Annotated in this window: 199 protein-coding genes, 5 tRNA genes and 1 riboswitch (1 of these 205 running past the window's edge); of the genes, 114 read left to right on the forward strand and 90 right to left on the reverse strand. The window is 47.4% G+C overall.

Translation table 11 applies throughout. From position 1 onward, the window contains the following. Together LQ567_RS01410 and dnaK are read right to left on the reverse strand one after the other, a co-directional pair. Window positions 1-1532 carry the 5' portion of a PAS domain S-box protein gene (locus tag LQ567_RS01410; RefSeq protein ID WP_231002307.1) on the reverse strand. 283 nt of this gene lie to the left of the window's left edge, so only the first 1532 of its 1815 coding nucleotides appear in the window; the start codon lies at window positions 1530-1532; its stop codon lies beyond the left edge, outside the window. A gap of 463 nt (window positions 1533-1995) precedes the next feature. Continuing rightward, window positions 1996-3912, reverse strand: a complete 1917-nt coding sequence (dnaK, locus tag LQ567_RS01415) for a molecular chaperone DnaK (protein ID WP_231002308.1) — start codon at window positions 3910-3912, stop codon at window positions 1996-1998. A gap of 507 nt (window positions 3913-4419) precedes the next feature. Here dnaK and moaA point away from each other — a divergent pair. Genes moaA through LQ567_RS01440 form a run of 5 tightly spaced genes read left to right on the forward strand, consistent with a single transcriptional unit; the run spans window position 4420 to window position 8756 of the window. Beyond that, window positions 4420-5406 carry a GTP 3',8-cyclase MoaA gene (moaA, locus tag LQ567_RS01420; RefSeq protein WP_231002309.1) on the forward strand — a complete coding sequence of 329 codons (987 nt, stop codon included), beginning with the start codon at window positions 4420-4422 and terminating at the stop codon, window positions 5404-5406. 8 nt (window positions 5407-5414) lie between these two features. After that, window positions 5415-6611, forward strand: a complete 1197-nt coding sequence (locus tag LQ567_RS01425) for a molybdopterin molybdotransferase MoeA (protein WP_231002310.1) — start codon at window positions 5415-5417, stop codon at window positions 6609-6611. A gap of 19 nt (window positions 6612-6630) precedes the next feature. Then, complete coding sequence (gene moaC, locus LQ567_RS01430; RefSeq protein WP_231002311.1) at window positions 6631-7107, forward strand: cyclic pyranopterin monophosphate synthase MoaC; 477 nt, start codon at window positions 6631-6633, stop codon at window positions 7105-7107. Beyond that, the gene (locus tag LQ567_RS01435; protein WP_231002312.1) at window positions 7088-7690 is read left to right on the forward strand and encodes an NTP transferase domain-containing protein; all 603 of its coding nucleotides are present in this window, start codon (window positions 7088-7090) and stop codon (window positions 7688-7690) included. The genes moaC and LQ567_RS01435 overlap by 20 nt, the downstream gene beginning before the upstream one ends. A gap of 4 nt (window positions 7691-7694) precedes the next feature. Beyond that, a complete protein-coding gene (locus LQ567_RS01440; protein WP_231002313.1) occupies window positions 7695-8756 on the forward strand; it encodes a HesA/MoeB/ThiF family protein in 1062 nt (353 codons plus the stop codon). Window positions 8757-8964: 208 nt separating this feature from the next. Here the strand turns inward: LQ567_RS01440 and LQ567_RS01445 are convergent, their stop codons facing one another. The 12 genes from LQ567_RS01445 to LQ567_RS01500 all read right to left on the reverse strand — a co-directional run bounded on the left by LQ567_RS01445 (window position 8965) and on the right by LQ567_RS01500 (window position 20371). After that, the gene (locus tag LQ567_RS01445; RefSeq protein ID WP_231002314.1) at window positions 8965-9885 is read right to left on the reverse strand and encodes a bestrophin family protein; all 921 of its coding nucleotides are present in this window, start codon (window positions 9883-9885) and stop codon (window positions 8965-8967) included. A gap of 120 nt (window positions 9886-10005) precedes the next feature. Then, window positions 10006-10497: a molybdopterin-dependent oxidoreductase gene (locus LQ567_RS01450; RefSeq protein WP_231002315.1), complete on the reverse strand. Its 492-nt coding sequence runs from the start codon at window positions 10495-10497 to the stop codon at window positions 10006-10008. Between the two features lie 318 nt (window positions 10498-10815). Next, window positions 10816-13212: an FdhF/YdeP family oxidoreductase gene (locus tag LQ567_RS01455; protein ID WP_231002316.1), complete on the reverse strand. Its 2397-nt coding sequence runs from the start codon at window positions 13210-13212 to the stop codon at window positions 10816-10818. 10 nt (window positions 13213-13222) lie between these two features. Beyond that, window positions 13223-13576 (reverse strand): DUF7009 family protein, encoded by a 354-nt coding sequence (locus LQ567_RS01460; protein WP_231002317.1) that lies wholly within the window; start codon window positions 13574-13576, stop codon window positions 13223-13225. After that, window positions 13560-14441: a formate dehydrogenase accessory sulfurtransferase FdhD gene (gene fdhD / locus LQ567_RS01465; RefSeq protein ID WP_231002318.1), complete on the reverse strand. Its 882-nt coding sequence runs from the start codon at window positions 14439-14441 to the stop codon at window positions 13560-13562. The genes LQ567_RS01460 and fdhD overlap by 17 nt, the downstream gene beginning before the upstream one ends. A 69-nt stretch (window positions 14442-14510) precedes the next feature. Further along, the gene (locus LQ567_RS01470; protein ID WP_231002319.1) at window positions 14511-14927 is read right to left on the reverse strand and encodes a molybdenum cofactor biosynthesis protein MoaE; all 417 of its coding nucleotides are present in this window, start codon (window positions 14925-14927) and stop codon (window positions 14511-14513) included. 11 nt (window positions 14928-14938) lie between these two features. Next, the gene (locus LQ567_RS01475; protein ID WP_231002320.1) at window positions 14939-15181 is read right to left on the reverse strand and encodes a MoaD/ThiS family protein; all 243 of its coding nucleotides are present in this window, start codon (window positions 15179-15181) and stop codon (window positions 14939-14941) included. A gap of 9 nt (window positions 15182-15190) precedes the next feature. Next, complete coding sequence (locus LQ567_RS01480) at window positions 15191-15952, reverse strand: sulfite exporter TauE/SafE family protein (RefSeq protein ID WP_231002321.1); 762 nt, start codon at window positions 15950-15952, stop codon at window positions 15191-15193. A 554-nt stretch (window positions 15953-16506) separates the two neighbouring features. Then, window positions 16507-17019 carry a hypothetical protein gene (locus LQ567_RS01485; protein WP_231002322.1) on the reverse strand — a complete coding sequence of 171 codons (513 nt, stop codon included), beginning with the start codon at window positions 17017-17019 and terminating at the stop codon, window positions 16507-16509. A gap of 534 nt (window positions 17020-17553) precedes the next feature. After that, window positions 17554-18942 (reverse strand): hypothetical protein, encoded by a 1389-nt coding sequence (locus LQ567_RS01490; RefSeq protein ID WP_231002323.1) that lies wholly within the window; start codon window positions 18940-18942, stop codon window positions 17554-17556. Further along, on the reverse strand, window positions 18935-19756 hold the full coding sequence (locus LQ567_RS01495) for a fimbrial biogenesis chaperone (protein WP_231002324.1): 822 nt from the start codon (window positions 19754-19756) through the stop codon (window positions 18935-18937). The genes LQ567_RS01490 and LQ567_RS01495 overlap by 8 nt, the downstream gene beginning before the upstream one ends. 60 nt (window positions 19757-19816) lie before the next feature. Beyond that, a complete protein-coding gene (locus tag LQ567_RS01500) occupies window positions 19817-20371 on the reverse strand; it encodes a hypothetical protein (RefSeq protein ID WP_231002325.1) in 555 nt (184 codons plus the stop codon). A 105-nt stretch (window positions 20372-20476) separates the two neighbouring features. Here LQ567_RS01500 and LQ567_RS01505 point away from each other — a divergent pair, with 105 nt between their 5' ends. Next, complete coding sequence (locus LQ567_RS01505; protein ID WP_231002326.1) at window positions 20477-23245, forward strand: carboxypeptidase-like regulatory domain-containing protein; 2769 nt, start codon at window positions 20477-20479, stop codon at window positions 23243-23245. 40 nt (window positions 23246-23285) lie between these two features. On the opposite strand, the gene LQ567_RS01510 is transcribed toward LQ567_RS01505, so the two are convergent. Continuing rightward, complete coding sequence (locus LQ567_RS01510) at window positions 23286-24557, reverse strand: NRAMP family divalent metal transporter (protein WP_231002327.1); 1272 nt, start codon at window positions 24555-24557, stop codon at window positions 23286-23288. Window positions 24558-25187: 630 nt separating this feature from the next. Between LQ567_RS01510 and LQ567_RS01515 the strand changes: the two genes are divergently transcribed. From LQ567_RS01515 to LQ567_RS01530, 4 genes are all read left to right on the forward strand, one after another. After that, window positions 25188-25358 carry a lmo0937 family membrane protein gene (locus LQ567_RS01515; RefSeq protein WP_231002328.1) on the forward strand — a complete coding sequence of 57 codons (171 nt, stop codon included), beginning with the start codon at window positions 25188-25190 and terminating at the stop codon, window positions 25356-25358. Window positions 25359-25560: 202 nt separating this feature from the next. Further along, complete coding sequence (locus LQ567_RS01520; RefSeq protein ID WP_231002329.1) at window positions 25561-27405, forward strand: flavohemoglobin expression-modulating QEGLA motif protein; 1845 nt, start codon at window positions 25561-25563, stop codon at window positions 27403-27405. A gap of 24 nt (window positions 27406-27429) precedes the next feature. After that, window positions 27430-28419, forward strand: a complete 990-nt coding sequence (locus tag LQ567_RS01525) for a glutathione synthetase (RefSeq protein WP_231002330.1) — start codon at window positions 27430-27432, stop codon at window positions 28417-28419. Then, window positions 28407-28787 (forward strand): SemiSWEET family sugar transporter, encoded by a 381-nt coding sequence (locus LQ567_RS01530; protein WP_231002331.1) that lies wholly within the window; start codon window positions 28407-28409, stop codon window positions 28785-28787. The genes LQ567_RS01525 and LQ567_RS01530 overlap by 13 nt, the downstream gene beginning before the upstream one ends. Window positions 28788-28920: 133 nt before the next feature. On the opposite strand, the gene LQ567_RS01535 is transcribed toward LQ567_RS01530, so the two are convergent. After that, window positions 28921-30234 carry a L,D-transpeptidase gene (locus LQ567_RS01535; protein ID WP_231002332.1) on the reverse strand — a complete coding sequence of 438 codons (1314 nt, stop codon included), beginning with the start codon at window positions 30232-30234 and terminating at the stop codon, window positions 28921-28923. A gap of 290 nt (window positions 30235-30524) precedes the next feature. Here LQ567_RS01535 and LQ567_RS01540 point away from each other — a divergent pair, with 290 nt between their 5' ends. Continuing rightward, a complete protein-coding gene (locus tag LQ567_RS01540) occupies window positions 30525-31442 on the forward strand; it encodes an NADP-dependent oxidoreductase (protein ID WP_231002333.1) in 918 nt (305 codons plus the stop codon). A gap of 168 nt (window positions 31443-31610) precedes the next feature. Here the strand turns inward: LQ567_RS01540 and LQ567_RS01545 are convergent, their stop codons facing one another. Both LQ567_RS01545 and LQ567_RS01550 read right to left on the reverse strand, forming a co-directional pair. Continuing rightward, a complete protein-coding gene (locus tag LQ567_RS01545; protein WP_231002334.1) occupies window positions 31611-31910 on the reverse strand; it encodes a hypothetical protein in 300 nt (99 codons plus the stop codon). Window positions 31911-32387: 477 nt separating this feature from the next. Beyond that, window positions 32388-32816, reverse strand: a complete 429-nt coding sequence (locus LQ567_RS01550) for an SPOR domain-containing protein (protein ID WP_231002335.1) — start codon at window positions 32814-32816, stop codon at window positions 32388-32390. Between the two features lie 165 nt (window positions 32817-32981). On the opposite strand from LQ567_RS01550, the gene LQ567_RS01555 reads away from it, so the two are divergent. From LQ567_RS01555 to LQ567_RS01580, 6 genes are all read left to right on the forward strand, one after another. After that, window positions 32982-33224 (forward strand): uroporphyrinogen decarboxylase, encoded by a 243-nt coding sequence (locus tag LQ567_RS01555; RefSeq protein ID WP_231002336.1) that lies wholly within the window; start codon window positions 32982-32984, stop codon window positions 33222-33224. A gap of 39 nt (window positions 33225-33263) precedes the next feature. After that, a complete protein-coding gene (locus tag LQ567_RS01560; RefSeq protein WP_231002337.1) occupies window positions 33264-34298 on the forward strand; it encodes a glycosyltransferase family 2 protein in 1035 nt (344 codons plus the stop codon). A gap of 388 nt (window positions 34299-34686) precedes the next feature. Then, window positions 34687-34759: transfer RNA gene (locus LQ567_RS01565), tRNA-Gly, on the forward strand. A 97-nt stretch (window positions 34760-34856) separates the two neighbouring features. After that, window positions 34857-34942, forward strand: a tRNA-Leu gene (locus LQ567_RS01570). 372 nt (window positions 34943-35314) lie between these two features. Continuing rightward, window positions 35315-36508 (forward strand): M20 metallopeptidase family protein, encoded by a 1194-nt coding sequence (locus LQ567_RS01575; RefSeq protein WP_231002338.1) that lies wholly within the window; start codon window positions 35315-35317, stop codon window positions 36506-36508. A gap of 35 nt (window positions 36509-36543) precedes the next feature. Continuing rightward, window positions 36544-36807 (forward strand): hypothetical protein, encoded by a 264-nt coding sequence (locus LQ567_RS01580; protein ID WP_231002339.1) that lies wholly within the window; start codon window positions 36544-36546, stop codon window positions 36805-36807. Between the two features lie 60 nt (window positions 36808-36867). On the opposite strand, the gene LQ567_RS01585 is transcribed toward LQ567_RS01580, so the two are convergent. The 5 genes from LQ567_RS01585 to aroQ form a co-directional block, all read right to left on the reverse strand. Further along, on the reverse strand, window positions 36868-38370 hold the full coding sequence (locus tag LQ567_RS01585) for a S41 family peptidase (RefSeq protein WP_231002340.1): 1503 nt from the start codon (window positions 38368-38370) through the stop codon (window positions 36868-36870). A 32-nt stretch (window positions 38371-38402) separates the two neighbouring features. Beyond that, the gene (locus LQ567_RS01590; protein WP_231002341.1) at window positions 38403-39491 is read right to left on the reverse strand and encodes a glycosyltransferase family 9 protein; all 1089 of its coding nucleotides are present in this window, start codon (window positions 39489-39491) and stop codon (window positions 38403-38405) included. After that, entirely contained in the window at window positions 39491-40096 is a 606-nt protein-coding gene (locus LQ567_RS01595) for a DUF4254 domain-containing protein (RefSeq protein ID WP_231002342.1), read from the reverse strand. The genes LQ567_RS01590 and LQ567_RS01595 overlap by 1 nt, the downstream gene beginning before the upstream one ends. A 141-nt stretch (window positions 40097-40237) precedes the next feature. Continuing rightward, window positions 40238-41470, reverse strand: coding sequence for an MFS transporter (locus LQ567_RS01600; protein ID WP_231002343.1), 1233 nt, complete (start codon window positions 41468-41470; stop codon window positions 40238-40240). Between the two features lie 14 nt (window positions 41471-41484). Further along, a complete protein-coding gene (aroQ, locus tag LQ567_RS01605; protein ID WP_231002344.1) occupies window positions 41485-41910 on the reverse strand; it encodes a type II 3-dehydroquinate dehydratase in 426 nt (141 codons plus the stop codon). Window positions 41911-42119: 209 nt separating this feature from the next. Here aroQ and LQ567_RS01610 point away from each other — a divergent pair, with 209 nt between their 5' ends. Further along, window positions 42120-42683: an NADPH-dependent FMN reductase gene (locus tag LQ567_RS01610; RefSeq protein ID WP_231002345.1), complete on the forward strand. Its 564-nt coding sequence runs from the start codon at window positions 42120-42122 to the stop codon at window positions 42681-42683. Between the two features lie 2 nt (window positions 42684-42685). Here the strand turns inward: LQ567_RS01610 and LQ567_RS01615 are convergent, their stop codons facing one another. Next, on the reverse strand, window positions 42686-43195 hold the full coding sequence (locus LQ567_RS01615) for an acyl-CoA thioesterase (protein ID WP_231002346.1): 510 nt from the start codon (window positions 43193-43195) through the stop codon (window positions 42686-42688). Between the two features lie 133 nt (window positions 43196-43328). Between LQ567_RS01615 and LQ567_RS01620 the strand changes: the two genes are divergently transcribed. Together LQ567_RS01620 and LQ567_RS01625 are read left to right on the forward strand one after the other, a co-directional pair. Continuing rightward, on the forward strand, window positions 43329-44564 hold the full coding sequence (locus LQ567_RS01620; RefSeq protein ID WP_231002347.1) for a proline dehydrogenase family protein: 1236 nt from the start codon (window positions 43329-43331) through the stop codon (window positions 44562-44564). Between the two features lie 217 nt (window positions 44565-44781). Next, window positions 44782-46461, forward strand: a complete 1680-nt coding sequence (locus LQ567_RS01625; protein WP_231002348.1) for a GMC oxidoreductase — start codon at window positions 44782-44784, stop codon at window positions 46459-46461. Between the two features lie 201 nt (window positions 46462-46662). Here the strand turns inward: LQ567_RS01625 and LQ567_RS01630 are convergent, their stop codons facing one another. After that, window positions 46663-47100, reverse strand: a complete 438-nt coding sequence (locus LQ567_RS01630) for a DUF6526 family protein (RefSeq protein WP_231002349.1) — start codon at window positions 47098-47100, stop codon at window positions 46663-46665. A gap of 138 nt (window positions 47101-47238) precedes the next feature. Between LQ567_RS01630 and LQ567_RS01635 the strand changes: the two genes are divergently transcribed. The 7 genes from LQ567_RS01635 (at window position 47239) to LQ567_RS01665 (ending at window position 52539) form a co-directional block, all read left to right on the forward strand. Further along, the gene (locus LQ567_RS01635; RefSeq protein ID WP_231002350.1) at window positions 47239-47643 is read left to right on the forward strand and encodes an Rrf2 family transcriptional regulator; all 405 of its coding nucleotides are present in this window, start codon (window positions 47239-47241) and stop codon (window positions 47641-47643) included. A gap of 58 nt (window positions 47644-47701) precedes the next feature. Beyond that, entirely contained in the window at window positions 47702-48352 is a 651-nt protein-coding gene (locus tag LQ567_RS01640) for an NAD(P)-dependent oxidoreductase (RefSeq protein WP_231002351.1), read from the forward strand. Between the two features lie 198 nt (window positions 48353-48550). After that, complete coding sequence (locus tag LQ567_RS01645) at window positions 48551-49636, forward strand: tetratricopeptide repeat protein (protein WP_231002352.1); 1086 nt, start codon at window positions 48551-48553, stop codon at window positions 49634-49636. 198 nt (window positions 49637-49834) lie between these two features. After that, complete coding sequence (locus LQ567_RS01650) at window positions 49835-50659, forward strand: thymidylate synthase (protein ID WP_231002353.1); 825 nt, start codon at window positions 49835-49837, stop codon at window positions 50657-50659. A 48-nt stretch (window positions 50660-50707) separates the two neighbouring features. Beyond that, entirely contained in the window at window positions 50708-51082 is a 375-nt protein-coding gene (locus LQ567_RS01655; RefSeq protein ID WP_231002354.1) for a four helix bundle protein, read from the forward strand. Between the two features lie 43 nt (window positions 51083-51125). Continuing rightward, window positions 51126-51617, forward strand: a complete 492-nt coding sequence (locus tag LQ567_RS01660; protein WP_231002355.1) for a dihydrofolate reductase — start codon at window positions 51126-51128, stop codon at window positions 51615-51617. Window positions 51618-51738: 121 nt separating this feature from the next. Beyond that, complete coding sequence (locus tag LQ567_RS01665) at window positions 51739-52539, forward strand: O-methyltransferase (RefSeq protein ID WP_231002356.1); 801 nt, start codon at window positions 51739-51741, stop codon at window positions 52537-52539. On the opposite strand, the gene LQ567_RS01670 is transcribed toward LQ567_RS01665, so the two are convergent. Together LQ567_RS01670 and tpx are read right to left on the reverse strand one after the other, a co-directional pair. Then, the gene (locus LQ567_RS01670; RefSeq protein ID WP_231002357.1) at window positions 52536-53132 is read right to left on the reverse strand and encodes a TMEM175 family protein; all 597 of its coding nucleotides are present in this window, start codon (window positions 53130-53132) and stop codon (window positions 52536-52538) included. The two genes, LQ567_RS01665 and LQ567_RS01670, sit on opposite strands and share 4 nt — an antisense overlap. A 70-nt stretch (window positions 53133-53202) precedes the next feature. Then, complete coding sequence (tpx, locus tag LQ567_RS01675; protein ID WP_231002358.1) at window positions 53203-53700, reverse strand: thiol peroxidase; 498 nt, start codon at window positions 53698-53700, stop codon at window positions 53203-53205. Between the two features lie 269 nt (window positions 53701-53969). On the opposite strand from tpx, the gene LQ567_RS01680 reads away from it, so the two are divergent. From LQ567_RS01680 to LQ567_RS01735, 12 genes are all read left to right on the forward strand, one after another. Further along, the gene (locus tag LQ567_RS01680) at window positions 53970-55127 is read left to right on the forward strand and encodes an NAD(P) transhydrogenase subunit alpha (RefSeq protein WP_231002359.1); all 1158 of its coding nucleotides are present in this window, start codon (window positions 53970-53972) and stop codon (window positions 55125-55127) included. 81 nt (window positions 55128-55208) lie between these two features. After that, window positions 55209-55523, forward strand: a complete 315-nt coding sequence (locus LQ567_RS01685) for an NAD(P) transhydrogenase subunit alpha (RefSeq protein ID WP_231002360.1) — start codon at window positions 55209-55211, stop codon at window positions 55521-55523. Window positions 55524-55579: 56 nt separating this feature from the next. Next, window positions 55580-55939 carry a four helix bundle protein gene (locus LQ567_RS01690; protein WP_231002361.1) on the forward strand — a complete coding sequence of 120 codons (360 nt, stop codon included), beginning with the start codon at window positions 55580-55582 and terminating at the stop codon, window positions 55937-55939. 46 nt (window positions 55940-55985) lie between these two features. Next, window positions 55986-57422, forward strand: a complete 1437-nt coding sequence (locus LQ567_RS01695; RefSeq protein ID WP_231002362.1) for an NAD(P)(+) transhydrogenase (Re/Si-specific) subunit beta — start codon at window positions 55986-55988, stop codon at window positions 57420-57422. Between the two features lie 92 nt (window positions 57423-57514). Next, window positions 57515-58768 (forward strand): LVIVD repeat-containing protein, encoded by a 1254-nt coding sequence (locus LQ567_RS01700; RefSeq protein WP_231002363.1) that lies wholly within the window; start codon window positions 57515-57517, stop codon window positions 58766-58768. A 125-nt stretch (window positions 58769-58893) separates the two neighbouring features. Continuing rightward, complete coding sequence (locus LQ567_RS01705; protein ID WP_231002364.1) at window positions 58894-59460, forward strand: hypothetical protein; 567 nt, start codon at window positions 58894-58896, stop codon at window positions 59458-59460. A gap of 81 nt (window positions 59461-59541) precedes the next feature. Continuing rightward, window positions 59542-60903: a methyltransferase RsmF C-terminal domain-like protein gene (locus tag LQ567_RS26155; protein WP_231002365.1), complete on the forward strand. Its 1362-nt coding sequence runs from the start codon at window positions 59542-59544 to the stop codon at window positions 60901-60903. 28 nt (window positions 60904-60931) lie between these two features. After that, window positions 60932-62032, forward strand: a complete 1101-nt coding sequence (locus tag LQ567_RS01715; protein ID WP_231002366.1) for an AI-2E family transporter — start codon at window positions 60932-60934, stop codon at window positions 62030-62032. Window positions 62033-63024: 992 nt separating this feature from the next. Beyond that, entirely contained in the window at window positions 63025-65469 is a 2445-nt protein-coding gene (locus LQ567_RS01720; protein WP_231002367.1) for a glutaminase family protein, read from the forward strand. A gap of 128 nt (window positions 65470-65597) precedes the next feature. Continuing rightward, on the forward strand, window positions 65598-67628 hold the full coding sequence (locus LQ567_RS01725) for a beta-L-arabinofuranosidase domain-containing protein (RefSeq protein ID WP_231002368.1): 2031 nt from the start codon (window positions 65598-65600) through the stop codon (window positions 67626-67628). An 87-nt stretch (window positions 67629-67715) separates the two neighbouring features. Continuing rightward, complete coding sequence (locus LQ567_RS01730) at window positions 67716-69992, forward strand: GH92 family glycosyl hydrolase (RefSeq protein ID WP_231002369.1); 2277 nt, start codon at window positions 67716-67718, stop codon at window positions 69990-69992. Between the two features lie 161 nt (window positions 69993-70153). After that, entirely contained in the window at window positions 70154-70969 is an 816-nt protein-coding gene (locus tag LQ567_RS01735) for a response regulator transcription factor (protein ID WP_231002370.1), read from the forward strand. A gap of 71 nt (window positions 70970-71040) precedes the next feature. On the opposite strand, the gene LQ567_RS01740 is transcribed toward LQ567_RS01735, so the two are convergent. After that, complete coding sequence (locus LQ567_RS01740) at window positions 71041-74181, reverse strand: ligand-binding sensor domain-containing protein (protein WP_231002371.1); 3141 nt, start codon at window positions 74179-74181, stop codon at window positions 71041-71043. A gap of 631 nt (window positions 74182-74812) precedes the next feature. On the opposite strand from LQ567_RS01740, the gene LQ567_RS01745 reads away from it, so the two are divergent. The 7 genes from LQ567_RS01745 (at window position 74813) to LQ567_RS01775 (ending at window position 86755) form a co-directional block, all read left to right on the forward strand. Further along, on the forward strand, window positions 74813-76222 hold the full coding sequence (locus LQ567_RS01745; RefSeq protein ID WP_231002372.1) for an IPT/TIG domain-containing protein: 1410 nt from the start codon (window positions 74813-74815) through the stop codon (window positions 76220-76222). Between the two features lie 12 nt (window positions 76223-76234). Next, window positions 76235-79333, forward strand: a complete 3099-nt coding sequence (locus LQ567_RS01750; protein ID WP_231002373.1) for a SusC/RagA family TonB-linked outer membrane protein — start codon at window positions 76235-76237, stop codon at window positions 79331-79333. A 16-nt stretch (window positions 79334-79349) separates the two neighbouring features. Next, window positions 79350-81398, forward strand: a complete 2049-nt coding sequence (locus LQ567_RS01755; RefSeq protein ID WP_231002374.1) for a RagB/SusD family nutrient uptake outer membrane protein — start codon at window positions 79350-79352, stop codon at window positions 81396-81398. Window positions 81399-81413: 15 nt separating this feature from the next. Beyond that, complete coding sequence (locus tag LQ567_RS01760; protein WP_231002375.1) at window positions 81414-82391, forward strand: DUF4973 domain-containing protein; 978 nt, start codon at window positions 81414-81416, stop codon at window positions 82389-82391. A gap of 144 nt (window positions 82392-82535) precedes the next feature. Continuing rightward, entirely contained in the window at window positions 82536-82967 is a 432-nt protein-coding gene (locus LQ567_RS01765; RefSeq protein WP_231002376.1) for a DUF4488 domain-containing protein, read from the forward strand. A gap of 276 nt (window positions 82968-83243) precedes the next feature. Beyond that, entirely contained in the window at window positions 83244-84905 is a 1662-nt protein-coding gene (locus LQ567_RS01770; protein WP_231002377.1) for an arylsulfatase, read from the forward strand. Window positions 84906-85027: 122 nt separating this feature from the next. Continuing rightward, window positions 85028-86755, forward strand: a complete 1728-nt coding sequence (locus LQ567_RS01775; RefSeq protein WP_231002378.1) for a DUF4091 domain-containing protein — start codon at window positions 85028-85030, stop codon at window positions 86753-86755. Window positions 86756-87201: 446 nt separating this feature from the next. Here LQ567_RS01775 and LQ567_RS01780 read toward each other — a convergent pair whose 3' ends face one another. From LQ567_RS01780 to amaB, 4 genes are all read right to left on the reverse strand, one after another. Continuing rightward, on the reverse strand, window positions 87202-87732 hold the full coding sequence (locus LQ567_RS01780) for a GNAT family N-acetyltransferase (protein WP_231002379.1): 531 nt from the start codon (window positions 87730-87732) through the stop codon (window positions 87202-87204). A gap of 169 nt (window positions 87733-87901) precedes the next feature. Continuing rightward, window positions 87902-89443 (reverse strand): signal peptidase I, encoded by a 1542-nt coding sequence (gene lepB / locus LQ567_RS01785; protein WP_231002380.1) that lies wholly within the window; start codon window positions 89441-89443, stop codon window positions 87902-87904. 148 nt (window positions 89444-89591) lie between these two features. Then, window positions 89592-91247, reverse strand: a complete 1656-nt coding sequence (locus LQ567_RS01790; protein ID WP_231002381.1) for a S8 family peptidase — start codon at window positions 91245-91247, stop codon at window positions 89592-89594. A gap of 168 nt (window positions 91248-91415) precedes the next feature. Beyond that, on the reverse strand, window positions 91416-92939 hold the full coding sequence (gene amaB, locus LQ567_RS01795) for an L-piperidine-6-carboxylate dehydrogenase (protein ID WP_231002382.1): 1524 nt from the start codon (window positions 92937-92939) through the stop codon (window positions 91416-91418). 250 nt (window positions 92940-93189) lie between these two features. On the opposite strand from amaB, the gene LQ567_RS01800 reads away from it, so the two are divergent. Continuing rightward, window positions 93190-94266 carry a Gfo/Idh/MocA family protein gene (locus LQ567_RS01800; RefSeq protein WP_231002383.1) on the forward strand — a complete coding sequence of 359 codons (1077 nt, stop codon included), beginning with the start codon at window positions 93190-93192 and terminating at the stop codon, window positions 94264-94266. Window positions 94267-94360: 94 nt separating this feature from the next. Here LQ567_RS01800 and LQ567_RS01805 read toward each other — a convergent pair whose 3' ends face one another. Further along, window positions 94361-97783: a DUF1080 domain-containing protein gene (locus LQ567_RS01805; RefSeq protein WP_231002384.1), complete on the reverse strand. Its 3423-nt coding sequence runs from the start codon at window positions 97781-97783 to the stop codon at window positions 94361-94363. A 17-nt stretch (window positions 97784-97800) separates the two neighbouring features. Then, on the reverse strand, window positions 97801-99054 hold the full coding sequence (locus LQ567_RS01810) for a Gfo/Idh/MocA family oxidoreductase (protein ID WP_231002385.1): 1254 nt from the start codon (window positions 99052-99054) through the stop codon (window positions 97801-97803). A gap of 372 nt (window positions 99055-99426) precedes the next feature. Between LQ567_RS01810 and LQ567_RS01815 the strand changes: the two genes are divergently transcribed. Genes LQ567_RS01815 through LQ567_RS01825 form a run of 3 tightly spaced genes read left to right on the forward strand, consistent with a single transcriptional unit; the run spans window position 99427 to window position 101723 of the window. Continuing rightward, the gene (locus tag LQ567_RS01815) at window positions 99427-99951 is read left to right on the forward strand and encodes an RNA polymerase sigma factor (RefSeq protein WP_231002386.1); all 525 of its coding nucleotides are present in this window, start codon (window positions 99427-99429) and stop codon (window positions 99949-99951) included. Continuing rightward, entirely contained in the window at window positions 99941-100603 is a 663-nt protein-coding gene (locus LQ567_RS01820; RefSeq protein WP_231002387.1) for a hypothetical protein, read from the forward strand. Before LQ567_RS01815 ends, LQ567_RS01820 begins: the two co-directional genes overlap by 11 nt. A 4-nt stretch (window positions 100604-100607) precedes the next feature. Beyond that, window positions 100608-101723, forward strand: a complete 1116-nt coding sequence (locus LQ567_RS01825) for a hypothetical protein (protein ID WP_231002388.1) — start codon at window positions 100608-100610, stop codon at window positions 101721-101723. Window positions 101724-101907: 184 nt separating this feature from the next. Here the strand turns inward: LQ567_RS01825 and nagB are convergent, their stop codons facing one another. Together nagB and LQ567_RS01835 are read right to left on the reverse strand one after the other, a co-directional pair. Next, window positions 101908-103839 (reverse strand): glucosamine-6-phosphate deaminase, encoded by a 1932-nt coding sequence (nagB, locus tag LQ567_RS01830; protein WP_231002389.1) that lies wholly within the window; start codon window positions 103837-103839, stop codon window positions 101908-101910. 48 nt (window positions 103840-103887) lie between these two features. Further along, window positions 103888-105522, reverse strand: coding sequence for a beta-N-acetylhexosaminidase (locus LQ567_RS01835; protein WP_231002390.1), 1635 nt, complete (start codon window positions 105520-105522; stop codon window positions 103888-103890). A 162-nt stretch (window positions 105523-105684) separates the two neighbouring features. On the opposite strand from LQ567_RS01835, the gene LQ567_RS01840 reads away from it, so the two are divergent. From LQ567_RS01840 to LQ567_RS01855, 4 genes are all read left to right on the forward strand, one after another. Further along, on the forward strand, window positions 105685-106182 hold the full coding sequence (locus LQ567_RS01840; protein WP_231002391.1) for a nuclear transport factor 2 family protein: 498 nt from the start codon (window positions 105685-105687) through the stop codon (window positions 106180-106182). A gap of 147 nt (window positions 106183-106329) precedes the next feature. Further along, window positions 106330-107349 carry an isoaspartyl peptidase/L-asparaginase family protein gene (locus LQ567_RS01845; RefSeq protein WP_231002392.1) on the forward strand — a complete coding sequence of 340 codons (1020 nt, stop codon included), beginning with the start codon at window positions 106330-106332 and terminating at the stop codon, window positions 107347-107349. Between the two features lie 184 nt (window positions 107350-107533). Next, a complete protein-coding gene (locus LQ567_RS01850) occupies window positions 107534-108277 on the forward strand; it encodes a copper homeostasis protein CutC (protein WP_231002393.1) in 744 nt (247 codons plus the stop codon). Between the two features lie 21 nt (window positions 108278-108298). After that, window positions 108299-108640 (forward strand): DMT family protein, encoded by a 342-nt coding sequence (locus tag LQ567_RS01855; RefSeq protein WP_231002394.1) that lies wholly within the window; start codon window positions 108299-108301, stop codon window positions 108638-108640. A 93-nt stretch (window positions 108641-108733) separates the two neighbouring features. On the opposite strand, the gene LQ567_RS01860 is transcribed toward LQ567_RS01855, so the two are convergent. The 8 genes from LQ567_RS01860 to LQ567_RS01895 all read right to left on the reverse strand — a co-directional run bounded on the left by LQ567_RS01860 (window position 108734) and on the right by LQ567_RS01895 (window position 119117). Further along, complete coding sequence (locus LQ567_RS01860) at window positions 108734-109165, reverse strand: hypothetical protein (protein WP_231002395.1); 432 nt, start codon at window positions 109163-109165, stop codon at window positions 108734-108736. A gap of 250 nt (window positions 109166-109415) precedes the next feature. After that, complete coding sequence (locus LQ567_RS01865; protein WP_231002396.1) at window positions 109416-111647, reverse strand: sodium-translocating pyrophosphatase; 2232 nt, start codon at window positions 111645-111647, stop codon at window positions 109416-109418. 266 nt (window positions 111648-111913) lie between these two features. Then, window positions 111914-113416, reverse strand: coding sequence for an NAD(P)H-hydrate dehydratase (locus LQ567_RS01870; protein ID WP_231002397.1), 1503 nt, complete (start codon window positions 113414-113416; stop codon window positions 111914-111916). A gap of 87 nt (window positions 113417-113503) precedes the next feature. Beyond that, entirely contained in the window at window positions 113504-114844 is a 1341-nt protein-coding gene (locus LQ567_RS01875; RefSeq protein WP_231002398.1) for a hypothetical protein, read from the reverse strand. Window positions 114845-114853: 9 nt separating this feature from the next. Next, complete coding sequence (locus LQ567_RS01880; protein ID WP_231002399.1) at window positions 114854-115414, reverse strand: RNA polymerase sigma factor; 561 nt, start codon at window positions 115412-115414, stop codon at window positions 114854-114856. Window positions 115415-115518: 104 nt separating this feature from the next. After that, complete coding sequence (locus LQ567_RS01885; protein ID WP_231002400.1) at window positions 115519-116229, reverse strand: DUF4397 domain-containing protein; 711 nt, start codon at window positions 116227-116229, stop codon at window positions 115519-115521. Window positions 116230-116404: 175 nt separating this feature from the next. Continuing rightward, complete coding sequence (locus LQ567_RS01890) at window positions 116405-118036, reverse strand: sodium:solute symporter family transporter (protein ID WP_231002401.1); 1632 nt, start codon at window positions 118034-118036, stop codon at window positions 116405-116407. Between the two features lie 205 nt (window positions 118037-118241). Next, window positions 118242-119117, reverse strand: a complete 876-nt coding sequence (locus tag LQ567_RS01895; RefSeq protein ID WP_231002402.1) for an inositol oxygenase — start codon at window positions 119115-119117, stop codon at window positions 118242-118244. Window positions 119118-119286: 169 nt separating this feature from the next. Between LQ567_RS01895 and LQ567_RS25990 the strand changes: the two genes are divergently transcribed. The 3 genes from LQ567_RS25990 (at window position 119287) to LQ567_RS01910 (ending at window position 122135) form a co-directional block, all read left to right on the forward strand. After that, window positions 119287-119469, forward strand: a complete 183-nt coding sequence (locus LQ567_RS25990; protein WP_317206829.1) for a PD-(D/E)XK nuclease family transposase — start codon at window positions 119287-119289, stop codon at window positions 119467-119469. Window positions 119470-119558: 89 nt separating this feature from the next. Beyond that, window positions 119559-121352: a translation elongation factor 4 gene (lepA, locus tag LQ567_RS01905; protein ID WP_231002403.1), complete on the forward strand. Its 1794-nt coding sequence runs from the start codon at window positions 119559-119561 to the stop codon at window positions 121350-121352. Window positions 121353-121466: 114 nt separating this feature from the next. After that, a complete protein-coding gene (locus LQ567_RS01910) occupies window positions 121467-122135 on the forward strand; it encodes a 2-C-methyl-D-erythritol 4-phosphate cytidylyltransferase (RefSeq protein ID WP_231002404.1) in 669 nt (222 codons plus the stop codon). Here LQ567_RS01910 and LQ567_RS01915 read toward each other — a convergent pair. The 10 genes from LQ567_RS01915 to LQ567_RS01960 form a co-directional block, all read right to left on the reverse strand. Next, entirely contained in the window at window positions 122132-122347 is a 216-nt protein-coding gene (locus tag LQ567_RS01915) for a hypothetical protein (RefSeq protein WP_231002405.1), read from the reverse strand. The two genes, LQ567_RS01910 and LQ567_RS01915, sit on opposite strands and share 4 nt — an antisense overlap. A gap of 42 nt (window positions 122348-122389) precedes the next feature. After that, window positions 122390-123673 carry a gliding motility protein GldB-related protein gene (locus LQ567_RS01920; protein WP_231002406.1) on the reverse strand — a complete coding sequence of 428 codons (1284 nt, stop codon included), beginning with the start codon at window positions 123671-123673 and terminating at the stop codon, window positions 122390-122392. A 131-nt stretch (window positions 123674-123804) separates the two neighbouring features. Continuing rightward, on the reverse strand, window positions 123805-124725 hold the full coding sequence (locus LQ567_RS01925) for an NADP-dependent oxidoreductase (RefSeq protein WP_231002407.1): 921 nt from the start codon (window positions 124723-124725) through the stop codon (window positions 123805-123807). 181 nt (window positions 124726-124906) lie between these two features. Next, window positions 124907-126142: an RNA polymerase sigma factor gene (locus LQ567_RS01930; RefSeq protein ID WP_262909524.1), complete on the reverse strand. Its 1236-nt coding sequence runs from the start codon at window positions 126140-126142 to the stop codon at window positions 124907-124909. A 4-nt stretch (window positions 126143-126146) separates the two neighbouring features. Then, window positions 126147-126488, reverse strand: a complete 342-nt coding sequence (locus LQ567_RS01935; RefSeq protein ID WP_231002409.1) for a YciI family protein — start codon at window positions 126486-126488, stop codon at window positions 126147-126149. A gap of 29 nt (window positions 126489-126517) precedes the next feature. Continuing rightward, window positions 126518-126979, reverse strand: a complete 462-nt coding sequence (locus LQ567_RS01940; RefSeq protein ID WP_231002410.1) for a carboxymuconolactone decarboxylase family protein — start codon at window positions 126977-126979, stop codon at window positions 126518-126520. Window positions 126980-127071: 92 nt separating this feature from the next. After that, window positions 127072-127989 (reverse strand): hypothetical protein, encoded by a 918-nt coding sequence (locus LQ567_RS01945; RefSeq protein WP_231002411.1) that lies wholly within the window; start codon window positions 127987-127989, stop codon window positions 127072-127074. Next, window positions 127989-129380, reverse strand: a complete 1392-nt coding sequence (locus tag LQ567_RS01950) for a sugar transferase (RefSeq protein ID WP_231002412.1) — start codon at window positions 129378-129380, stop codon at window positions 127989-127991. Before LQ567_RS01950 ends, LQ567_RS01945 begins: the two co-directional genes overlap by 1 nt. Beyond that, window positions 129380-130354, reverse strand: a complete 975-nt coding sequence (locus tag LQ567_RS01955) for a Gfo/Idh/MocA family protein (RefSeq protein WP_231002413.1) — start codon at window positions 130352-130354, stop codon at window positions 129380-129382. Before LQ567_RS01955 ends, LQ567_RS01950 begins: the two co-directional genes overlap by 1 nt. Window positions 130355-130499: 145 nt before the next feature. Further along, window positions 130500-130570, reverse strand: a tRNA-Gln gene (locus tag LQ567_RS01960). A 189-nt stretch (window positions 130571-130759) separates the two neighbouring features. On the opposite strand from LQ567_RS01960, the gene mdh reads away from it, so the two are divergent. Both mdh and LQ567_RS01970 read left to right on the forward strand, forming a co-directional pair. Then, window positions 130760-131689 carry a malate dehydrogenase gene (mdh, locus tag LQ567_RS01965; protein WP_231002414.1) on the forward strand — a complete coding sequence of 310 codons (930 nt, stop codon included), beginning with the start codon at window positions 130760-130762 and terminating at the stop codon, window positions 131687-131689. A 182-nt stretch (window positions 131690-131871) separates the two neighbouring features. After that, on the forward strand, window positions 131872-132972 hold the full coding sequence (locus LQ567_RS01970; RefSeq protein ID WP_231002415.1) for a lipase family protein: 1101 nt from the start codon (window positions 131872-131874) through the stop codon (window positions 132970-132972). A 14-nt stretch (window positions 132973-132986) separates the two neighbouring features. Here LQ567_RS01970 and LQ567_RS01975 read toward each other — a convergent pair whose 3' ends face one another. After that, window positions 132987-133934: a class I SAM-dependent methyltransferase gene (locus LQ567_RS01975; protein ID WP_231002416.1), complete on the reverse strand. Its 948-nt coding sequence runs from the start codon at window positions 133932-133934 to the stop codon at window positions 132987-132989. A 35-nt stretch (window positions 133935-133969) separates the two neighbouring features. On the opposite strand from LQ567_RS01975, the gene LQ567_RS01980 reads away from it, so the two are divergent. Further along, window positions 133970-135349: an exonuclease domain-containing protein gene (locus LQ567_RS01980; RefSeq protein ID WP_231002417.1), complete on the forward strand. Its 1380-nt coding sequence runs from the start codon at window positions 133970-133972 to the stop codon at window positions 135347-135349. Window positions 135350-135468: 119 nt separating this feature from the next. Continuing rightward, complete coding sequence (locus LQ567_RS01985; protein ID WP_231002418.1) at window positions 135469-136143, forward strand: SGNH/GDSL hydrolase family protein; 675 nt, start codon at window positions 135469-135471, stop codon at window positions 136141-136143. Window positions 136144-136320: 177 nt separating this feature from the next. Here the strand turns inward: LQ567_RS01985 and tyrS are convergent, their stop codons facing one another. Next, window positions 136321-137601: a tyrosine--tRNA ligase gene (tyrS, locus tag LQ567_RS01990; RefSeq protein ID WP_231002419.1), complete on the reverse strand. Its 1281-nt coding sequence runs from the start codon at window positions 137599-137601 to the stop codon at window positions 136321-136323. A 202-nt stretch (window positions 137602-137803) separates the two neighbouring features. On the opposite strand from tyrS, the gene LQ567_RS01995 reads away from it, so the two are divergent. Genes LQ567_RS01995 through LQ567_RS02005 form a run of 3 tightly spaced genes read left to right on the forward strand, consistent with a single transcriptional unit; the run spans window position 137804 to window position 145079 of the window. Continuing rightward, complete coding sequence (locus tag LQ567_RS01995) at window positions 137804-138916, forward strand: putative type IX sorting system protein PorV2 (protein ID WP_231002420.1); 1113 nt, start codon at window positions 137804-137806, stop codon at window positions 138914-138916. 10 nt (window positions 138917-138926) lie between these two features. After that, entirely contained in the window at window positions 138927-144002 is a 5076-nt protein-coding gene (gene porU2 / locus LQ567_RS02000; protein WP_231002421.1) for a putative type IX secretion system sortase PorU2, read from the forward strand. A gap of 45 nt (window positions 144003-144047) precedes the next feature. Then, the gene (locus LQ567_RS02005) at window positions 144048-145079 is read left to right on the forward strand and encodes an acyltransferase family protein (protein ID WP_231002422.1); all 1032 of its coding nucleotides are present in this window, start codon (window positions 144048-144050) and stop codon (window positions 145077-145079) included. Here the strand turns inward: LQ567_RS02005 and LQ567_RS02010 are convergent. Next, window positions 145053-145667: a riboflavin synthase gene (locus LQ567_RS02010; RefSeq protein WP_231002423.1), complete on the reverse strand. Its 615-nt coding sequence runs from the start codon at window positions 145665-145667 to the stop codon at window positions 145053-145055. The two genes, LQ567_RS02005 and LQ567_RS02010, sit on opposite strands and share 27 nt — an antisense overlap. Window positions 145668-145804: 137 nt before the next feature. Between LQ567_RS02010 and rpsU the strand changes: the two genes are divergently transcribed. From rpsU to LQ567_RS02035, 5 genes are all read left to right on the forward strand, one after another. Beyond that, entirely contained in the window at window positions 145805-146002 is a 198-nt protein-coding gene (rpsU, locus tag LQ567_RS02015) for a 30S ribosomal protein S21 (RefSeq protein ID WP_231002424.1), read from the forward strand. A 56-nt stretch (window positions 146003-146058) separates the two neighbouring features. Beyond that, window positions 146059-146964: a tyrosine-type recombinase/integrase gene (locus LQ567_RS02020; RefSeq protein ID WP_231002425.1), complete on the forward strand. Its 906-nt coding sequence runs from the start codon at window positions 146059-146061 to the stop codon at window positions 146962-146964. A 146-nt stretch (window positions 146965-147110) separates the two neighbouring features. Then, on the forward strand, window positions 147111-147410 hold the full coding sequence (locus LQ567_RS02025; RefSeq protein ID WP_231002426.1) for an HPF/RaiA family ribosome-associated protein: 300 nt from the start codon (window positions 147111-147113) through the stop codon (window positions 147408-147410). 268 nt (window positions 147411-147678) lie between these two features. Then, the gene (locus LQ567_RS02030) at window positions 147679-148227 is read left to right on the forward strand and encodes a YMGG-like glycine zipper-containing protein (RefSeq protein ID WP_231002427.1); all 549 of its coding nucleotides are present in this window, start codon (window positions 147679-147681) and stop codon (window positions 148225-148227) included. Window positions 148228-148344: 117 nt separating this feature from the next. After that, complete coding sequence (locus LQ567_RS02035; RefSeq protein ID WP_231002428.1) at window positions 148345-148929, forward strand: DUF6799 domain-containing protein; 585 nt, start codon at window positions 148345-148347, stop codon at window positions 148927-148929. A gap of 377 nt (window positions 148930-149306) precedes the next feature. Here the strand turns inward: LQ567_RS02035 and LQ567_RS02040 are convergent, their stop codons facing one another. Both LQ567_RS02040 and LQ567_RS02045 read right to left on the reverse strand, forming a co-directional pair. After that, window positions 149307-150284: a WD40/YVTN/BNR-like repeat-containing protein gene (locus LQ567_RS02040; RefSeq protein ID WP_231002429.1), complete on the reverse strand. Its 978-nt coding sequence runs from the start codon at window positions 150282-150284 to the stop codon at window positions 149307-149309. A 404-nt stretch (window positions 150285-150688) separates the two neighbouring features. Further along, window positions 150689-151387 (reverse strand): outer membrane beta-barrel protein, encoded by a 699-nt coding sequence (locus tag LQ567_RS02045; RefSeq protein ID WP_231002430.1) that lies wholly within the window; start codon window positions 151385-151387, stop codon window positions 150689-150691. A 430-nt stretch (window positions 151388-151817) separates the two neighbouring features. Here LQ567_RS02045 and thrS point away from each other — a divergent pair, with 430 nt between their 5' ends. From thrS to LQ567_RS02060, 3 genes are all read left to right on the forward strand, one after another. Beyond that, window positions 151818-153758 (forward strand): threonine--tRNA ligase, encoded by a 1941-nt coding sequence (gene thrS / locus LQ567_RS02050; protein WP_231002431.1) that lies wholly within the window; start codon window positions 151818-151820, stop codon window positions 153756-153758. A gap of 144 nt (window positions 153759-153902) precedes the next feature. Then, on the forward strand, window positions 153903-155216 hold the full coding sequence (der, locus tag LQ567_RS02055) for a ribosome biogenesis GTPase Der (RefSeq protein ID WP_231002432.1): 1314 nt from the start codon (window positions 153903-153905) through the stop codon (window positions 155214-155216). A 58-nt stretch (window positions 155217-155274) separates the two neighbouring features. After that, on the forward strand, window positions 155275-155664 hold the full coding sequence (locus LQ567_RS02060) for a hypothetical protein (RefSeq protein ID WP_231002433.1): 390 nt from the start codon (window positions 155275-155277) through the stop codon (window positions 155662-155664). Window positions 155665-155716: 52 nt separating this feature from the next. Here LQ567_RS02060 and LQ567_RS02065 read toward each other — a convergent pair whose 3' ends face one another. From LQ567_RS02065 to mgtE, 3 genes are all read right to left on the reverse strand, one after another. After that, window positions 155717-157924 carry a DUF4954 family protein gene (locus LQ567_RS02065; protein ID WP_231002434.1) on the reverse strand — a complete coding sequence of 736 codons (2208 nt, stop codon included), beginning with the start codon at window positions 157922-157924 and terminating at the stop codon, window positions 155717-155719. A 233-nt stretch (window positions 157925-158157) separates the two neighbouring features. Then, on the reverse strand, window positions 158158-159996 hold the full coding sequence (gene glmS, locus LQ567_RS02070; RefSeq protein WP_231002435.1) for a glutamine--fructose-6-phosphate transaminase (isomerizing): 1839 nt from the start codon (window positions 159994-159996) through the stop codon (window positions 158158-158160). A gap of 81 nt (window positions 159997-160077) precedes the next feature. After that, complete coding sequence (mgtE, locus tag LQ567_RS02075) at window positions 160078-161472, reverse strand: magnesium transporter (RefSeq protein ID WP_231002436.1); 1395 nt, start codon at window positions 161470-161472, stop codon at window positions 160078-160080. A 246-nt stretch (window positions 161473-161718) separates the two neighbouring features. On the opposite strand from mgtE, the gene LQ567_RS02080 reads away from it, so the two are divergent. Beyond that, window positions 161719-162063: an SET domain-containing protein gene (locus LQ567_RS02080; protein ID WP_231002437.1), complete on the forward strand. Its 345-nt coding sequence runs from the start codon at window positions 161719-161721 to the stop codon at window positions 162061-162063. A 137-nt stretch (window positions 162064-162200) separates the two neighbouring features. On the opposite strand, the gene LQ567_RS02085 is transcribed toward LQ567_RS02080, so the two are convergent. Both LQ567_RS02085 and LQ567_RS02090 read right to left on the reverse strand, forming a co-directional pair. Further along, window positions 162201-163028 (reverse strand): SAM hydrolase/SAM-dependent halogenase family protein, encoded by an 828-nt coding sequence (locus tag LQ567_RS02085; RefSeq protein ID WP_231002438.1) that lies wholly within the window; start codon window positions 163026-163028, stop codon window positions 162201-162203. 64 nt (window positions 163029-163092) lie between these two features. Next, entirely contained in the window at window positions 163093-163902 is an 810-nt protein-coding gene (locus tag LQ567_RS02090) for an SDR family oxidoreductase (protein ID WP_231002439.1), read from the reverse strand. A gap of 69 nt (window positions 163903-163971) precedes the next feature. On the opposite strand from LQ567_RS02090, the gene LQ567_RS02095 reads away from it, so the two are divergent. Further along, window positions 163972-166431: a glycoside hydrolase family 9 protein gene (locus LQ567_RS02095; RefSeq protein ID WP_231002440.1), complete on the forward strand. Its 2460-nt coding sequence runs from the start codon at window positions 163972-163974 to the stop codon at window positions 166429-166431. 164 nt (window positions 166432-166595) lie between these two features. Here LQ567_RS02095 and LQ567_RS02100 read toward each other — a convergent pair. Further along, a tRNA-Lys gene (locus LQ567_RS02100) sits at window positions 166596-166668 on the reverse strand. A 353-nt stretch (window positions 166669-167021) separates the two neighbouring features. Next, window positions 167022-167846, reverse strand: a complete 825-nt coding sequence (locus LQ567_RS02105; RefSeq protein ID WP_231002441.1) for an MBL fold metallo-hydrolase — start codon at window positions 167844-167846, stop codon at window positions 167022-167024. Window positions 167847-168107: 261 nt separating this feature from the next. Here LQ567_RS02105 and LQ567_RS02110 point away from each other — a divergent pair, with 261 nt between their 5' ends. Then, a complete protein-coding gene (locus tag LQ567_RS02110) occupies window positions 168108-168683 on the forward strand; it encodes a Crp/Fnr family transcriptional regulator (protein ID WP_231002442.1) in 576 nt (191 codons plus the stop codon). 109 nt (window positions 168684-168792) lie between these two features. Next, window positions 168793-169149: a DUF1801 domain-containing protein gene (locus LQ567_RS02115; RefSeq protein WP_231002443.1), complete on the forward strand. Its 357-nt coding sequence runs from the start codon at window positions 168793-168795 to the stop codon at window positions 169147-169149. Window positions 169150-169191: 42 nt separating this feature from the next. Here LQ567_RS02115 and LQ567_RS02120 read toward each other — a convergent pair whose 3' ends face one another. The 3 genes from LQ567_RS02120 to LQ567_RS02130 are packed head-to-tail and all read right to left on the reverse strand — an operon-like array spanning window position 169192 to window position 171834. Next, window positions 169192-169770: a Crp/Fnr family transcriptional regulator gene (locus LQ567_RS02120; RefSeq protein WP_231002444.1), complete on the reverse strand. Its 579-nt coding sequence runs from the start codon at window positions 169768-169770 to the stop codon at window positions 169192-169194. Window positions 169771-169830: 60 nt separating this feature from the next. Then, the gene (locus tag LQ567_RS02125) at window positions 169831-170625 is read right to left on the reverse strand and encodes a siderophore-interacting protein (protein WP_231002445.1); all 795 of its coding nucleotides are present in this window, start codon (window positions 170623-170625) and stop codon (window positions 169831-169833) included. A gap of 27 nt (window positions 170626-170652) precedes the next feature. Next, a complete protein-coding gene (locus LQ567_RS02130; RefSeq protein WP_231002446.1) occupies window positions 170653-171834 on the reverse strand; it encodes an MFS transporter in 1182 nt (393 codons plus the stop codon). Between the two features lie 293 nt (window positions 171835-172127). Here LQ567_RS02130 and LQ567_RS02135 point away from each other — a divergent pair, with 293 nt between their 5' ends. The 4 genes from LQ567_RS02135 to LQ567_RS02150 all read left to right on the forward strand — a co-directional run bounded on the left by LQ567_RS02135 (window position 172128) and on the right by LQ567_RS02150 (window position 174741). Continuing rightward, window positions 172128-173072: an SRPBCC family protein gene (locus LQ567_RS02135; RefSeq protein ID WP_231002447.1), complete on the forward strand. Its 945-nt coding sequence runs from the start codon at window positions 172128-172130 to the stop codon at window positions 173070-173072. Between the two features lie 6 nt (window positions 173073-173078). Continuing rightward, window positions 173079-173453: an ester cyclase gene (locus tag LQ567_RS02140; protein ID WP_231002448.1), complete on the forward strand. Its 375-nt coding sequence runs from the start codon at window positions 173079-173081 to the stop codon at window positions 173451-173453. 121 nt (window positions 173454-173574) lie between these two features. Then, window positions 173575-174075 carry an SRPBCC family protein gene (locus LQ567_RS02145; RefSeq protein ID WP_231002449.1) on the forward strand — a complete coding sequence of 167 codons (501 nt, stop codon included), beginning with the start codon at window positions 173575-173577 and terminating at the stop codon, window positions 174073-174075. A gap of 231 nt (window positions 174076-174306) precedes the next feature. Next, window positions 174307-174741 (forward strand): SRPBCC family protein, encoded by a 435-nt coding sequence (locus tag LQ567_RS02150; protein ID WP_231002450.1) that lies wholly within the window; start codon window positions 174307-174309, stop codon window positions 174739-174741. A 222-nt stretch (window positions 174742-174963) separates the two neighbouring features. On the opposite strand, the gene chrA is transcribed toward LQ567_RS02150, so the two are convergent. Beyond that, window positions 174964-176118 (reverse strand): chromate efflux transporter, encoded by a 1155-nt coding sequence (gene chrA / locus LQ567_RS02155; RefSeq protein WP_231002451.1) that lies wholly within the window; start codon window positions 176116-176118, stop codon window positions 174964-174966. Between the two features lie 51 nt (window positions 176119-176169). Continuing rightward, window positions 176170-177219 (reverse strand): flavin monoamine oxidase family protein, encoded by a 1050-nt coding sequence (locus LQ567_RS02160; RefSeq protein WP_231002452.1) that lies wholly within the window; start codon window positions 177217-177219, stop codon window positions 176170-176172. Between the two features lie 342 nt (window positions 177220-177561). On the opposite strand from LQ567_RS02160, the gene LQ567_RS02165 reads away from it, so the two are divergent. Next, window positions 177562-178461: a helix-turn-helix domain-containing protein gene (locus tag LQ567_RS02165; RefSeq protein ID WP_231002453.1), complete on the forward strand. Its 900-nt coding sequence runs from the start codon at window positions 177562-177564 to the stop codon at window positions 178459-178461. A gap of 85 nt (window positions 178462-178546) precedes the next feature. Next, window positions 178547-178834 carry a hypothetical protein gene (locus LQ567_RS02170; RefSeq protein ID WP_231002454.1) on the forward strand — a complete coding sequence of 96 codons (288 nt, stop codon included), beginning with the start codon at window positions 178547-178549 and terminating at the stop codon, window positions 178832-178834. Window positions 178835-179081: 247 nt separating this feature from the next. Here LQ567_RS02170 and LQ567_RS02175 read toward each other — a convergent pair whose 3' ends face one another. Further along, complete coding sequence (locus LQ567_RS02175; protein ID WP_231002455.1) at window positions 179082-179234, reverse strand: hypothetical protein; 153 nt, start codon at window positions 179232-179234, stop codon at window positions 179082-179084. Between the two features lie 194 nt (window positions 179235-179428). Here LQ567_RS02175 and LQ567_RS02180 point away from each other — a divergent pair, with 194 nt between their 5' ends. The 7 genes from LQ567_RS02180 (at window position 179429) to LQ567_RS02210 (ending at window position 183048) form a co-directional block, all read left to right on the forward strand. Beyond that, window positions 179429-179884 carry a hypothetical protein gene (locus tag LQ567_RS02180; protein ID WP_231002456.1) on the forward strand — a complete coding sequence of 152 codons (456 nt, stop codon included), beginning with the start codon at window positions 179429-179431 and terminating at the stop codon, window positions 179882-179884. 55 nt (window positions 179885-179939) lie between these two features. After that, complete coding sequence (locus LQ567_RS02185) at window positions 179940-180224, forward strand: hypothetical protein (RefSeq protein WP_231002457.1); 285 nt, start codon at window positions 179940-179942, stop codon at window positions 180222-180224. A 157-nt stretch (window positions 180225-180381) separates the two neighbouring features. Continuing rightward, window positions 180382-180726 carry a hypothetical protein gene (locus tag LQ567_RS02190; RefSeq protein ID WP_231002458.1) on the forward strand — a complete coding sequence of 115 codons (345 nt, stop codon included), beginning with the start codon at window positions 180382-180384 and terminating at the stop codon, window positions 180724-180726. A gap of 554 nt (window positions 180727-181280) precedes the next feature. Beyond that, window positions 181281-181457, forward strand: coding sequence for a hypothetical protein (locus LQ567_RS02195; RefSeq protein WP_231002459.1), 177 nt, complete (start codon window positions 181281-181283; stop codon window positions 181455-181457). Window positions 181458-181491: 34 nt separating this feature from the next. Further along, on the forward strand, window positions 181492-182352 hold the full coding sequence (locus LQ567_RS02200) for an SDR family oxidoreductase (RefSeq protein WP_231002460.1): 861 nt from the start codon (window positions 181492-181494) through the stop codon (window positions 182350-182352). Between the two features lie 152 nt (window positions 182353-182504). Continuing rightward, complete coding sequence (locus LQ567_RS02205) at window positions 182505-182726, forward strand: hypothetical protein (RefSeq protein ID WP_231002461.1); 222 nt, start codon at window positions 182505-182507, stop codon at window positions 182724-182726. Then, entirely contained in the window at window positions 182695-183048 is a 354-nt protein-coding gene (locus LQ567_RS02210; protein WP_231002462.1) for a DUF4142 domain-containing protein, read from the forward strand. Before LQ567_RS02205 ends, LQ567_RS02210 begins: the two co-directional genes overlap by 32 nt. A gap of 294 nt (window positions 183049-183342) precedes the next feature. Here LQ567_RS02210 and LQ567_RS02215 read toward each other — a convergent pair whose 3' ends face one another. From LQ567_RS02215 to ku, 3 genes are all read right to left on the reverse strand, one after another. Continuing rightward, window positions 183343-183810, reverse strand: a complete 468-nt coding sequence (locus LQ567_RS02215; protein ID WP_231002463.1) for a DUF2383 domain-containing protein — start codon at window positions 183808-183810, stop codon at window positions 183343-183345. Between the two features lie 83 nt (window positions 183811-183893). After that, on the reverse strand, window positions 183894-186452 hold the full coding sequence (ligD, locus tag LQ567_RS02220; RefSeq protein ID WP_231002464.1) for a DNA ligase D: 2559 nt from the start codon (window positions 186450-186452) through the stop codon (window positions 183894-183896). 15 nt (window positions 186453-186467) lie between these two features. Further along, complete coding sequence (gene ku / locus LQ567_RS02225; protein ID WP_231002465.1) at window positions 186468-187244, reverse strand: non-homologous end joining protein Ku; 777 nt, start codon at window positions 187242-187244, stop codon at window positions 186468-186470. Window positions 187245-187672: 428 nt separating this feature from the next. Between ku and LQ567_RS02230 the strand changes: the two genes are divergently transcribed. The 3 genes from LQ567_RS02230 (at window position 187673) to LQ567_RS02240 (ending at window position 190705) form a co-directional block, all read left to right on the forward strand. Then, window positions 187673-188194: a CinA family protein gene (locus tag LQ567_RS02230; protein WP_231002466.1), complete on the forward strand. Its 522-nt coding sequence runs from the start codon at window positions 187673-187675 to the stop codon at window positions 188192-188194. A gap of 119 nt (window positions 188195-188313) precedes the next feature. Continuing rightward, window positions 188314-188775 (forward strand): low affinity iron permease family protein, encoded by a 462-nt coding sequence (locus tag LQ567_RS02235; protein ID WP_231002467.1) that lies wholly within the window; start codon window positions 188314-188316, stop codon window positions 188773-188775. Between the two features lie 535 nt (window positions 188776-189310). Then, window positions 189311-190705 carry an ATP-binding protein gene (locus tag LQ567_RS02240; protein WP_231002468.1) on the forward strand — a complete coding sequence of 465 codons (1395 nt, stop codon included), beginning with the start codon at window positions 189311-189313 and terminating at the stop codon, window positions 190703-190705. Here the strand turns inward: LQ567_RS02240 and LQ567_RS02245 are convergent. Next, complete coding sequence (locus LQ567_RS02245; protein ID WP_231002469.1) at window positions 190680-191138, reverse strand: response regulator; 459 nt, start codon at window positions 191136-191138, stop codon at window positions 190680-190682. The genes LQ567_RS02240 and LQ567_RS02245 overlap by 26 nt on opposite strands. A 118-nt stretch (window positions 191139-191256) precedes the next feature. Between LQ567_RS02245 and LQ567_RS02250 the strand changes: the two genes are divergently transcribed. Then, window positions 191257-192639, forward strand: coding sequence for a sigma-54-dependent transcriptional regulator (locus tag LQ567_RS02250; protein ID WP_231002470.1), 1383 nt, complete (start codon window positions 191257-191259; stop codon window positions 192637-192639). A gap of 306 nt (window positions 192640-192945) precedes the next feature. Here the strand turns inward: LQ567_RS02250 and LQ567_RS02255 are convergent, their stop codons facing one another. Further along, window positions 192946-193092, reverse strand: a complete 147-nt coding sequence (locus tag LQ567_RS02255; RefSeq protein WP_231002471.1) for a hypothetical protein — start codon at window positions 193090-193092, stop codon at window positions 192946-192948. 418 nt (window positions 193093-193510) lie between these two features. On the opposite strand from LQ567_RS02255, the gene LQ567_RS02260 reads away from it, so the two are divergent. Both LQ567_RS02260 and LQ567_RS02265 read left to right on the forward strand, forming a co-directional pair. Next, entirely contained in the window at window positions 193511-194407 is an 897-nt protein-coding gene (locus LQ567_RS02260) for an alpha/beta fold hydrolase (RefSeq protein WP_231002472.1), read from the forward strand. Between the two features lie 10 nt (window positions 194408-194417). Next, window positions 194418-194597 carry a hypothetical protein gene (locus tag LQ567_RS02265; protein ID WP_231002473.1) on the forward strand — a complete coding sequence of 60 codons (180 nt, stop codon included), beginning with the start codon at window positions 194418-194420 and terminating at the stop codon, window positions 194595-194597. 143 nt (window positions 194598-194740) lie between these two features. Here LQ567_RS02265 and LQ567_RS02270 read toward each other — a convergent pair whose 3' ends face one another. Together LQ567_RS02270 and LQ567_RS02275 are read right to left on the reverse strand one after the other, a co-directional pair. Then, complete coding sequence (locus tag LQ567_RS02270) at window positions 194741-195310, reverse strand: DUF4142 domain-containing protein (protein ID WP_231002474.1); 570 nt, start codon at window positions 195308-195310, stop codon at window positions 194741-194743. Window positions 195311-195466: 156 nt separating this feature from the next. Then, window positions 195467-195928 (reverse strand): PA2169 family four-helix-bundle protein, encoded by a 462-nt coding sequence (locus tag LQ567_RS02275; RefSeq protein ID WP_231002475.1) that lies wholly within the window; start codon window positions 195926-195928, stop codon window positions 195467-195469. Window positions 195929-196167: 239 nt separating this feature from the next. On the opposite strand from LQ567_RS02275, the gene LQ567_RS02280 reads away from it, so the two are divergent. Further along, a complete protein-coding gene (locus LQ567_RS02280) occupies window positions 196168-196644 on the forward strand; it encodes an SRPBCC domain-containing protein (RefSeq protein WP_231002476.1) in 477 nt (158 codons plus the stop codon). Window positions 196645-197107: 463 nt separating this feature from the next. Continuing rightward, window positions 197108-197380, forward strand: a complete 273-nt coding sequence (locus LQ567_RS02285) for a hypothetical protein (protein WP_231002477.1) — start codon at window positions 197108-197110, stop codon at window positions 197378-197380. On the opposite strand, the gene LQ567_RS02290 is transcribed toward LQ567_RS02285, so the two are convergent. Beyond that, window positions 197377-198423 (reverse strand): DNA topoisomerase IB, encoded by a 1047-nt coding sequence (locus LQ567_RS02290; protein WP_231002478.1) that lies wholly within the window; start codon window positions 198421-198423, stop codon window positions 197377-197379. The two genes, LQ567_RS02285 and LQ567_RS02290, sit on opposite strands and share 4 nt — an antisense overlap. A gap of 393 nt (window positions 198424-198816) precedes the next feature. Between LQ567_RS02290 and LQ567_RS02295 the strand changes: the two genes are divergently transcribed. From LQ567_RS02295 to LQ567_RS02315, 5 genes are all read left to right on the forward strand, one after another. Further along, the gene (locus tag LQ567_RS02295) at window positions 198817-199413 is read left to right on the forward strand and encodes a DUF4142 domain-containing protein (protein WP_231002479.1); all 597 of its coding nucleotides are present in this window, start codon (window positions 198817-198819) and stop codon (window positions 199411-199413) included. 65 nt (window positions 199414-199478) lie between these two features. Continuing rightward, a complete protein-coding gene (locus LQ567_RS02300) occupies window positions 199479-200222 on the forward strand; it encodes a DUF72 domain-containing protein (RefSeq protein WP_231002480.1) in 744 nt (247 codons plus the stop codon). Between the two features lie 272 nt (window positions 200223-200494). Further along, window positions 200495-200791: a hypothetical protein gene (locus LQ567_RS02305; RefSeq protein ID WP_231002481.1), complete on the forward strand. Its 297-nt coding sequence runs from the start codon at window positions 200495-200497 to the stop codon at window positions 200789-200791. A gap of 229 nt (window positions 200792-201020) precedes the next feature. Beyond that, window positions 201021-201124, forward strand: a riboswitch (TPP riboswitch). A gap of 72 nt (window positions 201125-201196) precedes the next feature. Beyond that, on the forward strand, window positions 201197-201853 hold the full coding sequence (locus LQ567_RS02310) for a DUF6766 family protein (protein ID WP_231002482.1): 657 nt from the start codon (window positions 201197-201199) through the stop codon (window positions 201851-201853). Between the two features lie 910 nt (window positions 201854-202763). Next, entirely contained in the window at window positions 202764-204848 is a 2085-nt protein-coding gene (locus LQ567_RS02315; protein WP_231002483.1) for an RCC1 domain-containing protein, read from the forward strand. An 88-nt stretch (window positions 204849-204936) separates the two neighbouring features. Here LQ567_RS02315 and LQ567_RS02320 read toward each other — a convergent pair whose 3' ends face one another. From LQ567_RS02320 to LQ567_RS02335, 4 genes are all read right to left on the reverse strand, one after another. Next, complete coding sequence (locus tag LQ567_RS02320) at window positions 204937-207090, reverse strand: FN3 associated domain-containing protein (RefSeq protein ID WP_231002484.1); 2154 nt, start codon at window positions 207088-207090, stop codon at window positions 204937-204939. Window positions 207091-207133: 43 nt separating this feature from the next. Further along, window positions 207134-208159 (reverse strand): 6-bladed beta-propeller, encoded by a 1026-nt coding sequence (locus tag LQ567_RS02325; RefSeq protein WP_231002485.1) that lies wholly within the window; start codon window positions 208157-208159, stop codon window positions 207134-207136. A gap of 141 nt (window positions 208160-208300) precedes the next feature. Further along, window positions 208301-209749: a DUF1501 domain-containing protein gene (locus LQ567_RS02330; protein WP_231002486.1), complete on the reverse strand. Its 1449-nt coding sequence runs from the start codon at window positions 209747-209749 to the stop codon at window positions 208301-208303. A gap of 47 nt (window positions 209750-209796) precedes the next feature. Further along, window positions 209797-212175, reverse strand: coding sequence for a PSD1 and planctomycete cytochrome C domain-containing protein (locus tag LQ567_RS02335; RefSeq protein WP_231002487.1), 2379 nt, complete (start codon window positions 212173-212175; stop codon window positions 209797-209799). Window positions 212176-212419: 244 nt separating this feature from the next. Here LQ567_RS02335 and LQ567_RS02340 point away from each other — a divergent pair, with 244 nt between their 5' ends. Together LQ567_RS02340 and LQ567_RS02345 are read left to right on the forward strand one after the other, a co-directional pair. Next, complete coding sequence (locus LQ567_RS02340; protein ID WP_231002488.1) at window positions 212420-213637, forward strand: PAS domain-containing sensor histidine kinase; 1218 nt, start codon at window positions 212420-212422, stop codon at window positions 213635-213637. Between the two features lie 89 nt (window positions 213638-213726). Beyond that, window positions 213727-214785, forward strand: a complete 1059-nt coding sequence (locus LQ567_RS02345; protein WP_231002489.1) for a response regulator — start codon at window positions 213727-213729, stop codon at window positions 214783-214785. Window positions 214786-214837: 52 nt separating this feature from the next. Here the strand turns inward: LQ567_RS02345 and LQ567_RS02350 are convergent, their stop codons facing one another. From LQ567_RS02350 to LQ567_RS02365, 4 genes are all read right to left on the reverse strand, one after another. Further along, entirely contained in the window at window positions 214838-215587 is a 750-nt protein-coding gene (locus LQ567_RS02350; RefSeq protein ID WP_231002490.1) for a YoaK family protein, read from the reverse strand. Window positions 215588-215659: 72 nt separating this feature from the next. Continuing rightward, complete coding sequence (locus tag LQ567_RS02355) at window positions 215660-216055, reverse strand: hypothetical protein (RefSeq protein ID WP_231002491.1); 396 nt, start codon at window positions 216053-216055, stop codon at window positions 215660-215662. A gap of 221 nt (window positions 216056-216276) precedes the next feature. Further along, the gene (locus LQ567_RS02360; RefSeq protein ID WP_231002492.1) at window positions 216277-216720 is read right to left on the reverse strand and encodes an Hsp20/alpha crystallin family protein; all 444 of its coding nucleotides are present in this window, start codon (window positions 216718-216720) and stop codon (window positions 216277-216279) included. 154 nt (window positions 216721-216874) lie between these two features. Continuing rightward, window positions 216875-217672 (reverse strand): universal stress protein, encoded by a 798-nt coding sequence (locus tag LQ567_RS02365; RefSeq protein WP_231002493.1) that lies wholly within the window; start codon window positions 217670-217672, stop codon window positions 216875-216877. Between the two features lie 356 nt (window positions 217673-218028). Between LQ567_RS02365 and LQ567_RS02370 the strand changes: the two genes are divergently transcribed. The 4 genes from LQ567_RS02370 (at window position 218029) to LQ567_RS02385 (ending at window position 219898) form a co-directional block, all read left to right on the forward strand. Next, window positions 218029-218112: transfer RNA gene (locus tag LQ567_RS02370), tRNA-Leu, on the forward strand. A gap of 265 nt (window positions 218113-218377) precedes the next feature. Beyond that, the gene (locus LQ567_RS02375; RefSeq protein WP_231002494.1) at window positions 218378-218734 is read left to right on the forward strand and encodes a hypothetical protein; all 357 of its coding nucleotides are present in this window, start codon (window positions 218378-218380) and stop codon (window positions 218732-218734) included. After that, complete coding sequence (locus LQ567_RS02380) at window positions 218728-219195, forward strand: hypothetical protein (protein WP_231002495.1); 468 nt, start codon at window positions 218728-218730, stop codon at window positions 219193-219195. Before LQ567_RS02375 ends, LQ567_RS02380 begins: the two co-directional genes overlap by 7 nt. Before the next feature lie 331 nt (window positions 219196-219526). After that, window positions 219527-219898, forward strand: coding sequence for a hypothetical protein (locus LQ567_RS02385; protein ID WP_231002496.1), 372 nt, complete (start codon window positions 219527-219529; stop codon window positions 219896-219898). Window positions 219899-220375: 477 nt separating this feature from the next. On the opposite strand, the gene LQ567_RS02390 is transcribed toward LQ567_RS02385, so the two are convergent. Next, a complete protein-coding gene (locus LQ567_RS02390) occupies window positions 220376-220687 on the reverse strand; it encodes a winged helix-turn-helix transcriptional regulator (protein ID WP_231002497.1) in 312 nt (103 codons plus the stop codon). Between the two features lie 70 nt (window positions 220688-220757). Between LQ567_RS02390 and LQ567_RS02395 the strand changes: the two genes are divergently transcribed. Then, window positions 220758-221672: a ClpXP adapter SpxH family protein gene (locus tag LQ567_RS02395; protein ID WP_231002498.1), complete on the forward strand. Its 915-nt coding sequence runs from the start codon at window positions 220758-220760 to the stop codon at window positions 221670-221672. Between the two features lie 88 nt (window positions 221673-221760). On the opposite strand, the gene LQ567_RS02400 is transcribed toward LQ567_RS02395, so the two are convergent. After that, complete coding sequence (locus LQ567_RS02400) at window positions 221761-222729, reverse strand: MSCRAMM family adhesin SdrC (protein WP_231002499.1); 969 nt, start codon at window positions 222727-222729, stop codon at window positions 221761-221763. A 914-nt stretch (window positions 222730-223643) separates the two neighbouring features. Between LQ567_RS02400 and LQ567_RS02405 the strand changes: the two genes are divergently transcribed. The 5 genes from LQ567_RS02405 (at window position 223644) to LQ567_RS02425 (ending at window position 230677) form a co-directional block, all read left to right on the forward strand. Then, window positions 223644-224906 carry a glycoside hydrolase family 88/105 protein gene (locus tag LQ567_RS02405; RefSeq protein ID WP_231002500.1) on the forward strand — a complete coding sequence of 421 codons (1263 nt, stop codon included), beginning with the start codon at window positions 223644-223646 and terminating at the stop codon, window positions 224904-224906. Between the two features lie 367 nt (window positions 224907-225273). Next, window positions 225274-225765: a cupin domain-containing protein gene (locus tag LQ567_RS02410; RefSeq protein WP_231002501.1), complete on the forward strand. Its 492-nt coding sequence runs from the start codon at window positions 225274-225276 to the stop codon at window positions 225763-225765. 285 nt (window positions 225766-226050) lie between these two features. Further along, on the forward strand, window positions 226051-226857 hold the full coding sequence (locus tag LQ567_RS02415; RefSeq protein WP_231002502.1) for a serine O-acetyltransferase: 807 nt from the start codon (window positions 226051-226053) through the stop codon (window positions 226855-226857). Window positions 226858-227009: 152 nt separating this feature from the next. Then, complete coding sequence (gene cysM, locus LQ567_RS02420) at window positions 227010-227882, forward strand: cysteine synthase CysM (RefSeq protein WP_231002503.1); 873 nt, start codon at window positions 227010-227012, stop codon at window positions 227880-227882. Between the two features lie 239 nt (window positions 227883-228121). Then, a complete protein-coding gene (locus LQ567_RS02425) occupies window positions 228122-230677 on the forward strand; it encodes a TonB-dependent receptor (protein ID WP_231002504.1) in 2556 nt (851 codons plus the stop codon). The last annotated feature ends 9 nt before the right edge of the window (window positions 230678-230686 follow it).

Below are 230686 nucleotides of genomic sequence, written 5' to 3' on the forward strand. Positions count from 1 at the left end.
TTAATTGCATTGCTGATCAGGTTGTGGATGACCTGTGCAATTTTCTCTTTATCGGCATCGATCCAGATCTCCCGGGATTTAAAGGAAAGGATATGACTGGTAACGGTTGCTTTCAGCTCTTCTTCTAACTCATGCAATAAGATACTGATATCAAATCGCTCGATGCGCATATGCATATTGGACGACTCAAAGCGGGCGGCATTTAAGAAGTTGTGGAGCATCCGCGTCATCTTGTCCAGCTGCTTTTCAACAATCGTTAACATGGATGCGGCATGTTGGTCGCCGTCGCTGACAGCCCTGGCCTGCAGGATTTCCACAAAACCGGTTGCGGAGGTCAGGGGGGTTCTCAACTCGTGGCTGATCGTGCTGATAAAATCATTTTTGCGCTGCTCATTTTCCTTTATGTCTGTAATATCCACCAGGGAATTAATATAGCCGGCAAAAGAACCATCGGAATGGAAGCGGGGAGTGGCCTGCAGTAACAACCAAAGGTAGGATCCGTCCGCCCGCACGATCCGGAATTCAGACTTCCAGCGAAGCTTCTTTTCAGTACGCTCCGCCAATAAACGTTCGATCCGGATCTTATCGTCCGGATGCACCAGGTCTAACCAGCCCGATGCAAGCAGGTCCGGTATCGTCCGACCCGTGACCACTGCCCATAACCGGTTGAAATAAACATTCGTTCCTTGTCCGTCCGTTACATTGATCATTACGTCGGCGCCTTCCGCCATATTCCTGAAGCGGTTTTCGCTTTCAACAATTTTCATTTCAGCATTCCGGATGTCCGTAATATCTCTTGTAGTACCGGCAATTGCTTCCACGTCGCCTATTTCATTAAATACCGGTGTGAAAATATAGTCGTATATGCGCCGGCCTAAAACGGCATGCGGAAAGGAAACCTCTCCCCGTATCGGCAGTTTGGTTCGTCTTACCGTATCAATCTCCCTTTCGTGCATGTTGGCATGCCAATCTTCATAGCCGTTTTCCCGCAGGCCCTTTCCAATGGCGGCTTCCCATTCTTTTCCCCACATGGCGAGCAGCGCCTTATTGGCATAGGTGAACCGGTAATTGAGATCAAAGACATAGATCAGGTCGGGGGTGCTTGCGGTAATGGTTTCATATAAACGGATTTGCCGTTCTGCTACCTGCCTGGCGGTCCGTGTAACATCGGATGCGCGGTGGCTTTCTGTAATATCTATGCTGCCAACCAGCCATTCAACAATCTGCTCCTGGTTATCCATAACAGGAACAGCGCTGGATAACGCCCAGCCGGTGCCTCCGTTAGCCGTGCGCACCCGATGTATTAACCGGAATCTTTGTTTGCGGGCCACCGCTTCCCGGACCATATGGGCAACCCGGGCCTGATCCTCCTGTGGAATGTATTGGTGCAGCCAGTCTGTAACCGGTGTGTCTGTTTGTTGCAGAAAGCCGGTACTCTTAAGATGCAGCATCCTGCTCCAGTCGCTGCTCATTGTAAAAACAGCGTCGAAGGCAGCGGAGATGGATGTGGTTAAGATATTTTCTGGTTCCATAAAGGGCTTGCGATACATTAGCTGTACTCGGGTATAAACACAAGATAAGCATTCATTTGATACCGGTCAACTTTTGGTCTTCAAATTTCGATGGCCCTCATGAAGGATTGGTGAACGTTCTGTTGCAATGCGCTGTCCGATAGGCCAGGCCTGGTTTTCAGCGTACCTCCAGGCGCTGGAAACCAGGGTGGGGAATAAATTCTACAGTCGTTGGAATGGATATTTTTTAAAAAAGGCCGGTCCAGGAATAGACCAGCCCATAGAGAAAATGTTCGTGAATTCGAACGGGTATAAAACTGCATCTTTAATAAAATCCTGCTATGTAATCCGCTCTTTTTACTTGCTTTTAAACCATTGCTGAGGCGAATGATAACAACACCTGTTCCTGAAATGTACTACATCCGGAGCTATTGTATGCATGCATATAAAACACTTCGTTTGGCGTTTTCTTCAATGCAGGCTGCTATTTAACTTCCTCAAAGGGCACATCGGTAACATCATCTGCACCGGCGCTTTGTGCGTGTTCATTCCCGTCCGGGCCTCCGGTGTGGTCGGATGCACTGCCGGCATTGTCTTGCGGAGCTGTTTTATACAGGTCTTCACCTGCTGCGGTCCAGGCTGTATTCAGGTCCGCCGTGGCACGCTCAATGCCCGCCATATCCTGCTGCTCGTGGGCATACTTCAGGGCAGACAGGGCCGCCTCGATCAATGATTTTTTATCCACGGGGATTTTATCTCCATATTCTTTTAATTGTTTTTCTGTTTGGAATGAAAGACTGTCGGCTTGGTTGAGCTTTTCAATTTTTTCTCTTGCCGCTTTGTCTGCTGCTTCATTGGCTTTGGCATCTGCCCGCATTTTCTCCACCTCGTCTTTACTTAAGCCGCTGCCCGCCTCTATGCGAATGGTTTGTTCCTTTCCGGTACCCTTGTCCCGGGCGCTCACATTTAAAATACCATTGGCATCAATATCAAAGATTACTTCTATTTGAGGAAGGCCCCGTGGTGCGGGCGGAATACCATCCAGGTTAAAGATGCCCAGGCTTTTATTATCTTTTGCCATAGAACGGTCGCCCTGTAGCACATGCACCTGTACGCCGGGCTGGTTATCGGCCGCAGTGGAAAATGTTTCCGATTTTTTTGCCGGGATCGTGGTATTGGCAGGGATCAGCGATGTCATTACGCCGCCCATGGTTTCAATACCCAATGAAAGGGGCGTAACGTCCAGCAATACCACATCTTTCACATCGCCGGTCAGTATTGCGCCCTGGATAGCCGCTCCGATGGCTACCACCTCATCCGGGTTTACGCTTTTATTGGGTTTCCTGCCGAAGAATTTTTCTACGATCTCCTGCACTTTCGGAATGCGGGTGCTGCCGCCTACCAGTATCACTTCGTCAATATCCTTTGTGGTAAGCCCGGCATCTTTCAGCGCCGCTTCACAAGGCTTTAAGCAGCGACCAAACAGGGCGTCGGTGACCTGCTCGAACTTTGCCCGCGTTAGTTTTTTTACTAGGTGTTTGGGTACCCCGTCCACGGCAGTAATATAGGGCAGGTTGATTTCTGTTTCGGTAGAAGAGGACAATTCAACCTTTGCTTTTTCTGCGGCCTCTCTTAATCGTTGCAGTGCCATCGGATCTTTCCGCAAATCGATATTTTCATCTCTTTTGAACTCCTCTGCCAGCCAGTCTACGATCAGTTTATCGAAGTCATCGCCTCCCAGGTGGGTATCGCCATTGGTAGACTTTACTTCAAAAACACCGTCGCCCAGTTCCAGTATGGAAATATCAAAGGTTCCGCCGCCAAGGTCAAAGACGGCTATTTTATGACTTTTATCACTTTTCTCCAATCCGTAAGCCAGGGCCGCAGCGGTAGGCTCATTCACAATCCGGCTCACTTTCAGCCCGGCAATTTCACCTGCTTCCTTGGTGGCCTGCCGCTGGGCGTCGTTGAAATATGCCGGCACGGTAATCACGGCTTCATTTACCTCCTGGCCGAGGTGGTCTTCCGCAATCTTCTTCATTTTTTGCAGGATGATGGCGGATATTTCCTGGGGGGTATACAGGCGTCCGTCGATATCAATGCGCACCGTATCATTATCGCCGCGCACTACTTTATAGCTCACATGGGAAAGCTCGCTTTGTACTTCATCAAATTTACGTCCCATAAAGCGCTTTACAGAGGAAATGGTATTCTGCGGATTGGTAATAGCCTGTCTTTTGGCCGGATCCCCAACCTTGCGTTCCCCGTTTTTTAAAAAGCCTACAACCGATGGCGTTGTACGGCGGCCTTCATCGTTGGCAATTACTACGGGCTCGTTTCCTTCCATTACGGAAACACAGCTGTTGGTGGTACCGAGGTCTATACCGATTATTTTTCCCATGTTATAAAAATTTAAGGATGTGTAAACGATCTGTGTCGGATTTTTTTGTTTTAAAGGCTGTTGCAATGATCTTAAAACCGGGCAATTGCTGTGCTGTAATATCCGGATGTATTTTGTATCGGCACTGCCTGCTCCTGCTTTATAAACCACAACAAAGCTGCATGCTAAAAGGGATACAATAATAATTTAAATAACGCGAAGGGCAGGCGGTTATTTGTATCAGAAATCATGAAAACAGTGTTGAATATCGTATATATATGTTACCGCGGAAAGCACTGATGCATCGGATCGGTTAATTTGGGGTGCCGGGTGCGTAAACCGGTGTTGTGCGGATTGCGGGAAGCGTTTTTGCGGTGCGCACTTCAGCCATTCGTTTGCAGCCGGGAACGGTGGTTCATTCCGGCTGTTTTTTCAATGAACAACCGCAGATAATTTGTATATTGGTATGGATTTTAAAACAGATCACCGGTATTGCGGGGCCGCGGCAATCCGGGTTGCGTTACAAAGATGATAACAGATAATTTCGGACGGAACATTCACTATTTGCGACTGGCTGTTACAGACAGGTGTAATTTACGTTGTACCTATTGTATGCCGGCGGGGGGGCTGCAATGGCTGCCCGGTAAGGAGCTGATGCGGTATGAAGAAATGCTGCGGCTCTGCCGGCTGCTGGTAACAATGGGCATCGAGAAGATCCGTATTACCGGTGGGGAACCTTTTGTACGAAAAGACCTGATGCCGTTTTTATACCAGCTTGCGGAAATCGGCGGACTTAAGGAGCTTACCCTTACAACCAATGGCCTGCTAACAGAAAAATATGTTCCAGGGTTAAAACAGCTGGGGGTAAAGGCGGTTAATTTAAGTTTGGATACCCTTGATCCCGGTCGCTTCCGGCAAATTGCCCGCAGGGATGGCGTCGATAAAGTACTGGCAACCATGCACCGGCTTTTGGAGCAGGATATCGATGTTAAAATAAATGCCGTGGTAATGGAGGGAAAAAATATTGAAGATATTGTGCCATTGGTGCTGCTCACGAAAACGCTGCCCGTTAGTGTGCGGTTTATAGAGGAAATGCCCTTTAACGGCGGGGGTGGCCCGGTTCCGTTAAAATGGGATGCTGTGCAGATGCTCCGCCATATAAAAATGTATTTCCCGGATATGGAACGGACAGCGGATCCCGCCCATGCAACCTCCAGTAATTATAAGATCCCGGGATTTACAGGAAGCCTGGGCATTATAGCCGGATACACGCGGTCTTTTTGCGGAAGCTGCAACCGCATTCGTATTACGCCTGCCGGAATACTGCGTACCTGCTTATACAGCAGTGGCGGCCTGGATCTGAAGCAGGCGATGCGTGCCGGAGCTGCCGATGCTGAAATAGAACAACTCATAATAAACGCCCTGTTGAAAAAGCCGGAAGACGGCTGGGCGGCACAGGACATACCGGAGGTTGCAAGGATTCCATATGAATCAATGGCAGCCATCGGCGGATAAACACAGCTATGATTACGGTAGAACAAGCGGGACAGATCATTCAATCGCAAACCAGGGATTTTGGTGTTGAGGAGGTGTTTTACGAAAACAGCCTGCAAAGAGTGCTGGCCGAAACGCTTTTTGCAGACCGGGATCTGCCGCCCTTTAACCGCGCTACGGTGGACGGAATTGCTCTTCATTTTGAAGACTACAAAAATGGTTTGCGCAGTTTTAAAATAAAGGCCACCCAGGCAGCAGGTGAAATACCTGTTGCAATTGATGCTAGAGGAGCATGCGTTGAGCTGATGACCGGGGCGGCGCTGGATGAAAGCGTTGATACCGTGATCCGTTATGAAGATCTTGATCTTTCAGACGGGAGTGCAACGATCAAAGATGTGGAAGTTAAAAGAAGTCAAAATATTCATTTCAGGGGAAAAGATAAAAAGCAATACGATAAAATGGCCGGTGCCGGAGAGGTCATTAGCCCGGCGTTGATCGGGCTGGCCGCCTCCATTGGTAAAACAAGATTGCAGGTAAAAAAACTCCCGCGGGTCGCCATCCTTTCCACAGGAGATGAAATGGTGCCTCCACATACCGTACCAACGGCATTCCAGCTGCGGCGCTCCAACGGCGTAACCCTGAAGGCCGTGTTGGAAAGCTACCGGATCGATGCGGAGGTTTTTCATCTTAATGACGATAGCGCCCTTATTGAAAGCGTATTGAGCCGCTGCCTGGATGCATACGATGTACTGCTGATGAGTGGGGGCGTTTCGATGGGCAAATTCGACTATGTGCCGCAGGTTTTGGAAGGACTGGGTGTGGTGCAATTATTTCATAAAATAAAGCAGCGGCCGGGCAAACCTTTCTGGTTCGGGGCACGCGATGGCCGTCAGTTGGTTTTTGCATTTCCCGGAAACCCCGTTTCGGTATGGATGTGCCTGCACCGGTATTTTATTCCCTGGCTGGAGGCGTCGCTGGAAATACGATCCCGGGCGCCGGAGTATGCTGTGCTGCAGAATGATATTTATTTTCCTCATTCCCTGCAATTCTTTGTACAGGTGAAACTTGAGATGAATGACCGGGGAATGCTAACGGCGCTTGCTGCGGAAACAAATGGCTCGGGCGACTTTTCGAATCTGGTGTATACCGATGCCTTTATGGAATTGCCATTGGAAAAAAATGAATTTAAAAAAGGGGAAGTATACCCCGTGTGGAGGTATCGTTAACCCGCCTTATGCTTTAATTATGACTGCATTTACGCATTTAGATAAAAACGACAGCCCGGCAATGGTAGATGTGGGCGAAAAGAAAATCACCCGCAGGGAAGCCGTGGCCCAGGCTGTTATCGTGTTGCCGGAAGCGGTTTTGAAAGCCCTTCAGGACCATGATTTCGCAACCTCCAAAGGCCCGGTTTTTCAAACGGCCGTTATTGCCGGCATTATGGCGGCAAAAAAGACCGGAGCGCTGATACCGCTTTGCCATCCTTTGGGATTGACAAATTGCAGCGTCGATATCACATTAAATGCCCAACAGGAAATTGTTATTCGCTGCACTGCCAGTATAGAATCCCAAACCGGTGTAGAAATGGAAGCGCTTACCGGCGCATCGGTTGCCGCGCTCACCATTTATGATATGTGCAAGGCATTGAGCCATGATATGGTAATTAAAGAAATTAAACTCATGGAGAAAAGAGGAGGCAAACATGATTTTAAAAGACAATAACCGGCCACCGTTAAACGGGTTGGTGCTTGCCGGTGGCCGGAGCACCCGGATGGGTAACGACAAGGCCCGGATCAAATGGTATGGAAAGGAACAGCGCTATTATGCGGCGGACCTGTTGCGCGGCTTTTGTGAGGAAGTATTTATTTCCTGCCGGCCGGAACAGGTAAACGATGTTGATGCGGCCTACAAGGCGCTGCCGGATAGTTTTCTGAACATGGGTCCCTTGAGCGGTATTCTTTCTGCGCTGCGGTTGCAAAGCGCCAACGCCTGGCTGGTGGTGGCCTGCGATCTGCCGTTGCTGGATAAGCGTTCCTTACAATTTTTAATTGAGCACCGGGCTGCTGGAAAAATAGCTACTACGTATCAAAGCCCGGTGGATGGGTTGCCCGAACCCCTGATTACCATATGGGAGCCCGGAAGCTATCCGGTTTTGCTGCGGTTTTTAGGGGAGGGGATTACCTGTCCCCGGAAGGTGCTGCTCAACAGCAATACCTTTGTCCTGGAAACAGGCAACGGCGCAGCCCTGATGAATGTGAATACACCGGAAGATGCGGAGCAGGCGAAAAGAATGATGAATAAATAATCGTATGAACGAGGAGTGGAACCGATACCATTGTCAGATAGCCTTACCCGGTTTTGGACCGGAAGGACAGAAGCGCCTGCAAAGCGCTGCGGTGTTGATTGTTGGGGCAGGCGGTTTAGGCTGCCCTTCCGCACAATACCTGGCTGCGGCGGGTATCGGCACCATTGGTATCGCCGATGACGATGTGGTTGCAGAAAGCAACCTGCACCGGCAGATCTTATATGCGCCGCAGGATGTGGGGTTGCCAAAAGCGGCAACAGCGGTAAAAAGATTGCAGCAGCAAAACCCGTCAGTAACCTTTAATACGCATCCTGTACGGGTTACCTCATCCAATGTAATGGAACTGATTGCAGGGTACGATCTTGTACTGGAGGGTACCGATAACTTCGAAACGAAATGCTTATTGAATGACGCCTGTGTGCTGTCTGGCAAGCCATTGGTATATGGCGCCATATACCAGTATGAGGGGCAGGTAAGCGTATGGAATGTGCTGCAGGCCGACGGAAGCCGTTCCCCAAACTACCGGGATGTTTTTCCGGGTGCGGAATCGGCGCAGGTGCCCAATTGCGCGGAAGGGGGCGTTATTCCCACGCTGGCAGGTATCGTGGGTAGTATGCAGGCCAATGAAGCCATTAAGTACTTCACCGGATCCGGGGAACTATTATGCGGTAAGCTATGGATCATGAATGTGCTGGACGGAAGATCCCGCATCATTCAGCTGAAAAGAACCGGTGCCCGGGTAGACCGGCTTCCGGAAACCATTGAAGCCATTACATTCGAACAGCTTCAAAGGCGTTTTAAACAGTATACACTGGTTGATGTACGGAGCCTGCAAGAACATGTTGCTTTTAACATCGGTGGTATAAATATTCCTCTGGATGTATTGGAAAGCCGGGTACACCAACTGGATCCGGCGCATCCCATCGTGTGTTATTGTGCCACAGCAAAAAGAAGTACGGCTGCCGCATTTATAATCAGGGACCGTTTGCCCGGGACAACGATCTATGTACTGAAAAGCGGTGTCGGAAACATGCAGGCCCACCCATCCGGCATTTCAAAAATGTAGCTTTTACTTTAACAAAGGAAGATAAAAGAACGGCCGTTTATAACGCTATCCGGATACGGATGCATTGCGGAAAGCGCGCCTTATGGTGTTGCATGGCCCGGCACACCCGGATGATCCGGATGGTTTTAACCCTTAGATCCGGCTCCCCGTCATTATAAGCAAGAAAATAATTCCGGGAAACGCGGCCGGGCCCGCGGAGCGATGGATTTTAGTCGATCTGCTTTTTTGAATGATTTTTCCGGGATTGGCCGGCCGGCATACCCGCCAGCTCCAGGTTGGTTTGCTCAATCATTTCACACATGCTGCTAAGTGCCAGGTCGTTTGTTTCTACGCCAAACGGCTCTTCTATCTCGTCTGCAATGGCTTCAAATGCAACAAAGGTATAGGCTATAAAAACGACGATAAACGGGGTGAACCAGCCGAGCGTGTCTACCAAGCCGAATGGCAGCAGGAAGCAATAAATGTAAATCGTACGGTGCAGCAGCACACTGTAACTATAGGGGATGGGGGTAGACATAATGCGCTCGCACCCTCCGGCAACATCTTCCAGCTTATCGATATTTTCATCAAACCGGGCCTGCTGTATGGAATCGATCTGGTTGGCCGCTTTTGCCCGTTCTACCCATGCGGCCAGGAATTTGGTGATGATGATATATTTGTATTGAGCCTGGGCCAGTTGTTCAAGATCTTGTTTTCCAAGCCGGCTCTTTAAATCATCCTGCGGGTCGGTGCCCCGTAGCTGATGTTTCAGCGCATAGGTATAGGCAGTCAGCAGGTGTACAAATTCCAAAACAGTCCCTTCATCAGCCTTTGGATTCAGTAAGGTAAGCGCCTGCCGGGTAAGAGAACGTGTAATGTTCAGCAACGCGCCCCAAAGCTTACGTCCTTCCCAGAAACGCTCATAGCTTGCATTATTACGAAATCCGAGGAACAACGCCAGTACAAAACCAAACAGGGTCAAAGGGGTTGTATTAAGAGGCACCTTAAATGAAAAAATGGTTCCATGCAGGTACACAACGGCAAGAGAGAGGAGGAATAAAAGCGACAGGCGCGGCAGCAACCGGGGCAATACGGACCCGTGCCATATAAAAAGCATTTTGAACCAATGTTCTTTTTTTCTGATGATCATATATTAAACATAAAATAAAACGGGCGAACCTCACATACAAAAGTAGCAAATACCGGTATCAAGCTTCAATCTGCCAATAAAAAGCTTCAGAACAGGAAGCGCCGAAGCGCGGGAAACCGGTTACCGTTCCCTGCCGGACCTCACTGCCAATGCTACCACCTGGTAGGAACTGCGTGCCGGTCTTTTTTCACCTTCGGCCACCAGGCGTAAAGGACCTTTGGAAGGAGGTAAGGCAACTCCGTCTGCTTTATAGGCAAGGATCACTTTTTTATCTGTAAAGCTGCTATCCAGTTCTGCCAGGGAAAAAAGCACTTCATAACCATCGGCGCAGGTTACAAGCAGGTACTTGGATAGGTTTTCACCGTGCAGCGCTTTGCCTGTGGTTACTCCGGCCTTTGTTAAAATGGCCGAAACGGGCACTCCGCTATATGTATGCGACTTACCGTCACGGTCCTGCAGGAGGGCCGTTGTGCCGGGCATCGCGTTCAGATCTTCCATTGTAAGTTGCAGGGGCTTACTTACCACACCGGATACTTTTAACGTAAACGGCTTTTGTGCCAACAGGTTGATGCAGAGCAACAGTGCCGGAATAAAGCATGCTATTGTTTTCATTACAAAGTTTTTGTTAAGGAAAGGAACCGGAATTTTTTGCCGGTTGTGAAAGCAGCTGGCAGAAGCTACCGGAGCTTTTGCGGAAGGACAATGCAGTAAAAGGATTAAACGCATTTACCAACGACCACATCTGTTATTTTGCACTCCGGGGCATTCAGTAATCGATTACTAATGTCATTTACCCGGGCAATTTTTTTATCATTGCTGCAGATACGCGGATTGCGTCTGCGGTACTTTTGTCGTGATGTTTTTGAGTGCTATTAAAACCGGTACCACATGTGCGCATCCGCGGCCTTAACGAAATGAAGCTGCATCCTATTATTCCACGTCCTGTTCCGGTTCCAGCAGGCTCCGGTACAAAATTTTGTCTATCTTTTGATACACTTCCGGGTCGTGTTTCCTGATTTTTATTTTTACATATTTTGAAGCCGGCATATTGCTTTCTTTTACAACATTATTGACCGAAACCAGTACGTTGGTTTCCGGGAAATAGGTAACGGTATTCTGCCGGGGTATCGGGTAGCACACAATCACAAATAAAGGAGCGATCCGTTCCACGTTATCATCATAGTTAAACAGGTCCACTTTATCACCTGCGCTGAAACCTGCCCGGTCAATATCTTCCTGGTTCATAAAGATCACCCGCCGTTCGTTCTTGATGCCCCGGTAGCGATCGTCGAGTCCGTAAATAGTAGTGTTGAACTGGTCGTGGGTGCGTGTTGTGGCCATCATGTATTCATCCGCTTCAAGATGATTGTCGGGGATCGCAGTGATCGTAAAGGGGGCGCGGCCGTCCAGCTCATTAGCAAAACGTTGGTAATCCCGCGCCGCGTTGGGCAGGTAAAAGCCCCCTTTTTGCCGCACCCGTACATTGTAGTTTTCGAAGCCGGGGATGCATTTTTCAATATCATCCCGCACCGCGTCATAACTGTCGTGATAGCGCTGCCAGTTCACCACGGCCCGGCTCCCCAGGGTAGCCATTGCCAGGCGGCAAACAATCTGTGTTTCATTGATCAGGTCTTTGGAAACAGGATCGAGCATGCCTTTTGACTGTTGTACCACACCCATCGAATTCTCTGTGGATATAATTTGCACTTCGCCATTTACGATGTCTTTATCACTACGCCCATAGGTGGGCAGGATGATGGCTTCTTTCCCGTGGATCAGATGTCCCCGGTTTAATTTGGTAGAAACACAAACCAGTAAATTCAGCTTCCGCAGGGCATTGGCGGTATACGTGGTATCAGGGGTAGCTGAAAGAAAGTTGCCTCCCATACAAAACAGCAGTTTCACCTTTTCCTCATGGATGGCCTTAATGGCGCGAACCACATCGTATCCATGTTTACGGGGCATCTTGAATCCGAAGAAGCTTTCGAGCCGGTCCAGCTGTTTATCCGTAGGCTTTTCGTCGATCATCATTGTGCGGTTGCCCTGCACATTGCTGTGCCCGCGTACCGGACAAACGCCGGCGCCGGGTATGCCGATGCTTCCTTTGAGCAATAAAATATTGAGCATTTCCCGGATCATATCCACACCATTGGGTTGCTGGGTAATGCCCATTCCCCAACAGAAAATGATCCGTTTTTTAAATGCCATCATTTGCGCCATTTCATAAATGGCTGCTGCAGGAACACCTGCTTCTTTTGCCAGTTCCTCCAGGTTATAGTCTTTAAATTGTTCCAGGAACGCGTCGTATCCCGTTGTTTTTTCTTTTATGAATGCATGGTCCAGTACTTCTCCCGGAGATTTTTTTTCAAAATCAAGCAGTAATAATTCGAGGGCTTTCAGCAACGCCATGTCGCCGTTTATTTTTACAGGCAGAAACAGGTCTGCCAGCTTGCCCGCTTTGCCGATAGCGCTTGTAACCGCCTGTGGATTACGAAAACCCATCAGCCCTGCTTCCGGCAGCGGATTGATGGCAACGATCTTTGCGCCGTTCTGCTTTCCTTTGGCCAAAGCGCTCATCATACGGGGCGCATTGGTGCCCGGGTTTTGTCCAACAATGATGATAACATCTGTGTCATAAAAATCTTCCAGCGTTACGGTGCCCTTGCCGATACCGATGGTGGGCCGCAATGCCGAGCCGGAGGTTTCATGGCACATATTGGAGCAGTCGGGCATATTGTTCGTTCCAAATTCTTTGGCAAAAAGCTGGTAAACAAAAGAAGCTTCATTGCTGGTGCGTCCTGATGTATAAAAGGCGGCGGCATCAGGCGAGTCCAGCGCGTTCAGGTGTGCGGCAATTTTTTTAAACGCGTCTTCCCAGCTGATGGACTGGTAATGGGTACCGCCTTCCGGCAGATACATCGGTGCTGTAAGCCGGCCCAGTTTCCCGATCCGGTAGTCATCTAATTTGGCCAGGTCAAAAACGGAATGCTGTCTGAAAAAAGCTGCGGTAATTTTTTTGGTGGTGGCTTCTTCTGCCAGCGCCTTTGCACCGTTTTCGCAGTATTCGCCGATGGGCGAGCGTTCATCATCGGGGTCGGGCCAGGCACAGCTTGGGCAATCAAAGCCTTTAAACTGGTTCATTTTTAACAAGGCCAGGTTTCCCCGGAAAAATGTTTTTTCTTCCACGAGGTCGCGCATGGCGGCCACTACAGCGGGCAGGCCCGCAGCCCAGGTTTTTATGGGACTCAGCTTAAGGTCTAAAAGCCGGTACGGATTTTCGGCATCCGGTTCTTTCTTTATTTTTTCTTCAATGGCTTCTTTTTTCATGCCGTTTATTTTAATCACAGGTAAGTGACGGGTTCGGATAATTGTCGCTTTGATCTTCGGCGGTATTGTCAATACAAACAAAATCTTTTTCAACCAGCAAGTGCAGGTTGCCGGATACATCTTCAAAACCCACCTGATCGGTATTGTAAAGCGCTTCGATCATGGTTTGGGGCATGCTGAGTACGATTTTGCTGCCGGAAAAATCTGCCGACAGCGCTGCCTCTTTTGTGTTTTCTATCGCATAAATAAGTGTGTTGCCGGCAAATACAGTTTGCTCTTCCAGATTCCCTTTCTTCCAAAGCTTTGCAACTTCAGACCGGGTTAACCGGTATCGGAGGCTGTTGCCTTTAATTCTGATCTTCATACAACGCAGGTATTGAAATGTGATTGCTCAAATGATAGATGTTAAAGCGGCTTTGTTTGAGAAAGCCAAACAAGGTGATGTCAAATTCTATAGCCAGGTCTACTGCAAGACTTGACGGAGCCCCGATAGCAGCGATTACAGAAATGCCTGCCATGGCTGCCTTCTGGATCAGTTCAAAACTGGCCCTGCCGCTAAGCAGTAAAATATGCTGGTCCAATGGCAATCGCTGCCCGTTCAGTGCGCTGCCGATCAGCTTATCCAAGGCATTATGCCGGCCCACATCTTCTTTTAAAATCAGCAACGTTCCGTCTGCCGTAAAAAGCCCTGAAGCATGGATACCGCCTGTAGCGGCGAAACCGCTTTGAGCCGCGCTCAATTTTTCAGGCAGCGTGTAAAGTACCGCGGCATCCAGCACCAGCGGAGGTTTCCGGAGGTGCTGAAAAGGACTAACGGTTCGGATGGACTGAATGGATCCCTTACCACAAACGCCGCAACTTGAGGTGGTGTAAAAATTCCGGTCGGACTGCATCAGGTTGGGCATGAATGTTTCGGCAAGTGCTACCTCAATGATGTTTTCTTTTTGTGCAGCACATTCCATACCCGCATGGGATATATTTTTAACCTGCCCGGCCGATGTAATGATCCCTTCCGTAAATAAAAAACCCAGAGCCAGGTCGGCGTCAGCGCCGGGGGTGCGCATGGTAACAGAGATGCTTTTTTGTACGCGCGCTGTTCCGGCTCCATAACGGATCCTGATCTCAAGCGGTTCTTCCACGGAAAGCACATCCGGAAATGTGGAACTTGTAAAACCGTTCACTTTTCTGACAATGGCCTGCCTGGTTGAAAAGGAATCCAATTGGTTCATATCAGCTGGATTTTAAATTGGAAGTGGTTAATAAATTTAATAAAAAAAGCGCAGAAATCGGTCTGTTGTTCAAGTATGCGCCGATACCCATTCTTCGCCGTCTTCAAAAATTTCCTTTTTCCATATCGGTACCGTTTTTTTCAGGGTCTCAATGGCATAACGGCAGCCTTCAAAAGCCGCTTCCCGGTGCGGAGCGCTCACCACAATAACCACGGCTGTATCTCCAATGCCCAAAACGCCAACGCGGTGATGGATAACGATCCTCCGGATATCCCATAAACGGATCGCATTTTCCGCGATCTTCTTTATTTCTTTCAGCGCCATGGATTGGTAACATTCATATTCTAAACGTAGAACCCGTCTTCCCTTTGTCTTGTTGCGTACGGTACCTGCAAATATAACCTGGCCCCCGCATGCGTCGTCGGCGGCATTGCCGATGCAGGCGGCCATATCCAAAGGAGTATCTGATAGTTTTATATCAATCATGTGATGTTTTTTTAGCCGCCGCTTACGGGTGGAATAATGGCAACTTCAGCATTTGCATCCACGGTTTCATCATCCCCTGCATAGGTGTCATTTACAGCAACGAGGTAGGTTTTCAGCTTTTTTATTTCGGGATACAGCGCTTCAAACTCGGCTTTCAACGCCGCAACGGTAATGGCTTCCTGTACATCCATTTCGAGGGAGGAACTATTCATAAATTCCTTTACAACGCCAAATGCCAATATGCGGATCTTCATTTTTTATAATTATAAAATGGAAGGTAAATGCTTAAACAATACTTCTATGCCGGCACAAAACACCAGAACGGCTGTCAGCCGGCGTATGACAACCGGGTTGAACTGTATAGACATCCGGGAGCCGGCCTGACCACCGATAAAAACGGCCCCGCATAGCAAGAGGATCCGAGTATGATCGATAGTGCCCTGGATTGCCGACAGCTGCCCGGCAATACCCGAAACAGAATTTACCAATATGAACAGGCTGGCAGTTGCCGCTATTATCCGGGGCAGATCCCACTTCATTAAATTCAGAACCGGAGAAAGAAAAATGCCTCCGCCGATGCCTACCATGCCCGAAAGAAAACCGATCGCTCCTCCCAGGGCACTGTTTTTCAGAAAGGCCTTTTTTACCGGCTCTTTTATTTCAGTAATGCTTGCCGGTTTTGTTTTGATCCATAATAATACAGCTGCGGCAATGAGACTGCAACCCAGGATGATGAAAAAAGTATCCTGGCTGATGCGCACTACAGCCCCCAGGTAGGCCATCGGTATACTCAGTAATATAAGAGGAAGGGTCTTTTTCCAGCGAACCTGCCCGTTCCTTATATAAATATAAACTCCGCCGCTAACCACGATGATATTACATATCAAAGCTATCAGCCGTAATTCTTTAAACGGGAGGCCATACATGGCTAAAATGGCCAGGTAGCTGGAGCCGCCGCCAAACCCTACGGCAGCATACACAAAAGCTATGATCAGAAAAAAGAATAATAGTTCCCAATGTTCCAAGCTTAGAAAATTTGATTGTGTTCCGGATCTCGTTTCTGGAAATGGATGCTCCAAACCCGCATCAACGCTGATGCAATAATAACAAATTCGGCGCAGAGCTGCATTGACCGGGCATGTGGAATTTGGTGAAAAAAGTATCGGATATTATCTGTGTTCGGCCGTAAAAAACCCCGGGATCATGGGAACTTCCATACATTTTGCCCGTAAAGGGTCATCGGCTTCTGTAGTAACTGCTTGTATCTCAGGTGTATAGGGGTAGTGAAGCAGCCTGCTTTGGTAAGTTACCGGTTTTGTGGCAGGAAGCTCGCTGATTGTTACTTCAAAAATGGCACCGAAGCCGCTCAAACACTATATGGCTTTTGCGGGGAAGTTAAAAGGAAACAAAGCAGATGGCTGTTCTTACTGATCCGCACTTTTACAGGCCTGCCAAAAGCTGAATTATATCAGCCTCGTGCATTGGGAAAGAAAAAGGAAGCATCTATGATGCATAGCGGCAACGGGTAAATGCCAGAATTGAATCCCGGATTTATACGCTAAACGGTCAGGGGAGCCCCTTACTGGTTTAAAAGCGTTGTCAGCTCATTTTGACGGGGGAGGGCTTTACCACAGATGGAATAACGGAGTCGATCCATCGCCGCTTCAGCTGCATGTTTTGTATCGAATATTCCGAGTGCCATATTTGCGTACTGAATATTAAAAAGCTGCGCTCCGAAGCATCCTACATAATATTCATTGAGGCGTAAGGCAAAGAGTCTGTTTTCAGCTATGTTTGCCATCACCAGATGCCAGCTGGTGGTTGCAATGAGTCCGGGGCCATGCAATGTACCCTTTTTGATAGACTCAATGGCACGATGTGCCGAATCTTTGTTGTAGTAGGCTCCAACCAGCACAACATTGGTTGACCTCCCTTCCAAAAAATGATTGAGATTGTTTGTGAAAAGATCTTCAAGATTAACGACAAACAGCTCCTGGATCTTCGTATCGCCGGCCAGTGCATAAAACGTTGAAGCGTCCAGGACCATGCCGTTCGCTTTCAGGGAAATGTTTGCCAGGTTGAGTAATGCCATTTTATTAGGATTTATGTGTGCGATGGTATGAAAATATCTTAAGGTAAGGATCTTTAACACGCCGGGTGCCGGTTTAAAGCAGTAATGGCTGGTTTGAAAACGGCGTATTTATAGTCAACGGTTTTTTTGACAGAATAATTGGCGGCGATTTTTGGCATATGATCATTTTTTGATTTGTAATTTTTGCCTTAGCAAAGGCTGCATTGTTTGCTATGTAAATGAGTCCATTGAATTATACCAATTCCTGTGCCATGTAGCGCTACGGCCTTCTAACCGGAAACGGCAGGAGGCCTGCGAAGATAATTGCCGCTAATGGGTATTTTGTTACGCACCCCTCCGGATAGTAGCAATATCGGTGCTCGTAACCGGTTAACGGATGGATATAAAAGCTGATTAAACCTGCGGGGTATCGGTTGTTTCCGACACGGAAATAATTGTAAAAGGAAAAGATGTTTGCCCGATCGGGCTAAGCGGCAGGGCGCCGATTATATTTGCTGAAATTACATGGATCGTTTAGGTGAGGCTGTTTGGATTTCAGGGTGCAACAAAACTATAGGTTATGGTGGTGTTGTAAGTGCCGGGCGGTTTACCAAGGACCTGCGTTACTTTATCGGCAGTAATGCTGTATTTAAGCCCCACTTGCCGGTCAATGACCGGGGCAGCGGCGGATATGATCTTCTGGGCCGTTGGTGAAAGCGTAACAGCCGATACAGAGGGATCGCCGGTGCTGGATGAAATGGAAACGCAACCCACGGGGATCGTATTACTGCCATTTACAAGGTTGGGGGAAGATGCCTTTACATATACATCGTAGGCAGTGGTCTTACTAATGGTGAGGGCATTATTTAAACTGGTAGACACCCCGTTTTTATAATCGTTCAGATTGTTGAACGATACGGTAACATCGCTGTTGTTTACACGAAGCTCTCCAAGGTCGGCCACGTTCACAGTAAGCGCCGGTACCTGCTGAACAGCGGCTGCCTGGGGTGTTGTACCGGCATCGAACGCCTCATAATTCAGCGTTGTTGTATAAGTTCCTTTCTGAATAAAACCCGCTTTCAGATTCGCCGGGGAAATGCTGTAATTTACCGTATTGGTTTGCTTGTTACCAACGGGGATGGTATAGCCCCCGGCCGGAGAAAGATTTTGATAGGAGGAACTCAATGCAATGGGTGTACCCGTAACCGGAGCGGATACATTGGCCATCACATTACCGGTACTGGTATTGGGATTGGCTGCTCCGGGATAGCCATTACTATATGCAAAATTGGCGGTTGCTGTATTCACACGAAGCCCTAATGGAACGGTATACGTAAAAGGAAGCGTATGGCTGACGTTTAAGGTGGTATTCCGGAAATAATTGAGATTGTCTACCGTTGCAGTGATATTTGAAGCGGTCGATACCGAAATAAAAGGATTTACGATCACCTTCAGGCTCGCCGGGTAGGTGTTGGTGCTCAGGCAAAGCGTTCCTCCGGGCGTTGTGAAGGTAAGGTTGGTGGCGTAGGTTCCGGCCTTCCAGGCATAGTTGGTCATTTCTGTTTGAGGAATACGATAGCGTATGGACACCGCTCCGCCGTTCACCAGTGATATGAGGGCGGAATACAGGGTTTGATCTGATACGGATAGCGAGCGTTCCGTTACGGCGGCCCCCAGGCTTATATTTGGTCCGATTGCGGTAACAAGTAATTTGATCTTGGACAGGATCGATGGGGTAAGGGTTGGCGAAAAGTCGGCATTTGCCCGAACACGTATAAAAGCACCCAGTGCCAGAAGACAACTGTTTGCCGTAAAGGAGTTATTGTTCACAGCAACTTCGCTGGAAATATTACTGCTGGTAATCGTAAGTGTAGGATTTTGCCCGGCGGCCGCTACTGAAAATAAGGAAAGCAACAACAAAGCAGAGCGGCAGCACTTAATCATAGCTGATTTCTTTTTGTGCCACCTTTAAATCGGTTCCTTCGCCGCCATCTAAAATAACAGTGGCCTGATAAGCGCCCTGTTGCAGATGCGCCGGTATCGTTATAAATACTACCTGCGATGATCCGGGCAGCATTGAAATGATCCTCGGCGGTAATTTAATGCTGGCTCCTGAGTTTTTCTTTGTTAATTCAAATCGCAGTGTGGCATCTGTGGCAACGGCTCCCGTATTTTGTATCGTGGCCGCCATGCATCTTGTAGAGTCCGTAACAGGGCCCCTGTCCTGAAGCGCAATAAATTCGAGATTTTTTTTACTCACCTCCGGGAGGGTATTGTAGAGTTGTATACCAATTTCTACTTTAATAAGAATATCCACTTTTCTCCCGGACCTGTCAATCCCTTTTATTGGTTTGCGTTCATTTACCTGCGTTAAAAACAGCATGCTGTTCGTGACCGGTTTGGCATCTTTTGGTACCTGAACGGAGACCGCCACTTCTTTTGATTCTCCGGGCTGCAGGATCAATTGCTTTGGATCGATCCGCATCCAGCTGGCATTGGATGCCGGCAGGCTGCCGGGGTCGGAATAAATTTTATTTCCGAGGCTGTCCCGGTACCAGTCTTTAAGTATAGCGTTTAGAACGATCATGCCGCTATCTGTGTTTGAAACCTTAATTCGTTCCGTTGCTACCTGTCCTGCCGTACTGTTGAAAAAGATACGGGAAGGTATTACTGCTACGCTTTGGGCGCCAGCCCTGTTAAAACAGAGCAGCACCAGTAATGACTTTGCAATATAGCCCGCGTAGTAGTGAATACCCAAAACAGGGTTATCCCGTTTTTTTCTTTTTAAAAATAACACGGCTTGTTATGTCTTAATGACCTATGGGTTTGTAATCGAATAAGTGAGCGCTACGGTATATGTATCCGGCGCTTTACCGAGGATCTGCGTGGCCACGTTTGCCTGGGGAACAGAATAGGTGACATCTGCAGGTGCCGCAAGGGCATAGGAACCGCCGATTAACGGTGCCGGGGTTGTAGAAAGCGCTGCAATTGTTTGCAGGTTACTGCCCGGCAAATTTGTGTTATTGGCCGTTGCCGGCGCTGTAACGGAAACGGCCGCTGCATTTACCGTTTGCGTGTTTCCTCCTGTTCCCGCAAGTGTGGCTGCATTTGCTGCCAGGCTTACCGTGTACGGCAATATACTCGTAATCAGGAGATGGCCCGTCATGGGGGTGGTAACACCGTTCTGATAGTCTGCCAGTGTGGTAAACGCAAGCGTTACGTCTGGCTGCTGTACGGTAATACTCAGCAGCGGATTAATTACTACATGAAGATTTGTTGTACCTGTCGTGGGCTGTGCATTTGCTGTGCTGGATGCGATCCCTAAAAATAAAAGAAATGCAACGGCTAAAGGGTGAAGTTTATTAGTAGTCATAGTTCAGAGGTTTTGCTATTGTAAACCTACAACAAAAAAAACGTAAAAAAAAATCTAAGTATTTTTTTTTACTTTGTGTTGTAAATCTCTTTAACCTCTTAACCCTTGCTGAACCTGTTATCTTATGCTTCTTTCGGGAGAATAAGGAACTATTTACTGATCTTCTTTTTCTCCTCGCTATGCCTTTTGTCAAGAGGGCAGCCGGTGTCTTTGTCCTTTCTGGAAGATAGCGTTGCCGTTGTTCATGGCGAAACGTTTTCTAACACGTTGCTGGTTACAAATCATTTGAATGAACCGGTGCTGTTAAAAAAGAGCAGGCCTGATTCATTTGCACTGATCCGTCTTCCGGATACATTATATCTGAATCCTGGTGAAAAGAAGGAAGTATTTGTAAAGTACCTGGCCAGTGCAGCGCTGATAAGAGCCATGGGCAATAAAATAAATATCCGGTACGATGCCGCGCAAAAAAACATATCGGCTGCGGCATCCTTTTTTATATTTAACCAAACCGGTCAGCAGTTGTTGGTATCCACCGTAAACCCGGTAAACTATCTGAACATGCAAACGCATGAAGGAAATGTGCAAGTAAAATGTATAAACAATGGTTATACAGATATAACGGTCCGGTTGCGGCTCAGGTCTTATCCTGAAGGCCTGGAGATAAATGACAACGATAAAATGATCACGCTTCCCCCGGGCGGACAGCAACTGTTGCATGTTGTTTTTCGTAGCCGGCTTTCACAAAACCTTACATCGGATTTTAATCTGTCTGTTCTGGCACTGGATCCTGCCACGGGTAAAGAGCTTGCTGCAACCTATACCAAAGTGCTTGTTTTAAGCAATGAAAAACGAGCGCTCATTGCAAGCACCACGGATGCAGCGCTGATCAACAACAGTGCGCAGCTTAGCTACTGGAACGCCGATAATGGATTAAGCTATTATCAGCTGGCCGCGAGGGGAGCGGTTGAGCCCGCTGCGGGGAATGCGCTTCGTTATCATTTAAATCTTAACTACTATACCCGGCCGTTTTCCGGAGCAGAAATGTACGATTCCTGGATTTCCTATAAGAACCGACACCTGGGTATACAAATAGGCAGTATCTCCGAAAATCTTGATTATTCGTTATTCGGCAGCGGTGTTAAACTGTCTTTTTTTCCTGACTCGGCCAATACGGTGAGTGGTTACTACATGAAAAATAATTACCTGATATTTTCAGCGGTAAACAATCAAAGAGATGCGGCTACCATTTGGGCGGCAAATTATACGCATGCTACTGAACGAAATACCAGCAGCCTGAGCTATTTAAACGGCAGCGATCCCTTCACAGGGGTGCAAACAAATCTTGTGAATGGTAAATCCGGATGGGAGCTTAAAGGAGATCAATCCCTGGAACTGGAGGCCGGTTACAGCCGCGAGTTGTTGCTGAGCGATCAACAGAAAGCGCATAACGGCTACGCAGGAGGACTCCGTTACCGGTATCATTCAGATAAATGGAGCATCTTATCGGACAACTATTACAGCACGCCCTATTACAGCGGTTTACGACGCGGTGCCTTATTATTACAGGAGCATGTTGATTACCGCGTTACGCCGCACAAGCATATTTTCGCACATTATGAGGTGGTGAACAATACCCCTCGTTATGAGGGCAGGTACTATCCGGCTTTTTTTAATACGAAGACTGCTCAATACCAGCTTGGGTTTGCAACGGCCATGAACCGCTGGTTGGTTAACCTGCGCTCTTATTTCTATACCCAGGCATTGCGCCAGAAGATCCTGAGTACGGATCTGGCGCTGCGTTCAGCATCGTGGCATGCCGCCGCCGATATTTCCTATAGCATCAACCGGCATGGATTTATGTTCTCTGGCGATTACGGGCGCGTAAAAAGTAATAACCCTTATTTACCGGGTAAAAATTATTCCGTATTGCAGGGCAAATTCAATTATAGCTTTAACCAGATGGGCTTTAATGCGCTGGTACAATACAATCCGTTCTATTTAATACAGGAACCATTGCCATGGCAGCAGGGAAAATTCAGACAGTACTCCCTGGGTCCTTATTTTCGATTTTCCTTTTTTGATAAGCGGCTGGAGTTAGAAGCCTCCGATAATTTAAGTTACTATGGATATTATCTTGGCGGATGGTCGAATACGGCCCAGGGACGGGCGATATTTTCTTTTCAAAATACCTGGCAGGCGGCTGCGCAGGTAATCTATAATTCCTATGAGCAGTACCGGGGCTATAATTTTCTGCAGACCCAGGTAAGCATTACGAAATCGTTTATGCAAAAAAATGCGCCCGGGTACAAGAGCCTGTCGGTTTTATTTTTTGGAGATAAAAATGCCGACGGTATTTGGAATAAAGACGAATATCCTGTTGAAAATGTCATCGCCATGCTGGATCAATCGCTGGCTCAGAGTGACCGCAAGGGAAAGATATCGTTCACAAACCTGGAACCTTCGGCACATAAATTGCGGATCGAGAATGGGAATGGATGGTGGCTGATGACTCCGGTCGATATATTCTTAAAGCATAATCAAACACTTAAAATTGCGCTTGTAAAAACAGCCGCTGTATCCGGTAAAGTTGTCAATGAAGGCAGCCGGTTTATACAGGATGCTCTTGATTTGGAAGGAATAACGGTTATTGCGGCGGGCAGCCAGGGCGAGCGGTTTACGACCATTACTGATGCGGAAGGGAACTTTTCATTTAACCTGCCTGCAAAACTTTTCAGCTTTACAACTGAAACGCAGAACAGCGGACAGTTTATTGCAAATCAACCCCAATCTGTAAACGTGAAGGAAACGGGTAATCCTCCTGTTATTTTCCATCTTTCGGATCAATCCAGGAAAATAGATATAAAGCAATTTTAGCGGTGGATTCAGGTATACAGCAGGAAGATGGCTAGCGCATTTATGATCTCAATTGAAAGTATAGCAATGCAATTATCGCCAGGCTCATCACTATAAACGTAAGCACACCCATTACATTGGAAAAGATACTGTTGGTATGCTTGTTCATTATTTTTTTATTATTGCATATATGTATGATCACCGCAATCATGACCGGTGCCGTCATACCATACAAGACCGCTGTATATATCAGCATTTTTAGCGGGCTGATTCCGATCAGATCAATACCCAGGCCCACAAGAAGGGAGGTGGCAAGCACGATGTAAAAGCCTGGCGCCTGATAAAATTTTTTATCCAGTCCTTTCTTCCATCCGAATGTTTCAGCTACAATATACGAAAGGGAACCGGACAATATAGGAATGGCCAGGAAGCCGGTACCGATAATGCCAATGGCAAATATAACGTAGGACATTTGCCCGGCCAGCGGCTCCAGTGCTTTTGCCGCCTGTTCAACCGTGTCAATTTGTTTTATATGACCATGCAGCACCATACCGGTGGTAAGTATGATAAAGAACATCACCAGGTTGGAGGCAAACATTCCTGTGGTTACATCCTGTTTCATTTCTGAAAGTACCTTTTTATTAACGAAGATTTTGGAGGCGGTTTTCTTTTTGTCCTCGGCTTCCATCGTGGCTTGCCAGAAAAATAAATACGGAGAAATGGTTGTACCTAAAATGGCAACCAGTATTTCCAGGAAATCCTTGTCAAAACGGATGATAGGGATAAAAGTGTGTTTTAAAACAGCTGCCCAATCCGGTCGTAGCAGAAAGGGAACAATGATATAGAGCAGCATGCTCAGGCATAGCCATTTTAAGATATTCGCGATTTTTTGATAGGAGAACTTTATAATTGAAATGAGTAAGAGCGCCGTAAATAAAATACAAAAAATATAGGAAGGAATGAATGGAATGAGCAAATGGCTTACCGCTCCCATTCCCGCAATGTCGGAGCCAATATTAAGTATCGTAGCAGGCACGCTAAATACCAGCATTAGGTATAGGATAAACTTCGGGTAGTGATTTTTTAAAGTGGTGGTAAGACCGGTTGAAGTGATGAGGCCGATCTTTGCGCACATGCCTTGTATGGAAGCCATGAGCGGGAAGGTTATAAAAGCCGTCCAAAGCGTTTGAAGTCCGAAAAGGGTACCGGCCTGCGAATAAGTGGCAATTCCTGAGGGGTCGTCATCACCGGCACCGGTTATAAGTCCGGGCCCCAGTATTTTGAAAAAATGTTTCAGGCGCGACTCTTTTTTATTGCTGGTTTTTTTGTGCATATGTTGATGTTGTATTTAGGACATGGGGCATCGTTAAGCGCCGTAACGACGGATAGCAGTTTTAAAATGCTATGGCGGGGATGGCTTCAAAATAACGGGTGGCAGTTCGCTAAGTAGCTGCATTGATTTCGCTTTTTTGGTGACCTGATGGCGGGTTTAACTTTTTAAACCGAAGACAACAACCATACCAGCATCGGTAATCCGTAATCCTGCATAGAAATATCGGGTAAGCACGCTCAAAAACATGCCTGGTCTGAATTGTGGGGCATGAATTCCTCACTTTTGGTTTGCTGCCGGTGGGAGGGCGCTGGTTGGCAGGCCTGTGCTGTGGCAGATGCGATGATACCTGGCGGTCATAAGCGCGGGACAACACTTTTTCAATGTGGCAAGAAATTTGAATATGTCCTTTTAGCTGCAGAGTAAAACGGAGCGCAGCAAGGTCTCTAAACAGGTTAACCTGTATTTTAGTAAGGGGATGTTCCGGTACCATTGATGGAGGGCCTTCAGCCAGGTTTATAACCCATACATAAAACAGTAACGAAGTGCCTGTGGCAGCTGAACTAAATGATAATAAAAGGATACTCCGAATTAACTGGAGAGAAAAATATTGTTAATAAAAAAAGATAAATTATGAGAGGTATATTATGGCTGGTTGCCGTTGTCTGTATTATTATATGGGTTTTGGGATTATTAGGCGTTGGCGGTGGAATGGGAATGGGTAATTTGATCCATATCCTGTTGGTGATCGCTGTTATCGTGATTTTGTACAATATCATTTCGGGTCGTAAGCCACTTGAATAGGCTCATTCGCCAGGGATTTACAGTAAATAATGGTGAAGCAGGAGGATGCTCCTGAGATGCCCGCAGTTCAGATATGGATCTGCCCGTTGTATTGATGGGCTGGAGCTGGTATGGACAGGGACCTTATATCCGGAGCTGTCAAAGGCTTGGAGCACATATGTTATTTTGATAATCGATAGGACGGAAAACGCGACCAGGAACAATGGAAGACCAACACAAAAAGATAGTAAGCCGTTTAACAGCTGCATTGAAAGAAGACCGCCCTGTTGAGATGAATCTGCCGGGAAATGGCCTCTTGAAGATTGAAAAGCCGGTTCCGTTTTTGATGATTCATAGAGTTTTTGAAGGTGCGGAAGATGCTTTTCCGGGCGGCTTAATAAAAGCGGAATCTTCTTTTTTAATTGCCGCTGAAAATAACGATGACCTGACGCGGCTGATTATTGAGACCGTGGCGCGTTTTTGCGGAGATCGGTTTAAAGGGTTCTTATTGCTGGAAGTATGGACCTCAAATGGCAATAGCGGTGCGCCTTATAATATTTATGTTGATCAGAAAAACGCTATCAAAACAGCTCAGTTACTTTCCAATGAGCTGCATGCGATGCCGTTTTTTCAGGGTAAGGACAAACCGGTAGTTAAAAAAGATGAGGCTGCGGGGTTACCCCGTAATACATTTCAATTGCTATACAGGGAGTTTCTGGAAAAGAACAATGGTATCGTCATCGGCCTGGAAATTGCTCCGCTTTATATCAACGAAGTAACTGGTAAGCCGTACCCGTTGCTTTTACGGGAATTAAGACAGGCATATAGCAAGGCACTCCGGAAATGCTTTTTTGAATTTATTCGCCTGCAAACATCGTTTAGCATACCGCATATCCAGATGTTGGGCACCACTATTATCGATAAAAATACCCTGGAGATTGACCGGCAGCTTGCTGCTTACAGTAAGTTATTCGATTTTCTGTTACTGGTTACGCCCATAAATGTTGCGGAGGCCTGGCAGGAGTTTCAGCATTCCAACTATTCCAGGAATCCTTTGTTTCGTTATCGTCCAATGCCCGTTGACCCGGAAATCGTTAAACGAAAAATTTATGACCTGCCTGTTGAAGAAATTGCAGATCCAACCATCGCATTTCTTTTCAGGGATAAGCGAAAGGAAATCGACCGGATGCTAAATATGATGCAGGAGCGGGAAAAGCATGATTTTATGTTGAGCAGCCTCCAATTATTCGGTCCTGTAAGCACCGGGCTTCTGGATATGGCCAAAGCCTTACTGGTGGCAATTGAAGTTGAGTCGCAGAAGCCGGCAGCTGATAAAATTTCCGCTACTGAATTTGCGGTATTGGCCCGGCAGGAACTGGAGTGGCTTGCGTTACAGGATAAGCATATCTCAACTTTTGTGCGGGTTGCGGATGATATAGAAGGTGTAATGGTGTCGAGAGGTGTCCTCAATGTAAATACGGCCTTTAACGTTTCGAAGCAGCGTGCATCGTCGCTGATACAACATGAAGTGGGTACGCATGTGGTTACGTATTATAATGGCAGGGCACAACCCTTGGAATTGTTTTCGATCGGTGTTCCGGGATATGAGGAATTACAGGAGGGGATCGCTGTACTTGCGGAATACCTTACCGGAGGTCTTACGAACAGCAGGTTGCGAACACTTGCGGCCAGGGTGGTTGCTGTGCAGGATATGATCAGCGGTAAAACATTTGCCGAAACATTTTCAATGCTCACAGAACAGTATAAATTTTCTCCCCAGGTTTCCTTTGGCATCTGTATGCGCGTTTATCGCGGAGGTGGTTTAACCAAAGATGCCGTTTACCTGAAGGGCTTCCTGAATATTATCAGCTATATTAAAAGCGGAAAAGAAGTTAAACAGCTATTGATCGGAAAGATCCGGGAAGATTACCTGCCGGTAGTTCAGGAGCTGATTCACCGCAATATTTTGAAACCGCCTCCTGTAACGCCGCGCTATCTTGGGTCGGATTTCGAGGATAAATTTAAATTGTTGAAACAGGATGGTAATATTTTTAAAATGATTCAATAAAAAAGCTTACTCAAATAATTTAATATGCGAATTGGATTTGTAATAAACGATTATAAAACAGAAGCACCTGCTTTTACGACGACTGCGCTCGCTTTGCAGGCCTGCAACATGGGACATGAAGTGGCCTATATTGCAGTTGAGGATTTTAGCTATACTAAAAACGGTCAGATGGGGGCACATGCCAGAAATGCTGCGGGTAAAAAATTCAGAAGTCCCAATGTATTTATGAAAGATACGTTTAAAGGCGAAAAACAGTTGATAGAAGCGGAACATTTGGATGTACTTATGTTGCGCAATGATCCCTCCGCAGATCTGGACGAGCGGCCATGGGCGCAATATGCCGGTATCGTATTTGGCCAATTGGCCAAGAACAACGGTGTTGTAGTTTTAAACAACCCCGATATGCTTGCCACGGCAACCAATAAAATGTATTTTCAATATTTTCCCGAAAGTATCCGGCCAGAAACGATTATTACAAGAAGTGTTGAGGAAATAAAGAGTTTTTATACCGCTCATAAAAAACATATTATACTTAAGCCGTTACAGGGATCCGGCGGAAGGAATGTTTTCATGGTAAACGAGCAGAGTGGAAATCTGAATCAAATTGTTGATGCTATTGGTCGTGACGGGTATATTGTGGCCCAGGAATACCTGCCGAAGGCCAAAAGGGGCGATGTCCGGTTGTTTTTGTTAAACGGCAAGCCGATAGAGGTTAGAGGCAAAATTGCCGCTATTCATCGGTTGCAGGCAGGTGGAGATATCAGAAGCAATATACATCAGGGAGGAAGTGTAACCGTGCCCCGGATCACAAAAGGGATCCGTGATATTATCGATATTGTAAGCCCCAAGCTGGTTAAAGATGGCATGTTTCTGGTAGGCCTGGACATCGTCGGTGATAAAGTGATGGAAGTAAACGTTTTTAGCCCTGGCGGTTTAGGCCATGCCAGCAGGTTAAATGGTGTTAATTATTTTGAACAGGTAATAAAGGCCATTGAAAGAGAATGTCCAGACTAAATGCCTGGAAGGTCAATGTTGTTTTTGGCATGCCGCAGTTAGGCCCATTGGCTAAGGTTTACAAACGAATTGAAAGAACCGGTTATTTTTTGATAATGCAAACAGTAACGATTATCGGCATCATCGCCAGCACCTGCACAGCGGTGTCGCTGCTCCCGCAACTTATTAAGATTATTAAAGAGAAACAGCCTTCGGATATTTCTTATTGGGTGTTGATAATCCTTATACTTGGTCTGATATGTTGGGTGATTTATGGAGTAATGGCAAAAGATCCCATTATCATTATAGCCAATGCCGTTTCGTTGATCATTAATAGCACATTGGCGACGTTGAATGTGCTGTATAAGCGGAAACGCTCTAACAGCTGATTGCTGCAGGTGTACCTGGTAATAATTTTTAAAGATCCATTAGACGATCTGATATTTTTACCACCTGGTATCTTGCAGCGTTAAACCATCCTGTTTTTATCGACGCTTCGATCAGACAGCGGGTAACCATTCTTTACCCGTTGTTCGGGTTCACCGGAGCCGGATATCCCTTTTCTTTTAATGCTGCAATGGGAACATATGCCTCTTTTTTACCCTTTACCGTACGCGTAACCGTGCCCTTGTTTGCCTTTTGCTCCCTGTTGCGGTCCTTGATAGCACTGTTCGAATCGGCGTCTGCATTGATGTCGAAGGTAGCGATAGGTTTTCCCCGACTGTCCATATTCATTTCCCGGATCGATGTATTAAGCGCCATCTTTTCCTGGCTGGATAACTTTGAAAAGTCAACTCCGTGGGTTTCTAAAATCCGCTTTGCTTCGGCAGGCGTATTGGTACCACGTTCATAAATATCCCTGTAAATAATCAGATTGCCGTCTTGTGCAACAATTGTTTCATAGCGTAATTCTACAGGGATGGATTGGTTTAACTGGACGGTTTTCGTCTTCGTTTTTGCATTTTCAAATAATTTTATGCTGTCGGCCGGCAGCGGAGTACCGGATATCCGGGCTAATAACATCGTGAAATTCTGGATTTGGCCGTTTGTGAGGCCCACGCAGCCGTGAGAGGCAAAATCGCCCAGCTTCTCAATTGCCTTGCCACCGTGTATCAATGATGGCAATCCGATCGGGATTTTGATCAGCCCCAGGGGATTGAGTTTGCTGCCGGCAGCAACCTTCCGGCCTGGCTGAAACTTTCCTTTCACCCATGCTTCGTCGGGGGGCGTCCAGGTGGGGTTAAAGATGATTTTTTCTGCAGCCCGCATACCGGTGGGCAGTGGAAATTCTGGATAGCCAACACCAATACGGTAGGTTTGTACGAGTTTGCCTTGCTGGTACACATCCATCCGGAAAGCAGGGGCATTTACTACAATACGGGTATCTGCCGGTATTGCGTTTGGTCTGGTTGGTAACAACCCTGCAATATTGCCCTGCGCATACCGCCTGGCGATCAACTGAAGTAGCCCCTTCGTTTTTTCATCACCGATTATTTTTTTTATTTCTTCCAGTGCGGATTGGCTTGCCTGGCGGGCTGAGCCGAAGCTATTGCCTTCTTCTGTGAGTGCGGCTACATAGCTGCCGGATACGGATTTTAATTGCTGTAATTGCTGTTTTGTAAGCTTTAGTTCTGATTGAAGCGCTGTTTCGAAGCCCTCTTCAAAGAATAATGCATCCAGTACCGGTAAGGTAATTCCGATGTTCTCTGTATTCGGGGCCTGGGCGGCCTTCGTTACCTGCGCTACAGGAATTTTCGACTCCTTATCTCTTTTTTCACGGCAGCTCGTGAAGAAAAATAAAATACCGGCACACAGGCATAAATATATTTTGTTCATGCTCCATTCCATAGATCGTAGTTTGTTTAATGTACAATGAAAATCATACCAGATTTTAAAAAAGAGGGGAGCCGGTTATTTGCGGGCCGTGGTACGGGTGTTTTTGTTAATGAAACCAGAAGAGATTTATTGATCAGAAATCGGACTGCTGTATATTTTAATGGATCAACAAGATAGCCCCATTAAAATTTAATTTTATAATCCAGATTAGCAAAATCATTGCATAACTTTAATATTGAAATTATAGTAACATAAAACCGTATTGTCTTATTAGGAAAAAGGAGTGTAATATGAAAGCGATCATTGTTACAGACCAGGAGGCCGGAACAGCGGGAATGCAGCTGGAGGAGCGGCCCGAGCCAGAGGCCTCATTGAACGACGTCATTGTTCAGGTTCAGGCATCGGGATTCACCAAAGATGAACTCACATGGCCATCTACATGGATGGATCGTGCCGGCCGCAACCGGTCGCCGTCGATTCCCGGCCACGAGCTGGCGGGAGTGGTTACAGCCCTGGGCTATGGCACAACCGGGTTATCGGTAGGGCAGCGGGTCTTTGGCCTTACCGATTGGCATCGCAACGGCACGCTTGCGGAGTATGTTGCTGTTGAGGCACGCAACCTTGCGCCGCTGCCTGCCGATGTAGACTTTACAGAAGGTGCGGCGCTTGTAATGCCGGGGCTTACCGCATGGCAGGGGCTGTTTGATCACGGGCGCCTCCGGTCCGGGCAAACCGTTCTTGTACATGGCGCAGCCGGCGTAGTTGGGTCAATGGCCACACAACTCGCCCGGGCAGCCTGTGCCTATGTCATCGGCACAGGACATGCGGACGGTTGCCAGGCGGCGCTTGGTTTTGGTGCCCATGCGTATGTTGATCTTGATAACGAGCAACTGCAGGATCTAGGCGGGGTGGACCTGGTGTTTGACATTTTCGGCGGGGCGATTGCCAAACAGTCGGCAAACCTGATCCGTTCCGGAGGAACATTGGTAACCATTGCTGGTCCAACAGATGCCCGACCGGATAACGGATCCACAATCGACTTTGTTGTAGAAGCGGATCGCAGCCAATTGAGAGAAATTGTACAGCGATTCCGCGAAGGACGTTTGCAGACAAACATTGGCATCCGATCTACACTTGACGATGCCATAGCCACCTTCAATGCAACCCACCGGGTCAGTGGAAAGACGATTATTCGTGTAAGGCATTAGAAGCTCATGTGCCGGGGGACGTCGTTCCGTGATCATCGTTGTATGATCTTTGGGAACCAAGGAAATTGGGTGCAGGCATATTGAAAATTGGAGTAGCCACTCATGTCTGGCTCTTTTTGCGCTTGCGCTCTGTTGTTTGTCTAAACGTTCAAATGCCCGGATAACTTTTTAATCGGCATAGGCTATTAGTCCGCTCTGGCTCTGCTCGGCCATATCCAGCAGCAGAAGTAATTTTCTTACATCTGCGTCTGCCTGCAATCTCTTTTTAAAAATATACTGCCTGATTTGCTTAATGAATTCCGCATCCAGCCTGAGGTCGGTGTAAAAATCATGCTGTAGGCCTATGACTCCACTGTTTTTCAAATGATCAAATGTTTGACGGTCCAGTCCTCCAACAAATTCCAGCCCTGCCTGCTCCGGATAATCCGGCTGGGGTTGACCATCCTGGATGATGTAAAAATCTAGCATTTCTGTTGCTTTAAAACAAAGAACGTTTACATGAAATAGCAAAGATAGTCTGGACGCTTTAAACCAGATGCGGAGTGTTATTTTCTGTTCTGCAATGCGCTAAAATCACAAAAAAGATTGTTGAAATCCCCCGCCCATCTTGCAGGGCTGGCGCTGCTCTTGGTTACTGTTAAACGCAAAGTACACGGAGAATACGCTAAGATCGCGAAGAAGATTGTCGAAAGCCTTACCTACCTTACAGGATTGGCGCTGCTTCCCATCATGTTAAACCGCAATGATCGCAAGGAATGTGCTGGTATTCTTACAGAGAAGACTATTGAGTTCTGAACGCAGCGTCCGTGCGCTCCGCGTGTTTTTCGGTTAAAACATATCCGCAAGTCCAAAAAGAATTAGCCTCGATCAAGAAGGAGACCATTGAATTTTCCGCGTACCTTACAGTGAAAACCCGGAATGATTGCATCCCCCGTGAAACCACCATTAATCCTCGCTTTCAGAATTATCGGGGCTTACTTCCACGATATCATTCATAATAAAAACGCCCGTCGGGAAAAAGGCGCCCAGTCTCTTCTGGTAGGCCTGGGCATCCTGCCTGGATGTAAAATTGCCCACTTTCACTTTAAAATAAGGAGATTGGTGCCACATATAAGGTTTCAGCTCCGGAAAATTCGAATAGATCTTTGTACGGGCGGCCATCGCCTCCGCCTTGTTATTGGTACTGATCACCAGCAGCCGGTATCCGGGTGCGGTTCTTCTTTTGGATGAATTTCGGGTGGACAGGTTGTTCACTTCCGACTGCTTTTTGAGCAACAGGTCGATCCTCGGATCTTTGTACACAGCCACACCGCCCGTTTGTGCCCATAACCGGGTGCACAGGAATAGCATCAAAAGAGGTAATACGTACTTCATATATTATTGCGTTATGCGGTTACCGGTCTATCATCTGTTGGATCACTCCTCACTTCTAATAGATTGACGGATACCGGGATAAGTTGCACAAAAATAATGCTACAAATGAATAACTTTACGCAAATAAGAACGGGAGCCCGTTTTTCCCGAAAGATAATTTGCGCTATGAATGCTTCTGTTGAATATATCGGCTATTTAGCCATGGCCTTACTGGTGATCTCATTCATCCCAAAACAATTAAAGGCGATACGGATCATTAATTTTGCCGGTTGCATTTTTTTTGTACTTTATGGCATCCTGCTGGGCTGGAAATGGCCCATCATTATTTCCAACGGATTGATCGCAGTGATCCAGCTTTACCACCTTTTTGTTAAAAAGCAGCCTCCAATCGAAGATAAAAGGGCTTGATTGTGATTTGCTTGCATTATTTTTGAATCTTTGCACCCCATGATGCAACCATCAGTCGCTATTGTTATTCTCAACTGGAATGGTAAAAAATACCTGGAGCAATTCCTCCCGGGTGTTGTTCAAACCCATTATGCCCCGTTGCAGGTAGTAGTAGCCGACAATGGGTCTACGGATGATTCGGTTGCGTGGTTGCAACAGCATTTTCCGGAAGTTCGCATCGTCCGTTTTAGTGAAAACCACGGATTTGCAAAAGGATACAACCTGGCACTGGAGCAGGTTTCAGCCGATTATTACCTGCTGCTCAACTCCGATGTACAGGTTACAGAAGGCTTTATCGGGCCCCTGCTGGAGCTGTTGGAGTCCGATGCCTCGCTGGCCGCCTGTCAGCCCAAGATCCGTTCCTACAACCATCCTCAATACTTCGAATACGCCGGAGCGGCCGGCGGGTGGATGGATCATTATTGTTATCCTTTTGCCAAAGGCCGGGTCTTTGATTTTACGGAAACAGATGAAGGACAGTACGATGTTTCTGCGCCCATATTTTGGGCCAGCGGTGCTGCATTATTTATCCGCTCAAAGGTCTATCACGAAGCCGGGGGGTTCGATCCGTATTTTTTTGCGCACCAGGAGGAGATCGACCTCTGCTGGCGTATCCAGCTGCTGGGATACGGGATCCGCTCCTGTCCGCAATCGGTTGTTTACCATGTCGGCGGTGGCACCCTTCCAAAAGGCAATTCTTTAAAAACCTATCTTAATTTCCGCAACAACCATATCATGATGTACAAGAATATGTATGGCTGGAGGCGGCTATATGTAATTTTTCTAAGAGCAGTACTGGATGGGGTTTCAGCTTTTAAAAGCCTGCTGGGCGGAGATGGCGGTTATTTTGTTGCGGTTGCCAGTGCCCATCTTTCCTTTGTAAAGTGGATGCTGGTAGATCAGAAAAAAAGCATCTTTCCCAAAAACAAAAAAGGCAATTTAGAAGGATTGCTCAAAAAGAACATTGCATGGGCCCATTTTGTCAAAGGGAAAAAAAAGTTCTCGGAAATTGTTGACAAAGAAGTGACAAATTAATGAATAGATCCTTATTTTTGCGACACAATATTACTGATATAGAATGGAACATAATTTCGACGTTGAGCAAATAAAAGAGCAGGAATACCAGGAAGAATTGAAGCAAAGCCAGAAAAAGGATTTCAAATTCAGCTGGGTTTCTACTTCTGCCTTTTTATTTTACCTGACTTTTGCATGCCTCATCCTGTTTACCTGGGGAGGTTGCTACCGTCTTTATACGAAGCGTTTTGAAAAGCCGAGTGTTCAGGTTCAGGAGAGCACTCTGTATACTCCAAAATATAAATAAAAAAAATTGCTGATTTTTTTTGCAGTTAAAAAAAATCCCTTATCTTCGCAACCCCTTAAGTAACAAGCCAATACTTAAGAAAAGCAAAAAGTTCTTATTCATGCGGAAGTAGCTCATTTGGTAGAGCACGACCTTGCCAAGGTCGGGGTGGCCGGTTCGAGCCCGGTCTTCCGCTCATAGAAAAAGGTCCTCTCAATAGAGAGGATTTTTTTTGGGCTCCGGTCCTCCTGTATATTCGGGAGCCGGTTACCGGAAACAGTTCTTACATTATTGCCCTGGTGGTGGAATTGGTAGACACGCAGGACTTAAAATCCTGTTGGCAGCAATGTCAGTGCGGGTTCAAGTCCCGCCTGGGGCACATAAAGGCCTTGCGATCAGATGATTTGCAAGGCTTTTTTTATTTACCCCTGTATCAGATTTTTGCCGCTTTTTTAATCTGCTGTATCAGCATTTCCCTCTTTATAAATGTGGCGATCAATGATGGCTGTTTGCACAGTACCAGGCACACAATTATTTATTTAAACGTAAAAGATTTACTCAGCATCGTCTTCTCCGCCTATTTTGCATTTTACATTAACCGAGAGCGGCGCCATCCTGCAAGGTGCCCCAGGGTTTCATCCCATTGTTTATATCCAAGCTTAAGCCCTGTTTTTAAAGGCCGGCTGCAATTGAATCACCTGTTTGGTGCCTGTTATTTTCCAATGACCGGATTATCAGTTATTTTTGTTGGATGACGGATAAAATACAATTGCTGGCAAAGCAGTTTGCACCGGAGTTGATCGAAGTGCGCCGGTACCTGCATGCACATCCAGAACTGAGTTACCAGGAGTACGAAACTTCAAAATACATACAGGCTCGTTTAACAGATCTTGGTATTCCCTTCGAAGTAAAAGCGACCACCGGGGTGATCGGATTGCTAAAGGGGCGCAACCCGGAGAAGAGAGTGATCGCCCTGCGGGCGGATATGGATGCACTGCCCATCCAGGAATTGAACGAAGTCAGCTACCGCTCGGTTCACGAAAATGTGATGCATGCCTGCGGACACGATGTGCATACCGCCTGTTTACTGGGTGCGGCAAAGATCCTGAACGAAATAAAAGATACATGGGAAGGAACGGTTAAACTGATCTTTCAGCCCGGTGAAGAAAAAAACCCGGGAGGTGCCAGCCTGCTGATAAAAGAAGGTGTATTGGAACATCCGGCTCCCGCAGCGATATTCGGGTTGCATGTACACCCGGGGCTCGAAGTGGGCAAACTCAGCTTCCGTGGCGGAAAGGTGATGGCCAGCGCTGATGAACTTTATATTACTGTAAAAGGAAAAGGAGGCCATGCAGCCGCTCCCAATGTATGCATCGATCCGATCCTGATCGCATCCCACCTGGTGGTGGCGCTGCAACAGGTGATCAGCCGGCGCAATAACCCGCAAAACCCGACGGTATTGTCCATTACCGCAATTAACGGGGGCACCACTACGAATGTGATCCCGGATGAGGTAAAATTAAAAGGAACCTTCCGTGCCATGAATGAACAATGGCGGTTTGAGGCCCACGATATCATACGAGGTATTGCTGAAGGTGTGGTGAACGGGATGGGAGCGAGCCTGGACCTGCATATCGATGTAGGGTATCCCAGCGTATATAACAATGAAGCACTTTCTGCACAGGCCGCGGAATTGGCGGTAGCATATGCCGGCGCTGCGCAGGTGGGCGAAACGGAGATCCGTATGGGGGCCGAGGATTTTGGATATTATACCCAACAGATACCGGGCTGTTTTTACCGGCTGGGCGTGATGAACGTAGCACAGGGGATTACTGCCGGTGTGCATACTCCCCGGTTTAATGTGGACGAAAATGCAATTGAACTGGGAATGGGGATGATGGCCTGGCTGGCTGTTGCCACCGATTTAACAAAACTGAAGGGATAATCCGTGACCGCATTGCATCATTCAAAAAAAGCATCATGATTAGAGCAACAATCGCCGGGGTATTCTTTACTATATGCTCCTTAACCGCCGCCGGACAATCGAAAAGTGACTCTTCAAAAACGGCGCGTGATTTTTTGATCGAGCAGGAGGAAAGTCATGGCAAGCATCCGGATAGCCGGAACCGGAACCGGATCGAAAATATTAAATCGGAAAAAGACGGCTCGTCTGCAACGGAGCAGGTAACCTCAAAGAAAAAGAAAAAATGTTGTTTTCTTTTTTGCCGTAAAAACAGGAAATAAAAGCAGTGGCCTTTCGTCCGGGATAACCGGCTGCAGCGTCTGCTGGATGAATGATACTGGTTACCGGAGCATATTGTCGTAATACTGTTTCTTCAGCTGAACTTTAGGTAAGGATGTGGCTGCCCGGCCGCTGGTACCTGTGGTTATTGCCACCTGTACCGGAGTGCCGTCCACAAGATCCAGTGCCGCCTTAGTACAATCTTCTGTTACATCTCCCCAGGCTTTGTCTACCCCGTCATATATTTTAAGCTCCGGCGCAAAGCCGTCATAAGAAACCTGCTGATCGGAGCTGTTCTTGGTCATAAAGGAAACCGTCCAGAAGGTTACTTTCTTGAACAGGTCTATCGGGAAAAATCCCACGGGCTTGCCAAAGGTGTTATCATCACCGATGAGTTTGATATTCCCGTTGAAATAAGGTTTCAGGTCATTGATCAGGAGTTCGGCGGATGATGCGGTTTGGTCGCCGATGATCACGTATAAATTCGTCGGGTTGATGGGAAATCCTTTTGAATTATCTGTTTTATTAAAATTGACCGTATTACCACTGGATTCCGGTTTATAATAGGTGGGGCTGTAGGAGTGCCGTGTACGCATCAGGGTATAGTTGCCGGCCTGCAGGTCTGCATTGTAGTAATAAGTATACATTTTATTACTGCTGCTTACTGTTGCGGGGGACAGGCTATTGGCCAGGTAATCCTGTGTACGGGTAAACCCTCCGTTGTTATAGCGCAGGTCCAGGATGATATTCTTCACGCCTGCATTTTTAAAGGATCCGAGCGCCGTTTCAATCGCTGCCCGTGAATCTTCCAGCAGGTCGAAGAATTTGTAGACCATATACCCGGCTTTTGCACCCTTGGGTGATTGCAGGATATTGGAGTATAATACCGAAGAAGGAATAAAGGAGGCAATGGACAGATCGAGTGAAACCTGTTCGCCGCCTGGTTTCTCAAAAGTCACATTGGCGGATTTGGTGGTTTCATCGTAGAACATATTATTCAGGATGTCTACGGAAGACTGGTTATATCCCAGAGCCGTATTGTTCACTTTTACGATCTTCCAGGTGCGCTGTACACCCTTTTTTCCCGCATCGGAATTCGGATGCACATAGGTAACAAACCAGCCGGCAAAGTCGGAGGGTATTGCGGTCCTCCCTGCTATAGGTAGCCGGCTTTTCCACCCGCTTTTTACAAAGAAGCCATAGCTGCTTTCCGGCTGGGTGGCCATGCTGCCTGTTTCGGCATTGTAATAATCGGTGGCATAACTGTACCCTTTCTCTTTATCATGGGCATTGGTGTTCCGGACAGCGGCAAGGGTTGCTTCAGCTGTTTCCAGGTCGGTGCCTTTCGCATATTGCCGCGGGTTAAATGATTCATAGGTTGTATTGGTGCGGATCTCGTCCCAGAAATAGATCTCCCTGGAAAACAGGTAAACGGAATCCGCCACCCGCTGAATTTCGGTACTCCCGTCATCGGGTTTTACATCCACATCTTTTTTTTTGTCTCTGCAGGATGCAGCCAGTAACAGCAGCAGGCCCCCAACAGCGCCCATATTAAATACACGCATAGAATCCGGGAAAATTTATGAAAAGATAGGTATTAATTGTTTTTTTTATGTAAAAATTTTGATAACTTTTGGTATACCTGTTCCGGGGTTATCTCCTGCATACAACCTGCTTCCCCGTGAACCGGGCAGAGCTTATTGCCAAAAACAGAAGAAGGACGGCAGGGAAGATCGGTTTGGACCGCATTTTCCGGATCCTGTCCCCAACCATAAAAGCCGAGCCAGGGGTGGGTGCCTCCCCAGATGGAAACCACGGGCACTCCGTAAAGTGACGCCAGGTGCATATTGGCGGAATCCATGGTAAGCATCACATCCATCTGGGCGATCAGTTGTAATTCTTCCGCGAACGTATACCGGCCGGCAGCCACGCGGATATTAGGCTGTCCCGCTGCCCATTGCTCCAATACCGGGGCCTCCGCCTTGCTGCCAAATAAAAAGATCCTATGGTTGGCATCCTGCTGTAACAGCCGTACTACCTGCTCCATTTTTTCAAGCGGATACATTTTGGCCGCGTGCTTTGCAAAAGGGGCAATCCCAATTTGGCATTGCTGGTGTCCGCTATCCGATGTCTGACTGCTGATAGCTGATACCTGATGTCTGACTGCTGATAGCTGACTGCTGATGTCTGACTGCTGATAGCTGATACCCGATGTCTGACTGCTAATCTCCACAGGAACCCCAAGCTGTCCGAATACATCGGCATAACGCTGAAACGTGGTTTTTAAAGGGTGTAACTTTTTGTTGTGAGGTCTGGTGAGCTCTTTTTTTTCACTACGGCCTTTGTCGATCACGGCAATCGGAACAGGACCCAAAAAACGGCGGATGATCTTGGTGCGCAGCACATTGTGCAGATCGGCTACTGCATCAAAGGGCACATCCTTTTTTAGCCGGCGGGCCAGTGTGATTAGTCCGCGCAGGCCTTTGTACTGCTTCCGGATATCGGCACCGAAAAAATGAAGCCGTTCGATATTTTCAAAAAGCGGGGCATGAAAAGGCACCGATACCATGGTTACCCGCAGCCCGGGATGTTGTGCCAGCAATAGCCGGAGCACCGGAACGGTCATGGCTGCATCTCCCAGTGCAGAGAACCGGAACACCAGTATATGTTTGGGAGTGGCCTTCATTATTGTTTTTGCTGGTAAAGTACCGGGTTCAGACTTTCATCGTTGTACATCTTCATTTGTTTGTACACTTTCATGTACTTTTTCCCGGCAGCAATATCGTCGAGCAGCTGGTCAATGGCCGTGGAAAGATCCGTCCGTTGCATTTGCAGCACCTGGAGTTTGGCTGTGCAGGCTTCACGGTGCGCTTCCGAAGCATTTGGGCGGGTAGCTTCCTGCTGCATATGATAGATCTTCAGTTCCAGGATCGACAGACGGTCAATAGCCCAGGCCGGACTTTCGGTGTTGAACGCGGCATCTGCAGCCGGTGATATCGGACTGTATTGTTGCAGGAACCAGCTGTCGATATACTCCACCATATCGGTGCGGTGCTGGTTCGAGCTATCGATCCGCCGTTTGATCTCCAGGGCCTTCACCGGGTCAATCAGCGGATCGCGGATGATATCTTCCAGGTGCCATTGCACGGTATCGATCCAGTTTTTTTCATACATCAGGAACTCAAGAGTGCCTTTTGCATAAGGGTTTTGAACCGGGGTATCCACATCATCCGTTTTATGATAATCGGTGATACTTTGCTGAAAAATAAGGATCCAGTCTGCCGTGTGCATGATCAGTTATTATTAAGTAACGGTAAAAATAAATTTAAATATCCTGCAAATGTAAGTGTTTGGTACTTGAGATCTGAGATTCGAGATTTGAGACTCGAGTGCTGAAATTTAACATTTGGGATTTAGAATTTAGTATTTAACCTAAGCTTCCTCGTAATTCAGATCTTTATGAAAGGTTTCCGGCAGGGTGATAACGGCAATGGTGGAAACCAGCATAACGATAACGGCGGTAATAATAGCGCCGTTTACATACCCAACGGTTCCGATGCCCCGTATTTCCTTAAAGAGGAAGAGGATCAGCGGAAGCAGTCCCCGTACAAAATTAGGAACAGTGGTAGCCGCCGTAGCCCTTAGGTTGGTGCCGAACTGCTCTGCCCCAACAGTTACAAAAATGGCCCAGAAGCCGATGCTGAAACCGAGGAAAAAGCAAAGCGTGTACATCCACCCGGCACTGCCATTCCATTGAGTGGTAAAATAAAGCAGGATGGAAAGCATGGTAAGCGCATAATATATATATAATGCTTTTTTCCGGCTTTTCAGCCACTGGCTTACCATGCCGATGGTAATATCTCCAAGGGCAAGTCCGATATAGGCATACATGATTGACCGGCCGGGGTCGATATCTTCCCGGATGCCGAATTGCCTGCCGAATTCACTGCTGAAGGTAATGAGCACCCCAATCACAAACCAGGTAGGGAGGCCGATAAAAATGCTTTTCAGGTATTTGCTGAAGCGCTCCCGGTTGTTGAACAGCATAAAAAATTGTCCTTTTTTCACATTGCTCTCGCTCATGCGGTGATACATGCCCGATTCCAGTACCGAAATGCGTAACAGTAACAAAAGAATACCCAGTCCGCCCCCGATGAAATAACAGGTGCGCCAGTGGAATTCTTCTTTTATCAAAAAGGCAACTGCAGCCCCGAGTACACCAAAACCCGCAACAATAGACGTGCCGATGCCGCGCTTTTCCTTTGGCAGCAGTTCTGCTACCAACGTAATACCGGCGCCCAGCTCACCGGCAAGACCAATACCCGCCAGGAATCGGATGGCCGTATATTGTTCTACGGTTTGAACAAAGCCGTTGCAGATATTGGCAATAGAGTAGATCAGGATCGATCCGAAAAGCACTTTTACCCGGCCTTTTTTGTCGCCCCAGATGCCCCAGAGAATGCCGCCGATCAGCAACCCGGCCATTTGAGCCGAAAGGATCCATTCGCCTTTGGTGGTGATTTCATCAGCGGTTAATCCCAGTTCTTTCAGGCTGGGAATGCGGATGATGCCAAAGATGAGGAGGTCGTAAATATCAACGAAGTAACCCAGTGCAGCCACCACTACGGTGAGACTGAGAATGGAAGCTTTTTTTTCTTGGTTCATATGGCGTTGGGAGGTTATTTTTTTTGATCCAGGAAATAATTGACCGCCAGCTCATAGCCCTTTAATCCAAGCCCGATAATGCTGCCGGCAGCTTTGGCGCTTACATGTGATATCTTTCTGAACTCCTCCCGGGCGTGTACATTGCTGATATGTACTTCGACAACCGGTGTGTTGATGGCTGCAATGGCATCGCCAATGGCCACCGAAGTATGGGTATAGGCGGCAGGGTTGAGGATGATGCCAGCTGCTTCAAATCCGTATTGTTGCAGGGCATCCACAAGTTCCCCTTCGATATTACTCTGGAAATAATCAAAGCGGATCTGCGGGTATTTCGTCTTTAGCTGATCAAGGAACGATTCAAAACTGGAGCTGCCGTAGATACCAGGTTCCCGTTTGCCCAACAAGTTGAGATTGGGGCCATTGATAATAACAAGATGCATGTATGATATTTTAATGGGCTAATATAAACATTTGACAGAGGAAACTACTTATTTAGAATTGAAATTTTAGCATTCCATGCGGTTTAAATACCTTGATGCTCCCTTGCGAAACCCTTACATTTAAACGAACTGCACGCTGCAACGGGAATAATTTTGCGCAGGTTTTGTGTTTTGGCCGGGTTCGGTTATTTTTAAATAAACCTTTTAATATGACCATTCGCAAAATAGGCCTGCTGATCGGAAGTTTGCGGGCCGCCTCCTACAGCCGTAAAGTAGCACAGGAACTGATACAGATGGCGCTTCCGGGCCTGCACCTGGAAATCGTGGAGATCGGCGATCTGCCGCTGTACAATGAAGACCTGGAACAGAGCGTTCCGGAGCCCTGGCATCGTTTCCGCGAGGCCATCCGGGCCAAGGACGGGATTATTTTTGTAACACCGGAGTATAACCGTTCGGTTCCCGGCTTGCTTAAGAACGCTATAGATGTGGGATCCCGGCCTTATGGAAAAAGCGTATGGAACCGAAAACCAGGTGCGGTGGTAAGTGTTACACCAGGCGGACTCGGTGCTTTTGGAGCCAATCATCACCTGCGGCAGTCCATGGTGTTTTTAAATGTACCCATGATGCAGCAACCGGAAGCCTACCTCAGTAATATTGCCGCCTGCTTCAATCATCCCCAGTCGGAGGACAGGGCACGGTTGGATAAATTTTTGAAAGGCTTTCTGGAAGCCTATGCCGCATGGGTAACTGAAACGGCCCCGAAAGAAGCCTAGTATTACATCTGGAATAAAGCCCGGAGCTCTGCCGCATCGGTTGGCTTCATCTTGCCTCCCAGGATCAACCGCAGCTGCCGGCGGCGGAGCGCTCCTTCAAAAAGCAGCAGCTCTTTTTCGGTCACCGGGTCCAAGGCCGGCACGGAAGTAGGTTTTCCATGTGGATCCAGACCTACAAAAGTATAATAAGCCTCATTGCTTTTATACCGGTAGCGGTTTACCAGGTCTTCCCCATGTACCACCATATGTACTTCCATAGAGGAGTTGAAGGCACGGGTCACTTTTGCTTCAATGTGCACGGAGTTGCCCAGTTTAATGGGGTTTTCAAAGGAAATATTATCAACAGATGCCGTTACTACCGGAAGGTTCGCATGTTTTTGTGCAGATAACGCAGCGGCAATATCCATCCAGTACATCAGGCGTCCGCCCATCAGGTTTCCAAACGTGTTGGTATCATTGGGCAATACCAGTTCGGTCATCACAATCAGGCTGTCTGAAGGGTTCTTCGCCATCTTTAAATTTTTTGCAAAAGTAACAGGATACGGCTAATTTAGAAAACCGCTGTTCAAACGGTTGCACCTGGTCATTTTTTTTGCACATAGAACAGGTGCCAACCGTACCTTTGCCGGATATTGTAAAGGTTATATGCAAGAAGAAAAATTACCGGTTTCATTCGATAATACGGAGTTCGCATTTAAATACAAATCGGATAGCGAGTTAAAAGGAGCAAGACTGCTGTTTTCGATGATGGGGCAACCGGCATTGGTAAAACTGGGTACCCGCATCACGCCCTGGGCGATCAAAAACAAGCTACCTATAAAGGGATTGGTAAGAAGCACGATCTTTAGGCAGTTCGTGGGTGGTGAAACACTGGAAGAAACCGCAAAGGTTGCGGCCCGTTTAGGACAGTATCAGGTACAGGTGATCCTGGATTATGGGGTGGAAGGGGGTGAAGATTCTGAAAAGGAATATGATCACGCAGCGGACGAGTTTATACGGGTGATTGATTATGCGGCAACGCAATCCAACATTCCGTTTATGAGCGTAAAGGTGACCGGCTTTTCGCGATTTTCGCTGCTGGAGAAGATCGACGGGTTGATGACCACGGCCAGCGGAACCCTGATCAAACGCTACCTGCAGGTGATCGAGCAGCTGGATACCGCTGAAAAAGAAGAGTGGCACCGGGTGCGCACCAGGCTGCTACGGATCTGTGAACGGGCAGCGGAGAAAAAAATAGGCGTGTTGATTGATGCCGAAGAAACCTGGATACAGGATCCGGTAGATGCATTAACCATCTTAATGATGGATTCTTTTAATAAGATCACACCGGTTATTTATAATACCGTGCAATTATACCGGCATGACCGGCTGCAATTTCTGAAAGATTGTTATGAAGCTGCGGTGGAGCGTAATTTCCTGCTGGCCGTAAAACTGGTACGCGGTGCCTATATGGAAAAGGAACGGGCACGGGCAGCAGAAAAGGGCTATCCCTCGCCCATACAGCCGGACAAGGCCAGTTCAGACCGGGATTACAATGCAGGCGTACAGTTCAGTCTTGAACACCTGGACCGGATTGCGCTGGTTATTGCTACCCACAATGAAAAAAGCAATCTGGATGCAGTGGCCTGGCTACAGCAATACCAGGTTCCGTTCAATCATCCGCATGTACATTTTAGCCAGTTGTATGGGATGAGTGATAATATCACCTTTAACCTGGCGGCCGCCGGGTGCAGTGTTAGTAAATACCTGCCGTTCGGTCCCATCGAAGATGTGGTTCCGTACCTGATGCGGCGTGCACAGGAGAACACATCTGTGAAAGGGCAAACAGGGCGTGAGCTGGGACTGATCCAGGCAGAGCTGCAGCGGAGAAGAAAGGGCTAGCAGGCCGCTGGAAGCGATTTTTCTATAAAACCGTATTTTCTGGGGTGTAAATCAAATATTCCGTTCATGCGTATACGTGGACGGTTTTTTTGAATAAAAATATGTAATCGATTACATTATTGTAAAAAATAGTATATTTATTCCCTGGGTACCGTCAGTTGGTTTGTGCAAAAACGTTGCCCGGCGTTTTACAGATTCTTAAAGCAAATTTATTTTTATGGCAGAAACACATTATGATGCAATTGTGATCGGTTCCGGCATCAGCGGCGGCTGGGCCGCCAAAGAGCTGTGTGAAAAAGGGTTAAAAGTGTTGTTACTGGAACGTGGCAAAGAGGTGAAGCATATAACCGATTATGTAAATGCAGGGAAGGCTCCCTGGGAATTTGAACATCGTGGTGATATGACATGGGCACAAAAAAAACAGTATCCCAACCGCATTCGGGGATTCGGTCCCAGCGAGATCAACCTCGACTGGTGGGCCAACGATGCTGAAACACCCTATACCGAAATCAAGCAGTTCAACTGGTTTCGCGGGTACCAGGTAGGCGGGCGCTCGTTACTTTGGGGTAAGCAAACTTATCGCTGGAGCGATATCGATTATGAAGCCAATGCCAAAGACGGGATCGCCATCGACTGGCCGGTACGCTATCATGAAATTGCACCCTGGTATGATCATGTGGAACGTTTTATAGGAGTGAGCGGCAGTATGGAAAATCTTCCGCAACTGCCGGACGGGCAGTTTTTACCGCCAATGGAAATGAATATTGTTGAGAAGGATATTGCCGCCCGTATTAAGCAGGCCTATAACGACCAGCGCCGTATGATCATCGGCCGGTGTGCGCATCTTACAGAGGCGTTGCCCGGACGGAACAAGTGCCAGTATCGCAATAAATGTCACCTGGGATGCCCTTACGGCGGCTATTTCAGCACGCAGTCGTCTACATTGCCCGCCGCCATGAAAACCGGAAATCTTACCCTGCGCCCCTGGAGTATCGTGTCCCGGATCCTGTACGACAAGGATAAAAAGCGTGCAACAGGAGTGGAGGTGCTGGACGCCGAAACCAATAAAACCTATGAATACAAGGCGAAGATCGTTTTCCTTAATGCTTCCACACTTAACAGCAGCTGGATATTGCTAAACTCCGCCACGGACGTGTGGCCGGGCGGATTGGGCAGCAGCAGCGGCGAATTGGGACATAACCTGATGGACCATCACCTGGGCTCCGGCGCGGGTGGCCGGGTAGAGGGGTTTGAAGATATGTATACGTATGGCCGCCGGCCCAATGGCGTGTATATTCCCCGGTACCGCAACCTGAACGGGGAGAAGCGGGACTATATCCGGGGATTTGGTTACCAGGGTGGTGCCGGCAGGGGCCGGGGGACCAGGGCTGCTGAAGAAATAGCAGTGGGCGCTGCATTAAAAGAAGCGCTTACGGAGCCCGGAAGCTGGAACGTATGGATCGGGGGTTTTGGGGAGGTGTTGCCCTATCACGAAAATGTGGTTACACTGGATAAGAACCGGAAAGATAAATGGGGGTTGAATGTGCTGGCAGTGGATTCGGAATTAAAAGAGAACGAAAAAAAGATGCGGAAAGAAATTGTTAGCGATGGCAAGGAAATGCTGGAAAAAGCCGGTGTAAAGGATGTATATGGTTTCGATAATGACGGTATCATGGGGCAGGGAATTCATGAAATGGGTACCGCCCGCATGGGCCATGATCCCAAGACATCCGTGCTGAATAAATGGAACCAGGTATGGGATGCACCCAATGTATTTGTAACCGACGGATCGTTTATGACGTCGGCGGGTTGTGTGAATCCTTCACTCACCTATATGGCCTTTACCGCGCGGGCAGTGGATCATGCCATTGAGGAATTAAAGAAACAGCATCTTTAAGAACCCGTGGCATTCCTGTTGCGCTGCGTCATTGCACAAAATTGGAACCGCAAAGAGCAAAGCACACAAAGAAACGTGAAGTAATACCAACCCTTCATGCGCCTTCCTGGTTCTTTGTAGCCAGTGCTTCAATCGTGGCATCCCTGCATATTCTTTGCGTGCAATCAAACAACAAAGAACCAAACCCTGTGGCAGCCATCACTACACCCGCCTGTTATCTGCTTTCCAGTTCCGGATCTGTTGCTTGATGGCTTGAGGGGATAAGCGTTCTTTCAATGTTTTTTCAATTAATGCCGGCAGCTCTTCATCCGCCGCAAACCGGAGCGCGGCTATTTGGGAAAATGACAATTGCTGTTCCAGCGGCTCAAAGGTTTTGCCGGTCAGCACCAGGTACCGGTGCCGCATTTCCAGAATTACGATCCGGTTCTGCAGGGTTAAAGCATAATGCTGGCGCAACATAAATGACAACCATCCGGTTAGTAAGATCAGTAAGGCAATAAAGATCCATACCATCCTGAGAGCGGGATCGGCGAAAGCCTGGTAAACCGCACCTGCTTCCAGTATCAGTATGATCGGGTAAAATACAAAGTGATGCGGGGTATAGTAACGTACATGATTGCTGAACTGTTGCTTGGACATAATTGATAATTTGCCGTTAAGGTAACGGAAATAATGCGGAACCCTTAAAATACGGGCTGGTAAAAATTTTAACATACCGGATTTGATTTTCTAACCGACTTCTTCCTATCTTTGTTCTGTAATAAAAATAATTACAGAATGATCAACGGACGTTTTGCAACGGCAATTCACATACTCACTCTCCTGGCCAGGGAAGAAGGCGATGTAGCATCTTCCTATATCGCGGGCAGCATCAATATCAACCCGGTGCTGGTACGCAAGGAGATCAGCGTGTTGCGAGACGCAGGCTTTGTGGCAACGCAGGAGGGTAAGAACGGTGGGAGCCGGCTGGCCGTTCGGCCCTCAAAGATCCGTCTTTCCGATCTGTATAAGATCATTTACCGGGAGGGCTTATTTACGCATTCCAAAAACATGCCCAATCAGCATTGCGCCGTAGGCCGGCGTATCGGCACTATTATGGATAATTTGAATGTGGAAGCGGAGCAGGCCTTACTCAAACGGCTGCATGCCATTAGCATCCAGGACCTGCTGGATAAAGTGTAATTTTTTTTAGCTATAACTGTAATAAAAAATAATACATATAACAATAAAAAAACAACGCATGAAAATGGTAATTATCGGGGCTACCGGTTTTGTAGGTAGCGCTATTTTAAAGGAAGCTGTTCGGAGAGGGTACACGGTTACCGCATTGGCGCGGAATACATCGGCGATTGCCGAAGCCGGTAACGGGGTAAAGGCAATTGACGTGGATGTAACAAATGAAGCGGCGTTAGCAGACGCGATAAAGGGAAATGATGTAGTAATTAGTGCCTTTAATGCCGGGTGGACCAACCCCAACCTGTATAACGACTATCTTGCCGGGGCACGTCATATTGAAGCGGCCGTTGAAAAATCGGGTGTGAAACGGCTGATCATAATAGGCGGAGCCGGCAGTCTGGAAATCGATGGCCGGCAGCTGGTGGATGGTCCGGATTTTCCCACTGCCTATAAAGCAGGAGCCATGGGGGCAAGAGATTATCTGACGCACCTCAAGACCACTGAACAGCTGGATTGGTCCTTTTTTAGTCCGGCCATTGAAATGAACCCGGGCATAAACACCGGCCGTACCGGCCGCTACCGGTTGGGCACCGACAGCCCGGTTTTTGATGCAGAGGGGAGAAGTTCCTTGTCTGTGGAGGATCTGGCTGTTGCCATTCTTGATGAAGCAGCGCAACCCGCCCATATCCGCAAACGGTTTACCGCGGGCTATTAACCCGGAACTACTTAAAACGACAGTGTAACACATCCGGATCACCATGTCTGTGCAGGCAGGTGGCCGGATTTTTAGTTTGTCCTTTTACAAAGGAAACCAGTCAGATTTCTGTTGCAGAAAAATTCACCGCAGCCGCCAAAAAATGATAGGCTCTTTATTCTTCCTCCGGGATTTGTAACTTTGAAAGAAATGCCGGCGATGAAACAATGCTTATTATTGGTGGGAATGCTGGGCAGCGGAATATGGCTGCACGCGCAGGATTCTGTACGGGTAAAAACGCTTATTACGGAAGGTATCAGCTTACATGATCAGCGACAATATGCGGCGGCTATCAGAAAATACGATACGGTACTGCGTATAGATCCCGTTAATCTTGTAGCCCAATACGAGAAGTCCTATTCGCTGATGGCATCCAAAAACTATAAGGAGGCGATGGTGTTAAGCCGGGCCATTGCGGAAAATAAAAACGCGGAGCCGGGTATGACCGGTAATGCCTACAGTACCTGGGGCTCTGCCCTGGATGAGAGTGGCGATCATCAGCAGGCGTTGAAAATATATGACGAAGGAATAAAAAAGGTGCCCGGATATTATATGCTCAACTATAATAAGGCGGTTACCTATTTCCGGATGAATGAAATGGAGAAGGGAATTGCCGAACTAAAGCTGTCGTTATTAAAGAACCCGCGTCACCCCGCTTCACACTTTATGCTGGGGCGGATCATGCACTACCGGAAAAATAAGGTTGCGGCGATGATGCCCTTGCTCACATACCTGTTGTATGACAATAAAAGCAAGCGCGCAGAAGAAGCGCTGACCCTGCTGCGTTCCATTGTGGAAGGCAACATAAGAACCCTGGATTCCGGGAAATATGCGGTGGATATAGCCCCTGAGGTTTTAGCGGGAGCCGGGAAAAAGAAAGCCACTGCAGATGATGATTTCGGATCCATGGAATTGTTGCTGGAATTGGGTGCTGCAGCTGCATCCGCTAATGCAGCGGTAAAAGAAATGCTTCCGGCCGACCGGTTTGCTTACCTGTTAAAGCAGGCTTTCAACAGCTTAACAGAACAGGAGGGACATGATGGTTTTTATGGAAGTTTTTACCTGCCCTTTTTTACGGGCATGCATAAAAAAGGACTTACCGAAAGTTTTGCGCATTTGGTTTTCTTACCCTCGGGAAATGTGATGAATGAGGTGTGGATTCAGGATCACCGCGGGCAAATGGAAGCGCTCAGGACATGGGCACAGGCTTACCAGTGGCCGGTAGCGGAGACCGTGAAGCGTTGAGTATGCTGCTTTGAGGAGTTGAAAGATGGGCGGTTCAGATTTAAGGTCCAGGTTTAGGATCAGATCTCATGGCCAGCCCATAGTCAATACGGCGCACTGACTGCTGACCGCCGATAGCTAAAAACCATCTATACACAGGTTTCACACAGGCACCACCGCAGATTTCCGGGATGGCGTTATAATGATTATCTTGCAGCCATGCAGCAATACTTAGATTTATTACAACATATTCTGGATGAAGGCGTTGAGAAGACTGATCGTACTGGTACCGGCACCATCTCCACCTTTGGTTATCAGATGCGTTTTGATCTTCAGCAGGGCTTTCCGATAGTAACCACCAAAAAACTGCACCTGAAAAGCATTATCCACGAATTGCTTTGGTTTCTGAAAGGGGAAACGAATATTGCCTATCTGAAGGAACATGGGGTTCGTATCTGGGATGAATGGGCCGATGCGAATGGTGACCTGGGGCCTGTGTACGGAAAGCAATGGCGGAGCTGGGAGGGGAAAGACGGTAAAGTAGTGGACCAGATCACGGATCTGATCCGTCAGATCAAGACAAACCCCGATAGCCGGCGGCTGATCGTTAGCGCCTGGAATGTAGGTGAGCTTTCGGAAATGGCGTTGATGCCCTGCCATACCCTGTTCCAGTTTTATGTAGCGGCGCCGAAAACGGCCGACGGGAAACCGGGGAAACCACGCCTCAGTTGCCAGTTGTATCAGCGCTCTGCGGATGTTTTTTTGGGAGTTCCCTTCAATATTGCATCGTACGCCCTGCTTACCCTGATGATTGCGCAGGTATGCGACCTGGAACCAGGCGAGTTCATACACAGTTTTGGGGATGTACATATTTACACCAATCATCTGGAACAGGTAAAGCTGCAGCTATCCCGCACGCCGTACCCGTTACCACAAATGAAAATAAACCCCGGGGTAAAAGATATTTTTAGTTTTTCATTTGACGATTTTGAGCTGGTCAATTACCAGGCTCATCCCGGTATTAAAGGCGTGGTGGCGGTTTAAGAATTTAAAATGAGGAATATGAAACAATCAATTTGAAAATAATAAACCATGAAAAATACCACACAAAAATTCGATCTTGAAGATCGGTTGGTTGATTTTGCCTGTAGATGCCTGGATGTATGCGAATTGGTACCATCTGCAAAGGCCGGACAAAATTTGGAATGCCAACTATCAAAGAGCGGCACCGCCAGTGCCTTGATTTACAGAAAAGCGCAGTCGGCTGAATCGAGGGCCGGTTTTATTCACAAAATAAAGCTGGTACTCAAAGAAATAAGAGCATCCAGGGTTAATCTTAAAATGATCCGGCGAAAGCCGGTTATTGTACATAAAAAGATAGGGCGTGCATTTGATGAAGCAACCCGGTTAATGGCGATCGTTTTAAAAAGCACAGAAACCATAAAGATGAATAACCTGCGCCCGTAATTACTTTTTTATTTCTAATTTAGCATTTCTTATTTCTAATTTTATGCTGATTTCTTTAGTAGCCGCTGCATCCAATAATAACGTCATTGGTAAAGACAACAAACTTCTTTGGTCCCTGCCCAATGATATGAAGCATTTTAAGAATGTAACCTGGGGTATGCCGGTAGTGATGGGGCGTAAGACCTTTGAATCTTTTAAACAGCCCCTGTCCGGCCGGAAGAATATCGTGCTCAGCACGAATAAGAACCTGAAAATCGATAATGCCATTGTAGCCCGCAGCATGCAGGACGTGGAACTGCTGGTAAAGGAAATGGACGTAAAAGAACTGATGGTGATCGGAGGGGGAGAGATCTACAAGCTGTATCTGCCCAAAGCGAACCGTATTTACCTTACCCGGGTAGACACGGCGCTTGAAGGGGATGCTTTTTTCCCGGTATTTGATCAAAATGTCTGGGCGTTGAAAAGTAAGCAGGAATACAAGGCGGACGAGAAGCATTTGTTTGATTATACATTTGAGCTTTGGGAACGCAATTAAATGTAGCCTGTCGAATGATCGATATTCAATGTAAAATTTAGCAGCACCGGTTCGGGAGTGCTCCGGCTTATTTGGAAGCAGTTTTACATTTTGCAGTTAAAATTCTATATTTTACATTTTAATGGTTTATTCTCCTTTAATTGCCGCATCCAAATACTTTAAATATTACATCCACGCTTCCAATAGTAAGGGGCATGGAATGCATTCTCCTTTTGTGTTTGAGTTTATCACGAAAGTGATGAATGATTTTACCCGGTATCCGGATTATGAGCGGGTGGAAGCCCTTCGCAAACAACTGCAAAACGACCCTTCGGTGCTTACCGTGCAGGATCTGGGTGCGGGATCTGCTAAAAGCAGCGCCAGTACCCGTAAGGTGGCATCCATTGCAAAAAATGCCGCCAAACCGGCCAAGTACGGGCAATTGATGTATCGCATGATCCGTCATTACGGAGCCCTGCGCATCCTGGAGCTGGGCACCTCCTTAGGGATCACAACATCATACCTGGCAGCAGCCAACCCGGAAGCCCGGGTGGTAACCCTGGAAGGGGCGCCATCGGTGGCACAAAAAGCAAGAGAAAACTTTACTTCGCTGGGGTTGAACAATATCGAGCTGGTAGAGGGAAACTTCGATGATACGCTGCCGGCCGTTTTGAATGCGCTGGAAAAAGTTGATTTTGTATTCATTGACGGCAATCACCGGAAGGAACCAACAGAACGTTATTTCCAGCAGCTATTGCCTTATATCCATAATGAAACCCTGCTGGTATTTGACGATATCCATTGGAGCGCGGAAATGGAAGCGGCCTGGGATAATATCGTGGTACAGGATGCTGTAACCTGCGATATTGACCTGTTCTATATTGGTATTTTAAGTTTCAGGAAAGAATTTAAAGAAAAACAGGCGTTTGCTGTGCGGTTTTAAATTTCCTGATCGGTGCTATAAAATCGCTCGATACGTTTGTCGGGAATGAACCAGATGATGGCAACAAGCGCATAAATTCCAATGCCGATCCAGGGCGAAATAAAACTGCCGCTGATACCTGCCAGGTACAGGATCCAGGATGCGTTTCCCTTCGCATCCGTACCAACTGCCTTTGCCAGTTTACAATCCGGCCCTCCGATTTTAATCAGCTCTTTTTGCAGGATCACATATGCAATACCCGCCATTAATAATACAAATCCATACAGGGCAACGGGAATCGGTTTGTCGTAATGTTTATCCATCCAGGCCGTGGTAAACGGAACGAGGGATAACCAGAACAAAAGGTTCAGGTTCTTCCATAACACGGCTCCGTTTATTTTATCTACCAGGTGAAACATGTGGTGATGATTGTTCCAGTAAATGCCCACGTAGATAAAGCTGAGTATATAACTGAGAAACGTAGGAATCAATGGAATGAGCGCCTTAAGGTCTTGTTCGCTTTCTCCTTCGGGCATTTTTAATTCCAGCACCATAATGGTAATGATGATGGCCAGTACGCCATCGCTGAATGCTTCAAGTCTTGATTTGGTCATATACACACAATAAAAAAGGTGTATAAATATAAAGAGAATTTATACACCTGGGAATTTTTTGCAAAACCGGTTATTGTAAGGCGGTCAGCGCTGAATCATAGTCGGGTTCTGTGGTGATTTCCGGAACTTGCTCGGTATATACGATCTCGCCATCTGCATTGGCCACTACTACAGCGCGGCTCAGCAGGCCTTTCATTGGCGAATCGGCAAATGTAACGCCATAAGCATCGCCAAAATTGCCTCTGAAGTCGGAAAGGGTTTCCACATTGCTGATGCCTTCCGCAGCACAGAAGCGATTGAGGGCAAAGGGCAGATCCCTGGAAACGTTTAATACAACGGTATTATCCAGCGCCGCCGCTTTTTCGTTGAATTTTCTTACTGAAGCGGCACAAACACCGGTATCCACACTTGGGAAGATATTCAGCACCACTTTTTTGCCGGCATAGTCCGACAGTTTCTTTTCCGCCAGCCCGGAATTTACGAGCGTAAAATCTTTCAGTTTACTTCCTTTCTCGGGCAAACTGCCTACGGTGGTTACGGGGTTTCCTTTCAATGTAATTTCAGCCATAATATAAAATTTATTATTTAGATCGAATAAACGCAAGGGTACAAAGAAAATAAATTTATTTGTGAAAGCATCAGCCGGAAAAATAAAAACGGCCATCCCATCCTGTTACCTTGCTTCAATAACTGTACCGCCTTTTAACAGCCAAACGGGCGAAATTGTTGTTTCATGCGCATGCAGATTTTTCACCGCATATAAAATAATTAAAAAACAATCAACGGCCTTCGGTTATTACAATTAAAATAGTTAACTTACCTGTTATAACCCTTGTTATGATCATTGGAGTTTTGCGTGAACCTTCTTTTGAAACAAGAGTGTCTTTGCTGGCGGAAGCCGTGGTGCAGCTGGCAAAAAAGAATCTTACTGTTTATGTGGAAACGGGTGCCGGTGCCGGCGCTTTTTGTACCGATGCAGACTATGAAAATGCCGGAGCACAGATAAAACCCCGCTCGGAGGTGCTGGCTGTTTCAGATATTCTGCTGGCCATACATCCTGTTGAACAGCTCCCGGCCTCATCCCGCCCTTTAGCAGAAAAGCGCTCCCCGGTTTTTATCGGTGTTTATCAACCCTTATCCAATCCGGCATTGATCCGTGCCTGGGCACAAAGGGGCGATACGCTGTTTTCCCTCGATCTGCTGCCCCGAACTACCCGTGCGCAGGCGATGGATGTGCTCAGCTCACAGGCGAATATCGCGGGTTATAAGTCGGTATTGCTGGCTGCGGGCATGTATCCCCGTTACTTTCCGATGTTTATGACGGCCGCCGGAAGCATAGCGCCTGCCAGGGTGCTCGTTCTTGGTGCCGGTGTGGCTGGCTTACAGGCGGTAGCTACGGCACGCAGGCTGGGCGCAGTGGTTGAAGTGTTTGATACCCGGCCGTCGGTAAAGGAAGAGGTGATGAGTCTGGGGGCGAAGTTTGTTGAGGTGGAAGGTGCTGCTGATGCCAGCAAGGCAGGAGGGTATGCGGTAGAGCAGTCTGCTGTATATCTTCAACAACAACAACAGCGGATCGCAGACAGCGTTGCCAAGTCGGATGTGATTATTACCACGGCACAGATCCCCGGGAAAAAGGCGCCGGTGTTGATCAATGTAGACATGTTAAACGCTATGCGAAAAGGATCGGTGATCATCGATCTGGCGGCGGCCTCCGGAGGAAATACTCCACTTACAAAAAATAACGAAACCGTGCTATATAATGGTGTTTCCATTGTGGGGCATTCAAACCTGGCGGCAACCATGCCCGCCGATGCCAGTAAACTATATGGCCGGAATATCCTGAACTTCCTGCAGTTGTTAATTGATAAAGATGGTGCCTGGATCATGAATCCTGAAGATGAATTGGTGAAGGGCAGCTGCGTGGTTTATGAAGGAAAAATCGTTAACGAAAAAATTAAGCAGCAGGACCCCGTTCCCGGAACAGAACCAGCTTAGTATTGGGGTGCTCGTATTGGGGTTTTAGAATTTAGTATTTAAGATTTAGAATTTTATATTTAGAATTTCAAACAAAATCTTATGGGCTTCTTTAACTGGATCACCGAAAATCAGCAGATCATCTATATTGTGGTACTCATGATCTTTGTGGGGATAGAGGTCATAGGGCGTGTGCCCAGTGTATTACATACGCCGCTGATGAGCGGGGCCAATGCCATACATGGGGTGGTCATTATCGGTGCCATTATCGTTATGGGGCGTGCCGAACCAGACAATTACCTGGCCCTGATACTCGGGTTCCTGGCGGTGATCGTAGGCACCCTGAATGTGGTTGGAGGCTTTGTGGTAACGGACCGGATGCTGGAAATGTTCAAACGGCGAAAGCCTAAGCATTAAATTCTAAATCTTAAATACTAAATACTAGGTTCTGCATCCTAAAATAGTAATCGTTTATGCCGGAGGAAAGGATATATGATTTAGAAGCAAGGACTGAACGGTTTTCATTGCGGGTTCGGGATTTTTGTTTGGAACTCCGGGTCGATGTATTTAACCGGGTGTATATTTCCCAGGTGCTTCGATCAGCCGGCTCTGTGGCTGCAAACTATATTGAGGCCAACGATAATCTGGGAGATAAAGACCTAAAACATAAAATAAAGATCTGTAAAAAGGAGTCTAAGGAAACAAAACTTTGGATGAAACACCTTTTGGTTTATGATCGGATCGAGTTGGAAGATGAACGGCAGGCCTTGGTTCAGGAAAGCGAGGAGCTAATGAAAATTTTCGCAGCTATTTTACGAAAACTTGGAGGCTAATCAGATCTTATGAATTAGAATTTAGTGCTTAGAATTTAACAAACTCATGAACATACTAACACTCTGTTACCTGCTCGCATCCATAACATTCATCATCGGATTGAAAATGTTATCGGGGCCGGCAAGCGCCCGGAAGGGAAACCTGGTGGCTGCTGCGGGTATGAGTGTGGCTGTACTGGGAACGATTTTTTTATACAGGGATGATGCCGGGCAGCGATTGGGAAATTATGGCTGGATCTTTGGCGGTATATGTATTGGCGGACTCATCGGCACCCTGGCGGCAAAGCGGGTAAAGATGACGGCCATGCCCGAAATGGTGAGTATGTTTAACGGCATGGGCGGACTTTGTGCGGCATTGATCGCTATTGTGGAGTTTGATCATTTCCGGCGCCATGCGATTATTGTCATGGAAGGGACCACCGCATCCGGGATGTTGATTCCAGTGGGTTTGCTGATCATCATCCTGCTGGGGCTGATCATCGGATCGGTTTCTTTTTCCGGAAGCATGATTGCCTGGGGAAAATTAAACGGTAAGATCAAAGACCGCTCTTTCAAGGGGCAGCATCTTCTGAACCTGCTGGTGTTGCTGGCTATTGTGGCGGGCGCTGTTTACCTCCTGTTCTGTTTTGATCTTTCGCTGATGGGAACGTTGTTTTACCTTATTCTTGGACTGGCGTTGCTGTACGGGGTCCTGTTTGTGCTGCCTATTGGAGGGGCTGATATGCCGGTAGTAATTTCGCTGCTCAACTCGTTTACGGGGGTGGCGGCAGCCTGTGGCGGCTTTTTATATGATAATAAAGTAATGCTTACCGGCGGAATACTCGTAGGCGCCGCCGGAACCCTGCTTACGGTTTTAATGTGCCGGGCTATGAACCGCTCGCTGGCCAATGTGCTGATCGGTTCTTTCGGTGGCGGAAATACAGTCGCTAAAAGCGGGGAACAGGAGCAGGGGGCTATTAAGGAAATCAGTATCTCCGATACAGCGGTTGTAATGGGATATGCCAACCGGGTGCTGATCGTTCCCGGCTATGGGTTGGCCGTAGCCCAGGCCCAGCATGTCTGTCATGAACTGGAAAGGTTGCTGGAACAGCGGGGAGTGGAAGTACTGTATGCCATCCATCCCGTTGCCGGACGTATGCCGGGTCATATGAATGTATTGCTGGCCGAAGCGGATGTACCTTATGAAAAACTGCTGGAAATGGAGCAGGCCAATGAATTGTTTCCTCAAACGGACGTGGTGCTGGTGCTGGGCGCCAATGATGTGGTAAACCCAGCGGCCAAAACAGATCCTGCTTCCCCCATTTATGGAATGCCCGTGCTGGAAGTGGAGCAGGCCAAAACGGTAATTGTCAACAAACGGAGCATGAAACCCGGTTACGCGGGAATTGATAACGCTTTGTTTTCCGGTGCTAAAACCTCCATGTTGTTTGGTGATGCTAAAAAAGTATTGCAGGACCTGGTAACCGAGCTGAAAAACAGCTGAGCCCGTCTGCGGATAAAAATTGAAATACACTGTTGCGTTTCCTCCCGGAACAGCGTTTATGGGTTTAGTACATTAAAACCAAAAACGTGTTTATGAAAAGACCATTGCATGCACACCGACTACTGTTTTGTGCTTTGGGCCTGGCCCTCTTTTTTGCCGGTTGTTTGAAAGACGAGGTAAAAACCACATTGCGGTACGCTATCTATACCCCGGAATACAAAACCGTTAAAGAAATACGGGAAAATCTTACAACGCTTGCACCGAAAGATATAGAGAGCCCCGGTAAGATCTATGTAAAAGGAAGCTATATTTTTGTAGGAGAGCGAAACAAGGGCATCCACATTATTGAAAACAGCAACCCGGCTTCTCCTAAAAATATAGGCTATCTCGAAATTCCCTATAACGCCGATATGGCGGTTAAGAATCAGGCATTGTATGCGGATATGGGACCTGACCTGCTCGGTTTCGACATTACCGATCCGCAAAAGGCGAAGTTAAAAACAATAACCGAGAGCGCTTTTCCCTTTCCGATATGGAAAGACGAGAATTATAAGCTGGTGATACGCTGGAGCAAAAGAGATACGGTTATCCATTCAAGAACGGAAGCGAAATCCAGGAATGGAGAAATCTGGTCACCTTATTTTGACGGTATGGCCGGGCCTGCCGGATCCGCCGGCACTTCAGGAACATACGGCACGGGAGGTTCAATGGCCCGTTTTGCTGCCACAAAGGAGCGGTTGTTTACGGTAGGACACAATAATATGGGTGTGTTCAATATTACCGATGACTTCAAGCCAGCCTTTGTTATGCGCAAAGAGCTGGATAGAGGCATCGAAACCATTTTTCCTTTTGGAGATCATTTGTTTGTAGGAACGGTTTCAGGCGTCAAAGTATTTGCGCTTACAAATCCTGATAACCCCGCAGAAATCGGATCGTTCGGGCATATACGCCGGTGCGACCCCGTTGTTACAGACGGCAAGCATGTTTTTGTTACACTGCGAGGCGGAAGCAATTGCGGCGGAAATACAAGCGAATTGCAAATTTTAACGGCAACAACTCCAACGGCACTTCAGCTGGTAAAATCCTATCCATTGGATAACCCCTTCGGTCTGGCGGTTGATGGCAATACACTCCTGGTATGCGATGGAAGCTCCGGGCTGAAAGTATATGATATAACCGATGTAAATGCGATGAAATTACTGCAACAGATTAAGGACATAAAACCTTATGATGTTATAGCATCTGGAGGTTTGGCGATCGTTTCGGCAGTTGACGGTATTTACCAGTATGATTATAAGAAACCCGCGGCTTTGAAGCTGCTCAGTAGTCTGAAACTGAAGAAATAGGATCCCATCATTGCGGCGCATGTTCTGTGGTGTTTTCACAGATGGCGCCGAATGATCTAAAGCTGAAATACAGGTGATGCATGTAAAAGCACACTGTTTTACCCACCATTCAATAAAACCATCCAATGTTTAAGCGATATCTTTTTTTGCTTGCTGTTGTTATTATTGGCGTAAATTTTTGCAGGGCGCAGTCGCGGCCCATCCGTTATTCCGGCATCATCAATACCGGTGCTGTTTTTGGAAGCAACAATACGAAGTTACAGGTTCAAACCATTCATGGTATTCAAAGCGATACCTGGTCCGCAGGGATCGGCGTTTCCCTTGACGATTATTTTTTACGGTCATTTCCGGTTTTTATAGACGTCCGGAAGGATATTTTCAATACTGCCAACAGTCCTTTTATATATGGAGAGGGCGGTATCAATCCGGTTTGGCGTAATATCGAAGAAAGTTATAGAAAAATCGATCATAAAACGGGCGCATTTTATGAAGGGGGCGTTGGATATAAAATAGGGCTCAACCAGCAAATGGCCCTCATCATTGCAGCCGGTTACAGTTTTAAAAGTTTCCGGGCAGATAGTTATGTAAAAGCATATGATACGTCGCAACCGCTCAACTGGGCCTGGAGCAACAGGACGAGTGATAAATATATGCTAAGGCGTATTGCATTAAAAATAGGGCTCCGGTTCTGATGGCCGTATGCCGTGCCGGCGGGAACCGGAAAAATCAGGGCGCGTTCCAAATAAGTTCCCCGGTTTTTATACTTTTGCTGGGTGCAATTACCAATCGCTTTAGTAGAGTCATTACGGGGGCTTCCGGGTTTTGATGAACCGGCATTTATCGATATACACCAGTCCGGCGCCCAGGTGACCTCCGTGCGGATCAACCCGCATAAAATTTCCGAAGTTCCGTTTGCTGTAGCGCATACGCCTATTCCCTGGTCCCGTTATGGTTATTATCTTTCCCAGCGTCCCTCGTTTACTTTCGATCCTTTATTTCATGCAGGTTGCTACTATGTACAGGAGGCCAGCAGTATGTTTTTGGAGCAGGCGCTGCAACAAACTGTTGATCTTACACAGCCGTTAACAATACTGGATCTTTGCGCTGCCCCCGGAGGAAAAACAACCCATTTGCAGTCACTGATATCGGCAAACAGCCTGCTGGTAAGCAACGAGGTGATCCGTGGCCGCGCGGCTGTATTAAAAGATAATGTGATCAAATGGGGTGCGCATAATATAGCCGTAACCAATAATGACCCCGCCGGATTTTCGACGCTGCCGGGCTTTTTTGATGTAATGGTGGTGGATGCCCCATGTAGCGGCAGCGGCTTGTTCCGGAGAGATGAAACCGCCATTGAGGAGTGGAGCCCGGGTAATGTTGCGCTCTGCAGCCAGCGTCAGCAGCGCATTCTGGCTGATGTGCTGCCGGCATTAAAAGAGGATGGGGTGCTGATCTATTCCACCTGTTCCTATTCCCGGCAGGAAGATGAGGACATCCTGCAATGGCTGCTTACACTCGATATGGAAGGTATTGAATTAGTCACCGACCCGCAATGGAACATCACCAGCGTAAAGACCGGCAATAGTTTTGGCTACCGGTTCTGGCCGTATCGGTTGAAAGGGGAAGGCTTTTTTATGGGGGCGTTCCGGAAAAAAGTGCTTTCAGAAAGACCGGAAAAATACCGGCAGAAAACAAAGCCGCTTTCGGCGAAGGAAACCGGGGTATTGCGCTCCTGGATCCGTGTGGATGGACAGGCTTTTGTGGCATTCGGTGGACGTATCTATGCCTGGCCGGAAAATCTCTTTGAAGCATTGGATCGTTTGGCAGGGAAAATGAAGGTGGTGTATTCCGGTGTGCTTACCGGTGAACTGATCCGTGATAAACTGATCCCCGATCATGCCCTCGCGCTGAGCAAACGGCTGCCGGCTGCTATTGCTGCCACAGCGTTGTCTGAAGAGGATGCCATCCGTTACCTGCAGCGGAAAGATTTTGTGCTGGAAAACGCGCAAAAAGGATGGCAACTGGCCACATTCGGTGGTCATCCGCTGGGATGGATGAACGTGCTGCCCAACCGGATCAATAATTACTATCCGAAAGAACTGCGCATACTGAAGGAACAGGCGCCCGAAATATAACATACCCGTACATTTAATAACGGCATATATGAATCAATCACTTCCCTTTTTAACAAAACTGGCGCTGGTCCTTTTTTGCATGATCAGCCTGGGGTATCTGCTGATGCTGGGGCAAACCCTGTTGGCGCCGATGTTTTTTTCGTTCCTGATGGCCCTGCTGTTTTTGCCGGTAGCGGTATTCCTGGAGCGGAAATGCCGCCTTCCGCGAACCATTGCCACAACAGTGGTGATCGTGCTGATGTTGTTGACATTTGCCGGGGTGATCGCTTTTTTCAGTACTGAAGCCCGGTCGTTTACTGAAGACTGGCCGCAACTGAAACAACATGGCATGCAGGCTTTTGAAACCACCCAGGACTGGATCCGCTCAAAATTTCATATCAATGCAAAAAAACAGTGGGATTATATTAACCAGGGAGCGGAGAAGTTATTTTCCCAGAGCGCAGCCATTGTAAGCACTACCTTGTCCACCGTTTCTGCTACGTTTATTTTCCTGGGGTTTACGCTGCTGTTCACCTTTTTTATCCTTAATTACCGCAGGGTCTTGTATGCCTTCCTGGTTTCTGTATTCAGTGACGCGCACAAGCCGCGGGTGGAGGGAATTGTACGGAGGGTGAAAACGATTATTAAAAAATATATCATCGGACTGCTGATCCAGATGCTCATCGTTTCGGTAGCACTGATCCTCGTGCTTTCGCTTATCGGTGTTAAGTATGCGGTACTGTTGGGCTTTATGGGAGGGATCCTGAACGTGATCCCGTATCTGGGCATCATCACGGCGCTCCTGTTTAGCTGCCTGGTAACCTTTGCCACGGTGGGTAGCGGAAAAGTACTGCTGGTTATAATTGCATTTATTATTGTACATGCCATCGATAGCAATATCGTAATGCCTCTGGTGGTGGGTTCCAAAGTGAAGCTGAATCCGATGATCGCCTTTATCGGCATTATCGTAGGGGAGATGCTTTGGGGTATTTCCGGGATGTTTCTCTGCATTCCGTTCCTGGCCATATTAAAAATCATCTTTGACCGGGTAGATGGCTTACATGCCTGGGGCATGCTGATGGGAGAGGAAGGTGAGCTGGACATCGGGATGCGTCGTATCGGCATGGCCCGTGCAAGAAGTAAAAAATAAGGCGTATTCTTTATGCTGATGTTTTACCGCCAACTATGCAAAGGATTCGCGAGGTTCGCTAGAGGGATGATAAGCCTATTATAAGAATACTTTGCGCCCGCTGTCGGCCCCTTGCGTATCCTCTGCGGTTTAATAATAACTCAAAGCTACGTCAGGACCCTCAGGAATTATTACAGCAAAAGCGGACTACAGCAAATATTGCATTGCGTCCATTGCGGATCCCCTACGTCCTCTGCGGTTTAATAATAACCCCAAGCTACGTCAGGCGCCTCAGAATTATTACAGCAAAAGCGGACTACAGCAAATATTGCATTGCGTCCATTGCGTGCCCTGGCGTCCTCTGCGGTTTAATAATAGCTCAAAGCTACGTCAGGCGCCTCAGAATTATTACAGCAAAAGCGGACCACAGCAAATATAGCATTGCGTCCATTGCGTGCCCCTGGCGTCCTCTGCGGTTTAATAATAACTCAAAGCTACGTCAGGCCCCTCAGGAATTATTACAGCAAAAGCGGACTACAGCAAATATAGCATTGCGTCCATTGCGTGCCCTGGCGTCCTCTGCGGTTTAATAATAACTCAAAGCTACGTCAGGCCCCTCAAGAATTATTACAGCAAAAGCGGACTACAGCAAATATTGCATTGCGTCCGTTACGGATCCCCCGCGTCCTTTGCAGTTTAAGGTCACCCCCGAGCTATGTCAGCAACGCAAGGCATTCGATAGTTCGGTTCAATTTTCAATATTTTGAACAATTTTGACTAACTATTGAGACATTTTGCTGCATATATGTGCACTTTTTTTTAGAATTTCGCCGGAGGTCTGGATAAAACTGCCTTGTCATATGATGGATTGCTCATTGCGCTCCCGCAATCCGGTACCAGTATTGGTAAAGGCAGACCTGTTCAGCGGTGATGACTTTGAAACTTTTTAAAACGAAATCAATAGTTCTATGGTTCAGCTATCTTATCGGGGAATCCGATCGTGTTTGTTATGGATGCTCTTCATACTTTCGGCAGGTGCCGGTTATAGCCAGCAAAAAGCGCCCGCATACCCGTTGATTACACATACCCCTTATTTCAGTATCTGGAGTAATACAGATCAACTGAATGAATCGGTAACCACACACTGGTCGGGAACAGAACACTCACTGGTGGGGATTATAAAAGTAGACGACCGGTTTTACCGTTTCATGGGCCGGGAGCCACAGCAATTTGCTGCGCTGGTTCCAACAAGTGATGAAAAGGCATACTCCGTTCAATATACAGAACAGCAGCCGGGCGAAGGCTGGAACACACCGGGGTTTGATGACCGCAACTGGAAAACCGGTGCGGCTCCCTTTTCAGATGACCGGTCTGTTGCCAAAACCTATTGGGGCTCGGATGACCTATGGGTGCGGCGTACCTTCCAGGTAGAACGCCCTGTGGATGATGAGCTGTACCTCAAGATCAATCATGATGACAATATTGATGTGTACCTGAATGGCAAATTGATCTATCATAAAACCGGTTGGGTAAACCGCATGACCTACCTGAACCTCAACGATGCGCTGAAAGCAAATTTGAAGACTGGTAAAAACCTGCTTGCTGTTCACCTGCGCAATACTGCAGGAGGCCGTCACCTGGACCTGGGTATTTCCCGTAATATGCCACCGCCGCCCTCCGAACAACTGTTGAAGGCAACCCAGGTGAACGCCACTGTAAAAGCGTTACAAACGGTCTATGAATTTAAAGCCGGTGGCGTTGATCTGAACGTTAATTTTACTTCTCCGCTATTGTTAAAAGAAATAGAGCTGATGGCCCGCCCCGTTTCTTATATCACTTATGCTGTAAAATCAAACGACGGCCGCGCACACGATGTAAAAGTTTACCTGGGCGCTTCCTCCAATATTGCCGTAAATGAGGCTTCTCAGGAGGTGATGGCCAATGTAGTAAACAGCAGCCGGTTAAAATTGCTGCAAACCGGTACCACCAGTCAGCCGGTGCTGGCAAAAAAAGGAGATGATCTTCGTATCGATTGGGGCTATTTTTATGTGGGCGGCGATAAGGGGAGCACCACTCAATTCATTACAGGCAGCCCCAGGGAAGGCATTGCCGGGTTTATCGGCAATAGCGCAGGCAGGGCGGCAAAGTCGGGGATCCGCGGACGGAACCTGGTATTGAATACCGTGCTCAACCTGGGAAAGGTGAATACCTCCGGCGTTGAGCAGTTTATGCTGCTGGGATATGATGAGCTGTATTCCATTCAGTATTTTCATAATAATCTCAGGCCCTGGTGGAACAAAAATGGCGGTAAAACCTTTACATCCGTGATGGATGAAGCTGCTGCTTCGTATAAATCCGTTATGAAAAAAGTAAATGATTTTGATGAAACAGTACACAATGATGCATTTAAAGCAGGAGGGGCAGACTATGCAAAACTTTGCGAACTTGTTTACCGCCAGGCCATTGCTGCACATGCGCTGGTTGAGAGCCCGCAGAAAGACCTGCTGTTTTTATCAAAAGAAAATTTCAGCAACGGATCCATTAACACAGTGGATCTTACCTATCCTTCAGCGCCGCTGTTCCTGATGTATAACACCGCCCTGCAAAAGGGAATGATGAACGGAATCTTTTACTACAGTGAAAGCGGAAAATGGACCAAACCTTTTGCCGCACATGACCTGGGTACCTATCCGCTGGCAAACGGTCAAACCTACGGAGAAGATATGCCGGTAGAAGAGGCCGGCAATATGCTGATCCTGATGGCGGCCATTGCCAAAGTGGATGGGAATGCAGATTACGCAAAAAAGCACTGGAAAACATTAACCACCTGGGCCGATTACCTGGGCAAAGAAGGATTTGATCCAGCGAACCAGTTGTGTACCGATGATTTTGCCGGTCATATGGCACGGAATGCAAACCTGTCTGCAAAGGCTATTATGGCATTGCGCAGTTATGCAATGCTCGCGGAAATGCTGGGTGATGGGGCAACAGCAAAAAAATACAAAGCGCTGGTAACGCCCATGGTGCCCAAATGGATGGAGTTGGCCAACGACGGCGATCATTATACCCTGGCCTTTGAAAAAAAGGGCACCTGGAGCCAGAAATACAACCTGGTTTGGGATAAGGTATTAAATTTTAACCTATTTCCGCAATCGGTATATGACAAAGAGATCCGTTATTACTTAACACAACAGTTGCGGTACGGGTTGCCGTTAGACTCCCGGAAAACCTATACGAAGTCAGACTGGATTATATGGACCGCAACCATCGCGAATAGCCGGAGCGATTTTGAAAAATTCATAGAACCGTTATATCGTTATGCCACAGAAACAAAAAGCCGGGTGCCGATGAGCGACTGGCACGAAACAAAAGATGGAAAACAGGTCGGGTTTCAGGCACGCAGTGTTGTAGGAGGCTATTATATGAAAGCCTTTGATGCCCAACTGAACAAACGGTAAGGCACGCACACTCTATTTTTGATATGGTAGCCACAGCCGGAGGTACGCGTTGTAATGTACCGGGTCTATTTTAAAATTTAAAGCAACCGGAAGGAAGAAACCGGTTGCTTTTTCTTTATCGATTCAATATGAGCTGTAAAAAATACGGAGTATGGAAAAGGCTGGGCAGCCTGCTAACAGCCCTTTGTTTCTTTTACGCTTCCGGTGCCCAGGCAACCAAAGAGCTGCCTTACCTGAATAACAGGGCACCGCTGCAACCGCTTCAGTTCTTAGAATTGCCGATTGGAGCAATAGCGCCGGAAGGATGGCTGAAGGAGATGCTGGTGCGGCAAAAGAACGGTGCCACCGGAAAGCTGGACCAATTATATCCCCAGGTAATGGGAGGGCGCAATGGCTGGCTGGGTGGTGACGGTGATCAATGGGAGCGGGGGCCGTACTGGATCGACGGCCTGCTGCCGCTGGCCTACCTGTTAAAGGATAAGGAACTGATCGCAAAGGTAAAACCCTGGGTAGAATGGTCGTTAAACAGCCTGCAGCCAGATGGCTATTTTGGCCCGGCAAAGGACTATCCTGCGGAGCAGGGTATCCAGCGCGATAACAGCCGCGACTGGTGGCCCAAGATGGTAATGCTGAAAGTATTGAAGCAATATTATATGGCAACCGGCGATCAGCGGGTTATCCGGCTGATGACGGCTTATTTCCGTTACCAGCTGAAAACCCTGCCGAAAAACCCGTTGGATCACTGGACCTTCTGGGCCCGCTACCGGGCAGGCGATAACCTGATGGTGGTGCTTTGGCTGTATAATATAACCGGTGATGCATTCCTGCTGGATCTTGCAGACCTGATCCATAAACAAACCTTTGATTATAGCCATGCATTTTTAAATACCGATCTGTTAAGCAGGCCCGGCAGCATTCATTGTGTAAATCTTGCACAGGGGATCAAAGAACCGGTGATCTATTACCAACGCAAACCGGAAGCTTCCTACCTGGATGCCGTGGATAAAGGATTCAGAGATCTGCGTACATACAATGGCCTGGCAAACGGACTCTTCGGAGGTGATGAAGCCCTGCACGGTAATGACCCCGTGTTTGGTTCGGAGCTGTGTACGGCGGTAGAAATGATGTTTTCGCTCGAAAGCATTTTAAGGATCACAGGAGCGGTAACCTATGCCGATCAGCTGGAACAGGTAGCCTTTAATGCCCTGCCGGCACAGATTGACGAACAGTTTATGAACCGCCAGTATTACCAGCAGACCAACCAGGTAATGGTTACCCGGCATATGCGTAATTTTAGTGTGGATCATGATGGAGCGGATATCTGCTACGGGCTACTGACCGGTTATGCCTGCTGCACTTCAAATATGCATCAGGGATGGCCGAAATTTACCCAGAACCTCTGGTATGCTACTGCTGATAAAGGCCTGGCAGCGCTGGTTTATGCACCTTCCGCAGTTACGGCAAAGGTGGCGGATGGCACTGTAATTACGTTTAAAGAGCAAACAACCTATCCCTTTGATGCATCGATCCGGTTTGTGCTGGAAACAAAGAGCCGCAATGCAACCCGTTTTCCGTTTTATATCCGGATACCGGCCTGGTGCACGGAGGCACATATTAAAATAAACGGCGTCACCTATCAGAACGAAAAGGGCAATACGGTGGCAAAGATCGAAAGAGCATGGAATAACGGCGATGTGGTAACGTTGGAATTGCCTATGCAGATCCGGAAACATACCTGGCAGCAGAATTCGGTTTCCATTCAGCGGGGGCCGCTTACCTATGCACTGAAGATCGGTACAAGCAAAAAGATGATCACCAATACGCAGGACCCGGTTGAAAACGGTGCAACGTATTATGAAATACGTCCGCTTACACCCTGGAACTACGGATTGCCCAATTTTTCGGAAGCGCAGCTGAACGAACATTTTAAAGTGGAGCAAACGGCACTTGCCGGCAATTATCCCTGGACACTTTCAACAGTGCCCATATCGATTAAAGCAACCGGAAAACGCTTTAAACGCTGGCAGTTGTACAATGAATCGGCGGGGCCCCTGCCTTACAGTGTTACGTATGGGCTGCACCTGGATAAGGAAGATTCTATTATCCTGGTTCCTTATGGCGCTACGCAGCTGCGGGTGGCACAGTTTCCGGTATATTGATGTCCGTTGTATTTTTGGCGATGAAATATCGTTAATGCAGATGGAACTGTATAACATATGGTTTTAAAATTGGATATTCGTATAAAGATGTTGAAGAAACTTTTTTTTACAGGATGCATGGCTGTGGTGGCTGCAGGCAGTCTGTTGGCGCAGACCCGCCAGCTTGTTCAATATGTCAATACTTTACAAGGTACCAATTCGGTGCATGAGCTTACGAGGGGAAATACATACCCCACAACGGCCCTGCCTTTTGGTATGCACACCTGGACGGCGCAAACGGGGCGCAATGGAGATGGCTGGAAGTATCAGTATTCAAAAAATACGATACGGGGATTTCAACAGGCACATCAATGCAGCTCCTGGACCAATGACTATGCCGTTTTTTCCCTGATGCCGGTGGTGGATAATCTTGTTGTAAATGAGCACGACCGCGCAGCAGTATTCCGTCATGAAAAAGAGATTGCCCAACCGCATTATTACAAGGTGGAGCTGGAAAATGACATCACTACAGAAATGTCGCCCACAGAAAGAGGCGTGCACCTGCGGTTCCGTTTTCCGGAAGGGCATAAAAGTTTCCTGGTACTGGATGGTTATACCGGCCTGAGCGGCGTGGAGATTCATCCGGCGCAAAACAGCATCACGGGCTATGTAAACAATGGCCGTGGATTTCAAAAAGGTTGGAAAAGCTTTTTTGTGATCCGGTTCGACCGTCCCTTTACCGCATTTGGTACCTGGGAAAACCGTACGGACAGCATCAGTGCCGGCAACGAAAAAGCAGAGGGGCCGGGGCGGGGCGCTTATATCCGGTTTGCGGATGGTGTAACCGTGCAGGCAAAGGTGGCGTCTTCCTATATCAGTCCCGGGCAGGCCGTACGGAATCTTGAAAGCGAACTGGGAGCGGATCAAACACTGGAAGCCACCAGGGAAAAAGCGGAAAAGATCTGGAATGAACACCTGTCGAAGATCCTGGTTGAAGGCGATTCCGAGGAGGATAAGGCTACGTTCTATTCCTGTTTTTTCAGGGCCAGCCTGTTTGCCCGTAAATTTTATGAATTGGATCAGGCGGGCAATCCGTATTATTTCAGTCCGTATGACGGTACTGTTCACAAAGGGTACCTGTTTACAGACACCGGTTTCTGGGATACATTCCGGGCGCAGTTCCCGTTAAATGCACTGCTGCATCCTGCCATGCACAGCCGTTATGTAAGTGCGTTGCTGGATGCACAGGAGCAATGTGGCTGGCTGCCTTCCTGGTCCTTTCCGAATGAGCAGGGAAGTATGATCGGCAACCATGCCATCTCCCTGCTCGCAGATGCCTGGGCAAAAGGCATCCGGACCTTTGATCCGTTAAAAGCATTGGATGCCTATGCACACGAAGCCAATCATAAAGGCCCCTGGGGACCGGCGAATGGCCGGGACGGATATAAGGAGTATAATGAAATGGGGTATGTGCCTTATCCGAAGTACCGGGAGGCTACAGCAAAAACGCTGGAATATGCCTATGATGATTTTTGCGGGTATTACCTGGCGAAAGCCATCGGCAGCAAAAAATATATGGACCTGTTTGGCCCGCGGATGTTCAATTATAAAAATGTATATGAGCCCGGCAGCGGGTTTATGCTGGGAAAAGACACCGACGGGAACTGGGTAAAAAATTTTGATCCCACCGAATGGGGCGGTCCGTATACCGAAGGCAATGCCTGGCATTGGGTATGGTCTGTATTCCAGGACATTGCGGGGTTGAAAGAATTGCTGGGCGGAGACCAGCGCTTTACGGCAAAACTGGACTCGGTTTTTTCCGTGCCCAATACCGTTAACGTGGGTACCTACGGCGGGTTGATCCATGAAATGACGGAGATGGTGATGGCGGATATGGGGCAGTACGCACACGGCAACCAGCCCATACAGCATATGGTATACCTGTATAATTATGCTAATGAGCCCTGGAAAGCCCAGTACCATGTGCGCGAAGTAATGAAACGGCTCTACAATGCTTCAGAGAACGGGTATCCCGGTGATGAGGACCAGGGACAAACCTCTTCCTGGTTTGTATTAAGCGCCCTGGGGTTTTACAGCGTTACGCCGGGCACCAACGAATATGTAATCGGTAGCCCGTTGTTTAGGAAGACCACCATTACGCTGGAAAACGGCAAACAATTTGTTATTGAGGCGCAGCATAATTCAGCACAAAATGTGTATATCAGCCAGGCATTGCTCAACGGCAAGCCGTATTCCAAAAATTTTATAACCTACCAGGACCTTGTCAAAGGCGGTCACCTGTCTTTTATGATGAGCGGAACGCCCAATAAAAAAAGAGGCCTGAATAAAACGGATCAACCGTTTTCCGTTTCCCGGGGATTATAGGAAATACACCGATGTACAACGTAAAATAGGGACACCGGTGTCATTCTGTGAAACCGGTACGGAATGGCAGCATCTTGGAAGAATCCGTTGGTTTTTGTAATTTACAGGGTTATTGGGATGAAAATCGCAGGACCAAAATAAATTACGGGAAATAACTTGAAATGGAAGCGTGGATCACTGATCAAAAAGAGCTGCAGCCGGTTATACTGCTGGTTGACGACAATGAAGAAATACTGGATTATCTTGCCGCAGATCTGAAAATCCATTATACGGTATTAACAGCACGCGATGGCCGGGAAGCATGCACGATACTGGATGCGGAGCTGGTACAGCTCATCATCAGTGATGTAATGATGCCGAATATGGATGGTTTTGAATTTTGCGAGAAGATCAAATCCAGCGTGGAGTACAGCCACATTCCTTTAATCCTCCTTACTGCAAAAGACACCCTGCAATCGAAGATTCAGGGGTTGAAGACCGGTGCAGATGCATATATCGAAAAGCCGTTCTCGCTGGAACATCTGTATGCACAGATGGAAAACCTGTTGGAAGGGCGCGCCCGGTTGAAAACATTTTATGCCAGATCCCCCATGGCACATATCAGCAGTATGGCTTATTCAAAAATGGATATGGAGTTCCTGGAAGCCCTGCATGCATTGATTGTGCGCAACCTGGATGATCCCAACCTGGATGTGGAATTACTAGCACAGGGTATGAATATGAGCCGGCCTACCTTGTACCGTAAGATCAAGTCTATTTCCGGCCTGGCGCCTTATGATATTATTAACCTGACCCGTTTAAAGAAAGCGGCCGCACTTATTGGAGAAGGAAACCACCGCATCAACGAGGTGGCAGAGCTGGTGGGCTATAGTTCTTCCAGCCAGTTTAAACGGAATTTCCTGAAGCAATTTAAAATGGCGCCTTCGGAATATATTGAAAAAGTATCGGGCACTTTTAATAAACACAAAGACACCTGATAGGTAAATAGCCCGGCGTGGCAGGTTTTTGCATCGGCTATGTTGAAATATAAAACAGGTCTGCACGATCTTTATGCATCCGTCCGTGCAGCAGCCGGTAATACCAGTATAAAGGTATTCAATCCCTGTTCCTCCCGGTATTCCAGCGTTCCTTTGTGAAGTTCGGCTAAAGAGCGGGCCAAGGACAACCCGATTCCCGCACCCGGTTGTGAGCTACCTTCTTTCGACCGGAAAAAGGGGGTAAAGATCTTGTCACGGACCGCAGCCGGAATGGTGCTGCCATCATTGGAAATGGTGATTGTTACCGCCCCAGCGTCTGTAGTTGCTATTGCTGCTACTTCGCAACGTACCAGGCGGTGGCCGTATTTAATAGCATTGTCCAGCAGGTTACTGATAATTTTTGTACAGGCATCCTCATCGGCGTATAAAGAAATTACAGCATCTGTTTTATGAAACTGGTAATCCATGCCTTTTTTATCAGCCGCCGGGCTAAAACGTTCCCAGATCATTTCTGTGAGTGCCGTAATATGGATGGTGGTAAAATGAAGCTCGTAGTTCCCGGACTCAATCCGCCGGAAGTTCAGGAGCTGGTTGGTAAGTGCCAGCAGCCGTTCGGTGTTCCGGTTCATCACCGATAATTCCCGTTCCGCTTCCGGCATTTTTCCGGCCATTTTCAACAGCTTATCCATGGGGGCTTTTATCAGGGTAAGTGGTGTGCGGATTTCATGGGCAACCGTCGTAAAAAAATCAACCTTAGCCTGGTTAAGCTCTTTTTCCTTATTCAGGGCAAACAATTGCATCTGCCGCCGCTGTTTTTCTTCCTGCCGGCGGTGCAGCAGTTTTAGGATGCTAAAGAGTAAGAATACGGTAAAAACCACGTAGAGCGTATACGCCGTCCGTGATTTCCAGAAAGGCGGGTGGATCTGCAGGCGAATCGCTTTTTCGTTAGATACCCACAGTCCGCTGCTGTTGGTAGAACGTACTTTTAATATATATTTTCCCGGCGCCAGGTTGTTAAAGTGAACCCTGCGTTCAGCGCCGATAAAATTCCAGTTCTTATCGAGGCCTTCCAGTTTGTAGGCGTATTGCAGGTTGTCCGGCGATGTATAACTCAGCGCCGCAAAGTCGAAACTGAGGGTGGCCTGGTCATAATCCAGGTCGATACTGCCGGTGTTTAAAATGGAAGAACGGAGCGGCGAGCCGGATGTTTGCGGCTCCACGTTCTTATTGAATAGCTGCAGCTTTGTAAAATAAATGGAGGGAATGTGATGATTGACCTTGTATTGGTTGGGGTCAAACTTGATCAGCCCCTTTACACTTCCAAAATAAAACATGCCGCTGCTGTCCTTATATGCAGAACGGTGGTTGAACTGCTCGCTTACCAGTCCGTCGGTTTTTTTAAAAACCTTGATGGCTCCCGTTTCCCCATCAATACGTACCAGGCCCATTGATGTACTGGCCCAGATATGATGGCCTTCGTCTTCCAGGATGGCGTATACCATATTGCCGGGTAAACCCGTGCTGGTATTGAATAACCGGAATGTTTTCCGGAACAGGTCGATACAATATAACCCGTTCTCGGTACAGATCCATAACTGCTGCTGCTGATCCTCGAAAAGATTGAGGATGCGGCTTTCTTTCAGGAGGTCTTTTCCTCCGGCCATAACTGAAAGCCGCACCCGTTGTTGCCGGTTGTTGATATAGAACACGCCTTCATGATGTGTACCCAGCCATAGATGTTGCTGGCGGTCTTCCATGATGGCAGAATAAAAAGCCTGCTGGGGAATGCCCTTAAAGGGGAGGAACCGCTGTGTACCGGCTTCATACCGGAACAGCCCGTTAGCCGTGCAGATAATGATATGTCCGGCCCTTGTTTTATAAATAATATTGATGTAGTTACTGCTGATGCCTTTGCCCGTACCATCTGTTTCAAAATGTGCCAGTAATTGTTCCCGTTCCCGGTCCATGATATAAAGACCGTGTTCAAATGTGCCGATATACAAGTAGCGCCCGTTCGCCAGCAACCCGTGAATATTTGTGGAGGCGATGGCCGGTTTCATTTGTTTTTCAATAAAATTTTCAAATTGCCCGGTGCGGCCGTTCAGTTTTATCAGCCCTTTATCCTCCGTGCCGATCCAGAGATTGCCGCTGTTGTCTTCGGTAATTTCACGGATCACATTGCCGGCAATCCGGTGTTTGCCCGGTGAAGGGAAGTCTTTTTCAAAATGAAGCGTTGCATCCGGATGATAGTTAATGCCGCCAAAATAGGTGCCGGCCCAAATGCCGCCCTCCGCATCCCTGCACAGGGAGTAAACCGCATTATCGGAAAGAGCATAGGGATGCTGGGCGATCTTCTGAATATGCCGGGCTGTATCATACCGGCTATTGTATATAAACAGGCCCGACTCCGTAGCAATCCAGTATTCGCTGTCACCGGTTTGAAGAATACCCCTTACAAATAATTTCTTTCCGTTAAAAGCCGTTAGCCGGCTGGCACTCCAGGACTCGGTAACCGGATCAAACCGCTTTAGTCCCTCCCTGGATGTGCCGATCAGTAACGTGCCGTCGTTGCCCTCATATATTTTTTCAATAGAATTGTTATGTCCGGCACCCGGAATGGGGGGGAGTATTTCAAACCGGTTTGTGGTTGCCTGATAGCGCGCCAGCCGTCCTTCACCATAGCCAACCCAAATGGTACCGGTGCGATCGCAAAGAATGGATGAGCTGTTTTTAATGATGCCTTTTCCGGTTTCGGTGATCTGCTTCGTTGCAAAATGATACCGGTAAAGACCAGAGTCTTCAGCAAACCAGAGATAGCCCTTACCGTCATCCTGGATGGCGCGTATGGTTTTGCCGGAGGAGCCGGGCAGCTTTATAAAGTTTTCTCCGCTGGCGTCAAAGAAGTAGATCCCTTTTTCGGTACCTACCCAAAGTGTGCCGGCTTTATCCTCGTGCAGGTAAAAGATCGCATTGCTACCCAGTGAACGCGGCCCTCCGCTCCGGTAGATCTTAAACGCGTATCCGTCAAACCGGTTCAACCCGTCAGGCGTTCCAAACCACATAAAGCCCTTTTTATCCTGTAGCGCAGCGATTACAGAGTTATGGGAGAGGCCGTTCTCTACTTCGTAGTGCCTGAAATAAATAGATTGACTGCGGCCGCAGACAGCCGTCATCATAAAAAAAAGCAAGCCAATAATACGTACCCTGTGCATCGGGAAAAGATTCAAAAAGTGAATGCGACCGGCTCATGCAATAATCAAAGCTAAAAGCTGCGACCGATCTGCAGCAACAGCGCTGTTCATTACAAGATGCAGCGTAAATTAATAAGATCTGTTTAAATATTAAAAATTGAGACAATTTGAAAGGTTTTTGATCAGAAATGAATGAAGACATTTTTAGCAGCCGTTTAATTTTGACATCCAGGTACGAATGCTTAAATCGCCTGAATTTCTTGCATATGAAACGAATGATTCCTTTAGGGATGGTGGCTATACTGCTTATACTGTATAATTTTTCCATAGAGTTATTCCTGTTTAAAAGAATCGCAGCCCGGTCATGAGTACATTTCCGGATGAGATTTCTTCCAGTGTAGACCAGTACAATAAATATGTTTAATGATATGATAAAGTCAGGACCTGCGGTTGCTGTTTGGAAGCGTGCTCTTATTGCCTGTACAGGAAACGATAAGCGAATGCTTAAAGCCGGCCAATCCGAAATTTCCGATGTAATGCCGCGGAACCGGTTGCCGGGTAGTTCGTCGCAAATGATGGCGGTCCTTCCAACGCCCCGCAGCTCAGCCCGCGGTTTTGCTTGTAAATAATGCTAAAAATAAAATACATACAAATGAAAAGATCTGGTTCATTATTATTCAAATGGCTGTTTGGCCTGCTGGCGGTAATGGCGATGGCCCTTGCCTGCAAGAAAAAAGGTATTGTTGATCCTACAGGCGGAGCTCCTTATAACCCGGCAGAAGAAGTGGTTGTAAAGGATTTCTTCCCGAAAACTGGAGGCAGCGGACAGCAGCTCGTGATTTACGGGGAGAATTTTGGAAACGACAAGTCCATCGTTTCCGTCAAAATAGGTGGCAAGGATGCTACCATAATTAATGTGCACGGCGATGCCATTTATTGTATTGTTCCTGACAAGGCTTATACAGGTGAGATACAGGTAACACTGGGAGCCGGGCAGGAGGTTGCGGTAGCAAAAGAAACGTTCAATTACCAGAAGAGAATGGTGGTAACTACCCTGGCCGGTAAGAAAGATCAGAGGGGCAATTACGATATAAAAGACGGCACGTTTAGCGATTGCGGAGGCTTTTTGAATCCTTCATGGCTCGTCTTCGATCCTAAGGACCCCAACCTGTTATATATGGGCCAGGACGGAGGAGATATAAGACTGCTGAACTTTAACAATAAAACAGTTACTACCCCCATTACGCGCGGCATGGGTGGTTGGGAGCGCATCCGGACAATCGCTTTTACGCCGGATCAGAACTATATGATTATTGCCAATGACCAGGGCGATGTGAATGGCAAGAGTACTTCCATCTTATCCCGGGCAACTGGCTTCAAAGACCCGCAGGTGCTCACTTCCTATAAGCAATGTAACGGGGCCTCGATACATCCTGTAAACGGTGAACTGTATTTTAACAGCTATGAAAAAGGGCAGTTTTACAGGTTTGATCTGAACCGGTATATTGCCAATCATGACCTGGGTATTAAAGATTACCAGGAGCTGTTTAAGATCCAGGACAATAACTGGGAGTTTAATATTAACATTGCGCCAACCGGAGACTATGCTTATATCATTGTCATCAATCAGCAGTATATATTAAGAACCGATTATGACTGGAGCAACAAAACTTTTACGCAGCCCTACGTGGTATGCGGGCAGCCGCGTTCGGCGGGATGGGTTGATGGTGTAGGCACAACGGCCAGATTATCGAATCCCTATCAGGGGGTATTTGTCAGGAATCCGGACTACGCAGGGAAAAAAGATGAGTATGATTTTTATTTCACCGAGCAAAACAATCATGATATCCGTATCCTCACGCCCCAGGGAAAAGTGACCACTTTTGCGGGAAGAGGCAGCTCCAGTATTAATCCTGATCCGTTTGGCTATATTGATGGCGGACTGCGCACAGAAGCCCGCTTTGACCGGCCGGAAGGATTGGCCTATGATTCGGTAAACCATGTGTTTTATGTGGGCGACTGGATGAATCGTTGTGTTAGAAAAATCTCATTGGAAAACTAAAATATGATTGCTATGAAGAAATTGCTGATGAAAAAATTTACTGTTTTTTTCTTCCTGTTTTTTACCGTGACGACGGCCTTTTCCCAAAATGAGCGGATGACTATTCATGGAAAAATAAGCGATAAGGAAAGCGGAGCGCCTTTGTCGGGTGTAAGCATCTCGGTAATTAACTCGGCCGGGCTGGGTACGTTTTCAACAAAAGAAGGAGTATACACCATTAAAGTGGAAGCCTATCACAAACTATTGTTCTCGTATGTTGGCTATGACACGGTAGAAGTGCAGATAACCGATCAGGACAACGTGAATGTTTTGATGCAAAGATCGAATAAAAGCGTTATGGACGAGATTGTTGTTACAGGTACCCGCCTTGAGAAAAAGATTAATGTTACCGGAGCCATTACTACGGTTGATATGGAAGCCATCAGGAAATCGGCCCCAAGTGCCAGCATCGTCAATTCATTGGCGGGCAATGTGCCGGGAATTATGGCTATGCAGACTTCCGGACAGCCCGGAAAAGATATCTCGAACTTCTGGATCCGGGGCATCTCTACATTTGGAGCCAACAATAGCGCCCTGGTGCTGATCGATGGATTTGAAAGAGACATTAATGAGGTGAACATTGACGATATTAAATCCATTTCTATACTTAAGGATGCCTCTGCTACGGCAATGTATGGATCTAAAGGAGCAAATGGTGTGGTTTTGATTACGACAAAGCACGGAATCGTTGGTAAAACCAATATCAACGCCAAGGTGGAATCATCTTATAACGCCCGTACCATTACTCCTGAGTTTGTTGACGGGAACACCTACGCCCATTTAATTAATGAAGCGCAGATAACACGGAATCGTGCTCCCATATATAGTCCTGTTGAGCTGGAATTATTACGTTTAGGCCTAGATCCGGATTTGTATCCGAATGTGGATTGGTCTCGCCAGCTGTTAAAAGACGGAGCTATGACCTATAACGCGAATCTGAACCTGAGCGGGGGCGGTACCACGGCCCGGTATTTCGTATCAGGTGCTTACCTGGATGAGAAAGGTATGTATAAAACAGACGATGCGATAAGAAACGATTATAATACGAATGCCGATTATAAAAAATGGACCTACAGGCTCAATACGGATGTGAATGTAACCAGAACGACGATACTGAAACTGGGCGTATCGGGCTCCCTGAGAAAAAGGAACAGTCCCGGTTTGGGAGATGCGGATGTGTGGGGAGAGCTGTTTGGCTATACGGCCGTTCGCACGCCTATCTATTATTCTAACGGGTATGTGCCTGCTGTGGGTACCGGCAATAAAACCAATCCCTGGGTGGCGGCCACTCAAACCGGTTATAATGAAACATGGGAAAATAATATTCAAACAAATCTTACGGTAAACCAGGATCTGAACTTTATAACAAAGGGGCTAAGATTTGAGGGTAGTTTTGGCTATGATACCTATAATTCCAGCACGATCGAACGTCGTAAGTGGCCGGAGCAATGGCGGGCAGAACGGCATAGAGATGCTGCCGGTAACCTGGTTTTTACCAACATATCCGGCCCAAGCGAACTGCAGCAGTCAAGCAGCTCCAATGGCAGCCGCAGGGAATTTCTTATCGCGTTGCTCACGTATGGCCGCACTATAAAAAATGATCATAATATAGGAGTGGATATGCGGTATACGCAGGAGGCCAATACCTTCACGCAGAATCTGGGAACTGATATTAAAAACGGTATCGCAAAGAAAAACCTGGGGGTTGCCGGCCAGGTATCCTATAACTGGAGAAATAGGTACTATGCCAATTTTAATTTCGGCTATACAGGATCGGAAAATTTTAGCCCCGGGCATCAGTTCGGTTTCTTTCCCGCAGGTTCAGTAGCATGGAATATTGCTGAAGAGGGCTTTATTAAAGATCACTTAAAATGGATCAATTTCTTCAAGATCCGCTATTCTTATGGTAAGGCGGGTAATGATAACCTGGGAAATAACCGGTTCCCGTATTTATATACGATCGCAGAGGGGCTGGGCGGATATGAATGGGCCGAATATGGAAACAATAAGGGCTACGGAGGCTTAGGGTTTACCCAGGTAGCATCGCCGTATGTAACCTGGGAAGTTGCAACCAAACAAGACGTTGGTCTGGATCTGTCGCTTTGGAAAGATCAATTTTCTATGACGGTTGATGCCTTTAAGGATGAGCGCACAGGCATTTATATGCAAAGAAACTTCTTACCTGGTTATGTGGGCCTTACCAGTGTGCCAAGTGCAAATGTAGGGGCTGTACGTTCTATGGGCATCGACGGAAATGTTACATTGAAGCATGATTTTAATGCAGTAAATGTAACCCTGCGTGGTAATATAACTTACAGCAAAAATGAAATACTGGAGCGGGATGAACAGCAAAGTGTATATCCCTATCAGATGCAAAAAGGATACCGTGTTAATCAAACAAGAGGGTTGATTGCCTTAGGACTGTTTAAAGATTATGAAGATATCAGGAACAGCCCTACGCAGACGTATGGCGTCTATCAGCCCGGCGATATTAAATATAAAGATGTGAACGGGGATGGTATAATCAATGATGATGATATCGTTGCCATAGGCTCAACCAGCACCCCGAATTTGATATATGGCATGGCTGCTTCCGTTAGTTGGAAGGGGTTGGATGTGGGGATACGGTTTCAGGGCGCAGGCGAATCCAGTTTCTTTATATATGGAAAAACAGTTTATGCGTTCAGTGAAGGCGAATGGGGTAACATTTTGAAAGGGATGGTTGAAAACCGATGGATATCGGCAGATATTTCCGGAGATCCGGCAACCGAAAATACCAATGCACCCTACCCGAGGTTAAGTTATAACGGAAATGGCAATAACTATCGCAATTCATCCTATTGGCTGCGGAACGGGGCTTATTTAAGGATCAAAAATGTGGATATTGGCTATACGCTTCCGAAACAAATACTCAATAAAATACATATGAGCAGTTTGCGCGTGTATTGTTTGGGTACTAATTTATTAACCTGGGCGCCTTTCAAATTATGGGATCCGGAAACAACAGACCCAAGAGGCGAAACCTATCCTTTATCCAAGTCGGTTACTGTTGGACTAACAATCGGTTTATAATATAAAACGTATTTTGATGAAAAAAATAACAACCATATCCATTTTTATTGCGGTGGTGACGCTGTTGATTTCTTGCAAAAAATATTTGAATACCGATCAGTATTTTAAAGATCGGATGACGTTAGATAAATCATTTAATAATGAAAAGTACATTGAAGAATGGTTGGCAAACTCCTTCTCCTACATTACCGAGATAAATGCCGATGTGGCAAGTAAAGGCTACGAGCCATTTAACTTTGGCGATGATATGTATTACGGCGACAGGGATGGAGCGTATGACCCACAGAATGCCAACTCTTTGAATTATAACAAATTTAGTCTTGGCAATTATCACGAGGGGGATGTTCAGTCCTGGGCCAAGTGCTTCCAGGGAATCCGGAGCGCTTCTATATTTATACAAAATATTGATCAATCTACCGTAATAGACGCGGTTAAGAAAGCGGATTATAAGGCGCAGGCCCGGTTCTTACGCGCTTATTGTTACTGGCTTTTGCTCAGGAAGTACGGACCCGTTCCTATTCTTCCCGATGATGGAGTGGATTATACAGACAGTTATGCCGATTTGGCTTTGCCCAGGAATTCTTATGAACAATGCGCTGAATATATTGGCAAAGAAATGGCGCTGGCGGCCAGGGATCTGCCACAGAACCGTGGTCAATTGGCGATAGCCCGGCCAACCAAAGGTGCCGCATTGGCAACCCGTGCCAAAGTGTTTTTGTATGCGGCGAGCCCGTTGATGAATGGAGGCAAGCTGAGTATGGATTATAAAACACAATTAGTAGATGATAAAGGCACGCCGCTGCTTTCACTTACATATGACGAACAAAAATGGGCCAGGGCAGCCGCTGCGGCAAAAGATGTGATGCAGTTGGGGGTTTATTCCCTGTTTGTTTCGCCCTATAAATCGTCGGGCACTATAACCCATCCTGCTACAATTGCCCCCCCGTATAACGCAGCGTATTCGGATAAACCATGGCCTGAAGGATGGGCTGATATAGACCCATTCGATTCTTATCGTGCCCTTTTTGACGGCGAGGTGCCTGCTTCTTCCAACCCCGAGCTGATTTTTACACGGGGGCAGAATCAATCCTCCGAAGGTATAAATGTGATGGTGGCGCACCAATTACCCCGCATCGCCTCCGGTTGGAACACACATGGTTTAACATTAAAACAGTGCGATGCTTATTATATGAGCGACGGTGCCGATGTGCCGGGGAAAGGGATGGAGTATGGAGGAGGAGATGGCAGCCAGCGGGTAGGAGGTTTTGTAACCGATCAGGATGTTACAAGTGGGAAATATAAGCCCCTGGCGTCCGGTGTTTCCTTGCAATTTGCGAACAGGGAACCGAGATTTTATGCTTCGGTAGCCTATAATGGGAGTGTATGGCACCTCACCAATGAGTCGCAGGTCAATAACAGGGAAAAACAGGTTTTTTATTATCGGGGGTCGGGTAATGGTTATACCAACACGATGTTTTGGCTAAGAACCGGTATCGGGGTAATGAAATATGTAAATCCGCAGGATACTTATGAAAATGGAAATTTGAGTAAGGTTGTACCAAAGTATGAGCCGGCCATTCGCTATGCAGATATATTATTGGCCTACGCCGAATCTTTAAACGAGTTAAACGGTTCATATTCGATACCCAGCTGGGACAGCTCGGCGGTTTATACCATTGCCAGGGACGTTGATGAAATGCGCAAAGGAATCAGGCCTGTGCGGATCAGGGCTGGGGTGCCCGACTATGCCGGTACCATCTATACAAGCAGCGCTCAATTGCGCACCGCTATAAAACGTGAGCGGCAAATTGAATTGATGGGTGAACAGCAACGGTATTATGATTTGCGCAGATGGGAAGATGCGGCTACAGAGCTAACCCTTCCTATATATGGCTACAATACGCTTATGACCGCAACGCAAAGAGATTTATTTCATCAGCCCGTGGCAGCCTTTGCGCTTCAAAGCACCTTCGCATCCAAAATGTATTTTTGGCCTATTGCAATCGATGAATTGAGGCGGGATGCCCGTTTAACACAAAATCCGGGCTGGCAAACTTATAAATAATTAAAACATTTACGAATGAAAAAGATAGCTGCATTCCTATCCATCCTGTTTGTTTTCGGGTGTATAGCTTGTAATAAGGATTGGGGTTCTGAACAATTTGAGCATTATGTTTCCTTCAAAGCACCGTTAAACAGCGATGATGTTACGCCTGTTTATATCCGCTACAAGCCGGACGGTGTTGTTAATTATCAATTACCGGTAATCGTTAGTGGTTCCACCAACAACGACAATAATTTACTGGTGCATATCGGGGTTGACCCCGATACCCTGAGTGCCTTCAACAACGCGAATTTTCAAAACAGAACAGACCTTTATTACAAAGAGTTAACAAGTCAGTATTTTACGATTCCTGATACCGTGTCCATACCAAAAGAGGCAAATACCAGCACGGTAAACATCGGGTTCTCACTTAAAAATATTGATCTGGTAAACAAATGGATACTTCCGCTGACCATTCAGCCTTCAACCGGTTACACGCCCAACCCAAGAAGGAATTATTCGAAAGCATTATTGAGGATCGTACCGTTTAATGATTATTCAGGCATTTACAGCGGCACGGCGCTCAAAATTTATTTAAAAGGAGAGGAAAACGGATCCGCAATCGTGAAGAGCGAAATAGAGGCGTATGTTGTTGACGAAAATTCAGTTTTTTTCTACGCCGGTACTGTAGATGAAAATAAAACCGATAGAAGGTATTATAAAATATACGCCCATTTTGATGATCAGACCAAGGCCGTTACGCTTAGTTCTGATAACCCTGCCATGAAGTTAAATGTAAATCAAAAAATTTATTATACTGTTGAAGATGTTAAAGATGAGCTTCAGCCCTATCTGGTTCACCGGTATGTTACCATCAATAATATTGATTACAATTTTACCGATTATACATCGGCAACCAATGCGTCCATCGATTATACCGTTCGTGGATCGTTGATCATGGAAAGAAAGATCAATACACAGATACCGGATGAAGATCAGGCAATCCAGTGGTAAGCGTTGCTACCGGAAGGAGACCTGCTATTTCCCCGGGGAGGCGGGCGTTGAAAGGCAAGGCATCCGGTAACATTGGCTTTGTGAGGAGATGCAGAATTTTGCTATCTTCAGATTCGAAGTGTACAGTAGTTGATAAAATAGTATATGAAAAAATATCCGTTCCTTGTGTTGCTATTTGCCGGGCTTTTATATTTTAAGCGTGCTACTTCCCAGGGAAAAACAACAGCGCAGTTCTGGGGCGTTTGGGAGTTGAAGGAGCGAAAAATGCGGGGACAGCCGGCGTTCACCCCCGTAAGGCCGGGGCAATACAAGCTGTTTACCAATGATGGCAGCATGCAATTATTCCAGGTGACCGATAAAGGCACTTTTATTACCTCTTACGGAACCTACCGGTTGTTATCAGATTCAACGTTTGAAGAATCATTTACAAAATCGGTTTATTTTTCTAACCCCAAACCAGGTATTACCGGTTTCAGATTTTTAACCCCTGAAAAAATGAATTCAAGATTTGGAGAACCCGGTGCGTATAATGAGGAAATATGGGTTCGGATCCCTTATGCAGGTGATGCAAAATAACGGCAGACTGTCTTGGCGGCAGCGGCTGTATCAAAAGCCGCCTAAGCGTATAAGATCCTGCTGAACCTGATTCAGCAGGATCAAAACGCCTTTTGATACAAACGCCTGATTTTTGAATGGCGCGTGTATCGATTTTTTTAATGTTGTTTCCTGAGCGGAGGGAGCAAAGGATGGATACAATTTCGTTTGTACATTTGTGTTGTTTTATGTGCCTCGCCATGTAAGGAAGTCCTCGATACGATGTGCTTGTGTTTTTTAATTATTGAATAGAAAGCAGTGATCTACCTACGCATCATTTTTATAGTGATCTTCTGTCTGGGATTCCGGTCTTCCGGATCGGCACAATTACAACGCCCCAACATCGTTCTTATCCTGGCAGACGACCTGGGCTATTCGGACCTGGGCTGCTATGGCGGTGAAATTGCAACGCCCAACCTGGACCGGCTGGCGGCAAACGGCATCCGGTATGCCAGTTTTTACAATACTTCGCGTTGCTGTCCTACAAGAGCTGCCTTGCTTACCGGCATGTACAATCATAACGCCGGTATCGGCGAAATGACCACCAACCGGGGTTTGCCAGGGTATGCAGGGGCGTTGTCCGCAAACACCGTTACGCTCGCAGAAGTATTGAAGGCTGCCGGTTATCATACCGCGATGGCGGGTAAATGGCATGTAAGCAATACACTGGAGCAGCCCACGCCGGAATCCCAGCTCCGCTGGCTCAATCATCAGGATGTCCACCCTTATTTTTCACCTCCGGAACAATATCCTGTCAATCGTGGATTTGAGCGGTATTTTGGAAACATCTGGGGTGTGGTGGATTATTTTGATCCCTTCAGCCTGGTAAGCGGTACCAGGCCGGTAACCGAGGTGCCTGAGCACTATTATCATACGGATGCGATCAACGATACAGCTGTGCAATATGTGCACGCACTAAGCAGGGAAAAAGCGCCCTTTTTTCTTTATGTGGCACATACCGCGCCGCACTGGCCGCTTCAGGCCCTGCCGGAAGATATCCGGAAATATGAAAATACCTATAAAGCAGGCTGGGATGTCATCCGGGAAAAGCGTTATCGTAAAATGACAACCCTGGGTTTGATCGATACGGCGGTTACGAGGCTTTCAACAAGAGCAGCCGGGGCTGCAACCTGGGAAGAAAATCCTGATAAAGACTGGGATGCCCGTGCGATGTCGGTACATGCGGCAATGGTAGACCGGATGGACCAAGGGATCGGGCGCATTATTGCAGCACTGAAACAGGAAGGACAGCTGGAAAATACGCTGGTCATTTTTCTGAGTGATAACGGCGCCAGTCCGGAGAATGCAATGGCTTACGGGCCGGGCTTTGACCGCCCCGGTGCTACCCGAAAAGGTGAACGCATCCGTTACCCGGTAGACAAGGAGGTACTGCCCGGGCCGCAAACCAGTTTTACTTCTATCGGAGCAGCCTGGGCCAACGTAGCCAATACGCCCTACCGTTTTGCAAAAGCTTCTTCATTTGAAGGCGGGGTGCGCACCCCGGTGATTGCCTGCTGGCCGAAAGGAATTACCGGTAAAGGCCGTATTGAGCGCACCACGGGACATGTGATCGATTTTATGGCCACCTTCCTGGAGCTGGCACATGCCCGGTATCCGTCGCAGTATAACGGCCACGCCATAAAGCCGATGCAGGGTATGAGTATTGTACCCTCATTCAAACAGAAGGCAGTCCGTGCGCCGCGTATCCTTTTTAATGAGCATTTTGGCGCCCGTTATGTACGGGATGGCAACTGGAAGCTGGTTGCAGCTCCGGGCAAACCCTGGCAGCTTTTTGACCTGCAACAGGACGCATCCGAACTGCAAGACCTGTCTGCCCGATATCCCCAACAGGTGCAGCATCTGAGCGCATTGTGGGAGCAATGGGCGCATCAAAACAATGTATTCCCCAAAAAGAAGTAGGCAGTGGTTTTAAATAGATGCCGGAAGGTGCCTGAACCACTGTTTTGCCTGTGCAATCGTTTCCACTATCATTGGATTTAAGAAGAGAATGATGTATTTTGCCACCTACTCAAATCATCATCATGCGTTATCTTCTAACAACAGTCTTGCTATGCACCTTTGGTATTTTAACGGCACAGGATATCAGTCTTGCCCTGCAGAAAGAACCCCCGTTGACCCTGGCAGAAAAAAATGCCCGCTGGCAAACCCTGAAAGGTGGAACCCGCGTAGGTTTCCTGAACAGTAATAAACGATATCCGCAGGACCGGGTGCCTGAAGCAACGGCTCAAAATGCCGAAACACTGGTGGCCTGGAAGGGAGAACGGGTACATACCCAGCTGGGTGTATGGTCCGGGAAAGAAGTTCAGGTGGCTGTAACCGTGGGCGCCCTTAAGTCTAAGAGTGGTGCGGCTATTCCTGCGGACCAGGTACAGATCGGGTTGATGGGTTATGTAATGACGGATGAATTCCGCAACGGTTGCGGGCACCGGAAACCAGAAGATTTTGATTCTTCCCTGGTAGCCGATGCCATTCATTTTGAAAAGCGCAGCGGTACGGTAAAACAAAATCAGGTGCAGCCCGTGTGGGTAAGCGTGGATGTGCCGGCGGGTGCACAGCCTGGCAACTATGAAGGCTTCATTACCGTAAAAGCGGATAAGGAATACCGGTTAAAGCTGATGGTGTGGGTACTGGATAAAACCCTCCCTGCTACGTCCGACTGGGCGTTCCGGCTGGATCTGTGGCAGCACCCTGCAGCAGTAGCCCGGGTACATAATGTACCGTTGTGGAGCGATGCGCATTTTGACCTGATGCGGAAATACTATACGATGCTGGCGAAGGCCGGACAAAAATACATTACCGCCAGTATTGTAAATGAGCCCTGGGGACATCAGACCTATGATGATTATCCCAGTTTGATCAAATGGACCAAAAAGAAAGATGGTAGCTGGAGCTTTGACTACAGCCTCTTTGATAAATATGTAACATTTGTGATGAGCACCGGAATTGATCAGCGCATTAATTGTTACAGTATGGTGCCCTGGAAGGTGGCCTTTCAGTACTATGATGAAAACCTGGGGCGCGATACGGTATTTACCGGTAAGATCGGGTCGGAGGAATACAATGCCTTCTGGACGCCGATGCTCAGGGATTTTACCAGTCATCTGAAAGCAAGAGGATGGTTTGGGAAAACCACGATCGCTATGGATGAGCGCCCGATGGATGCCATGAAGGCCGTGATCAAATTGTTAAAAGGAATCGATAAGGACTGGAAGGTGGCATTGGCAGGGGATTACCATGCCGAGATTGAAAAGGATATTGATGACTATTGTCTTGCTTCCGCGCACCAGTTTCCGGCTGCGGTATTGGCGGCAAGGGCGCAACGCGGACAATTAAGTACCTGGTATACCTGCTGTACAGAAAAATATCCCAACGGTTTTACGTTTTCGCCGCCTGCAGAACATGTATGGGTGGGCTGGTACACAGCTGCCAAGAACATGCAGGGGTATCTGCGCTGGGCGTATAACAGCTGGGTGGCAGATCCGGTAAATGACAGCCGTTTCCGTACCTGGCCTGCCGGTGATACCTACCAGGTATACCCCGGGCCGGCAACTTCTATCCGTTTCGAAAAAATGATCGAAGGCGTTCAGGATTTTGAAAAGATCCGCGTGCTGAAGCAACAATACAAAAAAAGCGGTAACACAACGAAGCTGCAACAGCTGGAAGCAGCGCTCACGGCATTTGAGATCAAAAACCTCGAACGTCAGTCTGCAGCGGATATGGTGTTAAAGGTAAAGCCGCTGATCAATTAGGTTTCAGGTTGGGGGCGTTCCTGCCTGGAGGGGCATGCATTTTACGGGCAGGTTCCCTGCTGAATTGCGCTGATTTTTCGTAGGTTGCCGTTGATTGGATGCTGCAAACGGGCGCAGATGCCCGGCTTATAGATCCTTATATTGCTGCGCTGTTTATTGGAAACAACGCACATGAAGGCAACATGATTTATTACCGGGCTGCATTCATCAACGGTTAAAACCGGCGCATAGCCGCTGGTTTGTGCGATGTTAAATGTGTTGCCATCACTTATTAAGGGTAACGCCATCGGGCTGTATGTATACGATAACTCCGGAATTGATTATGGGTAGGGTACCTCCCAATAGCGTGTTGAGCACCATCGGCACGGTGCATTTTCTCCGCAGGATCGATCTGTGTCTAATTGCCGTCTTTTTCGGTTTTTGCTTATGTTAAACGCTTGGGGTACTCATACACCTCCGGCTATTATTTTCTTCATCATGATATCTGTTTGGGCCTCGTCGCCCAGTTTGAAGATGTGTTTGTCAAACGCTGTAAATCCATTCTTTTTATAAAAAGAAATCGCCCGCTGGTTTTCTTCCCAAACCCCCAGCCAAAGGTATTCGAAGCCCTGATCCGTGGCTACCTGGAGGGCTTTTTCGTAAAGCAGCTGGCCTACTTTTTTGCCCTGAAAAGACTGCAATACATAGATCCGTTCTATTTCAAGCGACCGGTTGTCCTTTATTTCGGTTTGAGCGCTACCTGTATTTAATTTCAAATAACCGATAATTTCCTGATCCGCTAGTGCAAAATAAAATTGGGCCTGTTCATCCTTCAGTTCACGGGTAAGCTTCGCTGTTGAAAAACCTTCTTCCAGGTATTTCAACATATTTGCTGCTGTATTTGCAGCCGCAAAGGTTTCAGAAAATGTTTGCCGGCCGATCTGCTGTAACGGCAATACATCATCCGGATTGGCTTTTCTTATCGTAATTACTTCCATCGCATAAAGGTCTTTAATAGCATGCCCTGGGTTAATCCTATAACGGTATTGCCCTTAAAAGGTTCGTACCACCGGGTTACCCCGAACGTTGCGTTGCGGGCAAAAAAGAACCGTCTTCAAAAGTACATACCCGGTATGCACCCGTTGAAGACGGTTTTATACAGCTTGTTTATTTAATGATCTTAAAGAACCGCTTCCAGCGGGGACCGTTCTCATAACTGAACCAGATCATCGCCGCTTTTCCTACCACATGATCTTCGGGTACAAAACCCCAGTAACGGCTATCCTGCGATTTATGACGGTTGTCGCCCATCATCCAGTAATAGTCCATTTTAAAGGTGTATTTGTTGGTGGCCACACCGTTGATCACAAAACTGCCGTTTGGATTCTCAACCAGACTGTTCTTCTCATACACCTGTATGGCCCGGCGGTACAGCGCTATATTTTCTGGAGTAAGGGTAACGGTTGCGCCCTTTTTAGGAATCCAGATGGTACCGAAATTGTCCCGGTTCCATTTGAAATGCACGGTATCAAAGGGGAAAGTACCTTGTTCCGTATAATGCGCCGGGTAGGTATCTTTAACAATGCTATTCGGATCTACCACGGAAAGCTTTTTCAGGATGTCGAGCTCCGGAAGCGTGAGGTTGATCGTATAATTGCCGCCGCTCATCATGCCAAAATCCGGACCGGTGCCTTCCATGTTAAGCCGGATGCCGGACTCCCGCAGGAAATCGGCATCAACGGGGGTATTATTCTTGGTGCGGAAGAAATAAAAAGTAGCCGATGTGGGTGGCACATAACCCGGTTCATTGTTGATGTACACAATACCGTCTACGATCTTTAACGAATCACCGGCCACCCCGATACAGCGTTTAATATAGTTGTCCGTTTTATCAACCGGGTGCACGGCCAGCGGCTGGAATTCGGGGTTGTTCAATACCTGTTCCCGTCCGTAAGCCCTTACCAGGGAATAATAGGGCTGGAAGGACTGATATCCTTCTTTATTGATGACGGTATCGCCCTCCGGGAAATTAAATACCACACAATCGTTTCTTTTTACCGGTGATGCAAACCAGCGGATATAGGGAAGCTGTACCAGCGTGGTGTAGGATTTGGCACTGCTTCCGGGGAGGTAATTATGTACAAAAGGAACCGAAAGCGGGGTATTGGGTATCCGCGGTCCGTAACTGAATTTGCTTACAAAAAGATAATCGTTGATCAGCAGTGTTTTTTCCATTGAGCTGGAGGGGATCACATACGCTTCAAAGATAAAGATGCGGATCAGGGTAGCGGCTACCACAGCAAAGATCGCTGCATCCACCCATTCCCTCCATCCGGGCTTCTGGTGGTGTTTAACACCTTCGGCTTTGATAAAACGGGCGTCTTTATTGCGTGCGAGCCAGGGAAAATAAAAAGGAGCAAATAAGGCGGCAAAGAAATGATCGGCGAAGGAAAAGCGACAAAATACTTTTGCAAATTCGATAAAGATACCGGGGGTAATAAACCAGCCCACAACCGGAATAAACTGCCAGAATACCCAGTGCTTGGGCCGCCCGGTAATTTCCTGCATCACCCAGGTATTATAGAAAGGAATATACGCTTTCCAGGATGCCTGTCCTGCTTTCTTAAACAGCGGAGCCAAACCAAAGGAAGGAAGAAAAACCAAAAGGGTACTGATCAGATAGACAACAAATAAATGGTACAGTGGCATCGGTTCAAACTATTTTAATCAACAAATTTATTGTAAAGGGGGCAGATTGTGCCTTTTTGCTTTACAGAATTAACAATTTAACGGCTTCCAAATAAAAGAGGCTGCCCCCAAATATATGGAAACAGCCTCTTAGCTATATCAAAAATCTTTATTTGCGCTTTTTAACCGCTGGTTTTGGAGTGGTGCCGCCCTTTTTCTGGTAGGTATCAGCGAGCTTAACGGCTTCGTAGGCATTGATAATACCGCCGGTTGTTGATAATTCGGAAAGGGAAACCATGGCCCCGTTTTCCGGATTGGTTACTTTTTCGGCAGGTTTTACCACAGACCGTTCAATGATCTCTTTTACCTGTACGGCGCTGAGTTCGGGGTAATAGCTCATGATCAACGCCGCCAACCCGGTAACTACGGGGGCTGCCATACTGGTGCCCTGTTGATTGCCGTAAACGTTACCGCCCGGCAGCGTGGAATAGATCTGCACGCCGGGTGCAAAAACATCTACTTCTTTTTTCCCATAATTGGAGAAATTAGCAACCAGTCCGCTTTTGGCATCCGGCCCGCTGGCTCCAACGGTGATCCAGGTGGCGGGTCTGCTTTTATCCAGGTAGTATGCCGAAGGAAAATTGAAGGTAGTGTCGTTGTTCTGCTTATCGTTTCCTGCAGCATGAACTAGCAGTACTCCTTTATCAACGGCATATTTAACGGCATCATCCACCCATTTTTTTTCGGGGGAGAAGCCTTTACCAAAGCTCATATTGATCACACGGGCGCCGTTGTCTACCGCATAGCGGATGGCCAATGCGATATCTTTGTCGTGCTCATCGCCATTGGGTACAGCACGCACGGCCATGATCTGCACATTATCGGCCACCCCATCCATACCAAGATTATTCATTCTTGCTGCGCCCACAATACCGGCCACGTGTGTACCGTGCATTGCCGACTCATCATCTACAGTAAGATTGTTATTACCATAGTACCGGTCATTGATGTCGTTATAGTTGTCTTTTACCACTTCATCGCGGTAGGCTGCCGGTGCCTGCTTCCTGTTGTTCATTTTTTCCACATCCCTTTCTACCACTTCGATGAGGTCCTTATTGGTAAGATCCTCGCTGTTGTTGTCTTTGCTGAAAGCGGTCAGGAAGGCTTTGAACTGGTTGGCATTAACGGTGGTTGCCCGGTAGCCGGAGAGATCTTTTACCGTATATTTTTCTTTTTTCAGATCAATGCGGATGATCTCATCGCCGGTTTTCATCATTTTGAGGGCCCGCTCCAGGAACACGTCATCAGACCCGCTTTCATCGGGTTTAAATACATCCTCCTTTGCACGCACCCAGGTTTTATAGGCCTCCTGTTCGGCGGCGGGAACCTGGTCGGCCGTTTTACCGTCGTATTTGCTCTTCAAACTCCAGTAAACCCGGGCTGCTTCGTAAGAATCCTTGGTCACATTTGCTTTTCCATCGCGGCTGCCGATAAAATTCCAGCCATGCATATCATCGATGTACCCGTTTTTATCGTCATCGATCCCGTTACCGGGAATTTCACCCTTATTGGTCCATAAAACAGGACGCAGGTCTTCATGCGTGGTATCGATACCCGAATCTACAATGCCGGCAATCACCGGTGTGCTTTTTTTGTTCTTCGATTTCAGGAAATCATAGGCTTTGTCAAGACTGATGCCGTAATAACCATCAGTTTTCAGATCTTTCAGGTGCCATCCTTTCGGAACGTCGGATTGCGCGTAACCTGTCATCAGCAACGTGCTTGCCAACAGGGCCAAACCGGTTTTTTTCAACGATTTCATCATGTATTATCTAGATTGAGTTTTCGTATGCAAAAGCTGCAAATTTAACGGATCATGTTTAAAGATTATCTTAAAAGAGGCCTCTTTAAAGCCAGGTACCGTCTATCATTTACGATGTGGTATCGGATGGATCCGTTGCACTTTTGCATTTCTTTAAGTAATATTTATCAGTTATAGGTCGAACCGTATACCCTGCGCCAGCGGCAGGGCCGTGCTGTAGTTGATGGTATTGGTTTGCCGCCGCATGTAATTTTTCCAGGCATCGCTGCCGCTTTCCCTTCCGCCACCCGTTTCCTTTTCCCCACCAAAAGCCCCGCCGATCTCCGCGCCGGAAGTGCCGATATTTACATTGGCAATACCGCAATCGCTTCCCGCAGCGGAAAGGAATTGCTCCGCTTCCCGCAGGTTAAGGGTCATGATGGCGGACGAAAGCCCTTGCGGAACAGCATTCTGCAGCGCGATGGCTTCTTCCAGTGTCTGATATTTAAGCAGGTATAAAATGGGTGCGAAGGTCTCCTGTTTAATTATAGAAAAATGAGGTTTCGCTTCTGCTACACAGGGCTTTACGTAACATCCGCTTTCGTAGGCTGCACCTTTCAATACCCCGCCTTCCACCAGGAATGTTCCACCTTCTGCCCGGCATTGATCAATGGCATTGAGGTATTGTGTTACGGCCCCCGTGTCGATAAGCGGCCCCACATGGTTTGCCGGATCCAGGGGATCCCCGATCTTTAATTGCGCGTAAGCCTGCTTTAATTTCTCTTTTACGGTTTCATAAACGGCTTCATGGATAATGAGCCTGCGGGTAGTAGTGCAGCGCTGCCCGGCGGTGCCCACAGCACCGAATAATGCCCCGGTGATTGCAATATTCAGATCGGCGTCCTTTGAAATGATGATGGCATTGTTGCCGCCGAGTTCCAGGAGAGAGCGGCCTAACCGCCCGGCCACCGTGGCGGCTACAGCCTTGCCCATCCGGGTAGAGCCCGTTGCAGAAACAAGCGCCACCCGGGTATCCTGGGCCAGCCATTCGCCGGCAGCACTTCCTCCGGAAATTAAATTACAAACCCCTTCAGGTACATTATTGGCTTTAAATATTTTAGCTACAATTTGCTGACAGGCGATGGCGCAAAGGGGTGTTTTTTCAGAGGGCTTCCAGATACAGGTATTGCCGCAAACCAAGGCCAGCATAGCATTCCAGCTCCAAACGGCTACCGGAAAATTAAATGCAGAAATAATACCTACTACTCCCAGCGGATGGTACTGCTCATACATCCGGTGCCCCGGCCGTTCGCTATGCATGGTAAGGCCATAAAGCTGCCGGCTGAGCCCTACCGCAAAATCGCAGATATCGATCATCTCCTGTACTTCGCCCCAGCCTTCCTGGAGGCTTTTGCCCATTTCATAGGATACCAGTCTGCCCAGGGCATCCTTATGCTCCCGCAGGGCATCGCCGATCTGGCGTACTACCTCGCCCCGCCTTGGTGCAGGCCAGCTGCGCCATGCTGGAAAAGCCAGCTGTGCCTTTGCTGCCACCTCGTTGTAATCAGCTGCAGTGGTAGCTGCTACAACGCCGATCTGCCGGCCGTCTACCGGTGAGCAGGAGCTGATATCCTCAGATAGCGACCCCAGCCACGTACTGCCGGTACTGGTACCCTGGTTCGCTTTTTCAATGCCCAGTGTTTTTAAAAAATCCATAGTTGTGATTTTGATCGGGGAATTTACGAAAAATAAACCGAGTGGCGGTAAATAGCCGCAGATACACGGAGCCACTGAAATTTTGACTACCCGCAGGTTCCGGGGATTTTTGCGGAAGGTTTAGAGCATCGATTAACGATTGTTTTTATGCGTTTCCCTGGCATAAAAGAAGCACTATCGGGGGCATGATTTTTCCATTGATTTCCTGTAAGTTTGACGTATCTACTGAATATAAAATGAATGAAGTCATATGAGTGAAAAACGTATACGGATATTGGTGGCTGGCTGCGGAAATATGGGCAGCTCACATGCTGCGGCCTATCATCAAATGGAAGCCTTTGAAATCTGCGGGCTGGTATCCAGGGGCAATAGCAACCAGGAACTCAATGAAAAACTGGGGACCCGCTATCCGCTTTATTCGGACTATTACGAAGCCCTTGCTGAAACAAAGCCGGATGCGGTTTGCATTGCTACTTACCAGGATACCCATGAGGACTACGCTGTAAAAGCACTGGAAGCCGGCGCCGATGTGTTTATTGAAAAACCGCTGGCAGATTCCGTTGCCGGCGCTGAGCGGGTGGTAGCGGCGGCTAAAGAGTACGGGCGGAAACTGGTGATCGGTTATATCCTGCGGCATCATCCTTCCTGGAAAAAATTTATTGAACTGGCTTCGGGGCTGGGCCGGCCGCTGGTGATGCGGATGAACCTGAACCAGCAAAGCAGCGGTCATGCATGGCAGGTACATAAAAAATTCCTTTCCAATATGAGCCCTATTGTGGATTGTGGTGTGCACTATATTGATGTGATGTGCCAGATGGTACGGTCCAAACCGGTGCAGGTAACCGCCATCGGCGCACGCCTTTCGGAAGCTGTGCCGGAAGACAATTACAACTATGGCCAGTTGCAGCTTCGCTTTGAAGATGGTTCCGTGGGTTGGTATGAAGCGGGCTGGGGGCCCATGATCAGTGAAACGGCCTTTTTTGTAAAGGATGTGATCGGTCCGAAGGGCTCGGTTTCCATCGTTGCCAAAAATGCAGGCGGGGTGGGAGCATCTTCCAATATTGATGCGCATACGAAAACAGAATCCATTTTATGGCACCACGCGGATATCGATGCCGATGACCGGTTTACAAAAAAAGATGAATGGATCGATATGCAGGACGAGCCGGATCACCAGGAATTGTGCAACCGGCAGCAACGTTATTTTTACGATGCTATTGTAAATGATGCAGACCTCAGCGATCATATGAGTGATGCGGTAAACAGCCTGCGGATCGCATTTGCCTGCGATGAGTCGGTAAAAACCGGACAGGTAGTGCGGCTTTAGTTTACAAGAATACATTCCGGTAAAACGGTCATATAGGTCTAAAAAAAATGGCTGCCCTTTTGAGACAGCCATTTTGCTTTTTGCTATAAAACAGTTATTTCTTTCCCAGGTCCTTGATCCGCAGGTTCCGGAATTTTACATAGGAACCATGTCCCAGGAACCCGATATGTCCTGCTTTATTCAACAGCCCCGGATGTTTTTTATGATCCGGTGTATCCGTATTGTTTTTACTGGCCTTGGCAATATCGCCATCTACGATGGTTTTGCCATTCAGGATCACCGTAATGTGGTTGCCTACCGCCCGTACCTCCTGGTAATTCCATTCGCCCAGCGGTTTTAAATAACCTCTTAACGCAGGGATGATGCCATAAACGGAACCATGGTACTGGTAAGGCTGCAGCTCTTTATAGATGGGCGCTTCATTGTCCAGGATCTGCAATTCCATACCTTCGTAAGCGGCGTCGCCGGTTAACGGTGCACGGATACCCAGCCCGTTATTGGCGCCTGGTGTTAGCTGGAATTCAAAACGCATTACAAAGTCACTGTATTCGTTTTCAGTATACACATTCCGGTTGGCACCTTCCGGAACCGCAATCGTAGGATCGCAAATAATATTTCCATCCTGTGCAAAATAACCTTCGGTATTGCCGGTCCAGCCCTTCATGTCTACGCCGTTGAACATCGGTACAAAACCTTCTTTCTTTTCCTGTTCGCTCAGCACATAAGGCTGGGGACGGGGAATTTCGCGTACATATACATCCCGGAATTCCAGCCGCGTGCCATGGGCCTGCAGTTCAATGGCCTCTTTGCTAAAGATCGGAATCTTACGATCCCAGTAATTTTCCAGCACGGTGTTATTGGTAACCAGCTGGCCATTCAGGTAAACGGTTACTTTATTACCAACCATTTTAATGCGGAAGGTATTCCATTCGTTGATCGGGTTATCGGCAAACACCAGCGGCGTGCTCCGGTTCTTCTGGTTATTGTACAGCCCCCCGGATCCTACCTGTGCGCCTACATCGGTACGTGAAGGATCCCAGGTTTGTACCTGCGGTGATCCTCTTAAATAAACACCGCCATCACCTTTGGCTTCCATCCGCCAATCTACAAACAGTTCAAAATCTTCATACATTTTAGTAGATACCAGGTTGTCGAATCCTTTGCCGTCAAATACCAGCACGCCGTTCTCTACCCGCCAGTCTCTGCGCATCTGCTCATCGGATTTTTGTTGTGCTTCGGCTAGTTGCTGGGCGGTCATTTTTGCCCGGGTCAGCGGGTTGCCCACCAGGCCTTTCCAGCCGGAGAGGTCTTTGCCATTGAACATAGAAACATAGCCCGGCTCCTTTGGAAGACCAGCCAGCTGTTTTACCCAAGCAGCTTTCTGATAAGCGGCTTCGCCATCTTTGTTCAGGGAGATCGCTTTGTTTACGATACTTTCTACCAGCGGCCCGTAAAGATCTGTATGATCAGTAACAATGGCCATTACTGCTTGTACGGCGGCCTGTTGCAATGCCGCATCATCCATGTATTTAGCAACAAATACCAGGGATAACAACGAACTGTTGCTGGAGATGCCCCGCAGGATATTTGTTTTCTGTGCATTATTGGAAGCCAGGTCCATCGCCTTGCGGAACATCAGTATTTTCTGATCCACCGGGTTTTTAGACCGGTTGATACCAGCGATAAAACTGTTGAGTGCCTCATTTTTAAAAGTGGCATTGGCAGGATCTTTTGCAATACCATAGAGTGCATCCAATGCTGTAAAATCACTCCAGGATGCAAGGGCCTTTAACGCCGCTGCTTTCTGATCCTGGCTGCCGGTATTGAAGTCGTTTCGTACCACATCCAGGGCTTCTTTACCTCCAATGTCACCCAGCACGGAATAGTAATGGGTTTTGTTGGCTCCCGTACCATTCATGAGTTCTTTTACGGCTGCAACCTGGTCGGCCTTTGTTTTCTTTTCTTTAATGGCTGCAAACAGCGACTGTTGCAGGGCATCGGTTTCCTCCGCATTGGATGATTGATTCAACAGGCCGGCGATCTTTGCTTCATCACCAGCAGCAGCTACATAAGGCAGTGCCTTTATTGCGGCAAGCCGTACAGCGGCATCGTTGTTGGTAACATCTCCAAAAACGGCTGAAGCATATTTTTCACCGCCACGGCGGGCTACAATATCCATCAGCGTAGTGCGTGCGGTACCCGAAGCCTGGGGCAACAGGGCTGCTGCCTGACTGGCTACGTCGGCACCTTTGATGGTCAGCAGCGCATTTTTAGCAGCGCCGGCAACGGCTGCGTCACCGGATTTAATCAGGTTCAGCAAGGGGGCAATGGCCTTGTCTTCACCGGCACGCGCAATAGCTGCAATGGCTGCCAGCTGTACCTGTTTGTTATTAGAACCCAGCAGACTGGTAAGCAGCGGCAATGCGGACTGATCTTTATGTGCTCCGAATACATATAGGAGGTCTGCCTGCTGATCGGGATCACTTGCTTTTTTTACGGCATCCTGTATTTGGGCAGATGTTTGTGCATCGTAGGATTGCTCCAGCAACGCCACGGCTGCCGCACGATATTGTTTGTCCGATGATGAAAGCGCTGAAAGCAGCTCCGGGCGTGCATTTTCGCCGGCTGTTTTATAAAGCAGGCCCAGGGCCGCATTTTTAAACTGGGCCGGCAGGCCGTTCATGGCCAGTAATGCACGGGCGGTTGTTTCTGCATTGGCCTTTCCGGGGCCTGCTGCTGTTTTAGAAAGATAACGCAGGTAAGAATTCATGGCATTGGATGCTTCGGCCTTATAGTTTACCTTTTGCGCTGCCGCTTTCATTGTGGCGGCAGATTGCGGGTCTCCGATGGTAGCCAGGGAATATAACAACACTTTTTGTGTATTTGCATCCTGAGTCCCGGTATACAATTGTTGTAGTTTTTTTGCGGCCGGTGCATAGCCCATGTCACCCAGTGCTTTGATCAACGTGATCTGCTGGCTGCCTTTTGCCGTGGTTAATGCATATAATAATGCGTTGGCTGCAGTGGTGGTATTTACCCGTACGAGCACGCGAGCTGCTGGGTCGCTGAGGCGTTTGTTAAGCAGGTACCCCTTTACAACAGGTACCACTTCGTCGCCGGCTACGTATTGCAGTTCCTGCAACAGGAAGTCTTTCACTTCATCGCTTTTGGCGGCTTTGATCCCGTTGGTCAGTGCCAGTGCCGCCGTGCGTTTGGCCATAGCGTCGGTTCCTTTTCCAAGATATTTTGACAACCCGCCAATGGCATAACGGGCCGCTTCATCAGTGCGTTTGCCCGGGGGCTGAATGGCCGCAATGATCTTCCGGTAACCGGGTTCCCCGATGCTTACCAGCTCTTTCATAGCCGCATCCAGCGCGGCAGAATTCTGCGCCGGTAATTTCATTAAAAGATCGGCCACTTTTGTTTCGATGGTTCGTACATCTGTTTTTTGCTGCGCAGGAGCGATGCCCGCCAGCAGTAGTAATATAAAAGTTAGTATAGTAAATTTTTTCATCATCTGGTTTTTTAGGATCATCAAATGGACCAAGGTCCGCGCATGGGTTGATTAATGAGTGCATTGGCTGCAGCGTCGTTTACGAACTCCAGCTTTACCGGGTCAAACTCCAGCGAGCGTCCCAGGCGCACGGCTATGATGGCCAGGTTTACCAGGGTGGCAGAACGGAAACCGTTGTCTTCATTCAATGCAAATTTCTGGCGGGTTTTTACCGCCTGCGCAAAGTCGATGAGCTGTGGCTCCGGATCGGGCATGGCCGCCAGCTTTTTATCAAGGTCGGGGATGGTGGTACGGAACCCGTTAAACACTTTTCCCTTGGGGCCTTCGATATACGCCGCATTCGTGTCGCGGTTTTCCCCGTCAAGGATGATCTTGCAGCCGTCTTCATACGTAAGCTCAATGCGCTTCCAGGTGCCTGCAGCATCCGGATCCTGCTCCGGTGCATCCACATCAATCCTTACCGGACTGGTATGATCCTTTCCTAAAAAGTATTGCACCGGGTCCAGGTAATGTTGTCCCATATCACCCAGTCCGCCGCCATCATAATCCCAGTAGCCGCGGAAGGTTTGATGCACGCGGTGGGGGTTGTACGGCTTGTAAGGAGCGGGCCCCAGCCAGAAGTCGTAATCCAGTTGCTGCGGCACGGGTTGTACGTCGAGCACCGTTTTGCCTACCCAGAAAAACTTCCAGTTAAACCCGGTAGCGGCATTTACGGTCACTTTCAGCGGCCATCCCAGCAAACCGCTCTCCACGAGCTTTTTGATGGGTTTTACGGTCGTATTCATCCCATAGAAATTATCCTTAAAACGGAACCAGGTATTGAGGCGGAACATGCGTTCGTTCTGCTGGATCACTTCGCGTACCCGCTTGCCCTCGCCAATGGTGCGGGTCATGGGTTTTTCGCACCATACATCTTTACCGGCATTGGCCGCATCCACACTCATAATACCATGCCAGTGCGGAGGGGTAGCAATATGCACAATGTCGATGGCCGGATCCTGCAACAGTTCCCGGTAATCATGGTAGGTTTTGGTTCCCTTAGGAGACTTGCCCAGGGCATCGTTCAGGTGCTTCTTGTCAACATCGCAAATGGCCACCAGGCGTGCGCCCGGATATGCAATATGCCCCTGTCCCATGGAACCAACACCAATAATGGCCTTCGTCAGCTGGTCGCTGGGCGCAATATGCCGGGGACCTCCCAGCACATAGGACGGCACGATGGTAAATGCCGCAAATGAAGCAGCACTGTTCTTAATAAATTTTCTGCGATTCATATGAATGTTTAATGGCTTTAAGAAGTTAGTAAACCGTTAATGCTGGTTAAAGATAAGCCCGCCAAATAAATAACTAAAATAATCAACGTTGTTTTTTTGTATCTTTTTAATGAAGAAGGCTGTTTGATAAAAATTATTATGATACTATAGCTACTTATTTTAAAAAATTATAAAAGTGTGGCCGGAAAGAGAATGAAATATTCATTAAAATTTACCGGCTGCAGGCCTCCTGTTATACCAAAACAGTTTAACCGGAAAGGATCCGGTTACCGGTAACGGTACCGGCATCCGGGTCTTACAATAATTTTTCCATCCCGGGCAACCGGCTCCGTTAGATTTGCATTTTGTGACATAAGTACTACTGATTTGAGTTTGGCACACATACTAGAGGGTTGCAGAAGGAGGGAACGCAATGCCCAACGGCAGCTGTTTCATACCTATGCATCCCAGATGCTGGCTGTGTGCATCCGCTACGTGAAGCGGAAAGAAGATGCAGAGGAACTCATGTTACAGGGGTTTGAAAAGTTCTTTACACAGATCCATTCCTTTACTTTTCAGGGCGAAGCGGCTTTTGCCGGCTACCTGAAACGGATCATGGTAAACGAATGCCTGATGCTGCTGCGAAAACGGAAAGTTGTTTTTGAGGAGATCGATGATCGAAGTCTGGCGATAACACAGGCAGAAACGCCGGTTGAACGTCTTTCATCCAAAGAAATTTTTGAATTGATTTTAAAATTACCGGAAGGGTATGCTACGGTATTTAATCTCTTTGTGATAGAAGACCTGAGTCATAAAGAAATTGCGCGGCTGCTGGGAATTACAGAGGGTACTTCAAAGTCGCAGCTAAGCAAGGCCAGGGCTTTATTACAAAAAATGATAACGGTACATGGAAAATAGGGATCGTCAAATAAGCGACAAAGTAAACGCGTACCGGATCGGGGATTTTGATCCGGATGCCGGTTGGGCACAACTGGAGCAGCGGCTGTATCCCCGTAAAAAACGGATCCTAAGCTGGCGCTATGCCGCGGCAGCCTGTTTGATCGCATGTATCGCAGGGGCCTTTCTTTACAGCAATCATTCGGGGAAAACAGCGCACAGGGCAGGTCTGGCAGCTGTACGGTTGATGAACAATACATTGCCGGCAATGGTGAATGATGGAAGCCTGCACCCGCCGGTACCTCCGGAGAAAACGGGTATACAGCAGCAGTTCCGGAGCCATGCCCCGGTTGCAAAACCGTCGTATACCCGGATGCAGCCGGTTGTTGAAAAATCCGTTCCGTTACATACGGGACCAGCAATCGCTACCGGAACAACTGACCCGCAAAAGCCGGAGCCGGTAACGGCGGCTGTAACGCCGGCGGCATCAGCAGGTAAGCCATCCGGTCAGTTACCTGTTTTGACAGAAGAAGCATTTGAGGCCGTTGTGAACCCCGGGAAACCCCGGTCTGAAAAGCAAAAGCGGTTTTTGAAATACCTGGCTGCAAGAGCCCGGCAAACGGATTATACCGGAGAAAAGCTTTCATCATCATCAACCATCGTTAAATTTTAATAGAATGAAAAGGGTAATGTTATTATGCGCTGTTTTTGCCGTATGCCTGAAAGATGCGGCTGCTCAAAAAACGTACTGGGAGGTATCGTCCAATATGTTTAACAATGCCGAACAACGCAAGGGAATTAACCTGGAACTGGCGGGTGGAAATAAGTTAATCGTCTATACGAATAATGCGCTCACAGTGGGTAACGGGATGGATTTTAGAGTGATCCTGAACGCATTTTTCCTGAACTATGATGTGATACGCGATAGTGTAAACGAATCGCTGTCGAATAAACTGCATTTCTTTTATAACGCCGGCGGTAAAAATGGGCTTACCGTCATTCCCGGAAGGGCCTGGCAGCAACAATATGTGGTTGTAGACGGCAAGCCTTCCATTATGAAACAGGGAAAGGACACGGTAAATATTTATCCAAGAAATGCAGGCCAGCAAGGGGTTTCTGTTTTTTCTTTTATTGTAAACCGTATCGAGGACCTGCGGACGTATCTGACCGTAAACACCATCAATGATTTTATTGAGGCCGTAAATAAAGATATAGGGGCGGAAGGAAAGAGCTATAAACCTGTTGTGCGGGGGCGGAATTTTTATACAACTGATTTCCAATCGAGGTTTACCGGAACCTATGCCATTAAGAATGGCGCTGTGGAGGGAACGTTGCAACCGGTTGTTTCCCGGATCAAAAATATATCGGTATCTGTAGCGGCATCGCTGCAAAATTTTAAAAGTTATATGACTCCCTCGTTCAATACCAGTTTTGACTTCTATCTGAAGGGAATTCAAAAAGATGAATATGTACGGTTTAGTGCTTATTGGGAGCCGTTGTTTCTTTTTGATAAAAATGCGGCTGGAAAACTGGAAACGTTCCGGAGTGATTTTGTAGGCATCGCTTACGAATACCGGCGGGGCAGCAGTAATAACCGGCTGGGATTTTATGCGCCCATCTCTATTGCTTACCTGGTTAGAAGGCGGGGTGATTTTTTTGAAAAGAATACCTTCAATTTTGGAATCGGGGGTATTAAATACGGGGCCATGACCCTGCGGCCTTCCATGTATTTTGACGGGCTGCTCAAAAATGTTTCGCCCTCCGTGCAGGTTTCGGTTAGCTGGGGCCGGTAAGAAACGCAATATTTCCGGAAACGGTTGGGAGCAGTGGTTGCAGGGGGGCTTCCCGGAAAAAGCTCGGGTACACATATTTATTAAGCGATACAGCGTCACCGCATAAAAAATGCGCCAATCCGGAGATTGGCGCATTTTTTATGCGGAAGGTTTTCTAAACGCTCCGGGTATATATCGGTAACCTTTAATAATGCCAGCGTACAAAGGCTTCCATTGCTGCGTAGTGCGTAAGCCCGAGGTCTGCATAAATGGTAGCGGTATTGGCATTCCGCTCTTCTGCACGTTGCCAGAACTCGCGGTTATCGGACCCCTGGAAGGGTACCATGTCTTTTTGCGACTGGTGAATAAAGATACCGAATCTCTTTTTCAGCACCTGCTCCGGGCTCATCGGGATGGCCATTTCAATGTCTTCGATATTCCATTCCTGCCATGCACCTTTGTACAGCCACAGCCAGCAGTCGTTAATCCATTCATCACCTTCTTCGCGGAGCCGCTGTAATGCTGCTACAACCGCGTTGAAGCACACCAGGTGCGTGCCATGCGGATCGGCGAAGTCGCCCGCACAATAGATCTGCTGGGGTTTTATTTTGCGCAGCAATTCCATGGTGATCTTAACGTCTTTTTCACCAAGGGGCTTCTTTTCAATGGTGCCTGTTTCGTAAAACGGCAGGTTCATGAAATGAATATTGCTGTCGGGAATACCTACGTAACGGCAGGTGGCGCTGGCCTCCCCGCGGCGGATCAATCCTTTGATCTCCCGGATGGTGGGCGTATCGATCTGGTTGGGTTTTTTCCCTGCCACATATTTGCGGGTTTGGGAAAGGATCTTGGCTGGCTTATCGGAGTCGATCTTTGCAATGCTGTTAAAGCCTACGGCAAAATCCAGGAAACGGGTTACAAACTCATCGGTTACGGCAATGTTACCGGAGGTTTGATATCCTACATGCACATCATGTCCCTGGTCGTGCAGGCGCTGAAACGTACCACCCATACTGATGATATCGTCATCCGGGTGCGGCGAAAAGATCAGTACCGTTTTGGGATAAGGTGTAGACCGTTCGGGGTGCGAAGGAATAACGGCGTTGGGTTTGCCTCCCGGCCAGCCGGTAATGCTGTCGCGCAGCATATAATATACTTCCAGGTTGATTTCGTAAGCATTGCCTTTTTCCACCAGCAGATCGCTCAGGCCATACTCGTTGTAATCTTCATTGGTAAGAGAAAGCACAGGTTTTTTTAATTGCAGGGCCATATGGATCACCGCTTTCTTGATCATTTTGGGAGTCCATTCTACCTCCCCGGTCAGCCAGGGCGATTTTAAACGGGTAAGCTCAGAAGCGGCCGGCTCATCTACAATAAAGGTAACATTGGCATGGCTTTGCAACAGGGAGGCCGGTACATGCTCGGTTTCATCCTCTTCCACAGCGGCTTTTACGGCCTTGGCCTTTCCGGCGCCCCAGGCCATCAGGATGATCTGTTTTGATTTTAATATGGTGCTGATGCCCATGGTAACGGCCATCCGCGGTACTTCGGAGATGTTGGCAAATTCATACGAATTGGCGATCCGGGTAGAGTTGTCGAGATTAATGAGACGTGTTTTGGTATAAATACCGGAGCCGGGTTCGTTAAAACCGATATGCCCGTTATTACCGATGCCCAGGATCTGTAAATCGATTCCGCCGGCCTTTTCGATCAGCTGCTCATAAGCTGAGCAGGCGGCCTTGATATCTTCTTTTTTTACCTCACCGTCGGGAATATGAATATTTTTTGGATTGATATCTACATGATCAAATAAATGCGTTTTCATAAAGCGGTTATAGCTCTGGATTGCTTCCTTGCTAATGGGATAGTATTCGTCCAGGTTGAACGTAACCACATTCTTAAAACTCAGCTTTTCTTCTTTGTGCATCCGTACCAGCTCCGCATACAGCGTTTTGGGACTGGAACCGGTGGCCAAACCAAGCACACATTTTTGTTTCAACTTCTGTTTTTCGCGGATCAGGCTGGCGATGGTCTTCGCGATGGCCAGCGAACCAGCTTTCAGATCCGGGAAGATCTGCACTTCCACCTTTTCCAGCGTGTCCAAATGATTTTGCTTAGCAGTTTGTGACTTAGGCATTTTATATTATTTTATATTGATTGATGATTTGAATGAAACAGTTGGGCCTTATTTGCCAAAATAGTTGGCGCCCCAAAGGTCGTACCGTTTCTTTTGAACCTCCAGCCGGTTTTTAAAATCGTCAAAGTTACGGTCTGCTTTCGGTTTCCACAACGCTTCGCTTAACGCGCTCATTCTGGGAAACAGCATATATTCCGCTTTTTTGGGATTGCTGATGTATTCGGTCCACAGGTTAGCCTGTCCGCCCCAGATCAGGGGACGTTCGGCTGCAGTGAGACTGTCCGGAACCACTTTCCAGTTATACACTTTTTCAATGGGCAGGGAATTCCGGTTGTTGGTAATGGTCACAGAATCTTCTTTGGGTGATTGCTGATAATCGAAATACACATAGTTATTTGGTGTCATGATCACCTGGTGTTTCTGGCGCGCAGCGGTAATGCCGCCCTTTTCACCCCTCCAGCTCATTACAGTGGCGTTTGGTGCTAAACCACCTTCCAGGATCTCGTCCCAGCCAATAATATGCTTACCCTTTGCATTGATGAATTTTTCCATCCGCTGAATGAAATAGCTTTGCAGGTAATGTTCCGGGCTATGCTCTTTATCGCCTTTAATCCCCAGCTCCTGGATCCTTTTCTGGCACAGCGGGCATTTTTCCCAGTTCTTTTTGGGGCATTCATCTCCGCCGATATGTACATATTTTGAAGGGAACAACGGCAACACTTCGTTCAGCACATCTTCCAGAAATTTAAAAGTGCTCTCTTTTCCGGCGCAGAACACGTCTTCATATACGCCCCAGGCCTGCTGTACCTGTTTGCCGGATTTATCGCCGGCCCAGGTGCTTTGTTTAGGAAAATAGTCAAAGGTGGGTTTGTCCGGAAAGCAGCTTAAATAAGGATAGGCGGCAATAGCGCCACCACCATGGCCCGGCATTTCAATTTCGGGGATCACGGTTATATAACGTTTGGCGGCATAGGCAACGATGTCTTTTACCTCGGCCTGGGTATAAAAACCGCCGTATTTTTTGTTGTCATTCCCTTTACCCGGAAAATTACCAATAATGGTACCGTTACGCCAGGCGCCAACAGCTGTTAGCTTCGGGTATTTTTTGATCTCGATTCTCCATCCCTGGTCCTCTGTAAGGTGCCAGTGGAAATAGTTCATTTTATGAAGTGCAATATAATCGATGTATTTTTTTACAAAGGCAACCGGAAAATAGTGGCGTCCTACATCAAGCATTAGCCCCCTGTATGCCAGGTCAGGCGCATCGGTAATGGATACTGTAGGAATGGACAGCGTGTTGCTTTTTTCAACTGGCAGCAGCTGGATCAACGACTGTGTTCCGTAAAAAGTGCCCGCGGCTGAATTACCGGTGATCCGGATAGCGGCGTTATCGGCATCCAGCGTATATCCGTCTCCTGATGCAGACCGGGTTGTTAACAAAATACCCTTGGTACCTTTGGAAACCACCGGCAGGGTAAATCCGTAATACGATTTTAGATAGGTATTAAAAAGTGCTGCAATATTTTTATCGTCTTTGGAAGGCGCCACAATAGGAGTAGAGCGGTTGAGGACAAAGCTGCCGTTTTTAAGAACAACGGACTTGGGTTGAGGAATGATGCTTACTTCCTGCGCTCGTACACAAAGCAGGCTGAAACAAGCAATAACACATAAAATGACACGCATATGAAGAGATTGAGTTTTGTGCGCCAAGTTAAGGATTTTTTGAGTTAGAAATTAAGAAGGGGCAATGCAAACGATTGTCTTATTTTCGCGTTTTGCCCGGTTTTTATAAATCATATAATTAAGGAGTTTTTACTTAGGATGACGAATATTGAAATAATCGATTTGTTTTTTACGGCTTTTAAAAACCTGGATCACCAGGCCATGAATGCCCTCTACAGTGATGATATTGTTTATAGCGACCCGCTTTTCGGAATGCTGGAGGGGGAAGCGGTAAGGGATAAATGGGAACTGCTTTTCCAGGATATCCGGGATTTTCGCTTAACCGTCATCAAAACGGAGGAAATTGATCACGAGTATGCTACCTGCCAGTGGAAGGCCACATGGCAGTGCGCCCGTTCAAAAAAGCAATTCATTTTTGAGGCCAAATCGTTTATGCGGTTTTCCGGTAACCAGATCATTGAGCACAGTGACGGCTTTAGTCTTACCAAATGGATTGTTCAGGCCTATGGATTGAAGGGGCAGCTTTTTGGATGGCTTAATTTTATGAAACGCCGGGTACAAAGGGAGTACCGGCAACGGCTGATCCAATTTTCAAACTCCAAACCTCCGGTTCCGCCTGAGGATAAACGCCGGTACCGTTCCGATTCGTTTGATCAATAGCTGCTTCCTCCCGGCGTACCCTTAGGGGAGACCCGGGGAAGGCTTTTTATACAGGCGTATGCTTCAGGAGGCGTTACGGAACACCGGTAACAGGGATTTATGATCAGAATGCACGGGAATGATTAATTTCGAAAAAAAATCAGGTGTATGATCAACAGGAAGCGTTTTCTTCAGCTCGGACTCCTTTCCGGAGTTACCTCACTATTAGTAAAAAACAGCCGGGGGCAGGTGGTCACTCAAAACGGACCGGTGGTAATATCTACCTGGGATGCGGGACTGGCCGCCAATAAAGGAGCCTGGGAAATTCTTTCAAAAGGAGGAAGCGCGCTGGATGCTGTAGAGAACGGCGTAAAAATAACCGAAGACTCACAAAACTGTTGTGTGGGTTTGGGTGCCAACCCAGACAGGGATGGTATTGTTACGCTGGATGCCAGCATTATGGATCACCAGTTTAATTGTGGTAGTGTAGGTTTTCTGGAGCGGATCAAGCACCCCATTTCGGTAGCGCGCCGTGTAATGGAAAAAACGCCGCATGTAATGCTGGTGGGAAGTGGAGCGCAGCAGTTTGCCGTGGCAGAGGGATTTCCGCTGGAGCCGCAGGAACTTTCACCAGATGCGCAGAAAGCGTATAAGAAATGGCTGGAAAATTCCAAATACGAGCCAGCTATTAACCGCGAAAATAAAGGGCATGGCCCGTTTGCACCCCAACGGTTTGACAATGGCGAATGGAACCACGATACCATCGGGATGCTGGCAATGGATGCAACAGGCAACCTCAGCGGCAGCTGTACCACCAGCGGGATGGGCTTTAAAATGCGCGGCCGGCTGGGCGATTCACCCATCATTGGTGCCGGGTTGTTTGTGGATAATGAAGTAGGCGCCTGTGTAGCCACCGGGCAGGGCGAAGACGTGATCCGTGTTGCTGGCTCGCACAGTGTAGTAGAAATGATGCGACAGGGATATGGACCGGAGGTGGCCTGCCGGAAAATCATCGAACGCATTGTAAAGATCAAGAAAGCAGATGCCCGGAAAATACAGGTGGCATTTATCGCGATCAATAAAAACGGAGTGGTAGGCTCCTTTGCCATACATAAAGGGTTCAGTTATGCAATCAAAACAAAAACAAAAGAAACCCTTGTAGATGCGAATTATCATTTCACATCCTGATTTATGTTCAGCGATGTGCATTCAGTTATCAGCAGCCGGCAGTCGATCTGCAGATTGAATTTTGAGATTCCGGAGACGAGGTCTGAAAAGCAGATTTTGTGTTGCCGGAAGGAACGTATACATTAAGCACCGCTGCGGATCCAGCCGTAAACTTGCAACTTTAAACTTGAAACAAAGAAACCTTATGCCCCAGACATATAATGACTTCACTATTGAGATTGCCACCACTGATTTTGAATCGACAAAGAATGCCGTTGCCGGCGGTGCGGATCGTATAGAGCTTTGTGCGAACCTGGGCGAGGGCGGTACCACCCAGTCGTACGGGGTGATCAAAACCTGCAGGGAAAAATTTGAGGTACCCATTTATCCCATTATCCGGGTTAGAGGCGGAGATTTTTTATATACCGACGAAGAATTTGAATGCATGCTGGCGGATGCGGTTAACTGCAAACACCTGGATTGCGATGGGGTGGTGATCGGTTTTCTGAAAGCCAATGGAACTATAGATAAAGATCGTACCGCCCGGATCGTTGAGGCGGTTTATCCGCTGGGTGTTACCTTTCACCGCGCATTCGACCGTTGTAAAGATCCCCTGGAAGCCCTGGAACAGATCATTCAAACGGGTTGTGAACGGATCCTTACCAGCGGACAGGAATTAACAGCCATTCAGGGGGCTCCACTGATCCGTCAGCTGAACGAGCGGGCCGCGGGGCGCATCATTATTATGCCCGGCAGCGGGGTTCGTGCAGACAATGTAAAAGCACTGGCGGCCAGCACCGGCTGTACCCAATTTCACAGTTCGCTCCGGGAAATGATCCCCTCAAAAATGAAATTCAACACAACTGCTTTTGTGAACGATGCGGAAAGTATCGGCCATTCCGGCATTGATCCTATGGCTGTTGCCGCTTTTAAAAAGGCCTTACATTAAATTTAAACCCCGTCTGCATTCATGTTTTACAGAACCATCCTTTTGCTGATCTGCTCCAACGTCTTTATGACACTGGCCTGGTACCATCATCTGAAGAATGAAAACTGGCCTTTGTGGAAAGCTATCCTGTTAAGCTGGCTGATCGCGTTCTTTGAATATTGCCTGGCAGTACCGGCTAACCGGATCGGACAGAAAGCGGGTATTAACCTGTTCCAGCTAAAGATCACCCAGGAAGTAATCACCCTGGTCGTATTTACGATTTATGCGGTGGCGTTTGCCAATAATGCGTTTCACTGGAAATACCTGGTGAGCTTTTTATTGATGATTGGGGCGGTATATTTTGTATTTGCGGATATCAAGTAGAAGATGCCACAGAAGCACTGAAGCGCCGTATTATTTTTAAGTTTCGGCAATTTTATCGGAAAATAATAAATCCGAAACTGCTACCCGGTTATATTAATAATAACAGACTACAGGTCCTTGTGCAGAAAATTGGGTCCGTTTTAGGGAATAGATCTCTCCGATACCATTGATCACCCGGCTTAAATACAGGCTATCTCCCCGCACTGTAACCTTATAATTTGTGTTTAAAAGGACCGGTGCATCCTGGATGGGCCTGTGGTTCGTAAATTTTACACTGTCTTTTTCGATCCTGTAGTTACCCGAAATAAAGGATGCAGTGCCCGAGCTGGTTGTCTTTGCGGCGGCACTCCATAACGTACCATCCAGTGAAATATCCAGGTTGATGGGATATATCAGTATATAGGCCGTGGTAACGAATTGTTGTTGTCCTTGATAGGTTCCTTTTAGCGATTCGGGATTAATGTCGCGGCTTTTGGAGCATGCCGTAAGCGATACTATAAACAGCAGGGTTAGAATTGTTCTCATTTTGCGTTGAGTTTATAAAGATCATAAACGTAATAAAACAACAAAACGCTACAATCAGCCATTTTATAGAAAAACCTTCTATCCGCGATAAACGCCGGGTGGGTATTATGTACGGGTTTATAAGGATTTTCAACAACCCACTACAGCCTTCCAAAACCATTTAGTGCTTCTGTGTTTCAGTGGCTATTTCCCTAATAAAAAAGGTTGCTTCTTTGCAGAAACAACCCGGATCTATTTTTAGCGATTGCTGTTATTTTGAAATACCGCCGAAATTTGCTGCAATCTTACCGGGAGCAACCGGTGTATTGCGGGTCATTTCCTGTTTTACCGGTGCCGGATGTTTGACTACATTTCCCTCGACCTGCGCCAGCGTAGGCGCAATGACCAGTGACACGATCGACATGAGTTTGATCAGGATATTCATAGACGGACCGGAGGTATCTTTAAACGGATCGCCCACGGTATCACCCGTTACGGATGCTTTGTGTGGATCTGATTTTTTATGGAACATTTCCCCGTTGATCTCCACGCCTTTTTCAAACGATTTTTTGGCATTATCCCAGGCACCGCCGGAATTGTTCTGGAACATACCCAGCAATACACCGGATACTGTAGCGCCGGCCAGGAATCCACCCAGGGATTCCGCGCCAAATCCGGGCAGGAAGCCGATGATAATGGGAGAGATGATAGCGATGGCACCGGGTACCACCATTTTCTTCAGAGAAGCCTCTGTAGAAATGGCCACACATTTATCGTATTCAGGGGTTGCTGTACCTTCCATAATCCCGGGAATGGTGCGGAACTGCCGCCGTACTTCTTCCACCATGGCCATAGCGGCTTCGCCTACCGCCCGGATGGCCAGTGCTGAGAAAATAAAAGGAATCATAGCACCCAGGAAAAGGCTGGCCAATACATTGGCTTTATAAATATCGATACCCTTAATGCCGGCTACGCCAACAAATGCGGCAAATAATGCCAGGGCAGTTAATGCTGCAGAAGCAATGGCAAATCCCTTACCCGTAGCAGCAGTGGTATTTCCCACGGCATCCAGTACGTCGGTTTTTTCGCGTACCTCTTTGGGAAGTTCACTCATTTCGGCAATACCCCCGGCATTATCGGCAATGGGGCCAAAAGCGTCGATGGCCAGCTGCATGGCCGTAGTGGCCATCATGGCTGCTGCTGCAATGGATACACCATATAAACCGGCACATTTGTAAGAAGCTACAATACCCGCGGCTAAAACCAGGATCGGCAAAAAAGTCGATTCCATACCTACCGCCAAGCCGCCGATCACATTGGTGGCATGCCCGGTAGATGATTTTTTAATGATCGAGTTTACCGGACGCTTGTCCATGGCTGTATAGTATTCGGTAATGATGGTCATTAACGCGCCTACGGCCAGTCCAACCACAATGGCGCCCATCACGCCGTTTTTGGTAAATTCAAAACCGCGCAATTCCATTTGCTCCGGCAGGATCCAGTAAACCAGCCCGGCAGATGCTATTGCTGTTAATATAATGGAACCCCAGTTGCCCATGTTCAATGCTTTTTGAACGGTTTTGGTATTGACGCCTGCGTTTTCGCTGATCTTTACAAAAAAGGTTCCGATAATCGAAAACAAGATGCCAATGCCTGCGATAAGCATGGGCAATACTACCGGAGAATAGCCTCCGAGGAAGTCTGCGCCATCCGCTACATCGATCTGTTGTCCTAAAACGATAGTGGCCAGTACGGTGGCTACATAAGATCCGAAAAGGTCGGCGCCCATACCGGCTACATCACCCACGTTATCGCCCACGTTGTCGGCAATCGTGGCCGGGTTGCGGGGATCATCTTCCGGAATGCCTTTTTCTACTTTACCTACCAGGTCGGCGCCTACATCGGCAGCCTTGGTATAAATACCACCGCCCACACGGGCAAACAATGCAATGGATTCCGCTCCCAGTGAGAAACCGGTCAATACTTCAATAGTGGTGAGCATCTCTGAAGAATTCAGGTCGGCATCCGGCGCAAAGAAATGTTTGAGGATGATGTACAACCCCCCCAGGCCCAGCACGGCGAGTCCGGCTACACCAACGCCCATCACCGCTCCGCCGCCAAATGAAACATTCAGCGCTTTACGAAGGCTGGTTCTGGCCGCATTGGCTGTACGTACATTGGCAAAAGTGGCCGCGCGCATCCCGATATAACCGGCTACGGCGCTCAATACGGCTCCGATAACAAAAGATACGGATATCATCCAGTGGGAGTGCGGATTAGCATTGGCCAGCACGCCCAGTAAAATTGCAACGATCACTACAAAATAGCCGAGGATCTTCCATTCAGATTTTAAAAAAGCCATAGCGCCCTCAGCAATATGATTGCTGATCTCTTTCATTCTTGGTGTTCCTGCATCTTGTTTAACAACCCATCGAAATTTTAATAAAGTGTAAATGAGGCCGATAATAGCCATTAGAGGTACTAAATAGATCAGATGTTGCATATAAATTTTCTACATTAATATATTATATAAGGCATAAGCAAGGTTGCAAATATAAGTGTTGCATTCAATAAGTGGAATCTTATTTTTAATGAGGCTATTAGGTGTTTTTCGAGCGGGTAACCGTTTTTATTTAAACTTTTAAATCATTTATAAATCTTTTTTGAAAGCTTTGAAAGAGAAGCAAAAGCAAGGCCTGTTCCGGTTTATTATCTGCTATGGAAGGCGTTAAAAATTGCCCAGACGGAAGTAGTATTTCCGGCAGCATTTTAAAACAGTTGTTCAAAGGCTTTTCCGATATGTTCGATGATGTCGGTCGCAATCATAGCGTCCATTCCGCGGGCAGTGGCTGCAAAATCCCCTGCCAGTCCATGCAAAAAGACGCCCATAATGGCGGCCTCTTTTGAGGAGTATCCCTGTGCCATTAAACTGGTCAGCATTCCCGTAAGCACATCACCGCTGCCGCCCTTGGCCATACCTGCATTTCCCGAAATATTAAAAAAGCCGGTTCCGTCGGGGAGAGCCACCAGGGTTCGATGCCCTTTTAATACTATTACAACATTAAATTCCATTGCCTTAGATATGGCTACCTCAACTTTCTTAAAGTCGTCTTCCTGTGTCCCAAACAAGCGGGTAAACTCTTTTGGGTGTGGCGTAAGGATGCTGCCGGGGCGCAGGAGGTTTAGCAGTTCGGGGTTTTCCGCAATGATATTTAGGGCATCGGCGTCCAGCACAAGGCTGCTTGTTTCCCGTTCCAGCAACTCGCGTAAAAAGAAGCGGGTTTTAATGCCGGTTCCGATGCCGGGCCCAACCCCGATTGCCGAAAACGGATCCGGTTCATAATCCATCCGGGTGATAGTGGTGGCATCTGCATCCGGCAGTACCATTGCCTCGGGTGCGCCGGTTTGCATAATTGCTACACTTTTTTCCGGTACATGTACGCTTACCAGGCCGGCGCCCGATCTAAGGCAGGAGCGGGTACTGAGGAGCGCTGCGCCGGTTTTGCCATAGCTACCGGCGATGATAAGGGCATGGCCGAAATTGCCTTTGTGCGCAAATGCGGCACGCGGCCGGTAGATCCGCTGTACCAGTGCCTGGTTGATGATATGGAAGGGCGTGCTTACCAGGTCGGGGAAAGCGGGGAGCAGATTGATATCCATCAGGTGTACCAGCCCGAAAAAAGGCTCATTTTCCGCAATGAGGAAGGCCATTTTAAGCACCTGGAAGGTGAGCGTATGCCGCGCCCTGATAACGCTCTGGCCTCGGGAAGATTGATCACAAAACAACCCGCTGGGTATATCGATAGCGATGGTGGGGGCCTGGGCATTGTTCAGGTGCTGCACCAGTTGGGCGGCCAGGCCCGTTAACCCCCGGTTCAGCCCGGTTCCGAAAAGCGCATCCACAATGATACAGGATTCGGGGATCACGGGAAGGTCTTGTTCCGACCGCAGCTGGTAAATAGGAATGGCCGACAAATGATGGAGGATATTGAAATTGGAGATATAATCTTCCGAACCTTTTGCATCCGATTCCAGGATAAAGACCTTCGCCGTTTTGCCGGAGTTATAAAGCAAACGGGCAATGGCCAGGCCGTCGCCGCCATTGTTTCCTTTGCCGCAAAAAATATAATATACATCCGCCAGTGTATGCTGCAGCAACCAGCGGGTACAGGCATTAGCGGCACGCTCCATCAGTTGCAATGAAACGATAGGCTCATGTTCTATTGTAAAGGCATCCCATTGCCGTATCTGTGCTGCGTTCAGTAATTTCATGGCTGGATCTAAAGATAGGAATCTTTAAAATAAAAATGCGGGGCAAATCATCCCCGCATCCATCATTATAACTAAAAAAACAAGATCCTAAAAATCAAATTTCAGCCGGATACCCATACCTGTGTAGTTGAGCTTCTGATCTGAAACGGTTTTCATTGGTACTTTCACGAAGGGCTCAATAGCTACGTTGTTCTTTGGCGTAATCTTTTGTTTGTAGCCCATGGACAGGTTATAAAAACCGATAAAAGGTGTGCGCTCTTTTTGAGATGCTTCCGGTGCAGCGTTGGAAGTAGCATATTCCATCATCCGCATATTTTTATCTTCCTGAAGAATACCCTCATTGTTCTCTACCGAAATCCTTGTATTGGTGCTGGTAACATATGTGTATTGTGTATTGTCCTTTACCACTACCAGGCCCGAAACACCGGCACTGGCGTAAAGATTTTTTGAAATACTGTAGCTGATGTCTACCGGGATATCAAACCCGCTGACCGCCGCTCTTACCGTTTCCAGCTGTGGCTGGGAAGGGGCCGCATCTGCGCCCACCAGGCTTCTGGCGGCAAAAAGCGCGTTGTTTCCGGAATTACTCAGTGACGCATTGGAGGGCGGAGCCGTTACATCAAAATCCCGGGAGGCCGTTAACTTGTTATGAGCGATACCGGCACTAACTTTTATGCGATCATTAACCGCATAGCCAAGGGAGATCCCATAGCCAACGTTAACATCTGTTTCTCCAAACATCGGGGAAACATAAAGGCTGGGGGTCCATTTTCGCGAACGGTCGTGTTCCCGTTCAGGTGCAGGTAGCTGCGCCATCATCGGGAATGTATTGTTAGGTCGGTTTGTTGCTTCGTAAGGTGCGGACCTGGTGGGTTGAACAGGGCGCTGAGCAGACGGGGTATTGACCGGTGGTGTTTGCTTTACCGGGTCCTGTCCGGAAGAGGTTACCGCAGCGGAAGGAGGATTGTCCGGAATTGCGGGTGTTCCCTTCACCAGGTCATTCTGTGCGATTTGTTCCGGCTGACCGGCAGGATAAAAAGGCGTAATGGTACCCGGTTCCTTTTGGCGGGCCGGCCCGTTGTTTCCGGGTGATGGATCGCTGGTTACGGGAAGACCCGGCCGGGAAGGGCTGGCGCTGTTTTCCGGACCCGTACCACTTTTTCCCGGATGCGGACCTTCTTTTGCGACATCCCCGGGTAAGTTGGGGTGGTTGCCGATAAAATAATTGGCGATCAGAAATACACCTGCGAGCACCGCCGCCGCAACGGCAGCCCTTTTCCATAAAGGAATGATCCGCGCCGGCTTGGCTGGAGTGGCCTGCAGGTGCTGCCGGGAAAATTGCTCCCAGGCGCCCGGCCGGTACTCCTCCTCATGATCCCGGAGCACGCCCTTAATATGTTTTAAAAAATCATCCTGATGGTCTTCCATGACTTTTTATTAAAAATGTTTTATATAAAGCGCCTTTAATTTATTCTTTGCCCTTGAAAGATATACCCGGCAAACATTTTCTGAAATCTGCAGTAAACGGGCTATTTCTTCGTGGCTAAATCCTTCGATCTCGTATAAATTAAAAACGGTTTTTTGAATTTCAGGTAGTTGATTCAGCAAGGACATGATGTCTTTTACCTCGCTGGCATGCGCCCCCGAAGGCTGTTGCTCCGGAAAATGGTTTTCGGACGGCTCCTCCTGCAAAAAGTTCATTTTCTTCTTTCTCAAAAAATCGATTGCAGTTCTGGATGCGATCTTGGCTACCCAGCCTTTGAACGATTGCTCGATATCCGACGAAAACCCGGGTGCTTTAAATGTATTGAGGTTGTTAAAAATCTTTACAAAAGAGTCGTTTACAAGCTCTTCCATTACATGATAATCATTTACATAACGCCTCACCACGCCTTTTATAAAGCCATAATAGCCTTTATAAAGCGCTTCTTTATGCGGTACTGAGTCCTGCTCACATTTTTTCAGCACCAGTTCCAGTTCGGCGTCCTGTATTCCCAATTCCCTGTTTATGTTTTTACACTCTTCTTTAAATATAGCAAAAATCAGTCAGCCTTTTTTTAACAATGGCGGACTGATTTTTTTATGGAAATATATGGGATATACTAGTAATAATGCGCCATTAACTCTACGATAAGCTTCCCGTTGGTAGTGTTCATTGACTTAAATCCTGTTGTCCAGATAGTATATTGATTTCCATTAAATAAATTCTTTACATCCGAGGTTGCCAGTACAGTGTTCGTGCCGGCGGCCCTTGCCTCAAATTTGATATCCCGATCGGATTTAAAGCTTACAAAGGTACTTACATTTTTATATCCGATGTTTTGGGCAATGGGCTTTGTATTTCCCTGTATATAAAGGTCGATCGATCCGGCATCCGGGCTCATATTGGCAAAACGCAGTAAAACGGAATCCCCCTTGGGCTCCATTACGCTGTCGCGTACCAGTATTGCATCCATTTTACTCAGGGTGTCTACAATAAATACGGAATAGCGTTTGCGGGGCTCAAAGGTCATGTTCTTTGAAATCAGGGCCTTGGATTCTCCCCGGTTAAACACGTAAAGCTTGCGGTCGCCGGAATACACACGGGTATAATTTGTCCGGTACGTATAATTAAATTCGTTCAGCAACCAGCGCTGGGTTCCATCAAACTGGATATCCAGCGGCATACCCAGCGGAGCGCCATTGATAATGCTTACCGCCGCGGCATTTTGAAATTCAGGGCTGTCGTAGTAGCTATCCTTGTGTTTTAAGCAGGAACCGAGGAGTACAACGGATAGTAATAAAAGACCAGCCAGCGAAACTTTTTTCATCATTTTTATATTTTGAGGAATACAAATATTGTTCTGTTAGAGGTAACGCAATAATGGATAAAAACGCAACATCAAAACACGAAAAATCTGTCGGATAGGGGAAAATAGCCTTAAAACGAGGCAATACTTGTTCCGGATCAAGTAGTGGAATCGGCTGCCGGCTTTTAAAGGAGCGGTGTTACCAGAACACCGTATATAAAGCCGCTAGAATGCCACAAATAAGCACGGAGCCCATGAGGAACCCCGGCGAAACCCGGAAAAGCTGTTGATCCAGTTCGATGGAGGGCCCGGCGGTGTTTTTTCGGGTAGTGGAGAGGCTAATGATCACCATAAGGAGTACGACGCAGAAAAACGTAATGGTCATCCGGTCAAGAAAAGGGTAATCGGGGAACGCGCCCTGCGTCCAAACCGGAAGGAATTTGAGCACGGTAGAAACCGGAATAGTGAGTACCGCCCCGGCCAGGGCAGCGCCGGCAGTGGTGCGTTTCCAGAACATGCCCAGTAAAAATATGGCTAATACCCCGGGGGAGAAAAAACCTACATATTCCTGGATGAACTGGTAGGCCTGGTCCAGCGATTTCAGGGCGGGCGTTACCAGGGCGGCCAGTACCATTGCTATAATAACGGCCCAGCGGCCTACACGCACAAGTTTTTGCTCGGAGGCTTCCTTGTTAAAGAATTTTTTATAGATATCCAGGGAAAAGATAGTAGAAATGCTGTTGGCTTTTCCGGCCAGGGAGGCCACAATAGCTGCCGTAAGGGCGGCAAATGCCACGCCTTTTAACCCTGCCGGCAGGAGATTCATGAGGGTGGGATAGGCATGGTCGGGCTTTAAAGCGCCTGTTGGGTCAGCCATTTCGGACTGAAACATCCCATTCTTGTGCAACACAAACATGGTGATGCCGGGCAATACTGCAATAACGGGTATGAGCAGTTTCAGGAAAGCGGCAAAAAGGATCCCTTTCCGTGCTGTTTTGAGATCGGCACCCAATGCCCGTTGTACAATGTACTGATTGCAGCCCCAGTAGGCCAGGTTATTAATCAGCATTCCACCAATAAGTACAGACATCCCCGGCAGTTCATAATAATGTGGATCATCCTTTTTAAAGATCATGTGGAAATGAGTGGGGGCTTCTTTACGTAAAATGCCCAGCGCCTTCCAGATGCTGCCATCAAAACCAAACCGGTCTGCCAGCAGGGAAAGCGCCAGGTAGGTAGTAATGAGTCCGCCAACGATCAATACCACTACCTGTACCACGTCTGTATAGCCGATCACTTTCATACCGCCCAGGGTTACTAGTACGGAAAATATACTCAATCCAATAATGGCTGCTTCAAAGCTCAGGTTGCTGATAGATGAAATGGCCAGGGCGCCGAGGTAAATAATGGAGGTGAGATTTACAAAAACGTATACCAGCAACCAGAAGATCGCCATAATGGTACTTACTTTATCGTTGTAGCGCACCGAAAGAAACTGAGGCATGGTGAAGATCTTATTCTTCAGGTATACCGGTATGATGAAGATGGCTACAATAATAAGGGTGGCGGCAGCCATCCATTCGTAAGAGGAGATGGCCAGTCCCAATGCGAAGCCGGATCCGCTCATACCGATAAAATGTTCGGCCGATATATTTGATGCGATCAGCGATGCGCCGATGGCCCACCAGGTTAGGGATCCTTCCGCAAGAAAAAAGTCCTTTGAGCTGGGAGTGGCTGATTTTTTACGCCGGTATACATAATAGCCATATGCGGCTACGGCTACAAAATAGATCAGGAATACAAGATAATCCAGTGGTTGTAATTGATGCATCAGCGATCGTTTGGCTTAATGGAATTGGAGAAAGCGTTTTAAAACAAACAGCAAAATACCACCAGGGATCCGGGCACAGGTAGGTTTTGCCATTGTTCGGCGACCAGGAATGCTTCATGATGGCTGTTGAAACTCGTTTACATTCCGGGAAAAGGCGGATCTGCCCGCTTGTGGCATCCGGAAACGGGCAGACCCTGATCGCCCGTCAGAATTTTAATGTGGAAGGAAGATAGCTTTTTACCAGGTTATCATAATAAGGCTGTAATTTTTTCCAATCCGGCGGCTCCGGGTTTTTGGAATACAGGTCATAAGGGTTAAACATTTTTACCCATTTGAGCATTTTCTTATCATGATCATCGGTTAAATATTCGTAGGCGCCTTCGCGGTGCCAGGCGTAAAAAGAGTGGTAGCGCAGCATGTACAGCCCTTCCTCCGGCAAATGATCCTTCATGATCTGGTAAATGTATTCATCGTGCCCCCAGGACATGGTCACATTTCGTAATCCGCATCCTGCTTCATACAAGCCCAGCTTGGTACTGTACCTGGGGTTATCATAATCCGGATTTTCTTTAAAGAACTCGGGATAAACAATCTTATCCGAATAGGCGCATCCTACCGGGAAGGTGTCGCCCACCACAGCCCACTGCGGTTCGCCAAAAAGGCAGAGTACTTTACCCATATCGTGCATCAGCCCGGTAAGTACCATCCAGTCCGGGTGCCCGTCCCTCCGGATGGCTTCCGAAGTTTGCAACAGGTGCTGAAACTGATCCAGGTCGGTATCGGGGTCGGAGTCATCCACCAGCTGGTTCAAAAAATCAAACGCGTCCCAAACCGTCATTTCTTTCCGGTTGAATTTGAGAAAGTCGGCCCTTTTTTTCATCACGAAATCGTGGGTCTGAAAGGTATGGTTTAAACGGTAAAATTCTTTTACAGTGTCCCGCTGGGGATCTTCATAATTGCGGTATTCATCGGTGCCTTTTGATGTGGCAATGGTTTCAGGATCAGGATATCGGCGCAGCAAGTCATCTTCCCATTCGTCAAGACTGGCCAGGGGGGTATTTTTCGCGTTTGTTGTACTCATGATGGCGGTTTAAAAATTATAAAATTCAAATCGTTTAGTCCTTCTAAACTAATCATTTTATTTTAAACAGTGACTGAAATTTGAGATTTTACCAGGAATACAGGCAATTTTAACAGATGGGCCGCCTGCCCCCGGCGGGCACGGCTATAATTCATATTTAGGCCGGTACATCGACCCGCTAACTGATTTTGGATTTAAACGGATCTTCGGCCCGGAACCGCATAAGGAACTGCTGATCGCATTTTTAAATGCATTGTTTAACGGCCGTAAAATCATACAGGACCTGGTATATAACCCGCAGGAAAGCGATGGCCCGGCAACGCATCACCTGCCCGGGCATGCTAACACGTGATAGCTTTTTAATAAGTGCCAAGCCGGAATTTCCCCGGAGTTTCCTCTAAAAAGTGTACCTTTGCAGCCCTTGAAAATGAGGGCATCAGCATGAAGAATATACGGAATTTTTGTATTATAGCACATATCGATCACGGTAAAAGTACCCTGGCAGACCGTTTGTTACAGGCTACCAATACCATCAGCGATCGCGACATGATGGACCAGGTACTGGATGATATGGATCTGGAACGCGAAAAAGGCATTACCATTAAAAGCCATGCCATCCAGATCAACTACCGGTCTAAGGCTGGTGAAGATTATGTATTGAATCTGATCGATACGCCCGGCCACGTAGATTTCAGCTACGAGGTGAGCCGCGCCCTGGCTGCCTGCGAAGGTGCGCTTCTGCTGGTAGATGCCACTCAGGGCATACAGGCGCAAACCATCAGCAACCTGTACCTGGCTATCGAAAATGACCTGGAAATTATTCCGGTGATCAATAAAATTGATATGGACGGCGCCATGATCGACGAGGTGAAAGACCAGATCATTGACCTGATCGGTTGCAAACCCGAAGATATCTTACTGGCCAGCGGAAGAACCGGTTTGGGAATTGACGCGGTGCTGGAAGCAATTGTTGAAAGAATACCGGCACCCAAGGGCAACCCGGAGGCACCATTACAGGCCCTGATCTTTGACAGTGTTTTCAACAGTTTCCGCGGTATCATCGTTTATTACCGGATCCTGAACGGGATGCTGAAAAAAGGCGATAAAGTAAAATTTGTAAGTACCGGGCAGGAATATGAAGCCGATGAGATCGGTATCCTGAAGCTGAAGATGACCGAGCGGAATGAAGTACGCGCCGGGGATGTAGGCTATATCATTACCGGTATCAAAAATGCCAAAGAGGTGAAAGTAGGGGATACCATTACCCTGGCAGGCAATGCCAACCCGGTAGCCATTAAAGGATTTGAAGAAGTGAAACCGATGGTATTTGCGGGTATTTACCCGGTAAATACGGATGAGTTTGAGGAATTGCGGGACTGCATGGAGAAACTTCAGTTGAATGATGCCTCATTGACCTTTGAACTCGAAACCTCGCAGGCGCTGGGATTTGGTTTCCGATGCGGCTTCCTGGGAATGCTGCACATGGAGATCATACAGGAGCGGCTGGAACGGGAATTTAACCAAACCGTTATTACTACTGTACCTAACGTAAGCTTCATTGCACATACTACAAAGGACGAAACCATTATCGTAAACAACCCGACCGAGTTCCCTGATCCTGTAAAAACAGACCGGATCGAGGAACCTTATATCAGGGCGCAGATCATTACCAAGCCGGATTATATCGGCAATATCATGACCCTTTGCCTGGGTAAACGAGGCATCCTGATCAACCAGAGCTACCTGACGACAACGCGGGTGGAACTGATCTTTGAAATGCCGCTGACAGAAATCGTATTTGATTTTTATGATAAACTGAAATCGCAAACCCGGGGCTATGCTTCATTTGATTATCATCCTTTGGGATACCGTGAAAGCGATATCGTAAAAATGGATATTTTGTTGAACAGCGATAAAGTAGATGCCTTAAGTGCATTGATCCACCGCAGCCGTGCCCATGATTTCGGTAGAAAGCTTTGTGAAAAACTGAAGGAGTTATTGCCCCGTCAACAATTCCAGATCGCCATACAGGCGGCTATTGGTGCCAAGATCGTGGCCCGGGAAAATATCTCCGCCATGCGGAAAGATGTTACCGCCAAATGTTACGGTGGTGATATCAGCCGGAAACGGAAACTGCTGGAAAAGCAAAAAGAAGGAAAGAAGCGGATGCGCCAGATCGGTAACGTAGAAGTTCCGCAGGAAGCATTCCTGGCGGTACTAAAGCTGGATGATTAGGAATCGTGAACAGGCAATGGTTTAAGATGAATGGTTAAAACCGGAAGGGCGATGTATTAAGCACCGGTTACTTTTCAAGGTTTACCAATAAATTCAAACGGAAATAAGGGACAGATGAAGAAGACAGCGGTTATTGTAGCAGGGGGGGCGGGAATGAGAATGGGGGCTGAGTTGCCCAAACAATTTTTATTGCTGAAGAACAAACCGCTCTTATATTATACGATTGATACGTTTTTAAAGGCCTATGAGGACCTCGATATTATACTGGTACTGCCCGAAGCTTATACCGATATGGGGCAGGAAATCATCGATGCTTATTTTGATAAAGACCGCGTACGCATTACCATTGGAGGTGCTACCCGTTTTGAATCGGTAAAGTATGGTTTGCAGTTGGTAGAAGGAGAAGCCATTATTTTTGTGCACGATGCAGTACGGTGCCTGGTTTCACCGGAATTGATCCGGCGTTGTTATGAACAGGCGGTTGAAACCGGCAGCGCGATCCCGGTAATTGCAGCCAGCGATAGTGTGCGGTTGCTTACCGAAGATGGCAGCGATGCCCTGGACCGCGAGAAAGTAATGTTGGTGCAAACCCCGCAGGTATTTCACAGCAAACTGCTGATTCCCGCTTTTTCAATTGAACAAAAAGGAAAATTCACCGATGAAGCATCCGTGGTGGAAGCATTTGGCATGAAGGTATCGCTGGTGGAAGGCGAAAAAAACAATATTAAGATCACACATCCGGTGGATCTGATGATTGCGACGCAACTACTGGATCCGGCTTAATTCCGGTAAACCTGATACAGCCAGGCCATTAGTAAAAATCCTCCGGAAAGAATAGCTGCAATACCTGCAAATAACAGCAACCCAAAAACGATGACCTGTGCCCAGGTTTCCGCGGCCCGTAATTTTTGGTTGATATAACGGTACAGATAAAACCCCGTAAATGACATTAAGGGAAATATACCGATGGTGATCAGGAACTGGATACCTGGCATGATTTATCTGGCTGTTTAATACAATATGAAATTATGGAAAATTTACATGCCGGCCAGTTTTTGCTCCCAGCCGCTCTGCTTCAGGAACTGCCGGTAGTCTCTAATATGCAGCATATCATAAATGGCCCTTTTTTTGTCGCGGGCTTTTTCATAATATGATTTACAGATCTGGTAACCGATCCAATAACCCTGGTCTGGTGGATTATCCGGAGAAGATGTTTTGGAATTTGCGATCCAGTTGCTGTACCGGCTTTGATACATGTCTTTCTTAAACCGGGCCCAGATCGCTTTCTCTTTTCCCTTTGCCCAACTGAATAATACCGGATTGGCTGTGGCTCCGCTGATCAGTTCGCCTATAAAATCGGCCATGCCTTCCACAATCACCGAGCGGAGTGTAGTAGTATCGTCACTATTCATGCCGTCCTGCTGAAAATGAATGGCTTCATGTGCGATGATGTTTGGAAGATAGCTGATGTTGTTCATGCGCGTTTTTAAGCGGTCGCTTAACTCTCCGGTGTAGGTGCTGTCTGTTTTGCTGACCTGATTGATACCAATCAGCAGGCCCTTTCTGGTAACGGTACCTGCAGAAGTAAACGTCCCCATAACGAAATAGACATCCGGGAATTTCGCAATAGGATAAAGGGCTTTTAATTTTTTAAATGAAGCCAGGAAATCCTGTTTGAATGCATCTGACTGGAAGGTGGCGGACCTTATCGAATGATAAAATACCGGTGCGGACCGGATATGTGCGATGAAGTCATCGATGCTGTTCACTTTATAGGCCATATAATCTTCCATCCCGGCACTGGCGCTGTCAAAATAGTGCAGCCTGAATATCCGGGCATAGTTTGCCGTATCAAGCAATGCGGCATCATAAGCCCTCCAGAAACGATGAATATCATCGGTTCTGAATGCTGTTTTCTCCGGATCGTCATTCAAGAGGCTGGCATTTGGAACACCGGCCAGCAAAGAAGCCCATCCGGATTGTTGATGAAGCATGAGAAGGTCTTTATCGTTCTCTATATGTGCTTTATCATCGTATCCCAGGTTGATCGCCTGTTTCAACGCGTTGAAGGCGTTGTCCTTATCGCCTGCAAGTGCCCATGCATTGGCCAGGCTGTAATAAAGACCGGCCTTTTTTATTTTAAAATCTGCAAGATCAATTGCCGTTGCATATGCGGCGGCAGCCTTACTATATTTTTTAAGCCGGAAAAGACTGTCCGCAGCGGCTTCCTCCGATCTGAGGGAAGCTGTTGTTTGAGCCATACCATAACAATGAATCAATAGCAGAAAGAAGAAACTGATCCGTCTTAGCGATGCTTCCATGGGTTGTTTTTTACTATTTTTTATACGTTAAGAATCGCCCGGGCTCCCAGGTGCGCAATATACATCCGTTATTACAGGTACCGTTAAGATCCGGGAAATGCAGATCCGTGTTTGTGGTATGGCGGCAAAAATTATGGGTTTAACAAAAGTTTGCCGGTGCGGTGCCCGGTCTTGATCGCGCGAAGCGCCTCTTTGGCGTCTGAAAGCACGTATACTTTTTCTACGGTTACATTTAAAATGCCGTCGGCAAGCTGTTGCATAATTTGCGTCAGCCGGGCAGCGTTCGGACCGCCGAAGATCATTTTTGCGTGTACCTGGTGCTGTGCTGCTTTTTCTTCAGAAGGCGGTTGCACGAGACTGATGAGCCGGCCTCCCTGTTTCAGTACCGTAAAAGAATCTTCCTGGGTTTTACCGCCAACAGTATCCAGTACCAGGTCTATTTCCTTTGCCAGCGTGGTGAAATCCTGTGTGGTATAATCAATAAAAACATCGGCGCCCAGGTCTTTGATGCGCTGTTCATTTTTCCCGGAGCCCGTAGCAAATACATAGGCGCCGGCTGCTTTTGCGAGTTGTACAGCCATGGCTCCAATTGCTCCGGATGCTCCATGAATAAGGATCTTTTCACCAGCCTGCAAGCCACCTTCATCCAGGATTGCCTTGGAGGCGGTAAGCGCGGCAACGGGAATAGCAGCAGCGGCTTCAAAAGAAACTGTTTCCGGTTTTTTCACTACGTCGGTTGCCTTTACCACGGCGTATTGGGCGTAGCAACCACCAAAGGTTCCCAGGTTGCCGCAAACCGCGTCTCCCGGCGCGAAACCGGCAACACCTTCTCCTGTGGCTTCCACAATACCCGAAAGCTCTGAGCCCGGTATTACCGGCACCTGAACGCCCACTTCTTTTCCATATACTTCTATCACCTTACGGTCGTAGGGGTTCACAGCTGCAAAAACTACTTTTAACAGGAGTTCACCGGCCTGTGGTTGCGGAACCGGCAATTCTTTAAATTGCAGGTCATCAATACTTCCAAACTGTTCAAGAACGATCGCTTTCATCTGTTTCTATTGTTGATCTATTTGTTTGTTTAATGCTCCGGCTGTTTGCTTACACCTGGTTGCCCGTCCTGCCAGCACACAAAAAATCTGTTGTTTTTAATAGTGGTGGAGGAATGCAACTGATCCGGCCACATTTATCGTATACCTCATATGAAATGATACGTTGAAACGCTCCTCTAAGTTAGGGCTTCTCTTCCAGTTCGGCTATTTTTTTCTGGATCAGCTGGCGGTCGCTTTCAGAGCGTGCAACCTCTTTTGCTGTTCGTAAAAGTGTTTTCGCTTTTTCAGGATCAAGCTGCGCATAAAGTTCGCCCAACAGTACAAAATAAAAATGATTGTCGGTAAGTTGTAGCTTTTCTGCTTCCGCAATTGCTTCATCAATGCTGTTGGCCTTGGCCAGGGCATAGGTACGGTTAAGCGCGGCTACGGGAGTGTATTCCAGCATCAGGAGTTTGTTGTATAGCTGCAGGATGGCCTCCCATTTTTCCCGGGTATCTTCCGGGTGGGTATGCCAGTATGCAATGCCGGCTTCCAGGTGAAATTTACTTAACTGGTTGCCATATGCGGAACTGTTGAGATAAAAAATGCCCTTTTCAACCAGGTCTTTATTCCAAAGTAACGTGTCCTGGTCTTCATATAGGATGACTTCACCTTTGCTGTTCGTACGGGCTTCAAAGCGGGATGCATGAAAGCACATAAGCGCCATCAGTGCATTGGTGGCCGGTGTATGGGTAAGCGGGTTCCCCAGTAATAGAAGGCAAAGGCGCATGGCTTCCATACAACATTCCTTTTTCAGTGGATGGTGCCCCGAAACGGAATAATAACCTTCGTTGAATAGCAGGTAAAGGGTGGTTAATACGATTTCCATCCGTTCTGCCACCATCTGTACCGTGGGTGGTGCAATGGCAATCTTCTCTTCCCGCAGTTTTTCTTTGGCACGTTTCAGCCGCTTATAAATCGTTTCTCTATTGGTTAAAAAAGCATCGGCTATTTCCTGTACGCCAAAACCGCAGAGCAGGTTTAAGGCCAGGGCGATCTGTGCTTCTTTTGAAACGGAGGGATGGCATACGGTAAAGATCATGGCCAGCTGACTGTCTGCTATGGCGGTGGTGGAAAGATCGATGTCTGTTCCCGTATCTGCAGACGGATAGCGGAGATCCGGGGCGATCTTTTTTTCAAAAAGATGATGGCGTTTTAAATGATTGCGGGTTTTGTTTTTGGCAACCGTGTATAACCAGGCCACCGGGTTTTCCGGAACACCCTTCATTCCCCAAAGCTCAGCAGCGGTCAGAAAGGTATCGCTTACAATATCTTCTGCTACTTCTATATGTTCCATACCGAAATGATTACAGAGTACAGCAATGATTTTGCTGTACTCTGTACGGAATAAGTGTGGGAGCAAACCGGTTTCTTCCATGATCTTACATTACACTGATTTCGCGGATTTCCACGGATCCTCCGATTTCATATACGGGGCATCCCTGCGCGATTTCTGTAGCCTCATCAATTGTAGTGGTTTTTACAACGATATATCCTCCAAGGCTCTCCTTTATTTCGCAAAAAGGTCCGTCTGTGACCAGGTTGCCGGGGCGGATCACCCGCCCACCGGTTTCCAGCCGGTTGCCACGGTCGGCCAGTTTGTTTTGTGCAGCAATACCGCCGATCCAGTCCATCCATTTTTTGGTCATGGACTGCAATTCTTCCGGGGAACGTTTGGCATATTCCACGTAATCGGCACGGAACAGGAATAAAAAATCTTTCATAAAATGTATTTTATAATATTATAATATGGTTATGCAAACTGACCCACTTTGTATGTACCTACCGGTGCACCAAATGCAATGTTGAAGCGGTTGTAGGTATTGATGGTAGTTACGGCCAGGGTAAGGTCAACCAGCTCTTTTTCGCTAAAATGTTCTGTAGCTTTTTTGTATACCTCATCTGGTACCAGGGTACTGTCCAATTTGGTTAATGCCTCTGCCCATGCCAGTGCCGCCCGTTCTTTATCGCTGTAAAAAGGAGCTTCTTCCCAGGCATCCAGTACATACAGGCGCTGCTCGGTTTCTCCACCGGCTCTCAGGTCTTTTGCGTGCATATCCAGGCAAAAGGCACAGCCATTGATCTGAGATACCCGGAAATAGATCAGGTGTAACAGTTGCTGATCGAGCGTTGTTTGCTTCAAGTACCTTCCGACAGGGTATAAGGCGGCTAATGCATCTTTTCCGATTTCTGTGAATTTGATTCTTTGTTCCATAGTTTCAATTTTTTTCCCGCTATGCGGGACGGTTATTAAATGTTTATACCCTATAACAACCAGCTGTTATGAAATTGGACAAATGCCGAAAATTATTTTTTAAAAATAGTATAAGGCCACCGGAGATGGTTCCATTTTACCGCGTAATATGGTTCAGGAACCGCGCCGAATTTCCTGTAAAAAGCCGCAATGCCCGGAATGCTGCTGCCTTCAAAGTCGAGGATCAATCCCGATCCGGAAAACTCCCGGATCAGCTGATCATATAAAAAATAGTTGGCATTCCGTTTCCGGCCGCTGAGTGTGGTGGCGGAACAGAGATTATAGATCCGCTGATCATCACAAAAAAAAAGGCTGATGGCAAGAAGCCCGCCGTTTTCATCTTTTACTGTCCGGGTGAAGCAATTTCCCGGGGCACTCAATGCAACAGCCAGTTTCTTTAACTGTGCATAGTCGCCGTTGGCCAACTGCATGCGGCGCTGGTAGCCTTGCTGATAGGCAGTAATCGCATTGTCGATATCCTGCTGAACGTCATATATTAACTGCTGTTTTAACGCGGGTTTCAGGCTATTGTGCACCAGGCTTTTGGAATACTGCTGATAGATTTCAGTATAGGAAGGCTTTAATGACAACACATAATTCCTCCGCTCAAAACTGGGCACGTTTTCAACCGGGGTATTCAGCCAAACGTCACCAAACGGAAACAGGCGCATGGCCTGCTGAAGAAATGCATCCTTTGTTTTCATCGCCTCCGGGTGCTGTGTATAAAACCCCAGCTGCTGGGTGAACCGCGGTTGTGCCAGGTACCGGATCCCGTATTTCCGTTTGCAGGGCAGGGGCATTACCATCGAATACCCGTCATCGATCAATGCGCCCCAGCGGGGTGTAAAATGATCCAGCCAGGTGCTGAGGGCATAGATCCGGAACTGACTGCTTTTTTTTACAAAAGCATCCCAGCGGTCCGTGTCGATCGCTTCCCTGTTATAAAACCGGATCGGATGGTTGGGCTCCATTATTTTCCTTTTCCCTGTAAAAGAATCCGAAAAGTATGCAATAAAATTTTAAGGTCCAAGAGGAGGGAGATGTTTTCAATATACATCAGGTCATAGCGGTTGCGTTCGATCATCTCTTCCAGGTTTTCGGCGTAGCCAAATTGCACCATTCCCCAGCTGGTAAGTCCGGGCCGGGCCTTGAGCACATATTTGTAAGATGGGAACTGTTTTACGATCTGATCGATAAAGTAAGCCCGTTCCGGCCGGGGCCCCACCAGGCTCATATCACCCTTTAAAATATTCCAGAGTTGGGGAAGCTCATCCAGCCGCCATTTGCGCATGATCCTGCCCCAGCGGGTAATACGCGGATCTTCTTTGGAGGAGAGCAGGGGCGTGCCGGTTTCCGCGTGGATATACATGGACCGGAATTTATATAATATGAAGGGCTTTCCTTTATATCCGATCCGCTCCTGCTTAAAGATGATGGGGCCGGGGCTGCTGAATTTTACGCGCAGCGCCACAAAAAGATAGAGCGGCGCTAAAAAAATCAATCCCCAAAAAGCGCAGGCCACATCCAGTACACGTTTCACATTCGACTGCCAGTTGCTGAGCAGGGTATTGGGTATATTTACAAGACCACCGCCCAGTAAACTGCCGATTTTTACAGAACCGGAAAGAATATCGATTGTTTTAGGCACCAGGTTAATTTCCACGTCCTTTTCGCTTAACCGGGTCACAAGGTCTTCAACCGGCAACGCTGCGGAGGAGCCGTTGCTGTTAATGATCACCATTTTTACGTTATGCTGGGCAATAACGTTTTCCAGCTCCGGTAATGCACCCAGCCGCGGAATGAAAGCAGCGGCCGCCTGCGAAGCCGGAACCGGCTCTACATAACCCACATAATGAAAGGCGGCCTCCGACAACCCTTTTCCGGTATTTGTTACAATCGTGTTCACCGAAGGAGCGTCGCTGAGCAGCAGGGTATTAAAAACAACAGATCTGTTTTTGATCTGCCGCTTTACCACTGCCAGGATTATGCCCCGGAAAACACAGGTAATGATGCAGTGTAAAAAGATCAACCGGAACAGCAGGTGCAGGATACCAATGTACAAATGGTATTTTAATTCCGGGAAAATAAAAATCAGGAAGGTGCTCCCGATAATGGAGCAAACCAGCGTAACCAGGAATTCTTCCGCCCTTGATTTTTTATACAGGTTGCCGTAACTGCCTGCCAGTGTAAATAATAACAGCCACAATACGGGAACAATAAAAAGCGTCACCAGCCAGTCGGCTGGCTCCAGGTTCCCGATACCTCTGCGCAACAGGCTGATGAAGATCAGCCAGGATAACGCAGCCCCCAGGTAGTCGGCTACCAGGTACCAGGAAGCGGAAATGCTTTTAGGATTTTCCACTAATGTTTAATTGTGTTGTTGCCTATTTTCTCCAGGATCTGGTGTGCCACATCCATCGCTTTTAAACCATCGATCTCCGAAACAACGGTTTGGGTATTGTTTAAAATGGCATCCCGGAATTCTTCCAGTTCTTTTTTTATCGCGTTTACTTCGGGCACTGCGGGGTTGGCCATCGCAATGGTTTTTTTACCGCCGGGTGTATCGATGTCAAATGCAAATACATTGGCGTCCGAAGCTTCCTTCAGTTTGATGATCTCCGTTTTCTTATTGAGAAAGTCGATGCCGATATAGGCATCTTTCTGAAACAGGCGCATCTTCCGCATTTTCTTCATGGAGATGCGGCTGGAGGTAAGGTTGGCCACGCAACCATTATCGAATTCGATCCGTACATTGGCAATATCCGGCGTTTCTGTAAGTACGGCCACACCACTGGCGGAGATCCGTTTTACATCGCTTTTGACAATGCTCAGGATAATGTCAATATCATGGATCATCAGGTCGAGGATCACGCTTACCTCTGTTCCCCTGGGGTTGAACTGGGCCAGCCGGTGCACTTCGATGAACATAGGTTTCAACGGTACATGCTTCAACGCCAGGAAGGCGGGGTTAAAACGTTCCACATGTCCTACCTGCAGCTTTATATTGGATTCTTTCGCCAGTTTTACCAGTTCGCGCGCTTCATCCATGGTATCGGCAAACGGCTTTTCCACAAATACATGACGCCCCAGCTTAATGGCTTTTTCGCACCACTGGTAATGAAAAGTGGTAGGCGTTACAATATCGATCGCATCGCAAATCTCTAAAAAAGCATCCACATCAAAAAAACGTTTGATGTGATATTTTTCAATTACCTCCCTGGCGGTGTCTTCGTTCGGATCGTAGAAACCGATTACTTCCACGCCTTCAATTTCCAGCCAGTTGTTCAGATGAAATTTTCCCAGATGGCCTACACCAACAATCCCTATTTTTAACATTATGTGAATTTGTGCGTTCAAAGATAATTGAATACTATGTATGTATAATAACGCAGGCGCCGCTGTTGCAATAATTTTAAAAGACCATGTACACGGTTGGGGCGATATCAAATAAAAAAGCGGTACTAAATTTTAGTACCGCTTGTTGATCCATAAGGATTCGAACCTTAACTGACTGAACCAAAATCAGTAGTGCTACCGTTACACCATGGATCAATCCGACCTTTATGCTGACACCTGTCAGATTTGGGATTGCAAATATAGGAAATCAAACAATTATAACAACATGTTTTGTAAGATTTTTTTTGATTTTTTTATTTATGCTACGATTTTAAATGCAGGTTGGTTTATTGAAATGTAATCAGTTAAATTTGTTTCTATTCAATTCATCTTTAAAACGATTATATGAAAGTTACTGTAGTAGGTGCCGGAGCTGTAGGTGCTACCTGTGCCGACAACATTGCCAGAAAAGAATTAGCATCGGAACTGGTGCTGCTTGACATTAAAGAAGGGGTGGCCGAGGGGAAAGCCATCGATATGATGCAAACAGCTGCATTGCTGGGATTTGATACCAAGATCAAGGGGGTTACCAATGACTATGTAGCTACCGAACAATCGGATGTAGTGGTGATCACATCCGGACTTCCCCGTAAGCCGGGCATGACACGCGAGGAACTGATTGGTGTAAACGCCGGAATTGTAAAAAGTGTTACCGAAAATATTTTAAAATACTCTCCGGATACCATTATCATCGTAGTTTCCAATCCGATGGATACGATGAATTACCTGACGCTTCAAACATCGGGTTTGCCCAAACACCGGGTGCTGGGAATGGGTGGCGCACTGGATTCCGCGCGTTTCCGGTACTACCTGAGTCAGGAACTGGGATGTTCCCCCGGTGACCTGAATGCTGTAGTGATCGGCGGACATGGCGATACCACGATGATCCCGCTGATCCGTCATGCCACCTGGGGCAGCACGCCGGTTACAAACTTTTTAACAAAAGAGCAGCAGGATAAAATAGTAGCAGCTACCATGGTAGGGGGCGCTACACTTACCAAGCTCATCGGTACTTCTGCCTGGTACGCACCCGGTGCGGGCACCGCTGCCATGGTGGAAAGTATTTTGCGGGATGAGAAAAAGCTGATCTCCTGCGGGGTAGCCCTGGAAGGCGAGTATGGTCAAAACGATATTTCGTTGGTAGTGCCGGTGATCCTTGGCCGTAATGGATGGGAGCGGATCCTTGATTTTAAATTATCGGATGAAGAACAGGCGGCCTTTAATAAAAGCGCCGATGCCGTACGCAACATGAATGATGTGTTGAAAACGCTTTAATGGCATTTTATAACATGTTGATCCCGGCCTTTTCAGCCGGGATCTTTTGTTGGTGAATATAGGGTATACTCCTGCTTTGGTAATGTCCCCGGTTAAATGCTTTCAGCGGATGGCTGCGGTTGTGGCGCAATTCCGGACTTTTTATGGTTTGAATGGTTAATTTTGCATCAACTAAAGCGAATATGATGCACTTACGTATACGGTTTTTTACCCTTTTGTTGCTGGTTGCCCAGCTGACGTTTGCCCAGCAGTTTGAACCGGTATTTAATGTAAAAGAATATGCCGACTTTTTATCCATGGCGCACTATGAAAGCAGCATTCCTGATGAAGCGCAGCGCGGAAAACAGCAGGATCCTTACCACCTGGTTTATAAATCACCGGAAGTAGGTATGAAAAACCTTTGGTGGTTGTATACCAACGCACAAAACCAGGCCGTGATTGTGATCCGCGGAACGGTGGGCGATATGGTTAGCTGGATGGAGAACTATTATTGTCCGATGGTTCCGGCAACGGGTTCTTTACAACTGAATGCAACCACAAAATTTGATTATAAACTGGCGGAAAGCAACGAAGCATATGTGCATGCCGGCTGGACCATCGGTATGGCCTACCTGGTAACCGATATGATGCCGAGGATCAAAGAACTGTATCAAAAAGGTGTACGCGACTTTTTTATTTTCGGACATAGCCAGGGAGGGGCGCTAAGCTACCTGGTGAGTTCCTATTTTTATTACCAGCGGCAGGCCGGGGCACTACCTGGCGACATCCGGTTTAAAACCTATACCAGTGCCGCACCTAAGCCCGGCAATATGCAGTATGCGTATGATTTTGATTTTATTCATAAAGGTGGCTGGGCGTATGCTGTAGTGAATGCAGCCGACTGGGTGCCGGAAACTCCTTACAGCATTCAGCGGGTTTCGGATATGAATACGGTAAATCCAATCGTTGATATTCCGGGAACATTAAAGAAACAAAAGTTCCTCCTGCGCCTGGCCGGAAATATGTATTATGGAAAACTGGACCGGAAAACCAGGAAAGCACAAAGAATATATACCAAAATCCTTGGACATAAACTATATAAGCTGGCAATCAAAAAGGCATTGCCCGACCTGAAAGAACCGGAATATGGACCTTCGATGAATTATATGCGTGCAGGCGTTCCGGTGATCCTGATGCCGGACGCTGCGTACTATCAAAAATACGGGAAGGATGCGGCCGACAAGTTTGCGCATCATCATTTTGCACCGTATCTCTACCTGTTGCAAAAACAATACGGGAAGTAGGACGGGCGCTTATCTTACTGTTTTTCTATTTTATAACACCAGCGGTATAGCTTGCCTTCAAAGTCGAAGGGGGTAGTGGCCCGGGTAATATCCTTTATTTTGTCTGTTTGCAGTTTATCCGCTTCCAGTACAAATGTTCGGGCATTCGTGCTGAAATAGAGTATGCCGCCCGGTGTCAGTATACGCAGGCAGTCATTAATCAGGGATACATGGTCGCGCTGGATATCCAGGATATCATTCATCCGCTTGCTGTTGCTGAAGGTTGGCGGATCCATTACAATCAGGTCGTATGTCCCGGACGGAATCTCTTTAATGTAGCGGAGCACATCGGCCTGTAAAAACGTATAACCAGGTTGATCCAGGCCATTCAGTTGCATGTTCCTTTCGGCCCATTGGGTGTATGTATTGGAAAGATCAACGGTAGTGATGGCCGCTGCTTTGCCTGCTGCTGCATATACGGAAAAGGAACCGGTATAGGCAAAAAGGTTCAATACCCGCCGGCCACTGCTTTCCGCCATCACCATTTTCCGGGTTAACCGGTGATCGAGGAAGAGGCCTGTATCCAGGTAGTCTTCCAGGTTTATAATGAATTTTAATCCCTGCTCCTGTACAACAAGCTCATTCTTTTTGGAGTCCGTCTTTTGATACTGCCCCAGTCGGCCTGCTTTCCGTTGCCGCAGTTTGGTATGGATTTGTGTTGTTGTAATACCGGTGATTGCTGAAATGATCTCCGTTGTTTGCTGCATCCATTTATAATGTGCATCTTCATCCAATTGATGCCGGCGTTTGTATTCCGCTACATACACATGCCCTTCGTACAGCTCAATAGAAACCGGAAATTCGGGAAGGTCATGATCGTACAGCCGGTAGCAGGTAACCCCTTGTTTCTGCGCCTGTTTTGAAAGATGCCGGTAAACCTTGGTAAGCCGGTTGCGGAACATGATAAACTTTTCTTCGTTCAAGTTTGTTTTTTTTGCGAAATTAGCCTTTTACAGGAATGCAATACGCAATTGTTGATATTGAAACCACCGGCTCTTATGCAGCCGCAAGCGGTATTACGGAGATCAGCGTTCAGGTGCTGGATGCCGGCGGAGTGGTGCTGGAACGTTTTGAAACCCTGGTGAACCCGGTGCACCAGATCCCGGGCTATATACAGGCACTTACGGGCATTAGCAACGAAATGGTGGCGGAAGCCCCTTTATTTGAAGCGATCGCAGAAAAAGTATATGCATTGCTGCATGATAAGGTTTTTGTGGCGCATAGCGTCAATTTTGATTATTCATTTGTAAAAAGCCAGCTGCAGGCCTGCGGGTACGACCTAAATGCAAATAAGCTATGCACGGTGCGCCTGAGCCGCAAATTATTACCGGGCTATGCATCTTACAGCCTGGGCCGGCTTTGTGAGGCGGTTGGGATCGGGCATTACAATAAACACCGGGCAGGAGGGGATACGGATGCAACCGTGGCCCTGTTTCAGCTGTTGTTAGAAAAGGATGCTGAAGGATATATTACAAAGAGCCTGAAAAAAACATCCAGGGAACAGGCCCTGCCTCCTAATGTACCCAAGTCCGATTTTGACCAGCTGCCCTATACACCGGGTGTGTATTATTTTCATGATGATAAAGGGAAAGTGGTTTATGTGGGTAAAGCCAAGAACATTCGCTATCGCGTAAGCAGTCATTTCAGTAATAATTCTACCGGAAGACAACGGCAGCACTTTATGCGGTACGTGTATCATATCAGTTATGAGGAATGTGGAACAGAACTGATGGCCGCCGTGAAAGAATCTACAGAGATCAAACGGCTCTGGCCCCGTTTTAATGCCTCGCAGAAAAAGCGGGAGGACCTGTATGGTATCATTTCTTACGAAGATCAGAACGGATATTTACGGTTGGGGGTAGACAAAATGGTTCGGGGTAAGCAGCTATTGAACTCGTTTCACCATCTCGAAGGTGCCAAAGCCTCCCTGCGGCAGCTGGTACAGGATCATCAGTTATGCCCCCGTTTATGTTTTATCGATGAGCAGCTGTTCGACGAAACAATGCACCGGTTGCTTTGCGGAGGTGCCTGCGAAAAAAGGGAGACACCGGAGCGCTACAACCAGCGGGTTTTGGAGGCCATGCGGTACCTGGAAAACCTTCCGTCCTTTGCTATTGTAGACCGGGGCATCCATCATGATGAGCGGTCCTGTATCCTGGTTTGGAGGGGGAGCTTTTATGGTATGGGATTTATTTCGGGCGAAGTACAGATCGAACGGCCCGAACAGCTGCGGGAATATGTAACGCCCTACAAAGAAAACAGCACCATTACCAATATGCTGTTTGCATACGCCAAAAGATATCCCTCCAAAATCATCCAGTTTGATCAGGCCAGCTAACCGGATGTTACTATTTTTGTACCCTTGCGTTGAATGGTACAGAAAATGGCGGGTATCCTGTTTCTGATCCCTGCAGTATTTTAACTGCCATTCGCATTTAAATATTAAATACATTAACGATGATGAAAAAAACGGCATTGCTATTGCCTTTTGTATTGATGATGTTCGCTTTTCAGCCGGTTAAGAAAAAGAAAGTGATCTTCTTTGGAGATTCTATTACCCAGCAGGGCGCCGGTCCCGGAGGGTATATTACGCGGATCGATAGTATGAGCAAGGTGGAGAAATTGGCCGACCAGTTTGAATTTGTGGGAAAAGGAATCGGGGGAAACAAGGTGTATGATCTGTTTCTGCGGTTTCAGCCCGATGTGCTGGATCAGCAACCGGATATTGTTTTTGTTTATGTTGGCATCAATGATGTGTGGCATAAAACATCCGCCGGTACCGGCACCGACTTCGATAAGTTCGGTAAATTCTATGACGCCATTATTTCCACGCTGAAAAAACGGGGGATCCAGCCGGTAGTATGTACTCCTTCGGTTATTGGTGAGCGGAATGATTTCACCAACCAGCAGGATGGAGATCTGAACCTTTATGCTAAATGGATCCGCGAGTATGCTGCTCAAAATGCAGTACCGCTGGTAGACTTACGCAAACTGTTCCTGGATTATCTGAAAACAAATAACCCGGAAAATAAAGAAAAGGACATCCTTACGCGGGACCGGGTGCATCTGAATGACAAAGGAAACCAGCTGGTGGCCGATGCTATGTGGAAGGTGATCAAGTCCCTGAAGTAAACTCCGGGCAATATAAAATAAGCAATCTGGAATTTTAAATGTAACCGTTTAATGATCCCATTGCTGTCTGATGGCTTTACTGCAGATAGGCCCCCGGGATTATTCTGCGTAACCTTATTTTAAATGCAACATGCCGCAATGAATGCGGCATGTTGCATTTAAAATTGTATGCTATAGTTAGATTTCTACCTCCGCCAGGTAGTAATTCTTTTTCCCTTTTTGCAGCAGGATATAGCGGTCATGCAAAAGATGGGCATTGGTCACTATCAGCTGTGCATCGGTTACTTTTTCACGGTTGAGGCTGATCCCTCCGCCCTGGATCAGTTTCCGTGCTTCGCCTTTGCTGGGTGCTACCTTTGTTTCGGCCAGCAGGGATACCACATCGATTCCTTGCTCCAGGTTGGTTTTCGAAATGGCTGCTTTTACCACCCCTTCAAGTCCTTCCAGGTCTTCAATGCTCATTTCAGAAGCCGGCCGGCTTTGATTGGCAAATAGTTTTTCTGTAGTAATAATGGCTTTTTCATACTCTTCTGTGCCATGCACAAAGCTGGTGATCTCCTTGGCCAGGGTCTTTTGAAGCAGGCGTGCGGCCGGGTTTTGCTGATGTTCCCCGATCAGATGCTCAATGGCCGGTTCGTCAATGAAGGTGAAGATTTTGATCCAGGTAGCGGCATCTTCATCACTGGTATTCAGCCAGAACTGGTAAAACTGGTACGGCGAGGTTTTTTCGGGATCCAGCCATATATTTCCTTTCTCTGTTTTTCCAAACTTGGTACCATCTGCTTTCCGGATCAGCGGGCAGGTGAAGGCAAAAGCTTCTTTTCCGGCTTTGCGGCGGATGAATTCGGTGCCGGTAGTAATATTGCCCCATTGATCGCTGCCGCCCATCTGCAGCTTTACATCTGCGGTAGTGTACAAATGAAAAAAATCATATCCCTGCATCAGCTGGTAGGCAAATTCCGTATAGCTGATGCCCACTTCGCCCTCAAAGCGCTTTTTTACGCTGTCTTTGGCCATCATGTAGTTTACCGTGATGTGTTTTCCGGCATCTCTTAAAAACTCAAGGAAGCTGATATTCTTGAACCAATCGTAGTTATTTACCATAATGGCTGCATTCGGGTGGCTGGGAGAAAAGTCGAGGTACTTTTCCAGCTGGCTCTTTATGCCGGCAATATTTGCGGCCAAAGTTTCTTCGTTCAGCAGGTTCCGTTCTTCGCTTTTGCCGCTGGGATCGCCGATCATACCCGTAGCGCCTCCCACAAGAGCTACCGGGCGATGTCCGGCCCGCTGAAGGTGTACCAGCAACAAAATGGGCACCAGGCTTCCAATATGCAAACTGGTGGCCGTGGGATCGAACCCGATATACCCCGTTGTCATCTCCTTGCCCAGTTGTTCTTCTGTACCCGGTATGATATCCTGGATCATACCCCTCCATCGCAATTCCTTTATGATATTCATAATTTTATAGCCCTTTGATCGGGCTGCAAAGGTACGCCATCCCAGCTTAAGAACGAATCTTCGAATATGGTTTTATACGGTTGAGCGAATAAATAGGGGATCTGGTCTAAAAAGCGCTATTTTTAAATGCTTTATGCCTAATTTCGTTGCAGGTAAATATACTTATCAGAAAATTGTGGACCCTAACTAAATCGAATTGTAAATGAAAGCATTGAAGCCATGCTTTTTACTGCTGCTTATACTGGTTGGCGTTGGTACCCGCGCCCAGTTCCGGAAGTATTCCAATGAGTTTCTGAATATCGGCGCCGGCGCCCGGGGACTGGGGATGGGAAGCGCCCAGGTAGCAAGCGTAACCGATGGCACGGCGGGATACTGGAATCCGGCGGGTCTGGTAAATGTTCAGGATAATGTACAGGTAAATCTTATGCATTCCGAGTATTTTGCTGGTATTGGTAAATACGATTATTTGAACGTAACCCTGCCTACTACCAGTACCAAACGTACATTGGCAATCACTGCCCTGCGGTTTGCTGTGGACGATATCATGAACACCCTGTTCCTGGTAGAGCCGGACGGGTCATTGAACTATAACAATATCAAATCATTTTCTTCAGCAGACTACGGCTTCCTGTTATCGTATGCCCAAAGCCTGAAGCGCACGGAAAATAAGCATGTAAACTTTGGGGTGAATGCAAAGGTGATTCACCGCAGCGTGGGCAGTTTTGCCAAGGCCTGGGGATTTGGTCTGGATGCCGGCTTGCAGTTTATGCAGGATAAATGGCGTTTTGGGATTGTGGGCCGGGATCTTACCACCACTTTTAATAGCTGGGCTTTTAGTTTCACCGAACAGGAAAAAGAGGCATTGTACCTGGCCAAGAACGATATCCCGGTAAAATCAACCGAATTAACATCTCCCCGCCTGATACTGGGCGGTGCCCGCATATTTCCGGTGGGAAAAAAATCGGGACTGATGGCAGAGGCCAACCTCGATCTTACTTTTGACGGGAAACGGAATACTGTTGTAAGCGGCGACCCCGTAAGCATCGATCCCAAACTGGGACTGGAGTACAATTACAAGGATGTGGTTTTTATAAGAGGAGGGGTAAACAATTTTCAGAAAGGGCTTGCAGACGGAGATACCCTGAACCTGAAAAAGGTATGGATCTTTCAACCAAGTGTGGGGGTGGGTTTCAGGATCCAGTCCTTTATGATCGACTATGCGTTCACCAACCTGGCGAACCAGTCGAACCCGCTTTTTACCCATGTGTTCTCATTGAAAATGGATTTCCGGAGAAAAAGAAACGATCATCAATAAGTGGCGACGAATGAAAAAACTGCTTACGATAGGATTACTGATTTTTTCCATTGCAGCCCATGCTCAGCAATTCGGCAATGAATGGATCGACTATAACAAAACCTATTACAAATTTAAAGTGGCAGTTACCGGCTTGTACCGGATCCCTGCGGCAGCACTTTCGGCGGCCAACCTGGGAGCAACAGACGCTGCGCATTTTCAATTATGGAACAATGGGGTAGAGGTACCACTTTATATATCGGTGAACTCCGGGCCCCTGGGCGCAGGCGACTATATCGAATTCTGGGGACAGAAGAACGATGGAAAGCCCGATAATCCGCTATACCGGACACCGGATCAGCAGCTTTTGGACGCAAAAAGTTTATTTACCGATTCTTCAGCCTATTTTTTAACGGTCAATACTGCAGGAGGAAACAGGCGGTTGGCCAATGCTCCCAATAATCTGCCGGGCGGAGCCACACCGGAACCTTATTTTATTTACCGATCCGATACCTCATTTGCGGAACAGTTTCATTACGGTGCCTCGGAGGGCACGGGTGTTGGTACATTATATATGGCATCTTTTGAGGATGGGGAAGGATGGGCTTCTTCAGAGATCAGCGAAGACCAGACCAGGAGCTACCAGAAAAATCTATATCCCTATGCCGGTTCGGGTGCGCCGGATGTGATGATACAAATGAATGTAATGGGCAGCAATGTTGCAACCCGGAGAGCCCAGCTAACAATAAACGGCAATACAGTTTTTGATCAGGTACTGCCCAATTTTGGGTTCCTGAAACTCTCAAAGACACTCCCCGCCAGTATATTGAACGGCGGAAGTGAAACATTTTCGGTTACCAATACGGCAACCGTTCCCAGCCGGATGCGGCTGGCTTCCATCGCAGTGACCTATGCCCGGCAATTTAATTTTGGCGGCGCCAGCAATTTTCGGTTCAGTCTTCCTGCCCGCAGTACCGGCTACTACCTGGAAATATCCAATTTTAATTTCTCCGGAGGGGCACCGGTATTGTATGATCTGGCAAATGGAAAACGATATGTGGTGGATGCAACCAACCCGGCTCTGCTGAAAGTGTTTTTGCCTGGTACGTCAACATCGCAGGATTTGTTGTTAACCAGCCAGGCCGCGGCAAATGTACGGCTGGTGCCGGCGCTGGAAGTGCGGACCTTCGTAAATTATGCCGCTACGGCTAACCAGGGTGATTACCTCATGATTACCGATAAATCGCTTTTAACAGGCAGTAACGGTGCGCAGCCGGTAAACGATTACCGCAATTACCGTGCTTCTGCTGTCGGTGGTGCATACAATGCCAAGATCTACCTGATCGATCAGCTCACGGATCAGTTTGCCTATGGCATTCAATATCATTCCCTCAGTGTACGTAATTTCTTAAGATTTGCAAGAGCCCGGTTTGCATCGCTGCCCCGGCAGGCATTTTTGATCGGTAAGGGCGTTTCATATATTGCATCAAGAAGCTATCCTTCTTATGACCTGGCGCCGCAATTGCCGCAACTCAACCTGATACCCACTTTTGGAAGCCCGTCCTCGGATGTGCTGTTAAGTGCAGAAGGAAGCAGCTCGCAGCCGCTGACGCCCATTGGAAGGTTATCGGTGATCAATGGCGATGAAATAACCCTTTACCTGGGGAAGATAAAAGAGTATGAACAGCAGCTGGCCTCCACTGCACCGGGCATCCGCGAAAGCGCCTGGAAAAAGAATGTGGCCCATCTTGTTGGAGCCAGCGATGATGCCACCATCAGTTTGCTGGACGAGTTGCTGCAACATCACAAAACCATTATCCAGGGGCCGTTGTATGGAGCCAATGTATCTGACTTTGTGAAAAGCACTTCGGGGACTATTCAAAATACAAATAACGACCGGCTGCGGAGTTTGATAAATAATGGGATAGGGTTGCTGACCTATTTCGGACACTCATCCTCTACCTCATTGGACTATAACCTGGAGAATCCATCCAATTATACCAACAAGGGCAAGTATCCGCTTTTCAATATGATGGGTTGTAACGTGGGGGATATTTTCGGATACAGTACCGCCCGTTTAACCGGGGTGGAAACCATCTCTGAGAAATACCTGCTGGCAAAGGACGGAGGCAGCATCGGTATGATGGCCGGCACCAGTGTGGGATATGTATCAACCCTGGATGTATACAACACGTTATTGTATACGATCCTTTCGGGAAAGGATTATGGCAAAACGATTGGGGAATTGATGCTTAACACCATTAAAGAGGTATACAAGCGGCCCACCGGTGAAAATGAATTCCTCCAGCGGGCTCAGTGCGAAGAATATACGCTGAATGGTGATCCGGCGATCCGGCTCTACCAGTTCGACAAGCCGGATTACGCAATTGAAGACGCTTCAGTGGTAGTGGCGCCCAGTTTTATTTCTGTTGCGGAACCCGAATTTACCGTAAAGGCAAAGATCAATAACCTTGGAAAAGCAGCGGATCGTAAAGTGATCGTTGAGCTGAAGCGGACGTTCCCCAACCAGTCTGTTCAGGTTTTCAGAAGAGATACGCTGGATCTTATCCGGTATGCAGACTCTATAAACTATACCCTGCCTATTGATCCGCTAAGAGATAAAGGCGCTTCAAAGATCACCGTTACCGTAGATCCGGAGAATACGATCGAGGAACTCAATGAGGGAAATAATACCGTAACAAAAGATATTTACATCTACGAGGATGAGTTGCGCCCGGTATATCCGTATGAATATGCAATCGTGAACCAGGCCGGTTTTAAATTGACAGCGTCCACGGCCAATGCGCTTACGGCATCCAGAGCGTACCTGATGGAGCTGGATACCACAGCATTATTCAACTCCCCGCTTAAGGTTGCCCAAACGCAGACCTCTGCCGGTGGTGTTGTAGAGTTCGCACCGGGAAGTTTACAGAACAATACGGTATATTACTGGCGGGTAGCTGCCAAACCGGATAACAGCGATCAACCGCATTGGAACAGTTCTTCATTCCTTTATTTAAACGGAAGCCCTTCCGGTATCAACCAATCGCATTATTACCAGATGCTGAATTCCGATTTTTCTCAGCTGATGTTAAAGGAAAACGATCGTGCCTTGCATTTTGATTCAACCGTAGCGGGGCTTACCACTACAATGGGCTTTTTCCCTTATGCCGGTGCAGCCACCGACATGGAAATGCGGATCAATGATTTTGCAGTACAACGGTGGATGTTAAGCCCCTTTAGCGGTAGTGAAAATGTAAATGATTATACCCTGCGTTTTTATGTGATCGACAACCGGAAGATGAAGGTATGGGAAAATGTAGACCAAGGTACATCCGGTATGTATGGAAGTGTAAAACCCACACCCGCCCAAAGCAATACCATTCCTACGTTCTTCCAGTTTAAAGTGCGCACGGCACAGGAACGGAAAAATGTGATGGATTTTATTGACCTGATCCCGAAAAACTTTTTTATCGTCATTACCAGTAGCCCGATGCTTCCGAATGTATTGCCTTCTGAATGGCTGGCCGATGAGTCGGTATATGGAGCGGGTAATACCTTATACAATAAACTGGTGAAAGAAGGGGTTACGGTGCTGGATCAGATAAAAACGGATGCTCCGTTTATTCTTTTCCTGCAGAAGGGATCGGGCCGCGCATTGAAACAAGCAGTTGGAGCTGCGAAGGAAGATAAGCTGGTTGAATCGGTTTCGGTAAAAACGTTGTTTCATGAGGGTACCTTAAAAACCCCGGTATTGGGTGTTGCAAAGGCCTGGGATAAGTTGGTATGGGATGGTAACAGTGCTGAAACCGGGTCCAAGGATCAGGTGTCATTCGATATATATGGTGTTACCAACTCGGGTTCTGAAGAGTTACTGAAAACAATAAACGGGGTTACTTCAAATAAAACAGCGGATATCTCAGATATAGATGCACGGAAGTACGCTAAGCTCCGGTTAAAAGCAACCCTCGCAGATACCGTCGATTACACGCCGTATCAGCTGAAGTTGCTTCGGTTATTATATACCCCGGCACCGGAGGGTGCCATTGCTCCCAATCTTTATCTCAATGTGAAAGACACGCTGGAAATTGGAGAGCCCCTGAACTTTGCTGTAGCGTTTAAAAATATCAGCAGCAGCAAATTTGATAGTGTGGCCGTAAAACTGACGATACGGGATAAAAGCAATGTGGAAACGATCATCCCTGTTCCCAATCAAAAGGCCTTATTAGCCGGCGATACTATTAAATTCTCGGTTCCGCTGCCTACAAAGAACTTCAGGGGAACCAATACCTTATTTGTAGACTTCAACCCCGGGCCACAGCAGCCGGAGCAATACCCGTTCAACAATTTCCTGTATAAGAATTTCTTTGTTAAAGGTGATTCCACCAGCCCGTATATGGATGTAACGTTTGACGGGGTACATATCCTGAATAAGGATATTGTTTCCAGCAAGCCGGATGTATTGGTAAAACTGACCGACGATGCCAAATGGCTGATCTTAGATGATCCGGCTCTCATTCAGGTACAGCTGTTTGATAAGACCCGCGGTATCACCTACAATTACAAGGCCGGTACCGATACGCTTCAGTTTACACCCGCAGGCCAGGGGAGTGGCAACACGGCTACGATGAACTTCAGGCCACGCCTGGAAGATGGCGACTATGAACTGCAGGTAGCTGCAAAAGATAAGAGCGGCAATGATGTAAGCCAGATCCGCTACAAGATTGCCTTCCAGGTGATCAACAAGCCGATGATCTCCAATATGCTTAACTATCCCAATCCATTTACTACAGCCACCGCCTTTGTATTTACCTTAACAGGCTCCGAGGTTCCGCAGAACATCCGCATACAGATCCTTACCATAACCGGTAAGATCGTTCGGGAGATCACAACAGCTGAGCTGGGGCCTCTGCGTATTGGAAGGAATATAACCGACTTTCGCTGGGATGGTACCGATCAATATGGCCAAAAGCTGGCTAATGGTGTGTATCTTTACCGCGTAATTACCAATCTTAATGGAAAATCGCTCGAAAAGTACAAGGCCAAGGACGATAACACGGATAAATACTTTAATAAAGGATACGGTAAGATGTACCTGATGCGATAAGCGGTTATACCATAGTGTGGAATTGTGTTTATAAAGTTTGCCTGGATGGAAGTCTCTGAGAACCGGTTTACCAACTCATTCGATTTTTTGAGGTTATTGGGTGCAGTGGGGGTGATCTACCTGCACTCGTATCATCTGCTGAATTTACAGGACGATATCGGCCTGGATAAATTATTTCATAAGCAGATTAATCTGACGGTGATCATGCTGGGGATTTTTTTTACGGCAAGCGGTTATCTGATCGCAAGAAGCGTTGAAAAATCGTCCTCACTGAAAAACTACTTGTGGAAGCGGATTCTGAGGGTGCAACCGTTACTAACGCTTGTTTGCTTGCTGACTGTATTTTTGATCGGTCCGCTTTTTACAACCTGGTCTACGGGTGCTTATTTTAAAAGTGGCAGCTCCTGGTCATACCTTCGAACCATTTTTCCCGTGCTGGGAATACAATTTCATTTACCTGGCGTCTTCGAGCATAACATCGGTGAGCGAGGGGTGAATGGCTCATTGTGGACGTTGATCATTGAAGAGCGGGTTTATCTTGCCATGGGATTGTTGTTCCTGGTTCATCGCCGCCGGAAGCAATGGTTTATGCTATTTGTAGCGTTATTGAACATTGTATACCTGCTCAATCATTTCAAAACGCTGGGCCTGAACTACGGTGTGTTGGATAACTATACTACACAATACTATGTGCTTTTTTTTAATGGGGCTTTGTGTTATTTTTTGAAGATCCCATTCAGGCGGATCAATAACTGGGTCATCGTTTTAGCCGTTGCCATTGTGTATGTTCTTATCCGCCATACCATCGTTGCCACATTATTTGTATTGCCTTTCCTGATCCTGTTGGTCGGAAGCCAGAAAACCATATTTTCCGGGACAGCCAAAAAGGGCGACATTACGTACGGGCTATACGTATTGTCTTTTCCCGTTCAGCAAATGCTGATTCACCTGTCGGAGAACCACATCCAGCCAGCTGTATTGTTTGTATGTACCCTGGTCATTTGTACGCCGCTGGCATATCTTTCCTGGCATTGCCTGGAGAAGCGGTTTTTAAAGCTGCGGTATCTTGTGCAGTAACGCAGCAGGGCTCAGCTGTCTTAAAACATATTTCCCGATCACATCAAATTCCAGGTTAACGATGCTGCCTGTTTCAACCTGGCGCATATTGGTATGGCTGATGGTGTAGGGGATGATGGCTACAGTAAATGTTGTTTCGGTTACATCGAAAACGGTCAGGCTGATGCCGTTTAAACTGATCGATCCTTTTTCAATGACCAACGGTGCAAATTTTGGATCAAATGCAAATGTATATTCGGTACTTCCTTCTTTTGAAACGATTTTTTGGCAAACAGCAGTTCCGTCTACATGCCCCTGTACAATATGCCCGTCCAACCGGCCGTTCATTACCATACAGCGTTCGAGGTTCACCAATGTGCCGGGCTGCCAGCTGGCGAGATTGCTTACGTCCAGCGTTTCCGCTATGGCCGTTACCTGGTGCCGGTTTTCTTCAACGGCTTCCACGGTCAGGCAAACACCGTTGTGACTGATACTCTGATCCTCTTTTAATTCCTTTGAAACGGAGCTTTCTACCCAGAACGTAATGTTGGAGCCCGCTTCCGCCCGGGAAACCACCGTTCCCATTGCTTCTATAATCCCTGTAAACATGTGTCAAATTTCCGGTAAGAAATTGAAAGTTCAGGTATTTGGTGTTTGAAATTTGGTATTTTATTTTTTTTGTTTATCTTTGCGTTCCAATAATTAAGATCGGAATTAAAAATTACCAAAGGAGGTATAAAATATTTATGTTAATCATTGATTCTAAAGACTGCGAAAACATTGACAAGGCTTTAAAAAAGTACAAGAAGAAATTTGAAAAGTCTAAAACATTGTTGCAATTGCGTGAGCGCCAGGCATTTACAAAGCCTTCGGTGAAGAGCCGTGGCCAGCGTTTGAAAGCAATCTACAAACAGCAGATCGCAAGCGGTAAAATAGAATTATAAAATATTTTATATTTTATATAATATTGTAACCTCAAGTACTTACTTGAGGTTTTTTTATGCCTGAACGCATCGTTGATCATATTGAGCCGTTTGTTAGCTACCTGAGGTTTGAAAAAAGGTATTCCCGGCATACGATAACAGCCTATACAACGGATCTGCAGGAGTTTTGTGATTTTATTGAAACCGTTTACGGAAATGCACCATTGCGTGAGGTATCCTATACGTTTATCCGCAGCTGGCTGGCCCGGCTGATGGAGCAGGGAATCAGCTCCCGGAGCATCAACCGCAAGATCTCCAGCCTGAAGTCGTTTTTTAAGTACCATATCAAAATGGAAACCATCGGGGAGAACCCGATGTTCAAGGTAATTGCGCCCAAGGCCAGTAAGCGGCTTCCTGCCTTTATAAATGAAACGGATATGAAGGAGCTGCATACGACACTTTCCCAATCTACGGAAGACTGGAAAAGTTTGAATGCAAGGATGCTGATCGGGCTTTTTTATGGTACCGGAATGCGGTTAAGCGAACTCATTCAGCTGAAAGGAGCCCAGGTGGACCGTTCCCGGAAACAGGTAAAGGTGCTGGGAAAGGGAAATAAGGAGCGGGTGCTGCCGCTGGGCCCGGCATTGATTGATCTGGTACAGGAATATGAAGCGCTGAAACGGAAGCAATTTGCGAGCCTGCCGGATGAATTGCTGGTTACTGAAAAGGGCAAAAAACTCTATCCGAAATATGCCTACCTGCTGGTAAAACAATACCTGTCGGCCATCCCAACGCTTGATAAAAAAAGCCCGCATGTGCTCCGGCACAGTTTTGCTACGCATCTTATGAACAACGGAGCCGAAATTAATGCTGTAAAGGAACTGCTGGGCCATGCCAGTCTTGCCGCTACCCAGGTGTATACCCATAATTCTATTGAAAAATTAAAGGACGAATACCGGAAAGCCCATCCCAAGGCCCGGTAAAAAAGATGGTAATCGTTCTGTAAATTCTCTCAAAAATTAGCATTTAATTTTGGGAATCGAGTTGTTTTTTATTTAACTTTAGACTGAAGGACAAAAGGTCTTTGAAATAGGAAAATATCGATTATTCACTTTTAAATTCAACTATCATGAATGTGAACATTCAAACAGTTAATTTTAACGCAGACAGGAAGTTGATTGAGGCTATCAATCACAAAATGGACAAATTAGCTACCTTTCACGATCGCATCATTGGTACAGACGTCTACCTGAAACTGGACAATATCGTGCACAATATCAAGGATAAGATAGTAGAAATCAGGGTGCAGGTACCCAGGCATAGTTTTTTTGTAAAAACCACCAGTAAATCTTTTGAAGAATCGTTTGAAAATGCGTTTGATTCCCTGGTAAACCAGGTAAAGCGGCGTAAAGAAAAAATGATTGCATAAACCCACACAACGCGTAAAAGAAAAAATAATTTCATTACTATATGATTCAGCCCCGCCCGGTTCCTCCGGAGCGGGGCTTTTTTTTGAAGTATTGGTGCCGGCCGTCGGCGGCACCGCTACCGATTTACGAACCGGGACCAAAAAGAATGCTAAACTGCGCAGTTTTAGTATGTTGGATATTGTTTTTAGGCTTCTTTATCAGAGTTTGGCACAGTTTTCTATATAATCAAAATAGATTTTTAATTCGGACTTTTAAAACGTATCTATTATGATGAAAAGAATAATGCCTTTTGCGGTAATCGCAATTATGATTTTGGTTGTTGCGTGTCGCAATACGAAGAAGGAAGACAGCGCCGGTACGATACCGGTTCAGGACACACTGGGTTTAGCAGAATACCAAAAGTGGAAAATGGAAAATGAAGTACGAAACCGTTTGCAGCAGGAGCAGCAACTGGAAAATGCCGGTGCCGTGGCGCCTGCAGCAACCTCCCGTTCTTCTGCTTCCTCCTCACGCAGCAGTTCCAGAAGCAGCAGTAGCAGAGGCACTACCTACAGAAGCGGCGGTAACGGAGGCGATTATTCTTCAGGTTCTTCCGGTACTGTAGCCCAGGCTCCGGCCCCTCAAAGAAAGAAAGGGATGAGCCATACAGCTAAAGGTGCTATCGTGGGAGCCGCTTCCGGTGCCATAATCGGTGCCGTGGCTAACCGTAAAAACCGCTTAGGCGGTGGTGTGGTTGGCGGTGTTATTGGTGCCGCTACCGGTGCCGGTGTGGGCGCTATTGTAGACAAGAAACAACGCCAGCGCGACGGCTATTAGTGGCGTAAGAAATAGAGAAACGGTCCGGTAACATCGGGCCGTTTTTAATAACCTGGGAAAATGTTTGTAGGAGATTTGTTTTATGTACAAATGGTTTAAAATTTAATACCTTTAATTATGAAAAAAACTTTAGGGATCGTATTGGGTGTTGCCCTGCTGGCCGCCTGTAACAGTTCTGAAAATCAATCTGCCGAGGTAACAACAGATTCTTCGGGCAGCGCTGTTGTAACCGTTGATACCAATATGGCAGCACCGCCTGTAGCCGTTTTGTACACGGAAGGTGATGTAATGCTTAAAGAAGGAAAAACCTATGTGTATACGAATGGAAACTGGGTGGTAGCAGAAAAGGAAATCAAGTTGGATAACGGAATTATCATTGCCCCCAATGGTGAAGTAAAGAGCAAGGACGGCAAAGTGGTAGTGTTGCAAGAAGGAGAATATGTGAATAAGTCCGGTAACTTCTTCGACCGCACAGGCAATGCCGTTGAAAATGCCTGGGATAAAACCAAGGAAGGCGTAGCCAAAGGTGCCGAAGCTACCAAGGATGCCGCACAGAAAGCTGCCGGCGCCACAAAAGAAGGAGTGGAGAAAGGTGTAGAGGCTACAAAGGATGCGGCACATAAAACCGGTGAGGCTATTAAAAAAGGCGCTCAGAAAGTGGGCGACAAGACAAAAGAAATTGTAGAAGATATTAAAAAATAGAAAGCAAGATCTTTTCGATTATGTTTTGATGAAAGGGGCCGGCCAACCGGCCCCTGTTTTTTTTGAAGAAACGGACTGCAATATGCGCGTCAAAAGAAAATTTACAGCATAATTACGATCCTTGCACAACCACCCGGCATAGCCTGCTGCTGCATTGCCGGGAACAGGGAAGGGTACAACGGAAGACCCTGTAGCTGCTTAACATCACTGTAAAAAAACTACGGGTTAGCAAATGCCGCGGTGGCGTTGAAGCTCGGTAACGTATTTGCGATGCTTGCCTTTCTAAATGTTGTCCGGCGACTTTGCCAGGGCCGGATAATGCGATTGCTGCGTGAAATTTCAAGATTGTGCGATCCCCGTAACTGTTGTACTTCGGTTCAAAACCGGATACACCCCACCGTGCCTTTAGGACCCGCCAGATAGGCTGTTTTTGTGGCGGGATTTATAAAAATGGCATTAAAAGGCTTGTCTGAAACAGGCGTCCAGTTTAATCCGCCATCTGTGCTAACATCTATGCCGGTAAGTCCGCACGCGATCCAGGTATCCTTGTTTAGCGGCGCAACGGCGCTCCGGTAGCCTGCGGGGCCCTTGTGCGGAAACCGGAAGGTTTTGCCGCCGTCGGTGCTGAGCAATAGCACGCTGTCCTTCCGGCTGGGATCCTGGAAATCACCTCCCGCGATCATCAGCCGGGATCCAAGGGCTGCAATGCTGTTAGCACCCATAGTGGCCGACCCCTGCATTAAGGGAAGCACCGTTGTTTTGGAGCCGTCAAAAAACCGGGATACGGTTCCGCCACTTACCATCCGCAGTTTGTTACCCGCAACGACCAGGTTGCTGCCGCTAGCTGCAAAAAAGGCTTCTCCGGGTAAGGCTGCCGGCCCCGGTACTTGTTTCCAACTGTTTCCGGCATCGGCTGTTTGACCAATAAAGATTTTGCCGCGGATAGGGTCCCCGATCACATATCCCGTTTTTGCACCGGAAAAAGCCATGGCATCCAGGAACATGGCGGTATCGCGGTTTTCATATACCTTTTTCCAGGAACGCCCCCCGTCGGTTGTTTTCAGTATATAAGCCGGGCTCGCAATGGCCATCACAAGCGCTGTGTTTTCGTCCAGAACGGCAATATCTCTGAAGTCGTGGGTTTCAAAACCGGGCACTTGCTGCCATTTCCAGGTTTTACCGCCATCCGCCGAGCGGCCGGTATACCCATTGCTGCCGCTGACCCAGATGGTATTTTTAATACCTCCGATTCCCCGGAGATTTGTTCCGTTTCCGGTACTGATGATTTCAAGGTTCTGGGCAGCTGAAGCAAGACCGCAGGTACATAAGAAAAACAATAAAAGGTTTCTGAACATTACAGGTGGTTTATGAGCTAAAGATACCGTGTTTCGGTTTAAAAAATACAGGCCTGCCAGCTAAGTACTAATGGCTCAATAATCTATAGTGAAATTGTTGATATATGTATTTAGTTATTGATTTTAAATGTATTGTAATACATTTTATTTAATTTATGGTCATGTACGGCATCGTAATGCCTCATTTTTGTCTGTGGTAGCGTACGATTGTATGCTTCGGTGCCGCAGTTGGTCTGCATATCTGTGGGTAAAATGTATTTAATAGGATTTATTTAATTGTAAATAAATTAAATATGGTATTTATTTAAATAAAAATAGCGACTGAAATATCATGCTAAATAATATCCCAGCCGCTGTAAGCCTAAAGATAGCCGGAGCAACAGGAACCTGCTTTCCGGATCCTTTTATCGTCTGTTATGATGCATCTTCATCATTTTCCCCTTCCATTTTTTCATGGCATCGGAATTGATCTGCATGCCCAGGCTCATGGTAAGGTTACGATTGGTAAAGGAAGGTGTTTCGCTGGGGGTATTGGGTTTTTGTTCTACGAATCCATGATAATAATTGATTTCATGGTTCAGGTAAAATCCGTCAAAGACGCGGATATTAAATCCCAGCGAGGCATTACCGCCCACATCGATTTTTGTATTCAGGGCCTTGGTGCTATATACGCCGGCAAACGCATCCTCGTCTGTTTTGAGAAATGTTTTACCGCCAACCAGGAACTGTACCGAGGGGCCAATGGTTAAACGCGGACGTACGCGCTGCTCCGCATCTCCAAAATTGAAGCTTGCAAATACGGGGACTTTTATATAGTTAGTTCTTCCCACAATACGATTGTCGGTATCTTCATCTTTAAAGCTGGCGCCCTGGCTGCTGAAAAAAGTACCAAAGCCAACACCTGCCACATCCGTAAAATTATACGTAGCGGTACGGCCAATTTCAAAGGTGGGATGGAACTGCCGCTTTGCGTCATCCGGTTTGTTACCCACTGTCCAGCTGTGGCCAAACGCGGCGCGGTCGCCGATATTCCAGCCGGTTTGTGCCGTTGCCACCAGGCTTCCTGTGGTTAACAGCATTGCAGAAATAAATAAGTGCTTCATTGTTTCATGTTTTGAATGTTTGGCAGACGCTATCTGTTTGTTAAACGGATAGTGGGCCTTGAATGTTCAAGGAATCCGGTTTTCTTTTTAAGAATCTGTTTATCAGGTAAAAGCCCGGAAAATCATGCCAGAACATTCAGCCCTGGCTGACAAAAGTCTGTTTTGCGCCGGGCGGAGATACCGGTAAAACCGCATAACCGCCGGGTGACGTTGATTGGCGCGGCATGCAGGATATCGGCCGTGCAAATAAAAGAAAGATAGATATCGGGAACCGGAACCGGGAATTGCGGACCGGTATGTGGATCTTTTTACCAAAAGCAGTTTTTTTGTTGAATATTATCCGGCCGGAAGCCTTTTGCCGATATTGCCTTTTGTGTACTGGTGATTCTTTGTTAATTTTGCCACCTTATTTTATTGAATTTTAATGAATATGATCAATATTACATTTCCCGACGGAGCCAAACGTGCGTATGAGGCCGGCGTTACTGCGCTGGATATCGCCAAATCCATTTCTGAGGGGTTGGCGAGAAAGGTAATTGCTGCAAATGTAAACGGAGAAGTTTGGGACGCCACGCGCCCGATCCATGCCGATAGTGCTGTTATTTTATTAACCTGGAGTGATGCTGATGGAAAAAAGGCCTTCTGGCATTCAACGGCGCACCTGATGGCGGAAGCGGTAGAGGCTTCCTTTCCCGGCGTTAAGTTTTGGGTAGGCCCTCCATTGGATTCCGGAGGTTTTTATTATGATATGGATCTTGGCGACCGCAAGCTTTCAGAAGAAGAGCTGAGTGCTCTCGAGAAAAAAATGAATGAACTGGCGAAGCAGAATAATGCCTATGTGCGTAAGGATGTGCCCAAGCAGGAGGCCATACAATATTTTACAGAGAAGGGCGATGAATATAAACTGGATCTGCTGAGTAACCTGGAAGATGGTAACATTACCTTTTATACCCAGGGAAATTTTACAGATCTCTGCCGTGGCCCGCACATTCCGGCTACCGGTATCATCAAAGCCATCAAGCTTACCAGCGTGGCCGGTGCGTACTGGAAGGGCGATGAAAAAAATAAAATGCTTACCCGCGTTTATGGCATCAGCTTCCCCAATCAAAAGGAACTGGACGAGTACCTGCAGATGCTGGAAGAAGCTAAAAAACGCGATCACCGCAAATTGGGTAAAGAACTGGGTATTTATACGATGGACGATGATGTGGGCCAGGGATTGCCGCTGTGGTTACCCAATGGCACCATTGTGATTGAAGAACTGGAAAAACTGGCCAAGGAAACGGAGGATGCCGGCGATTACAAGCGGGTGGTAACACCGCATATTGCGAAGGAGAGTATGTACCTCACCAGCGGTCACCTCCCTTATTACCAGGATAGCATGTATCCTCCAATGGAGGTAGACGGACAGAAATATTACCTGAAATCCATGAACTGTCCGCACCATCACAAAATATTTGCAGCGGAGCCTAAGAGTTATAAGGACCTGCCGCTGCGCCTGGCCGAATACGGAACCTGCTATCGCTATGAGCAGAGCGGTGAATTGTTCGGACTGATGCGGGTGCGTTGTCTGCATATGAACGATGCGCATATCTATTGCAATAAAGAGCAGTTCGGGGATGAGTTCCGAGCTGTTAACGATATGTACCTGAAGTATTTTAAGATCTTCGGGATCGACCGGTATGTGATGCGGTTATCGTTACATGACCCGGAAAAACTGGGACAGAAATACATCAACGAACCGGAACTATGGCTCGAAACCGAGGCATTGGTGCGGAAAGTGCTGGTAGAATCCAATATCCCGTTTGTGGAAGTGAAGGGCGAGGGGGCTTTTTACGGACCCAAGATCGATGTACAGATCTGGAGTGCCATCGGCCGGGAATTTACCCTGGCTACCAACCAGGTAGACTTTGCCCAGGGACGGCGCTTTAACCTGCAGTACACTACAGCAGATAACGGACACGATGTGCCGCTGATCATTCACCGGGCGCCCCTGGGTACCCATGAACGGTTCATCGGGTTTTTGCTGGAGCATTATGCCGGCAAGTTCCCGGTGTGGCTGGCCCCGGTACAGGTAAAGATTCTGCCGATCAGCGACAAATTTTCGGAGTACACCAAAGACGTGTACCGCGCCCTGCGCAGGGCGGGCATCCGCGCGGAGATCGATGACCGCAATGAAAAGATCGGGAAAAAGATCCGCGATACGGAATTGATGAAGATACCGTATATGCTGGTGATCGGAGAGAAAGAGGTGAATGAAGGTAAAGTGGCCATCCGCAGGCAGGGCAAGGGCGATGCCGGTACTAAATCCGTTGAGGAATTCATTGCAGGGGTTAAAAACGAAATCGTTAACAGGGCGGATGAAGTGTAGCGGGCGAACAGTTTTCGCCCCGTATTATAAGAAGCGAAAACGGTGTACCTCCTGTGAATAAAAAGCCGCCGCCTGCACTGGTGTACAAGCGAGCGTGGCAAGAAAGATGATCAATGCACCACTGACGACTAAAAAATAAAAAAAATGAGTTTTACCGTAGCAATTGTAGGAAGGCCCAATGTGGGAAAGAGCACGCTCTTTAACCGCTTGCTGGAGCAGAAAAAGGCGATCGTTGACGATGTGAGCGGTGTAACCCGCGACCGGCAATACGGGATCAGTGAGTGGAACGGTAAAACGTTTAACGTAATTGATACCGGTGGTTTTGTACACGGCAGTGAGGATGTGTTTGAAAAGGAGATCGCCAAGCAGGTGCTGGTAGCCGTGGAAGAAGCCAACGTGATCCTTTTTATGACGGATGCGGCTACCGGTATCACGGACCTGGATGATTCGATGGCCCGGGTGCTGCGGAAAAGTACGAAGCCGGTTTTTTTGGTTGTTAACAAGGTAGATAATAACGAACGCCTGCTGGAGGCCAGCGAGTTTTACAGCATGGGGTTTGAACAGGTATTTTTTATAGCGTCTGCCAGCGGAAGCGGCACCGGCGAATTGCTGGATGCCGTTACCGACCTGATGACGGAGCATACCGGAATTGATGAACACATTGCGGAGCTGCCGAAGTTTGCGATCATTGGTCAGCCAAACGTAGGCAAATCGTCGTTGCTGAATGCATTGATCGGGGAAGAGCGCACCATTGTAAGCAATGTAGCGGGTACCACCCGGGATACTATTCATACGCATTACAATTTATTCCAGAAGGAGTTTGTGCTGATTGATACCGCGGGTATCCGGCGTAAGGCGAAGGTGCATGAAGACCTGGAGTTTTATTCGGTAATCCGCGCCATCAAGGCCATGGATGAAGCTGATGTTTGCATCCTGCTGCTGGATGCCGAAAAAGGGATCACAGCGCAGGACCTGAATATCTTTAGCCTTGCGGCAAAAAAAGGAAAGGGGATTGTATTGCTGGTAAATAAATGGGACCTGATCGAAGATAAGAAAACCAATACCGCCAAAGAATATGAAGACACCTTAAAAAAGCGGCTGGCACCGTTTAGCGATGTGCCGATCCTTTTTGTGTCGGCAACCGAGAAAACAAGAATTTATAAGGCCATCGAAACCGCACTGGAAGTGTACCAGAACCGCCAGCGCCGGATACCGACCAACAAACTGAATGAGGTAATGCTGAAGGCCGTAGAGGCGCATCATGCACCGGTGGTACGAGGGCATTCGATCAAAATAAAATTTGTTACGCAACTGCCAACCGTTGTGCCGTCCTTTGCTTTTTTCTGCAATTTTCCGGACGATGTAAAAACACCCTACCGGAATTATCTTGAAAACCAGCTGCGTAAAAATTTTGATTTCTGCGGCGTTTCCGTTCGCCTGTTCTTTAGAAAAAAATAACGTTCATTGCAGGTTACTTTGAGTGGATTCGGGAATCAAACTGAAAATAAAGATCGTTATGAAAAATAAATTAAAATTGACTGCTTGCGGATGCATATTCTTTCTGGCTGCCTGCAATCTCAGCTCGGGCAAAGGCCCGGAAGCAAATGCAGACTCGCTTTCTTCCGATTCCATTTCGAAAATCACAGACAGTACCACGAAGGCGGTTTCTGACAGTATTAAGGCAGCCGGTAAGGATGCCGACAGTTCCCTGAGAAGTTTGGGTGATTCCCTGAAAGCGGATTTCAAAAGCGCTGCCGGTAAGGTAAAGGACCGCTCGGTGGAGCTGGGCAATAAAGCGAAAGAGAAAGCGCAGGAAGGGCTCAATGCTGTAAAAGAAGGTGCCGAAAAATTGAGCAACGCTGCAAAGGCGGGTGTTGAGGCTGGAAAAGAAGCATTAAAAAAATAAGCATCAGAAGGAAATAGATTGACCGGTAGAAATTGTGATCAGGCGAAACCGGTCAAAAGGTTATCGCTGCCAGTACCTGTTCAGTTTTTTGCCGGAATTCTTCTGCTTCCTTCAGCTGTTCATTAATAAACGGATTGTCTTTCAGCGTTCCCACAACGGCCTCCATTTCTTCTGTTGACGCATACACCATTTTCCGGAATGGATTTTCATAGTCTTTGGCCTTTGAGGCATACACAGATGTTGCAATCCAGGATTTGATGTCGGCGGCCAGTGTTAACAATTCGCGGATCAGTGGCCCGTCAACAGCCGCTGCTGCAAAGCCCCGGATCTCCATCAATGCACGCAAGGCATGCCGTAGTTTCCGTGTGGGGTAAAGAGCGGCCTGTTCCTTATAAAATGCATGTACCTGCAGCCATCCGTTTTCCAGTTTTCCGTTTTCAATATCCCGGATCAGCCGGTGGATCTCCGCCTCCGGAATCAGTTGTCCGCCGGCATTTAACCAGGTAGTGCGTTCATCCGCTTCCTCGAAAAGTTTCCGGATGGCGGGCAGGGATTTGTTGCTGGTTTGGTCCAGATGGGTTGCCAGAAGCGCCGCCCCGTAATAGGTAATCATTTTTTTATAGATCGCATACCCTTCCTGTACTTTGAGCAACAGCACCGGCCGGTGCGAATTTTCAAAACCGGAAGCATATACTTCCAGCTGGTTTACTACCGGGGCCTGCTGTTCGAGCAGCTCTTTCCCTTTTTGTTCATGTTCCGCACTGCTGCCGATTATCTGGTGCTGTTGGTAGAAAGCCTGTCCGGTAAAGCGGCATAACAAACGCAGCGCATCAAAGAGTTCATTAACCGTGTCCGGCGCCAGGAAGTCGTACTCCAGCAACTGTGCTTTTTCCTGGCGTTTATCCCGGTCGGCAAATTTCCGTTCATTGCGAAGGATGGCATACATATTATACATAAACCAGTACCCTGGCATTACCAACAGCCGGTCTTTGTGCACCTCGTTACTCACCAGGCTAAAGGGCAGGGGAATGTTTAGCTCTGCCGGGTAATCGCCCTTCGCGATCATTGTAAAGGAAGCAAATTTTGAATTGTGTTTGAGACTTACGCAAAGCCCGGGCCAGAAGCCGCGTCCTGCCTGCAGTTCACCATCCGCTGCTCTTGAATTGTGATTGGAGCCAATGGTAGCACCCGCAGCAATATTGCTTTGACCCATTACCAGGGAGGCACATAAAAAAGAATTGTTATGGTGTTGTTCATGTGCGGGAAACAGCAGGGTGTTGAGCACTTCGCAACAGGAAATGGTGGCATTTTCACCCAGGTACGAATTAATAAGCCTTGCGCCGTATTTTAACTGGGAGAAGGGGGCCAGGATAAAGCGTACGGCTTTTACGCCGTAGAATGCCCGGCTGCCTGCACCCATGATACCATTTACCATTTCGCATCCTTCACCGATCTGCGATTTGGCGGCTTCATTGGAGTTAATGGTAAGGTTCTTTAATTTGTTGGCGCCCTTGATATAGGCATCGCTGCCGATCTTTACATCTTTGATGATATGCGTGTTCTTGATCACGGTACGTTTGCCAACGGTTCCGTACGTACCCCTGTAGGTGCCGAATTTCTGATCGGTAAAAGCCTTCAGGGCATGCTGCAGGCGTTCACTGGCCCGGTATCTCGACCATAGCCAGGCGTCGCCGGGCAGCATTCCATCAAAGGGGATCACTTTCCTGCCTGCGTTTTCATTGCAGATCTCCAGCCAGATGCGCACATCCTCGGACTCCCCGTCTTTCACAATGCCATTGCCGAATTTGCTGTGCGATGTGCAGGACATTTCATTAACGTTGATCAGTATGGCCTCGTCTTCGATAATATAATGACTGAGCATGCGAACATTATTAATGGCCACATTATTGCCGATATCGCAACTTACGATCAGGCTGCGATAAAGACCCACGGGGGTTCGCAGCTGGCTGAACTCAAGGAAATAGGGTTCCAGTTTCCCGATGCGTACCAATCCGAAGAAAGTACATTCTTCAATAAGCAGGATATCGATCCCATCCCGTACCCGTACCTGCGACCAGTTGTCGGACCGGTTTCCATTGGATTTCAGAATGGCAATTTCCTGTTTGGTGAGTTGCCGGTAATCGGTAGCCGGGTTTTGTTGAAAACGGATATAAAATTCATCCTTACCCTCCGGCAAAAATTCCTGCGGAATAAAGTTGTAACCCAGGTTTTCTACCGGATGTTTTTTGATCTGGTTCATGGTCGTATTTAGATATTAGAGGTCAGATTTCAGATGTCAGAATTGAGGTTTGAGATACCAGACTTGAGATTTCAGATGCCAGAAGATCCTGAAGTTTTTTGCTATGTTTCCGGTTCGAGATGCTATTTGGCAGCTATCACGTTGGGGTTGGATTGCGGTTTGATACTTCCGGTAACCCATTCAATGCTGGATGCTCAAATCTCCATTCTGGATGCTGGTTTCTCGATTCTCAATTACTCCACCGTAACGCTTTTGGCCAGGTTCCGCGGCTGATCTACATTGCAATCCTTTGCCACGCCGATATAATAGGAGAGCAGCTGCAGGGGAACCACCGCCAGCATGGGCGCCACGATCTCATCGGCTTCAGGAATGCTGATAAAGTCGTCACAAAGCGCCTTGCTGGTTTCGTCGCCTTCCGTAATAATGCCGATTACCTTTCCTTTCCGGGCTTTGATCTCCTGCATATTGCTGATGATCTTTTCATGAAAGGCATCCCTGCTCGCGATAAACACCACGGGTAACTGTTCATCAACAAGGGCAATAGGGCCATGTTTCATTTCGGCTGCAGGATAGCCTTCGGCATGAATATATGAGATCTCCTTTAGTTTGAGGGCTCCTTCCAGGGCAACGGGAAAATTATATCCGCGGCCGAGGTAAAGGAAGTCGCGTGCATCCTTATATTTTTGAGCAATGGTTTTTATTTGTTCATGATGGTTCAGGATCCAGGCTACCTTCTCCGGTATGGCATCCAGTTCCAGCAACAGTTTCTTATACCGGTTTTCATCAATGCTTCCCTTGATATAGGCGATCTTCAGGGCAATCATGGTTAACACCACCAATTGTGCGGTAAAGGCCTTGGTAGAAGCTACCCCGATCTCGGGGCCGGCGTGGGTATAAGCGCCGCCATGGCTGATCCTGGCGATAGAGGAGCCTACCACGTTAACCACACCGAGGATAATGGCGCCTTTTTCTTTTGCTTTTTCAATAGCCACCAGCGTGTCCGCCGTTTCACCGCTCTGGCTCACCGCAAGGATCACATCGCCCTTGTTAATGATCGGGTTCCGGTACCGGAATTCCGACGCATATTCTACTTCCACATTGATGCGGCAAAGTTCTTCAAAAATATATTCGGCCACCAGGCCTGCGTGCCAGCTGGTACCGCAGGCGATAATGATGATGCGGTTGGCATTGATGATCTGTTCCGCGTATTGCTGAATGCCGGCCATGGTAATGGTTCCATTGACCGCGTTGAGGCGTCCGCGCATACAGTCAAAAATAGTCTGGGGCTGTTCGAAGATCTCCTTTAACATAAAGTGATCAAAGCCTCCTTTTTCAATGGCGGCCAGCTCAAGGTCCAGCTTTTGTACATAAGGCGTGATGCTTTCGTTACCAAGATTTTTAAGAATGAGCTGATCCGGCCGTACAATAGCCAGCTCATAGTCGTTAATGTATACCACCTCTTTGGTATATTCCAGCATCGGGGACGCGTCCGACCCGAGGAAATGTTCATTTTTACCAACGCCGATCACCAGCGGACTGCCTTTACGGGCTGCGATGATGGTATCCGGATTGGCGGTTTCAATCAGCAGGATCACGTAGGCACCGGTAACCCGTTTCAGTGCAATGCGCACTGCTTCTTCCAGTGTACAGTCGTTCTGTTGACGGATCTCATCAATAAAATTGAGTAATACTTCCGTATCGGTGTCACTTGAAAACTCGTATCCCTTTTTCAGCAGTTCATTTTTCAGCTGGGCATAATTTTCAATAATCCCGTTATGGATCATGGCAATGGTGCCGCTTTTGGAAAGATGGGGATGTGCATTTTTATCGCTGGGCTCGCCATGTGTAGCCCAGCGGGTATGACCGATGCCGGTGGTGCCCTCTACATTTTTTGTTCCGATGGCTTCCTCCATATCGGCCACCTTTCCTTTTTTCTTATAAATTTTGAGTTGATCCTTATGGAGGAGGGCAACGCCTGCACTGTCGTAGCCTCTGTATTCTAATCGTTTTAATCCTTTAACTATAACGGGGTACGCATCCCGGGTACCGGTATAACCAACAATTCCGCACATGATGTTTCGTGTTTTTACTAAAGAAGACGAAGATACACAAAGTTTTGTGCAATCGTTTGCGCAGTATTATTAAATATTTGTTTAAAGCAGCGTGCCCTTTAAAACCATATAAGCTACAGAGAAATAAATAATGATGCCGGTTACGTCTACAAGGGTGGCCACAAAAGGGGCAGAGGAGGTGGCCGGGTCGAGTTTCAGCCGTTTTAATACAATGGGTAGCATAGAGCCGATCAGGCTTCCCCACAGCACAATGCCGATAAGGGTAAAGAAAATGGTAATTCCTACCAGCAGCCAGTGCGGACCATAATCATACAGGTGCAGCTGCTGCCACATCATAATGCGGAGCAACCCGATGGTGCCGAGGGTAAGCCCCAGCATGGCGCCGGAAAACAATTCGCGGCGCATCACCTTCCACCAGTCGGCAATGGTTACCTCACCCAGGGTCATGGCCTGGATGATGAGTGTGGAAGCCTGCGAACCGCTGTTGCCGCCGCTGCTCATGATGAGCGGAACAAACAGCGCCAACAGGGTGGCTTTTTCAATTTCCACTTCAAAAAACTGCATAGCGGTAGCCGTTAGCATTTCGCTGAGGAAAAGGATAATGAGCCAGCCGACTCTTTTTTTATACAATTTAAAAATGGCGATATCCAGGTAGGGCTCTTCAAACGCCTGGGTACCCCCCATTTTCTGCATATCTTCACTATATTCTTCTGTGGCCACCCATAATACGTCATCGATGGTTACAATACCCAACAGTTTGTTGCTCTGGCTTACAACGGGCAGGGCAATGCGGTTGTTCATTTTAAAGACCTCGCTGGCGGTCTCCTGGTCGTCATAGGCATTCAGCGAAATCACCCGCCGCTCATCCATCAGGTCGGATACAGGTGTATCCGGTGTGTTTAAGATAAACTCTCCGATGCGGATATCATCCAGCAGCTCCCCTTTATGATTGATTACATAAATAACGTTGATGGCATCACTGTTCTTCCCGTATTTGCGGATGGTATCAAATACCTCTGCTACCGTGTTGTATGCATATACATATACATAGTCAGGGTTCATCAAACGCCCGATACTGTTTTCCGGATACCCGAGCAGGGAAAGCGTGATCTTGCGTTCCTCCGGATCCAGCAACTTGATCAGTTCTCTTACGGCATTGGAGGGCAGTTCCTCCAGGAAATCGGTACGGTCATCCGCCGGCAGATCGTTGAGCAGTTCGGCCGCTTTGCTGGGGGGAAGTTCGTGAATAATGTCTTTTTGATTGGCGGTTTCCAGTAATTTGAACACGCTGGCTGCCCGGTGTATCGACATATTGGCAATGATCTGGCTGTCGTACTCCGGCATTTCGTAGATGAGGTCAACCACGTCGGTAATATTCTGGGCATCTAAAAATTTTTTGATCTCCAGTTTATCTTCCGTAAGGATGACCTCTTTAAAAAGTTCTACCAGTGTTTTATCTTCTTCTTCAAAAGACATGCGTCAAACGTACATAAAATTTTCCATTCCCGTTTCAACAGATCCGATGAAATGTTTTGATTACCTGGTCCGTTTTGACCTGAGGGATCCGGTGCCGATTTTATGGGTGAAATCTGTGAAGTTTGTGTACTTTGCAGACCGCAGATACTGATGCTGCGGAGATTAAGTTTCTGTTAATTATGTATCTTGGTTTAAATTATAAATAGTGTGATCGCATCCGGCTTATATATCGCGCAGACGGAAAAAATGGGAAGGGGGGTATTCACCAGCGTGGCCATTACGGCAGGATCGGTGATTGAGGTGGCCCCGGTAGTCGTAATGTCGCAACGGGAGCGGGCATTACTGGATCAGACCCTGTTGCATGATTATATTTTTGAATGGGGCTCCGAGGGCGCACAATGTGCCATGGCCCTGGGCTGGGTGGCTGTTTACAATCATTCGTATACGGCTAATTGCGACTATGAAATGGACTATACCACCGATTCGATACAGATCATAACCGTGCGGGATATCCAGGCAGGCGAGGAATTGTTTATCAATTACGGAGGCAGCTGGGATGAGCAGAAACCGGTTTGGTTTGAAACGCAGTAGGAAATCGAGATCTGAGATCCGAGATTTAAGACAGGAGGTCTGAGATCTCTGGTGCAGGGGAATCAACGGATCTTTTAGTCCGGGCCTATGGACGATCGATACCGATGCCTGAATCTCAAATCTCAAATCTGACACAGCTATTCAAAATAGATCCGTACCGTCTGGTACAAAAGCTGGTTCTGCATGATATTGGACGACTGGCTGGCCTTATCGGAAAAACCTTTCAGTCCGAACAGGCCGGCGGCATTGCCTTTATTAATTGCAATTTCCAGGTACCCGGCACTGTTAAAAAGTGCCAGTTTATCGCCTTCCCGTACATCGGCATAGGATTCACTGATGCGGTCGATGACTTCATCCCGTTTGAACACGATCTTAAAACCGCGGCCGTTGCGTTGCTCCTCAAATTGCTCACGGGTGATATTGACGATCACGTTTTCAAAATTGTCGATAAAAATGATCTGGCCTTCAATATAGTTGCTGTCAACCAGCGGTTGCAACGGATTTTTTTCGCGGAAGTTGAAGTCGGGCACTCCGATCTTTTGTATGGGTTCACCGTTTACCAGCCGTTCCACGGTTTTTGCCATCACTTCGGTTACATACAGGGTGTTTTTTATAGCACTCCGGCTCAGCGGAATACCGATAATGATATCGGGTTTTTCCTCCAGGATCATGCTCAGCAACCCGTTGTCGGCACAAATGATGTATTGGTTTTTATGAAAAGCCACCAGCAGGTTTTCCGGGCGGGTACCAAAAAGGTTCACCAGAATGAGGTGAAAGGTAAACTCCGGAAAGTTTTTAAATGCGCCGCGGCATACATAGGAAGCCTGGGGAAAATTGAACGGTGTAATGTTATGAGAAATATCTACCAGCTGAAGATCTGCATTTACTTGTAACAATTGCGCCTTAATGGCGCCCACTAAATAATCCTGGTACCCGATATCAGATGTTAATGTTACAAAATTCATTTCCTGTTCAGTAGATTCACGTATTTTTTGTTAGGGTATATCCTGCAAAGTAAATGACCATTTACTACTTTATCAACTCTTTGTTTTTAAAGTAAAATTTATGAACCAGTTTGTCGGCGAGTGAAGGAAAAAATTTGTTCAGGAAAACGGTTTCCTTTCCGGTGGTGGTCATTACGATCGTACGTTTCTTATTCCGGATGGCTTTTAATATACGTAAGGCTACAGCTTCAGCCGTCATCATTTTTCCTTCATCCATAGGATTCTCCTTTTGTTTTTCGCCTTTATCATTCAGCGCATTGTCGCGGATACTGGAGGCCGTAAACCCGGGGCTCACCCACATTACATGTACCTGGTCATCACGCAGCTCGGTCATCAGGCATTCCAGGAATCCCTGTAAGGCAAACTTACTGGATGAATAGCCGGTTCTTCCGGGAAGTCCGCGGTAGCCGGCAACGGAGGATATGCCCACAATGGTACCCTTGCTTTTGATCAGCCAGGGAAGGGCCAGCTTGGTACAATATACGGCCCCGTAAAAGTTGATATCCATCAGCTTTTTAATGACGGAAACATCCAGGTCTTTAAAAAGTCCGCGCATGCTGATGCCCGCGTTGTTGATCAGCACATCGATGCGCCCGAATACGTCCACGGTAGATTCGATAAAGCGCTGGCAGTCGGCCTCCGCACTTACATCGGCAACCAGGGTATGTAAAAAAGAGGAAGGATGTGCGGCCTGCAGGGCATATAATTTATCATGATTGCGCCCGCAGGTGGCTACCCTGGCACCAAAACCCAGCAGCACATCTACCAGGGCCCGGCCGATTCCATCTGTACCCCCCGTAACCACCACCACCTTATCTTTGTAATATTCGTTCATGCGGCTAATGAAAAAATTTCAACAAACCTACTTATAAAATATTAAAAAATAACTTTTAATACCGCGTATATGGTACTGTTGCTGAAGAAAATACTGCCTGCCATTGCTTTGAGTGCGTTGCTGGCCACCGGGTATGGCCAGTCCTGGGTACGGATCAATCAATTGGGCTATACGGAAAAGGATATAAAAGTGGCGGTGCTGGTGTCTAAAAATGCGATCACCTGCACGCGTTTCTCCCTGGTCGATGCCGTCTCAAACAAAGTGGTGTACACCAGTGATAAGGTGCAATCCTTTCCGGCCTATGCGGCCTTTGAAAGCGGGTTCCGCCTGAATTTTACGGCTTTTCAAAAACCGGGGAGCTATTATATAAAGGCGGGCGATGTGGTTTCCCCCGTATTCCCGGTCAACAACCAGGTGTACGACGGTACCGCGGATTTTGTGCTGAAATACATGCGGCAGCAACGCTCCAGGTTCAATCCTTTTTTAAACGACAGTTGCCATACTGCAGACGGCTTTATTGTATATCATAAAGACCCGCGTAAAGATTCCACACGCATCGATGTGGCGGGAGGGTGGCATGATGCATCGGATTACCTGCAATACCTGCCCACATCGGCCAATGCCACGTTTCAGCTGCTGTTTGCTTATATGAAAAACCCGGGAAGCTTTGAAGACCGGCACGACGCGAGCGGGAGAGCCGGTAGTAACGGGGTTCCTGACATACTGGATGAAGCCCGGTGGGGCCTGGAATGGATGGTGAAAATGAACCCGGGAAAGGAGGAGTACTATAACCAGATTGCTGATGACCGGGATCACCGGGGTATGCGCCTGCCCAATCAGGATACGGTAACATACGCGCCGCATATGGGACTGAGCCGCCCGGTATACTTTATTTCCGGTAAACCACAGGGGCCAAAATATCAAAACCGCACAAAGGGGGTGGCTTCCAGTGCCGGCAAGTTTGCCTCGGCATTTGCACTGGGCGCAAAGATCCTGCAAGGATATGATCCTGTTTTTGCCGCCACATTAACGGAAAAAGCCCGGGATGCCTACGCTTTTGGAAAAAAATACCCGGGAAATAACCAGACCATTCCATTTGGGGCTCCCTATTTCTATGAGGAAGACAATTATGTAGATGATATGGAACTGGCTGCCCTGTCGTTGTACGAAGTGGATAAAAAGACGCATTACCTGGATGAGGCAATCGGTTTTGCAAGACAGGAACCGGTAACGCCCTGGATGGGCGCCGATACCGCCCGCCATTACCAGTGGTACCCGTTTTTGAACCTGGGGCATTACCTGGGTACCGGGCACGGCAATAACCGGGGCGAATATCTTTCCTTTATGAAGGAGGGAATCGACCGGGTAAAGAAACGCGGGGCCGGAAATCCGTTCCTGATGGGGGTGCCGTTTATCTGGTGTTCGAATAATCTTACGGTGGCCATACTAACGCAGATCAGTTTGTATAAGGAAGCCAGCGGCGATCATCAGTACGACGAACTGGAAGCTGCTTTGCGCGATTGGCTGCTGGGCTGTAATCCCTGGGGTACCAGTATGATCTGTGATCTGCCGGAAAAGGGTGTGGCTCCAAAGGACCCGCATTCGGCCTTTACACATTTGCATGGATACAAGATCTCCGGCGGATTGGTAGACGGGCCCATTTATGGAAGTATCTGGAATAAGTTGATCGGGATCAAATTGTATAAGCCGGATTCGTTTGCGGCATTCCAGTCGCCGCTGGTTATCTACCATGATGACTATGGCGATTATTCCAGCAATGAGCCAACCATGGATGGTACGGCCAGTTTGACCTATTATTTTTCAAAGATGCAGGCCACGGCATCGGGTACGGATGTGGTACGCAGGGATACGGAAGGCGCGGTGATCGGCATGCCCGGAAAAAAGGTATACCTCATCTTTTCGGCACATGATAAAGGGGAGGGCGGTGCCTACATTCAGCAGGTATTAAAAAAACAGGGCGTAAAAGCCAGCTTCTTTTTTACAGGCGATTTTTTACGCGATCCGCAGTTCAGGCCGGCGGTATTACAATTAAAAAAGGAAGGACATTATATTGCTTCCCATTCCGATAAGCATTTGTTGTATAACGACTGGAAGCAGCGGGATTCCCTACTGGTATCTAAGGAACAGTTTGTAACCGACCTGGATCATGCCTATCAAACACTTGCTGAGATGGGGATACCCAAGGGCCGCTGGTTTCTTCCGCCCTATGAATGGTACAATAAAGATATCGTAGCATGGGCCCGTGAACAGGGATTGACCGTTATCAATTTTACACCTGGTACAGGTACGAATGCGGATTATACCTGGCCGGAACAATCGAATTATAAAAGCAGTGCACAGCTGTTAAGCCAATTAAAAAAGGTGGAATCAGAAAAAGGATTGGCGGGCAATTTCCTGCTGATTCATTATGGTACGGATGAACGGCGAACGGATAAATTTTATCATCAGCTGGAAACCATCATCCGTTTTTTGCGTGCGCGCGGCTACCAGTTGGAACGCCTTCCTTAAGCGGGCCGTTCCATCGGCATCCGTAAAAAGATCCGGATAGCGGCACCGGTTGATGCAATATATATTCCGGGGCTTACGGTTTAACGAAACGTACGCATTGAAAAATAGAATGGGATGATATATAAAAAGAAAAAAGCTGCCTGTGAAGACAACTTTTTTCTTTGTGATCCCGCTGGGACTCGAACCCAGGGCCCATACATTAAAAGTGTATTGCTCTACCAACTGAGCTACGGAATCAACTGCGTTCCCGTTTGGGAGTGCAAAAATAAGGGAATCAATTTATTGCTCCAAAAAAAAACACAGAATTCTTGAAATATTTTTCATTTTTTTTGATCAATGGGGCGTGAACACAGGGATACTTACAGGATGATCTTCAATGCTTCAGGAAGTATGCTTCCGGGCTAAAACAAATCATTGGGTGCACGTTGCATCAGGCGTTTCGTTTTGAAGTACCTTTCTTTGATATGACCTGTATACTATAATGGCTGATACCTGGCTTCCGTAAAAGCTACCCCGCTTTAGTTGAGGTAGCTGAAATTAACTGCAAAAAAATTGCACATTCATATATTACAACAAAACGCTGCTTGCCCTCAAAACAAACGGAGCTGTCCCAGGGACTGGGGCGCGTTGGAATAACGTACATTGCTGCCGGCAACGGTATACACCGGCGTCTCTTTATACCGGGATGCGATGATGATATGGGTACTGGTTGCCTGTCCTGTAAAAAGATCGCGAACCAGGTCCGGATCATTATTGTCGGCCGAAAGGTGCGAGAGAAACAGGTGGCTCATATGTGCCGGTCTGCAGGAGATAAAAAGTTCGAGTGCTTCTTTATTAGATAAATGTCCCTGGCCGCCGCGTATCCGCTTTTTCAAGTGATAAGGGTACCGGCCTTTTTCAAGCAGCACCTCATCATAATTGGCTTCCAGGAAAGCGGCATGGCATTTCCTGAAATGGCTGCTGAGATTTTCGCAAACTTTCCCGATATCGGTAAAAATGCCGATACAGGTATGGCCATCGGCTACTGTAAAGCTATGCGGATCTGCGGCGTCATGATATTTCCGGAACGCGCTGATCAATAAACTACCAATCGATACCGGGCCTTCGGTGCTTAGCGGACGAACGAGTGCCGGATCCAGCTGCAGACCTGAGTGGCGAAGGGTGCCGGAAGAAATATAAACAGGGAGCTGATGTTTCCGGGAGAGTACCTCGAGGCCGCGGATATGATCGCCGTGTTCGTGCGAGATGAATATGGCTTTTACTTTTTTAAGGGTCAGCCCCAGCCGGTGCATCCGCTTCTCGGTTTCCCGGCAAGACAGGCCGGCATCAATCAATACGGCCTCGTCGTCGTTACCGATATAATAACAGTTGCCGTTACTGCCCGAATTCAGGGAGGTTAAATAGAAGCTGCTCACGCTGCAAAATACCTCTTTTTATAAAAATAAACGGAGTTGCCGGGGATAATAAAAAAACAATCTTCCGGCAGCTGCCGGATAATGCATCATTTCGGGGAGGGGCTAGGTTTGCGCGGGCTGCGTTTTAAAGCAATCATGTGTTTCATAACAGGATCCGGCAGCGCAATGATCTGATTTTTTTATTATATGAAAAGGGCCCGCAACCGGTAACCCGCCTGTTAAAGGTAATAATGATTAATTTAGATGTTCATTCCAAACACGATGAGCTACCCACAGTTTTTCCAGCAGGTTCGCAAATACCACCCAATTACCATTGAGGCGGAGCAGGCATGGGCGGAGCTGTTAAAGGAAAAAACCTACCGCAGAGGAGAGCGGCTGGTAACGGAAGGACAGGTGCCACGCAAGTTTGCGTTCATTTGCAGCGGATTAGCCTATCAGTACTATTTGCCCGCCGACGGGGAGATGATCATCAAATACTTTTTCCCTGAAAACCGCCTGGCAGCGTCGGTTACGGCAACCATGACCGGTACTCCAAGCCAATTTACGATCGCTTTTATTGAAGACGCTGTGGTACTGGAATATGATTTCAGCGCGTTCAGGAAGCTGGTTGATCAGCATCAGGATCTTGCGCTGTTTTACATCCGTTACCTGGAAAAACATTGGGTAATAGAAAAGGAACCACTCGAAATTGCATTCCGTTCTGATACTGCTGCTATACGTTACCGGCAATTCCTGGCATCGCACCAACACCTGCTGCCCCGTCTTAAAAAGTACCATATTGCATCCTACCTTGGTATTACCCCTACGCAATTAAGCCGTATCATCAACGGCAAATAATTTTTCCATTTCTCAACATTTGTAATTTTTCTTTTCAGCGGCCTGTAAGAATTTCGCTATTGCAAAGCCGGCATACCGGTTATTGAAATATTCATTAAAACAGAAACATATGCGAAAAAAAGAAGTGGATGACTTTCTGGCAAAGCTGGACCATCCGATGAAAAAAGAAATGAGTGTGCTGCGTGACACCATTATGAACGTACACCCTGATATCACGGAGGATGTTAAATGGGGTGGGCCTAGTTTTTATTATAAGGGTGATATCGCCACCTTCAGTCCGAGGGTTAAAGATGCTGCCGTACTGGTGTTTCATCAGACGGAAGGGCTAACTCCAAAGGATGTGCTGGAACCGGCACCCAAGGGTAAGGGATACGCCAAATTTAAGAGCATGGCTGAAGTTACTGCAAAAAGTAAAAACCTTCAGGCGATCATCCGGGAGTGGATCAAACGAATGGATGAAGCTTAAGACGGCGCTGTTCATCTCTGATCCGTCTGTCAGCAACGGTTATCAACGTTTATCCCTCTTTGACTTTAACCGGCTCAGGGTTTCCTGGGAGATATTGAGATAGGAGGCTACCATTTTATTGGAGAGGCGGCGTACGATTTCCGGATTTTCATCCAGTAACTGGCGGTATTTTTCCAATGCGTCTTTGATCAGAAAAGACATCAGTCTTTTGGTATTGGTTACATAGGCGATTTCCAGGTAAATCCTGTAGAACTTTTCCCATTGGGGGATGAGATCCAGCAGGTGATAAAAATTTTTGTGGGTGATGGCGTATACCTCCGAATCTTCAACTGCCTGGATAAATTCTTCGGAGGGCTCGGAGGTAATAAAACTAACCAATGCCGTTGCAAACTGATTTTCAAATGCAAAATACCGGGTAGAATCCTGTCCCTCTTCATTTATAAAGAAGATGCGCAGACAGCCCTTAATAACGAAATAAGTCCGCTGGCTGGACTGCCCGTTAGTAAGCAGCATTTCATTCTTTTTTAATTGCATGGGTCTGAAATAGGAAAGGATCGTTGCTACTTCTTCATCGGTAACAGTGATCTTGCTTTTGATATAGGAAATTAAACGTTCTTCCATGCATTTGTAATCGGTGGCGGGCAAAGATATCAAATGCTGCTTAATAATCGTTTTCCTGCTTTACCGCTCTGGTATAGCGGCATCTTCAGATGCGCCCGCTTTCCAATAACTGCAGGTATACAACAGTTCCGGATTCCATTCAAGTTCCGTTCTGAAGTAATGGCGCAGGTCCTTTACAGTAGTATACTCGGCGGCGATATAGATGTAATTCTTTTTCCCGGGATGCGGAAAGTTGAAAGACCGCACTTCTTCCGCAAGGCTGCTTCCGTTTTCCGGATGGAGATTGTGTAACCACTGTACATTGACTGAAGCCGCCGGGCACAAAAGTTGTTCATCCGCTTTGCTGTATACCTCCAAAATAACCGTTACATCCGCAGTTGGGCGCAACTGTTCCACTATTGTACTGATCACGGGTAATGCTGTTGCATCTCCGGCCAACAGATAAGCATCTGCTTCAGGAACCAATGGTTTATTGCTAAGCTTCATACCGATCTCTAATGTATCGCCGGGTTTTACATGGATCGCCCAGCCTGAAGCCGGACCATTTTCGCCATGTGCGATAAAATCAATAACTAATTCCCGGTTTTGCAGGTCGATCTTCCGGTTGGTATACGTTCTTGTAACTGTGGTTGATTCCGCGCTGGTCCCGGTTGCCGGCTCCGGTAAAAAAACGCCTGCTGTATGCGACCGTGGGATGAACAGCTTATTGTTAGAGCCGGAACGGACACCGGATAGCAGCGAGACCTGTGCGTCGTTGAGCTCAAATACCAGGCGGATAAAATGGGGGGTGAGGTATCTTTTCCGTTTAACCTTAAATACGGAACGTATTTTTTTAGATGGTGTTTGCTGCATCATTTTTTTGTTTGTTTTAATTGAATAAATTCAGTGCCGTTTTTTGTTATACACCAACAGCAGGAGTGAAAGCATACAACTGATGCCGCCGAATGCATATACCGCCTGATAGTTGAACCATCCGGCAACGAACCCGGCTACCGGCCCGGCCAGTCCTAATGACAGATCTACAAAGGCCACATAGGCGCCCAGGGCTGTGCCTCTCATTTGCGGGCTTACTTTTTGAATGGCCAAAACACCCAGTGCGGGGAAAACCAGCGAAAAACCAATGCCCGTTAATCCGCATCCGATGATGGCAACGGCTTTGGATGCCGAAGACCAGATCAGCAGCTGCCCGGCAATTTCGATAAGCAACGAAATAAAGGCTACATTAAACCCTCCGAATTTATCGGGAAAGGAGGCAAGAAATACCCGGGTTAAAACATAACAGATGCCAAATACGGTAAATGCAAGGGAAGCGTCTCCCCAATGCTTTTCCGTAAAGAATAAGGCAATAAACGAAGCAATGCATCCGAATGCGAATGAGGAAAGGGCCAGGCTCAACCCCTGTGCGGATATGGCTCCAACTACTTTGTAAAACGGGGTACGGATATGCGTTTTGTCTACCGGTACCGACGGAAGCTTTGCGGTAGCCAGTCCGCCTGCAAAAGGCAATAAGATCACCGGTAAAAATGCCGGTAACAGACCATAATGGCAGCTCAATGCAATGCTCAACGGTGCGCCGATGGCAATGCCCGCATACATGGCAATTCCGTTCCAGGTCATTACTTTTCCGGATTTGGAATGACCCACCAAACCGATGCCCCAGGTTAGTGCGCCGGTAACTAAAAAACTTTCCCCAACGCCGTGCAGGATCCTTGCGAGCAGCAGTAATACCAGTGCCGGCAGGTGATGCTCCCGGAATAATACGGCCAACACATAGGCAACACCGGCAAATACGGCCAGCACCATACCATACCGGTTACTTCTTTTGGCCCCGCGGGTATCGGTTATCTTTCCGGAATAAGCACGGGTGAGCAGGGTGGATAAGAACTGCAATCCAATAACCAGTCCTACAACAATACTGCCGTAACCCAGGCCGCGCTGAACAAATTCAGGGAGGACGCCTAATACGATGCCGATTGTAAGATAAACACCGAAGACCGATAGGATAATGGGAATGATCGCTCTGTAAAAATGCATGGATTGTTCTTTTTCTGATGGTAGACTCATAAACTACTGTTTTAAAATATTTCAGGTGCAAATTTGCAATTGCCCAAAAAACTGAACCTTGACATAGATCAAAAAAGAAAATGTTCCTGGATATTCATCTCAGTTATCATTAGGAGCCTTTTACAGCAACCACTTCCTGCACACGGGCGAAGCCTGGCAGTTTTTTGTCTGAATACACCCGCTATAATGTCTGCTTAGCACCCCGCACAGACCGGTTCCTATGAGTACCTTTGAACCTGCAAACAGGATGTACCGGGCTGGATCGCCCATCTCAACTACAAAAATGACGGGTCATGAAAAAACAGGATTTTACAACAGGCTTTGTTACAGATGCAACTCCACGGGAGGTTTTTATGGCAATCAACCATGTACGCGGCTGGTGGTCGGAGCATATTGAAGGCAGTACCAGCCAACCGGATGATGTATTTATTTACCGTGACAAATACCTTACGGCCCGGATGCATATAGTGCAGCTGACCCCGCAAAAAATTGTGTGGGATGTAGTTGAAACGTACAACACCTTCTTTGATCATAGAACGGAGTGGAACGGCACACAGATCATTTTTGAGATCCTGGAACAGGAGGGCCGTACTGCGGTGCTGTTTACCCATGCGGGGCTAATCCCTAAACTGGAATGTTTTAATGTTTGCTCCAATTCATGGGACTTCTTTATAAGAACCAGTTTAAAAAAACTGGCCGAAACAGGCAAAGGGGCTAATATTTCCAAAGACGAACATTCCTATACGACATCGATCTTTGTGGATGCATCTCCACAGAACGTATTTGAAGCCATTAATGATATTGCCGGCTGGTGGTCTGAGAATATTGAGGGCGAACCCGGAGCACCGGGTGGCGAATTGTTTTATCATTACCGGAACGCCCATTTAATGAAGTTAAAGGTCGTAGAACTGAAACGGGATGAGAAAATCGTGTGGTTTGTAAAAGATAATTTTTTCGATTTTACACAGGATGATGCGGGGTTGAAAGGTACAAAGATCATTTTTGCCATTCAACGGGAAGGGGACGGGACCCGGCTAGATTTTACGCACCATGGACTGGTAAAGGAATGCGCCTGCTACGATATATGTAAATCGGCCTGGGATGAGCTGGTTGGGGAAAGCCTGTACCAGCGCATCACCACCGGGAAGGGTAACCCTGTTTTAAAACAAAAGGATGGGTTTGATACCGGCCTTGTTGAAAACCGGAAGTTGAACGCGGAGGATGTTATTTCTAAATAAGATACAATGACGGACAGGAAACGATTTACAACGCAGGATGTGGCACAACAGTTTTATGAGCTTGCAAAACAGGAAAAGTGGTTCGAGATCCAGGATGCGCTTTTTTCGGAAGATATAACGAGCACCGACCCTCCAGGTTCCGAATACCTGGGCTATGCAGCGGGAAAAGACAAGGTGCGTAAAAAAGGCGAAGACTGGGTGAAGCGGATCAGTGCGGTGCATCATTTGCATACTACAGCGCCCATTGTAGCGGCGCATCATTTTGTAGCAGGAAGCGCGATGGATCTCGACGTAGCGCCTTTCGGAAGGGTACAGATCCATGAGATCATGTTGTACGAGGTGCGGGATGGAAAGATCATATCGGAACAATTTTTTTATTAAGATTGCTGAATGAATCCGGCGCTTCAAAAAACGGAACAGATTCAACGCAACCGGTCATACAAGTGCTTTCTGCGGTCATTCACAAAAGCAACCGGTAGCGCCTGATTAAAAAAACAGAACCATGCCAGCTATTCATCATGCAGTACTGATTGGTGCACCCGCCGCACAAGTGTACAAAGCCATCACCAGCCAGGAAGGGTTGCGTGCCTGGTGGACGCCCGGCACAACAGCGAAGCCGGAACTGGGAAGTATGGCGCGGTTTCCGTTTGGACCGGTGTATTTTAAGACCATGAAAATAACGGTACTAAAGCCGCAGGAAGAGGTTTGCTGGATTTGCACCGCTGGTGCCGGTGAATGGATTGATACACATATTTCCTTTACACTCTATACCGGTGATCAGCAGCAGCTGGGAAACCGGTACCCGGAGATAGGGGGGCAGCTGGAACAGCAGAAGGATAAAGGCGCAGCAACCTTGTTGCTGTTCCGGCATGAAGCATGGAAAACGTATTCATTAATGTTCGCGGAATGCAGCTATACCTGGGGGCGGTTTCTAAGCAGTTTGAAGCGTTATTGTGAAACCGGAAAGGGCCGGCCCTGGCCGCATCAGCACGAGCCCGAATGAAGAGACGAAGACAAAAAACAGGGGAGGCTAGTTGTTGATCACGAACGGTCAGTATCCGCCCCTTCAGCACCTCACGTATCAGCACAGCCGGTGCTTCTTACATTTTTTTACCGTTTTGCGGAACGGTTAGGTGTGGTTTTTGCTTTCATGCATTATACAGGTTCCGGGGTACGCCGGTGTCCTGTTTTATAACGGGGAACACCCCAAATGCATTCAGTAAATTATAGGGTTATGGGTACAGAAAATCTAATCGCAACATCTAAAATAACCGTAAACGCACCTGCAGCAAAAGTCTGGGATGCATTGATCAATCCGGATTTAATTAAAAAGTATATGTTCGGAGCAACAGTGTCTTCCAACTGGACAAAAGGAAGCGCGATTTCCTGGACGGGTGAAATCAACGGGAAAAAGTACGAGGATAAGGGCGTAATAATCGATCTCATCCCTGAACAACGGCTGGTATACAGCCATTTTAGCCCGTTATCGGGCAAAGCGGATATTCCGGACAATTATCATACGGTAACCGTGCTGCTTGATGCGGAAGATGATCAAACACAGATCACCCTTGAGCAGGATAAAAATGAAACTGAAAAAAGCCGGGCAGAATCGGAGAAGAACTGGAATCTAATGCTGGAGGAGCTCAAAAAGTTGGTCGAGGCCTCCTGAGCGTATCAAGCGGCCGGCTCGGGTTATGCACAGCAGGATGCCGTTCTATATGGCAAACCTGATAACCCTGCTATATTTTTTTGCCTTTACTTCCCGCATCAAATTGCTGCGGTATTGTTTGATGGTTCGTTCAGACAAAAAGCGGACTTTGTTTTGTCGGCTTTTGCGGTTCTCTTTAGTACTCACTATTGAGGATCCCTCCTCAAAAAAGCAGGCGCTGCTTTAGTAATGTAATAACAGAAAGCCACCCAGGCTGCCCAACAGGATGATATAAACGGTATTGAGCTTTTTTAATAAAAGGATCAACGCCAGACATAGGATAAGGATCACCGTGCCGCGCCAGGTTTCAACGGCGGTAGCAAGCAGGTGTAGGCCAACTACAGCAATAATAGAAACCGAAGCGGCACTCAGCCCGTCCAGGAAGATCCTCAGGCGTTGGCTTTTGCGGGCAGATGAAAGCAATTTGTGCAGAAAGAAGGCAATAAAAAAGGAAGGCAGGAAAATGCCCGCGGTTGCCCAGATGCCGCCGCTAACACCATGCACCAGGTATCCGGCAAATGTGGCACTGGATAAAACGGGTCCTGGTGTGATCTGGCCCACAGCAATGGCATCCGTCAGTTGCTGGTGGGTAAGCCAGTGATGTTTTCGCACCAGCGATTCATCCATGTACGCGAACAATACATAACCGCTTCCGTAAAGAACGGCTCCGATTTTTAAGAAAATAAAAAAAAGCTTTTCATGGGTATACCTGCCGGTGGCCTGGATAATGGCTGAAAATAGCGGCAATATTGCAACCACCGGTAATTGCTTTTTAAATAAATGCAGCAGATAGTTGAGGCTCCCCGCTGCTATGATTAAGATCACCTCGTTGATCCCTGCAAGTGATCCCGCAAATACCAGTAAACAAAGCAACAGCAAGGTATGGTTGTTTGTAAAAGTATTTTTTGAAAGCCGGATAACAGTGCCAATAACCAGTGCGGTGGTTGCGGGGCGAAGCCCGAACATAAAATCCTGCACATCGGGAAGCGCGCTGTACCGCTGGTAGAGATAACCAAGGATTAAACAGATGAGCATGGCCGGAAGGATATAGCAGATGCCTGCGATCACGAGCCCGGTGCGTCCTCCGCGTTCCTTTCCGCAATGCATAATAATTTCAACAGCATTAGGTCCGGGAATGATATACGAGGTGCTTAACACGTCCATAAAGTGCTGGTGATCGATCCATTTACGTTTTACGACCATTTCATTTTCAATGGTGGCTACCATTCCGGCAATGCCGCCAAAACCAATGCATCCCAGCTTAAGACTGGAAAACGCAATTTCTTTTAATTTTTTAGAGCTGCGCTCAGAAGGATGTATGTTACCGGATTCAGACAATAGGCAGAATTAGGACCCGTAAAAATAGTGTTTTAATGAAATGTGCTTCTGTCAGAACCGGGCGGCCAGTTTGGTTGCCGCTATTACAGCGCCTTCCATATAACCCGCAAAAGCGGTTGCGGTTTCCGTTGCACCAAAAAATAGTTTTTCATTCATGAAGGATTGCTGTAATAAGGGATGTCCGTTGTTCTGGTGTGGTTGCTGAAAAACGGGAATGCCCTCCTGGATAAAGACATCATTCCATACTTTGTCAAAATAAGAAAGCGCCGTTTGGGCACCGGTTCCCAACAGTTCCTCCAGTTGCTGCAACACCAGTGTCTTTCGCAGATCCGGAGGATAAGCGGCTGCGCCTCCGTTGAGAAAACCGGTAAAGCCGAATTTGTTTTCTTCCCGATTGGTATGATCATACATTTCCATAATGATTCCTGCATGACTGTACAACATACCGGAAAATCCATTATTCCTCCAGAACGGTTCGGCGTACTCCAATGTAAATTTGATAGCGCCGGCCATCCAGGTCTGCACCATGGGCAGTACCGTTTGGAGTGCTTCCGGTAATGCGGGGAAGAAGGTCATTTTTGTAGCCGCCAGCTGCGGTGGAATGCAAACTGTAACCCGGCCGGCGATCCAGCGGCACCCGTCAATAGTTTCCAGCAACAATTGATCACCGGCTTCTTTGACCGCTGTAACCGGTGTATTCAGATAGATCTGCTCCCGTAGTTCTCCCGCGAGCGCATTGATCAGCGACTGCGTTCCGCCTGCTACGCGATAGGAAGGACGTTCAGAAGCCGGTATAAAGAATTTCTGCGGAGGCTCAAATGACTTTGTTTGAAACAGGGAAATGCCTTCCGAGTATTGAGGAAATGTTTTCAGCTCTAACCTGTTGATAAGCGCCAGCAGGTTGGGGTGTTGATCGGAGAACCAGGTAGCGCCCAGCTCCAGGGGTGTTCCGCGCGTTCCCTGAACCGTTTGAATGCGTCCGCCCAGCCGGTCCGATGCTTCAAGAACCGTTGCCCTTATATTTTTTTGACGTAATAACCAGGCCAGGGCAAGTCCGCTTAGCCCGCCACCGACGATTGCTACTGTTGTTTCCTGTTCCATGCTGCAAAATTGACCGGTATTATAAAAAGTTTGTGGTAGATATCGGAAAAAGAATGGTAGTTATAGGCGCTGCCGGCCAACCGCGATTACAGCTGGCGGGCCTGGATATTTCCTTTTTTGTGGTAACGATGCATCTGCGGCAGCGGGCCTGATACCGGAAATGATCAACAACAGCTGATACGATGCATGAAACCGGTCGGGGCTATTGCCATCGGGTTCGAACAAAAGCGGTGTTGAGATAGGGCCATTGCTTTTGCCGGTATCTATTTCGTATTTTAGCGGCGTACTTTTAAGACCCGTACCGGAGAGGCGGGAATGACCGCTAAGCGTTGTTGAGATACTATGGCAAAGAAAAAGGAATCCATTATTACGGAGTATCATCTGAATCCGCACCGGCCAGACCAGCCGCAGCTGGCGTTTCATGATCTGGGCAGTTACCTGAAGCAATATCAACATGACACCACCCGGCCGCATATCCATAGTTTTTACCAGCTCATCTGGTTCAGACAGGGCATGGGGAAACATTTTGTTGATTTCAAAGCATACGATGTTTATCGGGATACGCTGTTTTTTATAGCGAAGAACCAGGTGCATTATTTCGACCAGCAGACCCATTATAAGGGTATCCTGATCCATTTTAATGAGCTGTTACTGGGTAACAATGATCATGGATTTGATTTCCTGGTCAACTGCAGTTTGTTTAACAATCCTTATCAAACGCCCTGCTGTTCTGTTGGGAAGGATATGGCGATACTGCTGGAAACCTATCTGCAATTGATAAAGACGGAGCTGGACTATGAAGAAGGCTTTGCCCGTGAGGAGCTATTGCGGATCTATCTGAAAGCATTCCTGATCCAGCTGCAGCGCGGAAAGCAGGTATCCGATAAACAGGAAGGCAAAACAGCCTACATACCCGATGAAAAAAGGGTGCAGCTGCTTGAGTTTGTAGACCTGGTCAACAGGAATTATGATAAAGGCTTTTCCGTTGCTCAATATGCAGACCTGCTACATGTTTCGTCCCGTACGTTGTCGGATCTTACGCATCAAACCCTTGGTAAAACGCCGTCACAGATCATACAGGAGCGGATAATCCTGGAAGCACAGCGCTTGTTGCTGCATTCCAATTTAAATGTAAATCAGATCGGGTACCGGCTGGGATTTGATGACCCTTCCTATTTTGTGAAATATTTTAAAAAACATACGCATACATCGCCTTCAGAGTTCCGGCGCGCTGTTTCCTGAATCTACCATTTCTTTTCCTGTTTGTACATTTTTCAGATACGGTTTAGATCAGACTTTTGTTTTGTAAAAGTATAAACCGATTACAATGATAAAAGCGTATTTGCAGATCAGTATGCATATTGATAAAGGAAACCGGGAATATGCCGCGGCTGTGTATCGTCGATACCGGGCTCCGTTTCTTGAAACGGTGCGGGGCGCCGTTTTTAAGGAATTGCTGGTGCATGAAGCGGGCGTACAGGTGTTGCATGGATTTGAAACCCACGATGCGGCACAGGAATACCTGTTGAGCAGTCTCTTTAATAACGAAGTGGTTCCGGCACTGGAACCATACCTGCAACATCACCCCGATATCCGGGTCTATACGGTGGTTTAAAAACGTTTTCAGCGGTTAGGCAAAGCGATTGGTCTCTAAAAACACTGGAAAAAAACAAGCGTTTTTTAGCGAAGCGATGGGCGCATACACCTGCCGTATGCTTGCCGTTGATCCGGCAAAGCGGGAACGACCGGGCCGGTCTCTTTGCAGAAGGCACTTTCGCCTGAAGGCCGGCGCTGAACCCGGACACGGTTGGTCTGTTGCCGGCCATTATGGAGAAACCGGATAACGGCGATTGAAGGATGTTTCAGGAATGCCGTTTAAAGTACTGGATCTCCCGTTCGTGGTTTTTTGCCGCTTCCAGTGTATCAAATGTGCCCAGGTTCCGGCGCCGGTTTGTTTTGGGATCCGGTTTCCTTGAGTACAGCCGGTATTTTCCCGATTTAAGTTTGCGTATCATTGCGTGTTATTTAACAATTAGGCAGTGTCTGCATTAAGGGTGCTTTTTAATGAATGCGCTGTTGCATTTTATCACCACCATCACCTGCCGGAACCGTTGCAATAAATGAGCCGTTTCTATAATAAAAGGCGCTCCGGATTTGTTGGCCACATGCGGCAGCATTTTTGCAACTGCAATAATAAAATGGCAGCATCATGAAACGAGAAACGTCCTCCGAAGAAATGAATACCATCAGCGAATGTATCCGGAATGCGGTTAAAACAGGATATACCCACGACTTCTTCATTACGGAAGAGGGGCTTTCCTATAGTGGTGCCGGAAAAATATACATACCTGGCGAGGTAACGATAAAAAATTTCTACCGCTTTGAGGGAGAAAGTGATCCTGCCGATAATGCGATCTTATACCTGATGCGGACAACGGACGGGGTGAGGGGAACGTTGCTGGATGCGTATGGTCCGTATGCGGAAGCGCGTATCACCCGGTTTGTAAAAGAAGTAAGCGATATACAGAAGCAGGCGCCACATATAAAGATGAAACTGGGTCAGTATCTGAAGATCGGCCTCGGTGTTATTATAACGGTAGGTACCCTGGCAGGGCTTTTGTATAAAAAACGTGGGCATAGGATGCACGGCCTTACGGCCGGATGAGTAACGGATAGTGGTACTGATTTTTTTAGCTTATCTAAACCAACAAAACAACCTTATGACACTCGATCAATTTCTTCAGGCAAGCGAAGCAGAACAGCTTCGTATTTTATGGAACGCCCGGTTCGTTTCTGAAAGATGGGAGGAAGAAGAAGTGCTTTGTACGCGGTACCAGGTTTTTGATTTTTATGTGGAAGTATGTGTAAAGCATCATACCGTAATGGCTTTTAACTACTTTAACGTAGCGCAAAATGGTGAAGCGCTGGCCGTTGATCCGGAAGTTTATGTAGAAAAAAATCCCCATAAAGGGAACAAATATCCACAAGAGTTTTACTGTGGGTAGGAGATGAAGGAGCCCCGGCCATTATTGCCGGATTATTTTACAACAATGGTCCACAGCAGCCAAGGGTATCGTACAGGGTTTCCCGTACTTAACGAGTGATTCCGAAGCGCTGCAGGGTTTACACATGCGTACGGATTATAAAAACGAAAAAACATACATGAAGGAACAACCTTTTGAATCCACAGAGCACGATCTTGTCGGTTATGCGGCGCTTGATCTGAAAAGCGGACAGGATGCTTTTTTGTCGGCAATATTTCCGAACTATAATCCTCAGCGTTTTGTTCCGGTAGCCATTAAAGTTGCTTTTGGGAAGGACCATCTTACCATCGCCTTATATGCACACGCTGCCGGTGAAAAACCGCAAACCGGAGAAGCATTGCCGGTTAAAAAATTTAAAGGGATACTGGATATGGATGTATTTGCAAGCTATGTGAAGCATTTTTCCGTTTCGTTTTCAAATGACCAGTTTGATATGAATCAGATGCGCGTAACCAACCGGTAAGTAGCACCGGCGCATTTGCTGCTTTGATGGCGGATATCCTGTTTTCCCCTGAACCCCTGAAACCTGACGGTCTTATCCCGGTTACCGATGCTGTATGCCCTATGCCGGGCATATAACAAACCGAAGACTTTCTGTCCGGATGTGCACTACTTCCTGTATCACCCGATTGCTCCGTTACAGCAGGAACTGCTGAATGCGATATTAACTCCATGGTCAGATAATACGGTGCGGCTTCTGCCTGCAACTCCTGAGGCAGTTTTTCCTCATAGCGTGTTGCGATATTTTCCGGCCTGAGATGCAAATAGCCTGGAGATCTTCGTTTGAAAAGATTTCACAAAAAGATTTTAATGGAACCGGTTACCGCTATCATGGAGTAACGGATCGGTTCCTAAGACCCACATGTTCCGGGTGTTCGGCTTCCGGCACCGCTCACCGGAGAAGCGGCTGACGCTCCATCGTTCAGGGGACAGCGCTCAACCAAAAAGGTATTGGCGCATTGATTGTTTTGTTTTGATAGAAGTATTGAGATTTATTGTTAAATCTAAAAAAGTTTGATGAAAGCAAAGCAAGGGGCACGGCGTATAAAGAGCCCGCATCCGGAGCGTTCCGCTTTTGAAGAGATCTGCAAACTGAGCTATAAGTACGGATTTGAGGATGCAAACGACGAGGATGAATACAAGCGGAACCGCAGCAGGCCCTGCAATAGCCTTATCCATTGCCCCGGTTTTTGAGGCCCTTCTTTTACGGATATAAAAAAACAATATTATGGAAAATAAAAAGAAAGAAAAATTACGACCTGGCCAGGTACAGGCAAGGCCTGGTATTGAAAATGAAATGCAGCCCCGGCCGAAGAGTGAGCCCAAATCCTACGAAGGCGGAAAACTGGCCGGTAAAACGGCATTGATCACCGGGGGCGACAGCGGGATCGGACGGGCCGTTGCTATCCTGTTTGCAAAAGAAGGGGCCCGTGTGGCGATCGTTTACCTGGGAGAAGATGAGGATGCCGTTTACACAAAAGATCAAATTACGGCTGTTGGTGGCACCTGCCGGCTTATCAAAGCGGATCTTAGTAAGGAAGAATCATGCCGGCAGGCTGTGGAAGAAACGGTGCAATTATTTGGCGGGCTCGATGTGCTGGTAAATAATGCGGGCACACAGTGGGAACAGTCTTCCATTGAAGATATCAGCACCGAACAATTGCTGCAAACGTTTTATACCAATTTCTTTTCTTATTTCTGGATGACCAAATACGCGGTGGGTCATTTGAAAAAAGGAGCCGCTATTGTAAATACGACATCCGTAACGGCCTACAGGGGTAGTCCCGCGCTTATGGATTATGCAGCCACTAAAGGAGCCATCGTGGGTTTTACAAGAAGCCTTGCCGGTAACCTTGTTAAAAAAGGGATCCGCGTCAATGCCGTAGCCCCGGGACCGGTATGGACCCCCCTGATTGTTTCTTCGTTTGACAAAGAGAAGGTGGCCTCCTTTGGTAGTGATGTGCCAATGGAACGGGCGGGCGAACCGAATGAAATTGCGCCCTGTTATGTGTTCCTGGCCAGTGAAGATGCCAGTTTTATGACCGGACAGGTATTGCATCCCAATGGGGGTGAGATCATCAACGGCTAGGGTAATGCAGCTAAGCTTAAAATGCTTAACAAATGAGGAAATGGCTTTTTTTTAAAACGGCGGTCGGACAGGGGCGCAGGCGCAGATTAAAAGCATTGCCGGGCTGTTGAGAATGATCCGGTATGCGATTAAGAATGATTAAAAGATCCTCCATGAAACCGTATATATGCTTTCTTCTGACGGGTTTTGTTGTGGTGATGAGTATGATTGCCCTGGCTTGCAGAACGGTGCCCGATGGTAAAGAGGCCGTGGAGGATTCCGATACGGCGAATCCCTCCGTAGCCACACTGGAAAAAGATGCAGACTTTGCAGTAACCGCAGCAGATAGAGGATTGATGAAAGGTGGCGCTTGGACAACTGGCGCAGCGCAATAGCGGGCGGAAGGAAGTAAGGAATTTCGGCCGCAGGATGATCAACGACCATGCGGAGGCTAACAAAGAAATAAGAAAGCTGGCAACTCAAAAAAACATCTCATTACCCGCATCCCTGAGCGATGGGATGAAGAAAAAATATAACCGGTTCCTGCGTTTGAAGGGCGCTGCATTTGATAAGGCATATATAACGCTGATGGTGGAAGATCATAAGGAAGATATAAATGCATTCCGGCATTATACGGGCAGTGGCGCCGGTCAAAACCTGGTGCAATGGGCTAAACGGGAGTTGCCGGTACTGGAGGCCCACCTGCAGCAGGCATAGCAGGTGGCGGGGCTTTTAGAATCGCATCCGGAGGCCCGTTTTTAAGGATATGCCATTGCGGTACAACAGGTGCTGGAAGATGGTTGGCAATTTTGATATGCGTTTTTTATAACAGGGCCGCTCGGTTTACTACGTAGGAATCCGCGGCCGTCCTTCTTTTATATTTTTATGCAACGTTTAGCAGTATTTTTTTACCGGATGCTTTTTTTGTATTATTCTTTGGAGTAATTCGGGTGCTTTTTATTCCACCTCAAAAGAATCCCTGAATATTTTACCGCTTCTGATACAGGATGGTTATGGATACGGGCATTGTTCCGGCGGATCCTGTATGCAACGGATATGGCGTTGATTGTTTATGAGTATCTGCTTTTGATGTTGCAGGATCTGCTTTAATTCATGATGGGGTACAAGCTCCGCAAGTACTATTTCATATGCCCGGATGGTGGCATCTTCGTTAAATTCGAAGGCGGCAAGCAGGCCGGTTGTTAGATGAAGCGCATACAGCGCCCGGAGTTCAAGCCAGGTGCGGTAAATACCGCGGTTAACGGAGTCGGGTTCACCGGCATTTGTTTTGCGCAGGTAGGCATTCATCAGCCGTATAAAATAATGCCCCTGCTGTACCATGTCTTCCACAAGTTCTGCCAGGTAACAGCCGGCGCAGTATTGCTTACATTTTTCATACATTTCGATCTTGTCTGCATGGATCTGTATCAGGTCGTTCAGCGCTTCCATTTCCCGGATCTTGTTTCGTGTATTGTGCATGGCGGTTGTTTAAAATGTAGGAGAGAATAACTCCATTTTAAAGTTTTCAAGTATTGCGCCAAATTTGAAAAGGTCCGTTTTCTTTAACCGGAGAGCTTTTTAATACATTGCAGCATGTTAATCCCTTTGCCAAGAATGGGACGGAACAGATCACCGGTTTGCTCCAGCCGCTTATGGATGCTTCTTATAGTGAACCGGCGGGGATCCAGTCCTGGCTTTACCTCTTCCCAGTTTAAAGGGGTAGATACCGTGGCACCGGGCCGGGGCCGTACGCTGTAGGCGCAGGCGATGGTTTGCCCTCTCCGGTTTTGCAGGTAATCGATGTATATTTTTTTGTTGCCTCTTTTTTTCAGGTTCCGCTCCAGTGTGGTGGTTTCGGGCAACATGGCTACTACCTGCATAGCAATAAGGTGTGCGAAATTTTTTACCTGTTCATAGCTGTATTTATTCCCCATCGGAATATACACATGCAAACCGGTGGAACCGGAGGTCTTGCAAAAAGAAACCGCTCCGCAATCATCCAGCACCTGTTTCACGACAAGCGTGGCTTCAATTACCTGTTCAAATGTATTTTTTTCGGAGGGATCTATATCCATGATCATATACGTAGGTGTATCCGGTTTTTTGGTGGTACTGTTCCAGGGATTTAATTCAATACAGCCCAGGTTGGCGAGATAGAGCATAGATGCCCGGTTATTGCATACCACATAGTCGATTTCTTTATGATTGCTTTCTGAATAGATAGGAGCAGTACTGATCCAGTCCGGCACGATGGCCCCCGCATCTTTTTGATAAAAGCTTTCGCCGGAGATGCCGTCCGGAAAGCGGTTGAGACTTTCCGGGCGATCCTTAAGATAGGGGAGAATGAATGGGGCTATCTGGTTATAATAGTCGATCAGATCCCTCTTGGTATAGCCTTCTTCCGGCCAGTATACCTTTTGTGGATTGGAAAGTTTTACCTGTTTGCCATCAGCTTTTATGAAGACCTCCTTTTCCTGAGGAGCGGCTGCCCTGGCCGTCGCTTTCTTTTTCTTAACCGGTGTTTTATCCGTCATAGTCTGTTCATTTTTGGGAATGATCACTTCAGTTGCGGCCTTATCTTCCCGGAGTCCCTGAAAAACGGGTTGGCGGAAGATATGTTCTTTGGTAAGTTCGGAAAATTTAATATTGCAAACCAGTCTGGGGCGCACCCACACTGCCGGCATATTGGTCTTCGGAGGCTTTTGAAAAGGTGATTTTGCCACCACAAGCGGTTGCATTTTTTTGAAGAGCGCATTCAGGGAGGCGCTGTTAAAACCGGTACCGGTGTGGCCGGCATACACCAGTTTGCCATCCTGGTATCGCCCCAGGATCAATGCACCGAATTTCTTGCGGGAACCGCGGGGTTCCGTATAACCGGCAATGACCACTTCCTCCGTGTGGTGATGTTTGATCTTGAGCCAGGCCGAACTTCTTCTTCCTTCGGTATAATGACTGTCCGACCGTTTGGCGATCATGCCTTCAAGGTTTTTCTGTTGAATCACTTTAAAGAAACGTGCGCCGTCTGCTTTTACATGATCGCAATAGCGTACCCAATCATTTTCTGCCAATGCCTGTTGCAGCAGTTCTTTCCGCTGTAGCAGCGGTAGCTCCTCGGTACGGCGCCCGTTCAGGTATAAAAGATCAAATGCATGATAAATGATCGGCACATCGGGGTGTTCTCCATAATATTGTAGGGTTTGAAAATCGGGAAGCCCGGCGTCGTTGTACGCCACAATTTCACCGTCTATGACCATTTCATGCTCCTGTTGCTGTAATGCGTCTGCCAGAACCGGGTATTTTCCCGAAAAGTTGAGCCCGTTCCGTGAATAGAAACGGAAGTTGCGTCCGATTTCGGCAATGGCCCGGTATCCGTCCCATTTTATTTCAAAGATCCAGTCTTTATCGGTAAACGGATGGGATGAAAGGGTAGCCAGCATGGGTTTTATAAAATGGGTATATTTCCGTCCCGTGCCTTCAGCCGGTAACGGTTTCCCGGCAACGGCTTTATTCTTTTTGACTTTTTTTTCCCGCACGGCGGCCGTTACTTTTGATTTTTTTTTTACATGCGCCTCGGCATTATAGGGCGTGGTAACCGCATAGGCATCCTTGTGTTTTAACAGGAGCCAGGCATTGCCTTCCGCAGTATGTTTCATGCGCACGAGGGCAAATTCACCTTTTAGCTTTTGTCCGTGGAGGATGAATTTTAAAGAGCCGCTTTTTACGCCTTCCAACAGAACCGTTTCTTCTTTTTTGCGCGGTTGTTTTTCAAGCGCTTCATAGGTACCCTTATCCCAGATCTCTACTTCGCCTGCACCATAATGGCCCCTGGGAATAGATCCCTCAAAGAACTGGTAGTCATACGGATGATCTTCTACCATCATGGCCAGCCGTTTATCTGCAGGGTTGAGCGAAGGTCCCTTCGGTACGGCCCAGCTTTTAAGTACGCCGTCCATTTCCAGCCGGAAGTCATAATGCAGGCGGGAGGCCGCATGACGCTGTATTACGAAATGCAGGCCCTGCTTCCCGGATGCTGTCTTTTTTCCCCTGGGTTCGGGGGTTTCCTCAAAATTCCGCTTCTGCTGGTATTTTTTTAATGTAGCCACGATTGATATGCTTGGCATTGCCGGCGCGCCGGTTTAAGAAGCCTTCTTCTTTTTGGAGCTGGCAAGACTGGCTTTTAATTGTTCCATCAGGTCCTTGGATTTGTTGTATACTACCTTCATTTTTGGCCGGGTGATCTTCTTGCCTTTTGCTTTAGACCGGATAATTTTAAGAAGCTCGTCTGTATAATTATCTTTATAGGCGCTGATATCGAATGGTTGAGACAACTGGCTGATCAATGCGGTGGCCATTTTTAATTCGGAGGGTTTGATCGCGCGCTTGGGAATATTCAGGTCCTTGCTGTCTCTTACTTCCTGCGCATACCGGATGCGCTGAAAAAGCAGCAGGTCTTCATAAAAGCGCAGCACGCCCAATGCTTCCTTGTTGCGTAATACAAAAGTGCCCACCCCGGCCATCCCGGTTTTTTTTAACGCTTCCGTTAAAAGCCCGTATGCAGCTTCTCCGCCTTTCTGTGGTTCCAGGTAATAGGGCGATTCGTAAAGAATGCTGTCAATCTCTTCTGTTTTTACAAACTGGTCGATGGTCAGCAGTTTTGTTTTCTCCGGCATTGCTTTTTCAAAATCGGCCTTATCCAGCACAATATATTTTCCCTCATAATCGTAGGCCTTTACGATATGCTCCCAGTCTACTTCCTTCCCGGTATGTTCATTCACTCTTTTAAACCGGATATTGCTAAGGTCTTTTTTATCCAGCATATCCAGGTCGAGGCTGCTTTCTTCCGTAGCCGCATACATTTTTACAGGGATGTTTACTAAGCCAAAACCGATGGCACCGGTCCAAATTGCTTTCATATGTAATCAGGTTTAATATTCGGTATGTATCCGGCATTACCGATGGCATACCGGATTTTCTGACAGCGTAATCCGTTCCCGGAATGGCTGCATCGCTAGAGTATCAAAAACCATGCACATTCAGCTGTTCGTGGAATTATTTCCACATGCAGTATTCGTTTTTTTCAATGCCGGTGAAAGTTCACCAACGAGCCTAGCGAAGCCGGCGGGTGTTCACCATAGCCTGGCACACTCTCGTTCAGGATCCCGGTAGCGTTTCGCGGGTTTATCTGTAAAGAACCGGTGGAACGCCTCTTACGGTATTTCAGGACCGGTATTTGCATACGGTTGCTGCGGATGTTTTACTGTGATGTTGCTCCGGTTGTTGTAGGTGTTATGGTTATTTCCAAACCAACGGAGAACGCTTTATAGGTTAAATTTTTTATACTATGATGAACCAATATCTTATGGAATGCGGAAAGCGGCTCAGGGAGCAAAAGCTTACGATCGCATTTGCAGAAAGTGCCACCGCCGGCAGGCTTACCGCCGAATTTGCCTTATTGCCGGACGCGGGCAATTTTTTAAAAGGAGGATTTGTATGCTATGATGCATCTTTAAAGGAACAGGTATTGAAGGTGTCGCCCCAACTGGTAGCAACGTATACGCCGGAGTCGGAGGAAGTAACGGAAGCCATTACACGGGGATTGATACCGCTGATCCCTGCCGATCTTCATGTAGGCATTACGGGGCTAACAGCTCCGGGAGGAAGCGAAACACCGGAGAAGCCGGTTGGTACCATGTTTGTTTATGGAATAAAGACCGGAACCCGGATCTTTTCAGAGCGTATGGAATTTACCGGATCCCCGGAAGCCATCATCCTGCAAACGATTTCCTATACGGCAAAAAGGATCCTGGATGAAATTATGCCGGGACATGCATGTATCAGCCAGGGCATTTCCGCAGGCTATTAAGATGCCTTTGCCGTAACCGGCAAATCAAGGCAAACAGCCGCTATTATTATTTGAGAACGTTCCACCAAACGTATGGCGGATGACCGACTAAAATTATGTATACAACAAAAAGGAAGACCATGAATAAAAAGAAGGTTAATTTTTTCGAACGGCTTGCCGCCCGTATCACCTGTTGGACCGGTAGTTTTGCAGCATTCGGTTCTGCCTTTGTATTGGTATTGATCTGGCTGGTGCTGGGCCCGGTTTTTCATTATTCCGATACCTGGCAGCTGGTGATCAATACGGGGACCACTATTATTACGTTCCTGATGGTGTTTTTAATCCAGAAAACCCAGAATAAAGATTCCAGGGCTACGCAGCTGAAACTGGATGAGTTGATTGCTGCCAGTAAGGAAGCCAGTAACCGCATGGTGGATATCGAAGACCTGACAGAAGATGAGCTGGAGGTGTTGCACCGGTACTATCAGCGCTTATCCGGTAAAATAGATGAACGTAAGAACCAGCACGGCAGGCAGCCGTCGGATGCGGCCCGGCCGGTACAGGATCCCGGAGCCGGGACAAAACAACCGGAGCTGCCGTAATGCGGACAGGCTGTTATGTTTTTTTGTAACGGGCTTTTCCGGGAACCATATCGCCCCGTATCCATAATAAAAATTTGCGTGTGATCATTCATACCAAAGCGCGATCTGTTCGCCGGTGGTATTTACCAGTTTCTGAGGTTTTACATCCGTCATCCGCCAACCATTCTTTGTAGATGTTCAGAATACCGGGAAGCGGCTGTTTCTTTTAAAAGCGGTAAGAAATAAAACAGATGTCTGGGGATCGGGAAATTATTTCCTCGGAGGGTATCGGGAACTATGGTTTGCAATTCCGGAACGGCAAATGTGCACTGCCGGTGCAACGCGGAATCTGCGTTGCCGGTTTGTGTACGGGTGTTTATTATTCAAAAAAGTTATGTATATTTACCAGACTAATTTTTATGTAAGCCCTATAGGAGTTGGTTGTGGCTGCGTTGTAAAATGACGGATTAATGCTCGTCTGTTTTCCCCGGTTTTTTTGTGTTTGTAGGAGTGATTTTTTAATTGTTGCCCGGTTCCTGTATATTAATTTTTCAGTATGATTTTGTCCTTGAATAAAATAAGGTTTGGATATGCGTTATCTTCTCTGTTGCTCCTTGTATCGTATATCCTGATCTTTTCCACGAACCGCAGGCTTCAGAAAGAGAAGAACTGGATCGTAAGCAACTACACGCTGATCAATAAGATGGGGGATATTAAAATGGCAATGAGCGAAGCCGAATCCAATGTGCGGGGTTATATTATCAATAAACAATCCCCGTTCCTGGAAGGTTTTTATGCAGCCCGGACTAACCTGGAAAAATTACACGGAGAAATAAAACAGCTGACGAAGGAGGACTCAGTACAGTCGGCAAACGAAGAACGGCTTTATTCCATGACCAAACGCCGGCTTTCCGAGCTCTCCAGTTCCATATTGCTGAACCAGAATACATCGGCCGCGCTGCGCATGTCTACCATAGGCGCAGCAAAATTAGCGCAGGCAGACAGCATTTATGAGCAGATGGGAAAGATGACGCTGCTTGAAGAACGGCTTATGAAAGGGCGGATATCAAAACTGAATAAGTTTTACAGCAGTACGGAAGCGGTAACCATCGTGTCGTTATTTATGGCACTGATTGCGGTACTGTATGCGATCTTCACTTTTAACAGCCAGTACCGGCAGAAGAAAAAGGCGAATACGATTGCAGACCAGTACCGGCTGGAACTGGAAAGCAATGTAAAGGAACTAAGCGATAAGAATACGGAACTGAATGAGCTGAAGGGGATTGAAAAGCTGGCCACCATCGGCCGCGTGTCGCGGGTGGTGGCGCACGAGGTACGTAACCCGCTTACCAATATCACCCTGGCTGCGGAACAGTTGCGGGATATATCCTGTATCGAAAATGATGAAGAGGGGCAATTGCTGATCGCTATCATTAAACGGAATTCATCGCGCATCAGCCAGATGGTGGCCGACCTGCTTAATGCTACGAAGTTTATGCAGCTGGATAAACAACGGGAGGATATCAATAAAATACTCGATGAAAGCCTGGATATGGCGAAAGACCGGCTGTTGCTGCAGAAAATACAGGTGGTAAAGGATTACTCACCGGATCTTTGTGATGTGCTGGTAGATAAGGATCGGATGAAACTGGCCTTGCTGAATATCATTGTAAATGCAATTGAGGCGATGCCTGAAGAGGGCGGAGTGCTGGAACTGGCTACCCGGAAAACAGCAGGTAAGTGTGTGGTAGAAGTTCGGGACAATGGAAGCGGAATGGATGAGAATACCCTGCAGCATCTTTTTGAGCCCTATTTTACATTGAAAAGCAAAGGCAACGGATTGGGGCTTACGAATACGCAAAACATTATATTAAATCATAAAGGCAATATCCGGGTACAAAGCGAAAAAGGAAAGGGTACTGTGTTTATCGTGTCTCTTGATCTGGTATAAAACCGGATAAACCGGTGTTATGTCCGGAAGTTATTTGATCGATGATGGAAAGAATGGTTTCTTTGGTAAAGGGTTTCCCGATGAAATGGTCCGCACCGTTGTTAAGGGCCATTTTTTGGTCGTAGCTGGTGTCATAGGCGGTCATCATCACGATATTCACATCCGCAATGGTTTTGAATTGCTGGATATACTGAACGCCAAGACCATCGGGTAGCCGGTTGTCCAGAAAGATCAAACAGATACCCGGGTTCTGTTTCAGCACCTCCAACCCGTCGTGGATAGATCCGGCATATACGGCGTCAATATTTCGTTGTTTCAGTATATTACGGAGAAGATAGTATATATCATCTTCGTCATCAATGATCAGCGTTTTTAGTGACGGCTTTTTTTGCGGCGGGTGTACGGAATGATATGGGAAAACGTTACTTTCCACTTTTTTCTATTACCGGCAATTATTCTGCCAAATGCGGTTTGCAGGCTGTGAATTTTAAAAATGTAAAAGTCGGCACGATTTGCGCTATAAATTGAATGTGTAAAAAAAACCTCAGAATATGCCCATTAAGCTTCTTATTATTGATGACGATGTTGATTTGTGCCAGCTGCTGGCACGTTACCTTTTAAAAAACGGTTATGAAGTAGAAACTGCTTACTCCGGCAATAAGGGAATTGCTAAATATAAGGCGGATCATTTTGATGCTGTGATTACCGACTACCGGCTGGGAGATATGGATGGGGTACAGTTGGTACGGGAGTTAAAGGAGCTTAATAGCAAGGTGGCTGTGTTAGTGATTACGGGCTACTCCGATATCCGCCAGGCTATTGAAGTGACCCGGCTGGGAGTGTTTGATTATATTCCCAAACCCCTTGTTCCGGAAGAAGTGCTGGAGCTGTTAAAAAAAATGACCACGCGGCAGCAATCCGGGGAAGAAGGACCGTCTATAAAAAGCAACAGCAGTGCCTTTACGGAAGATTATTATATCGGCAAATCGAAGCCCACGGCAGTCCTGTACCAGCAGGTGAACGTAGTGGCGCCTACCGATTACAGTGTGATTTTATATGGGGAGAGCGGTACCGGTAAGGAAGTCATTGCCCGTACCATTCATCAAAACAGTAAGCGGGCCGGGAAGCCCTTTGTGGCGCTCGATTGCGGCACACTCTCACGCGAACTGGCCGGAAGTGAACTTTTTGGCCACGTAAAAGGCGCTTTTACGGGTGCCTTGCAGGATAAGGAAGGTCATTTTGAAATGGCCAACGGCGGTACGCTTTTTCTCGATGAAATCGCCAATCTTTCTACCGACATCCAGGCGATCCTGCTCCGGATCATACAGGAACGGAAATTTAAACGGGTGGGCGGCAATAAGGAGATCGCAGCCGATGTGCGGATCATTGTAGCCTCCAACGAGGAACTGAAAATGGCCTGCCAGAAAGGACGCTTCCGGGAAGACCTTTATCACCGCTTAAATGAGTTTGCGATTCATTTACCGGCATTACGGGACCGGAAAGAAGATATCCGGCACCTGGCGGAATTTTTCCTGAAAAAATCCTGCGAGGAAAGTGAGAAGCAGGTGGAGTTTTTTTCGGAACCGGTGCTGGCCGCTTTTCAGCGCTACGACTGGCCGGGTAATCTTCGCGAACTGCGCAATGCCGTGCGCCGGGCTGTGTTGCTTACCACTTCCGGCAATGCGATTGAAGAGGATGTTTTATTACCGGAAATAATTTCTTACAGCCATATGGAACTGGATGCCGGGCCGCCCGATCCGCTGCCGGTTCAGGAACAGGATCTGTTAAAAGAAGTGGCGGGCCGGGCAGAATACCAGGTGATCATGTCGGTTTTGCAAAAAGTAAATTTCAATAAGAAAAAGGCCGCTGAACTGCTGAAAATAGATCGGAAAACGCTGTATAATAAATTGAAGTTATTCCAGGGTATGGAATAAAAAAGATCCACTCCCGTTACCCACAGCCCCCTGGGGGTAATTCTTTGGGTAACGAAGATAATCAGCATGCCGGGGTCAATATTCCCGCAGCGGCGTCCATGCTTTCCCGACGTGCTATGGTGTTACCCTGGATCTGCTGGCCAGATGGGCAGTGAAGATCCGGATTGATGCCGGTATTCTGCAGCTGCAATAATACGGAAGTGCAGGAAAGCCTGTGAAACACGTAACATACCAGCCCATCTTTCTAAGGTAGCGCGGAAGCGCATCATGCCGGGCTTCAAACGACAGATACCGGTAAAAGCTGTTTCAAAACAAGCTACCTGTAACACGTCCGGAGGTGCCGGGGCGCCAGTACTTTATATGTTCCAGTTTTTTGAGAAACAGTTCATCGATCATTTCCGCATTCCCGGTATGACCCGCTGCATCAACGAGTGACTGAAAAAATATCCCCATTGATATGATTGAAACGATCGCCCCGTACGCGGGGGCGGTTATCAGCGGTTTGTTGCCGAAACCATCCAATACCGGTGATGAATCCTTTAATAAGGACCGCAGGTGATCATCCGCGAACAAACAACGGATAAGGGGACGAACCGGGGTTTACCGCAATGCACACATCGCCGTTACCGGCCGGCTGGTGGTTGGCGGGAGCTCATGCAGAAAGGGGGGCAAAAAGCCCGCCACGCGGTTTAACAATCCCTAAAATGCCGGTGACGATCACGGGTGGGGATTGTGTGGATTTTTTTGCCCGGATGCGTAAAAAAATACCCATGGATGCACATCCGGTACGGATAATAATAACGGGCCGGACGGTAAGATTTCAGGCTTGTTTATTGGAGCCTGTACAGATAACCTCATTAAAAAAAGCATTATGAAAACCATTTCTTACAGAGACCCGGTACAGCAGGAAACGATCGATATTGCCTATTGCGATTATGGTACCGGCCAGCCGCTGGTATTGATTCATGGCTGGCCGCTGAGCATGGAAATGTGGGAGTACCAATGGTCTGACCTGGTTGATAACGGTAACCGGGTGATCTCATACGACCGGCGGGGCTTTGGAAACAGCAGCAAGCCCTGGGTCGGATATGATTACGATACCCTGGCAGCTGATCTGGATGCATTGATCGTAGCGCTGGATCTGCAGGAAGTAATACTGGTGGGCTTTTCCATGGGCGGTGGCGAAGTAGCAAGATACCTGAAGAACCACGGAAGCCACCGCATCAGCCGCGTGGTATTGATCAGCCCGGTGTTACCCTTCCTGATGCAAACCACCGGAAACCCTGCTGGGGTAGATGCTGCCGTTTTTTCAACAATGATCTCCGGTATCAAAACAGACCGCATCGGGTTCCTGGATGCATTTCTTAAAGACTTTTTTGGCACTTCGCTGCTCAACAAGCCGGCAGATAAACCGTTGCAGGAATATTACCGGGCACTGGCTTCCCGCGCGGCCATGCACGCTACGCTTCACTGCATTACAAGTTTTTCGGCCACGGACTTCAGACCAGACCTGGAGGCAATGGATCTCCCGGTGTTACTAATCCACGGAGATGAAGATGCGATTGTTCCCCGGGAAGCGAGTTCAGACCGGCTTGCTGAGTTATTACCACAGGTACAATACGCAGTGTATGCCGGTGCTCCTCACGGATTGTTTTATACACACCGGGGGCGGCTGAATAAAGATCTGATCAACTTTATCAACGGCGTGCCTTACAAGCAGGATACAGAAGAGTCGTTACCACCCGTCATTCCACCCATTCTCTTTTAAAATATATATTATGAAAGCAAACAAGAAAACCCAATCGATGCAGGAACGAACACCAACCCGCATGGGGGCCCGCCGTCAGAACAAGGATACATTGGATAGCCGTGAAGGAGAAGAACAATTATTTAAAGGCGATGATATAACCCATAACCGCCGGGAAAAACAGCACGCCCGTAAAAACCTGAAGAAATGATCCGGCCACCACTGAAACTTTTGGTAAACGGAGCGAACCGGTATCCTTGTAGCGATATGGTGCGTTACCGGTCATCCGGCGCTCCGTTATTCATTACTTAAAACCAGCTTTGTAACCGGAATCATCCTACTGAATGATCTGCTTTATTTCCAGTATTTTGCTTTTATGCTTTTTGCAGTGTCCAGGTGTTTCTGAAGTTCCGGGAGCTGTTGATCGGCAAAGGCCTTTATATCCGGGTCAAGCGCATGTTTGACCGCATCTTCAAACTTGGAAACAGCGCTCTTATGTTCATCGATGACCTCATTGATATAGGCCCTGTCGAAACTGCTTCCTACAAGCTCCGACAGCCGGCCCATGGGGCGTGCATCACCGGCAGCGGGAGGAATGCTGATGTTTTTTCGCGCAGCCAGATCCTTGATGGTTGCACCTGATTTTTTATGTTCCTGTGCCAGCATGCCCGCAAAACGCTTTACCGTGGGAATGGTAGCTTTTTGTTCTGCGAGCGCCGCCAGGTCGCCTTCTTTTAGTGTATTATCAGCGGCTCTTACAAGAAAGGCGGCGCTGGAACTGTCGGCCGTAACGGCCAGGCCGCTTGCGGCGCTATCCTGCTTTGCCTCGTTGGTTGAGTCGGCCTCGGCAACCGGCGTTTTCGTTTGCTGACCACAGGATAAGAATAAGATCACCATGATCAATGCGGTATTTATCGTTTTCATTTTTTATTGTTTTTAATGATCCATAAGAAGGTCCGCGCCTGCCGGCAAGCCGACCTTCATGTTAGAAGAAAAAGCCGTTGCCGTGAGTATTATAATAGGTAATTGCTTACAGCAGTTACCGGTTATTTACGGACGGCGTGCTCGTATGCATCCTTCTTATGCATGCTGCATATTCCTCAGCACTTTTACCTGGTTATGCGCTTCGAGTAAGGAAGCCTTTTGTGATGAAAGCAGCGCAAAGATCTCCGGCGGTAACCCGGGTTCATTGAGTGCGTCATTGTAGGCCTGCTGTACCGCATCTTCGATCTGCTCACAGTCTTCCAGCGCCGTCTTCCGGTCGGCTGTAACCGTAAAAATGGCTTTTACATCCAGCCAAAGCCGGTAAAGCTTGCCGGCACCTGTGGTACCGGATGCCGGTTCTCCGCCCAGGAAACTAACCATTTTCGACAGGTCGGCATTCAGATCATTGCTATTGATGATCATTTTACTGAAAAGGAGCTTAAGGTCGTTATCGTATCCTTCCCTTAATTCGTTGCTTACTTTTTCGTATCCTGCAATACGGTCATTGTTAATGCGGATGAGATCGTTTAACAACATGCTGTGATCCTGGTAATTCATAACATCTGTTTTTATCGGTTTGCTAATGGTGTTTACCTTAACCGGGAATCATTTCCCGCTTATGCTTTTACGTGTGTAGCCGTTTTATACGAGTTCAACTATTGCGCCAAATACGGCTGCCTGTACAGCGGATACAGGGGTGTTGCTGGTATAGTCTTTGTGATTTTGTAACAGGTCAAACCTGGAGGTCTCAGCGGTGCGTATTGCCACACCGCTGACCGTGTTGCAAAATAAAGCAGATGACAGAAGTACAACAACATATCGAGGTATTGAAACGACAACCATTGGTGTTTGATCTGTTTGTTAACCGGTTTCTCAGCTGGTGGCCCAAAGCGTATACATGGTCCGGTGATGCATTGGTAAACATTCAGATAGATGCAAGGGTTGACGGATGGTGTACGGAAACAGGCCCGCTTGGCTTTCGTTGTGATTGGGGACGCGTGTTGCAGGTGGTAACCGGGGAACGGCTGGTTTTTCTTTGGCAGATCAGTCCTTACCGGTTGCCCGAGCCCAACCCCGATAAGGCCAGCGTGGTACAGGTGCAGTTTGAAGCAATTGAACAGGGCGCAACCCGTGTTACGCTATGGCATACAGGCTTTGAAAACCATGGGGAAGGGGCCGTCGCTTATGCCGGACAAATGAATTCGGATAAAGGCTGGAAATATATCCTGGAAGTATTTGCAGCATTTGCAAACAATTATGCTGCACCGGTTTAACGATGCGGTTGCTTTTGCGCACGATCTATTTATTCCCCCGGATGTGGGTACATAGGAGCTTGCGGAAAGGTTCCCACTTTCCAGTTCGACAAAACTTTTATATAATCTCGTTTTCCTGATCATTTCCAATCTATAACGATGCGGTGGAAATGGGGAACAGGATCATCAATATAGCCAGGCCGTGATATGGTGCCGCAACAACATGAATGGCTGCTTTTGATACCGGTATGCGTTTAGAGAACAATGTGTTAAAAAAACAGGGATCTTATGGGTTGTGGGTCAATGCTTCTTCCGGGAAAATTAAGGTTAGGATGCGATGAGCCATTGGTTTTAAGCAGATTTGGCAAGCCTTTTGTTTCTTTAGATACGCTACACTTTTCCGATATTGAAAAAGCAATAATGTTTGCTGTTGCATGAAAAACACTTTTTGGCCCGATAACGCATTTAAATAATTGATAAAAATATGAGACCACCTGCAAAACCCAAAGATGACGGAATATTCAGCCCCGATTTTCGTCATAAATTTCCGGTAAGCTTTACCGGTGATGCCATCAATCAGCTGACCGCCTCCGAACCTGCGCCATTTGATATCCGCGAATGGATCTGGCATGTTGAAGTGATTAACGGTGTGCAATATTGCGTAGTGACCGACCGCTTGCCGCATCCGGAAACGATAATAGAACCCATTCCGGTGCCGGATCCTGTGGAGCATACGAGAACGCCCTGGGGCGTTTAATCTTTTCCCTTTTTCAATATTTTCAGCAACAAGGATTCTGTACGGGAACTGCCCTGTGCACCTGTTCCGGATGCGTACCGCAACAGGCTCCCTGTTTCATAAGCGGTTAATACCTGCGGGTGCACGTAATGTTTTTTACAAACGGATCTTGTATTACCCAGTGTTGCCGCTACTTTATCCAGGGCCTGCACGATATTTTCATTTTTTTGCTTTTCCGTTTCAAAGGACCCTGTCTTTATCAGCGCTTCCACACAGGTAACGGTTCCTACCCAGGTACGAAAATCCTTGCTGGAAAAATGGTCGCCGGATACATCCCGTATATATGCGTTAATGTCTTCACTTTGAATGGCCTGGTGCTGGCCGCAGTCGTCGATATACTGAAACAGTTCCTTGCCGGGTATTTCCCTGCATTTAGCAATGATGCGTGCCAGCCTTGCGCTACGAAGCGATACGTTCTGCTCCACGCCTTTTTTGCCCCGGAAGCTGAACAGGAGCTGATTGCCCCGGATCTTCAGGTGCCGGTTCTGAAGGGTCGATAAACCAAAAGAGCCATAGAGTTTTTCATAAAAATGATTGCCCACCCGAAGGCCGGTTTTATCCATAATGCTGACCGCCGCCGCCAGCACTTTTTGCTTGGACCAGCCTTTTTCCCGTAAATGTTTCCGGATGGTTTTTCTTAGTTGCGGAAGTGTTTTTCCGAACAGCAGCAAACGGTGGAATTTTGTTTCATTTCGTAACGCGTTCCATGATGGATGATACCGGTACTGCCTGCGTCCTTTTACATCAATTCCGGTGCACTGCAGATGTCCGTTAGGGTTTTCACAGATCCAAACTTCCCGCCAGGCGGGCGGAATTACCAGGCTTCTGATCCGGTGCAGGGTATCCGTGTCCCTTATCGTTTGCGCATTTTTTATATAGATAAATCCCTTTCCTTTTTTGATTCGTTGTATACCGGATCCGTTCGCCGTAATATACGTTAAGGAGGCGGCTGCAGCGCTTTTTACCGGGTCTCCGGAAAGGATACCGGACAATTGGTTTGTCATGGGCAGAGTGGTATGTATGGTTGCTATGCGCAAGTAATAATTGTTTAGCTGTACCGGATAACCGGTTTTCTGCTATTGTAATCCAAAACCGGGCCGGTGTATAAAAAAACAATGCCTATCCGTACAACAGCTGCTCCCGCGATTACAAATAAGGGGAACGGAAGACCACAGGGTGTGGAAATTTTTACCAGGGGTAACCCAGCCGCATGGCCAGGCACAACGTTGCTCATAGCAAGGTAGCGGGGTGGGTGCATATTTGGCCCGCTGCTTGCGTTTTACATTCGTGAAGAAGCGGTTTCCGGTAACTCGAGGTTTCAGCATCGGAAATTAAGGGGAGCGCTGATGTGCTCCCTATTTTTTAGAAAACAGCTCATCCACTTTAATCTATTTTAAATGCGACGGTATGTATTTTTTTTAATGATCAGCTGCAGTATTGCCGGAACTTTTTTATCCTGTAACCCGCGCCCTGCCGGCGAGCAAAACGCTGCAAGTGACAGTAATGCGGCGCGTTTTAAAAAACAAAGTGACCACACGGTTGCCGCAACACTGGAACGGGATGCCCGTTTCGCAGTTGATGCTGCCGGATCGGGTATGACGGAAGCAGAACTGGGAATTACAGCGGTTGATAAGGCTTCTGAAAAACTGGTGCGGCAACTGGGCGATAGTATGGCGCATGAATATGCAATAGCCAATGCGGCGCTAAAGGGCATTGCCGCAAAGAAAAATATCAGTATACCTGCAGCGCCTGCGGATGGAAATCTATTGCATGAATTGCGGGGTATAAAAGGCACTGCATTTGATGACCGGTATCTGCAGCAGGTAAAAAAGATGCATGGAAGCGATATCGAATTATTTAAACGATATATCAGTGCGGGCAAGGATTCTGATCTGCTCCGGTGGGCTATTCTCCGCCTGCCGGTGCTGGAGCAGCACCTGGAATATATAAAAACGGTAGGCAGCATGGTGATGCAGCAACGCCGGACCTATTAGGGCAGATGCCGTGCGGTTACTGTGGCAATGCAAGTCTGTTGCCGGAAGCCTTAAAAGCGGTATCATTGAGGCGATGGTTTATGAAAAAAGGAAAGATCTATATCGGCACCTCAGGGTGGCACTATAAACATTGGAAGGAGGTGTTTTACCCCGGTACGGTAAAGGAGTCAGACCAGCTGAACTATTACCAGCACTATCTTAAAACAGTTGAGATCAATAACAGTTTTTATCATCTCCCTGCTCCCGAAACATTTACTGCCTGGGCTTCAGCCGTGTCTGAAGATTTCATTTTTTCGGTTAAAGCGAGCCGCTTTTTTACACATATGAAAAAGCTCCTGGTGACCAAAAGTGATTTGCAGCCGTTTTTTAAAAATATACAACACCTGAAGAAAAAGCTGGGACCTGTGTTGTTTCAATTAACCCCATTGTGGAAGATAAACCCCGAGCGGCTGGAACTGTTACTGCAAAAACTTCCGCCGCAGCACCGGTACTGTTTTGAATTCCGGAACCCAACCTGGTATGATGAGCAGATCTATGCCTTGCTGAAAACCTATCAATGCGCTTTTTGTATTTATCATCTCGATAAACATCGTTCGCCCTTAATGGTGACGGCTGATTTTGTGTACGTTCGGTTACATGGTCCTGCCGGCAAGTACCAGGGCCGGTACACTACAGCGGTTTTAAAAAGCTGGATGAAACGGTGCAACGAATGGCAGGCGGCCGGAAAGGATGTATATGTTTATTTTGATAATGACCAGGAAGGCTATGCAGTGGCGAATGCACAAACCTTATCGGGGATGCTTGAATAAGACCGTAAGAGGAGGATTCGTCTGTTGTTGAGCAATTGTGCCGGCGGGTATTCCGTTGATTTTTGTGGATGCGCACTTAAACGGGATTACGCGGTGAAAGATGCAGGCAGCATTTTTGCAAATAACGGTGTTAAAAAATGATTATGGAAAAAGAAACCTCATCGGAAAAAATGAATACGATTTCAGAGTGTCTTCGCAGGGCCATGCAATTGGGATATGTAACGGATTTTTTTGTGTGCGATACGGGGCTGTCTTAGAAGGGAGCGCGGCGGGTGTATCCTCCGGATGCCGTCAGTATCCGGAATTTTTACCGGTTTGAAGGCGAAAGTGATCCGGCAGACAGTGCGATCCTTTATCTGATACAAACCCATGACGGTATAAAAGGCACATTGCTGGATGCATACGGCATTTATTCGGATAAAGGCATCAGCAATTTTGTAGGAAGGATCAGGCGCATACGTAAGCAGCAACCGGGGACGCATACACAAAACGGGAAACCGGTGATCCTGATATTGATTGCTGCGTATGCTTTATGGTGGATGGGATGGCGTTTGTTTCGTCAACGATAAATGTCCGCGGATAGATCGGTGGCCTTTAAGAACGGAACTGCGGATAATGTTACACAGAATGGGAAAAAAAATCCGGAGGCGGAATGCGGTGCTACAGCCTCTTTATGTTGGCGCCGGTTATCCAAAAAGTGGTTGGCTGTTAACCGGTTCTGTATGAAAGGATTGTTTTGGGCCCCGATCAATGAAACGGGAAAAGATATTTGGCATTATATTTCTACTTTAATTAGAAAGTTTTCTTCCGGGGTGTGTTTTTATCGAAAGATATACACTGAGATTAAACCCGTTGTACCTGAAACGGATCATACCGGCGAAGGAAGAAAGAAAATTTGTCCCCCGCTATATGCGGGGGGCTTTTTTTGATATGGAAAAGATACAGATAACTGCAGTAATAAAACGGAGGATGTCATGAAAAAACAGGGATTTTTTTACCGCAATGGTCTTAGTATTGTTTTGTTTGTTTTAATGTTTGCCTCTTTATCCGGACAAATGATTACCGGATGGAACGTGTTTAATAAAGAGCAGCAGGAGGCGGGGTTGCCGGCCCTTCAGTTCTGGCCATACCTGCACAGCGGACACTTTATACAGGCCACCTTTGAGAATTGGGAAAGCGAATTTTTGCAGATGATGTTGTATGTGGTTCTGACCGTTTTTTTACGGCAGAAAGGGTCCGGAGAATCCAAGAGTCTTGAAAAGACGGAGGAAGTAGACCGGGAGCCCGAGCCACATCCGCGTGCCCCATGGCCGGTAAAAAAAGGTGGCGCCTGGCTGTGGTGGTATAAACGTTCCCTTTCGCTGGCGCTGGCGCTGCTGTTCATTTTAAGCTTTTTAGCGCATTTCTATGGAAGTTTTAAAGACTTTAACCAGGAGGCTATCCGGAAAGGGCAACCTGCGGCATCAGCGTTTGAGTATGCAGGTGAACCGCGTTTCTGGTTTGAATCCTTCCAAAACTGGCAAAGTGAATTTCTTGCCGTGGCCAGCCTGGTATTATTGTCGATATGGTTTCGTCAAAAGGGCTCACCCCAATCAAAACCGGTAGATATGCCCGATGATGAAACGGCCTGACCGGTGGCTATGACCTTGTTATAAGGGAACCTGCTTGCAGTAGTTAGATATGCACACCCCGGCTGTCTGAATGCCGGGTAGATACCTGCGTTGTTTCCTGCTTACTTCCTGGGTTTAATAAGCAGGAAGGAGGGCTGTAAAAAGTACAATTACCAAGATTTTTTTTATACAGCTGCCCAAATTTTTTGCCCGCCTTTAGCAGGAATAGTCTTCTTTTTTTGTGGGATGTTCCTGCGAACCGAGGTTCCGGACCGCTCTGCCATAAATGAATTATTACCGTGTACTCCCCAAAAAAATGTTAACCGTTTACAAACCGTGTCCGGCGAATAAAAAGCAGCACTCATCGAATTGTTTTCGGAACCATTTTAAAGGCGCCTATTTTTGAGTTGTAATAAAAGTAAGACTATAAAAGAGCAGAGCAGCACTGCTTTTGAAATGCAACATACAATGTTTATTGTATTCCAACTGTGGCTGTATTTTATAGTCTTTGCAATCATACATACAGTATCATAACAGGATCGGTCTGTATGGTTGTTCTGAAAAGCAATCCCCTTTACCAGCTTCTAAACAATATTGGATCCGCTACGGATCTGTATGCGTCATAAAAGGATCATTACCCGGGTCCTTCTACTTGATTGTGCGTTGACGCTTCGGATGTTTGTACAGGTTAGAGGTGCGCCCCCGGAAAACTTGGCAACCTTTAACAAACAAGGATTACTGTCTTTGCCTGATCGGCACGCTCCGTTACAAGGTTTGTTGTCTTCGGCCCTGGCAGGGAAACGTTGTTTTTGGAACGGCTCTGAAAGCAGCGCAGGCATTTTATTGACTGGTGCAAACGGGAAGTCAATGGCTTTTGTGCACCGGTTTACTGTCGGCTAAAATATAATCACTCATAAAACTGAATCAGAAAATGACACAACGAAAAATCACTACAGCAGCATTAGCGGCAATTTTCTGCATAATGCTTTTGGGTTTATCCCGTTCCGCACAGGCGCAATGTACCGTATGCGGCAACGCTTATTTGAATGTTACGGATAACAGCTCGATAGAGTATGATAATATCGTAAGCACCTTTCACAGTACGCTGGCCCGGCAGGCAGACGGGCGCGTATTGGCTTGGGGAGAAGATACCAAAAGCAATGGTACCGGTAATAACCTGGTGCCGGCAGAAATGAATAATGCCAACTACGCCGGGCTAACCGGCACTATCCTGAAATTTACAGGAGGAAGTAATGCAGGTTCAACTAATGGTCACCAGGTACAGTTTGCCGTGCTGACCACGGATGGCCTTTTTGTTTGGGGAAGCCAGGGAAAGCTCATCAGCAGCAGCTGGACCACCAGTTCCTCGTTCGCCAAGGTAATGACCACCGCACAACTTCCGGTGGCACCCAACCAGGTAAAGATGCTGTTTGGTACATACCAGACCCTGGTTATCCTTAGCTGTACCGGAGACGTATATGTGCTTTCACAAAACGGGAATATGCGCGGGAACGGTAATGGCGGCGATGCCTCCACCTGGGCCCGGGTAGAATACAGTACCGCTACCAGCAGTAATAACAATACAAGCGCCGGGAACCTCGGTAATATCGTGGCAGTAAGAGGTGCACCCGGCGGCCTGATGGCGCTGGATGCCAATGGGGATATGTGGACCTGGGGCGACCAGGTATACCTGGGCACCAATACCAGCGGCAATAATCTGAACGTGGGTAACGGAACCAGATCCAGGGCCAGGAAAATGACGCGTACTTATTCTTCAAATCAGTTTACACCCAAAATGATCGGTATGACCGGTACCCGGAGCAGGAGCAGCCACTATGCGCTGGGCACCGATGGCTATGTGTACAGCATGGGGGATAACAGTGAGCAGCAGCTGGGTGACCGTAGTTCCACCGAAAGAACAAGCTGGGTACGCGTGAAGTCGGGCAGTAATACGGATCTGGCCAATATTGCCTGGATCAGCCCGAACGAACATGATAATTACGGTAATTCGGCCGTAAATGCGCTAACCAATACCGGTAATGTATGGGCATGGGGTAATAACGAACGCAATATGCTGGGTGTTTCCGGTGGCGGTAATGTGAACCCCACAAACGTAATCGGTGGTTTATCTGGTTCCGATGTGATGATGGCGGTTGAAACGGGCGGACACACGTCCATGGTGGTGAAAAAATGCAGCGGCCGCTATGGCTATGTAGGACACCGGATCAATGGCAGCATGGCCGATGGTACTTCTAATGATCAGGATGAAGCTACCTATAATTTCTCCGCCACTGCTGTTATGGATATCTGCGGTGCAAGTTCGGGAGCCACTACCTTGTTTCCGCCGCAGGGTTCTTTGCATATCGGAGACCAGATACAGTTGGTGTTTACACCGGCAGGAGGAACCTTTAGTGTAACCGGTCCGGCAACCATTACCCAAACCGGGTTACTGACCATTACCGGAAATAATGCCGGTATCAAAGTAACCTATACGGCAACCACCGATTGTGGCACCACCAGCTCGGAAGTAGTGATCAAAGCAGAAGACATCTTCCTGCCGGCCTCGTTTGACAAGTTAAGTGCGGCTGTAAAAGGAAACCTGCTGCAGGTAAGCTTTACAACACTCACAGAACAAAACAATAGCCATTTTGAAATTGAAGCCTCAAAAGACGGCAAAGCGTTCGTAAAGATCGGAGATGTTGCCAGTAAGGCTTTAAACGGGTATTCCAATATGCCCCTTAGTTATGATTTTAGCCTGAGCCAGAGCGCGGCCACCGGCCTGCTGGGCATTTCTATTGCCGTGCTGGCGTTTGCCGGCTTGCTGGCAAACCGCAGGAACAAGTGGATCTTTATGCTTGCTGTGGTAATGGGCGCCGGTCTCTTTGGAATCTCGTCCTGTAAAAAACAGGAAACGCCGTCGGTTGATGCCAGTACAAAACTGTTCATCCGTATTAAGCAGGTTGATAAAGATGGCGGATACTCCTATAGTAAAGTAATACAGGCTGTACAGGAATAAGTTATTCAAGAGTTTTTAGTTTCAGTTTTAGAATTAAGAACCGCCCCCTGGTAATTCTTTACCAGGGGTTTTTTTATACCTGCAGCAGTTAATTGAACAGGAGTTCGTCTAAAAAGATCCATCCTTTTTCGCCCTTGCCGCGGTGCCAGGCTGGAAGCCGGTTAACGGGCCTTGCAGTTAGTTTGATCACCTGAACGGTTTGTGCCGGGAAGCGGCATTCATAACCCATTGTATAAGCGGGTGCCGGTGAAGCCGGTTGTGGGGGATTGGAGCGGCCTAACAACTTTAGCGATTGAACCGACGTGCCTCCCCAAACCTCCAGTTCACGGGCCGGCAGCACATAACTGTCGATCGATACCAGTGAACTAAAAGTAACGGATTGCAGGGGTACGGGTTGTTTAAAAAACAGGAGTGCTTCAAACGGGGCATCCTTATATCCAACCCATTCCCTGGTACCAAAGTTCTCTTTCCCCAGCTGCAGGTCTATCAGCGCTTTTCCTTCCCGCGCTCTCTGCTGGTATTCTTTCTGCGGTAGGGTCATTAACCGGATACTGTCTGGCCGTACACTGCTTTTATAAAAGGTTTCCTTTGCCAGGTCGCTGGTGATCCAGCCGGCCAGGTAAGACCGTGCTTTAATAGCAGACGCTTTGCTAAGCGTAACCGGAGCTGAGTATACGGGTGATGTAAGGCTGTCCGGTTCACTGCCATCCAGCGTATAACGGGTTACAGCGCCCTTTACCGGGTTTTTAATTTCAACGGCAAGCGTACTGTTAAAGATGCGTTGTTCTGTTTTAATTACAGGCGTGCTCAGTTTCGCAATCACCGTGTCGCCTTTGTACCCGATATCAAACCCTGTTTTTGGAAACCGTTTTTTCAAAGGTGTTAAATCATTTTCCGTGAAAGCGGTGTTCCAGATCTGCACGGACCGTAGTTTTTGCAGTGGTGCAAGAACATAGAGCTGTTCGGGCCGCACACCGGTTCCTGAGAGCGATAACTGCTTCAGATGCTGTAAGTGGGTAAGGTGCCGGAGCCCCTCGCCTTTAACGGCTGTAAAGGCCAGGTTCAGGGTGCGCAAATTGGAGAATGTTCCGATCATTTTAAGATCCTCATCGGTCACCGGCATCCTGCCCAGTTGTAAAGACGCGATCTGGTCTTTTATCTTTTCCAGTTCCCTGAGTTGTTCAGACCGGAACCGGGAACTGCCGTAAAAATTCACCGCCAGTGCCGGTGAACCGGTTGCAAGGGGAGCGATGACCCGGTATGCAGTGTTGAGACCTGCAACCAGTTGCTCGTCTGCCGCCTTAAAATCGTATACCTCGTTTTCTTCGCTTTTGAAGAAGTTGGCCGCCAGCATCCGCAGCGAATCGCCGGCCGGCAGATCGGTTACTTTTTTGGTGAAATCAGAACCACCCTTTATCCATAAATAAAGAATCCTGGCCTCGTCTTCCGTGAGTTGGGGTTTTCCCTTTGGCGGCATATGCTCCTTGCTTTCGAGGGGCATATGGATGCGCTGCATCATCAATCCCAGGTCAACGGCTGCCGTATCCCATAGTTTCCCGTTCTTTCCTCCTTTAAGTAAGCGTTCTGTTGTTTCCATTACCAGTTCGCCCTTGGCCTTGCCACTGTTGTGACAGCCCATACATTTTTTTTCAAGGATCGGATGTACCAGGTGGGTATAAACAACGGCCGCTTCCAGGGGTATATCGGGGCCTTTATTAACGGAAAGGACCGGGGATAAAAGAAAGTCGTCACCATGCGTAATGGTGGCGCCCTTATGCCCTGCGATCAGCAACACAACGGTAGACAGCAGGCCCGTGGTTAGTATCAGGCTGCGCTGTTTTCGTATACGGTTGCGGAAGCTGTACCATAGCATGCTGATAAAAGCACAGAGAACGCCCATCCACTTATGCGCACTGATAACCGCGGGATCATACCCGGGTTCTTTTGATAAGAGCAGTCCCATCAGGGCGGTAATAACGGTGGTAAAAGAAGCCGCCAGCAACAAACCGTCGGCAATTGGCTGATGTGCCGCCTGCCGGGGCGAACGGAGCGATAGTTCAAATAAAAATGCAACCAGTAATAATACGATAGGAAAGTGGAGTACCAGCGGATGTGCCCGGCCGGCTACCTGGAGGAAGGCCGGTATTTGCAGGTAGTGGTCAAAAAGCACCAGGAATAATAACAGGCCGTTCAGTGCAATGCATGCATTAAAAACGATTTCCCTCCACTTCAATTGCTTCATGATTGGTTTGTTTGCTTGCTCCAATATTTAAGATAGTGCTGGTTTAAACCACAGGCTCCAGCTTATAAGGATATACCTTGCCGGAGTTCCATTGTGCCACATACAGGTTCTCTTCATCATCAATGCATACATCATGCGGATATTGGAAAACCGGATCGCTTTGGTATAACTCCTGTAATTTTCCTTCTGTATACCGGGGTGCCGCACCGGCGAGGTTGGATATGACCTGGTTTCTCTTGTTCAATATGGTTACAAAGCCAGACCGCTGGTCCTGTTTACTGTTACTTTGTAAAACGGCCGCGTATAAATGATCGCCCTTGATCACCGGCCGGCAAACCCAGGCACCCGGCATTGCGATCGTATTGATATATACGCCGTCCATCGAATAGCGTTTGAATGCGTTTTCCCTCCGGGATGTTACAATCAGCTCGGGTTTTTTATTCCGGTGGTCGATGCAGATGCCGTGCGCATTCAGCAGGTGCTTCGGCTCACTGCCCCGGCCGCCGAAATGCCGGATATAGCGCCCTTTATGATCGTATTGGATCACAAAATCCTTTCCATACCCATCCACTACGTAGATATCGCCGTTTGGTGCTATGGCCGTTTCGGTGGGTATATACTCCTCCGCTTTGGAATAGGCACCGGTTTCTTTGGGATAATCCAACGTGAGCAGTACCTTACCATCAATGCTGGTTTTGATAACCTGGTGCCGCTTGTTATCGCAGATAAACAGCACATCGGTTCCATTTTCGTTAAAGAGGGTCAGGCCGTGGGCACCCGGGTATTCGGTCCCCCAGGTGTTTAATAATTTACCATTCTTATCATAAATAATCACATTATTCTTTGTTTCATTGGTCAGCAGCAGGATGCGTCCTTTACTGTCCTGTACCATTTCGTGGCAATCGTTTACCGGATACCGGGCCACATCGGCCTGGCTCCAGGTGGTGTTTAACCGGTAACGTTTGTTGCCTTGTCCCAATACGATATTGTTTTTAATCAGCCATTCCGGAGTATACAGCATGCCGGTAAGGCCCAGGGCAGTATTGCGGATAAAATGTTTTCTGTTCATATTTTTTTTATAATTTTCAGATACCGGGTTTTGGCTAAGAGCTGCCCGATACTACGATAATAAAGCTTCAAATTTCAAACCCTCAAATCTGAAATCTCAAATCTGAAATCTCAATTCTGAAATCTGAAATCTCAAATCTCTCTACGCCATTAGTCCTGTTACAATTTTTCCTGCAACATCGGTGAGCCGGTAACGGCGCCCGAGGTGTTTATATACCAGGCGCTCATGATCGAGTCCCATCAGGTGAAGGGCCGTTGCGTGAAAGTCGTGTACATGCACCGGATCTTTAATGATATTGTAACCAAACTCATCTGTTTCTCCATACACACCGGGTTTTACGCCGCCGCCGGCCATCCACATCGTAAAGCAACGTGGATGATGATCGCGGCCATAATTGTCTTTTGAAAGCGCACCCTGGCAGTAATTGGTACGGCCGAATTCTCCGCCCCAAATGACGAGCGTTTCATCCAGCATGCCTCTTTGCTTCAGGTCGGTAACCAGTGCTGCGGATGCCTGGTCGGTATCCCTGCACTGCCCCGCAAGCTCATTGGGCAGATTGCCGTGGCTGTCCCAGCCCTGGTGATACAGTTGTACAAAGCGTACGCCGTTCTCTGATAATTTCCGGGCTAAAAGACAGTTGGCGGCATAGGTACCGGGTACCAGGCAATCGGGGCCGTAGAGTTTGATGATCGATTCCGGTTCCTTACTAAGGTCGGTTACTTCAGGTACGGCGGTTTGCATGCGGTACGCCATTTCATACTGCTGTACCTTGGCTTTTATTTCGGGGTCGCCCACTACAGCATAGCTTTCATTGTTCAATTCTGAAAGATGATCCAGCATTTTCCTTCTTTCAGTTTTATCCATACCATCGGGGTCATTCAGATAAAGTACCGGGTTTTCGCCGTTACTGAATTGAACACCCTGGTGAACGGAGTCCAGGAAACCGTTGGTCCAGAGTTTGGAGTATACGCCCTGCCCGTTGCCCTTCCCTTTGGAAAGGAGTACGCAGAATGCCGGCAGGTTTTTGTTTTCGCTGCCCAGCCCATAACTCAGCCAGGCACCCATACTCGGGCGATTGCCTACCTGGGCGCCGGTTTGAAAAAAGGTGAGTGCGGGATCGTGATTAATGGCCTCGGTATAAAGGCTCTTTACAATACAGAGATCGTCTACAATGCGTGCCGTATAAGGTAAAAGATCACTGATCCAGGCGCGGTGCTCACCGTACTGGTTAAATTTAAACAGGGTTCCGGCCAGCGGGAACTTTGATTGATTGGCCGTCATGCCGGTAAGACGCTGCCCCTGGCGTACTGATTCCGGGAGGTCCTGTCCCTGCATTTCATTCAGTTTGGGTTTATAGTCAAACAGATCCAGTTGGGAGGGCGCCCCGTTCTGGAAGAGATAGATAATGCGTTTCGCCTTCGGCGCAAAATGCGGCAGGCCGGAAACAATGGCTTCTTCCACATCTTTTCCGCTGAAAAAATCAGGGATCAGCAAAGTACCCAGTGCCGCACCGCCGATGCCCATCCCGAGTTTTGTGAGAAAGCGGCGGCGGTTGAGGTTGAGTCCGTGCTCTAATACTTCTTTTTCCATGTTATCAGATTTAAACGCGTTAATGTGCGTATATGTATATCGCTGTTTTATACTTTTACAATGGTTTCTTCCATATTATAGATCATGTTGATCACCCGCATCAATGCAGCAGCCTTTATATTGCCGGCCGGATCGGTACGGTGCGGGTATTCTCCAACGGCCAGTGTTTTACCCACTTCCTTTTTTTTCTGGTTAAATACATTCAGCTGATCCGTATAATATTTTTTCAGGATTTCCATTTCCCTGGCGGCCGGCTTACGGCAGAGGATGCTTTCAAAGGCAATGCGAATAGCCTGTTCCATTCCCGTTCCTTTTTCTGAAAGTTTTTCTGCAAACACCCGGGATGCTTCCAGCACGGTAGGGTCGTTCATCATGATCAGCGCCTGCAGCGGGGTATTGGTGGTAAGCCGGTTTACTTCGCACTGATCCCGGTTACTGGCATCAAAAATGATCATGGAGGGCGGCGGCACCGTAAGTTTTATAAAGGTATAAATGCCTCTGCGGTAAAGGTCACTGTCGCTGTCCTGGCTGTAAGAGGTAAGTGCGCCCCTACCCGAAGTAGCGGCTTCCCAAAGACCTTTCGGCTGATAGGGTTTTACGCTAGGGCCACCGATGGTTTTATTGAGCAGGCCGCTGCTGCCCAGTATGGCATCCCGAATGCTTTCAGCCGGCAGCCGGATACGGGTAGACCGGGCGTAGTATACATTGTCCGGGTCTTTTTCTTTGGCCTTCGGATCGATCCGTGAAGATTGCCGATAGGTGGCAGATAACACCATTTTACGGATCAGTTCCTTCATGTTCCATCCATGTTCCATAAAATCTACGGCCAGCCAGTCCAGTAATTCGGGATGGGTGGGCAGGTTGCCCTGCATGCCAAAATCGCCTACCGTTTTTACAATGCCCTTGCCAAAAAGCTGCTCCCATAGCTGGTTTACAAATACCCTTGCGGTAAGCGGATTTTGTTTGCTCACCGTCCATTGCGCCAGGCCAAGCCTGTTTTTCGGATAGCGGGTGGTGTCAAACCGCATTACGGCTTGCAGGGCGCCGGCTGTTACCACCGCTCCGTGCTGATCATAAACGCCCCTGTTTAAAATATAGGTGGTACGCAGGGTGTCCAGTTCGCCCATTACCGATACATTCACACGGGCGGTATCTTTCGGATTGATAAAACGGAGCAGGCTTTTTGTATCATCGGTTGTTAACGTAAGGACCGGTGTTTTTGCAGGCCCCGAATTTACAAGCCCTTCCAGCCCCTGCTCTTTACTGGTGTTGAAAAAAGCAAATAGCTGGTAATAGTCTTTCTGTGATATGGGATCGTATTTGTGATCATGACACTGGGCACATTCGGCGGTCATGGCCAGTATGCCTTTGGAAAACGTTTTTACTTTGTCGATGGCATATTCCACCCGGTACTCCTCCGGTATTACACCACCTTCTTCGGTTATCTTATGATTGCGCAGGAAAGCGGTGGCCAGCAGTTGTTCTTTTCCGCTGTTGGGCAGCAGGTCTCCGGCCAGCTGCCAGGTAATAAACTGATCATAGGGCATATTGTTATTGAACGCGTGGATGACCCAGTCGCGGTAGGGCCATTGCGTACGGATATCATCGTCCTGGTAGCCATAGCTGTCGGCATAGCGCGAAATGTCCAGCCAGTGCAGGGCCATCTTTTCCCCGAACTGGGGGCTTGCCAGCAGCCGGTCAACCGCTTTTTCATAAGCGGTATTGCTGTTGTCTGTTTCAAAGGCCTCCTGCATTTGCAGATCGGGAAGCAGCCCTGTAAGATCCAGTGATACCCGTTTCAGCAGCATACTTTTATCTGCGGCTTCATTGGGTTGCAATTCGTGTTCTTCCATTTTCTCCGCAATAAAATAGTCGATCTCATTCCGGGGCCATTCCTTGTTGCGGATATCCGGAAGCGGTGCTTTTTGGGGTGCCATAAACGCCCAGTGCTTTTCGTAGGGTGCACCCTGTTTGATCCAGCGTGTAAGGATATCGATTTCCCGTTCATTCAGTACCCCCAGGTGCGACTCCGGTGTAGGCATCTGGTAGGAGGGGTCTGCGGATGTGATGCGTTTAACGAGTTCCGATGCTTCGGGCTTTCCGGGTACGATGGCGTAAGCGCCTTTTGTTTCCCGGAGCGGCGCCTTGGCATTGGCTTCAATATCCAGGCGCAGGCCGGCTTCCTGTTTGTTTTTATCGGGGCCATGGCAGGCGAAGCATTTGTCGGAAAGAATCGGACGAACATCATAGTTATAGCTGATCTTGCTTTTGGCTTTGCTTTTTTTTGTAAGGGCTCCGCAACCTGCAGCAAGTCCAGAAAAAATGAACACCATGAAAGTGATGCCGGCAATCGTCGTAAATTTCATCGCTGTAGTATAAAAGAAATGTTTGCTGAAAATGGCTCTAAGCAAAGTAAATTTAAGCATAAAGTATTGTTTGGAACAGCGTTTTGACGGCTAAAACATAAAAAAACATCGGAGTGCATACATGCAGTCCAAACATATGAAGGTTATGTATGATACAGGTTGTTTAACGATGGAACAACACCTGGTGGCAGTCATTTACCGGAGGTTTCCTGCGGAGGTGGCTTATTCCTGTTCCCATTCATTTTTAAATAGCTTATTTTGTTACCTTTATGCATACTTATAAATAGCAGCGCAATATTTGTCCATGGGAGACTCTGATCAGAAAAAGCATGAAAGTTATCGTTATGAAGCCCTCTTTAACCAGGCTTCGATGGGTATTATTGTAGTGAATAACGCAGCTGAAATACAATCGGCCAATCCTTTCGCGCTTGGTTTATTTGGTTATGCGCTGGAAGAACTGTTGCAGAAGCCCATTGAACTGCTGATCCCCGGCCGTTACCATAACCGGCATGTAGGCCACAGGGACGGGTATACGCATAACCCTAAAACCCGTCCGATGGGTGTGGGTATGGATCTGTTTGCGATCAAAAAAGACGGCAGCGAGTTTCCGGTGGAAGTAAGTTTAAGTAATTACCAGGACGAGGGCAAGCAATTCATTATTGCTTTTATCAGTGATATCTCCATCCGGAAAAAAGCGGAAGCGGAGATTGAAGAACTGAACAATAAGCTGGAGTCAACGGTAGAGCAGCGTACCCGCCAGCTTACGGCCGCTATGCAGGACCTGGAGCAGTCGAAAGATGAATTATCAAAACTGTTGGAGCGGGAAAAAGAACTGGGGGAGCTGAAGTCGCGTTTTGTTACCATTGCTTCACATGAATTCCGTACCCCGCTGAGCACGATTCTTTCCTCTACATACCTCATCGAACGGTATACGCGTACAGAGGAGCAGCCCCGGCGGGAAAAACACCTGCAACGGATCGTATCTTCGGTACAATTGCTCACCGATATCCTGAACGATTTTCTGAGTGTTGGAAAAATCGAGGAAGGAAAGATCCAGGTGCGGTTCACCCGCTTCGATATCCAGGAGTTGGTATGGGGTATTGTACGGGAAATGGAAGTGACCTTAAGGGCGGGGCAACAGCTGATGTATCACCATCAGGGCGAGCCGGTGGTGGAGCTGGATGCATCCCTGTTAAAACATATCATCCTCAACCTGGTATCCAATGCCAGTAAATTTTCGCCGGAAAACGGGCCGATCGTCATTGAAACTTCTGTTGAGCAGCAAGAGGTACGGCTTTCGGTGAAGGACCATGGCATCGGTATTTCGAGTGAAGATCAAAAACATTTAATGGAGCGCTTTTTCAGGGCGGCCAATGCGGGCAATATACAGGGAACGGGGCTCGGACTGCACATCATTTCAAAGTATACCGAATTGATGAACGGTTCGATACAATGTGTCAGTGAACTTGATCAGGGAACAACGTTTATCATTACATTTGAGCAAAACCCGGTAAAAGAATAAAAAGTGCTCAGCAACACGGATGCCGGCGCCCGGTGTAACGCTGATCCGCAGAAAATAGCCGTTTAAATAAACCGAAAGAAATAGATCTGATGAAGAAAATATTACTGATTGAAGACAATGACGATATCCGGAACAATACGGCGGAAATATTGGAACTGTCTAATTATACGGTCATTACGGCAGCCAATGGCAAGCTTGGTGTGGAACAGGCCATCGCGCATATGCCGGACCTGATCATCTGTGATATTATGATGCCGGTGCTGGATGGCTATGGGGTATTGCATGCCATTCAAAAAAATGAATCCGTACGGAATGTGCCCTTTATTTTTCTGACCGCGAAAACGGAGCGCAGTGATTTCAGGAAAGGAATGGAGCTGGGCGCAGACGATTATATTACCAAACCGTTCAGTGGTACGGAATTGCTGAACGCGGTGGACGGCCGGCTGAAAAAGACAGACCTGTTAAAACAGGAGTTTTCGCCGGACCTGAACGGACTGGAGCAGTTGCTGAAGCTTTCCGATAATAAAGCTGCATTAACCGAGTTGACCGAGGACCGGGATATAAATAAATATAAGAAAAAGCAGATCATCTATACCGAAGGGAACCATCCTTCCCGTCTTTATTATGTATTGAAGGGAAAGGTAAAAACGTATCGTACGAATGACGATGGAAAGGAGTTGACAACCGCGCTTTACAGTGCCGGCGATTTCTTGGGATACATTGCATTGCTGGAGGGAACGGCCTACAGGGATACAGCGGAGGCCCTGGATGAGTCGGAGCTGGCAATTATTCCCAAGGAAGAGTTTACGGAACTCATCGATAATAACCGGATGGTTGCACAAAAGTTCATCCGGTTGCTGGCAAAGAATATTTCTGCAAAAGAAGAACAGCTGCTGGGACTGGCGTATAACTCGTTGCGGAAAAAAGTAGCGGACGCCTTGTTATTGCTCGAGAAAAAATACCGGCAGGAGGAAGACGAAGCCTTTGCCATTACCATCAGCCGGGAAGGTCTGGCTGCTATTGCAGGCACGGCCACGGAATCACTCATTCGTACGCTGAGTGATTTCAGAAGTGAAAAGCTGATTGATATAAAGGAAGGGAATATTATTATCTTAAACCGCAAGAAGCTGGAGCATCTGCTGAACTGAAAGCTCCGCCATTTGAAAAGAACCATTGCATAACGCGCAGATAAGAGCAGGTTTACCGCCGGAGCGGAGGCCCGGCTTTGTTTTCTGATAAATTTTTTTTGAGCAACAGGATCCGGTAGCGGATATCGCTGTAGATGATGCCGGTAAACAGGATCGCTATGGCAAGAAAAAGAATGCGGGTATGCAACCAGGTAAAACCCACACCCCCGGCTACACATCCCAGGAAGAAAAAACTGATGATCGCAAAACGCAGCCGCACCGAGGCTTTTAATTTTTTCCGGTGCTCCGGCTTCCGGTAAAAGAGCAATTGTGAAAGCTCAATGCCAAGGTCGGTAAACAGGCCGGTAAGGTGGGTGGTGCGCACAACGGCGTTTGAAATGCGTGTAACCATTGCATTTTGAAGGCCCATGGTAAATAAAAGGATACCGGCAACGAGCTGTGCCATTTGCTGAATGGTAGCCGTAGGCAAGAGAGCAACACCGGTTAGCAATACGATTTCTGTAAATACGGGAACGGCATCGGTATAACGCGGATTTACTTTTTGTGTAGCTTCCACCAGGGTATTGGATACAAAGGCCCCTGAAAGATAGGCCAGGATATAGAGCAGGAAAACGCCGGCGTTTTCAATATGCTGCTTAATTACTTCGTCTGCGAAATAGGCAAAGTGGCCTGTTACATTTGTGGTGAGCACTTTTACAGAAAAGAAACCCGCTACGTTTACGATGCCGGCTACGAATGACAACAGTGCGGCCAGTTTGAGGTTGTGAACGGGGCGGCGGGCTTTTCCCTTGTGTCTGAACATAACATGCCAATGATAATAATGGATAAAATAAAGGAACGAGTGCTGCACAACGGTATGCTGCTATTTGCAGGCCTATTGCCCCTGGCGCTCCGAACGTTTCATCTGGTCCAGCAGGTAACGATTGAATTCGGATTTGAGTTTGGCAAATTGTTTTTCCATTTGAAGCAGATCGTTGTGCAGCAGGCGGATCCGGCTTTCAAATAGTTTTTCATCCTGTTCTGTAAAGGAGTCTGCGCCTGCTTCATTCAATAAGACCAGGTCATCGCGGAAGATGCCGATGCGTTCTTCGTTCCGGATCAGTTTATTAAGGAGAAGTTCGATGCCTTCCAGGAGGTTCCGGTTAAAATGGGTGCGCAGCACTTCAGATAACCGGTTTTTCATAATGACGGATTCTTCCATCATGAACGTTACCGCCCTTTTCCAGGTATCGCATTCGTATTGTATCTGTTGAAATTTCGGGTCGTCCATATTTTTACAAAAACTTTTTTAGTAGTAAAAGCCATGTTCAATAGAACACGGCTAGTTGAAGCGGGCAAGGCCCTGCTTACATAGCAGCAATTGGTCTGGCTGTAAATTCCCGCAACGCTTTTGGAACGGGGGAATGGGATTTGTATTCCATTAAGAATGTATTTGTTTGATGATGATACGGCGGTCACCGTCTTTGTGGAACCGTCCGGCTTTATTTAAGTTTAATATACACAGGCGACAGTGGGAACATCATCCTTGCGTCCTGTTGCTTTAGATACGTGAATGGTTAAGATGCCCGCTTCATACTGTGTGTGAAGGAACAATGTGTTTGCGTCCGGAGGCAGTACAATGTCCCGGAACAGGTACCGGTTACTGAATTCGTGCAAAAGGTAGCTGGCACCCGCCGTCAGTCCCTGCTCCGTGTTCTCGGCAAAAATGGTAAGGATGTGATGGTTTGCCTGTATTATAAAGTTTTCTTTTTTCAGCCCGGGTGCTTCCAGTTCAATTTTATAGCCGTCTTTCAGTTCGGTAATATTTACCCGCGGAGGAATGGTTTCCACATCAATGGACTGCAGGATCCCGGCAATGCTGCCCGCGTTGGCGGCGGGCACAAACCCTCCGGGATAGGCCGCCTGGTCTTCATTCCACAAATGATCTGTTTTCATGACTGCTTGTTTTATTTAAAGTGCTAAAATAGATCTGTTGAACGGGGGGAGCAATGAGTAAGGTTAGGGGCCTTGCTGATCTTTATCATTCATGCGCTGTATTGGATCTGCGACTCAGCCGCTGTATCATAACGGCCGGCCGGTTTGCCGTTGGTTAATGTGCTATAAAAACCGGGGCCACATGATCGGTAATGATTTTTGTAACAAAGCTCTCTTTAAAAGAGGTGGATAGGGCCGAGCGCCCGAATGCGCCTGTGATCAGCAGGGGGTTCCGGAAACATTCGACCCAGGTGCTGAAGTGTTTGTCGGAGTCCCAGTGCAGCTTCAGGATCTTTACATCTGTAAAATGCGCATGGGCGTACTCCGTCAGTAGCTGAAGCTGCGGGATGTGGTCACTGTCTTCTTCTTTTACATAGGCGATCCGCACGGGCAGCTGCCCGTATTGGGGAAACAGCAGGCAGCATTGTTTTAAGGCATGCATACTTTGCGGACTACCATCATAGGCCACCAGGAGCTGTTCGGGCGCACCTGTATTTTCCGGTACGGCAAGCACCGGGCAGTTCGCCCAGCGCAGCAGCTGTTGCATATAGCCGTTCGGCTGATGTGCTGCGGTGCCGGCATACAATAGCGCCTGACTGAAGATGAGCAGGTCTGCATACCGGCTTTCATGTTTCCAAAAGGCTTTTTGCCATTCAGTGTTGCTTTTTTCAACGGTATGGGAGGAAATATCGCTGTTCCGGCATTGATCCATAAACTGCGCCGTGTCCTGGTTGCTGAAATGGGGCAGATCTTCTTTGCCGGCGGCAGGATGCCGGGTTGCTGTTGTGATCGCCGGCGCCTTAAAAAAAAGACCTTTTACGGATAGGTGTTCCTGCTTGCGCAGTTCCCTGATCCATTCGAAAGCGCCTTGCGGATAATGATGCTCGTCACATACAAAAAGTATCTTTTTCATAATTGCTGTTTGCGTGCTGCAGGAAACAGGCGTTCCTGTTATGCTGCAAACTACGGTATAAAACGGGGCAATGGCAATGACGGATATTGGCTGACCGGATGATTGCGGTCAAAGCCCGGGTACTTCAATCCGGCCCGGCAGCAGGCAGATAACCGGGAACAATATTTTTTTAAAAAAAGTAGTTTCTTTTGTGATTGGATTTGAAATTTACCTATATTTGCAACCCCTGCCGAGGCAGTGATGCTGGAAACAGCGCAAACGCAATCAGTTCTTTAATTTGATCAAAGGATCTTTAACGTTGATTCCCGGTAAATACCAGGTTTTCAACAGGCGGTATAAAGATCTGTAACATAAATGCCCGGGTGGCGAAATTGGTAGACGCACTGTCTTCAGGTGGCAGCGTTCGCAAGGATGTGCTGGTTCGAATCCAGTCCCGGGCACTCGAAAAGGGTTGTAAGTAAGCTTACAACCCTTTTTTTATTTAGGGCCGTCGAGTTTAGCCGCTTTTTTACGCTTCCTACCGCTATTTCCGATAGAAAAATGAATCCGGGAAATTATATAAACATGATATCTTCCCTCAGCAATATAGAGGTTGGATTCTGGGATAGAATATTGAAGGAGGTGGACTTTATGAATTGAGTTTGTAAGATAGAAAGTAAATGTCTGTAAAGCGGCCTATAATTGTAGTTCTGGCGGCCAGTACTTATGGAAGGGATGCGTTGTTTGGTGGTGGATCTTCAACAGTTGCCGCAAAAGGGGGATTATCATTTAACAAAAGGTGTTTTAGGAATTTTAACAAAACATGCTTTTGCCGGTGGCCGTCATGCAGATTTAGGATTATCAGTGGAGACGATGGCATCGAAAGGACTTAATCTGGTAGAACAGAATATGCCTTTTTTTGAAGCAGGAGGCAATACTTTAATCGGCAACATCAATGGAATACAAAAGTCATTCAAAGCATTTGTTCAGGATGGGAAAATTTTATCAGTAAATATGTATCCAGGAATCTCTAACAGAGTGCCCCATGGAACAGTAATAAATTTTGGAAATGTAACATGGTAAAGGAAAATCAAAATATAGATATTCTACATCAGGAAGACTTAAAAGGTCATAATAGTTTTCTTCTAACCAATTGTATAATCGATACAATTGATTTGATTGGAGAGTTCGAATTGAATGTCCATTTGACTATAGAAAAATGCCTAATCAACAATTTGAAAATTCATTCTTGTTGGTTTGTGAATGGATTATTATTAAAGAATTGTATCGTCAAAAACCATGTTGATTATCAAATGGGAGGGCATAATGCGAAACCAATAGTTATTGAAGGTAATATTTTTACAGGATTTTTTAATTTCTTCGATTGTCAATTTGATAATCGTATTGAATTAAGAAATAACGTTTTTGTCAAGGGTACAAATCTTTTGGGTAATAAAGGAGAAGGGTTCGAAAATAGTTTTGTTGATGGATGGGTTGTTGAAAACAATATAGGTAATATTGATCTAAATGAAGTAGCAGTTTAGTTGCCGCTAAGGGAGATACAGCTAACTAAAAAGATTTTTGGACATACATTGACAACTCACGTGAAGATATGAGGGTGTTTTTAATTAACAAGGGCTAAAGGATCAGAGATGGCATAAGGTCAATTTTTGGATAATCAGAAAGCGGCTCAATTTATTTTAGATAATGTAGGAAAACTGCTAATGGAGCTGTAAATATTCCTTTGCCAAGTGGCTTTCCTGCAAGAATTATTATGCTAGATGGTACATTCAAAGTTCCTACGTATATTCGATTAGTATCTGGTGGAAGTGGGGTTGAGACGGCTTATCCGTTAATTCCTTAAATTCTGTTTTTATGATTTTAAGAAAAGAAATAATCGAGCAGCTAAGTAAGAAGTTGTCATTGCCCTATTTGAGTGTTGAGCAGGATTGGGATATTGAATTGGCAGATAAAAATAGAATTGATGAGTTTATTTCTTATTACAATGAAAATGATTTATCTGCTGAAGTGAAATATGCTACAATGTCCATTATACTTGCTTCTTATGAGGATTTTTTAAATGACAGGGAATTAGAAAGAGATTATAGGTGGTATGAAATTGAAAAAATATTAAAATCAGGAAGGGGACTTTTCAGCGAATTGATGGAGTATTGGGCTGTTGATTCTGAAAAAGAGAATATATTTAGAATTGCGCCCTTGATAAGAGAAGCAAGAGCCACCGATTAGGTTGCTTTTGCTTTATTTATAAATATCTTTTTCTGTGTTCAAGGTCAATGACGTCGATGATGCTGTAATCAGTCGCGGGAACTTGCTTTCTGAACCCGGTATAAACATCACCAGCTTCGCTATGCAAACTTATCACCAATTCATCCAGGCAGGAACGGGCAATGAAGTCATCTGACCGGAACAAATCATTGACAAGATCAATAAACGACATTACTACGCTTATATTGCCTGCTCTGAACGACCGGATCAGGTGATCAGTTAAAAAACCGAAGATTACTGTTGGCAGCCCTCCATATCTTCCCTGATCTCAAACTCCGGGAAGCGCTTGCTTACAACGGCCGTTATAGTATGAATACATTCTGCGTTTATCATTGTATTGAATGTAGGTCAATCGGTAAGGAAGGATTCATTTGTGGATAATGGACATCCCGGAAATTCCTTTTGCGACGGTATTTGGAGGATGCATATGGCCATGCTTTATACAATCCCCTCCAACTGGAGAAAGACCGGTACCAGGGACCTTCCTTTTGCGGTTAAATGGTACTCTATATGTAATGGCTTTTGTTTTATAACTACTTTTTCCAGCAGACCGATTTCCTCCAGTTCTTTTAATGCAAGCGACAGTGTTTGCTTGTTTGAGCCATTGATCTGGCGCAACAAGCTGCTGAACCTTATGGGTGATTCAACGGCCAGGCGGAAAATTTCGGGCTTCCATTTACCCGACAATGATTTTAAAAGCCCCTGTGCCGGGCAGGTTTCGGTGGGCTGTGCTAAATCGGGGATGGTCATAAATTTCTGACTTATTGCTGGTGAAAATGATACAATGCAACTTTGCACAAAGATAAAAATAAATTGAACCATGCAACAACAACATAACCCGCTTTTGTGCGACCCTGCGGAGGGCGTTTGCGAACTGCCCACGGGGAGGGAAGGCAAGGAGGTTCCTGTTCAGAATACTGAAAAGCCGGTAAAGGTTATTTATTTTACGGATCCGATCTGCTCTTCCTGCTGGGGCATTGAGCCGCAGTTGCGAAAGCTGAAACTGGAATATGGAAATGCGATCGAAATAGAATACCGCATGGGCGGTTTGTTGCCGGACTGGAGCTACAACAGCGGAGGTATCAGTAAACCTTCAGATGTGGCGCATCATTGGGATGAAGTAAGTGTTTACTATGATATGCCTATTGACGGCGATGTTTGGTTAGAGGATCCGCTGGCTTCTTCCTATCCGCCTTCCATTGCGTTTAAGGCCGCACAAATACAAAGCAACGAGAAAGCGGTATTGTTTTTAAGAACGATCCGGGAAATGGTTTTCCTGCAGAAAAAAAATATCACCCGGCAAGAGCATTTGGAAACGGCTGCTGAAAAATCCGGGTTGGATGCGGCACAACTTACAGCAGCGATGAACGGTAATGCAAAAACACTATTTGAAGAGGACCTGCGTTTGGCAGGTGCGATGGGCGTTCGGGGATTTCCTACGATGTTCTTTGTTGATGCATCGGGTAATAAAGAGATCGTATATGGTACAAAGCCGTATTCGTTTTATGAAGCGGCGGTTTTGAAATTATATCCGGGTGCCATAAAAACGGCATATGGTCAAAGCTGGCAGGCGCTTTTTTCGAAGTATCCGTCGTTAACCGCAAAAGAGTTCTCTGTACTTTCGGAATTGCCCCGGCTGGAGAGTGAAACCCTGTTGAATGCATTGAATAAAGCGGGAAGTTTGGAAATGCAGCCGACCAAAAACGGGTCCATCTGGAGCATGAAAACGTTCTGATAGGAGCCGGATCTAAACCTGCCGGTAAATATCCCGGATCAATAGCGATGGGGGTCGGAATATCCCGGCAGGTTTTTATAAGTTACCGCTATACATTTGTCTTTAACGTATCCTTTAAACCGGAGGTTGCTTTTTCAACAACCTTTTCCTGATTGGTATTATTTTGATGGGCGTCTTCAGCAACCTGAATCATGAATTGATAATTGCCGGCCTCTAACACTTCAAACCGGATCTCGCCGTTTTCGCTAACCTGCAGGCTGGTCATGACGCCCCCGGGATTTTTGCCGCCTTTTACCACGATGCCGCCAATGGACTGCCCGGGAGCTACGATGTCTTTTTCATCAATACTGTTTTCCGGCAGCTCATTTTTACGTCCGCCGGTATAGGTTCTGGTTTCTGTTTGGGCCGTTTCCTGTCTTTTTACTCCTTTTTCCGAGATGCTTCTTTCCTGGGGTGCGTCGGGTGTAATAAGTGTAAACTGATAACTACCGGGTTCCAGGCCAATTAATTCAAATATGCCCCTTTCATTGCTTATTGTAATCGTCATATTTCCTCCGGGATTTTTGCCGCCTTTTACCACAATGCCGCCAATGGGGGTACCTGGCCGGGCCATGCTTGAGGATCCGTGCATTGGATTTACATCGCTTTGATTTCCGGATTCATATAACGGGTTCCCTGCGCCCACCTTTTCTCCAAAATTTGTTCCCTGGGTCTGCCGGGTAGTAGTAGGTGTCATGGAAAGACGTCCCGCTGCATAAGAAGAGGAAACCGCTCCGCCGGGTTTTGAAACCCCGCCGATGCTTGACACGCCGGTTACCACGGCATTTGCGCCTGACTGAAGTCCGCCGGCTACTTTTTCGCCAAAGGTCTTTCCCTGTGTTTGCTTTGTGGTAGTAGGTGTCATGGAAAGACGTCCGGCTGCATAGGATGCGGAAGCCGCCCCGGATTTTGTAAGCCCTCCTTTTACAGTGTCGCTGCCGGAAACCACAGCCGCTTGTTGTGTAAAAGCACGGGTTGCTATCGTGATAATAAGTGCGGCAAACAGAAACTTTTTCATAATATATTGTTTTATTGTTAATACTGCTTTGCCTGCAGATCAACCAAAAGGTTGTTTTGTTACCCTGTTTTTAAGAAAAATGGACGCTGTACTGGAATTTTACTTCCAAAAACCGGTGCCGAGTTAGCCGGGGCTGCGGGTTTTATATCAAATCGGCCACCGTTGAGGTGGGGGTGAAATGGCCTGTTTGGGGCTGCTAAAGCGTTCCGGCCGGTTTATATCATAGCCGGTGCCTCGGTTTTTCTGTGTTCTTCAGGCTTTTTTGGGGATAGCAGGTAAAGCGGCCGCGTCTTGTCACTAAAATTCGTGATACGCGCTTATTGAAATATTGAATAATTTGCTTCCACAATTGAACAAGATTAAAACTTAGAGTTCCGGCCGGGGTTTCCACCCTGGCTTTATTATTGACAGCACACCCGGTATAAACCGGTTGATAAGGATTGCAGCATCTGGTAAAGCGGAGGCAAAAAAATAAGAGGGAATACAATGATCTGGAAAAATCCTGTAGCCCTCTTAAGCCCTCTAAACCGTAATAAAAGTAATACAGATTACCGCCTGAATTTTTATTATTCGATGAAATGCCGCGGATTTTCGCCATTGTGCCGTAAAATGAAGTTAAAGCGTCGGACGGGCGGATGTTTCAAACACCAACCTGTGCGTTACGCTTTAATCGCGGCCCGGCGCCTGCCCGGGCTTTTTGTACAGCACCTGTACTTGCTGCGTGTGTTGCGGTATTTTGGAATGAATCGACAAAAACTTGAATAAAGCGAACGGAAAATAATTTTTTACTTCGCTTCACAAATGATTCAGGCGATTGCAGCTGTCAGGGCCATTCTTTAAGCGCTTGCTGAAGAAGGGTTGCAGGAGCGATCCATCATCAAACATTTTATTAAAATCTTAAACCGCTTTTCTGTATGAAGAAGTGTTTCCGTTTTCACGTTGCGAAATTTGTTTGCAGTACGATCCTTATTTGTTGTTTGAGTTTTTTTTCGTTTACCGCCGGTGCGCAAAATGAAAGCATTGAAGCCGTTGTGCACAGCGTTGCCGATAATATTATGAGAAACACTTCTTATAAATTTATAGATACAAAAACAAAAACGAGCTATACCGGTACAGCCCAATTTCCCTCAGATGCCGTTATCCGGACACAATCGCTTTACAACAGGTGGGAATACTCAAATGGTGTAATGATGATCGGGATGTTAAAGGCCGCCAGGGCATTTGGCAAGGAAGCATATGCCGATTATGTACAAAAGAATTTTGATTTTATATTTAAGAATGCAGGCTATTTTGATAAACTCTATGCTGCAAATAAACGATCGGAATGGGCGCCGTTCTTCCGCATGGGCTCGTTGGATGATTGCGGTGCGATGGCTGCGGCGTTGGCAGACGCCAACGAACCGGCAAAGAACCAACAATACCAGGCGTACCTTGCCAAGGCGGCGGACTATATTCTTACGAAACAACTGCGGCTGAGCGACGGAACGCTTTCACGGAACAATCCGCATAATATGACGTTGTGGGCAGATGACCTGTATATGAGTGTCCCTTTTTTGGCCAGGATGGGACGGGTAACCGGCGAACGCAAATATGTGGATGATGCGGTGAAACAGGTGCTGAACTTTAATAAATATTTGTTTAACCCTGCCAACGGCTTGTATTATCATTGCTGGTACAGCGACGTAGAACAAAATGGCGTAGCGCATTGGCTTCGTTGTAACGGATGGATTGCGATGGCACAGGTTGAATTATTAAATAACCTGCCGGCCACGCATCCTAAACGAAATGAACTGATCAAATTGCTGGTAAGACAGATTACGGGTATATCCCGTTTCCAGGATCAAAGCGGCCTTTGGCACCAGGTACTCGACAAACCCGATTCATATCTTGAAACCTCGGGTACGGCAATGTTTGTGTATGCCATTGCCCGTGCGGTAAATGAACACTGGATACCGGCTTCTTATAAATCAATAGCGATTGAGGGATGGAAAGGATTGTCTGAGAAAGTACGGGCAGACGGTAATATTGAGGATGTTTGCATCGGTACGGGCATTGCTGATAATATTGCCTTTTACTACCAGCGGCCCAGGATCCTGAATGATTTTCATGCACTGGGCGCCGTATTGTTAGCCGGCACCGAAATGTTGCGGTTAAATGCCGGTAACCAACAGCGTTAAATAAAGCCTGCATCTGGGATCGGGCAAAGCGTAATAAGGTGCGTTTTCTTACCTGTGGAAAATTTCCTGTATAAGTTTTTTTGAAAGCAACCAGTTAAACCGGTATAACGAAAACAAGGTTGCGGTTATTTGGAATGCATCTTGTTTATATTAACACGCGCTTTAATCATTCATTGAGTAGGGGAGCTATTTAAGGCGAACAGATTTTTTTAAAATCAACTCAGCGGCTCTTTTTACCAGCTGATACGGTTATATGGCATTTTCAGGCAGGATGGCATTCCCGTCGTTTTGAACCCGGTCTATTTTTGTGTTTTCAGGTATTAAGTATGCAATTCCAGACCTGATATAATTCATTAAAAAATAGTTTATGATTGAAACCTTTAAAGCTACTGCAACAACAGACAATTCAAGATGGTACATGGGGCACCTGTTTACCTGGCTGGTAACGGCAAAACAAACCGGGGGCAAATTTTCTATCCTTGAAGCCACGATCCGCAAGGGACTTGAGCCGCCTGCACATATTCATGCGCAGGAAAGTGAAACCTACTATATCCTGAAAGGCGTTATGCGGTTTTTTGTTGGCGACAAAGTTTTTAAGGCGCAGGCGGGAGACTGTGTATACCTGCCGGTAAATGTGCAGCATAGTTTTACGCTTGAAACCGAAACGGCAAAATGCATCATCCTGATTGAACCGGGAGGACTGGAAGATTTCTTTGCTGAATTCAGCATTCCCGCACCGGAATTACAATTGCCTCCCATGCCATCGGAGCCACCGGCGCCTGAACTAATCCGGCAATTTGTTGCAGCCCTGGCTACTTACGGTGTTACCTCCCCGGCAGAAGCTGTGGAAGCCGGTTAAAAGCGTTACCAACATTCATTGGGCATTCAGGAACGCAAGGGGAAGGCCACTTCCGTAAAACCGGGAGCGACCTTTTTTTATGGAATAAGTACCAGGTACCGATTCTGATGGAGGCTGATCCACTGCATGGATCTCTGACGTAACATCTGCGCGTTTTATTCAGGACCCCGCTACCTGTTTGGGCTTTATAAAGCCGGTATTGCTCCGGTGTGTTCGGGTTTTATATTTTTTTTAGCCCTGGTTTTTAATTATTATGGTAGATTTGTGGGGTATGAGCAGGTGATTATGGACCAGAATTTTTATCAACAGATATTTGAATCGCAAAAAGGCGTACCCGCCGTGCCTCCCAACCAGGTAATTTCTGCCTGGGCAGATGGGCTGATTTGTTTATTATTTCCCGAACGTGCCGATTGTTTTCCGGTTAGCCCCGAAGAAATACAGCATAAGTTTGCTATCCGGCAGAAAGAGCTGGAGTCGATCATGGCGGCTACCGATACCTGCCGGCAGATATCGAATAAGGCAACGGGCTTTTTCCGGAAACTTCCGGAGCTGTACCGGTTATTAAATACCGATATCGAAGCCATCCTTTCGGGTGATCCGGCGGCGAAGACGCGTTTTGAAGTGATCCGGGCATACCCGGGCTTTTTCGCCATTGCCTACTACCGCATGGCGAACGCCCTGCTGACATTGCAGGTACCTCATTTGCCGCGTATTTTAACGGAGCATGCACATGGCATCACAGGAATCGATATTCATCCCGGTGCCGCCATCGGTGCTTATTTCTGTATCGACCATGGCAGTGGTACGGTGATCGGGGAGTCGACCATTATCGGCAGTCATGTAAAGATATACCAGGGAGTAACGCTGGGCGCTTTAAGCGTAGACAAGAGCCTGATGGATCGTAAACGGCATCCCACGGTGGAAGATGGGGTGGTCATCTATTCCAACGCCACCATCCTGGGCGGCGATACCGTAATCGGCAGCAACAGTATTGTAGGGGGAAATGTGTGGCTCACCCGGAGTATCCCTCCTAATTCAAAAGTCTATCACCGCCCATCCATCGACCTGGTAGAACAGGATATATTGGAGTAGGGCCGGCAAGCTATCCGTAATCGGTTTTAGCGTTCGGTTATCAGAATGATAACGCAGCAGTTGTATGTTTTTTATTTGAAGGTTAGAATTCCGGACTTCGAATTTAGGATTTAGAAATCAGTGCTTCGAATTTTAAGATTAGAATTTATAAAATGGCTTCTTTACTGGAACTGATCGGCCATACGCCGATGGTAGAGTTAAAAAAACTCAATAGCAATCCCAACATAAAAATATACGCCAAGCTGGAAGGCAACAACCCTGGTGGAAGTGTAAAGGACCGCGCTGCGTTCAATATGATCGCTTCGGCGCTGGACCGGGGCGATATCAGGCCTGGTGATAAAATGGTAGAGGCTACCAGTGGCAATACGGGTATTGCGCTGGCCATGATCGCCCGGTTTTATAACCTGGACCTGGAACTGGTCATGCCCGATACTTCAACCCGTGAACGCACGCTGACCATGGAAGCGTTTGGGGCCCGTGTAACCCTGCTCACCGGCATGGAAACCTGCCGCGACTATGCAGAAGAAAAAGCTGCAAAAGGAGAAGCCTTTATTTTAAACCAGTTTGCCAACCCCGATAACTGGGGCGCACATTATAAAACCACCGCTCCCGAAATATGGGCGGATACGGCCGGTTCCATCACTCATTTTGTAAGTGCCATGGGTACCACCGGTACCATTATGGGATGTTCCAGGTACCTCAAGGAACAGAACCCCAACGTGCAGATCATCGGGTGCCAGCCCACCGAGGAGGCCTCTATACCCGGCATCCGCAGATGGCCCGAAGCCTACCTGCCAAAGATATTTGAGCCACAGCGGGTAGACCGCGTGATGGATATTACCGAGCAGGAAGCGATCGATTACACCCGGCGTTTGGCCCGGGAAGAAGGCGTATTTGCGGGAATGAGTACCGGCGGCGCGGCGGCCGCAGCCTTCCGGATCGCATCCGAGCTGGAACAGGGAACCATTGTTTTTATTGCCTGCGATCGCGGCGACCGGTATCTGAGCAGCTCGCTTTTTGGGTAGGAGAAACGAGATTTCAGACCTCAGACCTCAGATTCCAGATAACAGATATGAATTCTAGTATCTGATATCTCGTATCTCAAATCTCAAATCTCGTATCTCAAATCTCAAATCTGTAATCTCAGTACTCCACCTCATTTACGCAATCCGAAAAAAAAATACACGTCTTATTTTTCCCGATCTCGAAACGGGGCAGGCCGCAACCGCGGGTAAATTTGCCTTCTGATTTTAAATAAGACGATATGATAAAGAAGTTTGTGATGGCGTTGCTTTTTATAAGTAACGCTTTGTTTTTATATGCGCAACAGGCGTCCATCCATGGAAAGGTAACCACTGCCGACGGACAGCCGGTATCGCTGATCAGTATTGTACTCAAAGACACCAAATGGGGAACCGTTTCCAATGAGAATGGACTGTTTCAGATAAAAAATATTAAGCCCGGGGAATATACGCTGGAACTTTCTTTTACTGGTGATACCAGGGAACGTAAAGTGGTTTCTTTATACCCCGGCACCAATTTAGAACTCAATTTCAGCATCCGCGAAAACTCGAAAGACCTCAGCGAGGTGATCGTGGAAACCAACAAGATCATGAACCGGGCAAGCGTGTACTCGAATAAGATGCCGCTTGCAAACCTGGAAAACGCACAGGTGGTGACGGCGATCCCGGATGTGATCCTGCGGAAGCAGATCGCCATGAGCCTGGAGGATGCCATGAAAAATGCAGCGGGGATCTCGAAGATCTGGGATGCCACTAACCGCCCGGATGGCGGTTCCATTTTTGTGAGCCGGGGTTTTCAAACCACTACCAAGGCCCGGAACGGCTTGCCCAATATTGTAAATACCAACGTTGAAATGGCCAACCTGGACCGCATTGAAGTACTGAAAGGCCCTTCGGGTACCCTGTTTGGCAGCATCGTAAACTCATATGGCGGACTGATTAACCGGATCACCAAACGGCCTTATTTTTATAACGGCGGATATGTGGATGTGGCTTACGGTTCGTATAATTTTATGCGGGCTTCTGCCGATGCCAATGTGGTGCTGAAAAAAGATCAAATGGCCTTCCGGGTGAACGTAGCCGGGCAAAACCAGGATAGCTGGCAGGATGCGGGCTTTCAGCAGAACTATATTATTGCACCTTCCTTTATTTATAAGCCCAATGATCGTTTTACGTTGAATGTAGATGCAGAGATTGCGGGCTCCAAAGGAAACAGCAATGGCGGTAATTTTATGTTTATTTTGCCGCCCAGTACAATTAACGCAGCAATGGCCGGAATGCTGGGACAAAGCGGTCTTCCGGAAGCTACGGTAAATGCCATTATGGCCCAGGCTCCCAAAACATTGAAGGAAGCTTATGGAACAGATCAGATCAGCCAGCTGAAACTGGATTATAACCGCTCCTTTATCAGCAACGATGTATACTCGAAAACCAATACCAACTCCTTCTTTGCAGATGCCGGTTACCGGTTATCGGACCACTGGACTTCTCAAACATCGGTTACCTATAGCCTCAGTCATAACAACGGGTATGCCGGTTTTCAATACCTGTTGCCCAATTACCTGGGGCATTTCCTGCAATCATTTTTAAGTACGGGGAACCCGGATTTTGGTACGCCCGGTACGGATAGTGTAGCCCGTATGGTATGGAAGCCGGTAGGCAGTACCAAAACCTTTGATGTGCAACAGAACTTTGTTGCGGATTATAATTTTGGAAAAGTGCGGAACCGCACCGTTCTGGGACTGGATTACCTTTCTTACCGTTCGGATGTGACCTACTATTATTTTTACGGGATGCTGCACAATGTGGTGCCTTATCCGTACCTGTTTGATGTGGTGGATGCCAACGGTCGCTCGGCTGCTAATCTTACGTATAACAAGTCTAACCTGGATGCCGCTTATCAAAACCGTGGCAGTGTGGATGCCAGTATCTACAATCAGCACTCCAATGTATTCAGTGGCTATATCAACAACATCACCAATGTTACCGATTACCTGATCCTGTCTGCGGGGCTACGGATCGATCATTTTGACAATATGTTGAAGGATGCGGTTGCGGAAGGCGTAAAACCCTCCCAGGCGAAACTGTCTCCCAAATTCGGTTTAATCGTTATGCCGGTAAAAGACCAGTTGTCTTTTTTTGCAAATTACCAGAACGGGTTTACCAACCAGTTTGGACAAAGCAAGAACCATGTAGCCTTCGAACCGGAAGCAGCCAATCAAAAAGAGATCGGCGTCAAATATGCCCTGTTTAGAAATAAGCTTACCGGCAATATCAGTTATTATGACATCCTGGTAAAAAATGTGATCCGGCAGGACCCGTCGGATGCCAGCTTCAGCATCCAGGATGGAGAACAACGCAGTAAGGGGGTAGAAGTAGAAGTGCTGGCCAACCCTTATAAAGGCTGGACCCTGCTCTTTGGGTACGGCTACAACGATAGCAAGATGCAAAAGGCCGATGCCGATGTGAACGGTCTGCGGCCCGTACCTGCCGGGCCTTACAATACCTTTAATTTCTGGACGAACTATACGTTTACCACAACCGCGCTGAACGGATTGGGTGTGGGTTTCAGCCTGAATCATTCCGGTGAGTCCAATGCGGTAAACAGTAATATCGATGGCAAACTGGTGCTTCCGGCAGCCACCATACTGGGAGCGCACCTGACCTACGATCGTAAACATTACCGCCTGGGATTAAAGGCGAACAACGTAAGCAACGAAAAATACTGGAAGGGCTGGACCAATTTTATTCCGCAGATGCCCCGGCAGCTGATCGGAACCATTGCCTATAAATTTTAACCGTTAACG

The organism is Niabella pedocola, assembly GCF_021044425.1.
Lineage (GTDB): Bacteria > Bacteroidota > Bacteroidia > Chitinophagales > Chitinophagaceae > Niabella > Niabella pedocola.

Excerpts from the sequence above, each read along its gene's own strand:
- dnaK (WP_231002308.1), bottom strand. The coding sequence starts at position 3,912 with ATGGGAAAAATAATCGGTATAGACCTCGGTACCACCAACAGCTGTGTT.
- moaA (WP_231002309.1), top strand. The coding sequence starts at position 4,420 with ATGATAACAGATAATTTCGGACGGAACATTCACTATTTGCGACTGGCT.
- LQ567_RS01425 (WP_231002310.1), top strand. The coding sequence starts at position 5,415 with ATGATTACGGTAGAACAAGCGGGACAGATCATTCAATCGCAAACCAGG.
- moaC (WP_231002311.1), top strand. The coding sequence starts at position 6,631 with ATGACTGCATTTACGCATTTAGATAAAAACGACAGCCCGGCAATGGTA.
- LQ567_RS01435 (WP_231002312.1), top strand. The coding sequence starts at position 7,088 with ATGATTTTAAAAGACAATAACCGGCCACCGTTAAACGGGTTGGTGCTT.
- LQ567_RS01440 (WP_231002313.1), top strand. The coding sequence starts at position 7,695 with ATGAACGAGGAGTGGAACCGATACCATTGTCAGATAGCCTTACCCGGT.
- LQ567_RS01445 (WP_231002314.1), bottom strand. The coding sequence starts at position 9,885 with ATGATCATCAGAAAAAAAGAACATTGGTTCAAAATGCTTTTTATATGG.
- LQ567_RS01450 (WP_231002315.1), bottom strand. The coding sequence starts at position 10,497 with ATGAAAACAATAGCATGCTTTATTCCGGCACTGTTGCTCTGCATCAAC.
- LQ567_RS01455 (WP_231002316.1), bottom strand. The coding sequence starts at position 13,212 with ATGAAAAAAGAAGCCATTGAAGAAAAAATAAAGAAAGAACCGGATGCC.
- LQ567_RS01460 (WP_231002317.1), bottom strand. The coding sequence starts at position 13,576 with ATGAAGATCAGAATTAAAGGCAACAGCCTCCGATACCGGTTAACCCGG.
- fdhD (WP_231002318.1), bottom strand. The coding sequence starts at position 14,441 with ATGAACCAATTGGATTCCTTTTCAACCAGGCAGGCCATTGTCAGAAAA.
- LQ567_RS01470 (WP_231002319.1), bottom strand. The coding sequence starts at position 14,927 with ATGATTGATATAAAACTATCAGATACTCCTTTGGATATGGCCGCCTGC.
- LQ567_RS01475 (WP_231002320.1), bottom strand. The coding sequence starts at position 15,181 with ATGAAGATCCGCATATTGGCATTTGGCGTTGTAAAGGAATTTATGAAT.
- LQ567_RS01485 (WP_231002322.1), bottom strand. The coding sequence starts at position 17,019 with ATGGCATTACTCAACCTGGCAAACATTTCCCTGAAAGCGAACGGCATG.
- LQ567_RS01490 (WP_231002323.1), bottom strand. The coding sequence starts at position 18,942 with ATGATTAAGTGCTGCCGCTCTGCTTTGTTGTTGCTTTCCTTATTTTCA.
- LQ567_RS01500 (WP_231002325.1), bottom strand. The coding sequence starts at position 20,371 with ATGACTACTAATAAACTTCACCCTTTAGCCGTTGCATTTCTTTTATTT.
- LQ567_RS01510 (WP_231002327.1), bottom strand. The coding sequence starts at position 24,557 with ATGCACAAAAAAACCAGCAATAAAAAAGAGTCGCGCCTGAAACATTTT.
- LQ567_RS01515 (WP_231002328.1), top strand. The coding sequence starts at position 25,188 with ATGAGAGGTATATTATGGCTGGTTGCCGTTGTCTGTATTATTATATGG.
- LQ567_RS01520 (WP_231002329.1), top strand. The coding sequence starts at position 25,561 with ATGGAAGACCAACACAAAAAGATAGTAAGCCGTTTAACAGCTGCATTG.
- LQ567_RS01525 (WP_231002330.1), top strand. The coding sequence starts at position 27,430 with ATGCGAATTGGATTTGTAATAAACGATTATAAAACAGAAGCACCTGCT.
- LQ567_RS01530 (WP_231002331.1), top strand. The coding sequence starts at position 28,407 with ATGTCCAGACTAAATGCCTGGAAGGTCAATGTTGTTTTTGGCATGCCG.
- LQ567_RS01535 (WP_231002332.1), bottom strand. The coding sequence starts at position 30,234 with ATGAACAAAATATATTTATGCCTGTGTGCCGGTATTTTATTTTTCTTC.
- LQ567_RS01540 (WP_231002333.1), top strand. The coding sequence starts at position 30,525 with ATGAAAGCGATCATTGTTACAGACCAGGAGGCCGGAACAGCGGGAATG.
- LQ567_RS01545 (WP_231002334.1), bottom strand. The coding sequence starts at position 31,910 with ATGCTAGATTTTTACATCATCCAGGATGGTCAACCCCAGCCGGATTAT.
- LQ567_RS01550 (WP_231002335.1), bottom strand. The coding sequence starts at position 32,816 with ATGAAGTACGTATTACCTCTTTTGATGCTATTCCTGTGCACCCGGTTA.
- LQ567_RS01555 (WP_231002336.1), top strand. The coding sequence starts at position 32,982 with ATGAATGCTTCTGTTGAATATATCGGCTATTTAGCCATGGCCTTACTG.
- LQ567_RS01560 (WP_231002337.1), top strand. The coding sequence starts at position 33,264 with ATGATGCAACCATCAGTCGCTATTGTTATTCTCAACTGGAATGGTAAA.
- LQ567_RS01575 (WP_231002338.1), top strand. The coding sequence starts at position 35,315 with ATGACGGATAAAATACAATTGCTGGCAAAGCAGTTTGCACCGGAGTTG.
- LQ567_RS01580 (WP_231002339.1), top strand. The coding sequence starts at position 36,544 with ATGATTAGAGCAACAATCGCCGGGGTATTCTTTACTATATGCTCCTTA.
- LQ567_RS01585 (WP_231002340.1), bottom strand. The coding sequence starts at position 38,370 with ATGCGTGTATTTAATATGGGCGCTGTTGGGGGCCTGCTGCTGTTACTG.
- LQ567_RS01590 (WP_231002341.1), bottom strand. The coding sequence starts at position 39,491 with ATGAAGGCCACTCCCAAACATATACTGGTGTTCCGGTTCTCTGCACTG.
- LQ567_RS01595 (WP_231002342.1), bottom strand. The coding sequence starts at position 40,096 with ATGCACACGGCAGACTGGATCCTTATTTTTCAGCAAAGTATCACCGAT.
- LQ567_RS01600 (WP_231002343.1), bottom strand. The coding sequence starts at position 41,470 with ATGAACCAAGAAAAAAAAGCTTCCATTCTCAGTCTCACCGTAGTGGTG.
- aroQ (WP_231002344.1), bottom strand. The coding sequence starts at position 41,910 with ATGCATCTTGTTATTATCAATGGCCCCAATCTCAACTTGTTGGGCAAA.
- LQ567_RS01610 (WP_231002345.1), top strand. The coding sequence starts at position 42,120 with ATGACCATTCGCAAAATAGGCCTGCTGATCGGAAGTTTGCGGGCCGCC.
- LQ567_RS01615 (WP_231002346.1), bottom strand. The coding sequence starts at position 43,195 with ATGGCGAAGAACCCTTCAGACAGCCTGATTGTGATGACCGAACTGGTA.
- LQ567_RS01620 (WP_231002347.1), top strand. The coding sequence starts at position 43,329 with ATGCAAGAAGAAAAATTACCGGTTTCATTCGATAATACGGAGTTCGCA.
- LQ567_RS01625 (WP_231002348.1), top strand. The coding sequence starts at position 44,782 with ATGGCAGAAACACATTATGATGCAATTGTGATCGGTTCCGGCATCAGC.
- LQ567_RS01630 (WP_231002349.1), bottom strand. The coding sequence starts at position 47,100 with ATGTCCAAGCAACAGTTCAGCAATCATGTACGTTACTATACCCCGCAT.
- LQ567_RS01635 (WP_231002350.1), top strand. The coding sequence starts at position 47,239 with ATGATCAACGGACGTTTTGCAACGGCAATTCACATACTCACTCTCCTG.
- LQ567_RS01640 (WP_231002351.1), top strand. The coding sequence starts at position 47,702 with ATGAAAATGGTAATTATCGGGGCTACCGGTTTTGTAGGTAGCGCTATT.
- LQ567_RS01645 (WP_231002352.1), top strand. The coding sequence starts at position 48,551 with ATGAAACAATGCTTATTATTGGTGGGAATGCTGGGCAGCGGAATATGG.
- LQ567_RS01650 (WP_231002353.1), top strand. The coding sequence starts at position 49,835 with ATGCAGCAATACTTAGATTTATTACAACATATTCTGGATGAAGGCGTT.
- LQ567_RS01655 (WP_231002354.1), top strand. The coding sequence starts at position 50,708 with ATGAAAAATACCACACAAAAATTCGATCTTGAAGATCGGTTGGTTGAT.
- LQ567_RS01660 (WP_231002355.1), top strand. The coding sequence starts at position 51,126 with ATGCTGATTTCTTTAGTAGCCGCTGCATCCAATAATAACGTCATTGGT.
- LQ567_RS01665 (WP_231002356.1), top strand. The coding sequence starts at position 51,739 with ATGGTTTATTCTCCTTTAATTGCCGCATCCAAATACTTTAAATATTAC.
- LQ567_RS01670 (WP_231002357.1), bottom strand. The coding sequence starts at position 53,132 with ATGACCAAATCAAGACTTGAAGCATTCAGCGATGGCGTACTGGCCATC.
- tpx (WP_231002358.1), bottom strand. The coding sequence starts at position 53,700 with ATGGCTGAAATTACATTGAAAGGAAACCCCGTAACCACCGTAGGCAGT.
- LQ567_RS01680 (WP_231002359.1), top strand. The coding sequence starts at position 53,970 with ATGATCATTGGAGTTTTGCGTGAACCTTCTTTTGAAACAAGAGTGTCT.
- LQ567_RS01685 (WP_231002360.1), top strand. The coding sequence starts at position 55,209 with ATGGGCTTCTTTAACTGGATCACCGAAAATCAGCAGATCATCTATATT.
- LQ567_RS01690 (WP_231002361.1), top strand. The coding sequence starts at position 55,580 with ATGCCGGAGGAAAGGATATATGATTTAGAAGCAAGGACTGAACGGTTT.
- LQ567_RS01695 (WP_231002362.1), top strand. The coding sequence starts at position 55,986 with ATGAACATACTAACACTCTGTTACCTGCTCGCATCCATAACATTCATC.
- LQ567_RS01700 (WP_231002363.1), top strand. The coding sequence starts at position 57,515 with ATGAAAAGACCATTGCATGCACACCGACTACTGTTTTGTGCTTTGGGC.
- LQ567_RS01705 (WP_231002364.1), top strand. The coding sequence starts at position 58,894 with ATGTTTAAGCGATATCTTTTTTTGCTTGCTGTTGTTATTATTGGCGTA.
- LQ567_RS01715 (WP_231002366.1), top strand. The coding sequence starts at position 60,932 with ATGAATCAATCACTTCCCTTTTTAACAAAACTGGCGCTGGTCCTTTTT.
- LQ567_RS01720 (WP_231002367.1), top strand. The coding sequence starts at position 63,025 with ATGCTCTTCATACTTTCGGCAGGTGCCGGTTATAGCCAGCAAAAAGCG.
- LQ567_RS01725 (WP_231002368.1), top strand. The coding sequence starts at position 65,598 with ATGAGCTGTAAAAAATACGGAGTATGGAAAAGGCTGGGCAGCCTGCTA.
- LQ567_RS01730 (WP_231002369.1), top strand. The coding sequence starts at position 67,716 with ATGTTGAAGAAACTTTTTTTTACAGGATGCATGGCTGTGGTGGCTGCA.
- LQ567_RS01735 (WP_231002370.1), top strand. The coding sequence starts at position 70,154 with ATGGAAGCGTGGATCACTGATCAAAAAGAGCTGCAGCCGGTTATACTG.
- LQ567_RS01740 (WP_231002371.1), bottom strand. The coding sequence starts at position 74,181 with ATGCACAGGGTACGTATTATTGGCTTGCTTTTTTTTATGATGACGGCT.
- LQ567_RS01745 (WP_231002372.1), top strand. The coding sequence starts at position 74,813 with ATGAAAAGATCTGGTTCATTATTATTCAAATGGCTGTTTGGCCTGCTG.
- LQ567_RS01750 (WP_231002373.1), top strand. The coding sequence starts at position 76,235 with ATGAAGAAATTGCTGATGAAAAAATTTACTGTTTTTTTCTTCCTGTTT.
- LQ567_RS01755 (WP_231002374.1), top strand. The coding sequence starts at position 79,350 with ATGAAAAAAATAACAACCATATCCATTTTTATTGCGGTGGTGACGCTG.
- LQ567_RS01760 (WP_231002375.1), top strand. The coding sequence starts at position 81,414 with ATGAAAAAGATAGCTGCATTCCTATCCATCCTGTTTGTTTTCGGGTGT.
- LQ567_RS01765 (WP_231002376.1), top strand. The coding sequence starts at position 82,536 with ATGAAAAAATATCCGTTCCTTGTGTTGCTATTTGCCGGGCTTTTATAT.
- LQ567_RS01775 (WP_231002378.1), top strand. The coding sequence starts at position 85,028 with ATGCGTTATCTTCTAACAACAGTCTTGCTATGCACCTTTGGTATTTTA.
- LQ567_RS01780 (WP_231002379.1), bottom strand. The coding sequence starts at position 87,732 with ATGGAAGTAATTACGATAAGAAAAGCCAATCCGGATGATGTATTGCCG.
- lepB (WP_231002380.1), bottom strand. The coding sequence starts at position 89,443 with ATGCCACTGTACCATTTATTTGTTGTCTATCTGATCAGTACCCTTTTG.
- LQ567_RS01790 (WP_231002381.1), bottom strand. The coding sequence starts at position 91,247 with ATGATGAAATCGTTGAAAAAAACCGGTTTGGCCCTGTTGGCAAGCACG.
- amaB (WP_231002382.1), bottom strand. The coding sequence starts at position 92,939 with ATGGATTTTTTAAAAACACTGGGCATTGAAAAAGCGAACCAGGGTACC.
- LQ567_RS01800 (WP_231002383.1), top strand. The coding sequence starts at position 93,190 with ATGAGTGAAAAACGTATACGGATATTGGTGGCTGGCTGCGGAAATATG.
- LQ567_RS01805 (WP_231002384.1), bottom strand. The coding sequence starts at position 97,783 with ATGATGAAAAAATTTACTATACTAACTTTTATATTACTACTGCTGGCG.
- LQ567_RS01810 (WP_231002385.1), bottom strand. The coding sequence starts at position 99,054 with ATGAATCGCAGAAAATTTATTAAGAACAGTGCTGCTTCATTTGCGGCA.
- LQ567_RS01820 (WP_231002387.1), top strand. The coding sequence starts at position 99,941 with ATGGAAAATAGGGATCGTCAAATAAGCGACAAAGTAAACGCGTACCGG.
- LQ567_RS01825 (WP_231002388.1), top strand. The coding sequence starts at position 100,608 with ATGAAAAGGGTAATGTTATTATGCGCTGTTTTTGCCGTATGCCTGAAA.
- nagB (WP_231002389.1), bottom strand. The coding sequence starts at position 103,839 with ATGCCTAAGTCACAAACTGCTAAGCAAAATCATTTGGACACGCTGGAA.
- LQ567_RS01835 (WP_231002390.1), bottom strand. The coding sequence starts at position 105,522 with ATGCGTGTCATTTTATGTGTTATTGCTTGTTTCAGCCTGCTTTGTGTA.
- LQ567_RS01845 (WP_231002392.1), top strand. The coding sequence starts at position 106,330 with ATGATCAACAGGAAGCGTTTTCTTCAGCTCGGACTCCTTTCCGGAGTT.
- LQ567_RS01850 (WP_231002393.1), top strand. The coding sequence starts at position 107,534 with ATGCCCCAGACATATAATGACTTCACTATTGAGATTGCCACCACTGAT.
- LQ567_RS01855 (WP_231002394.1), top strand. The coding sequence starts at position 108,299 with ATGTTTTACAGAACCATCCTTTTGCTGATCTGCTCCAACGTCTTTATG.
- LQ567_RS01860 (WP_231002395.1), bottom strand. The coding sequence starts at position 109,165 with ATGAGAACAATTCTAACCCTGCTGTTTATAGTATCGCTTACGGCATGC.
- LQ567_RS01865 (WP_231002396.1), bottom strand. The coding sequence starts at position 111,647 with ATGCAACATCTGATCTATTTAGTACCTCTAATGGCTATTATCGGCCTC.
- LQ567_RS01870 (WP_231002397.1), bottom strand. The coding sequence starts at position 113,416 with ATGAAATTACTGAACGCAGCACAGATACGGCAATGGGATGCCTTTACA.
- LQ567_RS01875 (WP_231002398.1), bottom strand. The coding sequence starts at position 114,844 with ATGGAAGACCATCAGGATGATTTTTTAAAACATATTAAGGGCGTGCTC.
- LQ567_RS01885 (WP_231002400.1), bottom strand. The coding sequence starts at position 116,229 with ATGATGAAAAAAGTTTCGCTGGCTGGTCTTTTATTACTATCCGTTGTA.
- LQ567_RS01890 (WP_231002401.1), bottom strand. The coding sequence starts at position 118,036 with ATGCATCAATTACAACCACTGGATTATCTTGTATTCCTGATCTATTTT.
- LQ567_RS01895 (WP_231002402.1), bottom strand. The coding sequence starts at position 119,117 with ATGAGTACAACAAACGCGAAAAATACCCCCCTGGCCAGTCTTGACGAA.
- lepA (WP_231002403.1), top strand. The coding sequence starts at position 119,559 with ATGAAGAATATACGGAATTTTTGTATTATAGCACATATCGATCACGGT.
- LQ567_RS01910 (WP_231002404.1), top strand. The coding sequence starts at position 121,467 with ATGAAGAAGACAGCGGTTATTGTAGCAGGGGGGGCGGGAATGAGAATG.
- LQ567_RS01915 (WP_231002405.1), bottom strand. The coding sequence starts at position 122,347 with ATGCCAGGTATCCAGTTCCTGATCACCATCGGTATATTTCCCTTAATG.
- LQ567_RS01920 (WP_231002406.1), bottom strand. The coding sequence starts at position 123,673 with ATGGAAGCATCGCTAAGACGGATCAGTTTCTTCTTTCTGCTATTGATT.
- LQ567_RS01925 (WP_231002407.1), bottom strand. The coding sequence starts at position 124,725 with ATGAAAGCGATCGTTCTTGAACAGTTTGGAAGTATTGATGACCTGCAA.
- LQ567_RS01930 (WP_262909524.1), bottom strand. The coding sequence starts at position 126,142 with ATGGAAGAAACCGGTTTGCTCCCACACTTATTCCGTACAGAGTACAGC.
- LQ567_RS01935 (WP_231002409.1), bottom strand. The coding sequence starts at position 126,488 with ATGAAAGATTTTTTATTCCTGTTCCGTGCCGATTACGTGGAATATGCC.
- LQ567_RS01940 (WP_231002410.1), bottom strand. The coding sequence starts at position 126,979 with ATGGAACAAAGAATCAAATTCACAGAAATCGGAAAAGATGCATTAGCC.
- LQ567_RS01945 (WP_231002411.1), bottom strand. The coding sequence starts at position 127,989 with ATGGAGCCCAACCATCCGATCCGGTTTTATAACAGGGAAGCGATCGAC.
- LQ567_RS01955 (WP_231002413.1), bottom strand. The coding sequence starts at position 130,354 with ATGTTAAAAATAGGGATTGTTGGTGTAGGCCATCTGGGAAAATTTCAT.
- mdh (WP_231002414.1), top strand. The coding sequence starts at position 130,760 with ATGAAAGTTACTGTAGTAGGTGCCGGAGCTGTAGGTGCTACCTGTGCC.
- LQ567_RS01970 (WP_231002415.1), top strand. The coding sequence starts at position 131,872 with ATGATGCACTTACGTATACGGTTTTTTACCCTTTTGTTGCTGGTTGCC.
- LQ567_RS01980 (WP_231002417.1), top strand. The coding sequence starts at position 133,970 with ATGCAATACGCAATTGTTGATATTGAAACCACCGGCTCTTATGCAGCC.
- LQ567_RS01985 (WP_231002418.1), top strand. The coding sequence starts at position 135,469 with ATGATGAAAAAAACGGCATTGCTATTGCCTTTTGTATTGATGATGTTC.
- tyrS (WP_231002419.1), bottom strand. The coding sequence starts at position 137,601 with ATGAATATCATAAAGGAATTGCGATGGAGGGGTATGATCCAGGATATC.
- LQ567_RS01995 (WP_231002420.1), top strand. The coding sequence starts at position 137,804 with ATGAAAGCATTGAAGCCATGCTTTTTACTGCTGCTTATACTGGTTGGC.
- porU2 (WP_231002421.1), top strand. The coding sequence starts at position 138,927 with ATGAAAAAACTGCTTACGATAGGATTACTGATTTTTTCCATTGCAGCC.
- LQ567_RS02005 (WP_231002422.1), top strand. The coding sequence starts at position 144,048 with ATGGAAGTCTCTGAGAACCGGTTTACCAACTCATTCGATTTTTTGAGG.
- LQ567_RS02010 (WP_231002423.1), bottom strand. The coding sequence starts at position 145,667 with ATGTTTACAGGGATTATAGAAGCAATGGGAACGGTGGTTTCCCGGGCG.
- rpsU (WP_231002424.1), top strand. The coding sequence starts at position 145,805 with ATGTTAATCATTGATTCTAAAGACTGCGAAAACATTGACAAGGCTTTA.
- LQ567_RS02020 (WP_231002425.1), top strand. The coding sequence starts at position 146,059 with ATGCCTGAACGCATCGTTGATCATATTGAGCCGTTTGTTAGCTACCTG.
- LQ567_RS02025 (WP_231002426.1), top strand. The coding sequence starts at position 147,111 with ATGAATGTGAACATTCAAACAGTTAATTTTAACGCAGACAGGAAGTTG.
- LQ567_RS02030 (WP_231002427.1), top strand. The coding sequence starts at position 147,679 with ATGATGAAAAGAATAATGCCTTTTGCGGTAATCGCAATTATGATTTTG.
- LQ567_RS02035 (WP_231002428.1), top strand. The coding sequence starts at position 148,345 with ATGAAAAAAACTTTAGGGATCGTATTGGGTGTTGCCCTGCTGGCCGCC.
- LQ567_RS02040 (WP_231002429.1), bottom strand. The coding sequence starts at position 150,284 with ATGTTCAGAAACCTTTTATTGTTTTTCTTATGTACCTGCGGTCTTGCT.
- LQ567_RS02045 (WP_231002430.1), bottom strand. The coding sequence starts at position 151,387 with ATGAAGCACTTATTTATTTCTGCAATGCTGTTAACCACAGGAAGCCTG.
- thrS (WP_231002431.1), top strand. The coding sequence starts at position 151,818 with ATGATCAATATTACATTTCCCGACGGAGCCAAACGTGCGTATGAGGCC.
- der (WP_231002432.1), top strand. The coding sequence starts at position 153,903 with ATGAGTTTTACCGTAGCAATTGTAGGAAGGCCCAATGTGGGAAAGAGC.
- LQ567_RS02060 (WP_231002433.1), top strand. The coding sequence starts at position 155,275 with ATGAAAAATAAATTAAAATTGACTGCTTGCGGATGCATATTCTTTCTG.
- LQ567_RS02065 (WP_231002434.1), bottom strand. The coding sequence starts at position 157,924 with ATGAACCAGATCAAAAAACATCCGGTAGAAAACCTGGGTTACAACTTT.
- glmS (WP_231002435.1), bottom strand. The coding sequence starts at position 159,996 with ATGTGCGGAATTGTTGGTTATACCGGTACCCGGGATGCGTACCCCGTT.
- mgtE (WP_231002436.1), bottom strand. The coding sequence starts at position 161,472 with ATGTCTTTTGAAGAAGAAGATAAAACACTGGTAGAACTTTTTAAAGAG.
- LQ567_RS02080 (WP_231002437.1), top strand. The coding sequence starts at position 161,719 with ATGGGAAGGGGGGTATTCACCAGCGTGGCCATTACGGCAGGATCGGTG.
- LQ567_RS02085 (WP_231002438.1), bottom strand. The coding sequence starts at position 163,028 with ATGAATTTTGTAACATTAACATCTGATATCGGGTACCAGGATTATTTA.
- LQ567_RS02090 (WP_231002439.1), bottom strand. The coding sequence starts at position 163,902 with ATGAACGAATATTACAAAGATAAGGTGGTGGTGGTTACGGGGGGTACA.
- LQ567_RS02095 (WP_231002440.1), top strand. The coding sequence starts at position 163,972 with ATGGTACTGTTGCTGAAGAAAATACTGCCTGCCATTGCTTTGAGTGCG.
- LQ567_RS02110 (WP_231002442.1), top strand. The coding sequence starts at position 168,108 with ATGAGCTACCCACAGTTTTTCCAGCAGGTTCGCAAATACCACCCAATT.
- LQ567_RS02115 (WP_231002443.1), top strand. The coding sequence starts at position 168,793 with ATGCGAAAAAAAGAAGTGGATGACTTTCTGGCAAAGCTGGACCATCCG.
- LQ567_RS02120 (WP_231002444.1), bottom strand. The coding sequence starts at position 169,770 with ATGGAAGAACGTTTAATTTCCTATATCAAAAGCAAGATCACTGTTACC.
- LQ567_RS02125 (WP_231002445.1), bottom strand. The coding sequence starts at position 170,625 with ATGATGCAGCAAACACCATCTAAAAAAATACGTTCCGTATTTAAGGTT.
- LQ567_RS02130 (WP_231002446.1), bottom strand. The coding sequence starts at position 171,834 with ATGAGTCTACCATCAGAAAAAGAACAATCCATGCATTTTTACAGAGCG.
- LQ567_RS02135 (WP_231002447.1), top strand. The coding sequence starts at position 172,128 with ATGAAAAAACAGGATTTTACAACAGGCTTTGTTACAGATGCAACTCCA.
- LQ567_RS02140 (WP_231002448.1), top strand. The coding sequence starts at position 173,079 with ATGACGGACAGGAAACGATTTACAACGCAGGATGTGGCACAACAGTTT.
- LQ567_RS02145 (WP_231002449.1), top strand. The coding sequence starts at position 173,575 with ATGCCAGCTATTCATCATGCAGTACTGATTGGTGCACCCGCCGCACAA.
- LQ567_RS02150 (WP_231002450.1), top strand. The coding sequence starts at position 174,307 with ATGGGTACAGAAAATCTAATCGCAACATCTAAAATAACCGTAAACGCA.
- LQ567_RS02160 (WP_231002452.1), bottom strand. The coding sequence starts at position 177,219 with ATGGAACAGGAAACAACAGTAGCAATCGTCGGTGGCGGGCTAAGCGGA.
- LQ567_RS02165 (WP_231002453.1), top strand. The coding sequence starts at position 177,562 with ATGGCAAAGAAAAAGGAATCCATTATTACGGAGTATCATCTGAATCCG.
- LQ567_RS02170 (WP_231002454.1), top strand. The coding sequence starts at position 178,547 with ATGATAAAAGCGTATTTGCAGATCAGTATGCATATTGATAAAGGAAAC.
- LQ567_RS02175 (WP_231002455.1), bottom strand. The coding sequence starts at position 179,234 with ATGATACGCAAACTTAAATCGGGAAAATACCGGCTGTACTCAAGGAAA.
- LQ567_RS02180 (WP_231002456.1), top strand. The coding sequence starts at position 179,429 with ATGAAACGAGAAACGTCCTCCGAAGAAATGAATACCATCAGCGAATGT.
- LQ567_RS02185 (WP_231002457.1), top strand. The coding sequence starts at position 179,940 with ATGACACTCGATCAATTTCTTCAGGCAAGCGAAGCAGAACAGCTTCGT.
- LQ567_RS02190 (WP_231002458.1), top strand. The coding sequence starts at position 180,382 with ATGAAGGAACAACCTTTTGAATCCACAGAGCACGATCTTGTCGGTTAT.
- LQ567_RS02195 (WP_231002459.1), top strand. The coding sequence starts at position 181,281 with ATGAAAGCAAAGCAAGGGGCACGGCGTATAAAGAGCCCGCATCCGGAG.
- LQ567_RS02200 (WP_231002460.1), top strand. The coding sequence starts at position 181,492 with ATGGAAAATAAAAAGAAAGAAAAATTACGACCTGGCCAGGTACAGGCA.
- LQ567_RS02205 (WP_231002461.1), top strand. The coding sequence starts at position 182,505 with ATGAAACCGTATATATGCTTTCTTCTGACGGGTTTTGTTGTGGTGATG.
- LQ567_RS02215 (WP_231002463.1), bottom strand. The coding sequence starts at position 183,810 with ATGCACAATACACGAAACAAGATCCGGGAAATGGAAGCGCTGAACGAC.
- ligD (WP_231002464.1), bottom strand. The coding sequence starts at position 186,452 with ATGCCAAGCATATCAATCGTGGCTACATTAAAAAAATACCAGCAGAAG.
- ku (WP_231002465.1), bottom strand. The coding sequence starts at position 187,244 with ATGAAAGCAATTTGGACCGGTGCCATCGGTTTTGGCTTAGTAAACATC.
- LQ567_RS02230 (WP_231002466.1), top strand. The coding sequence starts at position 187,673 with ATGATGAACCAATATCTTATGGAATGCGGAAAGCGGCTCAGGGAGCAA.
- LQ567_RS02235 (WP_231002467.1), top strand. The coding sequence starts at position 188,314 with ATGAATAAAAAGAAGGTTAATTTTTTCGAACGGCTTGCCGCCCGTATC.
- LQ567_RS02240 (WP_231002468.1), top strand. The coding sequence starts at position 189,311 with ATGATTTTGTCCTTGAATAAAATAAGGTTTGGATATGCGTTATCTTCT.
- LQ567_RS02250 (WP_231002470.1), top strand. The coding sequence starts at position 191,257 with ATGCCCATTAAGCTTCTTATTATTGATGACGATGTTGATTTGTGCCAG.
- LQ567_RS02255 (WP_231002471.1), bottom strand. The coding sequence starts at position 193,092 with ATGGGGATATTTTTTCAGTCACTCGTTGATGCAGCGGGTCATACCGGG.
- LQ567_RS02260 (WP_231002472.1), top strand. The coding sequence starts at position 193,511 with ATGAAAACCATTTCTTACAGAGACCCGGTACAGCAGGAAACGATCGAT.
- LQ567_RS02265 (WP_231002473.1), top strand. The coding sequence starts at position 194,418 with ATGAAAGCAAACAAGAAAACCCAATCGATGCAGGAACGAACACCAACC.
- LQ567_RS02270 (WP_231002474.1), bottom strand. The coding sequence starts at position 195,310 with ATGAAAACGATAAATACCGCATTGATCATGGTGATCTTATTCTTATCC.
- LQ567_RS02275 (WP_231002475.1), bottom strand. The coding sequence starts at position 195,928 with ATGAATTACCAGGATCACAGCATGTTGTTAAACGATCTCATCCGCATT.
- LQ567_RS02280 (WP_231002476.1), top strand. The coding sequence starts at position 196,168 with ATGACAGAAGTACAACAACATATCGAGGTATTGAAACGACAACCATTG.
- LQ567_RS02285 (WP_231002477.1), top strand. The coding sequence starts at position 197,108 with ATGAGACCACCTGCAAAACCCAAAGATGACGGAATATTCAGCCCCGAT.
- LQ567_RS02290 (WP_231002478.1), bottom strand. The coding sequence starts at position 198,423 with ATGACAAACCAATTGTCCGGTATCCTTTCCGGAGACCCGGTAAAAAGC.
- LQ567_RS02295 (WP_231002479.1), top strand. The coding sequence starts at position 198,817 with ATGCGACGGTATGTATTTTTTTTAATGATCAGCTGCAGTATTGCCGGA.
- LQ567_RS02310 (WP_231002482.1), top strand. The coding sequence starts at position 201,197 with ATGAAAAAACAGGGATTTTTTTACCGCAATGGTCTTAGTATTGTTTTG.
- LQ567_RS02315 (WP_231002483.1), top strand. The coding sequence starts at position 202,764 with ATGACACAACGAAAAATCACTACAGCAGCATTAGCGGCAATTTTCTGC.
- LQ567_RS02320 (WP_231002484.1), bottom strand. The coding sequence starts at position 207,090 with ATGAAGCAATTGAAGTGGAGGGAAATCGTTTTTAATGCATGCATTGCA.
- LQ567_RS02325 (WP_231002485.1), bottom strand. The coding sequence starts at position 208,159 with ATGAACAGAAAACATTTTATCCGCAATACTGCCCTGGGCCTTACCGGC.
- LQ567_RS02330 (WP_231002486.1), bottom strand. The coding sequence starts at position 209,749 with ATGGAAAAAGAAGTATTAGAGCACGGACTCAACCTCAACCGCCGCCGC.
- LQ567_RS02335 (WP_231002487.1), bottom strand. The coding sequence starts at position 212,175 with ATGCTTAAATTTACTTTGCTTAGAGCCATTTTCAGCAAACATTTCTTT.
- LQ567_RS02340 (WP_231002488.1), top strand. The coding sequence starts at position 212,420 with ATGGGAGACTCTGATCAGAAAAAGCATGAAAGTTATCGTTATGAAGCC.
- LQ567_RS02345 (WP_231002489.1), top strand. The coding sequence starts at position 213,727 with ATGAAGAAAATATTACTGATTGAAGACAATGACGATATCCGGAACAAT.
- LQ567_RS02350 (WP_231002490.1), bottom strand. The coding sequence starts at position 215,587 with ATGTTCAGACACAAGGGAAAAGCCCGCCGCCCCGTTCACAACCTCAAA.
- LQ567_RS02355 (WP_231002491.1), bottom strand. The coding sequence starts at position 216,055 with ATGGACGACCCGAAATTTCAACAGATACAATACGAATGCGATACCTGG.
- LQ567_RS02360 (WP_231002492.1), bottom strand. The coding sequence starts at position 216,720 with ATGAAAACAGATCATTTGTGGAATGAAGACCAGGCGGCCTATCCCGGA.
- LQ567_RS02365 (WP_231002493.1), bottom strand. The coding sequence starts at position 217,672 with ATGAAAAAGATACTTTTTGTATGTGACGAGCATCATTATCCGCAAGGC.
- LQ567_RS02375 (WP_231002494.1), top strand. The coding sequence starts at position 218,378 with ATGGAAGGGATGCGTTGTTTGGTGGTGGATCTTCAACAGTTGCCGCAA.
- LQ567_RS02380 (WP_231002495.1), top strand. The coding sequence starts at position 218,728 with ATGGTAAAGGAAAATCAAAATATAGATATTCTACATCAGGAAGACTTA.
- LQ567_RS02385 (WP_231002496.1), top strand. The coding sequence starts at position 219,527 with ATGATTTTAAGAAAAGAAATAATCGAGCAGCTAAGTAAGAAGTTGTCA.
- LQ567_RS02390 (WP_231002497.1), bottom strand. The coding sequence starts at position 220,687 with ATGACCATCCCCGATTTAGCACAGCCCACCGAAACCTGCCCGGCACAG.
- LQ567_RS02395 (WP_231002498.1), top strand. The coding sequence starts at position 220,758 with ATGCAACAACAACATAACCCGCTTTTGTGCGACCCTGCGGAGGGCGTT.
- LQ567_RS02400 (WP_231002499.1), bottom strand. The coding sequence starts at position 222,729 with ATGAAAAAGTTTCTGTTTGCCGCACTTATTATCACGATAGCAACCCGT.
- LQ567_RS02405 (WP_231002500.1), top strand. The coding sequence starts at position 223,644 with ATGAAGAAGTGTTTCCGTTTTCACGTTGCGAAATTTGTTTGCAGTACG.
- LQ567_RS02410 (WP_231002501.1), top strand. The coding sequence starts at position 225,274 with ATGATTGAAACCTTTAAAGCTACTGCAACAACAGACAATTCAAGATGG.
- LQ567_RS02415 (WP_231002502.1), top strand. The coding sequence starts at position 226,051 with ATGGACCAGAATTTTTATCAACAGATATTTGAATCGCAAAAAGGCGTA.
- cysM (WP_231002503.1), top strand. The coding sequence starts at position 227,010 with ATGGCTTCTTTACTGGAACTGATCGGCCATACGCCGATGGTAGAGTTA.
- LQ567_RS02425 (WP_231002504.1), top strand. The coding sequence starts at position 228,122 with ATGATAAAGAAGTTTGTGATGGCGTTGCTTTTTATAAGTAACGCTTTG.